The organism is Mesorhizobium sp. AD1-1 (genome assembly GCF_020164655.1).
Taxonomy (GTDB): domain Bacteria; phylum Pseudomonadota; class Alphaproteobacteria; order Rhizobiales; family Rhizobiaceae; genus Mesorhizobium; species Mesorhizobium ciceri.
Map to the genome: position 1 here is coordinate 1 of NZ_JAIUGP010000009.1, position 226,605 is coordinate 226,605.

The 226,605-nt window shown below is 63.2% G+C and carries 211 protein-coding genes, 1 tRNA gene and 3 pseudogenes (1 of these 215 only partly in view); 106 read left to right on the forward strand and 109 right to left on the reverse strand.

What is annotated here, in order from left to right:
- The 3 genes and pseudogenes from LB519_RS17700 to LB519_RS17710 all read right to left on the reverse strand — a co-directional run.
- A pseudogene (locus tag LB519_RS17700) lies at positions 1–80 on the reverse strand (ATP-binding protein); the annotation flags it as partial.
- Between the two features lie 222 nt (positions 81–302).
- Positions 303–1,205 (reverse strand): hypothetical protein, encoded by a 903-nt coding sequence (locus LB519_RS17705; RefSeq protein ID WP_224620756.1) that lies wholly within the window; start codon positions 1,203–1,205, stop codon positions 303–305.
- 70 nt (positions 1,206–1,275) lie between these two features.
- Positions 1,276–1,512, reverse strand: coding sequence for a DUF6471 domain-containing protein (locus LB519_RS17710; RefSeq protein ID WP_224620757.1), 237 nt, complete (start codon positions 1,510–1,512; stop codon positions 1,276–1,278).
- Between the two features lie 99 nt (positions 1,513–1,611).
- Here LB519_RS17710 and LB519_RS17715 point away from each other — a divergent pair, with 99 nt between their 5' ends.
- On the forward strand, positions 1,612–2,574 hold the full coding sequence (locus LB519_RS17715) for an IS1595 family transposase (protein WP_224620861.1): 963 nt from the start codon (positions 1,612–1,614) through the stop codon (positions 2,572–2,574).
- On the opposite strand, the gene LB519_RS17720 is transcribed toward LB519_RS17715, so the two are convergent.
- Complete coding sequence (locus tag LB519_RS17720) at positions 2,571–3,320, reverse strand: hypothetical protein (protein WP_224620758.1); 750 nt, start codon at positions 3,318–3,320, stop codon at positions 2,571–2,573. The genes LB519_RS17715 and LB519_RS17720 overlap by 4 nt on opposite strands.
- Positions 3,321–3,725: 405 nt before the next feature.
- Here LB519_RS17720 and LB519_RS17725 point away from each other — a divergent pair, with 405 nt between their 5' ends.
- On the forward strand, positions 3,726–3,935 hold the full coding sequence (locus LB519_RS17725) for a hypothetical protein (protein WP_224620759.1): 210 nt from the start codon (positions 3,726–3,728) through the stop codon (positions 3,933–3,935).
- 22 nt (positions 3,936–3,957) lie between these two features.
- Here the strand turns inward: LB519_RS17725 and LB519_RS17730 are convergent, their stop codons facing one another.
- The 3 genes and pseudogenes from LB519_RS17730 to gshB form a co-directional block, all read right to left on the reverse strand.
- Entirely contained in the window at positions 3,958–4,428 is a 471-nt protein-coding gene (locus LB519_RS17730; RefSeq protein ID WP_224620760.1) for a hypothetical protein, read from the reverse strand.
- A 68-nt stretch (positions 4,429–4,496) separates the two neighbouring features.
- Positions 4,497–5,417 (reverse strand): annotated as a pseudogene (locus tag LB519_RS17735) (YifB family Mg chelatase-like AAA ATPase); the annotation flags it as partial.
- A gap of 175 nt (positions 5,418–5,592) precedes the next feature.
- A complete protein-coding gene (gene gshB, locus LB519_RS17740) occupies positions 5,593–6,534 on the reverse strand; it encodes a glutathione synthase (protein WP_127808436.1) in 942 nt (313 codons plus the stop codon).
- Between the two features lie 300 nt (positions 6,535–6,834).
- Between gshB and LB519_RS17745 the strand changes: the two genes are divergently transcribed.
- From LB519_RS17745 to LB519_RS17770, 6 genes are all read left to right on the forward strand, one after another.
- Positions 6,835–8,184 carry a putative bifunctional diguanylate cyclase/phosphodiesterase gene (locus LB519_RS17745; RefSeq protein WP_224620761.1) on the forward strand — a complete coding sequence of 450 codons (1,350 nt, stop codon included), beginning with the start codon at positions 6,835–6,837 and terminating at the stop codon, positions 8,182–8,184.
- Positions 8,185–8,451: 267 nt separating this feature from the next.
- Complete coding sequence (locus LB519_RS17750; RefSeq protein WP_024502164.1) at positions 8,452–9,219, forward strand: SDR family NAD(P)-dependent oxidoreductase; 768 nt, start codon at positions 8,452–8,454, stop codon at positions 9,217–9,219.
- Positions 9,216–10,169: a 2-dehydro-3-deoxygalactonokinase gene (locus LB519_RS17755; RefSeq protein ID WP_224620762.1), complete on the forward strand. Its 954-nt coding sequence runs from the start codon at positions 9,216–9,218 to the stop codon at positions 10,167–10,169. Before LB519_RS17750 ends, LB519_RS17755 begins: the two co-directional genes overlap by 4 nt.
- On the forward strand, positions 10,166–10,807 hold the full coding sequence (locus tag LB519_RS17760) for a 2-dehydro-3-deoxy-6-phosphogalactonate aldolase (RefSeq protein WP_013528597.1): 642 nt from the start codon (positions 10,166–10,168) through the stop codon (positions 10,805–10,807). Before LB519_RS17755 ends, LB519_RS17760 begins: the two co-directional genes overlap by 4 nt.
- The gene (locus tag LB519_RS17765) at positions 10,804–11,685 is read left to right on the forward strand and encodes an SMP-30/gluconolactonase/LRE family protein (RefSeq protein WP_224620763.1); all 882 of its coding nucleotides are present in this window, start codon (positions 10,804–10,806) and stop codon (positions 11,683–11,685) included. Before LB519_RS17760 ends, LB519_RS17765 begins: the two co-directional genes overlap by 4 nt.
- A 127-nt stretch (positions 11,686–11,812) precedes the next feature.
- Positions 11,813–12,886 (forward strand): D-alanine:D-lactate ligase-like protein, encoded by a 1,074-nt coding sequence (locus LB519_RS17770; protein WP_224620764.1) that lies wholly within the window; start codon positions 11,813–11,815, stop codon positions 12,884–12,886.
- A gap of 42 nt (positions 12,887–12,928) precedes the next feature.
- On the opposite strand, the gene LB519_RS17775 is transcribed toward LB519_RS17770, so the two are convergent.
- From LB519_RS17775 to dnaK, 9 genes are all read right to left on the reverse strand, one after another.
- Complete coding sequence (locus LB519_RS17775; RefSeq protein ID WP_224620765.1) at positions 12,929–13,339, reverse strand: GFA family protein; 411 nt, start codon at positions 13,337–13,339, stop codon at positions 12,929–12,931.
- 41 nt (positions 13,340–13,380) lie between these two features.
- The gene (locus tag LB519_RS17780) at positions 13,381–13,845 is read right to left on the reverse strand and encodes an SRPBCC family protein (RefSeq protein WP_013528593.1); all 465 of its coding nucleotides are present in this window, start codon (positions 13,843–13,845) and stop codon (positions 13,381–13,383) included.
- Positions 13,842–14,162: an ArsR/SmtB family transcription factor gene (locus LB519_RS17785; protein WP_013528592.1), complete on the reverse strand. Its 321-nt coding sequence runs from the start codon at positions 14,160–14,162 to the stop codon at positions 13,842–13,844. Before LB519_RS17785 ends, LB519_RS17780 begins: the two co-directional genes overlap by 4 nt.
- A 246-nt stretch (positions 14,163–14,408) precedes the next feature.
- A complete protein-coding gene (locus LB519_RS17790; RefSeq protein ID WP_024502158.1) occupies positions 14,409–14,696 on the reverse strand; it encodes a DUF1330 domain-containing protein in 288 nt (95 codons plus the stop codon).
- A gap of 32 nt (positions 14,697–14,728) precedes the next feature.
- On the reverse strand, positions 14,729–15,427 hold the full coding sequence (gene pyrF, locus LB519_RS17795) for an orotidine-5'-phosphate decarboxylase (RefSeq protein ID WP_013528590.1): 699 nt from the start codon (positions 15,425–15,427) through the stop codon (positions 14,729–14,731).
- A complete protein-coding gene (locus tag LB519_RS17800) occupies positions 15,424–16,020 on the reverse strand; it encodes an NADPH-dependent FMN reductase (protein ID WP_127368655.1) in 597 nt (198 codons plus the stop codon). The genes pyrF and LB519_RS17800 overlap by 4 nt, the downstream gene beginning before the upstream one ends.
- 159 nt (positions 16,021–16,179) lie before the next feature.
- On the reverse strand, positions 16,180–16,785 hold the full coding sequence (gene pmtA / locus LB519_RS17805) for a phospholipid N-methyltransferase PmtA (protein WP_027161171.1): 606 nt from the start codon (positions 16,783–16,785) through the stop codon (positions 16,180–16,182).
- 167 nt (positions 16,786–16,952) lie between these two features.
- On the reverse strand, positions 16,953–18,083 hold the full coding sequence (gene dnaJ / locus LB519_RS17810; protein WP_013528587.1) for a molecular chaperone DnaJ: 1,131 nt from the start codon (positions 18,081–18,083) through the stop codon (positions 16,953–16,955).
- 212 nt (positions 18,084–18,295) lie between these two features.
- Entirely contained in the window at positions 18,296–20,212 is a 1,917-nt protein-coding gene (dnaK, locus tag LB519_RS17815) for a molecular chaperone DnaK (protein ID WP_024502156.1), read from the reverse strand.
- A gap of 213 nt (positions 20,213–20,425) precedes the next feature.
- Here dnaK and LB519_RS17820 point away from each other — a divergent pair, with 213 nt between their 5' ends.
- The 5 genes from LB519_RS17820 to LB519_RS17840 all read left to right on the forward strand — a co-directional run bounded on the left by LB519_RS17820 (position 20,426) and on the right by LB519_RS17840 (position 30,254).
- A complete protein-coding gene (locus LB519_RS17820) occupies positions 20,426–22,669 on the forward strand; it encodes a hypothetical protein (protein WP_224620766.1) in 2,244 nt (747 codons plus the stop codon).
- A 10-nt stretch (positions 22,670–22,679) separates the two neighbouring features.
- Positions 22,680–26,525 (forward strand): DUF11 domain-containing protein, encoded by a 3,846-nt coding sequence (locus tag LB519_RS17825; RefSeq protein WP_224620767.1) that lies wholly within the window; start codon positions 22,680–22,682, stop codon positions 26,523–26,525.
- 221 nt (positions 26,526–26,746) lie between these two features.
- Positions 26,747–27,424, forward strand: coding sequence for a ribulose-phosphate 3-epimerase (rpe, locus tag LB519_RS17830; protein WP_224620768.1), 678 nt, complete (start codon positions 26,747–26,749; stop codon positions 27,422–27,424).
- A gap of 409 nt (positions 27,425–27,833) precedes the next feature.
- The gene (locus LB519_RS17835) at positions 27,834–28,574 is read left to right on the forward strand and encodes a GntR family transcriptional regulator (protein WP_027161167.1); all 741 of its coding nucleotides are present in this window, start codon (positions 27,834–27,836) and stop codon (positions 28,572–28,574) included.
- 165 nt (positions 28,575–28,739) lie between these two features.
- Positions 28,740–30,254, forward strand: coding sequence for a malonate--CoA ligase (locus LB519_RS17840; RefSeq protein WP_224620769.1), 1,515 nt, complete (start codon positions 28,740–28,742; stop codon positions 30,252–30,254).
- A 27-nt stretch (positions 30,255–30,281) separates the two neighbouring features.
- Here LB519_RS17840 and LB519_RS17845 read toward each other — a convergent pair whose 3' ends face one another.
- From LB519_RS17845 to LB519_RS17865, 5 genes are read right to left on the reverse strand one after another with little or no spacing between them, the layout of a single operon-like run.
- Positions 30,282–32,321: an ABC transporter ATP-binding protein/permease gene (locus tag LB519_RS17845; RefSeq protein WP_013528580.1), complete on the reverse strand. Its 2,040-nt coding sequence runs from the start codon at positions 32,319–32,321 to the stop codon at positions 30,282–30,284.
- Positions 32,322–32,372: 51 nt separating this feature from the next.
- Positions 32,373–33,551 carry an N-acetylglucosamine-6-phosphate deacetylase gene (gene nagA, locus LB519_RS17850; protein ID WP_013528579.1) on the reverse strand — a complete coding sequence of 393 codons (1,179 nt, stop codon included), beginning with the start codon at positions 33,549–33,551 and terminating at the stop codon, positions 32,373–32,375.
- Positions 33,548–34,582, reverse strand: a complete 1,035-nt coding sequence (locus LB519_RS17855) for an SIS domain-containing protein (protein WP_024502148.1) — start codon at positions 34,580–34,582, stop codon at positions 33,548–33,550. Before LB519_RS17855 ends, nagA begins: the two co-directional genes overlap by 4 nt.
- A 17-nt stretch (positions 34,583–34,599) precedes the next feature.
- Positions 34,600–35,382: a GntR family transcriptional regulator gene (locus LB519_RS17860; protein ID WP_013528577.1), complete on the reverse strand. Its 783-nt coding sequence runs from the start codon at positions 35,380–35,382 to the stop codon at positions 34,600–34,602.
- Positions 35,379–36,260 (reverse strand): N-acetylglucosamine kinase, encoded by an 882-nt coding sequence (locus tag LB519_RS17865; RefSeq protein ID WP_013528576.1) that lies wholly within the window; start codon positions 36,258–36,260, stop codon positions 35,379–35,381. Before LB519_RS17865 ends, LB519_RS17860 begins: the two co-directional genes overlap by 4 nt.
- A 199-nt stretch (positions 36,261–36,459) precedes the next feature.
- On the opposite strand from LB519_RS17865, the gene LB519_RS17870 reads away from it, so the two are divergent.
- The 7 genes from LB519_RS17870 (at position 36,460) to LB519_RS17900 (ending at position 43,240) form a co-directional block, all read left to right on the forward strand.
- On the forward strand, positions 36,460–37,419 hold the full coding sequence (locus LB519_RS17870) for an N-acetylmuramic acid 6-phosphate etherase (RefSeq protein WP_013528575.1): 960 nt from the start codon (positions 36,460–36,462) through the stop codon (positions 37,417–37,419).
- A 2-nt stretch (positions 37,420–37,421) separates the two neighbouring features.
- Complete coding sequence (locus LB519_RS17875; protein ID WP_013528574.1) at positions 37,422–38,681, forward strand: ABC transporter substrate-binding protein; 1,260 nt, start codon at positions 37,422–37,424, stop codon at positions 38,679–38,681.
- 244 nt (positions 38,682–38,925) lie between these two features.
- Positions 38,926–39,855, forward strand: a complete 930-nt coding sequence (locus LB519_RS17880; protein ID WP_013528573.1) for a carbohydrate ABC transporter permease — start codon at positions 38,926–38,928, stop codon at positions 39,853–39,855.
- A 10-nt stretch (positions 39,856–39,865) separates the two neighbouring features.
- Positions 39,866–40,705 (forward strand): carbohydrate ABC transporter permease, encoded by an 840-nt coding sequence (locus LB519_RS17885; RefSeq protein WP_013528572.1) that lies wholly within the window; start codon positions 39,866–39,868, stop codon positions 40,703–40,705.
- A complete protein-coding gene (locus LB519_RS17890; protein WP_013528571.1) occupies positions 40,702–41,169 on the forward strand; it encodes a DUF4304 domain-containing protein in 468 nt (155 codons plus the stop codon). The genes LB519_RS17885 and LB519_RS17890 overlap by 4 nt, the downstream gene beginning before the upstream one ends.
- 1 nt (position 41,170) lies before the next feature.
- Complete coding sequence (locus LB519_RS17895) at positions 41,171–42,226, forward strand: Gfo/Idh/MocA family protein (RefSeq protein ID WP_013528570.1); 1,056 nt, start codon at positions 41,171–41,173, stop codon at positions 42,224–42,226.
- A gap of 15 nt (positions 42,227–42,241) precedes the next feature.
- Positions 42,242–43,240: an ABC transporter ATP-binding protein gene (locus LB519_RS17900; protein WP_013528569.1), complete on the forward strand. Its 999-nt coding sequence runs from the start codon at positions 42,242–42,244 to the stop codon at positions 43,238–43,240.
- Positions 43,241–43,406: 166 nt separating this feature from the next.
- Here LB519_RS17900 and LB519_RS17905 read toward each other — a convergent pair whose 3' ends face one another.
- The 5 genes from LB519_RS17905 to LB519_RS17925 form a co-directional block, all read right to left on the reverse strand.
- Positions 43,407–44,252, reverse strand: coding sequence for a fumarylacetoacetate hydrolase family protein (locus LB519_RS17905; RefSeq protein ID WP_013528568.1), 846 nt, complete (start codon positions 44,250–44,252; stop codon positions 43,407–43,409).
- Between the two features lie 219 nt (positions 44,253–44,471).
- Positions 44,472–45,203: an SDR family oxidoreductase gene (locus LB519_RS17910; protein ID WP_013528567.1), complete on the reverse strand. Its 732-nt coding sequence runs from the start codon at positions 45,201–45,203 to the stop codon at positions 44,472–44,474.
- A 186-nt stretch (positions 45,204–45,389) separates the two neighbouring features.
- Positions 45,390–47,762, reverse strand: a complete 2,373-nt coding sequence (locus LB519_RS17915; RefSeq protein WP_224620770.1) for an aldehyde dehydrogenase family protein — start codon at positions 47,760–47,762, stop codon at positions 45,390–45,392.
- Positions 47,763–47,832: 70 nt separating this feature from the next.
- The gene (deoC, locus tag LB519_RS17920; RefSeq protein ID WP_024502140.1) at positions 47,833–48,882 is read right to left on the reverse strand and encodes a deoxyribose-phosphate aldolase; all 1,050 of its coding nucleotides are present in this window, start codon (positions 48,880–48,882) and stop codon (positions 47,833–47,835) included.
- A 151-nt stretch (positions 48,883–49,033) separates the two neighbouring features.
- Positions 49,034–49,861, reverse strand: coding sequence for a ferredoxin--NADP reductase (locus tag LB519_RS17925; protein WP_027040179.1), 828 nt, complete (start codon positions 49,859–49,861; stop codon positions 49,034–49,036).
- 221 nt (positions 49,862–50,082) lie between these two features.
- Between LB519_RS17925 and LB519_RS17930 the strand changes: the two genes are divergently transcribed.
- The 4 genes from LB519_RS17930 (at position 50,083) to LB519_RS17945 (ending at position 55,996) form a co-directional block, all read left to right on the forward strand.
- On the forward strand, positions 50,083–52,167 hold the full coding sequence (locus LB519_RS17930) for a hydantoinase/oxoprolinase family protein (RefSeq protein WP_224620771.1): 2,085 nt from the start codon (positions 50,083–50,085) through the stop codon (positions 52,165–52,167).
- 1 nt (position 52,168) lies between these two features.
- Positions 52,169–53,911, forward strand: a complete 1,743-nt coding sequence (locus tag LB519_RS17935) for a hydantoinase B/oxoprolinase family protein (RefSeq protein ID WP_224620772.1) — start codon at positions 52,169–52,171, stop codon at positions 53,909–53,911.
- A 123-nt stretch (positions 53,912–54,034) separates the two neighbouring features.
- The gene (locus LB519_RS17940; RefSeq protein WP_063170907.1) at positions 54,035–54,811 is read left to right on the forward strand and encodes an ABC transporter substrate-binding protein; all 777 of its coding nucleotides are present in this window, start codon (positions 54,035–54,037) and stop codon (positions 54,809–54,811) included.
- A gap of 54 nt (positions 54,812–54,865) precedes the next feature.
- A complete protein-coding gene (locus tag LB519_RS17945) occupies positions 54,866–55,996 on the forward strand; it encodes an aminomethyltransferase family protein (RefSeq protein ID WP_318011935.1) in 1,131 nt (376 codons plus the stop codon).
- A gap of 35 nt (positions 55,997–56,031) precedes the next feature.
- Here the strand turns inward: LB519_RS17945 and LB519_RS17950 are convergent, their stop codons facing one another.
- The 7 genes from LB519_RS17950 to LB519_RS17980 all read right to left on the reverse strand — a co-directional run bounded on the left by LB519_RS17950 (position 56,032) and on the right by LB519_RS17980 (position 63,900).
- Positions 56,032–56,664 carry a hypothetical protein gene (locus tag LB519_RS17950; RefSeq protein ID WP_063173500.1) on the reverse strand — a complete coding sequence of 211 codons (633 nt, stop codon included), beginning with the start codon at positions 56,662–56,664 and terminating at the stop codon, positions 56,032–56,034.
- A 126-nt stretch (positions 56,665–56,790) separates the two neighbouring features.
- Positions 56,791–57,447: a methionine ABC transporter permease gene (locus LB519_RS17955; RefSeq protein ID WP_027161152.1), complete on the reverse strand. Its 657-nt coding sequence runs from the start codon at positions 57,445–57,447 to the stop codon at positions 56,791–56,793.
- On the reverse strand, positions 57,428–58,525 hold the full coding sequence (locus LB519_RS17960; protein WP_224620774.1) for a methionine ABC transporter ATP-binding protein: 1,098 nt from the start codon (positions 58,523–58,525) through the stop codon (positions 57,428–57,430). The genes LB519_RS17955 and LB519_RS17960 overlap by 20 nt, the downstream gene beginning before the upstream one ends.
- A 91-nt stretch (positions 58,526–58,616) precedes the next feature.
- Positions 58,617–59,471, reverse strand: a complete 855-nt coding sequence (locus tag LB519_RS17965; RefSeq protein ID WP_127369105.1) for a MetQ/NlpA family lipoprotein — start codon at positions 59,469–59,471, stop codon at positions 58,617–58,619.
- A gap of 244 nt (positions 59,472–59,715) precedes the next feature.
- Complete coding sequence (locus LB519_RS17970; protein WP_224620775.1) at positions 59,716–61,203, reverse strand: aldehyde dehydrogenase; 1,488 nt, start codon at positions 61,201–61,203, stop codon at positions 59,716–59,718.
- On the reverse strand, positions 61,200–62,393 hold the full coding sequence (locus LB519_RS17975; RefSeq protein WP_224620776.1) for a cytochrome P450: 1,194 nt from the start codon (positions 62,391–62,393) through the stop codon (positions 61,200–61,202). The genes LB519_RS17970 and LB519_RS17975 overlap by 4 nt, the downstream gene beginning before the upstream one ends.
- A 58-nt stretch (positions 62,394–62,451) precedes the next feature.
- A complete protein-coding gene (locus tag LB519_RS17980) occupies positions 62,452–63,900 on the reverse strand; it encodes an APC family permease (protein WP_063170911.1) in 1,449 nt (482 codons plus the stop codon).
- Between the two features lie 173 nt (positions 63,901–64,073).
- Here LB519_RS17980 and LB519_RS17985 point away from each other — a divergent pair, with 173 nt between their 5' ends.
- From LB519_RS17985 to LB519_RS18010, 6 genes are read left to right on the forward strand one after another with little or no spacing between them, the layout of a single operon-like run.
- On the forward strand, positions 64,074–64,844 hold the full coding sequence (locus LB519_RS17985) for an IclR family transcriptional regulator (protein ID WP_027161146.1): 771 nt from the start codon (positions 64,074–64,076) through the stop codon (positions 64,842–64,844).
- A complete protein-coding gene (locus LB519_RS17990; RefSeq protein WP_224620777.1) occupies positions 64,844–66,124 on the forward strand; it encodes a Tm-1-like ATP-binding domain-containing protein in 1,281 nt (426 codons plus the stop codon). The genes LB519_RS17985 and LB519_RS17990 overlap by 1 nt, the downstream gene beginning before the upstream one ends.
- Entirely contained in the window at positions 66,121–66,789 is a 669-nt protein-coding gene (locus LB519_RS17995) for an HAD family hydrolase (RefSeq protein ID WP_224620778.1), read from the forward strand. Before LB519_RS17990 ends, LB519_RS17995 begins: the two co-directional genes overlap by 4 nt.
- Positions 66,790–66,808: 19 nt before the next feature.
- Positions 66,809–68,158, forward strand: coding sequence for an aminotransferase class III-fold pyridoxal phosphate-dependent enzyme (locus LB519_RS18000; RefSeq protein ID WP_063169695.1), 1,350 nt, complete (start codon positions 66,809–66,811; stop codon positions 68,156–68,158).
- 34 nt (positions 68,159–68,192) lie between these two features.
- Complete coding sequence (locus tag LB519_RS18005) at positions 68,193–69,485, forward strand: aminotransferase class III-fold pyridoxal phosphate-dependent enzyme (protein ID WP_224620779.1); 1,293 nt, start codon at positions 68,193–68,195, stop codon at positions 69,483–69,485.
- Positions 69,482–70,504 carry a phosphotransferase enzyme family protein gene (locus LB519_RS18010; RefSeq protein WP_027161142.1) on the forward strand — a complete coding sequence of 341 codons (1,023 nt, stop codon included), beginning with the start codon at positions 69,482–69,484 and terminating at the stop codon, positions 70,502–70,504. Before LB519_RS18005 ends, LB519_RS18010 begins: the two co-directional genes overlap by 4 nt.
- 28 nt (positions 70,505–70,532) lie before the next feature.
- Here the strand turns inward: LB519_RS18010 and hpaH are convergent, their stop codons facing one another.
- From hpaH to LB519_RS18035, 5 genes are all read right to left on the reverse strand, one after another.
- Positions 70,533–71,339: a 2-oxo-hept-4-ene-1,7-dioate hydratase gene (gene hpaH / locus LB519_RS18015; RefSeq protein ID WP_224620780.1), complete on the reverse strand. Its 807-nt coding sequence runs from the start codon at positions 71,337–71,339 to the stop codon at positions 70,533–70,535.
- Complete coding sequence (locus LB519_RS18020; protein ID WP_224620781.1) at positions 71,336–72,208, reverse strand: fumarylacetoacetate hydrolase family protein; 873 nt, start codon at positions 72,206–72,208, stop codon at positions 71,336–71,338. The genes hpaH and LB519_RS18020 overlap by 4 nt, the downstream gene beginning before the upstream one ends.
- A 235-nt stretch (positions 72,209–72,443) precedes the next feature.
- Entirely contained in the window at positions 72,444–73,424 is a 981-nt protein-coding gene (hpaD, locus tag LB519_RS18025; protein WP_224620782.1) for a 3,4-dihydroxyphenylacetate 2,3-dioxygenase, read from the reverse strand.
- A gap of 14 nt (positions 73,425–73,438) precedes the next feature.
- Entirely contained in the window at positions 73,439–74,956 is a 1,518-nt protein-coding gene (gene hpaE / locus LB519_RS18030) for a 5-carboxymethyl-2-hydroxymuconate semialdehyde dehydrogenase (RefSeq protein WP_224620783.1), read from the reverse strand.
- An 11-nt stretch (positions 74,957–74,967) separates the two neighbouring features.
- Positions 74,968–75,354: a 5-carboxymethyl-2-hydroxymuconate Delta-isomerase gene (locus LB519_RS18035; RefSeq protein WP_013528543.1), complete on the reverse strand. Its 387-nt coding sequence runs from the start codon at positions 75,352–75,354 to the stop codon at positions 74,968–74,970.
- Between the two features lie 215 nt (positions 75,355–75,569).
- Here LB519_RS18035 and hpaR point away from each other — a divergent pair, with 215 nt between their 5' ends.
- Positions 75,570–75,965 carry a homoprotocatechuate degradation operon regulator HpaR gene (gene hpaR / locus LB519_RS18040; protein ID WP_224620863.1) on the forward strand — a complete coding sequence of 132 codons (396 nt, stop codon included), beginning with the start codon at positions 75,570–75,572 and terminating at the stop codon, positions 75,963–75,965.
- 29 nt (positions 75,966–75,994) lie between these two features.
- Here hpaR and LB519_RS18045 read toward each other — a convergent pair whose 3' ends face one another.
- Both LB519_RS18045 and LB519_RS18050 read right to left on the reverse strand, forming a co-directional pair.
- Positions 75,995–76,504 (reverse strand): flavin reductase, encoded by a 510-nt coding sequence (locus LB519_RS18045; RefSeq protein ID WP_013528541.1) that lies wholly within the window; start codon positions 76,502–76,504, stop codon positions 75,995–75,997.
- A gap of 6 nt (positions 76,505–76,510) precedes the next feature.
- On the reverse strand, positions 76,511–78,055 hold the full coding sequence (locus LB519_RS18050; RefSeq protein ID WP_224620784.1) for a 4-hydroxyphenylacetate 3-hydroxylase N-terminal domain-containing protein: 1,545 nt from the start codon (positions 78,053–78,055) through the stop codon (positions 76,511–76,513).
- Between the two features lie 92 nt (positions 78,056–78,147).
- On the opposite strand from LB519_RS18050, the gene LB519_RS18055 reads away from it, so the two are divergent.
- From LB519_RS18055 to LB519_RS18130, 16 genes are all read left to right on the forward strand, one after another.
- Complete coding sequence (locus LB519_RS18055) at positions 78,148–79,017, forward strand: helix-turn-helix domain-containing protein (RefSeq protein ID WP_224620785.1); 870 nt, start codon at positions 78,148–78,150, stop codon at positions 79,015–79,017.
- Positions 79,018–79,223: 206 nt separating this feature from the next.
- Positions 79,224–79,712 carry a hypothetical protein gene (locus LB519_RS18060; protein WP_224620786.1) on the forward strand — a complete coding sequence of 163 codons (489 nt, stop codon included), beginning with the start codon at positions 79,224–79,226 and terminating at the stop codon, positions 79,710–79,712.
- 177 nt (positions 79,713–79,889) lie between these two features.
- Positions 79,890–80,984, forward strand: coding sequence for a transporter substrate-binding protein (locus tag LB519_RS18065; protein ID WP_013528537.1), 1,095 nt, complete (start codon positions 79,890–79,892; stop codon positions 80,982–80,984).
- Positions 80,981–81,598 (forward strand): ANTAR domain-containing response regulator, encoded by a 618-nt coding sequence (locus tag LB519_RS18070; protein ID WP_013528536.1) that lies wholly within the window; start codon positions 80,981–80,983, stop codon positions 81,596–81,598. The genes LB519_RS18065 and LB519_RS18070 overlap by 4 nt, the downstream gene beginning before the upstream one ends.
- Before the next feature lie 19 nt (positions 81,599–81,617).
- Complete coding sequence (locus LB519_RS18075; RefSeq protein WP_224620864.1) at positions 81,618–82,484, forward strand: ABC transporter permease; 867 nt, start codon at positions 81,618–81,620, stop codon at positions 82,482–82,484.
- Positions 82,481–83,401 (forward strand): ABC transporter permease, encoded by a 921-nt coding sequence (locus LB519_RS18080; RefSeq protein WP_024502122.1) that lies wholly within the window; start codon positions 82,481–82,483, stop codon positions 83,399–83,401. The genes LB519_RS18075 and LB519_RS18080 overlap by 4 nt, the downstream gene beginning before the upstream one ends.
- Positions 83,402–83,434: 33 nt before the next feature.
- Positions 83,435–85,078 carry an ABC transporter substrate-binding protein gene (locus tag LB519_RS18085; protein ID WP_224620787.1) on the forward strand — a complete coding sequence of 548 codons (1,644 nt, stop codon included), beginning with the start codon at positions 83,435–83,437 and terminating at the stop codon, positions 85,076–85,078.
- Positions 85,068–86,012 carry an acetamidase/formamidase family protein gene (locus LB519_RS18090; RefSeq protein ID WP_224620788.1) on the forward strand — a complete coding sequence of 315 codons (945 nt, stop codon included), beginning with the start codon at positions 85,068–85,070 and terminating at the stop codon, positions 86,010–86,012. Before LB519_RS18085 ends, LB519_RS18090 begins: the two co-directional genes overlap by 11 nt.
- Before the next feature lie 46 nt (positions 86,013–86,058).
- On the forward strand, positions 86,059–87,822 hold the full coding sequence (locus LB519_RS18095; RefSeq protein WP_064992775.1) for an ABC transporter ATP-binding protein: 1,764 nt from the start codon (positions 86,059–86,061) through the stop codon (positions 87,820–87,822).
- A 206-nt stretch (positions 87,823–88,028) separates the two neighbouring features.
- Positions 88,029–89,237 carry an ABC transporter substrate-binding protein gene (locus LB519_RS18100; protein WP_013528530.1) on the forward strand — a complete coding sequence of 403 codons (1,209 nt, stop codon included), beginning with the start codon at positions 88,029–88,031 and terminating at the stop codon, positions 89,235–89,237.
- 12 nt (positions 89,238–89,249) lie between these two features.
- The gene (locus tag LB519_RS18105; RefSeq protein WP_013528529.1) at positions 89,250–90,029 is read left to right on the forward strand and encodes an ABC transporter ATP-binding protein; all 780 of its coding nucleotides are present in this window, start codon (positions 89,250–89,252) and stop codon (positions 90,027–90,029) included.
- On the forward strand, positions 90,022–90,732 hold the full coding sequence (locus tag LB519_RS18110) for an ABC transporter ATP-binding protein (RefSeq protein ID WP_013528528.1): 711 nt from the start codon (positions 90,022–90,024) through the stop codon (positions 90,730–90,732). Before LB519_RS18105 ends, LB519_RS18110 begins: the two co-directional genes overlap by 8 nt.
- A 7-nt stretch (positions 90,733–90,739) precedes the next feature.
- Positions 90,740–91,627 carry a branched-chain amino acid ABC transporter permease gene (locus tag LB519_RS18115; RefSeq protein WP_224620789.1) on the forward strand — a complete coding sequence of 296 codons (888 nt, stop codon included), beginning with the start codon at positions 90,740–90,742 and terminating at the stop codon, positions 91,625–91,627.
- Positions 91,628–91,649: 22 nt separating this feature from the next.
- Complete coding sequence (locus LB519_RS18120) at positions 91,650–92,621, forward strand: branched-chain amino acid ABC transporter permease (protein WP_024502115.1); 972 nt, start codon at positions 91,650–91,652, stop codon at positions 92,619–92,621.
- 27 nt (positions 92,622–92,648) lie between these two features.
- Positions 92,649–93,296 (forward strand): methyltransferase domain-containing protein, encoded by a 648-nt coding sequence (locus LB519_RS18125; RefSeq protein ID WP_224620790.1) that lies wholly within the window; start codon positions 92,649–92,651, stop codon positions 93,294–93,296.
- Positions 93,297–93,387: 91 nt separating this feature from the next.
- A complete protein-coding gene (locus tag LB519_RS18130) occupies positions 93,388–94,446 on the forward strand; it encodes an aminopeptidase (protein WP_224620791.1) in 1,059 nt (352 codons plus the stop codon).
- A gap of 82 nt (positions 94,447–94,528) precedes the next feature.
- Here the strand turns inward: LB519_RS18130 and LB519_RS18135 are convergent, their stop codons facing one another.
- From LB519_RS18135 to LB519_RS18175, 9 genes are all read right to left on the reverse strand, one after another.
- Positions 94,529–94,762: a hypothetical protein gene (locus tag LB519_RS18135; RefSeq protein ID WP_063169708.1), complete on the reverse strand. Its 234-nt coding sequence runs from the start codon at positions 94,760–94,762 to the stop codon at positions 94,529–94,531.
- Between the two features lie 104 nt (positions 94,763–94,866).
- Positions 94,867–95,250, reverse strand: coding sequence for a VOC family protein (locus LB519_RS18140; RefSeq protein WP_013528522.1), 384 nt, complete (start codon positions 95,248–95,250; stop codon positions 94,867–94,869).
- Between the two features lie 95 nt (positions 95,251–95,345).
- Positions 95,346–96,326 (reverse strand): 2-dehydropantoate 2-reductase, encoded by a 981-nt coding sequence (locus LB519_RS18145; RefSeq protein ID WP_224620792.1) that lies wholly within the window; start codon positions 96,324–96,326, stop codon positions 95,346–95,348.
- Positions 96,327–96,328: 2 nt separating this feature from the next.
- Positions 96,329–97,855: an acyl--CoA ligase gene (locus LB519_RS18150; protein WP_224620793.1), complete on the reverse strand. Its 1,527-nt coding sequence runs from the start codon at positions 97,853–97,855 to the stop codon at positions 96,329–96,331.
- A gap of 88 nt (positions 97,856–97,943) precedes the next feature.
- A complete protein-coding gene (gene ggt / locus LB519_RS18155) occupies positions 97,944–99,530 on the reverse strand; it encodes a gamma-glutamyltransferase (protein ID WP_224620794.1) in 1,587 nt (528 codons plus the stop codon).
- A gap of 61 nt (positions 99,531–99,591) precedes the next feature.
- Positions 99,592–100,392: an ABC transporter permease gene (locus LB519_RS18160; protein WP_027161127.1), complete on the reverse strand. Its 801-nt coding sequence runs from the start codon at positions 100,390–100,392 to the stop codon at positions 99,592–99,594.
- Positions 100,389–101,315 carry an ABC transporter permease gene (locus LB519_RS18165; RefSeq protein ID WP_224620795.1) on the reverse strand — a complete coding sequence of 309 codons (927 nt, stop codon included), beginning with the start codon at positions 101,313–101,315 and terminating at the stop codon, positions 100,389–100,391. Before LB519_RS18165 ends, LB519_RS18160 begins: the two co-directional genes overlap by 4 nt.
- Positions 101,315–102,397, reverse strand: a complete 1,083-nt coding sequence (locus LB519_RS18170; protein WP_013528516.1) for an ABC transporter ATP-binding protein — start codon at positions 102,395–102,397, stop codon at positions 101,315–101,317. Before LB519_RS18170 ends, LB519_RS18165 begins: the two co-directional genes overlap by 1 nt.
- 82 nt (positions 102,398–102,479) lie before the next feature.
- The gene (locus LB519_RS18175; RefSeq protein WP_224620796.1) at positions 102,480–103,520 is read right to left on the reverse strand and encodes an ABC transporter substrate-binding protein; all 1,041 of its coding nucleotides are present in this window, start codon (positions 103,518–103,520) and stop codon (positions 102,480–102,482) included.
- 229 nt (positions 103,521–103,749) lie between these two features.
- Here LB519_RS18175 and LB519_RS18180 point away from each other — a divergent pair, with 229 nt between their 5' ends.
- Entirely contained in the window at positions 103,750–104,454 is a 705-nt protein-coding gene (locus tag LB519_RS18180) for a GntR family transcriptional regulator (protein WP_224620797.1), read from the forward strand.
- 125 nt (positions 104,455–104,579) lie between these two features.
- A complete protein-coding gene (locus LB519_RS18185; RefSeq protein WP_027161123.1) occupies positions 104,580–105,149 on the forward strand; it encodes a TMEM175 family protein in 570 nt (189 codons plus the stop codon).
- A 28-nt stretch (positions 105,150–105,177) separates the two neighbouring features.
- Here LB519_RS18185 and LB519_RS18190 read toward each other — a convergent pair whose 3' ends face one another.
- Together LB519_RS18190 and LB519_RS18195 are read right to left on the reverse strand one after the other, a co-directional pair.
- A complete protein-coding gene (locus tag LB519_RS18190) occupies positions 105,178–105,936 on the reverse strand; it encodes an SDR family NAD(P)-dependent oxidoreductase (protein WP_224620799.1) in 759 nt (252 codons plus the stop codon).
- Between the two features lie 272 nt (positions 105,937–106,208).
- The gene (locus LB519_RS18195; protein WP_224620800.1) at positions 106,209–107,102 is read right to left on the reverse strand and encodes a LysR family transcriptional regulator; all 894 of its coding nucleotides are present in this window, start codon (positions 107,100–107,102) and stop codon (positions 106,209–106,211) included.
- Between the two features lie 133 nt (positions 107,103–107,235).
- On the opposite strand from LB519_RS18195, the gene LB519_RS18200 reads away from it, so the two are divergent.
- From LB519_RS18200 to LB519_RS18235, 8 genes are all read left to right on the forward strand, one after another.
- Positions 107,236–108,495 carry an MFS transporter gene (locus tag LB519_RS18200; RefSeq protein WP_224620801.1) on the forward strand — a complete coding sequence of 420 codons (1,260 nt, stop codon included), beginning with the start codon at positions 107,236–107,238 and terminating at the stop codon, positions 108,493–108,495.
- Positions 108,486–109,580, forward strand: a complete 1,095-nt coding sequence (locus LB519_RS18205) for an alpha/beta hydrolase (protein ID WP_224620802.1) — start codon at positions 108,486–108,488, stop codon at positions 109,578–109,580. The genes LB519_RS18200 and LB519_RS18205 overlap by 10 nt, the downstream gene beginning before the upstream one ends.
- Before the next feature lie 74 nt (positions 109,581–109,654).
- Positions 109,655–110,125 carry a cyclophilin-like fold protein gene (locus tag LB519_RS18210; protein ID WP_224620803.1) on the forward strand — a complete coding sequence of 157 codons (471 nt, stop codon included), beginning with the start codon at positions 109,655–109,657 and terminating at the stop codon, positions 110,123–110,125.
- Positions 110,126–110,733: 608 nt separating this feature from the next.
- Complete coding sequence (locus LB519_RS18215) at positions 110,734–112,164, forward strand: integrase arm-type DNA-binding domain-containing protein (RefSeq protein ID WP_224620804.1); 1,431 nt, start codon at positions 110,734–110,736, stop codon at positions 112,162–112,164.
- Between the two features lie 336 nt (positions 112,165–112,500).
- Positions 112,501–113,523, forward strand: coding sequence for a DNA-methyltransferase (locus LB519_RS18220; protein WP_224620805.1), 1,023 nt, complete (start codon positions 112,501–112,503; stop codon positions 113,521–113,523).
- A complete protein-coding gene (locus tag LB519_RS18225) occupies positions 113,523–115,541 on the forward strand; it encodes an McrB family protein (protein WP_224620806.1) in 2,019 nt (672 codons plus the stop codon). Before LB519_RS18220 ends, LB519_RS18225 begins: the two co-directional genes overlap by 1 nt.
- A 3-nt stretch (positions 115,542–115,544) precedes the next feature.
- A complete protein-coding gene (locus LB519_RS18230) occupies positions 115,545–117,506 on the forward strand; it encodes a DUF2357 domain-containing protein (protein ID WP_224620807.1) in 1,962 nt (653 codons plus the stop codon).
- A gap of 130 nt (positions 117,507–117,636) precedes the next feature.
- Positions 117,637–119,940 (forward strand): AAA family ATPase, encoded by a 2,304-nt coding sequence (locus tag LB519_RS18235; RefSeq protein ID WP_224620808.1) that lies wholly within the window; start codon positions 117,637–117,639, stop codon positions 119,938–119,940.
- A gap of 170 nt (positions 119,941–120,110) precedes the next feature.
- Here LB519_RS18235 and LB519_RS18240 read toward each other — a convergent pair whose 3' ends face one another.
- The gene (locus LB519_RS18240) at positions 120,111–120,824 is read right to left on the reverse strand and encodes a hypothetical protein (protein WP_224620809.1); all 714 of its coding nucleotides are present in this window, start codon (positions 120,822–120,824) and stop codon (positions 120,111–120,113) included.
- A gap of 1 nt (position 120,825) precedes the next feature.
- Positions 120,826–124,047 carry a hypothetical protein gene (locus LB519_RS18245; protein WP_224620810.1) on the reverse strand — a complete coding sequence of 1,074 codons (3,222 nt, stop codon included), beginning with the start codon at positions 124,045–124,047 and terminating at the stop codon, positions 120,826–120,828.
- Between the two features lie 379 nt (positions 124,048–124,426).
- Here LB519_RS18245 and LB519_RS18250 point away from each other — a divergent pair.
- Both LB519_RS18250 and LB519_RS18255 read left to right on the forward strand, forming a co-directional pair.
- A pseudogene (locus tag LB519_RS18250) lies at positions 124,427–125,395 on the forward strand (IS110 family transposase).
- A gap of 757 nt (positions 125,396–126,152) precedes the next feature.
- Positions 126,153–128,000: a class I SAM-dependent methyltransferase gene (locus LB519_RS18255; RefSeq protein WP_224620811.1), complete on the forward strand. Its 1,848-nt coding sequence runs from the start codon at positions 126,153–126,155 to the stop codon at positions 127,998–128,000.
- Between the two features lie 179 nt (positions 128,001–128,179).
- Here LB519_RS18255 and LB519_RS18260 read toward each other — a convergent pair whose 3' ends face one another.
- Entirely contained in the window at positions 128,180–128,377 is a 198-nt protein-coding gene (locus LB519_RS18260; protein WP_224620865.1) for a multiprotein-bridging factor 1 family protein, read from the reverse strand.
- Between the two features lie 149 nt (positions 128,378–128,526).
- On the opposite strand from LB519_RS18260, the gene LB519_RS18265 reads away from it, so the two are divergent.
- Positions 128,527–129,159 (forward strand): hypothetical protein, encoded by a 633-nt coding sequence (locus LB519_RS18265; RefSeq protein ID WP_224620812.1) that lies wholly within the window; start codon positions 128,527–128,529, stop codon positions 129,157–129,159.
- Between the two features lie 36 nt (positions 129,160–129,195).
- On the opposite strand, the gene LB519_RS18270 is transcribed toward LB519_RS18265, so the two are convergent.
- Positions 129,196–129,272: transfer RNA gene (locus tag LB519_RS18270), tRNA-Arg, on the reverse strand.
- 321 nt (positions 129,273–129,593) lie between these two features.
- A complete protein-coding gene (locus tag LB519_RS18275) occupies positions 129,594–131,096 on the reverse strand; it encodes a sensor histidine kinase (RefSeq protein WP_013528506.1) in 1,503 nt (500 codons plus the stop codon).
- A 278-nt stretch (positions 131,097–131,374) separates the two neighbouring features.
- Here LB519_RS18275 and rpmH point away from each other — a divergent pair, with 278 nt between their 5' ends.
- The 4 genes from rpmH (at position 131,375) to LB519_RS18295 (ending at position 134,443) form a co-directional block, all read left to right on the forward strand.
- Entirely contained in the window at positions 131,375–131,509 is a 135-nt protein-coding gene (rpmH, locus tag LB519_RS18280; protein ID WP_008833937.1) for a 50S ribosomal protein L34, read from the forward strand.
- 16 nt (positions 131,510–131,525) lie between these two features.
- Complete coding sequence (rnpA, locus tag LB519_RS18285; RefSeq protein WP_013528505.1) at positions 131,526–131,879, forward strand: ribonuclease P protein component; 354 nt, start codon at positions 131,526–131,528, stop codon at positions 131,877–131,879.
- Positions 131,880–131,893: 14 nt separating this feature from the next.
- A complete protein-coding gene (gene yidC, locus LB519_RS18290) occupies positions 131,894–133,705 on the forward strand; it encodes a membrane protein insertase YidC (protein WP_224620813.1) in 1,812 nt (603 codons plus the stop codon).
- A gap of 177 nt (positions 133,706–133,882) precedes the next feature.
- A complete protein-coding gene (locus tag LB519_RS18295; RefSeq protein ID WP_064992786.1) occupies positions 133,883–134,443 on the forward strand; it encodes a fasciclin domain-containing protein in 561 nt (186 codons plus the stop codon).
- A gap of 185 nt (positions 134,444–134,628) precedes the next feature.
- Here the strand turns inward: LB519_RS18295 and LB519_RS18300 are convergent, their stop codons facing one another.
- The 3 genes from LB519_RS18300 to LB519_RS18310 are packed head-to-tail and all read right to left on the reverse strand — an operon-like array spanning position 134,629 to position 137,916.
- On the reverse strand, positions 134,629–136,170 hold the full coding sequence (locus LB519_RS18300; RefSeq protein ID WP_064992787.1) for a DHA2 family efflux MFS transporter permease subunit: 1,542 nt from the start codon (positions 136,168–136,170) through the stop codon (positions 134,629–134,631).
- On the reverse strand, positions 136,167–137,459 hold the full coding sequence (locus LB519_RS18305; protein ID WP_127369021.1) for an HlyD family secretion protein: 1,293 nt from the start codon (positions 137,457–137,459) through the stop codon (positions 136,167–136,169). Before LB519_RS18305 ends, LB519_RS18300 begins: the two co-directional genes overlap by 4 nt.
- Positions 137,452–137,916, reverse strand: a complete 465-nt coding sequence (locus LB519_RS18310; RefSeq protein ID WP_224620814.1) for a MarR family winged helix-turn-helix transcriptional regulator — start codon at positions 137,914–137,916, stop codon at positions 137,452–137,454. Before LB519_RS18310 ends, LB519_RS18305 begins: the two co-directional genes overlap by 8 nt.
- A gap of 178 nt (positions 137,917–138,094) precedes the next feature.
- Here LB519_RS18310 and LB519_RS18315 point away from each other — a divergent pair, with 178 nt between their 5' ends.
- The 3 genes from LB519_RS18315 (at position 138,095) to yihA (ending at position 139,828) form a co-directional block, all read left to right on the forward strand.
- A complete protein-coding gene (locus LB519_RS18315) occupies positions 138,095–138,409 on the forward strand; it encodes a hypothetical protein (RefSeq protein ID WP_024502096.1) in 315 nt (104 codons plus the stop codon).
- Between the two features lie 124 nt (positions 138,410–138,533).
- On the forward strand, positions 138,534–139,172 hold the full coding sequence (locus tag LB519_RS18320) for a CatB-related O-acetyltransferase (RefSeq protein ID WP_027161114.1): 639 nt from the start codon (positions 138,534–138,536) through the stop codon (positions 139,170–139,172).
- Complete coding sequence (gene yihA, locus LB519_RS18325; RefSeq protein WP_024502094.1) at positions 139,169–139,828, forward strand: ribosome biogenesis GTP-binding protein YihA/YsxC; 660 nt, start codon at positions 139,169–139,171, stop codon at positions 139,826–139,828. Before LB519_RS18320 ends, yihA begins: the two co-directional genes overlap by 4 nt.
- Positions 139,829–139,919: 91 nt before the next feature.
- Here the strand turns inward: yihA and LB519_RS18330 are convergent, their stop codons facing one another.
- Entirely contained in the window at positions 139,920–140,654 is a 735-nt protein-coding gene (locus LB519_RS18330) for a TetR/AcrR family transcriptional regulator (RefSeq protein ID WP_013528496.1), read from the reverse strand.
- A gap of 132 nt (positions 140,655–140,786) precedes the next feature.
- On the opposite strand from LB519_RS18330, the gene LB519_RS18335 reads away from it, so the two are divergent.
- Both LB519_RS18335 and LB519_RS18340 read left to right on the forward strand, forming a co-directional pair.
- On the forward strand, positions 140,787–141,986 hold the full coding sequence (locus LB519_RS18335; RefSeq protein ID WP_224620815.1) for an HlyD family secretion protein: 1,200 nt from the start codon (positions 140,787–140,789) through the stop codon (positions 141,984–141,986).
- A gap of 22 nt (positions 141,987–142,008) precedes the next feature.
- Entirely contained in the window at positions 142,009–143,604 is a 1,596-nt protein-coding gene (locus tag LB519_RS18340) for a DHA2 family efflux MFS transporter permease subunit (RefSeq protein ID WP_013528494.1), read from the forward strand.
- A 198-nt stretch (positions 143,605–143,802) separates the two neighbouring features.
- Here LB519_RS18340 and msrB read toward each other — a convergent pair whose 3' ends face one another.
- The 4 genes from msrB to LB519_RS18360 all read right to left on the reverse strand — a co-directional run bounded on the left by msrB (position 143,803) and on the right by LB519_RS18360 (position 146,563).
- Positions 143,803–144,306, reverse strand: a complete 504-nt coding sequence (gene msrB / locus LB519_RS18345) for a peptide-methionine (R)-S-oxide reductase MsrB (protein ID WP_013528493.1) — start codon at positions 144,304–144,306, stop codon at positions 143,803–143,805.
- A gap of 213 nt (positions 144,307–144,519) precedes the next feature.
- Complete coding sequence (locus tag LB519_RS18350; protein WP_013528492.1) at positions 144,520–145,077, reverse strand: fasciclin domain-containing protein; 558 nt, start codon at positions 145,075–145,077, stop codon at positions 144,520–144,522.
- A 221-nt stretch (positions 145,078–145,298) separates the two neighbouring features.
- Positions 145,299–146,027, reverse strand: coding sequence for an anti-sigma factor domain-containing protein (locus LB519_RS18355; protein WP_224620816.1), 729 nt, complete (start codon positions 146,025–146,027; stop codon positions 145,299–145,301).
- Complete coding sequence (locus tag LB519_RS18360; protein WP_013528490.1) at positions 146,024–146,563, reverse strand: sigma-70 family RNA polymerase sigma factor; 540 nt, start codon at positions 146,561–146,563, stop codon at positions 146,024–146,026. Before LB519_RS18360 ends, LB519_RS18355 begins: the two co-directional genes overlap by 4 nt.
- Positions 146,564–146,715: 152 nt before the next feature.
- Here LB519_RS18360 and LB519_RS18365 point away from each other — a divergent pair, with 152 nt between their 5' ends.
- Positions 146,716–148,215 carry an amidase gene (locus LB519_RS18365; RefSeq protein ID WP_063169720.1) on the forward strand — a complete coding sequence of 500 codons (1,500 nt, stop codon included), beginning with the start codon at positions 146,716–146,718 and terminating at the stop codon, positions 148,213–148,215.
- A gap of 103 nt (positions 148,216–148,318) precedes the next feature.
- On the forward strand, positions 148,319–149,212 hold the full coding sequence (gene argB, locus LB519_RS18370) for an acetylglutamate kinase (RefSeq protein WP_013528489.1): 894 nt from the start codon (positions 148,319–148,321) through the stop codon (positions 149,210–149,212).
- 8 nt (positions 149,213–149,220) lie between these two features.
- Here the strand turns inward: argB and bchE are convergent, their stop codons facing one another.
- Together bchE and LB519_RS18380 are read right to left on the reverse strand one after the other, a co-directional pair.
- Positions 149,221–150,789, reverse strand: a complete 1,569-nt coding sequence (gene bchE / locus LB519_RS18375; protein WP_224620817.1) for a magnesium-protoporphyrin IX monomethyl ester anaerobic oxidative cyclase — start codon at positions 150,787–150,789, stop codon at positions 149,221–149,223.
- A gap of 117 nt (positions 150,790–150,906) precedes the next feature.
- Complete coding sequence (locus LB519_RS18380; RefSeq protein ID WP_224620818.1) at positions 150,907–151,383, reverse strand: Lrp/AsnC family transcriptional regulator; 477 nt, start codon at positions 151,381–151,383, stop codon at positions 150,907–150,909.
- 136 nt (positions 151,384–151,519) lie between these two features.
- Between LB519_RS18380 and phhA the strand changes: the two genes are divergently transcribed.
- Positions 151,520–152,356 carry a phenylalanine 4-monooxygenase gene (gene phhA / locus LB519_RS18385; protein WP_224620819.1) on the forward strand — a complete coding sequence of 279 codons (837 nt, stop codon included), beginning with the start codon at positions 151,520–151,522 and terminating at the stop codon, positions 152,354–152,356.
- Between the two features lie 122 nt (positions 152,357–152,478).
- Here phhA and LB519_RS18390 read toward each other — a convergent pair whose 3' ends face one another.
- The 3 genes from LB519_RS18390 to LB519_RS18400 form a co-directional block, all read right to left on the reverse strand.
- Positions 152,479–153,918 carry a GMC oxidoreductase gene (locus LB519_RS18390; RefSeq protein ID WP_127384771.1) on the reverse strand — a complete coding sequence of 480 codons (1,440 nt, stop codon included), beginning with the start codon at positions 153,916–153,918 and terminating at the stop codon, positions 152,479–152,481.
- On the reverse strand, positions 153,915–154,091 hold the full coding sequence (locus LB519_RS18395; RefSeq protein ID WP_013528484.1) for a hypothetical protein: 177 nt from the start codon (positions 154,089–154,091) through the stop codon (positions 153,915–153,917). Before LB519_RS18395 ends, LB519_RS18390 begins: the two co-directional genes overlap by 4 nt.
- A gap of 194 nt (positions 154,092–154,285) precedes the next feature.
- Positions 154,286–155,047 (reverse strand): GGDEF domain-containing protein, encoded by a 762-nt coding sequence (locus LB519_RS18400; protein ID WP_013528483.1) that lies wholly within the window; start codon positions 155,045–155,047, stop codon positions 154,286–154,288.
- Positions 155,048–155,207: 160 nt separating this feature from the next.
- Here LB519_RS18400 and LB519_RS18405 point away from each other — a divergent pair, with 160 nt between their 5' ends.
- On the forward strand, positions 155,208–155,921 hold the full coding sequence (locus LB519_RS18405; protein ID WP_013528482.1) for a pyrimidine 5'-nucleotidase: 714 nt from the start codon (positions 155,208–155,210) through the stop codon (positions 155,919–155,921).
- A gap of 99 nt (positions 155,922–156,020) precedes the next feature.
- On the opposite strand, the gene LB519_RS18410 is transcribed toward LB519_RS18405, so the two are convergent.
- Positions 156,021–156,866, reverse strand: coding sequence for an LOG family protein (locus LB519_RS18410; protein ID WP_013528481.1), 846 nt, complete (start codon positions 156,864–156,866; stop codon positions 156,021–156,023).
- A 142-nt stretch (positions 156,867–157,008) separates the two neighbouring features.
- Here LB519_RS18410 and dapD point away from each other — a divergent pair, with 142 nt between their 5' ends.
- The 4 genes from dapD (at position 157,009) to LB519_RS18430 (ending at position 159,455) form a co-directional block, all read left to right on the forward strand.
- On the forward strand, positions 157,009–157,863 hold the full coding sequence (gene dapD / locus LB519_RS18415; RefSeq protein WP_024502087.1) for a 2,3,4,5-tetrahydropyridine-2,6-dicarboxylate N-succinyltransferase: 855 nt from the start codon (positions 157,009–157,011) through the stop codon (positions 157,861–157,863).
- A 72-nt stretch (positions 157,864–157,935) separates the two neighbouring features.
- On the forward strand, positions 157,936–158,298 hold the full coding sequence (locus tag LB519_RS18420) for a DUF805 domain-containing protein (protein WP_013528479.1): 363 nt from the start codon (positions 157,936–157,938) through the stop codon (positions 158,296–158,298).
- Complete coding sequence (locus tag LB519_RS18425) at positions 158,291–158,668, forward strand: DUF805 domain-containing protein (RefSeq protein WP_024502086.1); 378 nt, start codon at positions 158,291–158,293, stop codon at positions 158,666–158,668. The genes LB519_RS18420 and LB519_RS18425 overlap by 8 nt, the downstream gene beginning before the upstream one ends.
- Positions 158,669–158,681: 13 nt before the next feature.
- On the forward strand, positions 158,682–159,455 hold the full coding sequence (locus tag LB519_RS18430) for a hypothetical protein (RefSeq protein WP_063169724.1): 774 nt from the start codon (positions 158,682–158,684) through the stop codon (positions 159,453–159,455).
- On the opposite strand, the gene LB519_RS18435 is transcribed toward LB519_RS18430, so the two are convergent.
- Positions 159,358–160,398 (reverse strand): 2-dehydropantoate 2-reductase, encoded by a 1,041-nt coding sequence (locus tag LB519_RS18435; RefSeq protein ID WP_224620821.1) that lies wholly within the window; start codon positions 160,396–160,398, stop codon positions 159,358–159,360. The two genes, LB519_RS18430 and LB519_RS18435, sit on opposite strands and share 98 nt — an antisense overlap.
- A 127-nt stretch (positions 160,399–160,525) precedes the next feature.
- On the opposite strand from LB519_RS18435, the gene dapE reads away from it, so the two are divergent.
- On the forward strand, positions 160,526–161,719 hold the full coding sequence (gene dapE, locus LB519_RS18440) for a succinyl-diaminopimelate desuccinylase (protein ID WP_013528475.1): 1,194 nt from the start codon (positions 160,526–160,528) through the stop codon (positions 161,717–161,719).
- A 5-nt stretch (positions 161,720–161,724) separates the two neighbouring features.
- Positions 161,725–162,360, forward strand: a complete 636-nt coding sequence (locus LB519_RS18445) for a hypothetical protein (protein WP_013528474.1) — start codon at positions 161,725–161,727, stop codon at positions 162,358–162,360.
- On the opposite strand, the gene truA is transcribed toward LB519_RS18445, so the two are convergent.
- The 5 genes from truA to def all read right to left on the reverse strand — a co-directional run bounded on the left by truA (position 162,327) and on the right by def (position 165,633).
- A complete protein-coding gene (gene truA, locus LB519_RS18450) occupies positions 162,327–163,097 on the reverse strand; it encodes a tRNA pseudouridine(38-40) synthase TruA (protein WP_224620822.1) in 771 nt (256 codons plus the stop codon). The two genes, LB519_RS18445 and truA, sit on opposite strands and share 34 nt — an antisense overlap.
- Positions 163,098–163,218: 121 nt before the next feature.
- Positions 163,219–163,725 carry a GNAT family N-acetyltransferase gene (locus LB519_RS18455; RefSeq protein WP_013528472.1) on the reverse strand — a complete coding sequence of 169 codons (507 nt, stop codon included), beginning with the start codon at positions 163,723–163,725 and terminating at the stop codon, positions 163,219–163,221.
- On the reverse strand, positions 163,722–164,675 hold the full coding sequence (fmt, locus tag LB519_RS18460; protein WP_224620824.1) for a methionyl-tRNA formyltransferase: 954 nt from the start codon (positions 164,673–164,675) through the stop codon (positions 163,722–163,724). The genes LB519_RS18455 and fmt overlap by 4 nt, the downstream gene beginning before the upstream one ends.
- Before the next feature lie 116 nt (positions 164,676–164,791).
- Complete coding sequence (locus LB519_RS18465) at positions 164,792–165,055, reverse strand: hypothetical protein (protein WP_013528470.1); 264 nt, start codon at positions 165,053–165,055, stop codon at positions 164,792–164,794.
- Positions 165,056–165,102: 47 nt separating this feature from the next.
- Positions 165,103–165,633 (reverse strand): peptide deformylase, encoded by a 531-nt coding sequence (gene def, locus LB519_RS18470; RefSeq protein WP_064992801.1) that lies wholly within the window; start codon positions 165,631–165,633, stop codon positions 165,103–165,105.
- A 103-nt stretch (positions 165,634–165,736) separates the two neighbouring features.
- On the opposite strand from def, the gene LB519_RS18475 reads away from it, so the two are divergent.
- Positions 165,737–167,008 carry a DNA recombination protein RmuC gene (locus LB519_RS18475; protein ID WP_013528468.1) on the forward strand — a complete coding sequence of 424 codons (1,272 nt, stop codon included), beginning with the start codon at positions 165,737–165,739 and terminating at the stop codon, positions 167,006–167,008.
- Between the two features lie 20 nt (positions 167,009–167,028).
- Here the strand turns inward: LB519_RS18475 and LB519_RS18480 are convergent, their stop codons facing one another.
- The 3 genes from LB519_RS18480 to LB519_RS18490 form a co-directional block, all read right to left on the reverse strand.
- Positions 167,029–167,433: a GFA family protein gene (locus LB519_RS18480; RefSeq protein WP_013528467.1), complete on the reverse strand. Its 405-nt coding sequence runs from the start codon at positions 167,431–167,433 to the stop codon at positions 167,029–167,031.
- Positions 167,434–167,494: 61 nt separating this feature from the next.
- The gene (locus tag LB519_RS18485; RefSeq protein ID WP_224620825.1) at positions 167,495–168,460 is read right to left on the reverse strand and encodes a cation diffusion facilitator family transporter; all 966 of its coding nucleotides are present in this window, start codon (positions 168,458–168,460) and stop codon (positions 167,495–167,497) included.
- A gap of 127 nt (positions 168,461–168,587) precedes the next feature.
- Positions 168,588–169,397, reverse strand: coding sequence for a transglutaminase-like domain-containing protein (locus LB519_RS18490; protein WP_027161100.1), 810 nt, complete (start codon positions 169,395–169,397; stop codon positions 168,588–168,590).
- A 312-nt stretch (positions 169,398–169,709) separates the two neighbouring features.
- On the opposite strand from LB519_RS18490, the gene LB519_RS31240 reads away from it, so the two are divergent.
- The gene (locus LB519_RS31240; protein ID WP_013528464.1) at positions 169,710–169,835 is read left to right on the forward strand and encodes a hypothetical protein; all 126 of its coding nucleotides are present in this window, start codon (positions 169,710–169,712) and stop codon (positions 169,833–169,835) included.
- 205 nt (positions 169,836–170,040) lie between these two features.
- On the forward strand, positions 170,041–170,355 hold the full coding sequence (gene sugE, locus LB519_RS18495; protein ID WP_013528463.1) for a quaternary ammonium compound efflux SMR transporter SugE: 315 nt from the start codon (positions 170,041–170,043) through the stop codon (positions 170,353–170,355).
- Positions 170,356–170,493: 138 nt separating this feature from the next.
- On the opposite strand, the gene LB519_RS18500 is transcribed toward sugE, so the two are convergent.
- Entirely contained in the window at positions 170,494–170,922 is a 429-nt protein-coding gene (locus LB519_RS18500) for a DUF6481 family protein (RefSeq protein ID WP_013528462.1), read from the reverse strand.
- 278 nt (positions 170,923–171,200) lie between these two features.
- On the opposite strand from LB519_RS18500, the gene LB519_RS18505 reads away from it, so the two are divergent.
- The 3 genes from LB519_RS18505 (at position 171,201) to LB519_RS18515 (ending at position 174,619) form a co-directional block, all read left to right on the forward strand.
- Positions 171,201–172,262: an LLM class flavin-dependent oxidoreductase gene (locus LB519_RS18505; protein WP_013528461.1), complete on the forward strand. Its 1,062-nt coding sequence runs from the start codon at positions 171,201–171,203 to the stop codon at positions 172,260–172,262.
- A gap of 117 nt (positions 172,263–172,379) precedes the next feature.
- Positions 172,380–173,549 carry an AI-2E family transporter gene (locus tag LB519_RS18510; RefSeq protein ID WP_024502077.1) on the forward strand — a complete coding sequence of 390 codons (1,170 nt, stop codon included), beginning with the start codon at positions 172,380–172,382 and terminating at the stop codon, positions 173,547–173,549.
- 68 nt (positions 173,550–173,617) lie between these two features.
- Positions 173,618–174,619, forward strand: coding sequence for an LLM class flavin-dependent oxidoreductase (locus LB519_RS18515; RefSeq protein ID WP_013528459.1), 1,002 nt, complete (start codon positions 173,618–173,620; stop codon positions 174,617–174,619).
- A gap of 34 nt (positions 174,620–174,653) precedes the next feature.
- On the opposite strand, the gene LB519_RS18520 is transcribed toward LB519_RS18515, so the two are convergent.
- Positions 174,654–175,673, reverse strand: coding sequence for a LacI family DNA-binding transcriptional regulator (locus tag LB519_RS18520; RefSeq protein ID WP_224620826.1), 1,020 nt, complete (start codon positions 175,671–175,673; stop codon positions 174,654–174,656).
- Between the two features lie 220 nt (positions 175,674–175,893).
- On the opposite strand from LB519_RS18520, the gene LB519_RS18525 reads away from it, so the two are divergent.
- Genes LB519_RS18525 through LB519_RS18535 form a run of 3 tightly spaced genes read left to right on the forward strand, consistent with a single transcriptional unit; the run spans position 175,894 to position 179,755 of the window.
- Positions 175,894–177,477: a sugar ABC transporter ATP-binding protein gene (locus tag LB519_RS18525; RefSeq protein WP_064992803.1), complete on the forward strand. Its 1,584-nt coding sequence runs from the start codon at positions 175,894–175,896 to the stop codon at positions 177,475–177,477.
- The gene (locus LB519_RS18530; RefSeq protein ID WP_224620827.1) at positions 177,474–178,790 is read left to right on the forward strand and encodes an ABC transporter permease; all 1,317 of its coding nucleotides are present in this window, start codon (positions 177,474–177,476) and stop codon (positions 178,788–178,790) included. The genes LB519_RS18525 and LB519_RS18530 overlap by 4 nt, the downstream gene beginning before the upstream one ends.
- Complete coding sequence (locus tag LB519_RS18535) at positions 178,787–179,755, forward strand: substrate-binding domain-containing protein (protein WP_013528455.1); 969 nt, start codon at positions 178,787–178,789, stop codon at positions 179,753–179,755. The genes LB519_RS18530 and LB519_RS18535 overlap by 4 nt, the downstream gene beginning before the upstream one ends.
- Positions 179,756–179,797: 42 nt before the next feature.
- On the opposite strand, the gene LB519_RS18540 is transcribed toward LB519_RS18535, so the two are convergent.
- From LB519_RS18540 to LB519_RS18565, 6 genes are read right to left on the reverse strand one after another with little or no spacing between them, the layout of a single operon-like run.
- Positions 179,798–180,259 (reverse strand): MarR family winged helix-turn-helix transcriptional regulator, encoded by a 462-nt coding sequence (locus tag LB519_RS18540; protein WP_013528454.1) that lies wholly within the window; start codon positions 180,257–180,259, stop codon positions 179,798–179,800.
- Entirely contained in the window at positions 180,256–180,840 is a 585-nt protein-coding gene (locus LB519_RS18545) for an amino acid synthesis family protein (protein ID WP_064992806.1), read from the reverse strand. The genes LB519_RS18540 and LB519_RS18545 overlap by 4 nt, the downstream gene beginning before the upstream one ends.
- On the reverse strand, positions 180,833–181,717 hold the full coding sequence (locus LB519_RS18550; RefSeq protein WP_224620828.1) for a UPF0280 family protein: 885 nt from the start codon (positions 181,715–181,717) through the stop codon (positions 180,833–180,835). Before LB519_RS18550 ends, LB519_RS18545 begins: the two co-directional genes overlap by 8 nt.
- Positions 181,717–183,258 carry a 6-hydroxynicotinate reductase gene (locus tag LB519_RS18555; protein WP_224620830.1) on the reverse strand — a complete coding sequence of 514 codons (1,542 nt, stop codon included), beginning with the start codon at positions 183,256–183,258 and terminating at the stop codon, positions 181,717–181,719. Before LB519_RS18555 ends, LB519_RS18550 begins: the two co-directional genes overlap by 1 nt.
- Entirely contained in the window at positions 183,255–186,089 is a 2,835-nt protein-coding gene (locus tag LB519_RS18560; RefSeq protein ID WP_224620831.1) for a molybdopterin-dependent oxidoreductase, read from the reverse strand. The genes LB519_RS18555 and LB519_RS18560 overlap by 4 nt, the downstream gene beginning before the upstream one ends.
- Positions 186,086–186,940 (reverse strand): FAD binding domain-containing protein, encoded by an 855-nt coding sequence (locus LB519_RS18565; protein ID WP_224620832.1) that lies wholly within the window; start codon positions 186,938–186,940, stop codon positions 186,086–186,088. The genes LB519_RS18560 and LB519_RS18565 overlap by 4 nt, the downstream gene beginning before the upstream one ends.
- A 258-nt stretch (positions 186,941–187,198) precedes the next feature.
- On the opposite strand from LB519_RS18565, the gene pncA reads away from it, so the two are divergent.
- Positions 187,199–187,813 (forward strand): bifunctional nicotinamidase/pyrazinamidase, encoded by a 615-nt coding sequence (pncA, locus tag LB519_RS18570; protein WP_063169737.1) that lies wholly within the window; start codon positions 187,199–187,201, stop codon positions 187,811–187,813.
- A gap of 27 nt (positions 187,814–187,840) precedes the next feature.
- Complete coding sequence (locus LB519_RS18575) at positions 187,841–189,259, forward strand: sodium:proton antiporter (protein WP_224620833.1); 1,419 nt, start codon at positions 187,841–187,843, stop codon at positions 189,257–189,259.
- Here LB519_RS18575 and LB519_RS18580 read toward each other — a convergent pair whose 3' ends face one another.
- From LB519_RS18580 to gcvA (LB519_RS18615), 8 genes are all read right to left on the reverse strand, one after another.
- Positions 189,260–189,988 carry an ABC transporter ATP-binding protein gene (locus LB519_RS18580; RefSeq protein ID WP_224620834.1) on the reverse strand — a complete coding sequence of 243 codons (729 nt, stop codon included), beginning with the start codon at positions 189,986–189,988 and terminating at the stop codon, positions 189,260–189,262.
- Positions 189,985–190,713, reverse strand: coding sequence for an ABC transporter ATP-binding protein (locus LB519_RS18585; protein ID WP_224620835.1), 729 nt, complete (start codon positions 190,711–190,713; stop codon positions 189,985–189,987). Before LB519_RS18585 ends, LB519_RS18580 begins: the two co-directional genes overlap by 4 nt.
- Complete coding sequence (locus tag LB519_RS18590; protein ID WP_128337847.1) at positions 190,710–191,672, reverse strand: branched-chain amino acid ABC transporter permease; 963 nt, start codon at positions 191,670–191,672, stop codon at positions 190,710–190,712. Before LB519_RS18590 ends, LB519_RS18585 begins: the two co-directional genes overlap by 4 nt.
- Positions 191,669–192,550 (reverse strand): branched-chain amino acid ABC transporter permease, encoded by an 882-nt coding sequence (locus tag LB519_RS18595; RefSeq protein ID WP_063170960.1) that lies wholly within the window; start codon positions 192,548–192,550, stop codon positions 191,669–191,671. Before LB519_RS18595 ends, LB519_RS18590 begins: the two co-directional genes overlap by 4 nt.
- A 180-nt stretch (positions 192,551–192,730) precedes the next feature.
- Positions 192,731–194,035: an ABC transporter substrate-binding protein gene (locus LB519_RS18600; protein ID WP_013528442.1), complete on the reverse strand. Its 1,305-nt coding sequence runs from the start codon at positions 194,033–194,035 to the stop codon at positions 192,731–192,733.
- A gap of 128 nt (positions 194,036–194,163) precedes the next feature.
- Positions 194,164–195,603 (reverse strand): hypothetical protein, encoded by a 1,440-nt coding sequence (locus tag LB519_RS18605; protein WP_224620836.1) that lies wholly within the window; start codon positions 195,601–195,603, stop codon positions 194,164–194,166.
- Between the two features lie 170 nt (positions 195,604–195,773).
- On the reverse strand, positions 195,774–197,078 hold the full coding sequence (pncB, locus tag LB519_RS18610; RefSeq protein ID WP_127369687.1) for a nicotinate phosphoribosyltransferase: 1,305 nt from the start codon (positions 197,076–197,078) through the stop codon (positions 195,774–195,776).
- A 136-nt stretch (positions 197,079–197,214) separates the two neighbouring features.
- Complete coding sequence (gcvA, locus tag LB519_RS18615; RefSeq protein ID WP_224620837.1) at positions 197,215–198,189, reverse strand: transcriptional regulator GcvA; 975 nt, start codon at positions 198,187–198,189, stop codon at positions 197,215–197,217.
- Positions 198,190–198,395: 206 nt separating this feature from the next.
- On the opposite strand from gcvA (LB519_RS18615), the gene speB reads away from it, so the two are divergent.
- The 4 genes from speB (at position 198,396) to LB519_RS18635 (ending at position 201,653) form a co-directional block, all read left to right on the forward strand.
- Positions 198,396–199,457, forward strand: a complete 1,062-nt coding sequence (gene speB, locus LB519_RS18620) for an agmatinase (protein WP_224620838.1) — start codon at positions 198,396–198,398, stop codon at positions 199,455–199,457.
- 82 nt (positions 199,458–199,539) lie between these two features.
- Complete coding sequence (locus tag LB519_RS18625) at positions 199,540–200,346, forward strand: transporter substrate-binding domain-containing protein (protein ID WP_013528437.1); 807 nt, start codon at positions 199,540–199,542, stop codon at positions 200,344–200,346.
- Between the two features lie 6 nt (positions 200,347–200,352).
- Positions 200,353–201,009 (forward strand): amino acid ABC transporter permease, encoded by a 657-nt coding sequence (locus tag LB519_RS18630; protein ID WP_024502057.1) that lies wholly within the window; start codon positions 200,353–200,355, stop codon positions 201,007–201,009.
- On the forward strand, positions 201,006–201,653 hold the full coding sequence (locus tag LB519_RS18635; protein ID WP_024502056.1) for an amino acid ABC transporter permease: 648 nt from the start codon (positions 201,006–201,008) through the stop codon (positions 201,651–201,653). Before LB519_RS18630 ends, LB519_RS18635 begins: the two co-directional genes overlap by 4 nt.
- A gap of 22 nt (positions 201,654–201,675) precedes the next feature.
- On the opposite strand, the gene LB519_RS18640 is transcribed toward LB519_RS18635, so the two are convergent.
- The 3 genes from LB519_RS18640 to LB519_RS18650 all read right to left on the reverse strand — a co-directional run bounded on the left by LB519_RS18640 (position 201,676) and on the right by LB519_RS18650 (position 204,471).
- The gene (locus LB519_RS18640; RefSeq protein WP_013528434.1) at positions 201,676–202,491 is read right to left on the reverse strand and encodes an oxidoreductase; all 816 of its coding nucleotides are present in this window, start codon (positions 202,489–202,491) and stop codon (positions 201,676–201,678) included.
- Positions 202,492–202,585: 94 nt separating this feature from the next.
- A complete protein-coding gene (gene fabF / locus LB519_RS18645) occupies positions 202,586–203,851 on the reverse strand; it encodes a beta-ketoacyl-ACP synthase II (protein WP_024502055.1) in 1,266 nt (421 codons plus the stop codon).
- A gap of 41 nt (positions 203,852–203,892) precedes the next feature.
- Positions 203,893–204,471, reverse strand: coding sequence for a TetR/AcrR family transcriptional regulator (locus LB519_RS18650; protein WP_013528432.1), 579 nt, complete (start codon positions 204,469–204,471; stop codon positions 203,893–203,895).
- Between the two features lie 80 nt (positions 204,472–204,551).
- On the opposite strand from LB519_RS18650, the gene LB519_RS18655 reads away from it, so the two are divergent.
- The 10 genes from LB519_RS18655 (at position 204,552) to LB519_RS18700 (ending at position 213,031) form a co-directional block, all read left to right on the forward strand.
- A complete protein-coding gene (locus LB519_RS18655; RefSeq protein WP_013528431.1) occupies positions 204,552–204,911 on the forward strand; it encodes a hypothetical protein in 360 nt (119 codons plus the stop codon).
- Positions 204,912–204,997: 86 nt separating this feature from the next.
- Positions 204,998–205,456, forward strand: a complete 459-nt coding sequence (locus tag LB519_RS18660; RefSeq protein WP_013528430.1) for a nuclear transport factor 2 family protein — start codon at positions 204,998–205,000, stop codon at positions 205,454–205,456.
- 307 nt (positions 205,457–205,763) lie between these two features.
- Entirely contained in the window at positions 205,764–206,522 is a 759-nt protein-coding gene (locus LB519_RS18665) for an ABC transporter ATP-binding protein (RefSeq protein ID WP_224620866.1), read from the forward strand.
- On the forward strand, positions 206,509–207,240 hold the full coding sequence (locus LB519_RS18670; protein ID WP_013528428.1) for an ABC transporter ATP-binding protein: 732 nt from the start codon (positions 206,509–206,511) through the stop codon (positions 207,238–207,240). Before LB519_RS18665 ends, LB519_RS18670 begins: the two co-directional genes overlap by 14 nt.
- Positions 207,237–208,139: a branched-chain amino acid ABC transporter permease gene (locus LB519_RS18675; RefSeq protein ID WP_013528427.1), complete on the forward strand. Its 903-nt coding sequence runs from the start codon at positions 207,237–207,239 to the stop codon at positions 208,137–208,139. The genes LB519_RS18670 and LB519_RS18675 overlap by 4 nt, the downstream gene beginning before the upstream one ends.
- Complete coding sequence (locus LB519_RS18680; protein WP_224620839.1) at positions 208,136–209,185, forward strand: branched-chain amino acid ABC transporter permease; 1,050 nt, start codon at positions 208,136–208,138, stop codon at positions 209,183–209,185. Before LB519_RS18675 ends, LB519_RS18680 begins: the two co-directional genes overlap by 4 nt.
- A complete protein-coding gene (locus LB519_RS18685; protein ID WP_013528425.1) occupies positions 209,182–210,360 on the forward strand; it encodes an ABC transporter substrate-binding protein in 1,179 nt (392 codons plus the stop codon). Before LB519_RS18680 ends, LB519_RS18685 begins: the two co-directional genes overlap by 4 nt.
- Entirely contained in the window at positions 210,357–211,121 is a 765-nt protein-coding gene (locus LB519_RS18690; protein ID WP_395387669.1) for a cyclase family protein, read from the forward strand. Before LB519_RS18685 ends, LB519_RS18690 begins: the two co-directional genes overlap by 4 nt.
- A 70-nt stretch (positions 211,122–211,191) precedes the next feature.
- Complete coding sequence (locus LB519_RS18695; protein ID WP_013528423.1) at positions 211,192–212,448, forward strand: cysteine desulfurase-like protein; 1,257 nt, start codon at positions 211,192–211,194, stop codon at positions 212,446–212,448.
- A gap of 1 nt (position 212,449) precedes the next feature.
- Entirely contained in the window at positions 212,450–213,031 is a 582-nt protein-coding gene (locus LB519_RS18700) for a cupin domain-containing protein (RefSeq protein WP_013528422.1), read from the forward strand.
- 100 nt (positions 213,032–213,131) lie between these two features.
- On the opposite strand, the gene LB519_RS18705 is transcribed toward LB519_RS18700, so the two are convergent.
- The 10 genes from LB519_RS18705 to gcvA (LB519_RS18750) all read right to left on the reverse strand — a co-directional run bounded on the left by LB519_RS18705 (position 213,132) and on the right by gcvA (LB519_RS18750) (position 224,705).
- Positions 213,132–214,535, reverse strand: a complete 1,404-nt coding sequence (locus LB519_RS18705; protein ID WP_013528421.1) for an MATE family efflux transporter — start codon at positions 214,533–214,535, stop codon at positions 213,132–213,134.
- Positions 214,536–214,704: 169 nt separating this feature from the next.
- The gene (locus LB519_RS18710) at positions 214,705–216,291 is read right to left on the reverse strand and encodes an FGGY-family carbohydrate kinase (RefSeq protein WP_224620842.1); all 1,587 of its coding nucleotides are present in this window, start codon (positions 216,289–216,291) and stop codon (positions 214,705–214,707) included.
- The gene (locus tag LB519_RS18715; protein WP_224620843.1) at positions 216,288–216,971 is read right to left on the reverse strand and encodes an HAD family hydrolase; all 684 of its coding nucleotides are present in this window, start codon (positions 216,969–216,971) and stop codon (positions 216,288–216,290) included. Before LB519_RS18715 ends, LB519_RS18710 begins: the two co-directional genes overlap by 4 nt.
- Before the next feature lie 15 nt (positions 216,972–216,986).
- On the reverse strand, positions 216,987–218,465 hold the full coding sequence (locus tag LB519_RS18720) for a mannitol dehydrogenase family protein (protein WP_224620844.1): 1,479 nt from the start codon (positions 218,463–218,465) through the stop codon (positions 216,987–216,989).
- 146 nt (positions 218,466–218,611) lie between these two features.
- Positions 218,612–219,382, reverse strand: coding sequence for an L-iditol 2-dehydrogenase (locus LB519_RS18725; RefSeq protein ID WP_013528417.1), 771 nt, complete (start codon positions 219,380–219,382; stop codon positions 218,612–218,614).
- Positions 219,383–219,384: 2 nt separating this feature from the next.
- Positions 219,385–220,383 (reverse strand): ABC transporter ATP-binding protein, encoded by a 999-nt coding sequence (locus tag LB519_RS18730; RefSeq protein WP_013528416.1) that lies wholly within the window; start codon positions 220,381–220,383, stop codon positions 219,385–219,387.
- Between the two features lie 49 nt (positions 220,384–220,432).
- Positions 220,433–221,257 carry a carbohydrate ABC transporter permease gene (locus LB519_RS18735; protein WP_013528415.1) on the reverse strand — a complete coding sequence of 275 codons (825 nt, stop codon included), beginning with the start codon at positions 221,255–221,257 and terminating at the stop codon, positions 220,433–220,435.
- Between the two features lie 11 nt (positions 221,258–221,268).
- The gene (locus LB519_RS18740) at positions 221,269–222,141 is read right to left on the reverse strand and encodes a carbohydrate ABC transporter permease (protein ID WP_224620845.1); all 873 of its coding nucleotides are present in this window, start codon (positions 222,139–222,141) and stop codon (positions 221,269–221,271) included.
- Positions 222,142–222,264: 123 nt separating this feature from the next.
- Complete coding sequence (locus tag LB519_RS18745; RefSeq protein WP_013528413.1) at positions 222,265–223,575, reverse strand: ABC transporter substrate-binding protein; 1,311 nt, start codon at positions 223,573–223,575, stop codon at positions 222,265–222,267.
- A gap of 224 nt (positions 223,576–223,799) precedes the next feature.
- Positions 223,800–224,705, reverse strand: a complete 906-nt coding sequence (gene gcvA / locus LB519_RS18750; RefSeq protein WP_013528412.1) for a transcriptional regulator GcvA — start codon at positions 224,703–224,705, stop codon at positions 223,800–223,802.
- A gap of 110 nt (positions 224,706–224,815) precedes the next feature.
- Between gcvA (LB519_RS18750) and LB519_RS18755 the strand changes: the two genes are divergently transcribed.
- Positions 224,816–225,001 carry a hypothetical protein gene (locus LB519_RS18755; RefSeq protein ID WP_013528411.1) on the forward strand — a complete coding sequence of 62 codons (186 nt, stop codon included), beginning with the start codon at positions 224,816–224,818 and terminating at the stop codon, positions 224,999–225,001.
- Between the two features lie 37 nt (positions 225,002–225,038).
- On the opposite strand, the gene LB519_RS18760 is transcribed toward LB519_RS18755, so the two are convergent.
- Complete coding sequence (locus tag LB519_RS18760; protein WP_013528410.1) at positions 225,039–225,998, reverse strand: sugar-binding transcriptional regulator; 960 nt, start codon at positions 225,996–225,998, stop codon at positions 225,039–225,041.
- Between the two features lie 259 nt (positions 225,999–226,257).
- Here LB519_RS18760 and LB519_RS18765 point away from each other — a divergent pair, with 259 nt between their 5' ends.
- On the forward strand, positions 226,258–226,605 hold the 5' portion of the coding sequence (locus LB519_RS18765) for an HAD family hydrolase (RefSeq protein ID WP_063170969.1). Its footprint extends 285 nt past the window's final position; the window shows 348 of its 633 coding nt (coding positions 1–348); it begins with the start codon at positions 226,258–226,260; its stop codon lies off the right edge, out of view.

A 226,605-nucleotide genomic window follows, 5' to 3' on the forward strand; every position in this document is an offset into this window, starting at 1 on the left:
TGGTTGGCCCGCGCGATCATGCAGTCGCCGGTCTCTAACGGCTGGCGCAGCGCATCGAGCGTCTGCGGCGTGAACTCCGGTATTATGGAGCAAACTCACCAAATATGATGATGGTCATCAGCATGCATGGTATTTCCACATCAGTCGCAGCTAAGGCCAAAACGCAAAAGGCCCCATTAAGAACTGGGGCCTTTCATGAACGCATGATGATTGATTCGCGGGTTTCAGCCGCCGATGTCGTCACCTTTACGCATTCTCATCTCCTGTGTGTGTTCCAAACGTAAGCCGTTCTGGTATCTGTTTCAAGCCAAACTAAGGCGGAAATCGAAGGCAAACGTATCGTCATCCTTACTTGGCGTCAATTCGTTCATGTTCACCACTTGGGCCGACTCCCCCGCAGGAATGCTCCATTTTAAGTCCGCATCATTCGGGTGATAGGCCGCTACCGTTTCCACCGAAAGGTGATTGTGAACTGTTACGACCAACTTACGAGTGAACCGCTTAACCCTCTGTCGATTTGGCTCCGCTTCTGCCCGAACCCAATAAGTCAATCTATATCGCACCTTAACCGTTGATAGAGGATGAACGGCGATCTGAAATTCTCGGATGATTGAGTCCTCAAATTCTTCGGACGACCCGACGGTCTTACCATCCACCTTCAAAAAAGTAAAAGACGCCTTCTTCTTTCCATCCGGTGACTTGTTTCCGTTCACGTAGCCAACCTGGGAATCAAAGATAACAGGTATATCTGGTAGGTAACTCCTATAGTTCAGCACCGAATCTTGCGTTAAAAGAAACATCTTGGACGCTGTATCGTAATCAATTATCGCGATGTCTCTCGTCATTTCCTCTAGATACGGCTCAAAAAGATCATGTAGCTTCGAAATTATATAATTGATATGTGGACCTGTTTGCCTTTGCAGAAGATTCCTAGCCCTAGCTTCGAATATTTCTCTCTCCGGTCGAAGGAGAGTGACCAAAGCTATTACGAAACCGGTAATGATAAATAGTATGAAGCCACTCACCCATGAGGCGAAAGCCGCACCAAAAAAGGTGGAAACATTGGATGCGTCGGCAAAACACCACCAAATTATGAGAGTGATCACTGAAGCGATCAAGACAGTAAACAGCACTAGTCGTCCGCGCCAATCGGACCAAGCGACCTCACGCATATAGTGAGTGAACGCCCAAAAGTTCTTTTTCATATCTCCCCCTCCGCCAGCGGCAATACTAACGGGAAAGAGATACAGCGCAAGAACGGTTATATTTCGACAATTAGGCTTCTAAACTGACCTGCCGAACTCCGATCACGTCCATGCACATCATGAAGAACGCGGCGGTGAAGCTACCCCGGCTTATCTTGTTCGCCAGATTGCGCTCGTTCTCGTGCGCGCCTTTCTCGGTCAGCCTCTCGGCCAGCGCCGCATATGTTATGCCCCGGCGCTTAAGCTCGCCTTTCAGTATGTTCTTGGCCCGCTCCTCATAGGGTGCGGTCAGTGAATTATCCGACATCATCATTTCTCCAGAAAAAACATCACGGATGATGATATATACCCTTGCATGTGTTGATTCAATGTCCTATATCCGATGCACAACATCATCGGATTTGATATGTCTCAGCATTTCCTCCTTTCCCCCGCCGCCAAGACCCTCTCGCTGGTCAAGGTCATGCGCATGTCGGACGTGGAAGCCCGCGCTGCTTTCCGTAAGATACGCTGGTCGGAAACGGATGGTGAGCCCGTTTGCCCGGAATGCGGTGGCGTCGGTGCCTATGACCTCAAGACGCGCCAGGTTTACAAGTGCCGCGCTTGCTACAAGCAATTCAGCATCACGTCAGGCACGATCTTTGCCAGCCGCAAGCTGGCCGTCCGCGACATTCTCGCCGCCATTGCCGTCTTCATAAACGGCGCCAAGGGCTATAGCGCCCTTCAACTCTCCCGCGACCTCTCAGTTGATTACAAGACGGCCTTCGTGATGCTGCACAAGGTCCGTGAGGCCATAAAGCTGGCCCGCGACGAAGGCGCTCTATCGGGCAGCGTAGCCGTTGATGGCGCTTACTTTGGCGGGTATGTGAAGCCGGCGAACAACAAGAACGACCGCAAGGATCGCCGCTTGACTGCCAATCAATCCGGCAAGCGCCAGTCGGTTATCGTTGCCCGCGAAGCCGATGGCCGCACGATTACCCACGTCGCTCGCACGGAGGCTGATGGCGTTGCCTTCGTCGCCGCCGCCGTGAAGCACGGTTCAACGGTTCACGCCGACGAAGCTTCGCATTGGGATAAGTTGGCCGCCTATTTCCCGATAAAGCGTATCAACCATCAGGAAGCGTATTCGAAGGATGGCGCTTGCACGAACGACGCGGAATCATTTTTTTCGCGCATTCGTCGCGCCGAGATCGGTATCCACCACCGCATCGCTGGCGACTATCTCGGCTCATATGCCGCTGAGATGGCATGGCGCGAAGACAACCGCCGCGAGGCGAACGGCACTCAATATGCGATGGTTGTCAGCGCGGTAGGTGTCGCTCCGAAGTCGGAAAGGCTCTGCGGATATTGGCAGCGCCGCAAGGGTTAATGCTGGTCGCCCTCATCAAAGCCAAGAAACCTATTCGCCGCGCGGCGCTGCATCCTGCGAATGAACAGCTTCAAGTGATCTTCCAGATCCTCGAAACTCTCCGCCGAGAGGTCTTCGGGGAAAGTGATAGTCACGTCCCCTTCGTCCAATGCGACGACTTCCTGCCGCATCCCCGGCCTAAGCGGGGATACGTCGACCATCTCCGTAGATCGCCGCTGAATCGGACGTGACGGCTCTGGAGCCTGCATCATCTCATCCTCCATGGGGGTTGGCGAATGAGGGTACCCCTTCTCCATACTGGTCGCAAGCGCGATTGTCGTTAGATAGGTCTTTGCTGCTTTCGCGGCGGCATCCGGAGAGAACCCCCGTTTAGCAAGCCAATAACGAAGGTTGCTATCGCTCGGAGGTGTCGGAAAGGCCTTGGCAATCTCCCGGAAAAGACTTGGCTGAAAAGCCATGCGGCGTAGCGCCTCCACTCTGTCCACAGAGTCTTCTGGAGCCATCATGGCAGTGATCGCATCTTCGGTGATTCGGCTCTCATCGCCAGTGCCCTCAATCAGGCCATAGGCGCGTAGCGCGCCGATTTTGCCGAGCGCCGGTCCGCTCAGGCTGTCGTGTCCAAGGTGAGAGGCAACCGCCATCTTAGACACCTTGTTCCGACCGTCATTTTCGTAAAGCTTCCTTGCCATGACCAACGCGCTGGCCAAATCGACAACGGGGTAATTGGGGCTGCGAACCTTCGCCATCTGGTGATCTCCTCTATTTGGTCCGATTATTCTCACGAGCAGATAGAATAATCAATAGAAGAAACCTCAGCGCTAACTCAGAAGGCCCTTGTCAAGCGATCCATTTTCAATATGCTTCGAGTCGCCGGGGGTTAGCCCGACGATTCGAAGCATGGAGAATGCGATTGGAACCCATATGACCGCTTCCTGATCTGACGAGGTCTGATCCACCTGGTCAGTTTCAGCAGCCGCCGCTGGGCGGTAGGGGCCGGGGCGCGAATGCTCCGGTTCCACTCGACTGTCTCGGAAATAATTCCGGAACAGAAACATGCGACCGAAAATCGGCGCAGCACAAAACGACAATGATTCATCTGAGAATCGGCGTCAATCGATTTTCGGTCGTATCCTTTTCAAGGAGAAAAGGAAATGAACGACCGTAAGGTCACGCCGGATATGGTTCCGGTGATCAAGTTGGCCCGTCACCTCCACGTTCCGTATTCGTGGATTTCGGGTTATTACCCCGGCCTCAACTTTGGCCGGATTGCTGACGTGATGGCGGGGCGTAGGTTCCCCGAAATCCCGCCGGCAACAGAACTCCCCGCTGATTTCCCCTTGCCGGGATCGATGGCGGCCTAAAGCGAAGCAATACAGGGGCGGCCTACTGGTCGCCCCTTTTCAGTTTCCACAGCTTGTAAGGTCCGAATGCGTCGTGATCGTCTGTCCAGCCGCATTCCTCAATCAGCCCTTGGATCACACAGACCTTGATGCAAGCCCCGATGCGTTTCCTTATCGTGGTGACAGTCGCCTCATCGGCGGCTAGCCCACGGTCTGAAACCCATAGCTCGGTAATCTGGCGCGACGTAAGGGGCGCGGTGGCTTCCCGCATGGTGTTGAGGACGAAACGCTTCACAGTGCCTTTCACGGCCCGGTGCTTGGTGACGTACTCTTTCAGGGGAGACGTGTCGGCGTTCGGATCAAAGAGCCTGATAGCCGCGTCCAGATGGTCTATATCGACCGTCAGTTTTTTGATCTCGGCGCGGTACTTCTCACGCAAGGCCACAAGCTCGGCGTGCTTGCCGACAAGGCCGGCTACGGTGTTCGGTCTATCGTAGTCGTAAATGTTCACCATGCACGATGATATATACCTCGTTTACAATGGCGTAAACATCATATTTGGTGAGTTTGCTCCATAATACCGGTGAACTCGGGAAACTCGTCGAGGAACAGCACGCCGTGATGGGCCAGCGACACCTCGCCCGGCCGCGCGCGGATGCCGCCGCCGACCATCGCCGCCATCGAGGCCGAGTGGTGCGGCGCGCGGAACGGCCGCCGGTCAGTCAATTTGCCTTCGCCGAGCTCTCCCGCCACCGACGCGATCATCGAGACTTCGAGCAATTCCTTCGGCGCCAGCGGCGGCAGGATCGACGGCAGCCGCTGCGCCAGCATCGATTTGCCCGAGCCCGGCGGGCCGATCATGAGAAGATTATGCCCGCCGGCGGCCGCCACTTCCAGCGCCCGCTTGGCGGTCTCCTGGCCCTTGATGTCGGCGAGGTCGGGCAAATCCAGCGCGGCGGCGTGGATGCCGGCCTCGGGGCGCGACAGCACCTGCGTGCCGCGAAAATGATTGGCGATGGCAATCAGGCTGCGCGGTGCCAGAATGTCGAAATCCTTTCCAGCCCAGGCCGCCTCAGGTCCGCAGGCGAACGGGCAGATCAGGCCTTTGCCCTCGGCATTGGCGGCGATCGCCGCCGGCAAGGCGCCGGCGACCGCGGCAATCGTGCCATCGAGCGACAATTCTCCAAGCACGACATAGCCGGCCAGCATGTCGCCCGGAATGGCGCCAAGCGCAGCCATCAGGCCAAGCGCGATCGGCAGGTCGTAGTGACTGCCTTCCTTCGGCAGGTCGGCCGGCGCCAGATTGACCGTGACTTTCTTCGACGGCATCGACAGGCCGGATGCATGCAGTGCGGCCTGCACCCGCTCGCGGCTTTCGGCCACCGCCTTGTCGCCCAGGCCGACGATGTGCATGTTGACCTTGCCGGGCGCGATCATCACCTGCACGTCGACCGGCACGGCCTCGATGCCCTGGAAAGCGACCGTGCGAACCCGTGCCACCATTTCTTTGCCCCCAAGGCCACAACCCACGCGATGGCCAAGAAATGGCCCCACGGGCAGACAATCACAAATCCTCGGTCAAATCAAGAACATTACGGGAACATGTGAGCGCGTGGGTTGCAGCCGAATTGAGCGCGGTTGCAAAAACGGAACATGGTTAAGACAAAATGAAAACGGCTTACCCGCGCTTGCCTTCGACTGCATCCCAGAACAGGCTGGCGATGTCGGCGCCGCCGAAGCGTTTGACCTCGCGCACGCCGGTCGGCGAGGTGACATTGATCTCGGTCATGTAGTCGCCGATCACGTCGATGCCGACCAGGATGAAGCCACGCTCCTTCAGCGAAGGCCCGATGCGTGCGCAGATCTCGCGCTCGCGTTCGGTCAGCTCGGTCTTTTCGGCGCGGCCGCCGACATGCATGTTGGAGCGGGAATCATGTTCGGCGGGCACCCGGTTGATGGCGCCGACCGGCTCGCCGTCGATCAGGATGATGCGCTTGTCGCCCTTGCGCACGTCCTTCAGATAGCGCTGCACGATATAGGGTTCGCGGAACATCTGGCCGAACATTTCCAGCAGCGAGGCCAGGTTGCGGTCGCCCTCCAGCAGATGGAAGATGCCGGCGCCGCCATTGCCGTAGAGCGGCTTGACGATGATGTCGCCGAATTCCTTGCGGAAGGCGGCGACCTCCAGCGGATCCTTGGTGATCAGCGTGTCCGGCATCAGGTCGGCAAATTCCGTGACGAAGATCTTTTCCGGGCTGTTGCGCACCCAGGCCGGGTCGTTGACCACGAGCGTCTTCGGGTGGATGCGCTCCAGGATGTGCGTGGTGGTGATGTAGTTCATGTCGAAGGGCGGATCCTGGCGCAGCAGGACGACGTCCATCTCCGACAGATCGGTGCGCACCTTCTCGCCCAGCGAATAGTGGCTGCCTTTCTCGTCGCGCACCTGCATCTCCTCAATGCGGGCAAACACCTTGCCGTCGCGCAGCGACAGCCGATCCGGCGTGTAGTGGAACAGCTCATGGCCACGCCGCTGCGCTTCCAGCGACAGCGCGAACGAGGTGTCGCCGGCGATCGACACGGTGGAGATGTGGTCCATCTGGACGGCGATTTTCAGCTTCATGGCGGGTCTCCGGCGGCTCGGATGGACGACTGTCCTGCCTGTACAGGCTCACTGCCCGTCTGCCAATCGCGACCTTTTGAGGATTGGCATCAGCAAGTCGCAAGCTCGGCCCTGCCGGTCATTCCGTGACAGGAGCCAGGCTGCGCGTCCTCATTGTTCCTTGAGCCCGAATCCACACCTCACATCGATCCTTCGAAACAGGTCGCGGTTGCCCATGGAAAATCGATTTCGCGATACGTTTCCTAAAGGGTTTGCTGCCAGTCTGAAAATAAATTCCGAAGTCACAAAACAGGGACACCGATGCAAACTTCGTTTGGCACCGGTCAGGCAAACAGGGAGAGCACGGATCTGGCGTTCACCGATCCGTTGACCGGGCTTGGCAACCATCGCCGCTTCTTCGACAAGGTCGATCGGCTGATCGCCGACCGAGCCGACGATCCCGCGCCCTTTACCGTCGGGATTCTCGACCTCGACGGCTTCAAGCCGATCAACGATCTGTTCGGCCACAAGGCCGGCGACGACATCCTGATCCAGGTCGCGATGCGGCTGCGCGCCTCTATGGACGGCTATTCCACGGTCTGCCGCATAGGCGCCGACGAATTTGCTTTTCTCTATCCGATGGTATTCAGCGAGGACGCTGCGGCCGAAAAGTCGCGCATGCTGATCGAGATCCTGTCGGCGCCCTACGATGTCGGCGAACGCACCGCCAGGCTTTCGGCCTCGGTCGGCTGCTCGTTGTTCTATTCGGGCGACGAGACCACGGAAATCCTCATCAACAAGGCAGAGACGGCACTCTACCACGCCAAGCGTTCCGGCCGTGGCCGCGTCGTCGTCTACACCCGTGAGATGGAAGAAGCGGCCAAGCGCGTCACCCGCATCGAACAGGCGCTGCGCCGGGCTGTCTCGGCCGGCGAGGTGGAACCGCATTTCCAACCCATCGTCGATCTCGCCACGCGCCGCACCATCGGCTTCGAGACGCTGGCGCGCTGGACCGACCGCGACCTGGGTTCCGTGCCGCCGACCGTCTTCATTCCCATCGCCGAGGAGCGCGGCATCATCGGCCCGTTGTCGCAGCTGGTGCTGCGCAAGGCGACGGAGGCCGCCAGAAGCTGGCCGAAGGACCTGTTCCTGTCGTTCAACCTGTCACCCTCGCAGCTCGTCGACCAGAACACCGGCCTGCACATACTGGCGATCCTCGACCGCACCGGCTTCGATCCGCGCCGGCTGGAGATCGAGATCACCGAGACCGGCCTGATGAACGACCCGGCCTCGGCCGCGCAGATCGTCGAGGATCTGCGCCGCGTCGGCATCCGCGTCTCGCTCGACGATTTCGGCACCGGCCAGTCCTCGCTCGGCCGCTTGCGCGAATTCCATTTCGACAAGCTCAAGATCGATCGCGCCTTCGTCTCCTCCATTCTCGACGACAGGCCGTCGGAACACATCATCCGCGCTATCCTCGCAATGTGCGAAGGGCTCGGCATGGACGTCGTCGCCGAAGGAATCGAGCAGGAAGCGCAGGCCGATCGCCTGGTCCAGTTTGGCTGCGCCGGCGGACAGGGCTATCTGTTCGGCAAGCCGGTCGATGCCGACGCCACGCTCGGCTATCTCCGCGGTTCCTTCCGCGGCGCCCTGCGCGCCAAGGCGATCTGACCGGCGGTCCTCCGAGATCCCCAACCCCGACGGTGCTGCCGTGCGCATCCGGTGCGGCGCATTGTCGTTTTGTCTGACATAAGCCCTGAAATTCGGCGGTTCGCCCTTGCCCGCGCGCCTTGCGTGGCTAGGATGCGCGCCGATCACGCTACGGCGCCGCGCGTCTTTCAAGACGCGCAAAGGACGCTGTAGCATTTAACATTTGCGCATGATCCCTTTCCGAAAATCGATCCGATTTTCGGGGTCATGCGCTGGGAGACAACAACGATGATGCCATCGGCGCATTTTGCCGACCTCGAAGGAGCCTCGGTGCTGATCACCGGCGGCGGCTCCGGAATTGGCGCGGCACTGACCGAGGGTTTTGTGCGCCAGGGCGCCAATGTCGCCTTCATCGACATCGCCGACGGCCCAAGCACAGCTCTTGCCGACCGCATCGAGAAAGAATTCGGCCGCCGGCCGCTCTATCTCAAGACCGATTTGCGCGATGTCGAGGCCCTGCGGGCGTCCGCCGCGAAGGCTGCCGAGGCGCATGGCGATGTCACCGTGCTGGTCAACAATGCGGCCTGGGACGAACGCCACGCCGTCGAAGACGTGACGGTCGAGTTCTGGGACAACAACCAAGCCATTAATCTGAGGCCGCATTTCTTCACCGCGCAAGCGGTGGCGCCGGGCATGAAGCGGGCCGGCGGCGGCTCGATCATCAACTTCACCTCGACGTCCTATCTGATCAACCACCCCGACATGCCGTCCTACACGGCCGCCAAGGCCGGTATCCTCGGTCTGACCAAGGGGCTGGCCGGCAAGCTCGGTGTGGACGGCATCCGCGTCAACGCTATTGCGCCCGGCTGGGTGATCACCGAGCGGCAGAAGGAGCTCTGGGTGACCGAACAGGGGCTTGCCGCCCATGTCGCCAAGCAGTGCATAAAACAGGTGATGCAGCCGGACGACATCGTCGGCACGGTGCTGTTCCTGGCCTCGGACGCCTCGCGCATGCTGACAGCGCAGATGCTGGTCGTCGATGGAGGCTTCCTGTGAGCCAAGCCGGCAACGCACCGGCGGTCGCCGCCGTCGACTGGGGCACGACCCGTATGCGGGTCTGGCTGATCGACGGGCAAGGCAAGATGCTTGCCGAACGCCGCGGCGATGACGGCCTGATCACCGCGCAGCAAAAGGGCTTTTCGACCATCCTCGAAGGGCATCTGGCGGCGATGGGAGCACCAGCGGCGCTGCCCGTCATCATCTGCGGCATGGCCGGGTCCCGCCAGGGCTGGCTCGAAGCGCCCTATGTCACCGTGCCGGCGCCGATCGGTGCCATCCTTGCGGGTGCCGCCAGGGTGCCCGGCCAAAGCCGCGACATCCGCATCGTTCCGGGCCTTGCCCAGCGGCTGACTGACGCGCCCGACGTCATGCGCGGCGAGGAAACCCAGCTTGCCGGCGCCGGCCTGCCGGCCAGGGGGCGCCAGCTGGTCTGCATGCCCGGCACCCATTCGAAATGGGTGCTGGTCGAGGACGGCGCTGTCACCGGCTTCGGCACCTGGCCGACCGGCGAGCTGTTTTCCGTGCTTGCCGCGCACTCGATCCTGCGCCACTCGCTCGGCGAGCACCCCAAGCCGGTCACATCGGACAATCCGTTCTTCCGCCGCTGGTGCGAAACCGCATTGGGCGAAGGCGGCGATGTCGCCTCGCGGCTGTTTTCGATCCGCGCCGCCGGCCTGCTGCAGGATCTGAAAGCCGACGATGCCGCCGCCTGCCTGTCCGGCCTTTTGATCGGCGGCGAGATCGCCTCCGCCAGCCGCCGGCATGGCGCCGGCGCCGAACCCGTGGTGCTGATTGCCTCCGGCGCGCTGGCCGCACTCTACCAGGCCGCACTTGGGCTTGCTGGGCTTGAGGTCCGGGCCGTCGACGCCGACGAGGCAGTGCGTGCCGGTCTCGTCGAGGCGGCGCGCGAGAACGGCATGATCGCCAGAATTGGAGCAGCCCGATGAGCCAGACCGCACCGTTTCCAAAACTCAAGCGCGGCCTGGTTGCCATCCTTCGCGGGCTCAAGCCCACCGAGGCGATGGCCATGGGTCAGGCGCTGTTCGACGCTGGCATCGAGGCGATCGAAGTGCCGCTCAACTCGCCGCAACCGTTCTCGTCGATCGCTCGCATCGTCCAAGTGCTGCCGAAAACGGCGCTGGTCGGCGCCGGCACGGTGCTGACCCCGGCCGATGTCGATGGCTTGCACCAGGCCGGAGGGCGGCTTCTGGTCAGTCCCAACATCGATGCCGAGGTGATGGCGCGCGCCATGCATTACGGCATGGTGACGATGCCCGGCGTGTTCACGCCGACCGAAGCCTTCCTGGCGATCAAGCTCGGCGCCTCGGCCCTGAAATTCTTCCCGGCGAGCGTGCTGGGCGCCGGCGGCATCTCCGCGATGCGCGCGGTGTTGCCGGCGCAGACATTGGTCGGCGCCGTCGGCGGTGTCTCCGAAAAAGATTTTGCCGGCTACAAGGCTGCCGGCGTGACCGCCTTTGGTCTGGGCTCCAGCCTGTTCAAGCCGGGCATGAGCGTCGACGAGGTGGCCGCGCGTGCGCAAGCTGCCGTCGCGGCCTGGGATGCGGTGTTCGGAGAAGCAGGATGAGCGAAGCGATCGTTTCGGTTTTTTCCGATCACGTCTGCCAGCTCGGCGAGGGGCCGAGCTACGATCCCGCCACCGATACGCTCTACTGGTTCGACATCGTCAACAGCCAGCTTCTGGAAAAGCGGCTGTCCGGCGGCGCGACCACCGTCCATGAGCTTGGCCAAATGGCGAGCGCCATCGCCGTCATCGACGACAAGCGCCAGTTGATCGCCGCCGAGACCGGCCTTTATGTCCGCGATGTCGCGACCGGCAAGCTGACGCTGCACACGCCTGTCGAGGCCGACAATCCGGTCACGCGCTCCAACGATTCCCGCGTCCATCCCTGCGGCGCCCTGTGGATGGGCACCATGGGCAAGGGCGAGGAAAAAGGCGCGGGTTCGATCTACTGGTTTTTCAAGGGCGAACTGCGCCAGCTGTTTTCGGACATCACCGTCTCCAATTCGATTTGTTTTACCGAGGATGGCGCGATCGCTTACTACACCGACACCTCGACCGGGATGCTGATGCGCGTCGCCTGCGACCCGGCGACCGGTCTGCCTGCCGGTGAGCCCAAGCTGTTCGTCGACCACCGCTCGGCCAAAGGCTATATCGACGGGTCGGTGCTCGACCGCGACGGCATCCTGTGGAACGCCGTCTGGGGCGGCAGTGTCATCGAAGCCTACGGACCCGACGGCAAGCTCGTCCGCACGGTCGCCATGCCGGTGACGCAGCCATCCTGCCCAGCCTTCGTCGGCGCCAAGGCCGACCGGCTGGCGGTCACCTCCGCCTGGTCGGGCAAGGATGAGAAGCAGCGTCTGCTGGATCTGCAGGGCGGCATGACCTTTCTGCTCGATATTCCCGTCAACGGCCGCTTCGAGCCGCGCGTGCTGATCGCCTGATCGAACTGGATTCTACGGTCGGACGGTGCGTTGTCACACCACCGCCCGCACCGTGTCGGTTTCGCGAGAGCCTGACGTCTCGACCATGCGATGGTAGGTGATCGTACCGCCGGGGATCGTTCATCTCATGCCAAGCCGTAAGCCGAAACTGATACTCGTCCATGAGCCGGAAAAGGCTTGTTTCGACCGTCTGGTCGCCGACGGCCATGCGCCGCAGCGCGCAACCGAAATCGCGTCCTATCTGGCGCAGTCGACCGATCTCGCTCCTGAATTCGACGTGCTTGGCCGTGCCTGCCAGGCACGCGGCCTGTCGTTCGCGCCGGTGGCGCTCGACGACGCTGGCAGCGTGCTCGCCGGTGAGCATCCCAGCACAACGCTGGTCTGGACGCTGACCGACGGCATCGCCTATTTCCGCGGCGGCGCGGCGCCCGCTTTGGCGCGACTGGGCGGTTTCAAGACAATCGGCGCCGACGATGCGCTGTTCGCGCTCTGCCAGGACAAGTTCCGCTCCGGCGCCGTGCTCGGCGCGCTCGGCCTGCCGGTGCCACAGGCTGGGCTCGCGCGTGACGGCCAATGGCTGGTCGAGCCGCCGGCCTCGCCCGCCGGCTGGTTCGTCAAGCCCAACCGGCTCGGCGCCAAGATCGGCATCTGGCCGGAGTCGCGCTGCAGCGATCTCGCCCACGCTTTGGAGCTCAGCCGGCGCGTGTTTTCGGCCTATCGCGACGATGTCGTCGTCCAGCCCTACGTCGCCGGCCGCAACGTGCGTGCCAGTTTCCTCGGCCTGGTACCAGATGCCGGGGTCGAAGCGCTTGGCGTGGCCTTTGTCGATTCAGGCGCCGATTTCCAGACCATGGCCGACAGCCTGGCGCTCTACGGCGACACTGGCCAGGCAGCGAAAGCGGCGGGACATTACGCCGAGCCGGAGCTCGTCGCGGTCGCCGACAGCCAGCCGGCCGCCGACGCCAGGATTCGTGCGATCGCCGGGCGGCTGATGAGCGGGCTCGGCCTGCGCGACGTGTTTTCCATCGATCTCAGGGTCGAGGCCGACGACACCGTCCACCTCGTCGAGTTCGAGGTCTGCCCCGGCCTGCCCTGCTTCGATTTCCGCGCCTATTGCCGCCAGCAATGGAGCCTCGAGCTTGCCGATGCCATAGCCGAGACAGCGGCGAGCCGGCTGATCGGCCAAGAGCATCGCGCCTGAAGGCGCGACGGCAGATCGCGGGCCGACGGCGGACGCGTTTCACTACGGCATTCGCTCGACCGCCTGCAAGGCGGGATCCATCTTGTCCCAGGCATGGCCGTGGCTCGTGTAAGTCACCATCTGTGGACTGAACTGTTCCGGATCGTCGAGGCTGGCCGCATGGACCGCTATGAATTCCGGCATGGCGACGGATATCAGAAAGACCGGCGTTCCGCAGGTTGGACAGAAGGTGTGGATTTTTTCATTGCCGCTGGCGCCCGCCACGCGCCAGGTGCTCACCTCCCCGGTAATGGCCATATCGGCACGCTGGCCGAAGGTCAGGTAGGATCCGTGGCCGGTGCCTGAGCGCTTCTGGCAAGCGCTGCATTGGCAGTGGTTCTGGAAGATAGGCTCGTCATTGGTCTCGTAACGGATCGCGCCGCATGCGCAGCCGCCGGTATAGCGCTTGGTCATTGTCGTTCTCCACGGGTCTGATTCTGCTCGAGGCCGCAACATCACGCCGATTTCGGCTTGGCGAAAATATCGATGCCGCTGCCGGTTTCGAGGAAGGATTTCAGGCTGGACAGCACCGCCGGCCAACCCTGGCTGACGCCCTTCGCCATGCCGCTGCCGGCCTCGAGCTCGTCATGGCTGACGGTCAGCCGCACCATGGTGTCGTATTCCTCGATGGCGAACGTCACCCGGCTGGTTTTTGACGGATCGTCCGCCTGCGAAGCGTTCGCCCAGGTGATGACGAGGCGGGTCGGCGGCGAAATCTCGACGACCTTGCCGACGAGTTCGACAGTCCGTTCGTCATTGGCGCGGATGTGCTCCCATTTCGAGCCCGGCGTCCATTCGGAGACGTTCTCGTGGCCCCAGTAGCGCTTTGCGATCTCGGGCTTGATTATGGCCTCGAACACCTTCTGCGGCGTCGAGCGGATATAGGTCACGTAGACAAAGCTGGTCGTTTCCCGGGTCATTGGTCTTCTCCTTCGAGTTCTTGCTTCAGGTCGTGCAGCAGGCTGAGCCGCTGCCGTTCGAATTTCCGTACCCAGCGCTCGTAGACTTCGTGCAGCGGCACGGGATTGATGAAATGCAGCTTTTCGCGGCCGCGCTTGACCGTGCTCACCAGATTGGCCGCCTCCAGCAGGTCGAGGTGCTGGGTGGCGGATTGCCTGGCCATGTCCAGATGGTCGCAAAGCTGACCGAGCGTCTGCCCGTTCTGCTCGCACAGAAGGTCAAGCAGCCTTCTGCGTGTCGGGTCGCCCAGCGCTTTGAAAACCTTGTCGGCGTCCATCTGCCTCACTCTGTTGTAAGGCAGAATATGCAGGTAAATACCTGCATGTCAACCGGCAATCCGACCGGCGTTGAATGACCGCTCGTCGGCACGGCTCCGCACCTGGCAACTGCGCCAGGCAGATCACCGTGAAATCGCGGAGCAAAGATATGTAAAAATGAGCCTGCGAGGCTTCAAACGCCGCCAGGCTCTATCCGATTTTGAGCACGTCTCCGGCTAAAACCGGAACTACGCTTGCAAGGGACCTCAGGCGCCCTCGACCAGGACGATCTCGCCATCGGCGACCTTCTGGCGGATGGCGGCGGCGCGCTGGTATTCCGGCGAGTGGTAGCAATCGTGTGCGGCAGCCAGCGATTCGAACTCGATGATGACATTGCGTGCGCGGCCGGGGCCTTCGGCCTTTTCGTGCTCGCCGCCGCGCGCCAGGAATTTCGCGCCGAAGCGCTCGAAGGCAGGTTTGGCGGCGGAGACATAGTCCTTGTAGCCTTCCGCGTCGCGCACATCGACACGAGCGATCCAGTATCCTTTGGGCATTTTCTTGGTCTCCGAACTTGTTCCTGGAAATCTCAGGCCGAGCGCATCTCGTCGAGGATGGCTTCGGCCGCTTCCCGTTTGTTGGCCGCAGCAATGATCGGACGGCCGACGACGAGGTGGCTGGCGCCGTTGCGAATCGCCTGGCCCGGCGTCACCACGCGCTTCTGGTCGCCATGGTCGCTGCCCGCCGGCCGGATGCCGGGCGTCACCACCGCCATGTCGGGTCCCACGATCCGGCGCACCGCCTCGGCCTCCGCGGCCGAGCAGACGATGCCGCCCATGCCGGCATGCAGCGCCTGTTCCGAGCGCCTAAGCACCAGCGTATGCGGATCGTACTCATAGCCGACGTCGATCATGTCCTGCTCGTCCATCGAGGTCAGAACGCTGACGGCAAGCAGGCAAAGGTCGCTGCCTCTGGCCGCCTCTACGGCGGCCTGCATGGCCTTGGGATAGGCGTGGATGGTCAGCATGGTCACGCCCATCTTGACGATGTTCTCGACACCCTTGGCCACCGTGTGGTCGATGTCGAGCAGCTTCATGTCTAGGAAGACGTTGGTGCCGCCGCTGGCCAGCTCCCTGGCGAAGTCGAGCCCGCCGGCGAAGGCAAGCTGGTAGCCGATCTTGTAGAAGGAGACGATGCCGTCGAGTTCGCGCACTGCCTGCTCGGCTTGCTTCACTGTCGGCACGTCGAGGCCGACGATGAGCCGGTCGCGCATGCTATTGGCGATCATGCCTCGATCCGGGTGGACAGCAGGCGCGAGGTCTCGATCAGCGTGCGGCATAGGTGCTCCATCGATTTGTGCAGTCTTTCGTCACGGAAATTTCCATCCTCGTCGAAGGCGTCACCGCCGTCGGGCACCGAGCATTCCGGCGTCACCACCTCCATCTGGCAACGCACCAGCACCGCGCGCAGATGGTTGATGCAGCGGATACCGGCAAAGTGCCCGTTGGAGGACGAGCAGAGGCCAACGACCTTGCCGGCCAGCGGCCTGACTGGCCGGCCACCATCCCTGCGCACCCGGCTCACCCAGTCGATCGTGTTCTTGAGCAGCGGCGGAATGGAGCCGTTATATTCGGGTGTGGCGATCAGCAGCCCGTCATGGGCGATGATCAGACGGCCGAGTTTCTGGGCGTTTTCGGGAACGCCTTTTTCCTTTTCCAGGTCCTCGTCCATGATCGGCAGGGGGTAGTCGGCGAGCGAGATGCGGGTCACCTCGGCACCTTGCATGGCGAGTTCCTTTTGCGCCACGTCGGCGGCCCTGCCGCTATAGGCGCCGCTGCGCACCGAGCCGGCGAAGACGAGGATTTTCGGGATCACTGCCATTGGCCACCCTTGTTCCCGGACAGGTACAGCCAAGGACGGCTCAAATCAACGGCTCGATAGGGGAATAGGGCAGTAGGGAATATGGGAGTAGAAAATAGCCTGGAAATGGAACCCTTCATCCCTACTCTCTTACTCCCCTATTGCCTTATTCCCTTCTCACTAGTGCGCTTCGCGGCGATAGATCCACAGCTGCGTCGGCGGAATGTTGCGGAGGATGAAATCGAAATGCTTGACCGTGTAGTCACCGCGGCCGGCCGGGATCGGCGACATCGGTCCGTAGGTCAGCTGCACAATCGGCCGTCCGGCCGGGATGCGGTCGAGCAGGCTCTCGATATAGGCGATGCGCTGGGCGACCGGAAAGTTGAGCAGCGGCACGCCCGAAACGACGGAATCGAAGATCATCCCGCTCTTGTCGCCAAGCGTGGCGTTGAGGTTGAAGGCGTCGCCCTCGATGACGTTGACGCCGGGATAGAGCCGCCGCAGGTGACGAACGAAATCCGTGGAATATTCGACAGCGTAGAGGTTTTCGGGGCGTACGCCCTGGGCGAGGATGGCGCGGGTGATGACGCCGGTACCGGGACCGACCTCGAGCACTGGCAGGCCGGATTTAGGATTGACGATCGAGGCCATCTTGCGCGCGGTGATCGAACTGGTCGGCACGATCGAGCCAACCGTCTTCGGCTTGTCGATCCAGCCCTTGAAGAATTTGAGTTCGTCGTCGAACTTTTCGACAAGCGCCTTCCGCAGTCCAGGGCCACGTGTCATGCAAGCTCTCCTCAGCGCTCCCCGCAAAGTTACTTAGCACCTGAGCGGTGCTAGGCAAGGCGCGGCCGGACGCATGTCGTGGATAAGATAATTTTCGTCGCGTCTCAAGGGGTGACGCGATTCAAGGATTTACACGTCGCAAATCGGCTTACGCGGGCCAAAGCGCATCAACGCTCGCCGAAAGACTCGAAGAAATCCTTCATACGGGCGAAAAAGCCGCTCGATTGAGGCGAATTGTCCTGCGAGGAGAGCTGTTCGAACTCCTCCAGAAGTTCGCGCTGGCGCCGGGTCAGGTTCTGCGGCGTCTCGACCGCGGTCTGGATGTAGAGGTCGCCGACATTAGGCTGGCGCAGCACAGGCATGCCCTTGCCCTTGAGGCGGAACTGGCGCCCGTTCTGTGTGCCTTCGGTCACCTTGACCTTGGTCTGCGTGCCGTCCAGCGTCGTCACCTCGAAGGAGCCGCCAAGGGCTGCCGTCGTCATCGAGATCGGCACCTTGCAATAGAGATCGGCGCCGTCGCGTTGGAAGAACTCGTGCGGTTTGACCGCCAGGAAAATATAGAGGTCGCCCGAGGGCCCGCCGCGCAGGCCGGCTTCGCCCTCATTGGCAAGGCGGATGCGGGTGCCGTCCTCGATGCCGGCCGGGATGTTGACCGACAGCGAACGCTCCTCGGTGACGCGGCCCTGGCCGGCGCATTTCGGGCACGGGTCCTTGATCGTCTGGCCGCGCCCCTGGCATTGCGGGCAGGTCCGCTCGATCGAGAAGAAACCTTGCGTGGCGCGCACCTTGCCGTGGCCGTTGCACATCGAGCAGGTGACGGGCTGGGTGCCGGGCTTGGCGCCGCTGCCCGAACATTCAGAGCACGAGATCGACGCCGGCACCCGGATCTGAGCGGTCTTGCCGGCAAAAGCCTCTTCCAGGGTGATTTCCATGTTGTAGCGCAGGTCGGCGCCGCGCTCGCGGCCGCCCGACGAGCGGCGCTGGCGCCCGCCCATCATGTCGCCGAAAATGTCCTCGAAAATGTCGGCGAAGCCGCCGGCGCCAAAGCCCTGGGCCCCGCCATTCATGCCGCCCTGTTCGAAGGCGGCGTGGCCGAAGCGGTCATAGGCCGCGCGCTTCTGCGGGTCTTTCAGCGTCTCGTAGGCTTCGTTGATTTCCTTGAACTTGTGCTCGCAGGAATGGTCGCCGGGGTTGCGATCGGGATGGAACTGCATGGCGAGCTTGCGGAAAGCGCTCTTGAGCTCCTTCTCATCGGCGCCTTTTTGCACGCCCAGCGTCTCGTAGAAATCAGCTTTCATTTTTTCCCGCTGTCCGGATGCTCAACGTCTTGAAGCATTGTTGCGTCTCTTGCCGGCACTGACGCTTCGATTTAGGTGCGATGGAAGGGGGATGCCAGTGTCGACGCGGCTTTGCCTGCATTTTTTCAGCAAGGCCCGCTGTTTTTCTGCAAGGGGTTGCAAAAAAGCCCGGCCTTCGCCGGGCTTTTCGCTTTATCTTGCCGTCAAACGGTTCAGGCCGACTTCTTCTTGTCGTCGTCCTCGTCGATTTCCTCGAAATCGGCGTCGACAACGTCACTGTCCTTGGCGGCGTCCGCCTTGGCGTCGGCTTCCGCCGCTTCCTTCTGCGAAGCCTCGTACATGGCCTGGCCAAGCTTCATAGAAGCCTCGGCCAGCGCTTGGCTCTTGGCTTCGATGTCGGCCGCGTCGTCGCCTTCGGTCGCGGTCTTCAGCGCCGCGATCGCGTCGGAGATCGCCGTGCGCTCGCCTTCCGAAACCTTGTCGCCATATTCCTTCAGCGACTTCTCCGAGGAATGCAGCAGCGCTTCGGCCTGGTTGCGGGCCTCGACCAGCGCACGCCGCTTCTTGTCGGTCTCGGCATTGGCCTCGGCGTCCTTGACCATCTTCTCGATGTCGGCGTCCGAAAGACCACCCGATGCCTGGATGCGGATCTGGTGCTCCTTGCCGGTCCCCTTGTCCTTGGCCGAAACGTTGACGATGCCGTTGGCGTCGATGTCGAAGGTGACCTCGATCTGCGGTACGCCGCGCGGCGCCGGCGGAATGCCGACCAGGTCGAACTGGCCGAGCGCCTTGTTGTCGGCGGCCATTTCGCGCTCACCCTGGAAGACCCGGATGGTCACTGCCGACTGTGAGTCCTCGGCCGTCGAGAACACCTGGCTCTTCTTGGTCGGGATCGTCGTGTTGCGTTCGATCAGGCGGGTGAACACGCCACCCAGCGTCTCGATGCCGAGCGACAGCGGCGTCACGTCGAGCAACAGCACGTCCTTGACGTCGCCCTGCAGCACGCCGGCCTGGATGGCGGCGCCGAGAGCGACGACCTCATCCGGATTGACGCCCTTGTGCGGCTCCTTGCCGAAGAACTGCTTCACGATTTCCTGGATCTTGGGCATGCGGGTCATGCCGCCGACCAGGACGACTTCGTCGATCTCGCCCGCCTTCAGGCCGGCATCCTTCAACGCCGCCTTGCAAGGGGCAATCGTGCGTTGGACGAGGTCGTCGACCAGCTGCTCGAACTTGGCGCGCGTCAGCTTCAGCGTCAGGTGCTTCGGCCCGGTCGCGTCGGCGGTGATGAAGGGCAGGTTGATTTCGGTCTGGGTGGTCGACGACAGCTCGATCTTGGCCTTTTCAGCCGCCTCCTTGAGGCGCTGCAGGGCAAGCTTGTCGTTCTTCAGGTCGATGCCCTGTTCCTTCTTGAACTCGGCCGCCAGGTATTCGACCAGGCGCATGTCGAAATCCTCGCCGCCGAGGAAGGTGTCGCCATTGGTCGACTTGACCTCGAACACGCCGTCGCCGATTTCGAGAACCGAAATGTCGAACGTGCCGCCGCCAAGGTCATAGACGGCAATGGTCTTGCCTTCCTTCTTGTCGAGGCCATAGGCAAGCGCTGCCGCGGTCGGCTCGTTGATGATGCGCAGCACTTCAAGGCCGGCGATCTTGCCGGCATCCTTGGTCGCCTGGCGCTGGGCGTCGTTGAAATAGGCCGGAACGGTGATGACCGCCTTCTCGACCTTTTCGCCGAGATAGGCTTCCGCCGTCTCTTTCATCTTCTGCAGGATCATGGCCGAAATCTGCGAGGGCGACTGCTTCCTGCCGCCGGCTTCGACCCAGGCATCGCCATTGTCGCCCTTGACGATCTTGTAGGGGACAAGCTTCTTGTCCTTCTCCGTCACCGGATCGTCATAGCGGCGGCCGATCAGGCGCTTGACCGCGAAGATGGTGTTTTCAGGATTGGTGACCGCCTGGCGCTTGGCCGGCTGGCCGACCAGACGTTCGTCGTCGCCCGAGATGGCGACGATGGAAGGCGTCGTGCGCGCGCCTTCCGCATTCTCGATTACCTTGGGCTCCTTGCCATCCATGATGGCGATGCAGGAGTTGGTGGTGCCGAGATCGATACCGATTACTTTTGCCATTTCTCTAGTCTCTCCGCTAAGCAGGCTCTCAGGACCCGTACAGGCGTTCCGACGAAAGCCCCTGTTCACAAGAAATCCCGTTCCGGCAACCGGCATTCCGGCGCCGAACGGCTTGGCGCGTATATAAGAACAGGCGGCATCGCGCGCAAGCATTCTGCGCAGGCCTTCCATGAACCTTTCCATCTCCGCCCGCGACTGATCTCCAGGTGCCGCATGGTGCGGCCCGGAAAGGAAGCCCCCATGACCAATAACCCAGAGGCTCTGAGGTCTCCGGGAACAACAGGAGCTCGGCGCGACCACCGCCTTCGGGACGGGGTCGATGCGCTGGGCTTTCCGCTGATTCCGTTGACCCTGCGTAAGACCAGGCGTATCGTCGTCTTGAGGAAAGCAGACAATTCGATCAGGGAAGAACGAGCCGGACCGCCGCGCCTTGCCCTGATTTGCGCGGCCAGCCCCGACGTTCTCCCGTCGACTACGGGGGGTAGTGTCATGTCTCGCATCCGCGGCTCGTTCGTGTCGTCTCTTGATGGCGGCTTGCGCCGTGCTGTGCATCCAGGCGGGTTGCTGGCGCTGGCGCTCGGCCTGTGGCTGGGCGCCGCGCAGGCGCAGGAAACCCGGATCATCTATCCCGGCTCGATGGCGGTGACCGGATTCTCCGGCACCATCATTCCCAATTTCGACCCCCCTGATTCCGAAAAAGAGGGCCTGCCGCCCGGCGTCGATCCGGTCGACGAAACCTTCATCGACCCCACGCGCGCCACCTTGCGCGTGTTCGACGTTTCGCATCTGGGCGGCCCAGCCTCCGGCCAGCTGGTCAACACGCCGCCGCCCTTCGAGGTGACGGCGGAGCAGATCGGCCAGGTGTTCGGCGTCACCTATGATGACGGCGTGCGCGACGGCGTTCCATCGGGCATTCCCAATCTCTATGCCGGCGCCACCTCGCTGCACGGCATCCGTATCGTCACCCCGGATGCCGACGATGACGGCCGCCCCGAGAGGCAGCGCCGCGGCGCTGCCGGCGCCACCTTCATGGATGGCCAGTTCGGCACCGAAAACGGTGGCGGGCCGGGCACCGTCTGGAAGATCGACGGCATCACCGGCCAGGTCTCCAAATTCGCCGACATCGACACCAACAGCGGTCCCGGCATCGGCAATCTCACTTTCGACGCCACTCACCGCGAGTTCTTTGCGTCCGATCTCGACACCGGCCTGATCCATCGCATCGACGCCGAAGGCAGACTGATCGACAGCTTCGATCACGGCGTTGCCGGCCGGCCCACGCATGGGCTCGCTCCCGTCGCCGACGATGGTTCGGTGATGGACATACAAGGTGCCGCCTTCGATAGCGAAGACCCCGACAGCTGGGGCTACACGCAGGACGAGCGCCGCGTCTGGGGTGTCTCCTACCATGGCGGCCGGCTCTACTATTCGGTCGGCGAAAAGTCGGAAATCTGGTCGGTGGGCATCGCTCGCGACGGCAGTTTTGTCGGTGACCCGCGCTGGGAACTGACGGTCAGGGCCGACAAGGACTACGCCGTCACCGACATCGCCTTCGACAATAGCGGCTTCATGTACCTGGCCCAGCGCGGTCCGGTCGAGAACCGTTACGATTACAGCCAGTTCGCCGATTCCGGTAAAGGCGAGGTCATCCGCTACTTCCGGGAGAACCCGGACGATCCGGAAACGGAATCGGTCTGGGTCGAAGTGCCGCAGGAATATGCGGTCGGCTTCCCCCAAGGCAACCGGCAGTCGGCCGGCGGTCTTGATCTGCAATATGGCTATGATGCCGACGGCAATCTCGACAGCTCCGTCTGCACGCAGACGCTGGTCAACACGGGCGACAAGCTGCGCGACAATCCTTCACTCGCCGAACAGCTCGCAGCCGGCGGGCCGCTGGCCGTACACGGTGTGCAGATCACGCCGAAAGAGCTGGTCAAGCCGGCCAATGTGCCGCCCTTCGGCTCATGGTTCGTCGACTTCGACGGTTATTTCGAAGACCCGGAGGTCGAGGGCCATGTCGGCGATGTTGCCGTCTGGCACCCTTGCGAGGGCCGCGCCGGCTATTACGAGGAAATCCCGGGCGGCTACCTGCCCCCCTTCTACCCGCCGGATTTCCCACCACCCGGCAACCTGCCTCCATGTCTCGACGTCGACGACGTCCAGTATTACTGCACGCCTTCCGGCCTCGAGGCCGATCTCTATCTCCATGACCATGCCGGCTTCGGCGGCGATTCGATCAAGGTCCAGTCCAGGACGCCAGGCGTCGGGGTGACATCATCCCAGTCGCATGCGCCCGGCAAGCCCTACACGATCGACATCACCGGCCACTATCCGGGCGACACAGTCGATGTCGGGCTCTGCTTCTACAGGAAGTCCGACAAGGACAAGGGTGGCTATTACCCTTGCTGCAAGATGACTTTGCCGCTCAGAACCCCAGCCGCCAGCTGCGAACGTTGAGGAGGGGAAGATGAAAAATCTCGCACTCTCCCCGCTCGCAACGAACGCCCAAACAACCGTCATGGAGACGATCATGAAACCCCTGTCATACGCCAGGCGCGGCGCGCGCTGGCTGATGGCGGCCGGTATCGCGGTCGCCATGTTCACCCCGGTGCAAGGCTTTGCAGAAGACGCTGCCTCGATCACCCCGGAGCTGAAGCTCGATCTCGACAGTTCGCGCGTCGTCACTCCGAGGCCTGACCAGGTGGTGCCTTTCTTCACCAAGACAGGCACTCAAAGAGGCTGCGATTACGTCGTCTACTCGCTGAGCTTCGGCTTGCGCGGCGATCCGCAGGGCCTTGCCGACCCGAGCCTCGAGGCCAGGCTGAAGAAGGTCAGGATCGACTTCAAGGACCAGCTTCCGCACGGCCTTGCGATCATCAACGTCAACGTGTCCGGCGACGGCACGGATTCGTCCGGCGGACCACTGCCGGGTGCAACGATCAGCACTTCGGCAAATCCGAACGATACTGCCACGGTTTCCGATTTCCGCATCTCCACGTCCGATCTCGACGGCGTCGGCGCTGCCAACGAGCGTGTGATCAACTTCGCGATCACGGCCAAGATCGATCGTGCGGCATTTCCCGCGCCGACGATCGTCGACAACCAGGGCATGATCAAGGTGACGGCCGGACCGGGCACCGGGACCATCATCCCGTCGCAGGATCCGGGCAAGCCCGACGACGGTGACTTCAAGACCGGCGTGAAGACCTCGATCAAGATCGACGTCACCAAGTGCAATCCGCCACCGCCACCTCCCGGCAAGGAATGCTTCAAGGTGGAACGCGGTACGGTCGACTGCGTGCCTGGCGGCGGCGCCTTCATCTATCACATGCCGGTCGGCCCGGAGATGGGCGGCAAGTGGGTGCAGGTGTCGACGAGCACGCCAGGCATCAACATCATCCCCGATACCCAATTGGTGCCGGCGGGCGGCGGTGTGCTCAACTGGAAGATCGTCGGTGCCTCGCCCGGCGACGTCATCCACCTCATCGTCACCGGCATCGAAACCTATGCCGGTCCGAAGGAAGGCTGGGGCCTGTGCTGCACGCAGACGATCGACATCGTCATCCCGCGTGACCAGAGGTGCCCGCCCAGGGACAAGGAGCCGGACCTCAAGGTCGAGAAACGCGCCGACGTGACGCGTTGCACGATGGGCGGCGGCTGCGACTTCACCATCAGGGTCACCAATGTCGGGACCGGAGCCTACCACGGCAAGATCGTGCTCGACGAGGTGACGCTGCCGGCCGGCTCGACGCTCGATTCAGGGCCAAATCCACCTTGGGTCTGCATACCCGGAACCACCCCGATGACCTGCACCTATCCGGTGACCACGCTCAATCCGGGGGCCTCCGTCGACCTCAAGCTTGGCTTCAAGCCGGCCGGAGGCTGGCAAGGCGGTGCTTTACGCAACTGCGCCACCTACAATTATGGCGCCAGCGGCAAGCCGCTGTTCGGCAGCCAGTCGAACGATCGCGGCTGTGCCTCGATCCCGATCTGCCGGCGCGGCGACCGTGACCGCGACTGCCGGCCGCCGGTGGAGAAGAAGGTCGACCTGATCCTGAAGAAGCGTGCCCGCGTCCCGGTCTGCTCGGCCGACGGCATCTGCACCTTCGTGATCGACATCATCAACAACGGCAGCGCCACCTACAATGGACCGCTGACGGTCATCGACAATTATCCCGGCGGCGCGCCGTCGTCCTCGACCTTCGGCCCGAACCCGCCCTGGACATGCGGACCGAACGGCCCCGGCCAGTTCCGTTGCGACAATGCCGGCATCTCGCTGCCTGCGGGCGCCTCGACGCCGATCTTCGTGAAGGCGGTCATGCCGGCCGGCTACCAGTCGGACACTGTCGAGAATTGCGCTGAGGTGAAGCCCATCCCCGGTGAAAACGACCTCACCAACAACAAGGCCTGCGCCAAGGAACGCTTCCGTCATCCCAATGGCGGCAAGCCGACCCTGCGCATCACCAAGGTGTGCAACGGCTCGCTCGCCGGTGCCGCGGTCGTCTCTTGCCGCATCACCGTCATCAGCCTTGGCACCGCTGCCCCCAACGGTCCGGTGCGGGTCAACGATGCCGCCACGCTGGTGGCCGGCGGCGCGCCCGTCCAGATCCAGACCGTCACCCCCGACGGCGCGGAATGGGCGTGCGGACCGGTTCCGGCCAATGCGCTGTCGTGCCAGATTCCCGGTGCCGTCATGACACCTGGAACCAGCCGCCACTTCGACGTGACGGTCTCGGCGAATGGCGCGTTCGAAAACTGCGCGCGCGGCTCCTATGGGCCTGCGCCGGGCGACGACGTCGTCTATCCCTTTGGCCAGGCCTGCGCCAAGGGCGGCGGTTCTTCGACCATCCGTGTCGAAAAGACCGGCGACCGCGAATGCAGGCTCGGCCAACCCTGCTCGTTCGAGATCACCATCGCCAATGACGGAGCGACCGCCTTCTCCGGGCCGGTCCGCATCGGCGATGCGATCGGCGTGGAGGGGCTCGGCAGGCTGGAAGGCGTTGAGATCACCTCGATCGATCCGCCCTTCGGCTGCTCGCCGGAACCGGCAACCTTGCCTGCGTCCTGCATTGCCAACCTGACGCTCGGCGCCGGCCAAAGCCGGGTGCACCATGTCACCGTGGTCATTCCCGACGACGGCCGCCTGGCCAATCTGCAGGGCAATGTCAGCGGCCAGAATTGCGTCGGCGTGCTGTCTCCCGACACACGGGTGCAGGGCGGTGGCGACGTGCTTGGCGGCGATCAGACCAATGTGCAGGGCGATCGCGGCAAGGCCTATGCCTGCCATCCCTTCACCATCAGCCAGGAGACGAGGAAGGAATGCTCGCAAGGCTTCGTCATGAACGATGCCGGCCGCTGCGTCTGCCCCGAAGGCACCACCTACCGCAACGGCCAGTGCTCGCCGGGCGGTGGTATCGTGCCGAAGCCGGAACAGCCGAAGCGCTGTGTGCTGCTCGAGGGCCAGATCCGCACCGAGGACGGACGCTGCGTCTGCCCACGCGGAACCGGGCTCGAGAACGGCAGGTGCGTCAGGACCGACAAGCCCGAGCAGTGCACTATCCGTGGCCAGGTCCACAATGCGGATGGCGATTGTGTTTGCCCCAGGGGAACCGAGATCAGGGGCAATGCCTGCCGCCCGATCCAGCCAAAGCCGGAGCAGTGCACGATCCGTGGCCAGGTCCACGATGCCGATGGAGACTGTGTCTGCCCGCGAGGGACCGAGGTGCGCAATGGCGCCTGCCGTCCGATCCGGCCGAAGCCTGAGCAGTGCATCATCCGTGGCCAGGTCCACGACGCGGACGGAGACTGCGTCTGCCCGCAAGGCAACGAGGTCAGAAACGGCGCCTGCCGCCCGATCCGGCCAAGGCCTGACCAGTGCACCATCCGTGGCCAGGTCCACGACGCCGACGGCAATTGTGTCTGCCCGAGGGGTACCGAGGTGCGGGGCAATGCCTGCCGGCGCAAGCAGCCGACGCAGGAGCAGTGCGACATACGCGGCCAGGTCCATAACAAGCGCGGCGAATGTGTCTGCCCGCGCGGCACCGAGGTGATCAACGGCGCATGCCGCAGGCAGGAGGTGGAATGCGCACCGGGCTCGCAGATGATCGATGGCCAGTGCCAGCCGATCATCAGGAGGCGCTGCCCGGAAGGCACGATCGGGCGCTACCCGAACTGCCGGGCGGTCCGCGGACAACCGTCGCTGGAGCTGAACCCCGGCCTGCTGCTGCAGCAGGTGCTGCCACGGCGCAGGCCGCAGGTCGAACAGCGGCAGGACCAGGTTCCAGACAGAATCCTGAAGCTCCAGCAGCAATAACCACCTGCTCGACACGAGACCAGAAACCCCGCCGGAGCAATCCGGCGGGTTTTTCTTCGCTGCTGTGGGGGCAAGCGGAATTGGCCGCACCATGATCGCGTATAACGGCACGCGTCCAAGCCTGCGCGTCGACCGCGCCTGCACCCTCGACAAGTCGGCTGCGGCGCATTAGGCAGTCGATAGGGTGGCCAACGAGAAGGACACTCGGAAAGGCCGCATCCATGAGCAGAAAGACCCTGATTGCACCATCGGTGCTGGCATCGGATTTTTCCAAACTCGGCGATGAGGTCGAAGCGGTAGCGGCAGCCGGCGCCGACTGGATACATCTCGATGTTATGGACGGGCATTTCGTGCCCAACATCACCTTTGGCCCGCCAGTGATCAAGGCGATCCGCAACCGCACCAAGGCCTTCTTCGACTGCCATCTGATGATTGCCCCGGCCGACCCCTATTTGGCCGCTTTCGCCGAGGCCGGCTGCGACGGTTTGACCGTCCATGCCGAGGCCGGCCCGCATCTTGACCGCTCGCTGCAGACCATCAGGAATCTTGGCAAGAAGGCCGGTGTGTCGCTCAATCCGGCGACGCCGGAAAGCGTGGTCGAATACGTGCTCGACCGGCTCGACCTGATCCTGATCATGACCGTCAATCCGGGCTTCGGCGGCCAGGCCTTCATCCCAGCGATCGTCGACAAGGTGAAGCGGGTCAAGGCCCTCATCGGAGGCCGGCCGATCCGAATCGAGATCGACGGCGGTGTTTCAGCCGAAACCGCGCCGCTGGTCACCGCTGCCGGCGCCGACGTGCTGGTGGCGGGCGCCGCCATCTTCAAAGGCGGCAGCGTCGAGGCTTATCGGCAGAACATCCAGGCGATCAGGACGGCAGCCGATAAGACAGCCGGTTGACCAGCAGTGTTCCCGCGTCGGTCCTGCATGCCGGCTAAGGTTCTGGTGCCGGGCGGGTTTGTGAAGCTTTTGGGGCAACGGCATCGGATGTGAGCGATTGCCTGATTCGGTTTTCAGGTCCGTCGTCTATGCCCAAAGCAGACAGTTGATCTCGCGCGAATACAAAAGAACAAAAAGAACAGATTCTCCTGCGTGCATACAAAACATGTTAAGTGCCCGCAGGTTGTGAAAAAGCGCGGAATTACAGCATTGAATCCCAAATGCCGCACATTCCTTTGTGCTAAAGTACAATAACGTGATCTTCTGCTTGAGCAGGCGAATCTTCGCGCTGTATGGTACAAGTACGAGAAGGCGAATGCTTTCGGACTCGAATCGCCCGGGACAAGTCCTGGGGGGACAAGGAGTCGCTTTGACATACGGAGCTGCCAATCTGAACGACGACGCTGCCGGACCGAAGAGCACGCTTGCCACTACGGTCTATCAGCAATTGCGGGACGATCTTCTCGGCGGTGTCCTTGAAGCCGAGAGCAAGCTGCGGGTCGAGTGGGTGGTCTCCAAATATGGGGCCGGCGCCTCGCCTGTCCGCGAAGCCCTCAATCGCCTCGCCTCGGAAGGACTTCTCGGCCGGCACGACCAGCGCGGCTTCTTCATCATGCCGGTCAGCGCCTCGGAACTCGAGGAGCTGACGCGCACCCGCTGCTGGCTCGAGGAGCGAGCGCTTCGCGAATCCATCGCCCACCGCACCGCCGAATGGGAAGAACAGCTCGTGCTGGCGCTGCATCGCCTGGGACGCGCGTCACGTCTGGCACCGCAGAATCTCTTCTCGCTCAATCCCGATTGGGAGAGGCTGCATCGCATCTTCCACAGGGTGCTGATTTCGGCCTGCCGGTCGCAATGGCTGGTGGGGTTTTGCGACCAGCTCTCCGATCACGCCTATCGCTACCGGCAAATGGCCAATGATGGCGAAGGCGTCCAGCGCGACGATTTCGGCGAGCATCGTCTGATCGCCGAATATGCCCTGGACGGCAATGCCGACGGTGCCGTCGAGGCCCTGCTCAACCACTACCGCTTGACTGCGGCCATGTGCATGAAGCGCTTCGAGCAGGACGAGGAAACGAAAGAAATCGCCGGCAAACGCGCTCGGCGATAGAAGTCGTTTCCTGGCGGGTCTCTTGTGCTCGTTTCTTGCACGCAACCTGCGTCGGCGACCGCTGTCGGCGGGCTTGACGGCGCGGCCAAGAACCGCGAACTCTCGCCGCCGAGGCATGCCGCGACAGGCGCATGCTCAGCGCCGCAGCACCCCAGGGAAGTCTTCATGAGCAATCATCTGTTCGATGCGTTCCGGTTCCGGATGCCGGCGCCAGCGCGCTTGCTGATGGAAACCGATGATGGCCGCTCGATCACCTATGGCGATATGCTGGCCCGCTCGGCGCAGCTTGCGCATGCGCTCCTGCAACTGGATGTCGAACCCGGTGACCGCGTTGCCGTGCAGGTCGAGAAGAGCCCGGAAGCGGTCATGCTCTATCTCGCCTGCCTGCGCGCCGGCGCCGTCTTCCTGCCGCTCAACACCGCCTACACGCTGGCTGAGCTGGAGTATTTCTTCGGCGACGCGGAACCACGCCTGGTCGTCTGCGATCCGGCAAGAGCGGTCGACATCGGCGCGCTGGCGGAAAAGACGGGCGCCGTCACCGTCACGCTCGGCCGCGATGGCCGGGGATCGCTGACCGACCAGGCCTCGCGGCTGCCGACGGATTTTCATGACGTGGCGCGCGGGCCGGATGACCTCGCGGCAATCCTCTACACGTCGGGAACCACCGGTCGTTCGAAAGGCGCCATGCTCAGCCACGAGAACCTTGCTTCGAACGCGCGCGTGCTGGTCGAGCACTGGCGTTTCACCGGAGACGACGTGCTGATCCACGCATTGCCGATCTTCCACACGCACGGCCTGTTCGTCGCCACCAACGTCGTCCTGATGGCCGGCGCCTCGATGCTGTTCGAGCAGAAGTTCGATCCGGCCCGCATCGTCTCGCTGCTGCCGCGTGCCACGGCCCTGATGGGGGTGCCGACCTTCTACGTGCGCCTGCTGCAGCATGAGGGGCTGGACCATGAGGCGGCGAAAAACATCCGTGTGTTCATTTCCGGGTCGGCGCCGCTGCTGGCCGAGACGCACAAGGCCTGGCGCGAGCGCGCCGGCCACGCGATCCTCGAACGCTACGGCATGACCGAGACCAACATGAACACCTCGAACCCCTATGAGGGCGAGCGGCGCGCCGGCACCGTCGGTTTCCCCTTGCCCGGCGTCACGCTTCGCATCGCCGATCTAGACAGCGGCGCAGCGCTTGCGCAGGGCGAGGTCGGCATGATCGAGGTGAAGGGCCCAAATGTTTTCGGCGGCTATTGGCGCATGCCGGAGAAGACCAAGGCGGAATTCCGCGCCGACGGTTTTTTCATCACCGGCGATCTCGGCATGACCGACGCCGACGGTTATGTCCACATCATCGGCCGCGGCAAGGACCTGATCATATCGGGCGGTTACAACATCTACCCGAAGGAGCTCGAAAGCGAGATCGATGCGCTCGACGGGGTTAGCGAAAGCGCCGTCATCGGCGTTGCCCATCCGGATTTCGGCGAAGGCGTCACCGCCGTCGTCGTGCGGGCGCCGTCATCGCGGATCACCGGTGCCGAAATTCTCGGCGCTATCGCCGGACGGGTGGCGAAATACAAGCATCCGAAGCGCGTGATCTTCGTCGATGAACTGCCGCGCAACACCATGGGCAAGGTACAGAAGAACCTGCTGCGCGACACCTACAAGGACATATACGCATCATAGTTGCGCGGAGCCCGGGGCAGCGGCGCCTTACTCCTTGCGCGCCCTTTCGACCCGACTGCCGGAGCCCCACAAGGCGCGCTTCAGCAGGTTGCGCTTGCGCGGCACGAGGTTGATGTCGCTGACAAGCTTGGCGCCGCCCTCGCGCCGTTCGAGGGTGATCTTGCGGCTGTGGAAGGCTTCCAGCTCGGCACGGTGCGCCACGCTGATGATGGTGACATCGGGCAATTCGCGGATCACCGTCGCCATCATGGCGTCCTGGCTCTTCTCGTCGAGCGCCGAGGTTGCTTCATCCAGCACGACGATATCGGGGCGGTGCAGCAGCAGGCGCGCGAAAGCGAGACGCTGCTTTTCGCCGCCCGACAGCGTCTGGTCCCATGGCGCTTCTTCCTTGATCCTTTCGGCAAGATAGGCCAAGCCGACCTTGTCCAGGGCGGCCTTGATCTGTTTGATCGTCCACTTGTCCGCGGCCGCGGGATAGGCGACCGCGCGGCGAAGCGTGCCCGAGGGGATGTAGGGACGTTGCGGCAGCATGAACAGTCGCCTGTCGGCATGAAAATTGACGCTGCCGCCGCCCCACGGCCACAGGCCGGCAACGGCCCGCACCAGCGTCGACTTGCCGGAGCCGGATTCGCCAGCCACCAGCACACGCTCGCCCGGTTCGATCGCAACCTCGGTTTCCTTGACCACGGAGGTGCCGTCGTCGAGCGTGACGGAGAGATCGTCGAGGCTGAGCATCGCACCGTCTTCGGTTTCGCCGTGCTGGATGCGTCCGAGCGCGTCGCTCTGCTCCGCACGCTCGAGCCCGTCGAGCGACATCATCAGCGAGGCGATGCGCCGCGCCGAGGCGTTCCAGTCGGCAAGACGCGGGTAGTTGTCGACCAGCCATCCGAACGCGCCCTGCACGATGGCGAAGGCGGAGGCAGCCTGCATCACCTGTCCGAGCGACATCGAGCCTTCGAGGAATTTCGGCGCGCAAAGCAGGACCGGCACGACCGGCGCAAACAGGCTCGATCCCTGCGACACCAGCGCCGTGCGCATGTGCTGGCCCGTCAGCAGCGCCCATTGCCTGAGCACATGACCGAAATTCCTGTCGATGCCGCTGCGCTCCTCCTCCTCGCCGCCGAGCAATGCGATGCTCTCGCCGTTTTCGCGTACCCGCGTCAGCGTGTAGCGGAATTCGGCTTCCGCCTGGTTCTTCTGCTCGGAGAGGCGGACGAAATGCCGGCCGATGACCACCATCGACGTGGAGGTGATGGCGGCATAGATGACCGCGGTGATGACGAGGAAGCCGGGAATGGTCAGGTTTTCGCCACCGATCGGCAAAGTGAGCGCGCCGCCGATCGTCCACAGCACCACGATGAAGGTCGAGGCCGACAGGAACGCATTGAGGACGCCGGAGATGAAATCGACCGGTGACTCGGTGGCGATCCGCAGATCCTCCGTGAGGCGGGCTTCGGGGTTCGAGTGGTCGCCGGCGACGAGGTTCAACTGGTAGTAGCGGCCATTGGCAAGCCAGCGTGCGATGACGGCGGTGGTCAGCCAGGAACGCCAGCGGCGCTGGATCGTCATGCGCAGATAGACCTGCGCGACCACAAGGCCCGCGCTTCCAGCGACGAGCGGCAGGAATATGGCGCTAAGCACATAGACGGTGTGGACGTTGCGTTGCTCGATGGCGTCGAAGAAGGAGCGGTTCCAGACGTTGATCCCGTACTGAAAGCCGACATTGACGCAGATCAGGATCAACAGCCCGATCGTGAGCGGCCAGGCAAGCCCATCGCCCCGCCTGGCCCAGTAGCCGCGCCCGCTGATCCAGAAACGCCGCAGCAGGTATTTCCGGCGCGCCTGCTCGGCTTCTTCGGGCGTCAGTTGCGGATCCGGCTCGACAGCCTCCGGTGGCGGTCCCGGCTGGCCGTCGACCTCGGGGGCAGCTTCGGCAGTCGGCGGTTTTTTTTCGCGCAGATCCTCGTGGCGCGGCCTGTGGTCACGCGGCGCTTGCTGTCGCGGCTTCAAGGCACCGCGCGGTTTGATGCCGTCGGCCTGTTTCAATTTGGGTTTCGCCTCGGACATACGCTCCGACAACGACCTCAAAATCAAAAGGTTTCACGACGACAGCCGATATCAATGCGCAGTGCCGTAGCCGGCTCCAAAAACCTTTTCGCCGCCGATCCAGACGCCCTTCGGGTCGAGATCGTCCGACAGCGCGACAATATCCGCAGCCGTGCCGTTGGCGAATCGGCCAAGCCGGTGCGACTGGCCGATTGCTTGCGCCGGATAGAGCGAAGCCATGCGCAAGGCCTCGGAAAGCTCGACCCCGATGACGCGGTGGGTGAAACGAATGGCCGAGATCATGTCGAGATCGGCGCCCGCCAGCGTTCCGTCGCCGAGCCGCAGGCTGCCATGCCTGCGATAGATGGTACGGCCGTTGAGCGTGAACGACGTCATGTCGGTGCCGATTGTCGCCATGGCGTCGGTGACCAGAACAATCCTGGCCGGCCCCTGCTTGGCGCGCAGTGCGATCTTGATGGTGGCCGGATCGACATGGATGCCGTCGGCGATGAGACCGGCCGACAAGGTGCCGATGTCGATGGCGGCGCCAGCCAGGCCAGGCTCGCGATTGCCGATCTGGCTCATCGCATTGAACAGGTGGGTAACCATCGAGGCACCCGCCGCGGCAAAGGCGCTGGCGGTGGCGTAGCCGGTGTCGGAATGGCCAAGGCTGACGATGACGCCGGCCTTAGTCAGCGCCGCGACGCGAGCCGGCTCGACGGATTCGGGCGCGATGGTGGTCAGCAGCACCGGCAGCTTTTGCCGAGCCGCGATCAGCATCGCCTGGTCGGCATCCGTCATCGGCCGGATCAGCGCCGGATCATGCGCGCCCTTGCGGGCGACCGACAAATGCGGGCCTTCGAGATGCAGCCCGAGAAACCCAGGCACCTTCTGGCGCGCCGCCGCCTCGCCGGCGGCGACAGCGGCAGCCGTGATTGCAGGCGTGTCGGTGATCAGCGTCGGCAGCAGCGCCGTCGTGCCGAAGGGCGCGTGCGCGCGGCAGATGGTCTCGATGGAAGCGACATCGGGATGGTCGTTGAGCATGACGCCGCCGCCGCCATTGACCTGCAGGTCCACGAAGCCCGGCACCAGCAGGCCGTCACCGGCATCGACGAGGGCGATGTCCGAGGGGACGGCGCCCGTGGGCAAAATGGCCTCGACGAGACCGTCGCGCACGACCAGCGCGTGGCCTTCATGCCAATCGTCGCCGTCGAAAATCCGGGCGCCAGTCAGGGCAAAGCGATTGCTCATACGGTCTCCGTCACCTTGCGAAGATTGCGCGGCGTGTCCGGGTCGAGACCGCGATGGCGGGCAAACGCCTCGACGAACATGTAGAAGGAGACGATCAGCGTCAGCGGATCGGTCAGCGGATGGCCTGTGGCGACATGCGGCAGGCGCACGGCGCGTTGGGCAAGTGCCGAGGTGACGAACACCGGCGCGCCCTTGGCCGCCAGGCTGTCGGCGGCCTCGGCAATCGACGGTTCGGACGCGTCGCGCGCGGCCAGCGCCAGCACCGGAAAATCAGGGCCGACCAGCGCCAGCGGGCCATGCATGACCTCGGCGGCGCTGTAGGCTTCCGCATGCATGCCGCAGGTCTCCTTGAATTTCAGCGCAGCCTCATTGGCCATCGCCGCCGACGGTCCGCGGCCGAGGATGAACAACGACTTCTGCTTCTCGATCGTCTCAGAGAGCACGCTCATCCAGTCGCAGGCGATCGCCTTGCCGAAATGCTCCGGCAGGCGGGCAAGCGCCGCCAGCAGCGCATCGTCGCCGGTGGCATGCGCCATCAGAGCGAGGCCGGCGACGGCCGAATTGATGAAGGTCTTGGTGGCCGCGACGCTGCGCTCGGGGCCGGCCAGGATGTCGATCGCATAGTCCGAGGCACGCGCCAGCGGCGAATCGGCGGTGTTGGTGATGGCGACGGTCAGCGCGCCTCCCGCCCGCGCGGTTTCGGCCATGGCGACGATGTCGGGGCTCTTGCCCGACTGCGAGATCGCCAGGCAGGCCGAGCCGGCGAGCCTGAGCTTGCGGCCATAGATCGAGGCGATCGACGGCCCGACCGATGCGACGGCCAGGCCCGCGGTCAGCTCGACGGCGTATTTCATGAAGGTGGCGGCATGGTCGGACGAGCCGCGCGCCACGGTGACGACGAACTGCGGGTCGCGTTCCCGGATGCCGCGCCCGGCTTCGGTCAGCACGGCGCCGGAGCCGTCGAGCAGGCGGGCGACGGCCTGCGGGACCTCCTCGATCTCGCGCCGCATATGGGTCATCTCTGTCGACATGGTCGGCTCTGTCGTGCTCATGGTCGGCCCTCTTCGCTCGGCCCTGTCAGCCGCAGTTCGGCGACGAAATCATAGGCGTCGCCCCGGTAGATAGAGCGGGTGAATTCGATCACCTTGCCGCTCGCCAGATAGGAAATACGTTCGATGTGCAGGCCGGCAATGCCTGGCGGCACTTCGAGCAGGCGCGCGTCGCTGTCGCCGAGATTGGCGGCGGAAATGCGCTGCACCGCCCGCACCGGCCGATTGCCGGTCAATTCCAGCGCGGCATAGAGCGAGGAGCCTATGTCGGCCGGGTCGGGCAACACGCTGGCCGACAGCGAGGCCCGCTCGATCGCCAGCGGCGTGTCGTTGGCAATGCGCAGGCGCGCCACGCGCGCCACCAGTTCGTCCGACGACAGGCCGAGCACCATCATTTCGTCGGGCGAAGGTGCGTAAAGGCCGCGGTCGAGCCATGCCGAACGCACCACCATGCCGCGCCGCGCCATGTCCTCGGTAAACGAGGTCAGCCGCGACAGCGACTGTTCGACACGCTCCATGCGCGGCGCCACGAAGGTGCCGGAGCCGTGGCGCTGCACCAGGATGCCGCCCTTGACCAGGTCCTGCACCGCCTTGCGCACGGTGACCCGCGAAATATCGGCCTTGGTGGCGATGTCGCGCTCGGAGGGCAGCGCGTCGCCCGGCCCGATCAGGCCGCGATTGACCGCGTCCTCGATGCTCTTGCGCAACTGCAGATAAAGCGGCGCGCCGCTTTGCGCCTGATGTTTCAGCGTGGCGAAGATCTGGTCGGCGGCCTCGCTCATCGAGTTGCCTCCGCGTGTCCGGCGAAAAGGCGAACCGCCATCTGCACCGCGCCGCCCAGCGCGTCGTCGAGCGGCGGCTTCAGCAGCGCCCGGTAGCGGGCAGACAGGCGCGGCGCGTAGAGCGGCGCCAGCCCGCCGAGCAGGCACAGCGGCGCGTCGTCGGCGAGATCGAGCGCGCCGAGCGAGGCTTCGACATCGGCAACCACCCTGTCGAGGATCCAGTTGGCGACGCTGTCGCCCTTCTCGGCGTGTTCGAACACCTTGGGTGCGAAGCCGCCGAAATCGCCGGGCTTGGCATTGGTGGTGAATTCGACGACATCCTCCGGGTTGTTGCGGAAGACGGCCAGCATGCTCTGCGTCAGCGGCGAGCCCGCGCGGACGCCGTCATAGGCAAGCAGTGTCTGTTCGAGCAGGTCGCGGCCGATACGGGCGCCGCTGCCCTGGTCGCCAACCTGGAAGCCCCAGCCGCCGATGGCGCGCGATTTGCCTTGTCTGCGCGCCATATAGGCGGTGCCGGTGCCGAGGATCGCCATGGCGCCGTCACCGGCGCCGACAGCGCCTTCCAGCGCGATTTCGGCGTCGGTCTCGACGCGGCTGATGCTGAATGGCAGGATCGCCTCAAGCTGCTGCCGGTAGGTGCCGACATTGGCGCCGGCAAGGCCGAGAATTGCGGGCGTTCGCGGGATCAGTTCCGGATCCTGCCCGGCGACGAGGAACGCCTGCCTGGCGGCCTCGACGATGTTCGAGCGAGCGCCGGTCAGGTCGGTGCGGATGTTGGCGGCGCCGCTTTTGGCGCGGCCGATCACCGTGCCGTCCGCCGTTGCCAGGGCGGCCCTGCAGCTGGTGCCGCCGCCATCGATTCCGAGCACGAAATTCACGTTGATTTCTCCTCCGGGCGGATAATACCAATAAAATACCAATAGCCAAGAGTTAATTTCCGTTTCAAAAAGTTTAAGCCGTATTTTATTGAAAAATCTGCGTATTTCGGCCGCTCAGCGATTTCCAGCCCGCGAATTCGTTAATGCGTGTGGACAAGTGGTATTTTTTTGGTATTGTTCTGGTATTGGAGGAACCGGGATGGCCGAAACGCGCACCGAAGCGCTTCACAAAAATGCCGAGGGGCTGGATATCCAGCCTCCGGACGCCATCCTTTCCTATTTGGCCGATGCGCAGATCGAAGCCGCCAAGGTGGTGCGCCATGCCATTCCATCCATCGCCAGGGCCGCCGAGATCATCGCCGGCAGGCTGAAGAGCGGGGGCAAGCTTGCCTACGCCGCGGCCGGCAGCTCAGGCCTTATGGCACTGGCCGATGCGCTGGAGCTGCCGGGCACCTTCGGCATTCACCGCGACCGCATCGCCATCCTGATCGCCGGCGGCGACGACGCTTTCCGCACGCTGGCCGGCGGGCCGGAAGACGATACCGAGGAAGCCGCGGCAGCGGTCGCCGAGGCCAGCCTCGGCAAGGGCGACTGCCTGATCGCCATTTCCGCCAGCGGCACGACGCCCTATGCCGTGCGGGCCATCCAGGAGGCTGCCCGCCGCGGCGCTGCCACCATCGGCATCGCCAACAACAGGGACTCTGCGCTGCTGCGCCAGGCACAAACCGCCATCCTGCTCGAAACGCCGCCGGAACTGATCGCCGGCTCCACCCGCATGGGCGCCGGCACTGCCCAGAAGATCGCGCTCAACATGCTGTCGACGCTGACCGCCATCCATCTCGGCCATGTGCATGACGGCTACATGGTCAATCTCATGGCCGACAACATCAAGCTGCGCGACCGCGCGGCGCGCATCGTCGCCGCCGTCAGCGGGCGCGGCACGGACGAAGCGGCCCGCCTGCTCGAAAAGAGCGGCGGCGCGGTCAAGACCGCCATTCTGCTCGCCGCCGGCGCCGACAGCACTGACGCGGCGCAGAAGATACTGGAAGAGGCCGGCCAGAAGTTGCGGCCGGCCCTTTCCGCTATAGAGGGGAGCAAGGGCTCAAAAGCCTCTGTTCTCATCAAAACCGAACCTGAAAAAGGTCAACAGGGAGACTGAGCATGACAACGAAACTACTGACGGCACTGCTTTTGGGCACCAGCATTCTCGGCTCGGCCGGGTTGGCTCACGCCGACGACGTAACGCTCAACATCGAAAGCTGGCGCGGCGACGACCTTGCCATCTGGAAGGACAAGCTGATCCCGGCTTTCGAAGCCAAGAACCCGGGCATCAAGGTCGTGTTCGCACCGTCGGCTCCGACCGAATATGACGCCGCGCTCGGCGCCAAGCTCGCCGCCGGCTCGGCGGGCGACCTGATCACCTGCCGCCCGTTCGACAAGTCGCTTGAGCTGTTCAAGAAGGGCAACCTTGCCGATCTCTCGGCGCTGCCCGGCATGGAGAACTTTTCGCCGGTGGCCAAGTCCGCCTGGCAGACCGACGACGGCAAGGCGAGCTTCTGCGTGCCGATGGCTTCGGTCATCCACGGCTTCATCTACAACAAGGACGCCTTTGACAAGCTCGGCATCAAGGTGCCGGAGACCCGCGACGAGTTCTTCGCCGCGCTCGACAAGATCAAGGCCGACGGCACCTACATCCCGATGGCGATGGGCACCAAGGATCTCTGGGAAGCCGCGACCATGGGCTACCAGAACATCGGCCCCAACTACTGGAAGGGCGAAGATGGCCGCGCAGCACTGATCAAGGGCGATCAGAAGCTGACCGACAAGGACTGGGTCGCGCCGTATGAGGAACTGGCCAAGTGGAAGCCTTATCTCGGCGATGGCTTCGAGGCGCAGACCTATCCGGACAGCCAGAACCTGTTTACGCTCGGCCGCGCCGCCATCTACCCGGCCGGCTCGTGGGAGATCGGCCTGTTCAACACCCAGGCGCAGTTCAAGATGGGCGCCTTCCCGCCGCCGGTCGAGAAGGCCGGCGACACCTGCTACATCTCCGACCATACCGATATCGGCATGGGCCTGAATGCGGCTTCGAAGAACGCCGATGCGGCCAAGACCTTCCTGTCCTGGGTCGCCTCGCCGGATTTCGCCACCATCTACGCCAACGCACTGCCGGGCTTCTTCAGCCTGAACTCCTCGCCGGTGAAGATGGAAGACCCGCTGGCGCAGGAATTCGTCTCCTGGCGCGGCAAGTGCAAGTCGACGATCCGCTCGACCTACCAGATCCTGTCGCGCGGCACGCCGAACCTCGAGAACGAGACCTGGGTTGAATCGGCCAACGTCATCAACGGCACCGATACGCCGGAAGCGGCGGCCAAGAAGCTGCAGACCGGCCTCGACAGCTGGTACCATCCGGCCAAGTAAGAGCTCAGGTAATGGAACCGGCCGGCGCACGCCTGGCCGGTTCCGGACTACCTCATTCAAAGTGCGCCTATTCAGATTGCGATTGTCGGCACCGCCTCCCGGCCTTACCCTCTCTTCGGGGAAGGCTAGCTGATCAGTCGCAGGCCTTTGTTCCTGCCGCATCGGCAGGAATGGTCGGGCCGTGCATCGAGGCATCATCTAGATCGATACCCTTTGGAACCGAGAGACGGCGGGGACCGAACTCATGGCCGCAGATATCAGACCGAAAAGACCGTTCCGCTGGCATATAGGCGTCTTCCTGGCGCCGGCGGTGCTTGTCTACACGGCAATCATGATCCTGCCGCTCGCCGGCACGCTGCAGCTCTCGCTGTTCCGCAACATCGAGCAGCACCAGGTCTTCGTCGGGCTGGAAAACTTCCGCATGCTGTTCGGCGATCCCAACTGGTCGGTGGGTTTCTGGAACGCGCTGAGGAACAACACCTGGTTCTTTATCATCCACATGCTGGTGCAGAACCCGATCGGCGTCATGCTGGCGGCTTTGCTGTCCAGCCCGAGGCTGAGGTTCGCGGCCTTCTACCGCACGGCGATCTTCGTGCCGACCATCCTGTCCTTCGTCATCGTTGGTTTCGCCTGGAAGCTGATCCTGTCCCCGTTGTGGGGCGTGGCGCCGCATCTGATGGATCTCGTCGGCCTGAAAAGCCTGTTCACGCCATGGCTCGGCAAGGAGCAATATGCGCTCACCGCACTCAGCCTGATTTCGGTGTGGCAGTTCGTCGGCATCCCGATGATGCTGATCTACGCTGCCCTGCTGTCGATCCCCGAAGAGGTGATCGAGGCCGCCGAATGCGATGGCATCACCGGCCTGGCGCAGTTCTGGAAGATCAAGCTGCCGCTGATCCTGCCGTCGATCGGCATCATCTCGATCCTCACCTTCGTCGGCAATTTCAACGCCTTCGACCTGATCTACACCGCGCAAGGCGCGCTCGCCGGGCCGAACTATTCGACCGACATTCTCGGTACCTTCCTCTACCGCGCCTTCTTCGGCTTCCAGCTGCAGGTCGGCGACCCCAATATGGGCGCAGCGATCGCCACGATGATGTTCCTGATCATCCTCGGCGGTGTCTGCGTCTATCTCTTCCTCGTCCAGACGCGCCTGCGTCGCTACCAGTTCTGAGGGCCGAGAGATGAGCACCGCCACCCGTTCCGTGCCCCGCACCATCGGCGCCCATGCGATCCTGTTGACCTACACGGTGATCGCGCTGTTTCCGGTGATCCTGGTGATCATGAACTCGTTCAAGTCCCGCGCCGGCATCTTCGGCGCGCCGCTGACGCCGCCGACGCCCAAAACCTTCGACCTGATCGGCTACACCACCGTCATCGGCCAGGGCGACTTCATCCACTATTTCCAGAACAGCCTCGTCGTCACCGTCGCCTCGCTGTTCCTCGTGCTCCTGTTCGGCGCCATGGCGGCGTTCGCGCTGTCGGAATACCGCTTCCGCGGCAACTCGCTGATGGGCCTCTATCTGGCGCTCGGCATCATGATCCCGATCCGGCTGGGCACCGTCGCCATCCTGCAATTGATGGTGGCGAGCGGGCTGGTCAACACGCTGACGGCGCTGATCCTGGTCTACACCGCGCAAGGCCTGCCGCTTGCCGTCTTCATCCTGTCGGAATTCATGAAGCAGGTGTCCGACGATCTGAAGAATGCCGGCCGCATCGACGGCCTGTCCGAATACACCATCTTCTTCCGCCTGGTGCTGCCGCTGGTCAGGCCGTCGATGGCAACCGTCGCCGTCTTCACCATGATCCCGATCTGGAATGACCTGTGGTTCCCGCTGATCCTGGCGCCGTCGGAAGAAACCAAGACGGTGACGCTCGGCGCGCAGCTCTTCCTCGGCCAGTTCGTCACCAACTGGAACGCTATCCTGGCGGCGCTGTCGCTGGCGATCATGCCGGTGCTGATCCTCTACGTCATCTTCTCGCGGCAGCTGATCCGCGGCATTACTTCCGGAGCGGTGAAGTGAGCGGCGGGGAAGAAGCTATCGTACAGGCCCTCGTCGAGACAGCGAGCCACTATGGATTCCGGGGCGTTCGCGCCAAAAATTTCTACCGAGAGTGGCCGGAGACGATCTGTGTGCTGAACCTTCAGAAGTCTTCCTGGGGTCCGCAATTCTATATCAACGCTGCTGTCTGGTTTGCACGGCTTGGGCCGGAGCGCCGGCCGAAGGAATACAATTGTCACATTCGTTGGCGCGTCAATTCCCAGATGGAAGACGAGCAGTCGAAAGCGTTCGAGCAGGCGCTCAACCTTGAGCATCCCTTGCCTGATGATCAGAGGCTTTCACTGATCAAGGACGGAGTTGATGCCTATGGCTTTCGACTTTTGTCCCGGTGTGACAGCGAAGAAGCAGCCCTGCGGGTCGCAGATGAATGTGAGCCACAGGTGATGGTGGCTCTCGCAGCCCGCAGTCAAGAAAAGGCGAATTGAAATGGCCCAACCCCTGCGTGTCGTCGTCGCCGGCCTCGGCAATATGGGCCGCAGCCATGCGCTGGCCTACCATACCAATCCAGGTTTCCAGATCGCGGCGCTGATCAATCGCTCCGACGTGCCGCTGCCGGACGGGCTGTCGGGTTACGGCATCAGGCGCTCCTTCGACGGGGCATTGCGTGACGAAAAGCCCGATGTCGCCTGCATCGCCACCTATTCCGACAGCCATGCCGACTATGCGGTGAAGGCGTTCGAGGCCGGTTGCCACGTCTTCGTCGAAAAGCCGCTGGCAACGACGGTGGCCGATGCCAGGCGCGTCGTCGCGGCGGCCAAGGCCAACGGCAGGAAGCTGGTGATCGGCTACATCCTGCGCCATCACCCGTCCTGGATCCGGTTGATCGCCGAAGCGCGCAAGCTCGGCGGCCCCTACGTCTTCCGCATGAACCTCAACCAGCAATCCTCGGGCCATACCTGGGAGACGCACAAGCAGTTGATGCAGACGACCTCGCCGATCGTCGATTGCGGCGTGCACTATCTCGACGTCATGCTGCAGATCACCGATGCGAAGCCCGTGGAAGTGCGCGGCATGGGCGTGCGGCTGACCGACGAGGTCGCGCCCTCGATGTACAATTACGGCCACTTGCAGGTGCTGTTCGATGACGGTTCGGTCGGCTGGTATGAGGCCGGCTGGGGGCCGATGATTTCGGAAACCGCCTTCTTCGTGAAGGACGTCATCTCGCCCAATGGCTGCGTGTCGATCGTCATGAAGGAAGGTGTGAAGTCCGATGACATCGACACCCACACCAAGACCTCGACCATCCGCCTGCACAATGCGGCGACCGACGCGGACGGCAAGTTTCTCAAGGCCGACGAAATGCTGTCGATGGCAGGCGAACCCGGCCATCAGGACCTCTGCGACCTCGAACAGGCCTTCGTGCTGAAGGCAATCCGTGAGGATCTGGACCTCGCCAAACACATGGACGACGCGGTCAAATCGCTCGCCGTCTGCCTTGCAGCCGACGAGAGCGTGCGCAGCGGCGCCGCCGTCAAACTCTAGAACAGGGACGAAGCCGTGGGCTCGCTGAACATCGAGAATGTGAAGAAGGCCTTTGGGCCGGTCGAGGTGCTGAAGGGCATCAACCTCGAAGTGAACGACGGCGAGTTCGTCGTTTTCGTCGGGCCGTCCGGCTGCGGCAAGTCGACCCTGCTCAGGGTCATCGCCGGACTGGAGGACTCGACTTCGGGCCGCGTCGTCATCGACGGCGCGGACGTCTCGGCCACGCCGCCGGCCAAGCGCGGCATCGCCATGGTGTTCCAGACCTATGCGCTCTATCCGCATCTGACGGTGAAGAACAATATGGGCCTCGGCCTCAAGCAGGCCGGCACGCCGGCGGCCGAGATCGAGCGCCGCATCGGCATCGCCTCGTCGATGCTGTCGCTGGAGCCCTATCTCGAAAGGCGGCCGGCCGAACTCTCCGGCGGCCAGCGTCAGCGCGTCGCCATCGGCCGCGCCGTGGTGCGCGAGCCGAAGCTGTTTCTGTTCGACGAGCCGCTGTCGAACCTCGATGCCGCGCTGCGTGTCAACACGCGGCTCGAGATCGCGCAATTGCACCGCCGGCTGAAGGCGACGATGATCTACGTCACCCACGACCAGGTCGAGGCGATGACCCTGGCCGACAAAATCGTGGTGCTCAACGCAGGGAAAATCGAGCAGATCGGTGGCCCGATGGAGCTCTACAATTCGCCGGCAAATGAGTTCGTCGCCGGCTTCATCGGCTCACCGAAGATGAATTTCGTCGACGGCGCCCGTCTCGGCGAAACCGCCAAGACAATCGGCGTGCGGCCGGAACATCTGACCGTCGATCCGAAATCCGGCTCCTGGAAGGGAACGGTGGTGCACGCCGAGCATCTCGGCGCCGACACCAACCTCTATCTCGACTGCGAGAAGGCCGGGCTGATCACCGTGCGGATTTTTGGTGTTTACGATGCCGAGCCGGGTGCCACGCTGTATGCGACGCCGGATCCGGCGAAGACGTATCGGTTTGGTGCGGATGGGAAGGTGCTGAAGTAGATACGCCGGCGCAGCCCCCTCACCCAGCCTCCGCTTCGCTCGGCTGACCTCTCCCCGAGGGGAGAGGAGATTGTCAGCGCCGACGCCAGTCTCTTCTCCCCAGCGGGGAGAAGGTGGCCGCGAAGCGGCCGGATGAGGGGGCAGCGCTGACCCCGAAATGTACTGCCTAAACGTCCGCCTTGAACGTCTGCTTCTGTTGCCCCAGGCCTTCAATGCCCAGCTCCACCACATCGCCGGCCTTCAAGAACACCGGCGGCTTCATGCCCAGCCCGACGCCGGGCGGCGTGCCGGTGGAGATGATGTCGCCGGGATGCAGCGACATGAACTGGCTGAGATAGGACACCAGATACTTGACGCCATAGACCATGGTCTTGGTCGAGCCGTTCTGCATCGTCTTGCCGTTGACGGTCAGCCACATTTTGAGGTTCTGCGGGTCGGCCACTTCGTCTTTGGTCACCAGCCATGGGCCGGTCGGGCCGAATGTGTCGCAGCTCTTGCCCTTGGTCCACTGGCCCTGCCGCTCGGCCTGGAAGGCGCGTTCGGAGACGTCGTGGGCAACGCTATAACCGGCGACATAGTCGAGCGCATCGGCCTCGCTGACATATTTGGCGGTTTTGCCGATGATCACGGCCAGCTCGACTTCCCAGTCGGTCTTCTCCGAGCCGCGAGGGATCAGCACGTCGTCATCCGGCCCGACAATGGCCGAGCTCGCCTTCATGAAGATGATCGGCTCCGGCGGCACGGTGGCGCCGGTCTCGGCGGCGTGGTCGGAATAGTTCAGGCCGATACAGATGAACTTGCCCGTGCCGGCAACGCAGGCGCCGAGGCGCGGGCTGCCGGAAACCGCCGGCAGCGACTTCGGATCTAGCTTGGCGAGTGCTGCCAGCGATGCCGGATCGAGTGCCTTGCCGCCGATATCGGTGACGTGAGCGGAGAGATCACGGATCGTTCCATCCGCATCGAGCAGGCCGGGACGTTCGCTTCCCACCTCGCCATAGCGCAGCAGTTTCATCTAAATCCTTCTCCTGATTGCGGCCTCGTGGCCTTTTGCAAACTTTCCGCCAAGGCGATTGCTCCTTCAAGGAACCGGCGGACCGTACCCATCGACCTGACTACGGACAAGCGCGATCGCCATACAAGATAGCCGGCGCGCGGGATTTTCAGACTGTTCGATCCCCTGTTAAACGCCGGCAACGGGCCAGATCGTCCGGCCCACGCAAGATTTCCGCAGTCAGATCGACCAGCCGCCGTCGATATTGTAGGCCTGCCCGGACGTGTACGTGGCGCCGGCCAGGTAGACGGCCAGATCGGCGATTTCCTCCGGCGTGCCGAGCCGGCCCATCGGCTGGCGGGCGATGAAGGCGGCGCGGGCGGCATCATAGTCGCCTTGCGCGTGCATGCGGTCCTGCAGCGACGGGCTCTCGACCGTGCCGGGGCAGATGGCGTTGCAGCGTATGCCCTTGCCGACATAGTCGGCGGCTATCGCCTTGGTCAGGCCGATGACCGCGGCCTTGGTCAGGCCATAGACGAAGCGGTTGGGCACGCCCTTGGTGGAACTGGCCAGCGAGGCCATGTTGATGATCGATCCGTCGCCGCGTTCCAGCATGCCGGGCAGCACGGCCCGGCTGGTGCGGATCATGGCGCGGACATTGAGGTTCAGCGCGAAATCGAGGTCGCCGTCCTTCATCTCCAGGATCGAGCCCGAATGGACGAAACCGGCGCAATTGAACAGCACGTCGACGACACCGATCTCGGCAAAGGCGGCGTTGACGGCTTCGTCGTTGAGCACGTCCAGCTTGCGGGTCTTGATCCCTGGCGTCTTGGCGAGTTCCGCCAGCAGCGTCTCGTTGATGTCGGTGGCGTAGACGATGGCGCCGGCTTTTGCGAAGGCCAGTGCGCTCGCCTTGCCGATCCCTTGCGCCGCTGCCGTGACGACAACGACCTTGCCTGCCAGATCCGCCATGCTGTTCTCCTCGTCCGCTGGGATAGTCCGGGTCTACCTGCGGCTGGCCAAGGCGTCATGTGCCAGTCACGCGTGATCGTGCAGCCTGCGCCGTTGACCGTTCACTGATAAAGATGTTTTTTCTCGTTAAAGAACATCTGTCCGGGCGTCAAGCCCGAACACGATCTGAACAGTACCGGCAGGCCATCAATCGCCGTAAGGCACCCAGACATTCTTGACCTCGACGGCGCGGCGCAGGAAGGCGTCGCCGGCGGCTTGGTCGGATGCCCAATCGATGCCGCGGCCATTGCCGCTCCAGACGCGCTTGAGGTTGCCGATGGACTCGGCCTCCGCCTTGGCGCAGGTCTCGGCATCGGCGAATACCCAAAGCCCGTCGACATCGTCATGCTTGGCCAGCACGCCGGCGAGTTCGGCGCTGCGACCGGTGACGATGTTGATGGCGCCTGAGGGAATGTCGGAATATTCGATGACCTGGTAGAGATCGGTCGCCAGCAGCGGGTAGCGCTCCGACGGCACTGCGACCACGGTGTTGCCCATCGCGAGTGCGGGTGCAATCAGCGAGATCAGGCCGAGCAGCGGCGAGGCATCCGGCGCGACGATGCCGACGACGCCGACCGGCTCGTGCAGCGCCAATGTCACGGCACGCGCGGGCGGTTGGTGCACGCGGCCCTCGAATTTGTCAGCCAGACCGGCATAGAGGAACAGGCGCTCGATGGATTGTTCTACCTCTTCCCGCGCGGCCTTGGGCGTAGCGCCGGTCAATTCGGTGAGACGGGCGGCGAACTCGCCGGCGCGGCCGGAAAGGTTCTCGGCCAGATAATAGAGCACCTGGGACCTGTTATAGGCGGTCGCCTCCGGCCAGGCCTTGGCACCGCGGGCGGCGGAGACGGCATCGCGGATATCCTTGCGGCTACCGAGCCCAACTTCGCCGGCAAGCTTGCCCTTGGCGGTGGCGATGGCGAGCGAATAATTGCCGTCCGGCCGTACCTGCTTGCCGCCGATGAACAGCTTTGCCGTGCGGTCGATTGCCGCGCCATCGGCCTGCTCGACCGGTTGCGCCGACATCGTCGCCGGCTTGATGACCGGGCCGAGCGGCAATTTTGCCGTGAGATATTCGAACATGCCCTCGCGCCCGCCCTCACGACCGAAACCACTCTCGCGGTAGCCGCCGAAGCCACAGGCGGCGTCGAACATGTTGGTGCCGTTGACCCAGACCACGCCGGCCTTCAATTGCGGCGCGACGTGCAGGGCAAGGTTGACATTCTCGCTCCACACCGAGGCGGCGAGGCCATAGCGCGTGTTGTTGGCGAGCTCGATCGCTTCCTCGGTGTTGCGGAAGGTCATGGTCGCCAGAACAGGGCCGAACACCTCTTCTTGCGCCAATATGTTAGCCGGCGAAACACCTGTGGCGAGCGTCGGCAGATGGTAATAGCCGGAGGACGGCAGCGCGGCATCCGGCTGCCAGCAGACAGCGCCCTGTCTGGCGCCTTCGGCAACCAGGCCCTTGACGCGGTCAAGCTGGGTCAGATCGACGAGCGGGCCGATATCGGTGTTCTTGTCGAGCGGGCTGCCGACGCGCAGCCGGCTCATCCGCGTCTTGACCTTGGCGATCAGGGCGTCGGCTATGCCTTCCTGCACCAGGAGCCGCGAACCGGCGCAGCAGACCTGGCCCTGGTTGAACCAGATGCCATCGACCAGGCCTTCGACGGCGCTGTCGAGATCGGCATCCTCGAAGACGATGAAAGCCGATTTGCCGCCGAGCTCCAGCGACAGTTTCTTGCCCGAGCCGGCAGTGGCTTTGCGGATGATCTTGCCGACCTCGGAAGAACCGGTAAAGGCGATCTTCTGGACGCCGGGATGGTTGACGATGGCGACGCCGGCCTCAGGGCCGCCCTGGACGATGTTGACGACGCCCTTCGGCACGCCGGCACGCTCGCAAATCTCGGCGAACAGGATGGCGGTCAGCGGCGTGAACTCGGCCGGCTTCAGCACCACGGTGCAGCCGGCGGCGAGCGCCGGCGCGATCTTCCAGGCCAGCATCAGCAGCGGAAAGTTCCACGGGATGATCTGGCCGACGACGCCGACACCCCTATGGCCGGGGAAATCCCTGTCCAGCGCCTGCGCCCAGCCGGCATGGTGGATGAAATGGCGGATCGCCAGCGGCACGTCGATATCGCGGCTTTCGCGGATCGGCTTGCCGTTGTCGATGGTCTCAAGCACCGCGAACAGGCGCTGATGCCGCTGCATGGCGCGGCCGATGGCATAAAGCACCTTGGCACGCTGATAGCCTGAGGCTGCCGACCACTTCGGCAGCGCCTTGGCGGCGGCCGCAACCGCCGCGTCGATATCGGCGGCATTGGCGTCCGAGACCTCGGCCAGCAGCTTGCCGGAAGACGGCTCGCTGGTCTCGAAGGTCTTGCCGCCGGCAGCGGCTTTCCAGTCGCCGCCGATGAACAGCGCCTTGCCGAAATCGCGCGCGGCAAGCCAGGCGTCGGCCTCGTTGCGGGCCTCCGGTGCCGGGCCGTATTCCATGGCGTGATAGCGATCGAGAATGTTCATTGGGTGCCTCCTTCACCCTCCCGCCTGGGAGGGTCGATCGGCAAAAGCCGATCGGGGTGGGGGTAAAGGCTTACGCCATCGCGTGGCGATGATTGGCCGAATAATGTCCGGTCAGATGGTGCTCGAGCTGGCGCTCGATGTCGGTCAAGAGGCTCGACGCGCCGAAGCGGAACAGGTCCGGCTCCAGCCATGGCCGGCCGAGCTCTTCCTTCATCAGCACCAGCCAGTCGAGCGAGGCCTTGGCCGTGGAAATGCCGCCGGCCGGCTTGAAGCCGATGAGATAGCCGGTTTCCTCGAAATAGGCCCTGATGGCGCGCACCATGGCGAGGCCGACGGGCAGCGTCGCGTTGACGCTTTCCTTGCCGGTCGAGGTCTTGATGAAATCGGCGCCCGCCATCATCGCCACCATCGAGGCCAGCATGACATTGCGCAGCGTGGCGAGGTCGCCGGTGCCGAGGATGACCTTCAGATGCGCATCACCGCAGGCGGCGCGCATCGAGACGATCTCATTGTAAAGCTCCCGCCACTTGGCGCCGAACACCAGGCCGCGCGGGATGACGACGTCGATCTCGTCGGCGCCGTCACGGACCGAGGCCTCGATCTCCTGCAGACGGGTCGAAAGCGGCGCCAGGCCATGCGGAAAGGCGGTGGAGACGGCGGCGACATGGATGCCAGTGCCGCGCACCGCATCGACGGCGGTGGCAACGAAGGGGTGGTAGACGCAGACGGCGGCCGGGCGGATGGTTTCACCTGATATGCCGAGGCCCTCGACAATGTCGCGGCGGAACGGATTGATCGCCTTGGCGCAAAGCCGGCGCACGCGCTCCTCGGTGTCGTTGGAATTCAGCGTCGTCAAATCCATGCAGGCGACGGCGCGCAGCAGCCAGGCGGCCTGGTTGTCGGCCTTGATAGAGCGCCGCTTGGTCAGGCTGGCGACGCGCCGTTCCAGCGCCGAGCGATTGACGCTGCGCACCGATTCCATGAAGCCAAGGTCGAGCTTCATGCCGGGGTTGCGCGCAACGCGATGGTCCGGTGGGACGGCTGTATTGGCGGCGGCACGCGCCGGCAGCGGCGTCACCTTGGACGAGCCGACATCGGCTTCGCGGATTGTGCTGCTCATCTCCTGCCCTTTCATTCAGCGACGTGTGCCGAAGATAGCCCGTGAAGCCGTACTTCACGAGTCCTGCGGGCGGTCATAACCGAAAAAGGCGGCGAAAGCAGCAATTTTTGACCGTGCGGTCAAAAGCGTAGACTCGAGATGTTGGTGCGGCTCAGCCGACGAAGGCGCGCTCGACGACAAAAGTCGCCGGATGGCTCAGCGAGCCTTCCTCGAAGCCGAGGCTTTCGGCCAGTTCCTTGACGTCCTTCAGCATATGCATCGAGCCGCAGATCATGATCCGATCGGTTTCCGGGTTGAGCTTGTCGATGCCGAGATCGCTGTAGAACTTGCCGGAGCCGATCAGCGCGGTGATGCGGCCCATGCGTGCCGATTCCTCGCGGGTCGTCGAATTGTAGAGCGTGACGCGCCCAGTGGTCAGTTCACCGATCAGCGGGTCGCTTTCAAGTGCTGCGACCAGCTCCTGGCCGTAGGTGAGTTCCGCATTGTCGCGGCAGGTATGGGTCAGGATCAGCTGATCGAATTTTTCGTAGGTGTCGGGGTCGCGCAGCAGGCTGGCGAAGGGCGCGATGCCGGTGCCGGTCGAGATCATGAACAGCCGCTTGGCCGGCGTCAGTGCGTCGACCACCAGCGTGCCCGTCGACTTCTGGCGCATGATGACGGTGTCGCCGACCTGGATCTTCTGCAGCTCCGAAGTCAGCGGGCCGTCCGGCACCTTGATCGAGAAGAATTCCAGCTCTTCGTCCCAGGCCGGGCTCGCCACCGAATAGGCGCGGTACACCGGCTTCTCTGCATTGGGCAGGCCGATCATGACGAACTCGCCGGAGCGGAAGCGCAGCGACTGCGGACGGGTGATGCGGAACGAGAACAGCCGGTCGGTGTAGTGCTTCACCGAGACCACGGTTTCGGCATAGACATTGGCCGGAATCGGGAACTGCAGCGGTCGGGCGCCGACGGTGTTGAGAGCGGATGTGGTGTTCATCAAATCCAACCTTCTGGCCCAGCTCACGGACGCGGGCGCCAAACCTTCACCTGCGCGCCCGGACCATTCAGGTCCCGGCGTGCTGTTCGCACACTCCAAAGCGGCAAGCTCTTGTGTCCGGAATTTATTAGTATACAAACGATATTTGCGTCAAGATGCTCCCTTAAAACAGCTTTCCAAACTGACGCATATCCGTAGTCCGCGCATTTCGGGTTTCGACGATGGAAGAGAATATTTCGGCGCAAGCGCGCGAGTCCCGGGGAAATGTCGTTGCCGGTATCGATGTCGGCGGCACCTTCACCGACCTGCTCCTGATCGACGGAAGCGATGGCGGCAGGGTGTATCTGGCCAAGACGCCGACCACGGTCGACAACCAGGCCTTCGGTGTCGTTTCGGCACTCGGCGCCACCGGATTTCCGATCGACGGCATCGACCTCATCGTGCATGGCACGACCACCACCACCAATGCGGTGCTCGAACGCCGGCTGGCGAAAACCGGCATGATCACCACGCGCGGTTTTCGCGACGTGATCGAGCTTGGCCGGCGCACGCGGCCGCAGGCCTATGGCATGACCGGCAGCTTCGTGCCGATCATCCCGCGCAATCTCAGGCTCGAGGTGTCGGAGCGCGTCGAGGCGTCGGGTGCGATACGCACACCGCTCGACGAGGCCGAAATGCGCGAGGCGGTGCAGACGCTGATCGCGGCCGGTTGCGAATCCCTCGTCATCCATTTCCTGCATTCCTACGCCAATCCGGCGCACGAGCGGCGCGCCACCGAAATTGCCGGCGAGCTCTGGCCGAACGGCTACATCACGGCAGGCCATGCGCTGCTGTCGGAGGCGCGCGAGTTCGAGCGCGGCGTCACCGCTTCGGTCAACGCCTCGGTGCAGCCGATCCTCGAGCGCTATGTCGAGCGGCTGCGCAAGGAACTGGCTGCAAAAGGCTATGCCCGCGACTTCCTGATCATGAACGGCAATGGCGGCATGATCTCGGCCCGCTTCGTCACACGAGAATCGGCTAAGACTGTGATGTCCGGCCCGGCCTCCGGCGTTATCGCCGCCGCCTATACCGGAAAACGTGCCGGCTTCGAAAACCTCGTCACCTACGACATGGGCGGCACTTCGACCGACGTGGCGCTGATCCGCAATGCCGAGCCGGCTGTCTCGAACGAGATCGAGATCGAATATGCCATGCCGATCCATGTGCCGATGGTGGCGGTGCACACGGTCGGCGCCGGCGGCGGCTCGATCGCCCGCGTCGACGCGGCCGGCCTGATCCAGATCGGCCCGGAAAGTGCGGGCGCCAATCCCGGCCCGATCTGCTACGGGCGCGGCGGCCTCGAGCCGACCATCACCGACGCCAATCTGGTGCTCGGCCGGCTGGCGCCGAAGAAGCTGCTGGCAGTCGAAAACCCGGTCACATCAGAGCGCGTCACCGGCATCTTCGAGGAGAAAATCGGCAAGCCGACCGGCCTGTCCGGCGTCGAGGCGGCGGGCGCGGTGCTGCGGCTCGGGAACATGAAGATGGCCGGCGCCATCCGCATGGTCTCGGTGTCACGCGGTCATGACCCCCGCGATTTCGCGCTGTTCGCCTTCGGCGGCGCCGGGCCGCTGCATGCGACTGCCCTGGCGCGCGAACTCGGCCTGCCCAAGGTGCTGGTGCCCGCGCGTCCAGGCATCACCAACGCGCTCGGCTGCGTCGTTGCCGACCTGCGCCACGACTTCGTCAACACCATCAACCAGCCGGTGTCGGTACTCGACGAAACGCGCCTTCATGGGGTATTGGAACGGCACCGAAACGAAGGCGAGGAGCTGATCGGCAAGGAAGCGGTAAAGCCGGAGACGATCCGCGTCACCCACTCCGCCGACATGCAGTTCGTCGGCCAGACCCACATCATCAACGTGGCGCTGCCGTCCTCCTCGGTGACCCGGGCAACGCTGCAGCAGCTTTTCGAAAAGGCCTATTTCGCCCGCTTCAAGGTCGAGCTGCCGGAAATCCGAGCCAATCTCGTCAATCTCAATACATCGGTCACCGGCGTGCGTCTGGCGATCGATCTGTCGCGCCTGATCGATCCGGCGGGGCGCGCAGCAACGCTGGACGAGGCGCGGCGCGAAATCCGGCCGGTCTGGTATGCCGGCCGTTGGCACGACACGCCCGTATATGCGCGTGAAAAGCTGCCGCTCGATGCTATCATCGAAGGCCCGGCGATCCTCGAACAGATGGATGCCACCACCGTGCTCGAACCCGGCGACCGCGCACGCAGCGACGCTGACGGCAACATCATCATCGACATTGGTGAGGCCTGATATGGCAAAGCTCGACGCCATCACCCTTTCGGTCCTCCAGGCGGCCCTGCAGCAGGTCTGCGACGAGATGGACCTGACCTTCTCACGCGCCGCCTTCTCGCCTGTCATCGCCGAGGCCAATGACCGCTCCGACGGCATCTATTCGGCTGTCGACGGTTCGCTGATCGCGCAAGGCAGCCAAGGCCTGCCGGTGTTCGTCGGTGTCATGCAATATTCGACCAGGACGGTGATCGAGATGATCGCCGACGGCCGTTGCCTGCCGCCGGAACCAGGCGACATCTACGTCGTCAACGACCCCTATCTCGGCGGCACCCATCTGATGGATGTGCGCTTCGCCATGCCGGTCTACCGGGACGGCAAGATTTTCTGCTGGCTATCCAACACCGGCCATTGGCCCGACATTGGCGGCTCGGTGCCGGGCGGATTTTCAGCCTCGGCGACTGCCGTGGAGCAGGAAGGCCTGCGACTGCCGCCCGTAAAACTGTTCAAGAAGGGCGTGCTCGATCCGGAAATCTACGCCATCATCTGCTCCAACATCCGCGTCGCCGACCAGCGCATCGGCGACATTCGCGCCCAAGCTGCCGCACTGCTGATCGGTCGGGACAGGCTCAATGGAATCCTGGATCGTTACGGGGATGAAACGGTTGTAGAGGCGATCGCCGAACTGCGCCGCCGCGCGGCCGAACAGATGCGCGCCAACATCTCAGCCATTCCCGACGGGACCTACCATTCCACGGCGTTTGTCGATTCCGATGGGGTGGTCAACGAGCCGCTGATCATCGCGCTCGCCGTCGAAAAACAGGGCGACACGCTGACCTTCGATTTCACCGGTTCGTCAAAGCCCTGCGCCGGGCCGATGAACAGCGTGCTGGCGACGACCCTATCCTCGGTCTATCTCGCCATGCGCCACATTTTCCCGGATGTACCGATCAGCGCCGGCGCGTTTGAACCCCTGATCGTCAAGCGGCCGGAAGGCACGTTCCTCGACGCCAAATATCCGCGGCCCGTCTCGGGCTGCGCCGCCGAGGTGTCGCAGCGCATCGCCGAGGCGGTGTTCGCGGCGATGGTGCAGGCGCTGCCGGACAAGGTGACCGCCGCCCCCGCCGGTTCCAGCGGCAATTTCGCACTCGGCGGCAACGACCCGGCACGCGGCCGCGACTACGTCATGTACCAGATCTCCGGCGGCGGTTATGGCGGCAATTCAGGCCATGACGGCCTGACCAATGGCTGCTCGACCATCGGCATCTCCAAGTCGCCGCCGGTCGAGATCATGGAACAGGCATTCCCGGTGCTCTACCGCCACTACGCCTTGCGTGAAGGCTCCGGCGGCGCCGGCAAGCATCGCGGCGGTTTCGGACTCGCCTATGAGGTGGAAATCCTGCGCGGCGACGCCCGCGCTTCCTTCGTCATGGACCATGGCCGGTTCGGCCCGCAGGGCGCGCTTGGCGGCAAGGACGGCGCCGTCAACACGGTGACCGTCTTCCGCAACGGCGAGGAACACGTGCCGCCGCATTTGTCCAAGGAACAGGACATTGCGCTCAAGGCCGGCGACCGTGTGCGCGTCGGCACGCCGGGCGGCGGCGGCTACGGCGATCCGCTGCAGCGCGATGCCGATCTTGTGCTGCGCGACGTGGCGCTGGGGTACTACACATCAGAGGAAGCCACCGAAAAGTTTGGCGTTGTCCTCTCGGCCGGGGAGTTGGCCATCGACCGGACGGCCACCGACAAGCAGCGCGTCGGCTAACACATCACCGATCGATCGACTGGTCTGCTCGCCGCGCCGCGATCGCCGCAGCGCATGTCGTTTCCGTCTCCGCCGCGCGCCTGGAAGACCGTAGACTTCCCGCTTTCAACGGGGATCTCGAACATGCGTCTTTTCGGTCGTTTCGTGCTTGCCGCTTCCGTCGCCCTCACCCTTGCCACGGGTGCCGCCTCCGCCCAGGACAAAAAACTCAGGATCGGCACCGAAGGCGCTTATCCGCCCTTCAACTACGCCAGTGCCGACGGCACGCTGGGCGGCTTCGACATCGACTTGGGGAAGGCGCTGTGTGCCGAGATGAAGGCTGAGTGTGAGTTCAGCGTGCAGGATTTCGATGGTTCCATACCGGCGCTGCAGGCCGGCAAGTTCGACGCCATCATCAACATCACCATCACGCCCGAGCGGGCCGAGAAGGTCGAGTTCACCCACAAATACTACCAGACGCCGCCGGCTATCGCCGTGCCGAAGGATTCGACCATCGCGGGCACGTCGCCCGATGATCTGAAAGGCAAGGCGCTCGGCGTGCAGACCGCGACCATCCACCAGAAATTCGCCGACCAGAAATATGCAGGCTCGACGGTCAAGGCCTATCCGACGGGCGACGATGCCCGCACCGACATGGCCAATGGCCGCCTCGACGCGATGATGGACGGGTCGATCATCTTGACCGAGTGGTTGAAGAAGCCAGACGGCGCCTGCTGCAAGCTGCTCGGCACGCTGACCGCCGATCCGGCCATACACGGCCCCGGCGTCGGCATCGCCCTGCAAAAGGGCAACAAGGAACTGGCCGACAAGCTCAATGCGGCCATCGACGCGCTGCGCGCCAATGGCAAGTACAAGGAAATCAACGACAAGTACTTCTCGTTCGACGTCTACGGCAGCTGAGAACGACAACAGATGCCTTCCGGCAGCGCCGGCTGGCGCTGCCGTTTTTCTTGAATGATGGAGACTTCCTTGGCTGAGCGGCGTTCCCCTTTCTACAGCAGCATCGTCGGGCTGGGCGCGACCATGGGTCGTGTCGGGGGCGATTTCATCTCCGCTAAAACCTATTCCGGCATTGCCGACGAGCATCTGAACACCCGCGAAAATGTCGGCGTGCAGGATCTCAGCACCATGGGCAAGATGGACATCAAGGGGCCGGATGCCGAGGCGCTGGTCAACCATGTCATCGTCAATAATGCCGCTGCCATGAAACCGGGCCAGGTCCGCTATTCCACGGTCTGCCGCGAGGATGGCGGCATCATGGACGACCTCACCGTGTTTCGGTTGGGTCCGGAGCACTTCATGCTGGTAACCGGCTCGGTCAACCGCCTGAAGATGCTGCCCTGGCTGTTGCATCACGCGCAGGGTCGCAAGGCCTATGTCACCGACATCACGGCTTCCATCGCCTTCCCGACCATCCAGGGTCCGCGCTCGCGCGAACTGTTGAAGGCGATGATCTCGGATGCCGATCTGGACGGGCTGAAACGCTGGTCGTTCACGTCAGGCCACATCAACGGCACGCGGGTGCTGATCTCGCGCACCGGGGTCACCGGCGAGCTCGGCTTCGAGCTGTTCGTGCCGGCCGACGAGGCCGCTTCGGTCTGGGACGCGCTGATGCGGACCGGCCGGGACTTTGGCCTGAAACCCTATGGCGTGCTGGCAATGTTCACGCTGGGCCTGGAAAAGGCCTATCCGGCGCACGGCATCGACATGGACGAGAGCCGCACCCCGTTCCATGTCGGGCTCGACCGCTGGATCAAGTTCGACAAGGGCGATTTCGTCGGCCGGCAAGCGTTGCTCAAGGTCCGCGACAAGGGCCTCGAAGAGCAATGGGTCGGCCTGATCCTCGACGGCGACACGCCGGCCGCCACCGATGCCAGGGTCCTGGCCGATGGCGAGGACGCCGGCACCGTCACCTACAGCGACCACGGCTATTCCCTGGGCAAGGTGCTGGCCACGGCGCACCTGCGGCTGCCTTTCACCGCGATTGGCACCGAACTCAGCATCGACATCGATGGCAAGCCCAGCCGGGCGGTCGTGGCGCCGATACCGTTCTTCGATCCGGAAGGGATCAGGCTGCGAGGTTAGTTGGCTTCAAGCCATGGGGCTTAGCGCTACTTGGATCATCCTTCGACGATGATCTTGATGGCCGACGGATCCACCCCGAAAGTCATCGCCAGCCGTCTCTTCGCCTCGGCGATTGTCAACGGGCCTTCGTCCTCGGCAGGGGCATCTTCCCCTAGATCGACATCGGCTCGGCCATCCAAGGGCACTGAAGCAATGGGGGGGTATTTCAGGCCTGCACCGGCGCCGACAAGCGTAACGGGGTCGGAGGTTTCTTCCTCGTATAGCGACAGCCAGACACCGCGGCCAACTGGAATATTGTACCCAGCCTTCTTCCGGGCGGCATATGCCCGGTCGTAGCGCTCCCGCATCTGTGTCGCGTCGATCATATGTATGTACGCGAGCCGGGGCATGTACTTATTATCGACCGAAACCGCGACGACATAGTCCACGTCGTCAAGTGTCAGCCAGCCGCCATCGTCTGAAGTGCGCGGGAAAGCAATCCATGTGTCTTGGCTTGTCCTGATAGACACAAGTTTGGTGTCTTTGCCTTTTGTGATCTTTCGGACAGACGATTTGCCAAGCCCGGCCTTTTCGACGGACCACCCATTCTGCTGAAGTACGTCTATCCCCGCTTGGAAAAGCAGCCCCTTTGTCGCTCCTTTCTCTGGCGTTTGAAAAATATTCGTCATCTCACCAAGCCTTTTCTGATCTCTGGCCTGTAACATTGATCCTTTTAAAAAGGGCTGTCAATCGCCATCGAAAAGACAGAAAGGAATGAAAAAGAAATGAAAAGGATGCGGAAGAACTTGCGTGGCTCACCCCCTCCGATCCAGCCTCGCCACCAGACGATCCCCCACCCATTGGATGCCGCAGACCAGGATGATCAGCACGATGACCACTGCGATCATCACCGACGTCTCAAAACGCTGGTAGCCGTAGCGGATGGCGAGGTCGCCGAGGCCGCCGGCGCCGATCGCGCCGGCCATGGCTGACGCACCGATCAGCGTCACCAGCGTCACCGTGAAGCCGGCGACGATGCCGGGCAGGGCTTCTGGCACCAGCACCTCGCGGATGATCGTCCAGCGGTTGCCGCCCATGGCGCGCGCCGCCTCGATCAGCCCGCGATCGACTTCGCGCAGCGACACTTCGGCGATGCGCGCATAATAGGGCGTGGCGGCGATCGACAGCGGCACGATGGCCGCCCATGTGCCGATCGAGGTGCCGACGATCAGCCGCGTCACCGGGATCAGCGCCACCAGAAGGATGATGAAGGGCACCGAGCGGAAACCGTTGATGATGGCGCCGAGCGCCCGGTTCACCCAAAGGCTTTCGGCAATGCCGCCGCGTTCGGTAGCAATCAGCGCCAGGCCGAGCGGCAGGCCGAAGACCAGCGAGATGAGGCCGGAGGCGGCCGTCATCAGCACCGTCTCCCAGATCGAACGCAGCAGAAGTTCAAACAGGATTGGCGACATGGCCAAGCACCTCCACCCGCGCCTGGCGGGCCTTCAGGAATGTGATGATGTCAGCAAGATGATTTGCATCGCTGCCGGGAACCGAAAGGAACAGCGTGCCGACCGGCTGCTGCTGGATATGGTCGATGCCGCCATGGACGAGGCGGAAGGCGCCTGGAACAGCCGTGGCAAGGTCGGACAGCAATGGCCTGCTTGCCGCTTCGCCGGCCACATCCACGCGCAGGATCGTCTCCTCGCCGGGCGCCGGCAACAGCCGGGCCGCCAGTTCGGCTGGCAGCTGCGGCCGGATGGCGCCGAGCAGGCTTTTGGTGATGTCTGATTGTGGGTCGGCAAACACCGACCAGACCGGCCCTTGCTCGACGATGCGTCCGGCGTCGATCACCGCCACGCGGTCGGCGATGGAACGGATCACCTCCATCTCATGGGTGATCAAAAGGATGGTCAGGCCAAGCTGCCGGTTGATGTCCTTGAGCAGTGCGAGGATGGAGCGCGTCGTCTCCGGATCGAGCGCCGAGGTGGCTTCGTCCGACAGGAGCAGCGCCGGGCGCGCGGCAAGCGCCCTGGCGATGCCGACCCGTTGCTTCTGGCCGCCCGACAGCGACGCCGGATAGGCCTTGGCTTTCTCCGACAGGCCGACAAGATCGAGCAGTTCGGCGGCGCGCTTCAGCCTCTCGGCTTTCGGCCGGCCCTCGATCTTCAGCGGCAGCGCCACATTGTCCTCGACGGTCTTGGCCGACAGCAGGTTGAAATGCTGGAAGATCATGCCGATGCGCCGCCGCAGCGGCTGCAGGTCGCGCTCGCCGAGCCGGCTGATCTCGCGGCCCTCGATGAACACCTCGCCGGAGTCAGGCCGTTCCAGCCCGTTCAGGCAGCGGATCAGCGTCGATTTGCCGGCGCCGCTGCGGCCGATGATACCGAGGATCTCGCCCTTGCGCACGGTCAGCGAAATGCCGTCGAGCGCCGCCGTCACACCGAAATGGCGCTTCAGGTCGACAAGGCGCACGACATCCTGAGATGCGTCGGGCCGGGTCTGGGTCGGATCGGCGGTCTTCCCGGATGCCGTGATATGCTGGTTCATGAATATTCCTGTTCCCGAAAACGCAATCGCGGCCCGCGCCTGAGCGCGGACCGCTGTTGCTCTCGAACCGGGCTTCCGGCCGAGGACCGGATCAATAGGCGCTGAGGCCGGTGCCCTTGTAGACCTTGTCGAACTCGGCCTTCACCGCCTCGTTCTGATAGGAAGCCACCAGCGTCTTCACCCAGGCCTCGTTCTCGTTACCGGTCTTCACCGCGATGAAGTTGCGGTAGGGATTGTCGGCGATAGGCTCCTGCGCGATGCGGTTTTCCGGCGACAGGCCGCTTTTCAGCGCCCAGTCGGTATTGACTACGGCCGCATCGAGATCCTCGACCGAGCGGCCGACGATACCGGCGTCAAGTTCCTTGATCACCACCTTCTTCGCGTTCTCGGCGATGTCGGCGGTGGTGGCCAGAATGCCGGTGCCATCCCTGAGCTTGATCACGCCCTCGTTCTGCAGCACGCGCAGCGCCCGGCCTTCGTTGGAAGGGTCGTTGGGCACGCCGATGACCGCGCCCTCGGGCAGGTCGGCAACCTTCGTGTATTTCTTAGAGTAGAGGCCGATCGGCCAGACGCCGGTATAGCCGACACGGACGATGTGGTAGCCTTGAGTCTTGATCTGGTTGTCGAGATAGGGCTGGTGCTGGAAGGCGTTGGCGTCGATCTCGCCGCGCTCCAGCGCTTCGTTGGGCTGGGTGTAGTCGTTGAATACCACCGTCTCGATGGCAAGGCCCTTTTCGGCGGCTTGCGCGACGACGACGCGCCAGACGTCCTCGTCCTCGCCGCTGATGATGCCGACCTTGATCGCCTTCTTGTCCTCGGCAAACGACGCATGCGGTGCAATCAGGCTGCCGATCGCGACGACCGAGGCGAACAGCAGAGCAAGGCCACTGCGCCGGTTGACGGTTGACCCGGGGGAAGATGGCAAAGTGTTCTTGAAGTCAGTCATGATTGATCTCTGCGGTTGTGAAGTCATGGCAGCGAGGCGGATTGCCTAGCCTTGGTCGCATCCTCAGAAATTCTATCAAGTTTATCAAAGAACGCGTTTCGCCATTCTCGCCAAAGCCGGGAATATTCTCTCAAAATTTTCAAGAGCGTGAGCAAAAGCCGCCGCTTGACCGGCCGCAGCGGATCGCGGCGCGATCTTGCGCGCGTCTGGAGGTCGTCAGATTCTCAGAGAGCTCAGCGTGCCGTCAAAGCGCGATCCAGGCCGTCTTCAGTTCCAAATATTTCTCCAGCGCGTGCAGCGACTTGTCGCGGCCGAAGCCGGACTGCTTGACGCCGCCGAGCGGCACGGTGATGTCGGCGCCGCCATAGGTGTTGACGTGGACGACGCCGGCATTGATGGCGCGCACCATGCGATGCGCGGTGGAGAGATTGGCGGTCCACACCGCGGAGGCAAGCCCGTAGACGGTCGAATTGGCAAGCCGCACCGCCTCCTCCTCGGTCTCGAAGCGCATGACGCCGAGCACCGGCCCGAACACCTCCTCACGCGCCAACTGCATGTCCTGCATGACATTCTCGAAGATCGTTGGCGTCATGTAGCTGCCACCGGTCTCGGTCAGCATCCGCTGGCCGCCGGTGACGAGACGGGCACCTTCTTCCGTGGCCCTGGCGACGAAACCGAGGTTCTTGTCCAGCTGTTCGGCGCTCGACACCGCACCGACATCGTTGGCGAGATCGAGCGGATCGCCGACTTTCAGCCGCATCGTTGCCTGGAGAAGCTCATCCATGAAGCGGTCATAGACCGCTGACTGGACGAGAAGCCGCGAGCCGGCGACGCAGACCTGGCCGGAATTGCGAAAAATGCCGTTGGCCGAGACGACCGCCGCCTGTTTCAGGTCGGGGGCATCGGCAAAGACGATGTTCGGCGACTTGCCGCCGAGTTCGAGGAAGACGCGCTTCAGATTGGAGCGAGCGGAATATTCGAGCAGCCGCCGGCCGACCGGGCCGGAACCGGTGAAGGCGATGGCGTCGACATCCATATGCAGACCGAGCGCCTCGCCGGTGACCGCGCCAAGCCCGGTGACGACGTTGAGCACACCGGCGGGCAAGCCGGCCTCGCTTGCCAGTTCGGCCAGCCGCAGCAGCGTCAGCGAGGCGATCTCCGGCGGCTTCACCACCACGCAATTGCCGGCGGCAAGTGCAGGCGCGATCTTCCAGGCACCGATCATCAGCGGGAAATTCCACGGCACGATGACGCCGACGACGCCGAGCGGCTCCTTGTGGATCAGTCCGAGCACATTCTCGGCCGTCGGCGCGATCTCGCCATAGACCTTGTCGATGGCCTCGGCATAGTAGCGGATGGTGCCTGCCGCCGACAGCGGTTCTGCCTTGTAGGCCATACCGATCTCGGTGCCGTTGTCGCGCACACCGAGCACGGCGAGCTCATCGGCGTGTTTCTCGACCAGCTCGGCGAATTTCGTCAGCACCTTCTTGCGAAAGGCGGGTGCGGCGCGCGACCACGAGCCCTTCTCGAACGCCTTGCGCGCCGACTTCACGGCGCGGTCGATATCGGCGGCGTTGCCGTCGGCGATGCTGGCGAAAGGTCGGCCGTCGATCGGCGACGTCACCGGCAGGCTTGCGCCGCCTGTTGCCTCGACCTGCACGCCATCGATGAACAGGCCCTGCGCGCCGATCTCCGTCTTGCGCAGCGTTTCGATGGCATTCTGACTGATCATTGGTGACGGACTCCAAGGGAAACATGCAATGTGGTTGGCGCGCGGAATTCCCAGCCGCGAAACACCGGTTCCCTGCTCGGCACAAGGCTGAGATCGGGGAAGCGTTGGAGCAACAGCCGCACCGCAAGGCACATCTGCTCGCGTGCGAAGAACCGGCCCGAACAGAAATGATGGCCGAAGCCGAAGGCGGCATGGTTGCCTTCGTTGCGGTTGATGTCGAAGCGGTCGGGATCGGCAAAGCGACTCTCGTCGCGGCTTGCCGAAGAGACGAGGGCGGCGACGGCAGCGCCGGCCGGGATCGTCACGCCGCCAAGCTCGACTGCCCGCGTCGTCTGCCGCGTCTGCGTGCCGATCGGCGCCACCCAGCGCAGGCCCTCGTCGACCGCCTTCGGCACGAAAGTCTCGGGATCGGCGAGCACCTGCCGCAATTGCTCGGGACGAGCCAGCAGGCCGGCGAGGATCGAGCCGGCGCCATGTCCGGGCTCCTGCATGCCGCCAAGCAGGATGACCTTGATGCTGGGCATCAGAAAGTCGATCGGCCGCGTCGTGCCCTCCGGCATGCCGTCATGCAGCATATGCGACAGCGCCGAGTCATCTGGCTGGCGCGCAAGTCTTTCCAGCGTCGGCAGGATGGCGTCGCCGACCTCGGCACTGATTGCGTCGGCGATCTCCTGCCGTTTCGGATCGTTCTCGAAATTGATGGCGCCCTGGGCAAGGCCGTAGAACCAGCGGCGCAGCGTCGGCATATCGATGCCGGCAAGGCCGAGCGAGCGCGCCAGGCTGAGCGTCGACACCGGCTCGAAATAATCGGCCATCAGCTCGGCGGAGCCCTGGTTGGCGATCCGGTCCAGAAAAGGTTCGGCAATCGACCGCACGAGGTCGCCGGCATAGGCGGCGACGGTGCGCGGCCGGTATTTCGGGTCGACGCCTTGGCGCAGTTGCTTGTGCGTCTCGCCATCGGTGGTCAGGATGGTCGGCTTGCCGAAGGAACGCTCAACTGGTGACGAGCCGACGACGGCGGAGAAGATCTCGGGCGACTTGGCGACGCTCTCGACATCCTTCCAGCGGGTGACGAACCAAAGATTGACCGCCGGCACGAAAGCGACCGGCGCACTGCGCCTGAGCTCTGCATAGATCGGGTAGGGATCGGCTTCCAATGCCTCGACGGTGATATTTTCGGCAAAGCTCAAATCCGCCACTCCCCTTGTGGTGTAAGGGGCGGCGTGGCATGCCGCCCCTTTGCTTTTCTCAATCTTTCAGCGGCTGGCCGAGGTTTTTGAACGCGACCGGATCGCGGCTCTTCAGCGCGCTGGCCAGCAGCAGGCCGACGATCGCGGCGATCAGCACCAGCCCCGGCAGGAACACGCCAAGGAAACCGCCGGCTCCCGACAGGCTGCCGAAATTGATGACGATCAAATAGATGATGATGACGAAGGCGATGAAGGTCAGCCCGGGCAGGATGGTGGTCTTCAGCGCATTCTCGTGGGCCGCCGGGTTGGCGCGGAAGAACATCACCACGGCAAGCGATGCCACCGCCATCATCACGATGACACCGAGCGTCGCGACATTGGTCAGCCACGAAAACAGCGCCAGCACCGGATCGAGGCCGAGCACGGCGAACAGGCCGACAACGACCGCGGCGAGCACGCTCTGGATGACGGAAGCGACATGTGGGCTCTGGTGCACCGGATGCGTCACGCCGATCGTCTGCGGCAACAGCTTCTCGCGGCCCGAGACGTAGATGTAGCGCGCAACCGCATTGTGGAACGCCAGCACGCCGGCAAACAGGCTCGACACGAACAGGATGCTCATCGCCTGCGAAAGCATCGTGCCGGCGTAGCGGTCGGACAGGCCGAACAGGAAGGTCGTCGGATCCTGCAATCCCTGCAGCGTCGGCAGCAATTTGTCGACACCGGCGCCGACCGCCATCAGCCATGCCGTGAGCATGTAGAAGACGCCGATCAGCACGACCGAGAAATAGGTGGCGCGCGGAATGGTGACCTTTGGGTCGCGGGCTTCCTCGGCATAGATCGTCGTCGCCTCGAAACCGATGAAGGCGGCGAAGCAGAACAGGATGGCGATGGCCGGCGAGCCGCTGACGATCTGGCTCCAGCTGAATGGCGCCGCCGACAGGCCGCTATCGCCGCCGGTCTTGAGGATGGCGATATCGAGGATCAGCACCACAAGATATTCGCACAGCACCAGCACCGTCAGGATCTTGGCGGAGAGGTCGACCTGCCGATAGCCGAGCACGGCGACCAGCGCGATGGCGATGAAGCTCCACACCCACCAGGGCAGGTTGATGCCCCAGCCGGCGAACAGGCCGGCGGTTGCGGCGCCCAGCAGGCCCATGACGCCGATCTGCATGGCGTTGTAGGACAGGATGGCGATCAGCGCCGTGGCGCCGCCGGCCATGCTGCCGAGGCCGCGTGCGGCATAGGCATAGAAGGCGCCGGCATTGCCGACATGGCGTGACATGGCGACATAGCCGACCGCGAACAAAAGCAGCAGCACGGTCACGATGAGATAGGTGCCGGCAAAGCCGGCGCCATTGCCCATCAGCATGCCAAGCGGCGTGCCGCCGGCGACTGCCGTGAGTGGGGCGGCCGCAGAAATCACCATGAAGGTGATGGCGCCGACGCCAAGACTGTTCTTGCGCAGCCTGTTGGCCGGCGCCTGTTCCGAGACTGCTGTCATTGATCCCTCCTGTTTGCAAACCCTTGAGTTCGCCGGCCGAATGGCCTGTCCCATGCACTCTGGTGGTTGGTTCATTATTTGAACCGTTATTTTGAATATAGACTTGCAAACAATGCTGATGCCTGTCAAGTTAATTCACACGTTAAATGATTGTCCCGAACCGGGAGGCAAATTTGAGTACGGTCGGAAAAGCGATCTCGCTTCTGGAGCTGTTCAACGTCGACGAGCCCGAGCTCGGCCTGTCCGATCTGGCGCGCCGCTCGGGCTTCGACAAGGCGACGACAAGGCGGCTGCTGGTAGCGCTGGCCGGCCGTGGTTTCGTCGAGCAGGATGCGGGTACGCGGCACTATCGCCTCGGCGCCGGCCTGTCGCGGCTGGCGCGCATCCGCGAGGCGCGCTTTCCCTTCCTGCAGACGGCCGTTCCGCTGGTGCGGGACCTGGCCGCATCGACGGCCGAGACCGTGCATTTGTCGGAATTCGGCGTCGACAGGCTGGTCACCGTCCATGTCGAGCATCCAGCATGGGCAAACCGGGTCAACATCGACATCGGCCAGTTGCTGCCCCTGCATTCGACCGCGTCGGGCATCGCCTATCTGGCCTTCGCCCGCGACGAGACCGTCAAGGCGTGCCTGACGGGTTCGCTCGATGCGTTCACGGCTCATACGCTGATCGAGCCGGCCGCCATCTCAAGATCCATGGGCGAGGCGCGCGAGCGCGGCTATTCGATCTGCGACCAGGGCTATGAGGAAGGTGTGATCAGCGTCGCGGCGGCAATCCGCGGGGCGGATGGCTTTGCGCTCGGCACCATCGCGGTGGCGGCGCCAAAGGCCAGAACGACGGCGGCCGCGATCACGGAGCGGGGACTTGCCGTGAGGGCGGCGGCACGGGAGATTTCCATGCGCCTCAACGGTGAAAACCTGCAAACCCTGAGGAGGCAGGCCTGATGCCCTCGGAGACAGCACCCCGCATCCTGGTCATCGGCACGGGCGACACAAAGGCCGAAGAGCTGTTGTTCATGAAACAGTGCATCGAGCAGTCGGGCGGCAGCGCCGTGATGATGGATGTCAGCGTGCTGGGCGACCCGCCCTACAGCCCGGACCACGATAAGCACGCCGTGGCGCGGGCGGTGGATGTGACGATCGCCGAGATCGTTTTGAGCGGTGATGAGAACACCGCCATGACGCTGATGGCCGGCGGCGCCGTGCAACTGGTGCGCAAGCTCCATCAAAACGGCGAGATCGACGCCTTCATCGCCATCGGCGGTTCGATGGGGACAGATCTGGCGCTCGACGTGGCGCTTTGCCTGCCGCTCGGCGTGCCGAAATTCGTCGTCTCGACCATCGCCTATTCGCACCTCATCCCACCCGAGCGCGTCGCGCCCGACCTGATGATGATCCTCTGGGCGGGCGGGCTGTACGGCCTCAACTCGATCTGCAGGCTGGTCCTGTCACAGGCCTGTGGTGCGGTCGTCGGCGCGGCGAAAATCGTGCTGGCGTCGCGCGTGTCGGCGCCGGCAACAGGCCCGACCATCGGCATGACCTCGCTCGGCAGCAGCTGCCTGCGCTACATGAAGACGCTGAAGCCGGCGCTGGAACAGCGCGGCTATGACGTTGCCGTCTTCCACACCACCGGAATGGGCGGCCGTGCCTTTGAATCGATTGCCGGCCAAGACCATTTCTGCGCGGTGTTCGACTTCAGCCTGCAGGAGATCACCAACCATCTCGCGGGCTCAGTCGTCAGTTCCGGCGCCGACCGGCTGGAGAACGCCGGCGCCCGCGGCGTTCCGCAGATCGCCGCACCTGGTGCGGTCGACATGGTCGATCTGCCGACCTGGCAGGATTTGCCGGCGAAATTCTCGACGCGACCGTTTCATGCCCATAACAGGCTGATCGCTTCGATCACCGTCGATGCCGACGATCGCCGCCAGGTCGCCAGGACCATCGCCGCCAAGCTCGGTGCCGCCAGAGGCCGCTCCGCCTTCATCCTGCCGTCCCAGGGCATCCAGGAATGGGACGTGGAGGGCGAGCCGCTCTATGAGCCGGAAGCCCTGGCCGCCTTCACTGACGAAATTCGCAAGGTCATTCCCGCCGGCGTCGAGTTCCACGAGATCGACGCTCACATCAACAGCGACGACTTCGTCGGCAAGGCGCTCGAGATCTTCGACCGCTGGGTCGAGGAAGGCATCGTCCCGCGCGGCAAGCCGGCCGAGGGAGTGGCGGCGTGAGTGCTGTTCCCGTCCAGGCGCTTGTCCTCGATTTCGGCGGCGTCGTCACCCGCACGCTGTTCGAGACCCACGCCTTGACCGAACAGGCGCTCGGCCTCGCGCCGGGGACGCTGCAATGGCGCGGGCCGTTCGATCCGGGCAGCGATCCGCTGTGGCGCGCCATGCAGGCCGACGAGATCAGCGAGCGTGACTATTGGCGCACACGCACAAGCGAGGTCGGCCGTCTGGTGGGCGAGGACTGGCAGGCGATGGAGACTTTCGTCCGGCGCGCGCGAGGGGCCGAGCCGGAAAAGGTGGTGCGGCCGGAGGCTGACAGCACCATTCGCACGGTGCATGCCGCCGGTTTTCGACTGGCCATCCTGTCCAATGAACTCGACCTGTTCTACGGCGCCGACTTCCGCCAGCGGCTGCCGTTGCTTGGCCTCTTCGATGTGATCATCGACGCCACTTACACCGGCATCCTCAAGCCCGACCCGCGTGCCTATGCCTTCGTCACCGAGGCGCTCGGCGTGCCGGCCGGCGCTTGCGTCTTCGTCGACGACCAGCGGCGCAATGTCGATGGCGGCTGTGCTGCCGGCATGCGCACGGTGCATTTCGACGTCGCCCGCCCGGCTCATTCCTATGCCGAGGCCCTCGGCGATTTCGACCTCGTCCCAGTTGCCTGAGATTTTTGCGGAGTCCATTATGCGCGACATCAATTTTCTCACCGAAACCAACGCCAAGCCGATCTGGCATCCGATGGCGCATCCGGCCGAGATGCGGGCCAACCCGCCAAAGGTGATCATGAAAGGCGAGGGTGTGATGGTCACCGACATCGCCGGCAACACCGTGCTCGACGCCGTCGGCGGCCTGTGGAACGTCAATCTCGGCTACAGCTGCGAACCGATCAAGAAAGCGATCGCCGACCAGCTTGGCGCGCTGCCCTATTATTCCGGCTTTCGCGGCACCTCGACCGGCCCGTCGATCGAGCTCGCCTACGAACTCTGCGAATGGTTCGAGCCAGAAGGCATGGTGCGGACGTTTTTCACTTCGGGCGGCTCGGATTCGGTCGAAACGGCACTTCGGCTGGCGCGGCAGTACTGGAAGATCCGCGGCCAGGCCGACCGGACCAAGTTCCTGGCGCTGAAGAAAGGCTATCACGGCACGCATTTCGGTGGCGCGTCGGTCAACGGCAACGCCAATTTCCGCCGCAACTACGAGCCGCTGCTGCCGGGCGTCTTCCACATTCCCGCGCCCTGGACCTTCCGCAATCCGTTCGACGAGACCGACCCAGTGCGGCTGGCAAAACTCTGCGCCAGGGCGCTGGAGGACGAGATCGCCTTCCAGGGCGGCGATACCATCGCCGCGTTCATTATGGAGCCGGTTCTCGGCGCCGGCGGCGTCATCGTTCCGCATGAGAGCTTCATGCCGCTGGTGCGCGAAATCTGCGACCGCCACGAGATCCTTTTGATCGCCGATGAAGTTGTCACCGGCTTCGGCCGCACCGGCGCCTGGTCGGGCTCGCGGCTGTCCGGCGTGAAGCCCGATTTCATGACCATCGCCAAGGCGATCACTTCGGGTTATTTCCCGCTCGGCGCCACTTTGATCGGCGCCAAGGTCGCCGATGTCTTCGAGGCCGACAAGACCAGCTTCGGCGCCATCGGCCATGGCTATACCTATTCCGGCCATCCTGTCGGCTGTGCCGCGGGTCTGGCGGCGCTTGCCGAGACCAAACGGCTGCGCCTGAACGAGAACGCGGCCGCGCGTGGTGTCGAACTCGCAGCCGTGCTGGAGGGGCTGAAGGCGAAGCATGCGATCGTCGGCGATGTCCGGTACAAGGGCCTGATGGCGGCGCTGGAGCTGGTCTCGGACCGCGCGACGAAAAAGCCCGCCGACAAGAAGACCATGGCATTGGTTTCGGAGGCGGCCTACGAGGCCGGCGTCATGCTGCGCGTCTCCGGTAACGCCATCATCCTGTCGCCGCCGCTTATCGTCAGCGCCGCGGATGTCGCGAGGATCGGCGAAGCATTGGATGCAGGCCTGTCGAAGGTCTGACGGTTTATTGGAGAGAACGGAGTTTCGAGACGCAATGACTCAACCGCAAGAAGCGCTGGTTAGCCGGCGCTCGCGCCTGCTCGGTGCGAAATCGCAATTGTTCTATGACGAGCCCGTGCACCTGGTGCGCGGCGAAGGTGTCTGGCTCTACGATGCCGACGGCCGCAAATATCTCGACGCATACAACAACGTCGCCCATGTCGGCCACTGCCACCCCTATGTGGTCGAGGCCCTGTGCCGGCAGGCAAGCCTGCTCAACACCCACACGCGCTATCTGCACACCGCCATCCTCGACTATGTCGAGCGGCTGACCGCGACCTTCGATGCCAGCCTGCCGACCGCCATCCTGACCTGCACCGGCAGTGAGGCCAACGACATCGCGCTGCGCATGGCGCAGGCCGCCACCGGCCGCATGGGCATCATCGCCACCGACGCCACCTATCATGGCAACACCGCGGCGGTTTCGCAGCTCAGCACCCGCATGCCGCCGGTCGGCGGCCGCGCCCGCCACGTCAGGCTGGTGCCGGCGCCTGACAGCTATCGCCATCCGGATGCGATGGCCAACGGCAAAGCCTTTGGCGACGCGGTGCGCGAAGCCATCGCCGCGCTGGCAAAGGACGGTATCGGCCTGTCCGGCATCATCCTTTGTCCGCTGCTCGCCAATGAAGGCTTCCCGACGCTCCCATCCGACTTTTTCGACGACGCGATGCGCGCGGTGCGTGACGCCGGCGGACTGGTCATCGCCGATGAGGTGCAGCCCGGTTTCGGCCGCACCGGCAGCCATTTCTGGGGCCACCAGCGCGCCGGTTTCGTTCCCGACATCGTCACCATGGGCAAGCCGATGGGCAACGGCCATCCAATCGCCGCCGTGGTCACATCAAGGGAGATATTGGCGACCTTCCGCAACGCCTTCCGTTATTTCAACACCTTCGGCGGCAATCCGGTTTCCTGCGCGGTGGCCAATGCCGTTCTCGACGTCATCGAGCAGGAAGATCTCGTTGCCAACGCGCGTGACGTCGGCGCCTATGCACTCAACCTGCTGCGCCCGCTCGCCGATCGCCATGAATGTATCGGCGAGGTCAGGGGCGCTGGCCTGTTCTTCGGCGCCGAACTGGTTCACGATCGCAAGACGCGCGAACCGGCGCCCGACATTGCCGAGCAGGTCGCCAACCGGATGCGCCAGCGCGGCGTGCTGATGGGCAAGACCGGCATCCACGGCAATGTGTTGAAGATCCGCCCGCCAATGCCGTTCTCCCGCGACAATGCCGACTTCCTGATCGGCGTCCTCGACGAAGTGCTTGGCGAAGTCGGCGGAGTGAAGGCGTGAGCGCAGTCTCCGCGCAATCCGAACCCGAGACGGCAGCCGATGTCACGGCGCTGGCCAGGCGCGCGCTCGCCCATTGGGGCATTGATGAGGGTGAGCCGGAGCTGCTGAAATTCCGCGAGAACGCGGTCTTCCGGATCCGTCTGCCCGATGGCCAGCCGGCCGCCATGCGCATTCACCGGCTTGGCTATCACACGGACGCCGCCCTGCGCTCGGAACTGCAATGGATGGGTTTTCTGCAATCGGCCGGCATCGCCACGCCATCTGCGGTCGCCACGCCGGCTGGCGATCTGTTCGTGCTTGTCAGCGCGAATGCCTCAATGCAACCCCGGCAAGTCGATTGCCTGAGCTGGCTGGAAGGCCGCGCCGTCGGCGCGCGAGGCGTGCCGCTGGATTTTACGCCCGAGCAGGCAAGACAGATCTTTACCGAGATCGGGCGAACCATCGCCCACATGCACAATGTCACAGCAGCCTGGACGCCTCCGTCCGGCTTTGCCCGCCATGCCTGGGATTTCGACGGCTTCTTCGGCGCGAACCCGAATTGGGGGCGTTTCGAGACCTCGCCCTTCCTCGACGGTCCTCGCCGGGAGCTGGTTTTGCGGGCGCGCGAAAAGGCCGTGCGCGCGCTATTGACGTATGAACGCAGTGCCCGCAATTTCGGCATCATCCACGCCGACCTGGTGCGCGAGAATGTGCTCGTCCATGATGGTGCGATCCGCATCATCGACTTCGACGATTGCGGCCATGGCTGGCACATGTACGACCTTGCCGTCGCGCTTTACCAGAACCGCGATGAGGCGATCTATCCGCTGATCGAGGCCGCTTTGCTCAAGGGCTATCGGCAGGAGCGCGAACTGACGGCGCGCGACATCGCCGCGCTGCCGCTGTTCTCTGCCTTGCGGGCCTTCGCCTTCCTCGGCTGGGTGCAGAGCCGCGTCGAAGGCGACATCACCAGGGAGGTCGGCCTGCGCATGTCGGCCATCGCAGCCGATGTGGTGATTGCCTATCTGCATGGCGAATAGGGCCGATTGATAAGAACTGGCGGAACCGTCAGCCCTTCGCGAAATGGATGCTGACCGTGCCCGAACTGCCGAAATCGGCGACGATCGTGTCGCCGGGTCGCGCCTCGACCGGACGCACGAACGACCCGGAGAGAACGACCTCGCCGGCAGCGATCGACATGCCGTAGCGGGCGAGCCTGTCGGCCAGCCAGGCAATGCCCATCGCCGGATGGTTGAGCACGCCGGCGCCAAGCCCGGTCTCCTCGACCTCGGCATTGCGCGAGACGATGGCGCCGATCCAGCGCATGTCGGCTTCATCAGGCCGCTGCGGCCGGCCGCCGATGACGATGCCGGCATTGGCGGCATTGTCTGAAATGGTGTCGAAGAAGGTACGCGCCTTCTTCGTCTCCGCATTGACGCGCTCGATGCGCGTATCGAGGATTTCGAGCGCCGGCGTGATGTAGTCGGTGGCGTTGAACACGTCGAAGATCGTCACGCCGGGGCCTTTCAGCGGCGCCTTCATGACGAAGGCGATCTCGGCCTCGACGCGCGGCTGGATAAAGCGGCCGGCCGGAACCGACGCGCCGTCATTGAAGAACATGTCGTCGAACAGCACGCCCGAATCCGGCGTGTCGATGGCGAGCGCATATTGCATCGCCTTGGAGGTGAGGCCGATCTTCCAGCCCTTCGGCTTCAGCCCGGCATCGATCTTGCGCGTCACCAGCGCTGCCTGCACGCGATAGGCATCCTCCATCGTCGCCTCGGGAAAATCGAGGCTGAGCAGCCGGATCTGGCGGCGTGAACGCTCGGCCTCGAACAGCCGTGCCGCGGCGTCTTCCACTTGCTCCGGGGTCATGCTGCTTCCTCGTCGACGACGCCGTTTTGAAGCATGCCAATGCCATCGGCCTCCACCTCGATCACATCGTCCGGCTTCAGCCAGATCGGCGGCACGAAGCGGGCGCCGGCGCCCGTCGGCGTGCCGGTGACGATGATGTCGCCCGGCACCAGCGTGGTGAAGGTCGAGACATAGGCGATAATCTTGCGAAACGAGAAGATCATCCGGCTGGTGCGGTCCTGCTGGCGGATTTCGCCATTGACGCGGGCGGTCAGCGCGATGTCGGCGATCTGCGCCTCGTGGGTGAACGGCACCAGCCATGGGCCGATTGAACCGCTGCGGTCGAAATTCTTGCCTTGCGTGACGTTGAACTTGGCATGCCGCACCCAATCGCGGATGGTACCTTCATTGCACAGCGACAGTGCCGCAATATGGCTGAGCGCGTTGGCCTCGGCAATGCGCCGTCCCGCCTTACCGATGACGATGACGATTTCGCCCTCATAGTCGAGCTGCGGGGATTCCGGCGGCCGCACCAGCGGCGCGCCATGGCCGACGAAGGAGCGGGGAAAACGGACGAACAGCGACGGATTCGAGGGTGCTGCCTGGCCGTCCTTGTACTCCTCGTTGCGGTCGGGGTAGTTGACGCCGACGCAGATGATCTTTTCCGGCGACGGGATCGGAATTTCGTAGGCAATGGCGTCGAGCGGGAAATCGACTGGGAAGGCCTCTGCCTCTTCCGCCAGCCGCCGCAAGGCGCCGGCCTCGATCACCTCCCGCAGCGTCGGCCACTGGCCGTGGCGCGCCGACAGGTTGATGACACCCTTGCTGGTGACCGCGCCATAGCGCGCCTTACCGCCGACGGTGAAGGTGGCGAGCCGTGCGTGGTTCATGCTGCGGCTCCGGCGATGGTGGTGGGCGAGGTTGGAGCTCTACGGCGCCCCCCTCTGTCCTGCCGGACATCTCCCCCTCTTGGGGGAAGATCGGATGTCATCTCTGCCTTCGCCAATTTCCAACGCTGCAAGAGAGGCGCTGACCATGGGCCTAGCCAATCTCCCCCCTTGAGGGGGAGATGTCCGGCAGGACAGAGGGGGGCGCGAAGGAACGCTGACATCGATTAGAATCCACTCACGGCGCAATGATCGGCGAAGCCGCCAAATCCGGCTGGCGCGCCTCCGCCCCGGCAAACGCACTGCCCTCCTCGAACCAGCTTTTCGGCGCTGGCGCGCCCCACAGCGTCTGGCGCTGCGGGTCCTTGAGGTCCCATTTGATCGGCTCCAGGTCGGGATCGACTGTCTGGTAGTCCGAACAGTAGATCTCGATACGGTGGTTGTCCGGATCACGGACATAGAGGAAGAAGGCGTTGGAGATGCCGTGCCGGCCAGGGCCGCGTTCGATGTTCGGCAAATAGCCGGTGGTTGCCATCAGATCGAGCAGGTCGATGATGTTGAGCGGCGTCGGCACCCAGAAGGCGACGTGGTGCAGGCGCGGCCCGATGCCGTTGGTGAAGGCGATGTCGTGGACGCCGCCCTTGCGGTGCGTCCATGCCGCCCACAGTCTTCCGGTTGCGGCATCCTCGGTGTATTCGGTGACGCGAAAACCGAGCTCGTTGTAGAAGGCGACGGACTCGTCGACATTGGGCGAGAAGCAGTTGAAGTGGTCGATGCGCAGCGGCTTGACGCCCTTGTAGAGCGCATATTTCTGATGGATGGGCGGCAGCCTTTCCATCTGGGCATAGAACTCCAGCGGAATCCCGTGCGGGTCGCGCGTCCGAAAAGTGCGCGACTGGTAGGGCCGCTCGACCCATTCCACCGGCAGGCCCTTGCCCTTGAAGAAATACTCGGCCTTGTCGAGGTCCTCGTCCGAAAAGACCTTGAAGCCGAGATCGCGCGCTTCCGGCGTCGTCGCCTTGCGCAGCACGATGCAGTGATGGCCACGTTCCTCCATGGCGCGCAGGTAGATGGCGCCTGATGTCTCGTCGGTAACCTGCAGGCCGAGCGTGTCGACATAGAAGGCGCGGGATTTGGCGAGGTCGGTGACAGCCAACTCGACATGGCTGAGGCGCACGATGTTGAAGGCGGGGTAGAGATTGGGTTTGGGCAAGGGCATCCGATTTCCTCCGGTCAGCCGCCGAGTTTCTGGATCGCGTGCGCCGTCGTCGCGAAGGCGACGTTCTTCGTCTCCATGTAGAAGTCGAAGGAATGGTCGCCGCCGTCGCGGCCGATGCCGGAATTCTTGACGCCGCCGAAGGGGGTCGGCAAATGCCGCACGTTCTCGGAGTTAACCCAGATCATGCCGGCCTCCAGCGCATCGGTGAAACGGAAGGCGCGGGTGACGTCAGAGGTCCAGAGATAGCCGGTCAGGCCGTATTGCGTGTCGTTGGCCAGCGCCAGCGCTTCCGCCTCGTCGTTGAACGCAATGGCGCTCAGCACCGGCCCGAAAATCTCCTCCTGCGCGATGCGCATGCCGTTGGTCACGTTGGTGAACAGGGTCGGGCCGACATAACAGCCGCCTCCCGGTCCATCGACCTTGCCGCCGCCGACGGCCAGCGTCGCCCCCTCCGACCTGCCGATGTCGATATAGGACAGCACCTTCTTTTCATGCACCGGATGGATCAGCGGCCCGACCACCGTTTTCGGATCGAGCGGGTGGCCGACGACGATGCGCTTCGCCCTCTCCGCGACTTTGGCGGTGAAGCTTTCATAGATCGAGGCTTCGACCAGAAGCCGCGACGACGAGGTGCAGCGCTCGCCATTCAGCGAATAGATCATGAATACGGCGGCGTCGGCGGCGCGCTTGAGATCGGCGTCGGCGAAGACGATCACCGGGTTCTTGCCGCCAAGCTCGAAATGCACGCGCTTCAGCGTGCCGGCGCCTTGCTTCATGATCATCGAACCGGTGCGGCTTTCGCCGACAAAACCGATCGCCTTGATGTCGGGATGCTCGGTCAGCGCCTTGCCGGCGTCTTCACCAAGGCCGTTGACCAGGTTCCATACGCCTTTCGGCAGGCCGGCCTCCTCGGCGATCTCGACCAGCAGGCGGGCGGTCAGCGGCGAGAATTCAGCCGGCTTATGAACCACGGTGCAGCCGGCCGCCAGCGCTGGCGCAATCTTCCACGTCGACAGCATGAACGGTGTGTTCCACGGCGTGATGATGCCGACCGGGCCGATCGGCACCCGCGTCGTCATATTGACCTGGCCAGTCGTACGCAGTGTCTCGCCGTCGCGCGCTTCGGGCGCGCGGTCGGCGAAGAAACGGAAATTCTCGGCACCGCGCAGCGCTGCCTTGGCCATGAACTTCAGCGCCTGGCCGGTATCCATGCATTCGACAAAAGCGATCTCCTCGGCGCGCGCTTCGATTGCGTCGGCGATTTTGTGCAGCAGCTTCTTGCGTGCCTCGCCAGGCATGGCCGCCCAGGCTGGGAACGCCGCCTTCGCCGCCTTGGCGGCGCGGTCGATGTCGGCGGCGCCGCCGCGCGCGACGCTTGCCAGCGGCTTGAGGTCGACCGGCGACAGCGTTTCGAACGTCGCGCCATCGAGGGCCGGCACCGCCTCGCCGCCGATCTGGTTCAAAACGCCATCGCGCTTGAAGCGGGCCAGATAGGCCTCGGCCTGGTTCAGATTGCCTTGCAGGTCGGACATGTCGGGTTCCGTCACTTGCCGCGCAGCCGCGGGTGGATTGCGTTTTTCTTCCAGCTGAGCACCGGGTCGATTTCCCGGATTTCGAGCGACAGGGCGAAATGCGGGGTCTCGAACAGGGTGGCAAGGTATTCGCTCACCGCCGCGAAGACAGCCTCGCCGGTCCGCTTCTTCTCGTCCGGGCTGCGGCCGGTGCCGATGCGAAACGACATGTCGAGAAAAGCGTTTTCCGGCAGGCTGTCGGCCATCGCGTAGGCCTCGGCGCGAAAGGCCCGCACCCGCACGGCGCCGGTCTCGAACAGCCCGGTGTCCAGCACTGTGCGCAACACCAGCGCGCACAATTCGTCCATATCGACCTTGGCATCGAGATTGGCCGAATACTCGATGGAGAAATGAGGCACGGCGCTTCGTTTCCCTGGGTTATTGCTTTGTTGTAGTTAACGCGTTAATTACATGCGGCATCCGCGAAGTCAAGTCTTGCATCGGCCTTGGCGCAACGATACGGGATGGCAGGAACGGGCCCCGGCAGGCGGATTCGGCCGAGGGAAGGCCTGTTTCGATCGCAAGCGTGGGAGGCTCTTTTTTGCTGCCTGAAAATACCCGTCGTTCCCTGCCGATGGCGCTGCTTCATGCCCGCGAAGCGGTGATGGCGCGGTTTCGGCCGATGCTTGCGGCGCATGACGTGACCGAACAGCAATGGCGCGTGCTGCGTGTGCTCAGCGAAGCCGGCCCGGTCGAGGCGACGGAACTTGCCGATCGCGCCTCGGTTTTGCCGCCCAGCCTGACGCGCATCATCAAGGCCCTCGAGGGACGCAAATTCATCACCCGCAACAAGGCCGAAGGCGACGGCCGCCGCGTCGTGCTGACCATTGCGCCTGCCGGCTCCGCCCTGATCGACGCCCTGTCGCCCGAGCGTCGCGTCATCTATGACGACATCGAACAGCGTTTTGGGCATGAGAAGCTGGAGCAGCTCCTCGACCTCTTGGAGAGCTTGATCGACGGCGAGAGCTGAGCGGTCGGTCCTGGCCGTTTCGTCCAGGCTCACCCGCCAAAGCTGCCCAACCGTGTCGGCTGCGTATAATTCCGGTCGACATAGAGCAGGGCCGAGCCGCCGCTGCCGTGCCGGACATCGATGACGCGGCCGATCATGACATTGTGCGTGCCGACGACATGCACGGTCTCGATCTCGCAATCGAAGTTGACGATCGCATCCGACAGCGCCGGCGTGCCGGAGGTCAGCGTCTGCCAGCGCGCCGAGGCGTAGCGCGCCTCCATGTCCCTGGTCGCGCCGGCGAACTTTCCCGCCAGATGCATGTGGTCATGCGTCAGCACGTTGACGCAGAAGCGCCGGTTGGACAGGAACATGGCGGCCTGGGTCGAGCGCCCGTTCATGCACACGAGCAGCGTCGGCGGCTCGTCCGAGACGCTGCACATGGCGGTGGCGGTGAAGCCGCCGCGTCCTGCCGGCCCGTCTGTGGTGACGATGTTGACCGGCGCGCAGACCCTCGCCATGGCGTCGCGGAAATCGGCTTTCGAAATCTGCGTGGCCATGTGATTTCACTCGGCCGTTGAGACAAGCGGATTGAACCAGGTATCGCCGGTCCAGCCATTCTCGTCATAATCGGCCATGCAGGTGTCGACCAGCTCTTCCATCGCCTTCAGCCGCCCGCCGCGCTCGGCGCCTTTCAGCACCTGCAGCCGTACCTCTTCCGGCGCACCGGCATAGTTGAGCTCATAGAGCGCGTGGCGGCCGCCGAACTCGGTGCCGGTCGCATCCCACAACAGCTTCATGATCTTGATGCGTTCGATGTGGCCCATATCGTTGGAGCCGCGCACATATTGCGCCAGATATTTGTCGATCTCGGGGTTGTTGAAGTCGCGCACCGACGACGGCAGGTAGATCAGCCCCGAGGCGATCACCCGGCGCACGGTGTCGATGACGCGCGGATAGGCTTCCGACATGAAGGTGCGGTAGGCAAGCGCGGCTTCCAGATTGGGCAGCACCGCGCCATTCGCCCACGGGATCGGGTTGTAGGCCATGGCGTTGGAAAAGCTCCAGAACATGTGCCTGAGCGCAATGACCTCGCCCAGTGCCGCCTGGTTGCCGCGGAAAGCATCGCCGCCGGTGGCGCGCAGCGCCTTGGCCAGCAGGCCGGCGAGGAAGTCGAGCTTGACGGCGAAGCGCGTGCAGCCCTGGAAGCAGTAGCCGTGCATGAAGCCGGAGGCCGGATGGAAGGACAGGATTTTTTGCGCATCGCGCAGCACCAGCACGTCCTCCCAGGGGATGAAGACATTGTCGAGCACCAGGATCGCGTCGTTCTCGTCGAAGCGCGACGACAGCGGATAATCGAAGGGTGCCGCCATCGTATTGGCCGTCTGCTCGTAGGAGACGCGGCAGAACATCTTTATCCCCGGCGCATTCATCGGCACGATGAACATCACCGACAGTGACGGATCCTCGGTCACCGTCGCCGACCCTTGCGCCAGGAAATTGTAGTGCGTCAGCGCCGAGGACGTCGCCACCACCTTGGCGCCGGACACGTAGATGCCGGCATCCGTCTCCCTGGTGATGTGGACGAAGACATCCTTCACCTGTTCAGCCGGCTTGTGGCGGTCGATCGGCGGGTTGACGATGGCGTGGTTCATGAACAACGCGGCTTCCTGCGCGCGTTTGTGCCAGGACAGGGCATTGTCCTTGAACGGCCCGTACCAGTCGGCATTGGCGCCGAGCGTGTTCATCAGCGCCGCCTTGTAGTCGGGCGTGCGGCCCATCCAGCCATAGGACATGCGCGACCACTCCGCGATCGCCGCCTGCTGGGCAACAAGCTCGGCGGAAGATTTGGCAACGCGGAAATATTTGTGGGTGTAGCCGCCCGAGCCGGTGTCGGTCGGCGAGGTCAGCGCGTCCCGCCGCCTTGGATCATGCAGGGCGTCGTAGAGGCGCGCCAGCGACCGCGCCGAATTGCGCATCGCCGGATGCGTGGTGACGTCGGCAATGCGTTCGCCGTTGATATAGACCTCGCGGCCATCGCGCAGGCTCTCCAGATACTCGGCCCCGGTGAACGGGCGTGCCTTATCAGTGCGGAAGTCTTCTGATCGCATGATGGTCCTCCTCTTAAGCCGTAACCCTAGCGCCCTGGGCATCGATCGGTTATGGACGGAACGGCAAAACCGATTGGACTTTTTCCGGCGTCATGAGCCAGAGATCCATCCCCGACTTCTTCGTCTATGGCGAGCCGGTGCGGCCGCTCGATGTCGGTTTTCTGCATGTCGAGACGGTGCTTGCGCGCAGCAATATCCATCTTGGTGAGGTCGCCGCGCACAAGCACCCGCAGATGGGTCAGATCACCTTCTGGACCAGCGGCTCCGGTACCTACCGCATCGAAGACCGGTCCTGGGACTTTTCGGCGCCTGCCGTCAGCTTTGTGCCGAGCACTATCGTGCACGGCTTCTCGATCGGCCCCGGCACCGACGCCATCGTCGTCTCGGTCGCCGACGATGCGCTTGCGGCAATCGCGGCTCACAGCCTGCTGCCGCTGGACCGGCCGGTCTTTGCCGACGGTCTGCCGCAGCACGCAGCGTGGGCCAGATTGGCGGCGGTGCTGGAGATGATCGCCGCCGAATACGCCGAGGCGCAAGCCGGCAAAGACAGGGTCCTGCAGGCGCTGATCGCCGTCGCGCTCTCCCACATCGCGCGCCTCAGTCCCGAGACAAAGGATGCCACGGCGTCTTCTGATGCCTCACTGGCGTTGGGGCTGCGCCGGCTCGCCGATGCGCATTTCCGCGACAACTGGCCTGTTGATCGCTACGTCGAGGCGCTGGCCACGACGCCGCATCTTCTCGACAAGGCCAGCCGCGCGGTGCTGGGCAGCGGCGTCAAACGCGTCGTCGGTGAGCGACGGCTGCTGGAGGCCAAGCGGCTGCTGTTGTTCACCGTACGCTCGGTCGAGGACATCGCCTACGAGATCGGCTTCGACGACCCGGCGTATTTTTCACGATTCTTTCGCGCGCGGGTCGGCGAAGCGCCCGCGTCCTGGCGGCGGAAACAGTTGCAGGGTCATTGATGGGTGACCATGGATGCGGACCTTGGCGCGCCGTTCCGGCGCGAGTCCGCTTCCGCCAGGGCGTTGGCTTCCCGACCGGCCATGATGCAGCCACAGCCACTTTTTCGTGAAGCTGAACGGGTTGATCCGCTCGCCTGTCTGCCTAGGTAGAAAGGAGCGGCGGGCGCCACGCAAAATCTGACAATCGGGCAAATCTGACAGTCGGCATGATATTTTCCTGCATTCGAAAGCTTGGCCTCGCTGCTCTCTGTGTCGGCATCCAGTCTTCCTGCGTCGTTCCCGACGATACGTCGCGTATCGCCAAGGTTGATCCAACGGCGGCGGCTGCCCGCAAGGAGATGGTCGGCCTCAGCGAAGCCGATGTTCGAATGTGCGCCGGGTTTCCGACCGCCACCGCCGACGCCGGCCAATCGGGCCAGATCTGGACCTACAAGCGCATCGTCCAGCGCGGCAATCTCAGCATTGTGGTTCCGACGTTGGCGGTCGGCGCGATCCCGGCGGTCGGCGGCTCCGTCAATGTCGCTCCCGGCGGCTATTGCGATACGCAAATTCGCATGGTCGATGGCCGCGTCGCCGAAGTTGCCTATGCCGGCGACAACAATTTGCCGAACAGGCGCGACGCGCTTTGTGTCAGCACGGTGGACGCCTGTGTGACCTATGCCCGCCAACACGGCCAGAGGCCGGCGGCCAAATAGCCGGCGGCAGCGAAACGGCGATGGCAGGTCATGCAAATGTCGTTGAGGGCTTGACTGACCCGCCGGACCGAATACGCTAGCGCAAAATACCGGCTCTGATCGCCGGGCGGCAAAAATGCCTCGTATGCCTCGCCCTCCGGCGCAGGTTGCGAGGCATTGTCATTTCTGGGGTCCTGTTTGAAACGGCGCATCGAGATCGGCATCCTGTATTCCCGCTCGGGGAGCTATCAGCTCGTCTCCGATGCGTGCCGCATCGGCGCCATGCGTGCCATAGCCGACATCAACGCCGATCGCAGCTCAGGCATCGAACTGGTGCCGGTGGAGCGCGATCCTCAAAGCAATGCGGACCGCTACGCAACGCTTTGCGAAGATATCTTCAAGACCAGCAGCGCACGCCATGTCATCGGCTGCGTCACCTCCTGGAGCCGCAAGGAAACCATTCCGGTCTTGGAGAAAGCCGGCGGCATGCTCTGGTACGCCTGCCCCTATGAGGGCTTCGAAGCCAATGAGCATGTCGTCTACATGCACGCCTGCCCCAACCAGCATCTGGTGCCGCTGATGGCGCATGTCGTGCCGCGTTTCGGCGCCAACGGCTTCCTGCTCGGCTCGAACTACATCTGGGGCTGGGAGATGAATCGCGTCGCGCGCGACCTGATCGCGGATGCCGGCGGCAAGGTGCTGGGCGAACGCTACCTGCGCATCGGCGAGACCGACGTGTCGCGGCTGATCGCGGAGATCCGCGCCACGCGGCCCAACTTCATCCTCAACAATTTGATCGGCACCTCGTCCTACGCCTTCCTCGCGGCCTATCGCGACCTAGGTCACGAGGATGCCGCCTTCAGTCCCGGGACCTGTCCCGTCATCTCCTGCAACCTGACCGAAGGTGAGCTGCCGGCGATCGGTGAATCCGGCAAGGGACATCTGTCGGTCGGGCCGTATTTCGCGCCGCGCCCGGCTGCCTTTGCCTCATCCTTCGAGGCCTCCGCCTATGCCTCGGTGCAGGTGATGGCCGACGTGCTCTCCAGCAATCCCGACGCCGGTCCGGCGGAATTCTCCAAAGCCTTCGCCGAACGCCGCTTCTCCACCCGGCTCGGTCCGATCGCCATCGACGCCCACTCGCAGCACGCGACACTGCCGGTGATCATCGGGCGCATCGCGGACGGCTTCTTCGAGGTCGTCAGCCGCGAAGACGAAGTCGCGCCGGATCCGTATCTGTCGCGCTACGACCCGGCAAAAACATTCGGCCGCCCGCGCCTGAGGGTGGTGTCGTGACCAGAGCCCCACGCATCCCCAATCTCGGCGGCGCCAGGGCGTTTATCCTGCATCGCCCACATCCGACGGTGCAGGCGATCACCAGGCAATTGTCGGCCATCGGGCTGATCACGCTGGATTGCTGGCCGGAACTGCCGCCCGAGGCGCTGGCCGCCGATTTCGTCTTCTTCGACGCCGATCTCGGCTTTGACGAGCAATTCCCCTGGAAGCCGGGCGAGGCACCGATGCCGCTGGTGGCGCTGATCGGTTCCGAGGCGCCGGGCCGCATCGAATGGGCGCTGTCGCATAAGGCCGATGCGCAGCTGCTGAAGCCGGTCGGCAATGCCGGCGTCTACAGCGCGCTGCTGATCGCGCGCCAGAGTTTCGAGGCGCGAAAACACCTGGCCAGCGAGATCGCCTCGCTTCGCCAGCGCGTTGCCGAACGCCAGACCATCGTGCGCGCGGTGACGGCACTGGCGAAAGGCGCCGATGATGGCCGCGCCTATGCGCAACTGCGCTCGCTGGCGATGAGCTGGCAGATCAGCGTCGAGGATGCCGCGCGGCGGATCGTGGCCATGACAAGTGAAGAAGCAACAGGGGAAGAAGGCGGCGATGACCAGTCCCATCGCGCCTGATCTCACCGCGCCAGGGCGCATGCCGGTCAAGCCGCGCGCCGGCGTCTGGCGCCGGCTGGTCAGGCGCCGTCTGGCTCTGCTCGGGCTGGTCATCGTCGCCATCGTCGTTGCCGGCGCCGTGCTGGCGCCATGGCTGACCGGCTATGATCCCAACGAGCAGATGTTCGACGGCCTGACCATCGAGGGCTCGCCCTTGCCGCCGGATGCAAAATTCTGGCTGGGCACCGACTTGCTCGGCCGCGACCTCCTGACCCGCATCCTCTACGGCGCCCGCACCTCGCTGATCATCGGCATCGTCGCCAATGGCGTGGCGCTGTTCATCGGCACGCTGGTCGGTGTTGTCGCCGGCTATTTCCGTGGCTGGATCGGCAGCGCGCTGATGCGTTTCACCGATTTGATGATGGCGTTTCCGGCACTGCTGTTCGCCATTTGCCTGGCCGCGGTGTTCGAGCCCAGCCTGTGGATCGTCGCCATGGTCATCGCTTTGGTCAACTGGGTGCAGACCGCCCGCGTCATCTACACCGAGACCTCATCGCTGGCGGAGCGTGAGTTCATCGATACCGAACGCACCATCGGCGCGAGCGCGCCGCGCATCCTGTTTCGCCACATCCTGCCGCATCTCTTACCGACCATCATCGTCTGGGGCACGCTCGGCATCTCGACCACCGTGCTGCTCGAGGCGACGCTCTCTTTCCTCGGCATCGGCGTCCAGCCGCCCACGGCGTCCTGGGGCAACATCATCTTCGAGAACCAGACCTATTTCCAGGCCGCACCCTGGCTGGTGTTCTTCCCCGGTGCCGCGATCCTGGCGCTGGCGCTGGCTTTCAACCTGATCGGCGATGCGCTGCGCGACATTCTCGATCCGACGCAGAGGGGCCGGGCATGATCGCCTATCTCGGCCGCCGCCTCATCCAGTCGCTGCTGATCCTGCTCGGCGTCTCGCTGATCACCTTTGCGCTGCTGTATCTCCTGCCGGCCGATCCGGTGCGCCAGATCGCCGGCCGCAGCGCCACGCCGCAGACGGTCGAGAACATCCGCCAGCAGCTCGGCCTCGACCAGCCGTTCGTCGTCCAGTACTGGCGCTATCTCACGAAGCTCGTCAGCGGCGATCTCGGCCGCTCCTACATCCAGCGCTCCGAAGTCACCGAGCTGATCGTTTCGCGGCTGCCGGCCAGCCTGTTGCTGATGGTCGGCGCCATCCTGTGCGAGCTGTTGCTCGGCCTGAGCATGGGCCTGATCGCCGCCGTCAAGCGCGGCACCGCCACTGACCAGACGCTGATGGTCGCCTCCTTCGTCGGCGTCTCGGCGCCGCAATTCGTCGTCGGTCTGCTGCTGCTCTACGTCTTTGCCGTGCGGCTCAGCTGGTTCCCGATCGGCGGCTACGGCACCTGGCGTCATCTGGTGCTGCCGTCACTGACCATGGGAATCCTCGGCGCCGGCTGGTACGCGCGCATGATGCGCTCGTCGATGATCGACGTGCTGCGCCAGGATTACGTGCGCACCGCCCGCGCCAAAGGCCTGGCGCGGCGAGCTATCCTGTTCCGCCATGCGCTGCCCAACGCCATCCTGCCGGTGATCGCCATGATCGGCATCGACATAGGCATCTTCATGGGCGGCATCGTCGTCGTCGAAAGCGTATTCGGCTGGCCCGGCATCGGCCAGCTCGCCTGGCAGGCCATCCAGCGCGTCGACATCCCGATCATCATGGGTGTGACGCTGGTGTCGGCCTTCGCCATCGTGCTGGGCAATCTGCTGGCCGACATCATCGCGCCCTTCATCGACCCCCGCATCAAGCTCAGATGAAATGAAAACCAGACAGAGAAAGGGAACATAAAAATGAAAAGGTTTCTCGCATCCACGGTAGCGGCATCGGCGCTGGCGCTGATGCTCGGCATGACGAGCGTTCGCGCCGAGGACGCCGTCGATCCGAACGCCAAGCAGGGCGGCGCCATCACCATCACCTACAAGGACGACGTCGCCACGCTCGATCCGGCGATCGGCTATGACTGGCAGAACTGGTCGATGATCAAGAGCCTGTTCGACGGGTTGATGGACTACGAGCCGGGCACCACCAATCTGAAACCCGACCTCGCCGAAAGCTACGAGATTTCGCCCGACGGCAAGACCTTCACCTTCAAGCTGCGCCATGGCGTGAAATTCCACAATGGCCGCGAGATGACGGCCGACGACGTGAAATATTCGCTCGACCGCGTCACCAATCCGAAGACGCAGAGCCCCGGCGCCGGCTTCTTCGGCTCGATCAAGGGCTATGACGATGTCGCCGCCGGCAAGGCCGAGAGCCTCTCCGGCGTCACCGTCGTCGACCCTTACACGGTCAAGTTCGAACTGACCCGCCCCGACGCCACCTTCCTGCATGTGATGGCCATCAACTTCGCCCATGTCGTGCCGAAGGAAGAGGTCGAGAAATACGGCGCCGATTTCGGCAAGCATCCGGTCGGCACCGGCGCCTTCAAGCTCGCCGAGTGGACGCTCGGCCAGCGCATCGTCTTCGAGCGCAATGCGGACTACTGGCACAAGGGCCTGCCGCATCTGGACAAGATCACCTTCGAGATCGGCCAGGAGCCGATCGTGGCGCTGCTGCGCCTGCAGAAGGGCGAGATCGACGTCCCCGGCGACGGCATTCCGCCAGCAAAATTCCAGGAGGTGATGGCCGATCCCGAGCAGAAGGCACGCGTCGTCGAAGGCGGCCAGCTGCACACCGGCTATGTCACCATGAACACCACCATGGCGCCGTTCGACAATGTTAAGGTGCGCCAGGCAGTCAACATGGCGATCAACAAGGCGCGCGTCATCCAGATCATCAACGGCCGCGCCGTGCCGGCCAACCAGCCGCTGCCGCCGTCGATGCCGGGCTACGACAAGGAATACAAGGGCTATCCCTATGACGTCGCCAAGGCCAAGGCGCTGCTCGCAGAGGCTGGCCACCCCGACGGCTTCGAGACACAGCTGTTTGCCATGAACACCGATCCCAACCCGCGCATCGCCCAGGCGATCCAGCAGGATCTGGCGGCGATCGGCATCAAGGCCAGCATCCAGTCGCTGGCGCAGGCAAACGTGATTGCCGCCGGCGGCGACAAGGCCGGCGCACCGATGATCTGGTCCGGCGGCATGGCCTGGATCGCCGACTTCCCGGATCCGTCGAACTTCTACGGCCCGATCCTCGGCTGCGCCGGTGCGGTGCCGGGCGGCTGGAACTGGTCGTGGTATTGCAACAAGGATCTCGACGCCAAGGCGGCCGAGGCCGACTCGGTGGTCGACCCGGCTAAATCAGGCGAACGCGACAAGATGTGGAGCGCCATCTACGACAAGGTGATGGAAGACGCGCCCTGGGCGCCGGTCTTCAACGAGCAGCGCTTCACCATGAAATCGGCGCGCATGGGCGGCGCCGACAACCTCTATGTCGACCCGGTTCATATCCCGATCAACTACGACAATGTGTACGTAAAAGATGTGCAATAACTGCGACTACACCATCCACGGGCGCCAACATCATTTCGGCTGGGACAATTCGTTTGCCCCGGCCGAGCGGGTGGCGCCCGGCTCGACGATCGAGTTCCAGTGCCTCGATTCCTCCGGCGGCCAGTTGCAGGCCGGCAGCACGGTCGCCGACGTCGCCAAGCTCGACTTCGCCACCGTCAATCCGGTGACCGGGCCGATCTTCGTCGAGGGCGCCGAGCCGGGTGACGCGCTGAAGGTGACGATCGAGATGTTCAAGCCGTCCGGCTTCGGCTGGACGGCCAACATTCCGGGCTTTGGGCTGCTCGCCGACGACTTCAAGGAGCCGGCGCTGAACATCTGGAAATACGACGCTGCCTCGCTCGAGCCGGCGCTGTTCGGCAAGAATGCGCGTGTGCCGTTGAAACCCTTCGCCGGCACCATAGGCAACGCGCTGGCGGAAAAGGGCCACCACTCGGTGGTGCCGCCAAGGCGCGTCGGCGGCAATCTCGACATCCGCGATCTCGCCGCCGGCACCACGCTCTATCTGCCGGTGGAAGTGGCGGGCGCGCTGTTTTCGGTTGGCGACACCCATGCCGCGCAAGGTGACGGCGAGGTCTGCGGCACGGCGATCGAAAGTCCGATGGACGTCGTGCTCAAGCTCGACCTGGTCAAGGATGCCAGGCTGAAGACGCCGCGCTTCACCACGCCAGGCCCGGTGACGCGCCATCTCGACGCCAAGGGCTATGAGGTGACGACCGGCATCGGTCCGGACCTGATGACCGGCGCCAGGGAAGCGGTTGCGCAGATGGTCGACCTGCTCGCCGGTCGTTATCACATCGACCCAGTCGAGGCCTATATGCTGGCCTCGGTCTGCGGCGATCTCCGCATCAGCGAGCTCGTCGACATGCCGAACTGGGTGGTGTCGTTCTACTTTCCGCGCTGCGTGTTTGAATGAGGAGGGGGGTGTGCCGGAGTAAATCCCTCTCCGGGTCACGCGCGCAATGATCGCCGCCAGCGAACCCATACTCGACATCGCCAACCTCTCCGTCAGCGTGCGCGGCGAGGAGGGCGAGCGCGAGGTCGTCTCCGACCTGTCGCTGACGTTGTCTCGTGGCGAGACGCTGTGCATTGCCGGTGAATCCGGCTCCGGCAAATCGATGACCGCTCTGGCCATCATGCAGCTTCTGCCGCAGCCTGCCGCCAGGATTTCATCCGGCAAGGTCCATCTCGGCGATACAGATCTGACGATTCTGGACGAGCGCCGGATGCGGCGCATTCGCGGCAACCGCATCGCCATGATCTTCCAGGAGCCGATGACCTCACTCAACCCGGTGCTGTCGATCGGCCGGCAGCTCACCGAATCCATCGAGGCGCATACCTCCCTGTCGCAGAGCGAGGCTCGCCAGCGTGCCATCGAGGCGCTGAAGGCGGTGCGCATTTCGGAAGCCGAAAGCCGGCTAAAACAGTTTCCGCACGAACTGTCCGGCGGCATGCGCCAGCGGGTGATGATCGCCATGGCGCTGGCGCTCGAGCCGGACGTGCTGATCGCCGACGAGCCGACGACGGCGCTCGACGTCACCGTGCAAGGCGAGGTGCTGGAACTTTTGCGCGATCTGCAGCGCCAGCATGGCACCAGCGTCATCCTCATCACTCATGACATGGGCGTCGTCGCCGAAATGGCCGACCGCGTCATCATCATGCGGCATGGCCGCATGGTCGAAGAGGGAAAAACCGCTGACATTTTCGCCAGGCCGCAAGCCGGCTACACGCGCGAGCTGCTGGCCGCCGTGCCGCGCATCGGCAGCGGTATCGGTCGCCAGGAATCCAGGAGTGCCGAGACGGCAACGCCGGCCAATGTCGCTGACGTCAAGGACCTGCATGTCCGTTTCGACCTGCATGGCGGCTTCTTCGGCCGGGTCACTCGTCGCGTCCACGCCGTCGAAGGCGTCAGCTTCTCGATCGCGCCCAACGAGACGCTGGCGCTGGTCGGCGAATCCGGTTGTGGCAAGTCGACCACCGCCAAGGCGCTGGCCGGACTGGTGCCCTACAGCGGCGACATCGCCATTGGCGGCCGCAATCTGTCCGGCCTCGGCCGCGACGAGCGCAAGGCGGTGCGCCGCGACGTGCAGATGATTTTCCAGGACCCCTATGCCTCGTTGGACCCACGCATGCGTGTCGGCGACCTCGTCGCCGAGCCGCTGCTGATCCACGGTATCGCCTCGAAGGAAGAGCGCAGCGAGCGTGTCGCAGCGCTGTTCGAGCGCGTCGGCCTGTCGGCCGACCAGATGGAACTCTATCCGCATGAATTCTCCGGCGGCCAGCGCCAGCGCGTCTGCATTGCCCGCGCGCTTGCACTGCGGCCGAAGCTGATCATCGCCGACGAAAGCGTCTCGGCGCTCGACGTCTCGGTGCAGGCGCGCGTGCTCGATCTGTTGAAGGAGTTGCAGCGCGAATTCGGCGTCGCCTATCTCTTCATCTCGCATGACATGGCGGTGGTCGAGAACATCTCCGACCGCGTCGCCGTCATGTATCTCGGCCAGATCGTCGAGATGGGCACCCGCGACCAGGTCTTTTCCAACCCGCGCCATCCCTACACCAGGCGCCTGATCGAAGCCGTGCCCGTGCCCGATCCCGCGCAGCGCAGAAGCCGCTTCGCGCGCCTCGACCAGGAAATCCCGAGCGCCACCCGCAGGATCGGCGAGGCGCCGCTGAAACTGGCGCTGAGGGATGTCGGCAACGGCCACCTCGTCGCCGCCGAGGGCTGAGCCGGCACTGCCGCCGGGCGGTTCACATGTTTGTGTCTCTATCTCTCGCCCAAGGCTCGCGTTCCGCCGCCAAACCGTATCGCTTCGAACACTAAATCCCTAACGGCCTCTTGCCCTCTGTCCCTATCTTCCTCATGTTCAATACCATTGCGATGATCGATCGTAGGAGGGTCGGTCGGATTCATCGCTATGGGAGGAAGTCAACCATGAAGGTAAGCCTTTTCGTTTCCGCGGCACTTCTCGCCGCATCCGCGATCCCCGCTTCGGCCGCCGAAATTTCCGACGGCAAGGTCAAGATCGGCATCCTCAACGACCAGTCGGGCGTCTACGCCGACTTCGGCGGCAAGTGGTCGGTCGAGGCGGCCAAGATGGCCGTTGAGGATTTCGGCGGCAAGGTGCAGGGAGCGCCGATAGAAATCATCAGCGCCGACCACCAGAACAAGCCGGATATCGCCTCCAACATCGCCCGGCAGTGGTACGACACCGAGCAAGTCGATGCCATCATGGAACTGACGACCTCTTCGGTAGCGCTCGCCGTCCAGGGGATTTCCAAGGAAAAGAAGAAGATCGACATCGTCACCGGCGCGGCGACCACGGAGCTGACCGGCAAACAGTGCTCGCCCTACGGCTTCCACTGGGCCTATGACACTCACTCGCAGGCGGTGGGTACCGGCGGCTCTCTCGTGCAGCAGGGCGGCGACAGCTGGTTCTTCGTCACCGTCGACTATGCATTCGGCTATTCGCTGAAGGATCAGACCACCAAGTTCGTCGAAAGCCATGGCGGCAAGGTGCTGGGCGAGGTGCGTTATCCCCTGGGATCGACCGATTATTCGTCCTTCCTGCTGCAGGCGCAATCGTCGGGCGCCAAGGTCATCGGCCTGGCCAATGCCGGCCTCGATACCTCCAACTCCATCAAGCAGGCGGCCGAATTCGGCATCGTGCAGGGCGGCCAGCGTCTTGCCGCACTCCTGTTCACGCTGGCCGAGGTGCATGGGCTTGGCCTTCAGGCGGCGCAGGGCGTCGTGCTGACCGAAGGCTATTACTGGGATCGCGACGACAAGAGCCGCGAATTCGGGCAGCGCTTCTTCAAGCGCACCAACCGCATGCCGAACATGATCCAGGCCGCGACCTATTCGGCGGTGACGCAGTATTTGAAGGCGATCGACAAGGCCGGCACGGACGAGACCGAAGCCGTCGCCAAGCAGCTGCATTCGATGCCTGTGGACGACGCGGTGATAACCAACGGCAAGGTGCAGGCGGACGGCAACATGGTCCACGACATGTACCTCTACCAGGTCAAGTCGCCAGCCGAGAGCACCAAGGATTGGGACTACTACAAATATCTCGCCACCATTCCAGGCAACGAGGCCTTCCTCAGCGAGAAGGAAAGCGGCTGTCCGACGGCCGGCCAGTGATCGGCGCGGCCGATGGCGCCGACTGACCTGGACGCGAACGAGCCGCGGGTTGTGCTTTCCGCCCGCGGGTTGCGACGCGACTTTGCCGGCTTCATCGCCGTCAAAAACGTCGATCTCGATGTCCGCCATGGCAACATCCATGCCCTGATCGGACCCAACGGCGCCGGCAAGACGACCGTCTTCAACCTGCTCACCAAGTTCCTGGCGCCGACCAGCGGCAGGATCGAGCTGCTTGGCCACGACATCACCCGCACCTCGCCGGCCAGGGTTGCGCGGATGGGGCTGGTGCGCTCGTTCCAGATATCGGCGATTTTTCCGCACCTCAGCGTGCTCGACAATGTCCGCGTCGCGCTGCAGCGGCCGGGTGGTCTTGCCGTTCAATTCTGGCGCTCGCTCGCGGCGCTCGACCGGCTGACCCCGCGCGCCGAGGAATTGCTGCGCTCGGTTGGTCTCGACGACGCCAGGAACAGGCTCGCCGGCGATCTTTCCTATGGCAGGAAACGCGTGCTGGAGATCGCCACGACGCTCGCGCTCGATCCGAAAGTGCTGCTGCTGGACGAGCCGATGGCCGGCATGGGGCACGAGGACGTGGCCACGGTTTCCAGCCTCATCCGTTCGGTTGCCAGGGATCGCGCCGTGCTGATGGTCGAGCACAATCTGACCGTGGTGGCCGACCTTTGCGACTGGATAACGGTCATGCAGCGCGGCGAGGTGCTGGCCGCTGGCGACTACGCCACCGTTAGCCGCGACGAGCGCGTCAAGATCGCCTATATGGGCACCGCCGATGACTAGTGCCGCACCTCTGCTTGCCGTCACCGGCCTCAACGCCTGGTATGGCGAGGGCCATGCGCTGCACGGTGTCGATCTGGAAGTGTTTGCCGGCGAGACGGTCACGCTGCTCGGCCGCAACGGCGTCGGCAAGACGACGACGCTGCGCGCCATCATGGGGTTGATCCGCAAGCGGACCGGCCGGATCGCCTTCGACGGCAAGGACCTGATGCGGCTGCCGCTGCACCGCACCGCCCATCAAGGCATCGGCTTCGTGCCGGAGGAGCGCGGCATCTTCGCAACGCTGACCGTGGACGAGAATCTGGTTCTGCCGCCGGTCGTCGCGCAGGGCGGCATGAGCGTCGAGGAGATATTCGATCTGTTCCCCAATCTGAAGGAGCGGCGCAACAGTCCCGGCACCAGGCTGTCGGGCGGCGAACAGCAGATGCTGGCGATCGCGCGCATGCTGCGAACCGGCGTGAAGATGCTGCTTCTCGACGAACCGACGGAGGGGCTCGCTCCCGTCATCGTGCAGCGCATCGGCGCGTTGCTGGCGACGTTGAAAAAGCGCGGCATGACGATCCTGCTGGTCGAGCAGAACTTCCGCTTCGCCAGTCGTGTCGCCGACCGTTTCTATCTGATGGAGCACGGCAAGGTGGTGGCGGGGTTTCCGGTCGGCGAACTGCCGGACCGCATGGCGCAGCTCCACGAAGTCCTGGGTGTATGATGGCGCCATGACGATGATCTTCGGAATCCCGGTTCAGGCCTTCCTCGGCCAGTTGCTGGTCGGCCTGATCAACGGCTCGTTCTACGCCATGCTGAGCCTGGGCCTGGCTGTCATATTCGGCTTGCTGCGCGTCATCAATTTCGCCCATGGCGCCCAGTATATGTTCGGCGCCTTCGTCGGCTACCTGCTTCTCACCCATCTCGGCATCGGCTATTGGCCCGCTTTGATCCTTGTGCCGCTGATCGTTGGCGTCTTCGGCGTCGTGGTCGAGCGCCTGGCGCTGTCGAGGCTGTACGATCTCGATCCGCTCTACGGGCTGCTCTTCACCTTCGGCCTCGCGCTCGTACTCGAAGGCATCTTCCGCTATTATTACGGCGTCTCGGGAAACCCCTACGCCGTGGCGCCGCTGCTTGCCGGCGGCACCAATCTCGGCTTCATGTTCCTGCCCAACTATCGCGGCTGGGTCGTGGTCGCCTCGCTGATCGTCTGCTTCGGCACCTGGGCGCTGATCGAGAAGACCAGGCTTGGATCCTATCTGCGCGCGGCAACCGAGAATCCCCGTCTCGTCCAGGCTTTCGGCGTCAACGTGCCGTTGCTGCTGACCCTCACCTACGGCCTTGGCTCCGCGCTGGCCGGGCTTGCCGGCATTCTGGCAGCACCGATCTACCAGGTGAGCCCGCTTATGGGATCGGACCTCATCATCGTCGTCTTCGCGGTGGTGGTGGTCGGCGGCATGGGATCGATCCTCGGTGCGATCGTCACCGGCTACATGCTTGGCCTCGCCGAGGGCCTGACCAAGGTCTTCTACCCCGAGGCCTCCAATCTCGTGGTCTTCGTCATCATGGCCATCGTGCTTCTGGTCCGGCCGGCTGGCCTGTTCGGAAGGGACGCTTGACATGTCGGAAGGGACATCTGACATGACCGAACTGACGCTTCGCGAGGCATCGGCCAAAACCTCGGCACGGCTGGAATGGATGCTGGTCGGGCTCGGCATCCTGGCGCTGCTGGTAGCGCCTTTCCTGATCTATCCGATCTTCCTGATGAAGATGCTGTGTTTCGCGCTGTTTGCCTGCGCGTTCAATCTTCTGCTCGGCTATACCGGGCTCTTATCGTTCGGCCACGCCACCTTCTTCGGCGGCGCCGCCTACTTCACCGCGCATGCCGTCAAGGTCTGGGGCTGGCCGCCGGAAGCCGGCATTCTGCTCGGCATGGCGGGTGCGGCCTTGCTCGGCCTTGTCATGGGCTTTTTCGCCATTCGCCGGCAAGGCATCTATTTCGCCATGATCACGCTGGCGCTGTCGCAGATGTTCTTCTTCTTCTGTGTGCAGTCGCCCTTCACGCAAGGCGAGGACGGCATTCAGGGCGTGCCGCGCGGCATGCTGCTTGGCGTCCTCGACCTGAACGTCTCGCTGAACATGTATTACTTCGTGCTGGCGGTGTTCCTGATCGGCGTCTTCGCCATCTGGCGCATCGTCAACTCGCCGTTCGGCATGATCCTGCGCTCGATCCGCGAGAACGAGAACCGCGCCATTTCGCTGGGCTATTCCGTCGCCAATTACAAGCTCGGCGCCTTCGTCATGTCGGCGGCCCTGGCCGGGCTGGCCGGCTCGCTCAAGGCGATCGTTTTCCAGTTCGCCACGCTCACCGACGTCACCTGGCAGATGTCGGGCGAGGTGATCCTGATGACGCTTCTCGGCGGCATCGGCACCATGGTCGGGCCGATCATCGGCGCCAGCCTTGTCATCGGCCTGGAAAACACGCTTGCCACTTCCGGCTTTCCGGTGACCATCGCCACCGGCCTCATCTTCATGGTGTGCGTGCTGATCTTCCGGCGCGGCATCGTCGGCGAATTTTATGCGCGGATTTTCAAGCGGGCGGGCAAGGACTGAGCACCGGAACCTGGGGGCCGCACGCCAATGTTGGACAACTACGCGGTGGACGGGTTTGGCGTGATCCACCAGGTCGACTCCAAACCGATCAGGTATGACAAGCAGTACATTTCCTATTACGAGGACCTGAGTGACCGGACCATCAAGCTCGGATATCAGCGACTCGGCTGGGTGCTGGGGATCACTGGCGAGATTCCCCGGTCCGTGCTGGAGATTGGATATGGCACCGGCACATTCATCGAAGCCCCGAAAATAACCGGGGTCGCCGACTGCGCCGGCTGCGACATAACCAGGTTTCCGCTGCCCAAGGGCGTCCGCTTCGTCGATTGGGATGAGGCGCTCTCCAGCTCGTGGGATCTCGTCGCCATGTTCGATGTGCTTGAGCATATCCCGGATCTGGGTTTCCTCGCCCGGCTTAAGGCCCGCTACCTGGCCGTCGCCGTCCCTTATTGCCGCTGGCGCGAGCTCGGCGCCGACGGCGACGCCTGGTTCCGGACGTGGCGTATGCGTCTTCCCGACGAGCACCTCCACCACTTCGATCGTGACTCGCTGGTGGCATTCCTCGCACACAGCGGCTTCGAATGCATGACGCTGAACTGCTTCGAGGACGGGATCAGACTGCGCCCTGGCGAAGTGGGTCCGAATATTCTGTCCGGATTCTTTAGAAAGCTATAGACCTCGATCAAATCGATGCGGCTGCTTGGGACCTGGGGCAATCGCGACAATCGCCCGATCGGTACGGGAGCACTGCTGTGGGCAAATCGTGATGCGCGCATTCTTTCGATTGGTTGCCGTTATGATCGTGGTGTCCGGCGTGACCGGCTGCACCAGTGTTTCCTATTATGCGCAATCCGTGCAGGGTCATCTGCGGATCATGACGGCGCGCCAGGATGTCGGAAAACTGATCGAGGACCCTTCGACGCCGGAGGCATTGCGCGCTCGAATGGCATCGGCGAGCGCCATACGACAGTTCGCAACGGATGAACTGGCGCTGCCCGACAACAGCAGCTACCGCAGCTATGTCGATATCGGTCGGGATTCGGTGACATGGGCCGTCTTCGCCGCGCCGGCATTCTCGCTGACGCCGCGAACATGGTGTTTTCCCGTTTTCGGCTGCGTGCCCTACCGGGGATATTTCTCCAGGAAGTCCGCAATTGAAACCGCTGCCGAACTTCAAGGACAGGGCATGGATGTCTATGTGACGGGCATCACCGCATATTCCACACTTGGCTGGTCGAGTGACCCGCTGCTGAGCACGATGTTCAGCGAGGATGAAACCTATCTTGCAGGGCTGGTGTTCCATGAACTGGCCCACCAGCGCGTCTACGTGCACGACGATTCCGCATTCAACGAGTCGTTCGCTGTCGCCGTCGAAACGACCGGCGTGAGAAAATGGCTGCGCGCGGCTGGCGATACCGCCGCATTGCGCCGTTACGAAGCCGCCCGGAGGCGCAAAGCTGAATTTCTTGCGCGGGTGTCGCGGACCCGGGACGAGTTGGCAAAAGTCTATTCCAACGCCGGAACCTCGGAGCAAAAACTGGCCGCAAAGACGGCGGCGATCGAACGGCTGCGGATGCGCTACCGACACATGCGCGACAGGCGCTGGGGCCGATACCGGGGATACGATGCCTGGTTCGCTTCCCCGATCAACAATGCAAAGCTCGCCGCGACTTCCGTCTATAGCGATCGGGTGACCGCGTTTCTCCGCCTGTTCGATCTGTGCTCGGGCGACTATGTCAGGTTCTATGCGTCGGTCCGACGGATTGGCGCACTGGACCAAGCTCACCGTGCCGAAGCCCTTGCGGCGGCAGATCGCTGTTATTGAGTCGGCCAAATGGGAGGGCCCGGAGCGTCGGAGAACATGCGTCCGAAACCAACCAATCACACGGTTGAGATCGCGCGCGGTTCTACTGGTCCGAAAACTTCACGCTCACGCCGCGTTGCCGAAAATAAGCCTGCATCAACTTGCGGCCCGAGCGGTTGTTCTGCGCCAGCTTGGTCGGATCGAACACCGCCTGTTTGATCCCCTCTCGCGTCAGCGCCGCCTTAAGCGCCGCGATATGTGTGTCGATGTCGGCATTGTCCGCCCGGAGCGAGGCATAGATGCTCTCGGTCGCCTCGGCCACGGTCAGTTCGCTCATTGGTGTCGTCCTTTGGTTGGTTGGGCGGCGCTTAGCACAGATTCGCGGTCCGCCGATACTGAGACCGTCAGTACAAAGCGCCCGTCGTGAAAGCGAACCGTTCCTTATGGGGCTTCGTAGAGTTCCAGCGGCAATCCATCCGGGTCCCTGAAAAAGGTAAACCGTTGGTCTGTGTATGGATCGATCCGGATTGGCTCGACGGCAACGCCTGCGGCTTCCAGGCGGATAATCACGGGATCAAGATGAGCCACCGCGAATGCCAGATGTCTCAGGCCTGTAGCCTCTGGGTGGGACGGCCGCATCGCCGGTGCAGGGAAGGAGAACAATTCCAGTTGGGCCGACCCGATCCGCAGATCCGCCTTCCATGACTGCCGCTCCTCCCGATAAACCTCCCGGATCAGATCGAGGCCGAGGAGTTCGACGTAGAACCGTCGCGACCGGTCGTAGTCGGTGCAGATGAGCGCGACGTGGTGAATGGCGTTCAGCATGCTGCTAACCCTGGTCAAGCTGGGAGATGAGGCCAAGGCGCTTCAAGGCCTGGATCGTCGCGCCCTCGCCACGGTGCTGATCAACCCCGAGCCCATTATCCATAACACCCGCGTTCCACCGCCAGCCGCCGCACCAGCGCCAGCACGGCATCGATGGTCGGGGTCGGCTTGTCCGTTAGCCTGCCAAGTTCCTGCACCGCGCTCACCAGCGCGTCGATCTCCATCGGCCGGCCACGCTCCAGGTCCTGCAGCATCGAGGTCTTGTGCTCGCCGACATCGCCGGCGCCCTTGATGCGCCGATCGACCGCGATGGGAAAACGCACGCCGAGGCTTTCGCCGATCGCCTGCGCCTCCAGCATCATGGTGCGGGCGAGCGAGCGGGTGCCCTCGTCGGCAACGATCGCGGCAAGCGTGCTGCCGGTCAGCGCCGAGATCGGGTTGAAGGAGAGATTGCCCCACAGTTTTACCCAGATCTCGCTGCGGATGTCTTCGCGCACCGGCGCCTGCAAGCCGCCCTTGACCATCTCCTCGGCCAGAAGCGTGACCCGTTCGCTGCGCTCGCCCGAGGGTTCGCCGAGCGAGAAGCGTTTGCCCTCGACATGGCGGATGAGCCCCGGCGCATCGACCTCGACCGCGGGATAGACGACCGAGCCGATGACGCGGTCCGGTCCAATCCGCTGCCAGATCGCGCCGCCGGGATCGACCGCGTTCAGCCTGGTGCCTTCGAGTGGCCCGCCGACGCCGTGGAAATACCACCACGGCACGCCGTTCTGCATGGTGACGACTGATGTGTGGTCCCCAAGCAGCGGTGCGATCTGGTCGAGCGCCGGGGTGAGGGAATGGGCCTTCAGCGCCAGCACGACATAATCCTGCACGCCAAGTTCCTCGGCCTTGGCGGCGGCCCGGACGGGGACGGACGTCTCCTGGCCATCCTCGATCAGGCGCAGGCCATCTGCCTTGATCGCTTCCAGATGGGCGCCGCGCGCGACGATCGAGAGATCGGTGCGGCCGGCGGCGGCAAGCTTGGCAGCGAGATAGCCGCCGATCGCACCGGCGCCGAAGATGGTGATCTTCATCGTCAAAGCCCGAGTTTGGCGGCAAGGCCGATGCGCTGCAATTTGCCGGTCGCGCCCTTGGGGATCTCGTCCAGGATCAGGATCTTGCGCGGCACTTTGAAGTCGGCAAGCCGCGTCGCGGCATAGGTGCGGATGTCGCCCTCGGTGGCGCTGATGCCTTCGCGCAGCACAACCGCCGCCGCCACCTCCTCGCCAAGCTTGCCATGCGGCATGGCGAAGGTGACGACCTGCGCCACCGCCGGATGGTCCATCAGCACATCGTCGACCTCGAGTGGCGAGATCTTTTCGCCGCCGCGATTGATGATCTCCTTGAGCCGACCGGTGACCCTGAGATAGCCGTCCCCGTCCAGCACGCCCTGGTCGCCGGTGTGGAACCAGCCATGCGCGAAAGCCGTGGCGTTGGCATCCGGGTTCTTTTCGTAGCCCGTCGTGACATTGGGCCCGCGGATGACGATCTCGCCGGTCTCGCCTGCATCGAGCAGCCGCCCGTCGGGCGCCATCACAGCCACCTCCGGCCCGGCGGAGGCACCAACGCTGCCGGGCTTGCGCTGGCCCGGCGGCAGCCGGTTCGAGGCCATCTGGTGAGCCGCCTCGGTCATCCCGTAGGATTCGATCACCGGGCAGCCGAAGGTCGCTTCCAGCTCGGTCATGACCTGCGCCGGCAGCGACGCCGAGGACGAGCGGATGAAGCGCAGGCGCGCCGCCGCCAGCGCCTCGGTGTTGCGTGCCGCGCGGGCCAGGATCGCCTGATGCATGGTCGGCACCGCCGTGTACCAGCTCGGCTGCGCCTCGCTCAGCCACTGGAAGAAGCGCAGCGCGTTGAAACCCGGCGTGCAGTAGATGCTGCCGCCGGCAGCCAGCGACGACAGCACGGCCGCGATCAGGCCGTGAATGTGGAACAGCGGCATGATATTGAGGCAACGGTCATCGGCCGTCAGGCCAAGCGTGCCGCCGATATGAGCTGCCGAGGCCGCGATGTTGGCATGGCTGAGCGGCACCAGTTTTGGACGCGATGTCGTGCCGGAGGTATGCAGCAGCAGCGCAATGTCGCTGTCTTGCGCCATGTCGGGCGCGGCCTTCGGTCCGATCGCCGCGCCCTCGATCGTGAAACTGCCGGCGGGTGTGCCGGGCTGCACGACGAGCCGCAGCACGCCGATGCCGAGGCGCTCGGCCACCATCACCGCGGGGCCGGTCTCACCCTCCGCGACAAGGATCGCCTTGGCGCCGATGTCGGTCAGGTAGAAATCGAGCTCGTCGGCCCGGTAGGTGGGGTTGAGCGGCGCCGTCGAGGCGGCGGCCGCCACGGCGACGAAGGCGGTGGCCATCTCGGGCCCGTTCGGCAGCACGATCGCCACCCTGTCGCCGCGGCCGATGCCGCGCGCATGCAGCTGTTTTGCCGTGTCGGCGATCATGCTGCGCAATCCGCCATGGCTGAGCGTTGCCCTGTCGGGCGCCAGAATGGCGGGGGCGTCGTCGGCGCCGGCGGCGAGACGGCGGGAGAGATCTGCGTGGGTTTCAGTTTGGGTCATGATCACCGGCTGGATTTCGAACGATTACTGGCGAGAGCCCTTCTGACGGGCTTGCCTCGATATGGGCGCCATTGGACAACGGATCGCCTCAATAGCCAAGCGCCAAACCATCCTTGCGCGGATCGGAAGCGCCGGTCAGCGTCCCCTTCTCCCAGTCGATCAGCACCACTTGCCCGCCGCCAAGCGGATGATGCGGTTCGGCGATGCGGTGGCCGCGCCGGCGCAGGCCCTCGGTTGCATCAGTGGGAACGCCACGCTCGGCTTCCACTGTGTCATCGTTGTAAAACACCCTCGGCGCATCCAGTGCCTGCTGCGGGTCCATGCCGAAATCGATCATGTTGGTGAGCAGGTGGACATGGCCAAACGGCTGGTAACCGCCGCCCATGACGCCGAACGGCATCACCACGCGGCCGTTCTTCGTCGCCATGCCCGGCATGATCGTGTGCATCGGCCGCTTGCCCGGCGCGATCGCGTTCGGATGCGCCGGGTCGAGGCGGAAGCTCGAACCACGGTTCTGCAGCACGATACCGGTCTTCGGGCCGACGACGCCACTGCCGAACGAATAATAGGTCGAGTTGATGAAGGAGACCGCGTTGCGGTCGCGGTCGACGATGGAGATATAGACCGTGTCGCTGCCGGGCAGCTCGACGCGCGGCAGATGCGTCATGGCGCGGTCGCGGTCGATCTCGGCGCGTAGCCGGTCGGCATAGGCGCCGGACAGGAGCTGCTTCAGGGGCACCGGGACATGGTCCTGGTCGCCGACATAGCGGTCGCGGTCGCGGTAAGCCAGGCGCCCGGCCTCGATCTCCAGATGCAGGCGTTCGGCGCCATTGGGGTCGAGCCCGCCAAGCTCGAAGCCCGACAGCAAATTGAGCATCAAAAGCGCCGTCAGCCCCTGATTGTTCGGCGGCATCTGGTGGATCTCATGGCCGCCATAGGAGGTGCTGACCGGCGCCACATAGTCGCCTCTGGTCGCGGCAAAATCCTCGGCCGTATGAAGTCCGCCCAATTCGTTGAGCCGGCTCACCATATCGTCGGCGACCGCGCCTTCGTAGAAACCGGACCGGCCGTGTTTGGCGATGATGCGCAAGGTCGCCGCCAGTTCCGGCTGCCGATGGACGTCACCCGCCTTCGGCGCCCTGCCGCCGGGCAGGAAGATGCGCGCGGCATGCTCGTCGGCCGTCAGGTCGGTCTCCGGCTCGGCCCAGTCGAAGGCGACGCGGTCGTGCACGACATAGCCGTTCTCGGCATAGTGAATGGCCGGCGCCAGCGCCTCGGCAAGGCCCTTGCGGCCATGGTCTTCGAGCAGGCGGCTCCAGGCGTCGACGGCGCCCGGTACGGTGACCGCATGCGGACCCTGCAGCGGGATGCGGTCGAAGCCTTTTTCGAGATACCAGCCGACCGTCGCCCTGGCCGGCGCTCGCCCCGAGCCGTTGAAGGCCAGCACATTGCCTTGTCCTCCGGGAGAATAAAGCACGAAGCAGTCGCCACCGATGCCCGTCGATTGCGGCTCGACCACACCCTGCACGGCGGCGGCGCAGACCGCGGCGTCCATGGCATTGCCGCCGGAGCGCAGCATGTCGATGGCCGCAAGCGTTGCAAGCGGATGCGAGGTCGCGGCAACCGCCTCGGTGGCACGAACCGGCGAGCGGCCGGGAAACTGGAAATCACGCATTCTGTCTGAATATCCCCTAGTCACTTCTGCAAATTGGTCACTGCGAATTGATCTGGTGAAATCAATGCCGCCGGCCGAAGATCTGCGCAACCGACAACAGCACGACCGACAGAACGATCAGGCAGGTCGAGATGGCGGCGATCGTCGGGTCGATCTGGTCGCGCAGCGCATTGAACATACGGCGCGTCAATGTCGTCGTCTCGCCGCCCGATATGAACAGCGAAACCACCACTTCGTCGAAGGAGGTGATGAAGGCAAACAGCGCGCCCGAGACAATCGAGAAGCGGATCTGCGGCATCGTCACCTGCCAGAAGGCGGCGACGCGGCCGGCGCCGAGGCTGCGCGCCACGCGCTCCTGGTTCATGTCGTAGGAGCGCAATCCCGACAGCACGGTCAGCACCACCAACGGCAGCGCCTGCACCGTATGCGCGATGACCAGGCCGGTCAGCGTGTTGTTGAGGCCGATGCGCGCATAGAGAAAGAAGGTGCCGATGCCGATCAGGATCACAGGGACGATCAGCGACGCCGTCAGCAGCGCGTTGATGGTGCCGTTGAAGCGCAGCGTGCCCCGGTTGATGGCATAGGCGGCCGCGGTGCCGAGCGGCGTCGCCACCAGCACTGTCATGACAGCCACCTTGACCGAGACGATCGTGGCATCGCGCCACTCCAGCGACCCGAAATAGGCCTGGTACCAGCGCAGCGACCATTGCTGCGGCGGGAATTGCAGCAGCGTCGAATCGGAAAACGACATGATGACGATGATGATCGACGGTGCGATCAGGAACAGCAGCACGAGGCCGCCGAGGCAATAGAGCCATAGGCGTTGCCGGTGCGAGATAGGCAGGCCGAGATCCCTACTCATCGTGAACTCCACACGCCGGTGGCACGCGCGCCGAGCAGCCACTGGAACAGGCCGAGAAGCGCCAGCGTCACCACCAGCAGCACCACGCCCAGTGCTGCACCCGCGCCCCAGTTTGAATAGAGGCTGGTGGTCTGTTCCATGCGCATCGCCCACATGATGACCTTGCCGCCGCCCATCAAAGCCGGCGTGACGAAGAAGCCCAGGCAGAGCACGAAGACGATGACCACGCCCGAGGCGAGGCCTGGCAGCGACAGCGGAAAGAAGATCTGCCGGAAGGTGGCAGTCGGGCCGGCGCCTAGATTCATGCCGGCGCGCAGGCAGTCGGTGTCGATGGTCTTCATCGAAGCGTAGAGCGGCAGCACCAGGAACGGCAGCAAGATATGCGTCATGCCGATGACGACGCCGGAAAAATTGTTGGCGAGCGATAGCGGCTGGCTGATGATTCCGAGATCGATCAGCCAGCTGTTGATCAGTCCCTTGCGCTGCAGGATCACCAGCCAGGCATAGGTGCGCACCAGAACCGATGTCCAGAACGGCAGGACGACGAAGATCAGGCAGATCGACGCCGCCCGCCGCGGCAGTTGCGACAGCATGTAGGCCAAGGGATAGCCGAGCAGCACGCAGGCGCCGGTGACGATGAAGGCGACCTTGAAGGTGGTGATGAAGGTCTTGATGTAGGAGGCCTGCTCGAAGAATCGCGCATAATTGGCGGCGCTGAAGCCGCCCGCTTCGTCGAACAGCGACAGCCAGAACAGCCAGCCGATCGGCACGATGATGATGGCGAAGACCAGAAGCAGGCTTGGCGACAACAGCGCCAGCAGCCGTAGTGATTCACGCCGGGCGTCGGCGTGAAGTCCCTGCGTGTTGAACTCCCGGCCTGCGGCGCTGCCGATCTCTTCCATGAGGGCGGGCTGCGCGCTCATCAGTCTGCCGCCACCAGGATCGTGTCCTGCGCATCGAGACCGAATGAGACTGGCTGGCCGGGCGCCGGCATTTTGGCCAGCACATCGCTGCGGCAATAGTCGCGCAAAGTCAGCTGGCGGCCGTCGCGCAACGCCGCGTAGCAGACGAAGCTGTCGCCCTGATAGATGATGTCGCTGACTTTCGCCTCGAGCACGTTGACGCCGCTTGTCGGTTCGGCGTCTGCCAGGAGCCGCAGCTTTTCCGGCCGCACCACCATCAGGTGCTGGCCAGCTGCCGGCACTGGTGCCGCGGTGTGGATTCTCCGGTCCTCGTACCAGACGGAGCCGTTGCGGCACTCGACCGGAATGAAATTCGATTCGCCGATGAAGCCGGCTACAAATCGCGTTTGCGGCCTGGCGTAGAGGGTTTCAGGCTTGTCGAGTTGTTCGATGCGCCCGGCGTTCATGACCGCGATGCGGTCGGACATGGTTATGGCTTCGCGCTGGTCGTGCGTGACATAGACGGTGGTCATGCCGAGCCGGCGATGCAGGGCGCGCAGCTCGATCTGCATGTGCTCGCGCAGGCCCTTGTCGAGCGCCGACAAGGGTTCGTCCATCAGCACGATGCGCGGCTCGAAGACGATGGCGCGTGCCAGCGCCACGCGCTGTCGCTGGCCGCCGGAGAGCTGGTCGACCCGGCGTTCGCCCAGGCCCTGCAATTTCACCAGATCGAGCGCCTTCTCGACACGTTCGGCCGTCTCGGCGGCGGCGACGCCGCGCTGCTTCAGCGGAAAGGCGATGTTGTGGAAGACGTTCATGTGCGGAAACAGCGCGTAGTTCTGGAACACCATGCCGATGTTGCGCTTGTGCGGCGGCGTGGTGATGATCTCGTCGCCGCCGACCCTGATCGAGCCGGCATTGGCCCGCACGAAACCGGCCAGGATCATCAGCAGCGTCGTCTTGCCGGAACCGGAAGGGCCGAGCAGCGTCAGGAATTCGCCGGCCTCGACATCGAGGTTAAGGTCGCGCAGCACAGGCACGCTGCCAAATCGTTTCTCGATCCCGCGCATGCCGATGGGCAACGCGGATGGCGCAATGGACAAGATTTTTCGCTCCTTAGCCGCAGAGAACAGGTGGCGAGGCAGTGGCTGGTTACGCTGCCCGCCGTAAGTTTGTGTCCGCAGCCTATTGCTGGATCAGATTGTTGAACTTCTCCGTCGCCTCGATCAGATTGTCGCGCCAGAATTCTGCATCCTGCAGCACCTGTTTCTTGACGTTTTCGGGCGCCGAATTGATGTCCTTGATCCTGTCCTGCGGGATCTTGCCGGTCTCGAAAGCCTTCTCGTTTACTGGGCCATTGTCGACGTAGAGCGGCAGATTGGCCTGCAGCTGCGGGCTGACGAACATCGCAAGCGCCTTCATCGCGGCTTCCTTGTTCTTGGCACCCTTGGGGATGACCATGCAGTCGGCGGTCAGCACGCCCTGGTCGAAGGAGAAACTGACCGGCGCGCCTTCCTTCTTCAAGGTGCCGGCGCGGCCGTTCCAGATGCTCGCCATGTCGACTTCGCCATCCTTGACCAATTGCATGGCCTGAGCGCCGGAGGTCCACCAGGCGTCGACATGGCCACGGATCTTGTCGACGGATTTCAGCGCGCCGTCGACATCCACGGGATAGACCTTGTCGATCGGCAGGCCCGAGGCGAGAGCCGCGACGCTCAGCGTTTCGGTCGCCTGGCTGCCGCTCAACGCGCGCCGTCCCGGAAACTTTTCCACGTTCCAGAAGTCGGCCCAGGTCTTGGGGCCTTTGTCGCCGAACACATCAGTCCGATAGATCAGCACGACGGAGGTGTAGGAAATGCCGACCCAGTCATCATGGACAAGCTTCGGATTGATGCCGCTCTTGTCGATAATGCCGTAGTCGAGCTTCTCGAACAGCCCTTCCTTCGAGCCGCGTGCGCATTCGTCGGCGCCAAGCTCGGTGATGTCCCATTTCACCGCATTGCCGGTTACCTGCAGCCGTACGTCGTCGAGGCCGTTGGTGGTGTCCTCCTTGATGGTGATGCCGAGCGCGTCGGCGGTCGGCTTGAAGAACGCCTTGGTCTGCGCTTCCTGGTAGGTGCCGCCCCACGAGGCGACGGTGATGGTGTCGCCCGCCACGGCGGGGGCCGCGACCGCTGCCATGAGGGCGGCCACCGCGACAACGCTGATGCTTCTGGTCCTGTTCATTTTAGGCTCTCCACCGGTGTTCCCATTGTTTTTGATTTCGCATGCTATTTTGTATACAATTTTGAGTGTAGCTTCGGGATCAGCGATGTCAACACCGATTGGCGCGCCTGGGGTCGTCGACCCGGGCTGGGAGATGGGGCGCCGGGGCGTGGCAAACCGCGCCGACTTTGAATACAGCTATGCGTGAGAACATATGCCGGCGGAAAGACCGGAGAACTGGAAACGGAACTTGGCCAAGGAAACCAAAAAAAACACGCTGCGCGACTCGGTCTATTCCGCGCTCAAGGCGATGATCGTGACCGGCCAGATTCCGCCGGGCTCACGCGTCACCGAAAACGACATCGCGGCGAAGCTGACTGTCAGCCGCACCCCGGTGCGCGAGGCCTTCAACCGCCTCGAGCGCGACGGCCTGGTCACCGGCCGGCCGCGCCAGGGCTATGTCGTCACCGAGTTCGACATCAACATGTTCCGCGAGGCCTTCGAGATCCGCGAACTGCTCGACGGCCACGCGACGGCACTGGCCGCCGCTGCTGCGACGGAACAGGACAAGGCGCGGCTGCGTGCCATGCTGGCCGAATGCGAGCGGCTGGCCGCCATTCCGGAGCGCACCACGCGCGAAAAATTCCAGGAGCTCGAAGTCGGCATCGACCTGCACCGCGTCATCGCCGAAATCAGCGGCAATGCGATGCTGCATGGCATGCTGTGCGGCATCCTCGACAAGTGCCAGCACTATGTCTGGACCGAACTGTTGTGGCTCGACGAATGGAAGATCGCCCGCGACGAGCATGCCGAGATCGTCGAGGCGATCTGCGCCGGCGATGCCGCCCGAGCCGGCACGCTGGCCCGCGCCCACGTAAGGGGCTCGCGCGACAATGTGCTGCGCCTGCTGCAGGCGAAATCGGACTACCAGAGTTTTCTGGCCAAGGCGTCCTGAGCGGCGCTGGTGGCGGCGTCAGATGGTCCGAGCGGCATATGGATATTGCTATCGACAGCACTACTATATGTCTCACGAACTGCGACGAGGACGGTCCAGTGCTTCCCTCGACAGGGCTCGATCGGTTGAGCGCATTTTCGGATGGCGTGTTCGCCGTCCTCATCACGGTGCTGGTCCTCGACTTGCGCCCGCCGGAGTTGCCGACGTTCAAGGCGCTTCTGGAGCTCTGGCCGACATGGCTGAGCTACAGCGTCAGCTATCTCTTCATCGCCATCGTCTGGGCGAACCATCATCATCTGTTACGCCACGCCAGAGAGGCGACAGCCAGCCTGATGTGGTACAATTTCGCACATCTGTTCTCGGTTTCGCTGCTGCCGCTGGCGACCGCGTGGATGGCGGTCAGCGAGCTGGCGCCGCAGCCGGTCGCCTTCTATGCCGCCGTCTTCTTCCTGGTGAACCTGACCTACATTCTTCTGATCCGCGAACTCATCGACCCGATGCCGGAGAACGCGGTTCCGCTCGCGGTGCGCAAGCGCATGCGCATCCGGTCGCTCGCGACGCTCTGCCTATTCGCGCTGGCGGGGCTGGTCGCCCTGAAATATCCAGTCGCGGGCTTGGCGATCTGTTGCTGCTGCTTGGCCGTCTATCTCAGGCCGGAAGCGCCGGGGGCAGGCAAAAGCTCGGGCAAAGGCTGAATTCTCGCACCCGACGCGTTGGGCGGCTTCAGCCCTTGCGCTCCTGAAGGCTGTTGCCGCCATCGACCACCAGCAGGGCGCCGTTGACATAGCTGGCGCCTTCCGAGGCCAGGAACACGACCGCGGCGGCCACCTCATCCGGTCGCCCGGCCCGCGCCGGCGGCGTATTCAGGGCGGCTTGCCGCTCCATCTCGCTCGACGACCCTGTTTCGATCCAGCCGGGAGCCACGGCATTGACGGTCACGCCGCTTTTCGCCACTTCGAGCGCCAGCGTCCGCGTCAGGCCGACCATGCCGGCCTTGGCGGCGGAATAGGCTGATGTGCCTTCGAAAGACACCAGCGGTCCGGTGACCGACGCCACATTGACGATGCGCCCGTAGCCCGCTTCGACCATCGCCGGCAGAAACGCCTTCGTGACGAGGAATGCCGTCTTCAGGCTGACGTCGATCCCCTGATCCCAGTCGGCCTCGGTCATGGCGAGAAACGCCTTGTCGACCGATGGCGATGCCAGCGAGCCCATGCCGGCATTGTTGACCAGTATATCGACCGCGCCGACATCGGCCCGCAGCCGCGTGACATCGGCAGCGATGGTGAGATCGGCGATTGCGGCCCTGGCATCGATGCCTTCGGCACGGAGCTCAACGGCGCGATCGAGCACACGTGCACTGGCACCGGTGAGAAAAACGGCATGGCCGGCTTGGCCGAGCTGGCGGGCAATGGCAAAGCCGATGCCGTCGGCCGCACCAGCCCCGGTGATAAAAGCGCGCTTGATGGGGGTAGAGATCATGGTCAAATCAGGCTCCGCTGGTTGCGCCTGTCGCGGTCTTACCACGCACATTGGGGTGATGGCGCTGCGAAGATTTGCTCTGCAACATCCCGCTTTGCGTTCTCGACGTGCGAAGACGAGCCGAACGAGGCGTGGCGATAGAGCGGGCGTGGGAAGGACAATCTTGATGCCCGAGATCCGGAAAATACCGTGTCTTCCGCAGGTGGGTGCTATGCGAGCGGGGCGAAACGGGCTCGGCGTGCAGTCAATCGCGCGGGTTAGATCCTCTTGTCTCAATTCCGATGTCGTAGCGCGTCGACGATGACCTTGAACGCGGGAAGATTCTGACGACGGCTCGGATAATAGAGGAAATAGCCGTCGAAGAACGGCGACCAATCGTCGAGGACCTGCACCAGCAGGCCCGAGGCGATGTGCCGCTCCACGATGTTCTCGGGCACATAGGCGATGCCGTAGCCGTGCACGGCTGCGTCGATCATGGCATAGGAATTGTTGAAGGTCAGCTGACCGTTTACCCGGACGCGCAACGCCTGCCCATCCTTCTCGAACTCCCATGCATAAAGACCGCCGGCGGTCTCGTGACGCATGTTGATGCAGACGTGGCGGATCAGGTCCTGTGGGTGCTCAGGCACACCACGCGCGGCGAAATAGTCGGGAGAAGCCACGGCCACCAAACGCCAGTCCGGACCAATTCGGACCGCGATCATGTCCTTCTCGACGCTCTCTCCCAACCGGACGCCCGCGTCGAAGCCCTCCTCGACGATGTTGCGGAACGTGCTGTCCAGGATCAGTTCGACACCGATACCGGGATAGGCGCTGAGGATCGGCTTCAGCTTGGGCCAAACCACGCTTTCAAGCGCGTGGTCGGACAGCGTCAGCCTGATCGAGCCCGAGGGTTTTTCACGAAACGCCATCAACGCGGCGATCTCATCCTCGATTTCGCCGATGCGCGGGGCGATCGTCTGTAACAGCCGCTCGCCTGCGGCGGTCGTCGCGACATTGCGCGTGGTGCGGGTCAGGAGGCGTATGCCCATTTGCGCTTCGAGCTGCTTGATCCTGTGACTGAGCGTCGACTGCGCGACGCCGAGCTTTGCCGCCGCCTTGGTGAAGCTGCGCTCCTCGGCGACGGCCTGAAACCACGTCAGTTGATTGAGGTCGGTTTTGGCCATGAGCTTCTCTCGTTTGCCATGCCGCAGCACATTATTCGATGTGGTTGATTAGTTCATGCGAATTTCGATGGCTAATCGCTTTATGGCAAAGCCACTAGTTTTGCGTTGCAACAATTCAGCAGGAGCAAACGACATGGCGATTGCCGCCGCAACCGATGCGGATAGCAAACCGGACGCCGCCTGGGGCGCGGTTCTTTCGATGGCACTGTGTGTGGCAATGCTGATCGCCTCGGAATTCATGCCGGTCAGCCTGCTCACCCCCATGGCCGAAGGATTGCGCGCAACTGAGGGACAGACCGGACAGGCGATCTCGATCAGCGGTCTTTTCGCCATAGCGGCGAGCATGGTCATCACCACTGCCGCTGGAACGCTGAACCGCAAATGGGTTCTGGTCGCGATGACGGCTTTCATGCTGTTGTCACTGGTTCTGGTTGCGGCGGCCCCGAATTTCTCCGTGCTGATGCTCGGTCGAAGCCTGTTGGGCATCTGCATCGGCGGCTTCTGGGCACTGGCCACCGCCGTCATCATGCGGCTGGTCCCTGAAAGGGATGTGCCGCGCGCGCTCGCCTTGATGTATGGCGGACAGGCGATCGCTGCGGCCTTCGCCGCGCCGATCGGCAGCTATCTCGGCGCCGTGTTCGGCTGGCGCGCGGTGTTCTGGGCGCTGACGCCAATCGTCGCCATCAACCTCGTCTGGCACTTGATCGCGCTGCCGTCGTTGCCCGCGCGCCAGCGGCAGGATTTCCGGACGATGTTCGGCCTGCTGAAGCGCCCCCATTTCCTGCGCGGCCTTATTGCCTCGATGTTATCCTGGGGCTCGGCCTTCACCATGTTCACCTATCTGCGCCCCTTCCTGGAGCAGGTGACGGGCGTCAACGTGGGGACGCTCTCGATCCTGTTGCTTGTACTGGGCTGTGCGGGCTTCCTCGGAACATGGGCGGCAGGGCGTTTCGTGAGCGGCAATGTCGCACCGCTGCTGCGGTTGCCCGCGCTGCTGATGGGCGGCTGCACGCTGGGGCTCCTGCTTCTCGGCGGTTCGGTAGCCGCCGCCGGCCTCTTCCTTGCTCTCTGGGGCGCGGCGAACACCGCAATGTCTGTGATCTGGATGACGTGGATGTCCCAAAACGCGGACGATGCGCCGGAAGCCGCCGGAAGCCTGATGGTCGCAGCCATCCAGGCGTCGATCCTGCTCGGTGCCGTGGTCGGCGGGCTGCTGCTGGATGGCATGACGGTCTTCGCGACCTTCGCCGGCAGCGTGGTTCTCGCCGGCCTTGCAATCGCCCTGATCGGCAATGGCCGGCGGTTGCTGAAGCCCGGACGCCCCGCACTGACGTTCGTTCAACGAACTGCCCAATCCCAATTCATACCAACAGGAGATCGGAAATGCCCATGAATACCCCTGACACGAAAAATTCGGCAAGCGTCATCCACCGGCGCGAACTGTTGAAGTTGACCGGCGCAGGCGTCGCCGCCTTCGGTGCAGTTTCAATATCCAACCCCTTCAAAGCAAAGGCTCAGAATATGTCAAAGCAATGGGATAAGGTCTTTCCGCTCAGCGATAAGATCGATCACGAGAAGATCACATTCAAGAACCGCTACGGCATCACACTGTCGGGTGATCTCTATCTGCCGAAGGACCGGGCCGGCGGACGTCTGCCGGCGCTTGCCGTCGGCGGTCCGTTCGGCGCTGTTAAGGAACAATCCTCTGGCCTTTACGCGCAGACGATGGCCGAGCGCGGCTTCGTCGCACTGGCTTTCGATCCGTCCTACACCGGCGAAAGCGGCGGCGAGCCGCGCAATCTCGCTTCGCCGGACATCAACACCGAGGATTTCAGCGCGGCCGTCGACTATCTCGGCCTGCACGCCGCCGTCGACCGTGAGCGCATCGGCGTCATCGGCATCTGCGGCTGGGGCGGCATGGCTTTGAATGCCGTCGCCGCAGACAAGCGCGTCAAGGCCTTGGTGGCGAGCACCATGTACGACATGACCCGTGTTATGTCGAAGGGCTACAACGACAGCGTGACCCCCGAACAGCGCGCACAGACATTGGAGCAACTGGGTCGGCAGCGTTGGACGGATGCGGAAAACGGCGCGCCAGCCTATCAACCACCCTACAACGACCTGCACGGCGGCGAGGCGCAGTTCCTGGTCGACTACCATGACTATTACAGGACGCCGCGCGGCTACCATGCGCGCGCGGTCAACTCAGGCAATTCCTGGACGCAGACCACGCCGCTGTCGTTCATGAATATGCCGATCCTGACCTACATCGCTGAAATCTCGCCGCGCCCGATCCTGTTCATCCATGGCGAAAAGGCCCATTCGCGCTACTTCAGCGAAACCGCCTTCGCGGCAGCGGCGGAGCCGAAGGAACTCATGATCATTCCAGGCGCCAGCCACACCGATCTTTACGACAAGGTGGACGTGATCCCGTTCGACAAGCTGACCAGCTTCTTCAACCAGCATCTCGCTGCCTGACCAGGTCGTATCGTCGAAGGGTGCGGCCGTGTGCAGGAACGATGGACATGGCCGCACCGACCGGGAGACTTTAAATGACACGCGCCGCCGTATGGCTTTCACGCCGCACCTTGCTGGCAGGTGCTGCCAGCCTCGCGCTCCCCTCTTCGGTGCGCTCTCAGACCGACGCAGCCACGGATAGGAAAGGAGCCACCATGCGCCTTAGATTCATCTTCGGGGATCAGGATTGCACGGCGACGCTGGAGGACAATCCTTCCGCGCACGATCTGGTCTCGATCCTGCCGCTGGATCTGACGATCGACGACTATTCGACCAACGAGAAGATCGCCTACCTGCCGCGCAAGCTCACCGAGGAAGGCAGCGGTCGCTTCGGCAACGAGGCGACTGGCGATCTCTGCTACTACGCCCCCTGGGGCAATCTGGCGATGTTTCATGGTCCCTACCGCTGGTCGCGCGGCCTGATCCGGCTCGGGCGACTGGACCAGGGCCCGGCGCCCCTTCTGACGCGCGGAGAACATCCGCTGCGCGTCGAAATGCTTTCCTGAACCCGGGAAGGCCGCTGCGCATGGGGACAATGCCGCGGATGCCGGAAAACCGAAGCAGGTTTCGAGTGACTGACACACGCCGACCAAGTGGTATGAGCGCCTGCTGACCTCGATCCATGATCTGATACAAATAAATGATGCTCGCCTGTCGGGAGATCGCTGTCAGATCGTCGTCGGCACCATCCACATCAATCACCGCTTGGAACTCCGCTCCGGCCGCGTCGGAACTCCGCCATTCAATCTAAAGAGCTTCGAACTCTTACTGCCTAACGCCGCCGTTTCTACGCTTTTTCGCTCGCAGGCTATTCCCCGCTCGTCGCGTAGGCACCAATTCGGCAGCTATATCGTCGCAGGGAAACGATGAATGGTTTTGGCGCGCCCGAAGAGATTCGAACTCCTGACCCCCAGATTCGTAGTTTACTTTTGTGGCTCGCCGAGATTATCCAAACCTTCGCTATAGTTGTAAATGAATCTTTCATTTCAATTATTTGCGCAGAACGGCGCGTTTTGGCGTGGACACACGACCTGATCACATGCGAGTCTAACACCGGCTGAAAAACCGGCTGAATTTTCTGGTCGGCAAGCACTAAACTTGCAGGAACTGCGCTATGGCCGACATCCGTATCCTCATCAACGACAAGGCGGTTAGCGACCTTAAGGCGCCTAGTTCGGGACAGTATCGCGCCCGCGACACCCAGCTTAAAGGCTTCCACGTCATCGTCGGCAGGCGAAGCAAGACATTTGCCGTTCAAGGAGACCTGCGGAAGGATGGGAAGCGCGTTGCATCAATCTCGGTACGGATTGGCGACGCAGAGACGATGTCTACACGCGAGGCTCGCGCAACGGCAAAGACATACCTCGCGCAGATCTCCAAAGGTGAGCATCCCAACCCCAAAGCGGCCGACATGCCAGCGCATGCAAACGATGCCTCACATGGCAACGGGGATGATGCAGCGCAACCTGATATCACCCCGAAAGGTGTCACCCTAAGGCAGGCGTGGGCACGTTATCGCGACGCCCACCTAATCCGGAAAGGCCGGAGCGAAGGAACAATCGAGGGTTATCGTGACCACGTGGAGCGCCTTTTCAGGGATTGGCTCGACATCCCTTTGCAGGAACTGGGTGACGATCCCGGCAAGGTCATTGCCAAACATGACGAGATCACGAAGGAGCATGGTCCGTATATTTCGAATGGCAGCATGCGGACGCTGCGCGCCATCTATAATCATGCGCGCAAGGCGCATCGCTATCTCCCGGCCGACAATCCAGCAAGCGTAGTTGACTGGAACTCCGAAGGGCGTCGCAACACAGCGATGGGACTGGGCGACTTGCCGAATTGGTTCCGGCAAGTCGCCGCGTTACCCAATCCCATCCGCCGCGAGTACCATCTATTCTCACTGCTCTCTGGCAGCCGGCCTACGGCGCTGATGGAGGCGAAGCCGCAGCATCTCGATCTTCGCCGCCGTGTATTGCACATCCCGCGACCGAAGGGGGGAGCCGACCGCGCATTTGACATTCCGCTCTCGCGCCAGATGGTCCTTTGCCTCACGCGGGCAATCCGCTTTGGCCGCTACATCTTCCCCTTTGAAGCCAATAGTTGGCTCTTCCCTGCAGGCAGCGAAAGCGGACATCTGGCAGAGCAGAAGGAAGATCGAGATGTTCTAGGCAAGTGGGGCAATGACCTACGGCAGACATTCAGGACGCTTGCGACGGCCGCTGGCGTCTCGGAGTTCGACGCGCGTCTGCTGATGAACCACGCCATCCCGGGCGTGAACGCCGGGTACATTTCGCGGCACAAGCTGCTCGAGGACCACCTACGCGTCCAACAGCAAGCTATAAGCGCGACGATGTTTGGCGCTCTGGGCGACCTAATCGCCAAGGATGATGCCGTCCGCTCGTGGCTCGGCCCGCATGCAACGCGACGGACAATTAAGGCCGCTAAGCGAAACGATGGCGAAGCGCTGCGCGACGAGTACAGGAGCGCTGCCTTCGCTCACGCCGCTGATCCGTCGCCTCCGGCCGAAATTTGCTCAACGTGACTCTGCGGCAGTACCTAACAGGGTCGCGTCGCTGCATCTGAGACTTTCGTTCCTCTTTGTGTCAGGAACGTTGCAGAAAGCAGTGCTGAAAAACCGACAGGGCTGGCCGCCAGGAACAAAACGTGATTCACTTTCCCGATTCGCATTAGCAGGCCCGAATAAAAATTCAGCCGTGTCGGGGTCTCTAAAAGTATTATTGACGATGATTATCAGATGAATATTCGAATGATGATACCTCATCAAAGAAGAAGGGTTTGTGAAATCCGGTAATAATACGAAATTGAGAAGTAACATTTACGCGTGAACAATAATCGAGATTGCAGACGAGGGATCGGAATGGAGAAGGTGGCGCTTAGGATTATAGCCGGCAGGGACGTAAGCCCCAAGAGACAGGCAAAGGCGGTCAAGCTCTCAGGCGACAAGCCAAAAACAAAAGCTAATGCCGCGATGGCGCCTATGGTCATCGACAACAGCACCTTCGAGTCACCGCTGCTGCAAAGGAAGGCGTACTACGCGGACGAGCACACTATCATCTTGAACATGGATGTTTCTGAGGCGCTCCGACTGTTGGCGCAGGCAGGAATGGTGGTGAATTGTATCGTTACGTCACCGCCGTTCTACGGACAGCGCGACTACGACGTCGACGGACAGATCGGCCTTGAAGAACATCCATCGTCCTTCATCGAGAAACTCGTTCAGACCTTTGACGCCTGCGATCCCATCCTCGCTCCTAACGGCAGTATGTGGGTCAATATCGGCGACACCTATTGGAGTGGCAAAGGCGAGCACAAAAGCGGCGAGGTAAAGCAGGGCGCACGCCGCTTTGGTCTCCGGCCACAGGACAAGAAGGGCGATGGTAAGTGGTGCATCCCCAAGCAGTTGCTATTGATACCGCACCGTTTTGCCATCGCGATGCAGGACAAGGGCTGGACCGTCCGTAATGACAACGTCTGGCTAAAGCCGAATCCCATTCCCGACCAGGTACGGGACCGGTGCTCCATGTCCCACGAGTACGTCTTTCATTTCGTGAAAGATCGTTGGTATTATTTCAACAAAGAACCGGTTGGCCGGCCGACTGACTCCGGCTCGGTTCTGCCGCCGCTCGATGCATGGGAAGTGCCGCCGGTGCGCGGCCTTCACAACGGTCACAAGGCGCGCTTCTCCGAAGAACTTGTCCGTATTCCGATCCTCGCGACCACGCCCGCCTGCGGCGTTGTCCTTGATCCCTTTGCCGGGAGCGGGACAAGTCTTGTTTTCGCGCGCAAGAACGGATTCCGCAGCATCGGTATCGATATCAAGAAGGACTTCTGCAAGATGATGGTCAAGAATCTTGAGAAGGTCGGGAGCGGAGCCGTCTAGTGACCATATTTCTTTCGGCAAAAAGGATCGAACGGGCGATCAACCAGTTGGGCGAGTCGCGCGCGAAGCGCACGCCGCTGTTTGATTTCTTGATCGTCAAGCGGACAATGGCGATCAAAGGCACGGTAAGTGTCGCCATCGCTGAGTCAGCGCCGGCCTTTATCCAAGCACTGGAAGAGGTCGGGGCTGCCGGACTTGGCAGGGACGATCACTACTACTTCAATCCATTCGCATTGCGAGAAGCGGACAAGACAGGGTATCGGCCGCGCCGCTACCGGTCGAATGGCACGAACTCGACGATTTCCGGAACGCCTTGGCGCGATATTATCGTCCTGAGCAGTGACTCGCCGCGACAGGCAAGTCTGGCACCCGGCTACGATACCCACCTCGCCGCGTTGGCGCTCACCGCTAACAAAGCAAAGCCCCTTCCGAACCTCACGGAGGCGGCGGTCTGGTACTGGCGCGGTCAGGCCCTCGATAGCGTGCTAACGGGAATCTCCGACGCCGCCGGCCGCCTGAAACGTCTTGCCGACGAGTTTGTAGCACGCATCGGACTCACCGCTACCGAGATTGCGGCCGTGTTCGACACGTCCATTGACGATAGCGCCACAGACGACGGCGGTCCGTTTGTCTCGAGCGCGCCAGCCCCGCAGGACTATCTCCCGGTCAAGTCTTTGCCGGTGGGAGTCACCAAAGCGGAGAACCCCGCTGAGGTATCGTTCGCGCTTGTCGCGGCGCTCGCAGCCAAAAATTTCGTCATCCTGACCGGCCCTTCCGGGACGGGCAAATCACGAGCAGCCCTGAAATTGGCCGAGGGCTTGCAGCGCCTCCATGCTGACGAGGTAAGGGGCTCGATCTTCGAATTGATAGCAGTGGGACCAGATTGGACCTCACCAAAGCGGCTACTGGGATTCCGAACGCCTTTTGGCAAGGAGCGGAAACTGCCAGATGGAACCACGACGCACGAAAGCTACGAGATTACCGACGCGATCCGCCTCATTCTTCGTGCGAGTCATTCGGATGCGGCCGATATACCGCACTTCCTAATCTTCGACGAGATGAACCTTTCCCATGTGGAACGGTATTTTGCGCCTTTCCTATCCCTGATGGAGGCGGCGAATATTCTCGATGCGGAAAGCGGCCTCTCTCTGATCGGCGGCGACGACCTGAAGCTGATCGCGGCGGTACTCGAAGCGGACAGTCCCGGAAGCAGGGAGGCGGAGGCGGCAACCGCGATGCTCAACGACGGGCGCGACTTCATCCTTCCGCCCAATCTGTTTTTCGTCGGCACCGTCAATGTCGATGAGACTACCTACATGTTCTCGCCAAAGGTGCTCGACCGCGCGCATGTGATCGAACTGAATGCCGAGCGACCAAGCACCTACCTTGGGGCTGCCACGCGCACCGAGCCCGGAGGGATCATTGCCATTGCTCAAGCCGATGTTGCGCTGAAGCGCGGGATCGACGCGCGAGAGAGTCAAAAATACGCCGTGGCAAATCCGGCCACCATTTTGGACTCCCTGATAGACGCCGGACTGGCGGCGGCAGAGATCGACACGATCCGCGTCGCAGTGGTGACAGCGCTTGACGGCACCTACGACCTCGTTTCGCCAGTAGGCTTCGCGTTCGGCTATCGGATCGCAAAGGAAGTGTTCATCTATGTGACCGAATGGATGCTGACCAAGCACGCAGCCGGGGCCGATAAGGCTGCCTTGCTCGCGACCTGGCATGACGCGCTCGACTATGCCATGCTGCAAAAGGTTCTTCCGAAGATTCACGGAAACAGAAGGGCGCTCGGCGATAGTCTGCGCGCGCTCTCCGCCTTTTACGCCGGTAACGATTCAAGCTCCACGCCAAGCGCCGGCTACACGTTGGGCCTCGGTACGAAGGTTGAAATACCGGCGGCGCGCAAGCTGACGCTGGCCGGAGCGACCGCGCAACTTCCGCAGTCCCGGCAGAAGCTCGACACCATGCACGACCGCTTGCAGGCGACCGGCTACGTATCATTCGTAAGCTGACACATGGCCATTCCCCTCCACAGAGCGCGCTTCTCATGGGGGGCCAAAACCCACCTCGACCTCGAATGGTCCAAGGGCAGCGGCAAACAGCTTCCCTTTCCGCCGGCGGCCCCGCAAATGGTCATGGCAGAGGAAGAGACGGCGCCGGACGAGCACACTGCGCGCGGAATCCCCGCGATGTGCTGGCGCGAGGATAGTCCTGTCCTCTTTGAGCGATTCCAGCTGCGGGAGAACACCGAATATCTTGTCGATGTAACGCTGCCCGAGAGCATCGCCGACCTGCAAGAAGGGGGGCCTTACCCGAAGGGCTGGCCCTTCAACGGACGGCTTGCAACCGTCTTTCGGATCGATCCTCCCCGACGCTGGCGCGAGAATACTGATGGCAGCACGACCATTTCCGGTCTTCTGCGCTTGCGCGGCCACGCCGGTATTCTTGACCTGAGCCTTGGCAACGATGCGCCCTTCATTGCCGAGGTCGTTTGTCGCAAGCTCGGCTATCTGGATGAGTTTCGCGCGTTGCTCGACGAGGTGGCGGAGGAATTTTCTGAACTCCTCCTTCAATATGACAGCCCGGTCAGTGCGTCGTTCAACCTGTCCGACGCAACGCCCGAGACGGAAGCGGCGCTCCTGTTCCAGATGCGCCACATCATGATGGACCGCAATCTCCCGGTCGCCCTGGATGAAATCAGGCGCTCCTTTCATACGCGACTGGATCAATGGCGAGGGACCGAAGAAATAGGCGCCGTGCAGGAACCCGACGTGGCCGCCTTCATAGAGGAGCTTGATGAGTCCGTTCTGGTAGAGGGCGGCCCGTTCGCGGGCCTTTTCCACGGCTACAGCCCACGCCAGTTTCCGGTCATCGAGGCGCGCGAGACCGCCGACACGGCCGAGAACCGCTATGTCAAATTCTTCCTCGAGGAACTGCTGCTCATCACGCAGCGCCTTGCCGGCAGTCTGGCACGCAATGGGAGGACTGCCTCTGTCCGGGAAGTTGAAAGCTGGATCGTCCTCATCGATGAAGAACTATCGTCCGGTCAGTGGCGACAGGTAGGCGCGTTCCGCAGCTTCCCTTCAAATTCGCAGGTGCTTCAAAAACGCCGCGGCTATCGCGAAATACTCAAATTCGATCTGTCGCTCAGAATGAGCCTGGAACTGCCGTGGAAGCGTGCCGGACAATTGGCCGACGGCCTGATCGGCGATCTCCGGCCGGTCAACGAACTTTACGAATACTGGTGCTTCTTTCTCTTGCGCCGATCACTGGCCGAGCTCGCCGAGGCGGAACTGCCGAGCGACGGTTCCCTCGTCGATGTTACTGAGGACGGTTTGCGGGTCCGGCTCCTTCGCGGCAAGCGCAGCCGCGTCAGCTATCTCTACAGGCGGGATAGCGCGCGTGCCCTAAAGATGAACCTGTTCTACAATCGTGTCTTTCAACGCCCCACGCGTGGCCTTTCCGCGTGGCACGGCAGCTACACGGCCCGCTTCGATCCCGACTATAGCATAGAGATCATAGTGGAAGGTGACGGAACTTTGCACCGACATTGGCTTCACTTCGATGCCAAGTATAGGCTGGATTCCGTTGATCTTGAGGGCGTTTCCCTGACCGAGGGAGCCGATGACGACCTGGACGCTGACTATGAGGCCGAGCTCGCGCGAGTCTACCGCCAGGACGATCTATTCAAAATGCATACCTATCGCGATGGCATCCTGAGCAGTCGGGGGGCCTATATACTTTTCCCTGGCGACGGCGCATCTCTCAAACTCACCGGATCGCGCAAGAACCTGTTCGTTCGGCACCCGTCTGCGTTCGAAGGCACCCCGACCTACTTATTTCCTAGTGTCGGCGCTTTCGATCTTTGCCCTGGTCGCGACATTGGCCAACGGCCCATTATTCAGGAGTTTCTGAAAAGCGTCCTCGATGCCGTATTTGCGGGTAAACCCTACCAAGAGGAGGAGGGAGTCTTCTAGCGCAACTTTGGGTGTCGCCACACGCCCCCGGCGATCGGCTGGCCGCAGCCGGTTCGTAGATCGCCAAGACTAAGCATCGGACGAATGAACAGAGGACACCTGAAACTAAGGAAGGCAAGTCGGGGGGCTCATGCCGGCACTTCAAAAGATTATCGATATCCAGAAGGTGGGGCGGTTTGAAAAGCTGACAGCGCCCGGCGGCCTTCGGTTTTCGCAAGTCACACTGTTTTTTGGGGAAAACGGCTGGGGCAAATCAACGCTTGCCGACATATTGCGCTCACTCACACGCAATCAGGCGAACATCATTCGCGGGCGGGAAACGCTGGCAACTGGTGGTCAGCAGAAGGTCCTGCTTCTGATAGACGGCCAGCAATCGGTATTTGACGGCTCCACCTGGACCGGGCCCCGGCCCCGAATCGCCGTGTTCGACCAGGTGTTCATCAACGAGAATGTCTATTCCGGCGACTTCGTTTCTCACGATCACCTGAAACGCCAATACGGCCTTGTCGTCGGCGCTGAAGGTGTGGCGCTCATCGGCCAGATTCAGGAAGCGGACAAAGAGCTGAAAGAGATCGCGTTGGCCGTAAAAGAGAAGGACCAGTTCGTTCAGACGACAATGTCCGCCCTGGGCCTGCCGCGAATGAGCGCAAGCGACTTCGCGGGCCTAGCCGATGTACTTGACGCCGACAGCGCTCTTGCCGAAAAGGAAAAGGAGGTCCGACGGGCGGCCGAGAAAGAGCAAATTCGAAAGGCGACGCTGCCGCAGCTCTTGCCGGTGCCGACTCCATCCGCCGACTTGACCGCCGCGCTGGCGCAGTCGGTAGATGGCGTTGCGACCGATTTGCACCGCAAGCTTCAAGACCATATCGCCCGTCACGTTTCCGGGCGGGACGCGCCGGTGGCGCATGAAACGTGGCTGGAGGCGGGGCTTGCCTTCGACGCCGCGCACGACTGCCCTTACTGCGGCCAGGAATTACGGGACCGCAGCCTGCTTGACCTTTACCGGGATTATTTCAGCGAGGCCTACAAGGCCCTTGCGGCCGAAGTGAAACAACGCCGGCAGACGCTGGAGCGATATGTGCGCGGGGAGTTCCGTCAGGCAATTGGAGCTAAGGCCGACGCCAATCAGGCGGCCACCGAAAATCTCAAGACCCTGACTGGCGAAGGATACGAGGCGCGGCTGGACGTCGACGCTTTGTCGGGCCGCATGGAAGCGGCCGCCGCCGCCCTTGACCGGCTCTTTCAGCAAAAGCAGCAGGATCTCGTCACGATCATTGCTGCCGGCACGTACGAAAGCCTTTCACGCCAATGGGACGATGGGCGCGTAACAGTGGAAATCCACAATCGCGAGATTGTCGATTACGGCAGGCGCATTGAAGACATCCGGCGGGCGCAGGCCAGCGTCAGTCTCGACTCGGTAAAGAACGAGCTGGCCGTGCTAAAGGCGCGCAAGAAACGCCATGAGTCCGATATGGCCTCCGTCGTCACCGAGCGGCAGACGCTCTTGGACCGTCAGACCGCTCTGAAAGCCAGGAAGGAGGAACTCCGCGACCAGCTGACGGCACACACCAAGCGCGTGACGGAAGGGCTGGGCGCAACGATCAACGCCTACCTTGACCGGCTGGGCGCAGGCTTCCAGATCGACTATGAGCAACCCAACTACCGAGGATCGGAGCCGGCCGCAGCCTATTCGATTCTGATCAACCGAACCCCCATTCAGCCGCGCGCCGACAACATCGGGGGACCGAGTTTCAAGAACACGCTGTCGAGCGGCGACAAGTCGGTGTTGGCTCTCGCGCTGTTTCTCGCCACAGTAAACACGGACCCGCACCTTGCCGACACCATCGTCGTGTTGGACGATCCATTCACAAGCATGGACGAGTTCCGCCGCACATTCACCGTCAACGAGATCAACAAGCTCGCGGGCAGAGCGGCGCAGGTGTTCGTTCTCTCTCACGAGCTAGGCTTCCTGCGCTTGCTGTGGGACCGGATCGACCAGAGCAAAATCACGTCATGCGCAATCCAGACCGGTGCGCCGGGTATCGCCACCCTCGCGGCGTTCGATCTTGAGAAAGCGACTCGTCCCCGCAGCGAAACCGATCGCATGAAGATGATGCAGTTTATCGACGCGACGGAAGGCGACCCCGGCGAGATACGGTCGCTGCTGCGCAAAGTGGTCGAGCATTTCTATCGCAACGGCGATCCAGAGCTTTTTGCGCCCAACGAAGTGCTCGACGGGATCATTCGGAAGATCGAGGCCGCCCCGACCGACTATCGCTACAAGGGCGCGCTCGATGACCTCAAGGATACAAATTTTTATACGCGGAATTTTCACCACGCACCGGTGCCGGGCAGCGTGATCGAGAATACGCCGGTGGAAGAGTTGAAGACTCATTGCAGACGAGTGCGCGACCTGACGCGCGGCAGCCTTTAGCTTCGCGGTGCATCTTCGTCAGAAGGTTGACGATGGCATAGGCCCCGCGCCAATTCCTCGACAAGGCGGACCATGCGCAGCGCGCGTGGCGGGCCGCGGCACCGCCTTGCACGGCCTCATGCCTTATCGTCATCCACCCGACGCTTCTCATGATTGAAATCTAATGATCATCATACCTTAGACGGCAAAACGAGGTAGTGCCTGATGGCGTGCAAAGTGTTCACCACGCCCTCAAGGCTCGCCAAGTCAGCATTGTCTTTACAGAACCTGATCAATCGGCTTTTGCCGTCTCGCGTGAATTCGCGATGAGTGCGATCGCTCACAGCGACCTTGCGGATCATCGCCGTGGGATGGTCGTCCAGAAACAGGTCTACCAACTCCTCTCCGATCAAGTCCTCTAGCTCCCAAGTGAGCCCCTTGTAACCCTGATTCTGCGCTTCGAAGCTGCGCTTCAAAACAGCTGTGTCCAGACTCCCGCCAATTGGCATAGCCGGCTGCAGCCGGAAAACGTCGCGGTACTCAAATATGCTGGCGTCAACGGCGCGCGCGCCATTCACTGCTTTCTGACCTGCCGTATCATTGTCGAATAAACCTATCACTCGGTAGACCGGCCGTCCGGACGGAGACAGATACGCGCGCGCAAGGTTCCGTAGCGTTACCAGTTCACGAACCACGCCATGCGTTCCGCCCCGATCGCCTTCTCCGGCGGCTAGGATAGCAAGGTCGGCCAAAAGATCCTTTCCGCTCGATTCACGGAAGAGGTCAGCCGCAAGGCTGAACAACGCCACGTCGGATGTCCCCTCGACGAGCATAGTCCGGGGCTTCAGCCCCCAATCCTGAGAAAGGGCGTACCGCGCAACGAAGTCGACTTCATCGGCCGCCATGTCAGCGCGGCTGCGCAGTCACGGGCCGAAGGAATGCGCCATTGTGGCCAAACGATACGTGCGCCGCAAACACTTTACCCGTCACATGTTCCCGGACGCCGAATTCCTGCGGGCGATAAGGAACGTCAAACTGTGCGAACTCTCGAACTCGGGCCATTGCGCGATGGCCGTGATCATATGCGGAGACCGCTGTGACCACTCGGGGACGGCGTTCGCCGGGCTGCAGAAGCCAGCGGAGCCGGTCCGGCACCTGGCCGAAAATGTCAGTTTCGCGCCAAATCGTCCGAAGTCCTCGAAACTGCCGGTTTGCCTCGTCTGTACGCATACACTGGAATAGTAGTAGCGCGTATTCCAATCGCAGCTGCGGAGTTAGGCGGTAGTCTGTCGCGATCATGTGATCCAAAGTCTTGATCTGCCGTTCAAAGTCGAATGGCGCCATCGCCACAAGCACCTGGTACTTGAATCGCAACACCTGCGGATTGCCGGCGCCTGCGGAATGGTCGAGCTCCGTCAACGCCGCCTGTAGAATTGTGGGCGAGACGTCTTCCAATGACTCTGGCGCGCGTCCGCCGAGCGGTGCGGCTATCGTCAGCCAGGCGCGGACCAGGACGTCAGCTGGCCCATTCGGCTCTTGCTGGCGCTTGGCTACGACGTCGCCGGCAAGAAGGATGCCGACTGCGCGATCTGCCAGCGCCGCCAAAGCGTGGCGCCTGAGCTCATTCTGATCAAGTCGGATCGCCGCGTATACGATCTCGAGCGCTTCGATGCAGTACTCGGCCGCACCGTCGCTCGACTCCTCTGCCGAAGCGATGAGGCTCTTTACATGCGTCTCGATTACGTAAGGGTTCGAAGGACTTTCCTCGTAAGCGTGCCTCGTCGCGTCGGAGGCGAGTTTCCTCAACTCTGCCAGCTCCTCGGAGGGAGCACCTTGCTTGGCGCGTACCCGCACTAAGTCGAAGTAGGCGTTCGCCAGGGAGTTGTAGAGGTTTACGTCGGGCTCGCTCCTCGGCGTTCGTTCGATTGACTGCAGCGCATAGCGGATGTCCTCCGCAGCTCGCTCAAGCAGCGAAACGCGGTCCGAGCCAGAAACGCCGTACGCAGCTTCGTCAAGCCAGGCGATCCGTCGCCTCGAGATCGCGGTGTGGTGCCGAAATACCCTACTTTGGTTCCTCAGCGCCTGCGGCATTTCATCGAGCGCTTTGAGCACGTCACGCCAAATATGGGCCCAGCTGGCACGACCGTGATCTGGATCAACCTTGAACACGGTAGTGGCGAACTCCTCTCCGTAGCCGATCTCCGCTGCCTCGCCGAGTGACGGCTTTTGAGAGACTTCCCTCAGGATCAGAAAACGCAGATGCTCGGCATCCCTCGCGTCGGCGAGCCCCAGTGCGGTTCGTTCCCCATGATCGTAGAACACGGCGTTGATCAGCAGTCGTCCGAGGATGTCGTGCGCGAGGGCCCAATACTTGTCACTGCCATCGGAGAGCCGGACTAGCCCCAACGGCGATAGGCTCGACCTCCGGTCATCGAGAAGCAGAGCGAGCGGCCAGCTGCCAGTGCTTTGGTCGAGCAAGGTTTCCGGCATTGGCAGCCGCTCTGAACTCAAGGCAGCGATCTGCAGAACCGCCTTCTTCAATTCCGGCGTATCAACGCGCTCTTTGAACGCCCGGTAGACCCACTCCTGTATTGATTCCGTTAGATCGTACTGCGTCTGCAGCCAAAAGCTAAGAGTAATCCAGAAGGCGGCCAGACCCTCGATGAGCCGAACGGAATGGGCTTCCTGGAAGCTGCGCCACTGCCAGTCCGGGCGCTCCTTGCCGTACCGGCGGAGGAAGCGGTTGAGATGAGCGCCTAGCTGGATCGCCTCGTTCTGATCGAGCATGTGCTGCAGTGTGGCCAGCAGCTTGAAGCGAGAGGAATCGTAGTATCCCGTCTCCCTTATCGGTCCGGTCACCACTACGATGCATACGGGGCGTCCCGCCCGCTCGATCTGCTGAAGAAAGCGACGGAGTTCTGCATCGCGAAATTCCCAGTGCATCCGATCGAAGATGATGACCCATGGGGTCTCATAGACCCTTGGGTCAGATTCCCCGGCCTCTTGCGAATGCTGAGCTCGACTGTCCTCCGCGCGCTGCTTTGCGCGAGTTAAAAAGTTAATCATAGGTAGCGAGTCCGGCGTGAACGGTAGTTCCTTCGCGATAAGCGTCGGATAGCCCGCGCGAGCTGCGCTAAACGCCAGATGTCGGGCAAGCGTCGTGCCGCCGGCACCCGGCTCGGACATTATGTACGCAACGCGGTTCTCAGGCGGCCCTACCGCATCTAGCCGTCGAAGCTGATCTTTCAGGCCCCTCCACGCATCGTCATCACGAATCCATGGCAGCCCCGCAGCAAAGGCGCGCCAGTCCCGCGCCTCCCCGCGAAAGAAGGCGTTGAAAGCATCCTCCGGAAGGTCGTCCGGGTCGATTACGGCGAGATCGCGGTCGAGAATGATGTCGTAACTGGCGAGAAGAGGGCGTTCCGGGTCGTCCACACCGGAAAGGTCCAGTTGTCCGATATTGCCGGGCTCGTCGCGATGTCGAACGGTCAGTCGCTCATCGTGGTATGCTGCGTCGAAGGCGCTAACGAGCGAATTCGCGAAGGCAGCGTGCGGCATCGAGACGACCGATGGCGTCGGACCGTACCCGCTCTCATTGAGCCACGCGCCAAGGCGCTCTGCAGCTGTGACGCCGGAGTTGACCAGCATCAAGCGTGTGCGAAAACCGGTAGCCCAAAGTTCGGCTACCCCTTTGGGTGGTTCCCCGCCAGTCGTGGAGATCACGACCAATTGCCGGATGCTGGACCGCCGCAGCTCCTCCAGCATTGTCAACCGCCGAAGCTGCTGCTCGAAACTGGTTCCGCGCCCATCCCTGCCGCTGAGGAGGAAAATCGGGAGTGATCGCGGTGGAAGATCGATGCGCGACGGATCAGAATCGACAACGTGCAGGAAACCCCGCCGACCGACGTAGAAGTCCCCGTCTGCGTTCTGGAGCCCTCCTATCAGGAGCGGGTCCGCTTCCTCTATGAATGCCTGCTTCCACGGCAGGCGAAGTAGCCGGGCCAAGTCTCGCCGTTCCTCATCAGAGCTGGCCGTGCCCTGAATCCAGATTGAAACCTCGCGGTCCGCTAGTCCCGCAATCAGCCCAGTGGGCAAGTCTTCGTATTGAGGAACTATCGCCAATGCCACGCGAGACTCCAACCGCCGCGCATTGCTCAATTAGGACTGGGCTTTGTCTTATGCGCGCCCAATTGGCATATAGCTGATAGCAAACCTCGGCAAGCGGTCCGAGGTTTGCCCGCCTCCACCTAGGAGAGCATGATCAATCGATAGGTCCCTACTTGAATTGTCCCGCAACTCTCAGGCACCAAGCACTGATGAGCAGAAGATCAACAGTTGAAACGCATGGCTCCGGCAAGCTGACGGGCGCCACCTGACAGGGAGAGATCCGCCAGGGGGATGAGGACCGATGCAGACCAGGAACGACGGAATGCACGTTATCTTGTTGGATGGCCCGTCCTTCCCGTTGCGGGCAAATTGTTAGTCCGCACCGAAAGGAGGACTGCAAATGAACGTCGCCGTGCAGCGGAATAGATCTTGGAAGACGCTCTGCAGCGTGGTTGGCCTTGACCGGGAAGGTGCGGTCGTGTTGCGCCGGATGCGCCGTCCGTCTGTCGCCGGTTTCGTCGCAGGCAGCCGCAGTGCATCATCGGCATGGAGGCGTGCTGCGGTGCTCATCATCTCGCGCGTCAGTTTGACTCGGTCGGACACAATGTCCGGCTGATACCACCAAAGTATGTCAAACCGTGCGTGAAGCCGCACAAGAGCGATAATCGCGACGCGGAAGCAATCGCCGAAGCGGCGACGCGGCCGATAATGCGCTTCGTGCCGATCAAGTCAGAAGAGCAACTCGATGTGCAGACGTTGCACCGTGCCCGCGAGTGGCTGGTTGGCACACGGACGGGGCTGATCAATCATCTGAGGGGTGTGCTCTTCGACCGGGGCATCGTCATTGCCAAGGGGCGCCCAAGCTGAACCTGTGGCTGCGCGAGAACCTCTCCGACAAACCGATCCTAACCGCCAGGATGCGGCAACTGGCTCATGGCAGGGTTGACGAATTGCACGCGTTCAATCATCGGATCAAGCAGCTCGATCAGGAGTTCTAAGCGCTCGCGAAGAGCGATCAACGGGCTCGTCTGTTGCGCAGCGTCCGGGCATTGACGCTCTCAATGCAACAGCGCGGCGGCAGCGGTCGGCGATCTGTCGGGGTTTGCAAAGGGGCGTGACTTCACTGCTTGGCTGGGGCTTGTACCCCGCCAAATCACAACCGGCGGCAAGCCGCGCCTGACGGGGATCGGCAAGCGCGGGAGCGCCTACATGCGCGTGCTGTTGATCCGTGGCGCGAGCGGCACTGCAATATCTGGCGCGAATGGACACCCAGCTCGGCGCCTCGCTGCAGGCACTGCTCAAGCGCGCCAAACGCAACGTGGTGGTCGTTGCGCTTGCCAATAAACTGGCCCGGATCGCTGGGCCGTGATGTCGAACCAGCGCCCCTAAGAAGCCGTGATGGCCTCCAACGGATAACGGATTTGGTCGAGCCGGTGCGTCCCGGCATCTGCTCGGGCGCATGAAGTCTGCGGGAAGATGTTCAGGAGATGGCACAACGGTTGATCGGCGTTCGGCAAACCTGTCGGCAGGCAGCGGCCCTTTCGAGGTGGTGTATCTTGTTAGGAGCCGGGCGCGCGAATCTCCATCTTGGCAGGGCGCGCAGAGCGTCGAGGCCGGATACATTGGTGCAGCCGCGCCGATCGCGAGGCGGCCGGACCGCGCCGGATTGCCTGTGACGCTGCTCCGTCACTCCGATGGAAAAGTGTGCGGTTCCCGTGCTGCAAATAAGCAGCGCTGCTACCGCGTCGCAGGGCGTGGAAGACTGTACGGCCCATCGGAACTCAACGCCAGACTACGGAATCGTAGAATCGAGTATAGAATAGTGTATTATCGCATGTGGGAGGAGGAACGACGATGGCAATCAATTCTCCCAAAATACGACCGAGTAGGATGGCAGGATAAAAGGGCGCACATTGCGCGCCGGTCGGTTGGTTGTTTTTGCTGGAATTTTCGGGCTATTTCGCACGTTGCGACCGAACTGGACAATGTGTCGTGTGCCTTTTAACAATTGAATTTGCGCAAGAATTTGCAAGTTGCGAGGCGCGCCAAAGACATTCTGTCTGATTTTGGCGAATTGATCCTAGGTGTTCGCCTCGCTTCAGTCGCCACGCCTTCAGGTTCTCTCGATGTCCCACACCCAGCATCCTTCCTACGACCAGGCAACCAAGATGCTGGCGCGCCGCCGTGCGTTGATCCACGCCGTCGAGCTCGTGACCTCGCGCCGCGACGCGGCCGCCATCGTTCCGGCCGACCATCCCGAACGCGTACGCGACGCGCTGCTGAAGAGTAAAGGCTTCGGAGACGTGGAGGCTGGCACTGCGTGCGACCCGGAGGACTTAAACTCGTGGCGGATTTTCCGTGCCGCCGCAATCGGGACACGGACCCCAGCCGACATCACCGTCGCCTACCTCGCAGGTCCAGAACCCGAGAATGATCTCGACGTGTTCCTTGAACTGGGCGTGCGCGCAGAAAACATCTGGGCATTTGAGATCGATAAGAACGCGGCGGCCAAGGGATGGGGATCGCTCCGTAATCGGAAGAGGCGCGGTGTCAAGTTCATTCCCATTACCATTGAGGATTACTTCATTAACACACCGCATCGGTTCGACATCGTCTACTTCGATGCGTGTGGTCCCTTGCCGAGCAAAAGCTCCGCGACTGCCCGCGTCCTGATGACGATGTTCAGGCATTCCGCGCTGGCGCCGCTTGGTGTGCTGGTGAGCAACTTCGCTCGCCCTGACATCTCTCAGCCTGCCGAGCTCGACAGGCACGCCTTCCTCATTGGGGCGTACCTCTACCCGAAGGGTTTCCTCGAAAGCTCGAAGGGCGGCAGCGTCGAGGGTGCGAGATCGGACGGTCTTTGCTTCAACCTGCCCCCAGAAACCCCGGAGGTGTTCGATGCCGATGGCATGGAGGCCGAGGAAGACTCCTGCCCGGACTTTACGGACGTGGTGAAGTCGGACTTTGAGTTCCACTACGGGATGTTCATTACGCGCGCCCTGATGGATATGGCGACGATCGTGGCCCCTACGGCGCGACTGGCCGGCGGTGACTTATACAAGGTGGCATTCCAGCCAGACCTCAAAGCTGCGGTTGAGCGGGGCAAACGCCTTGTGCGTTTCAATGAGAAGGCAGTTCAATTATCCGAAGACGCGCCGGACAAGCACGAGGTTGAAGACCCCGCCGCGAGCCATCCCCAAGTGGATGAGTGCGATCCGAGTCATGCCGCTGTCGCCGAGAACGGCAACAGCGATCTATTGCTGGATGAAGCTTTCCCCCCTTTGGATGGCAACGCGATCATTGACCCGGAACAGTACTCCCTGCTTTGGACGCTGGCCGCCTGCGGGGCTTATTCGGTCGATGTGAACTTCGGGCCCGTGCCAGAGGAAGCTGGAAAGCTGGTGACCGATTGGCGGAAAGCCATGGGCGGCAAGACCCCGGGCAGGCCGTTCGACGAGCTTATGGCGATCTTTTACGCATGGCGAAACGATACGGCGCTCTGGTCCGACGCGATGCAGCGAATCGCCGAGTTCCCCTATCGCAGCCGCATGCCGTTCCTCTGTGATGTGCCAACCATAGAGATCGGTTTTTATCCCGCGTTCGCCCAGTTGGCCTATCCGGCGCACCCAAACGTTCGCGAGACGAAGCGTTTCCGATACATCGCCGAGGGTAAGCGGACGCCGATGTTTATGGACGTCATCGCCTTCGACGAGTGCCGGTACGTCTACGATTGGCTCTCGGCTCTCCACCTGACGCCCGAGGATTGGGAAGACATCTCCGCGCAGTTGACGTTCCGGTTCGCGCTAGACGGCATTGTGAAGGAAAAACGCTGGTTTGGTGAGGATTTTCTCTACGGGTGCCACGTGGTCGGCGAGAGCAGCAACTTCCCGATGAGCGACCTGAAGCCCCGCGAGGACCTCTCGCCCGGAATATCCGGGGAAGAATCGGCGAAAACCGATGAGGTAGTCCGGTAAGTGCGGCCCTTCAGGCTGGTTCTTCTCCCAGGACCTGCGGAACGCCTGTGCCCGTGCTGCTTCCGAGGTGCCCGTGAAGTGCAGCCGAATGGCGGAGATGAGGCGCAAGCCGCCGCTCGCTCGCTACCGCGCTATTGAATGGCGCGCTCGCGAGCGGCTCGGACGACTTTAGCCAGGATTCAGTTTGGCTCTGCTGCCAATCTCTTGATGGCTGCAGAAGGGTCGAACCCCAGGATCTTCGCCAGATCGATGAATTCAACTACGTCGACGCGGCGCTGGCCGCTTTCGAGCCGAGCCACAAACGACTGGTATTCGCCTAGCCTCGCGGCGAGCTCGGTCTGAGTCATCCCACTAGCCTCACGCCTTTCAATCAGCATCGCGATCAAGGATTGGTGGCGCTGCGTTCCGAGCGTTTTGACCACAGGTATGCCTCATCCGGTTCCAGATGAGGGCTTCAATTATATCTGATTTCCAGGTATCTTAAATTCAGATACGACCTCGCCGTGTCGAATTGGAGGAATCCAGGATGGCGCAATCAACAGTAACAAAACATGACCCTGCATTGGGCCTTTGGGCCGCATGGCGTCGTGCCCAACACACGTCTCTGGTGCTTTGCAGGGTACAGCAGCGGTTGGAGACAAGAATCATCCACAATACCGGAATTCAGGCATTGACCACAGGCGAGATCAGACAGCAGCCCACGCCAGTGATCGCTCCAGACGGCGTCCGCCAATACGCTCTCGCTCAGGAGGCCGAAGTCCTAGCCATGACCGAGGCGCTCAAACTTCAGGATGCGCTTCCAGAGGTTGCAGCTCTTTCCCTAGCTGGCATCTTGGCCAAGTTGGAAGTGATCGTCGGGGCAGACCGGGACATCGGCGATCCGACCGATTTCCCATGGCCACACATCGCGTCCGTACTGCGCGATCTGAAAGCCATTGCGGGCGAGTTACCGCTATGCGAGTCGAACCGCTCCGCTACCCGCGCTGATATAGCGGCGCATCTGAAACAGGCAGCCCAACTCATAGATTCTGTGGAGGCGGAATCGACTGCGAAGCATACACGCCAAACTGCGACATCGTGCGCGGAAACATCCGCTTTTCCAAAACCGGCTGAAAAACCGGCTGAATTTGTAAAATCAAGCCGGCGCCGCCCCACCTGATATGCCAAAAAGCTTAGTGAAATCAGTTAGATGGAATGGCGCGCCCGAAGAGATTCGAACTCCTGACCCCCAGATTCGTAGTCTGGTGCTCTATCCAGCTGAGCTACGGGCGCGCAACAGGCCATGCTTTCCATGACCCCGCGATCCGATCGTGAACGACCGGTCGCGACGAGACGTGTTCCCTAGCGACTGAATTTCCGAAAAGCAAGCCGATCCGGCAAAAGTTTTGTCGCAGGCGTGTCATCCGGCAATGACCGCTCGCTTCTCGGCGCCTCAAAACAACCAAAGCGCATCGTGTCTGGGTGGTTCAGACGATGCGCTTTCCATGCATGCCGGCCTCTCAGGGCAAAAGGCCGTTTCGCGGGCGACATGTTTCTGGAAGGAAGGGGTGAGACCGAAAAGCTAGGTGTTGCCAAGCGAAACCGGTCAAGACCTCAGGCCGGGCGGCGCAGGCCGTTGCGGGCCTGGTCGAGCCGGACCGGCTGGTCGGGGATGGTGACGGCGAATGTGGTGCGCCCGCCAATGCTCTCGACCAGCTCGACCGTGCCGCCATGCGCGCGGATCAGTTCGTGCGCGATCGCCAGGCCAAGGCCGGTGCCGCCGCTGCGCGCCGAGCCGCGAAAGGCCGCGAACAGGTTTTCGCGCGCCTTGGGCGGCAGGCCGGGGCCGGTGTCGCTGACGGCGATGCGGCTGACGCTGCCCAGGCGCACGGCCGACACCGCCAGGCGGCGCACCAGGGCGCTTTCACTGTCGGCCGCCATCGCCTGCACGGAATTCCGGCACAGATTGGTCAGCACCCTGAACAACTGGTCGGAATCGGCATCGACCTCGAAGGCCGGCTCGACCGAATTGACGAACTCGATGCCTTGCTCGATGTCCAGCAGGCCGTGCACGTCCTCGACCAGTTGCCGCAGCCTCAGGCGTCGGCGCGCCGGCGGCGGCTCCTGCGTGCGGCCGTAGTGAAGCACGCCTTCGGAATAAGACACGGCGCGGTCGAGCGCGCGCAGCAGTTTCGGCGCGAAGGCCTGCACCGTCGGATCCTTGACCTGACGCAAGCGGTCCGACATCAGCTGCGCCGAAGCCAGGATGTTGCGCATGTCATGGTTGATCTTGGAAACCGCCAGGCCGAGATCGGCAAGATGCTTCTGCTCGGAGAGCATTTTTTGCAGCCGTTCCTGCATTTGCGACAGCTCGCGCTCTGCAACGCCGATCTCGTCGGCGCGGGCAGCCGGATGGATGATCCGCCCGGGATCGTCAGGGGCTTCGGAGAAAGACAGCATCGAGCGCGTCATCGTCCGGATCGGCCCGATCATGATCAGGTCGATGGCGGCGTAGACCAGCATGGCGGTGAACAGCGAGATCAGCAGCGAGACGAAGGCGACGTTGCGCGAATAGCGCAGCATCGCGTTGCGCAGGCTGTTGTCGGGCATGATCAGCTCGAACTCCTTGTCCGAGTCGCCGACCGGACCGAAGACGCGCAGCATACGGTCGCCGCCGAAAAACAACGTGTCGAGCGCGCCGGTCATGCCCTTGATCATGCCGATCGAGGCGATATCGATGTGTTCGTCGACCTTCGGCGGCATTTCGGCCACCACCAGCAGCCGCGAGACGCCGCCGTCGCGCACCGCGATCGCCTTGGCGCCGATCGCCATCAGCACGTCGTTCTGCGCCGTGCGCGACAGCGAGGTGGGTTCACCCTGCACCAGCACGATCGACACCGCCGCCGCCGTGCTCAGCCGCTCCTTCAGCCAGTTCAGCCGGTAGCTCGCGATCCAAGGCAGGAAAATCAGCACTTCGGCCAGCAGCACGAAGACGATGGTCAGCAGCAGCAGCTTGGTCGACAGGCCGCGCGACAGCGGAACCGTGCGCACGCTGGCCGGCGCCTCGGTGGACCCCGCCGTGCCGATCCCTTCCTGGGCCTGTATGGTTTCGCTCATGCGGCTAATGTCTTCACGATCACTTGATCAACGCAGATTAGGCGATTACGGCTTTTTTGCCAATTTCATCCTTGGTCGCAAACATAAACCGGCCTGAATGGCGAAGCTTTCGGCCCGACGACTCCGGATTGACTTCCAAAAGCCTTCTTTCTATAAGCCCGCACACGCTCGGGCCATTCGTCCCGGCGCGGTTTCGATCGCGCCAAAGCCGGCCCGGCAAAGCTCCTGTTACACAGTGACAGAATCAAGAAGGGCCGCACCCCGCGGTATTAAAACAAATGAAGCGTACCTACCAACCGTCCAAACTCGTCCGCAAACGTCGGCACGGCTTTCGTGCCCGCATGGCCACCAAGGGTGGTCGCGGCGTCGTCGCAGCTCGCCGCAACCGCGGTCGCAAGCGGCTCAGCGCCTGAACGGAAGACGAGATCGTTGCCCGCATCCGGCAAGCCAGTGGGACCAAATCCCAAGCGGCTTCTGAAGCGCGCGGAATTCCTGGCTGTCCGTCGTGGTGAAAAACGACGCGGGCGGCTTTTTCTCGTCGAAGTTCTCGACCGCGGCGACGGCCTGTCGCCGCGCGTCGGCTACACCGTCACCAAGAAGGTCGGCAATGCGGTTGTCCGCAACCGCGTCCGGCGGCGGCTGCGAGAAGCCGTCCGTACGCATGCGGCAAGTGACATGGCGCCTGGCAATGACTATGTCATCGTCGGGCGCGAAGACGTGCTTACCACTCCGTTCGGCCAATTGAAGGCCGAACTCTCCCGCCGACTGCGCGGAACACGATAGGCCAAGGGCTTTCGATGGAAAACAACCGGAACTTCTTCATCACCATCGCGCTGTCGGTGCTGATCCTGGCGGTATGGCAATATTTTTATGTGTTGCCGCGCAGCGAAGCGCAGCGCGAGGCCGCCCGCGTCGAACAGCAGCGCGTCGAGGAGCAGAAGAAGGCCGCCGGCACCAATCCCGGTACCGACACCGGAACGCCCGCCGCCCCTGGCGCCATTCCCAACGCACCCGGCACCGATGCCGTGACGCCGGCCGGCCGCGAACAGGCGCTCGCCACGACGACCCGCGTGAAGATCGACACGCCGAGCCTCGAGGGTTCGATCAACCTGACCGGTGCCCGTCTCGACGACCTCAAGCTCAAGCACTACACCGAGACGGTCGACAAGAACTCGCCCGAGATCAGCCTGCTCAACCCGGCGGCACTGCCCAATGGCTACTATGCCGAGATCGGCTTCGTCGGCAACGACAAGACCGGCGCGGTGCCCGGTCCCGAAACAGTGTGGGCTGTCGACGGCAATGCGACACTGACGCCGACGACCCCGGTCACGCTGACCTATTCGAACGACAAGGGCCTGACCTTCAAGCGCACCTTTTCCGTCGACACCAACTACATGTTCACGGTGTCCGACACGGTGCAGAATGCCGGCACGGCCGCCGTCTCGCTGTCCAATTACGGCCGTGTCACCCGCTTCGACAAGCCGCTCGTTGCAAGCACCTATGTGCTGCATGAGGGCCTGATCGGCTTCACCGGCACGGAAGGCCTGCAGGAACACAAATACGCGTCCATCGAGAAGGACAAGCAGTTCACGCCGGGCAAGTCGACCGACGGCTGGCTCGGCATCACCGACAAATACTGGGCGGTGACGCTGGTGCCGACCGAGAAGCAGCCGTTCCAGCCGCGCTATGCCTATTTCGAGGACGGCCGCCATCGCTACCAGTCCGACTTCCTCACCGACCCGATCACCGTCGATGCCGGCCAGTCGGCGACGGTGGAGAGCGAGATCTTCGCGGGCGCCAAGGAAGTCGGCAAGATCAACGCCTATGCGGAAGACCGTCATATCAAGCGGTTCGACCTTTTGATCGACTGGGGCTGGTTCCACTTCATCACCAAGCCGATGTTCTGGCTGATCGACACGCTCTACAAATTCTTCGGCAATTTCGGCCTGGCCATTCTCGCCACCACCGTCATCGTCAAGGCCATCTTCTATCCGCTCGCCAACAAGTCGTACGCGTCGATGGCGAACATGAAGAAGGTGCAGCCGAAAATGCTCGAGATCCGCGAGAAATACGCGGACGACAAGATGAAGCAGCAGCAGGCGATGATGGAGCTGTACAAGACCGAGAAGATCAACCCGCTTGCCGGCTGCTGGCCGGTGGCGCTGCAAATCCCGGTCTTCTTCTCGCTCTATAAGGTGCTCTACATCACCATCGAAATGCGGCACGCGCCGTTCTTCGGCTGGATCCAGGATCTGGCCGCGCCCGATCCGACGTCGCTGTTCAACCTGTTCGGCCTGATCCCGGTCACCCTGCCGCACATGCTGATGATCGGCGTCTGGCCGCTGATCATGGGCGTCACCATGTTCCTGCAGATGCGCATGAACCCGACGCCGCCGGATCCGACGCAGGCGGCGATCTTCACCTGGATGCCTGTCATCTTCACCTTCATGATGGCGGGTTTCCCGGCCGGCCTGGTCATCTACTGGGCCTGGAACAACACGCTGTCGATCCTCCAGCAGGGCATCATCATGAAGCGCCAGGGCGCCAAGATCGAGCTGTGGGACAATCTGGTCGCGCTGTTCCGAAAGAAACCATCACCGGCCGAGTAGAAGGCGCAGCGCTTTCTCCAGCCTTCAAAGCCCCGCCTCGCGCGGGGCTTTTCGTTTAAGCAGCTCCGGCATCACGTTCCCGTGATCGGCGAAACTTGCGCCCCCTCGGCGGCGTGACTGCCTGTGCGTTTCCAAAGGCTATCAATTCCGATCAGCCCTCACACGGAGGAAGACCACATGCGCTTGCCGTCATTCAGGATCATCGCCCTTTCCGCACTCGTCGCCGGCGTGGCGATTGCCGCGCCCGCTTATGCCAAGAACCCGAATGTCGGCGGCGCGCCGATGTACACAACCAAGACCATCGTCGAGAACGCCGTCAATTCGAAGGACCACACGACGCTGGTCGCTGCGGTCAAGGCTGCCGGCCTGGTCGACACGCTGCAAAGCGCTGGCCCGTTCACCGTCTTTGCCCCGACCAACGCAGCGTTTGCGAAACTGCCCAAGGGCACCGTCGACACGCTGCTGAAGCCGGAGAACAAGGGCAAGCTCACCAAGGTGCTGACCGCGCATGTCGTGGCCGGCAAGATCTCCGGCGCCGAGATGATGAAGAAGGCCAAGGCGATGGGCGGCAAGTACGAGATGAAGACCGTCTCCGGTGACACGCTGACCGCCGAAGTCAAGAAGGGCAAGCTCTACATCATGGATGAGTCAGGCGGCGAGGCGCGAGTGACGATCGCCGACGTCAACCAGTCGAACGGCGTCATCCATGTCGTCAACAAGGTGTTGTTGCCGAAGTAACGGCTTTCGGCAAAGGGGATCAAGGCAGGTCCGTTGGGGCTTTCTCGGGCCTGCTATCCCCGCCTCATGACGAGGTGCCATGTTTCTTGGGAAGTCGTATCGGCATCGGCCGGGGTCCTGTCCCTCACAGGACCCCGGTTTCTTTTTGGCTGTTGCCTGTGCAGCCGGATAAGTTTCGAGCGTCGTCACTCCATCACGGCGCTGTGGTCGATCTTGGCCGGAGTCGCCGGCTTGCGCAGCAACAGAACCAGCGGAATGGCGGCAAGCGACAGGATCATCATCAGCTTGAAGTCGTTCATATAGCTGATGATCGTGGCCTGCAGCGTGACCACGCCGTCGAGCGCGGCGCGGCCCGCGGCGCTGTAGGGATCCATTGCCTGGAAGATCGCCGGATTGCTGAACGCCTGGTTGTAGGGTGTCACATAGGTGGCGATGTTGGCGTGGTTGATCTGCACGTTCTGCGTCAACAGCGCGGTGACCACCGATATGCCGACGCTGGAGCCGATGTTTCGTGACAGATTGTAAAGGCCTGTGCCTTCCGCGCGCCGCTCCGGCGCCAGCGTGGCGAAGGTGATGGTGGTCAGCGGCACGAACAGGAAACCCAGGCCCGCGCCCTGGATGAAGCCGGTGCTGATGATCGTCCATTGCGAGACGTCAGGCGTCCAGCCGGTCATGTCGTACATCGCCCAGGCGGTGACCAGCAGGCCGGTTAGAAGCAGCCAGCGTGTGTCCACCTTGCCGATCAGCCTGCCGACCAGGAACATGCAAGCCATGGTGCCGAGACCGCGCGGCCCCATGACGATGCCGGCCGTCACCACCGGATAGCCCATCAGCGTCTGCAGATAGGGCGTCATCAGGGCCAGCGAGGCCAGATAGGTGATGCCGATGATGAAGATGAAGATCATGCCGACGGCGAAATTCCTGTCGAGGAACAGCCGCGGGTTCACGAAGGTGTTTTTGGCGGTGAAGGTGTGGACGAGGAAGATGTAGAAGGCCGACGCGCAGATCAGCGCCTCGACGATGATCTCGGACGACGAGAACCAGTTGAGCTGCTCGCCGCGATCGAGGAACATCTGCAGCGACGCGATGGTGACGCTGAGCATGCCGAAGCCCAGCCAGTCCAGCCTGGCCTTGAGGTCCGTCTTGGTTTCCTGGACGAACATCGAGACGCCGGCGAAAGCCAGGGCCCCGATCGGTACGTTGATGTAGAACACCCAGCGCCAGCTGACATTCTCGGTCAGCCAGCCGCCGATGACCGGCCCGAGCACCGGCCCGACCATCACCGAAACGCCGAACAGCGCCATCGCCGAGCCGCGTTCCTCGACGCTGTAGATGTCGAGCAGGATGCTCTGCGCCAGCGGCACCAGGGCTGCGCCGAACAGGCCTTGCAGCAGGCGGAAGCCGACGATCTGCGGCAGCGACTGCGCGAAGCCGCACAGCACCGATGCGACGACGAAGCCGGTGATCGAGATCAGCAGGATGCGCTTGCGGCCGAAGCGATTGGCAAGATAGCCCGAAGGCGGCGTCATGACGGCCGCCGCGACGATGTAGGACGTCAGCACCCAGTTTATCTGGTCGGCGCTTGCCGAAACGCTGCCCTGGATATAGGGCAGCGCCACATTGGCGATGGTGGTGTCCAGCGCCTGCATGATCACGGCCAGGATCACGCAGGCGGTGATGGCGCCGCGATTGGCGACCACGCCACCTGTCGCGGACGCGCCGGTCATGACTTTTGTCCGAACCGACCGAGGAGGTCCGTCACGAAGTCCGGCAGGCCGCGCGCATGGCCGGTATCGATGCCGACCACGACGCTCATCCCGCCGCGCAGCGGCGGCTTGCCCTGGAGATCGTCCACCGTCACGCGCATCGGAATGCGTTGCACGACCTTGACCCAGTTGCCGGTGGTGTTCTGCGCCGGAAGCAGCGAGAAGCTCGACGACGACGCCGGGCTGATCGAGGCGACTCTGCCGTGCCAGACGGCACCGGGATAGCTGTCGACGCTGATCGTCGCCGTCTGTCCCGGCCGCACATAGGTCAGTTCGGTTTCCTTAGGCTCCGCCGCGATCCACAGCTCGGTCGCCGAAATCAGGCTGAACGCCGGCTGCGAAGCCGGCAGGTACTTGCCGACCTGAAGCGCGTCGACATTGGTGACGATGCCGTCGAATGGCGCCTTGACGATGGAATCGGCAAGGTTGCGCTGGGCGTCGTCCACCGCCGACTGCGCCTGGAGATAGAACGGGTTCTTCTCCACCGGCTGGCTGGCGTCGCCGCCGAGCTGGGCAAGCGTCGCCTGTGCCTGCGCTTGGGCAACGGACACTTTCTGGCGGGCGGCGACGAGGTCGTGCTGGGCGCTGTCGAAGGTCGCCTTCGAGGAGGTGGAGGTCTTGAGCAGATCCTGCTGGCGTTGGAAAGCGGCCTCGTAATAGGGGATGTCGGCCTGCGCCTGCTCGATCAGCGCCTGCGACTGCTGGTAGCTCGCCTGCAAGGTCAGCACCTGGTTGCGCACTGTGCCGAGCTGTGCCTGGGCGGCGGCAAGAGCGGTTTCGAAAGAGGCCGGCCGCAACCGGAAAAGCACCTGGTCCTTCTTCACCGCCTCGTTCTCGTGCACGTCGATCTCGGACACAGTGCCGGAGACATCGGTGGAAACGCCGAGCGACTGCGCCTGGATGTAGGCATTGTCGGTCGTCATGACCTGGCCGCCGATGACGTAGTAATAGCCGCCGACGACCAGCGCGAACGGAAGCAGGGCAAACAGGATCGGCCGTGCCCGGCCGCGCTTGGGCTTGACCGGCGCCGGAGGCGCCACCGCAACCCCGGCCTGGCGTGGCTCCTTGGACGGAGCCTCGAGCGCCGCCGGCTCCAGGGCGACCGGTGCTTCGAGCTCGTCATTGTCGATGACGGTGCTGGCTCGCCTTTGCTCGCGTTCGCTGTCCAGCCGGATGACCTGGTCGCGCGCCCGGTCGGCGGCGGATCCGTCTTCTTCGACAGGCTTCTTTGGTGAGGTTGATTCAGCCATGTGTTTTCTCCCGGTCGGCGGCAGGCTGGGCGCAAGCCGCGAGCAGATTGGATTTGATGAGGGATAGGGTTTGCAGCAGATGCAGTTGCGCATCCGCGGAAAGGCCGACAAAGGCCTCGTCACGCGTCTTCCGCCCATTGCCGCGCATGATTTCGATCAGCGGATGGGCTTGCGGCTTCAGGTACAGCAGCCATGCCCGGCGGTCAGCGGGATCGGGCCGGCGCTCGATGAAGCCGCTTGCTTCCGTCTTGTCGAGCAGCCGGGCGAGCGTGATCGGCGTGATCTCGATCAGGTCCGCCAGTTTGTTCTGGTGGATGCCTTCATGCAGGCTGAGATAGGCCAGCACCTGCCACTGGGCGCGGGTCAGCCCCGATGCCCGCGACCTCTGCTCGAACCGCTTTCGAAGCAGGCGCGCGACATCGTGCAGCACGAAGCTGATGTTGGGTGACGATGGCATGGGAGGTACTGGAGTTTTTCGGCGCGACTGTTAGTGAGCATGCTTATTATCATCATGCACATAATCTTGCTGGACGCGGTGCGCAAGACGGACTAAGCCCGCCTGGAAAAAATGACGCATGGGCTGCGACCCACCCAAAGGCTCAGGTAGCGGGCTGTTGCCGGGCAAGGATACGACGATGAATTGGCTGAAGATCGCGACCGTGGCGGCCATTGCGGGATGGCCGGGCATTGCGCTCGCAAAGGGCGCCGTCAGTTGCGGCGGCGCCGCCATGCTGGGTGGCGCGCAATTGAACTGCAGCCACGTCGAACCCCAGGCGCCGCCTCAGTTTTGCACCTATAGCTGGGCTCTCCACATGCCGGCCGGCGACCAGAAAATCGTCGAAGGCAGCTTCATGCTGCCGCCCGGCGCCACGAATGTCACCGTCTATCAGGGCAGCGGTTTCGACAGTGCGCTGTCCGATCCGATCGTGATTTGCCGCGGCAGCAAATGAGCAAGGCCGTCAAGGAAAGCTCGCTCGTCGCCCGATTGGTGCTATAGGGCGGATCACGCTATTTTGAACGGGCGCATTCGAGTTTCGGATGCACCTGGCGGCCATTTCTCTGACGGATTTCGACATGGACGGACCCAACCCAGACATCAAGCACCCGATCCCGATGCATACCCGCGTCGGCTTCCTCAAGGGACTGGTGAACGCGCCGAACATCGAGATCGGCGACTTCACCTATTATGACGACCCCGACGGGCCGGACAAATTCGCCGAGAAATGCGTCCTGCATCACTATCCGTTCATAGGCGACAAGCTGATCATCGGCAGGTTCTGCGCCATCGCCGAGGGCGCGCGCTTCATCATGAACGGCGCCAACCACGCCATGTCCGGCTTTTCGACCTATCCGTTCAATATTTTCGGCCATGGCTGGGAAAAGGGTTTTGATCCGGCGACCTGGTCGAAGGAGGTGCGCGGCGACACCATCGTCGGCAACGACGTCTGGATCGGCATGGAGGCGGTGATCCTGCCCGGGGTGGAAATCGGCCACGGCGCCATCGTCGCTGCGAAATCGGTGGTGACGCACGACGTGCCGCCCTATGCGATCGTCGCCGGCAACGCGGCCAAGGTGGTAAAGATGCGTTTCGACGACCGGACAATCAGGCGGCTGCTGGCGGTGGCGTGGTGGGACTGGCCGGTAGACAAGGTCAGCCGCAACCTCGATGCTATCCGGGGTGCCAATATTTCTCTTCTGGAGGCAGCAGCTTGAACGCTCTGAACAGCAGCATAATCGGCACCGAACTGTTTACGCGAGGGTGGATATTCATCCGCGGCGTGCCGGCGATGAAGTTCCTGCCACCGGAAGGGCCGCCGGAAATCGCCTTTGCCGGCCGCTCGAATGTCGGCAAGTCGTCGCTGATCAATGCGCTGGTCAACCAGAAGGGGCTGGCGCGCACTTCCAACACGCCGGGGCGCACGCAGGAGCTCAACTATTTCGTGCCGGATGGATTTTCGGGCGAGGGCGCCGACCTGCCGCCCTTGGCGCTGGTCGACATGCCCGGCTACGGCTACGCCACCGCGCCCAAGGAGAAGGTCGACGAGTGGACCAAGCTGGTCTTCGATTACCTCAAGGGCCGGGTCACGCTGAAACGCGTCTATGTGCTGATCGACGCCCGTCATGGCATCAAGGCCAAGGACGACGAAGTGCTGTCGCTGCTCGACAAGGCGGCGGTGTCCTACCAGATCGTGCTGACCAAGACCGACAAGATCAAGACTGCCGGCGTGCCGAGGCTGATCGAGGAGACGCTGGCAAAGATCAAGAAGCGGCCGGCGGCGTTCCCGTTCGTGCTGGCCACCTCTTCTGAAAAGGCCGAGGGCCTTCAGGAATTGCAGGCAGCCATCGTGCTTGCCGCCAATGGCGGCTAAAGCATCCGCACCTTAGAGCAATTCTAGGAAAAGTGTGAAGCGGTTTTCCGTCCAGAATTGCGTCTAAACAAAGAGTTAGAGCATGGTCTGGCTAGGGCTTGGCCTCGATAGCAATCGTCTGATGGCCTTCTTCCGCCACAAGCCTTTCGGTGCCGTAGGCCTTCAGGAACATGCTGACGCCTGACCTGACGATGTGGTCGATCTCGTCCTGGGTCGGGGCCTTGGTGCGGTAGGCGAAGATGCACTGGCGGAACAGACCGGCCAGGCACAGTTCGGTGAACTGATAGGCGGCAAGATCGACATCGTCGATGCGCAGCAGGTCGCGCTCGATGGCGGCATTGAGAAAGGCCGCGACCTTGTCGTGGCCACGCTTGGGACCGCGCTCGTAAAAACGCGCGCCCATGTCGGGGATCCGGTCTGATGCCCCGATCACCGTGCGCTGCGCTTGGACGACCTTGGCCGACGTGATCTTGAGAGCCAGCACCTTGCCGAACTTCACCAGCGTCTCGCGCAGGTTGTCGGCATTGTCCAGCACGTCATACATGTTCTTGAAGATGGTGCCGCGCTCTTCCTCGATCAGCGCCTCGAACAGCTCTTCCTTGTTGGCGAAGTAGACGTAGATCGTACCCTTGGAGACGCCGGCCTCGCGGGTGATGTCGTTCATCGAGGCGGCTTCGAAGCCCTTGTCGATGAAGACACGACGGGCGCCGTCGATGATCTGGCTGCGCTTGGCCGGATCCTGCCCCGCGGCCGGGCGGCCACGACGCAAGCTTTCCAACAGGTCGTCACACGACTCGTTTTCGACATTGGGCGGGGTCTCGGCCATGAAAGTCACACCTCGAAAATAATTCGAACCAAGCGGTTCGATTGCCCTTGATATGGTCCTCTTTACGCGCTATGTCAACGGCCGGATCGAACCGAACGGTTCAGTATTATATTATAACTTTAGAGAGATGTCATGTCCTCGAACGCGCCGAACACTGCCGAAGTCCGTCCCTTCCCCAACGCCAAGGTTGCGCCGGCGACGGAAGCACCGGAAGTACCTGTCCAGCCCGTCTCGTCGCCGCCGGCAGAGGCTCCGGCCAAGAAGAAGCGTTCGGTGCGTTCCTTCCTGCTGCCGGTCATCGGTGTTGCCTTGCTGGGCGCCGGCGCCTGGTATGGGTACGACTACTGGACAACGGGCCGCTTCATGATCTCGACGGACGATGCCTATGTCCAGGCGGACATGGCGTTCATCTCGCCCAAGATTTCCGGCTATGTCGATCAGGTCAAGGTCAGCGAGAACCAGCTGGTCAAGGCCGGCGATCCGCTGCTCGTCGTCGATGACGGCGATTACAAGATTGCCGTCGCCCAGGCCGAGGCGCAGATCGCCACCTTGAGCAAGACGCTCGACCGTATCGACGCCCAGACCGACGCGGCCCGCGCCTCGCTGCAGCAGGCCCAGGCGCAGAAGGTCGCCGACCAGGCCGCGGCCGACAACGCAGCCAAGGTCGCGGCGCGCGCCTCGCAGCTGCTCAAGACCCATGTCGGCACGCAGGCGCAGCTGGACGACGCCCAGACCGCGGTCCAGCAGGCCGATGCCGCCCTTGTCGGCGCCGACGCACAGATCGCCGCCGCGCAAGCCAATATCGGCGTGCTGCAGGCGCAGCGCGCGGAATCGGCGAGCACGCTGGCGTCCCTGCAGCTCAGCCATGACAAGGCGCTGCGCGATCTTTCCTTCACCGTGCTCAAGGCGCCATATGACGGCATCGTCGGCAACCGCTCGGTCGAGCAGGGCGACCTTGTCAGCCCCGGCCAGAAGCTCGCCGTCATCGTGCCGATGGACAAGCTCTACATCGTCGCCAACTTCAAGGAGACACAACTTGCCCGGCTGGTTCCCGGCGAGAAGGTCAGGATCTCGGTCGATGCGACCGACGGCCAGGACTTCGAGGGAACCGTTTCGTCGCTGGCGCCGGCTTCGGGTGCCGTGTTCTCGCTGCTGCCGCCCGAAAACGCCACCGGCAACTTCACCAAGGTCGTGCAGCGCGTTCCGGTCCGCATCGATGTGCCGGCCGATGCGCTGAAGAGCGGTAAGCTGCGCGCCGGCCTGAGCGTCGTCGTCGCCGTCGACAGCCGCACCGCCCCATCCGGGTCGGCCTCAGTGGCAACGTCGAATTGAGCGGCGGCCGGGGAGCAATGCCATGGCAACCGCAACCCTGACAGCAGGAGCGCCGCCGGCGAGGCCGGCTGTGCCTGACACCATTTCGACGCGGCGCGTCATCGCCTTCCTGGCGATGGTGTTCGGCATGTTCATGGCCATCCTCGACATCCAGATCGTCTCCGCCTCGCTGTCGGAGATCCAGGCCGGCCTGAGCGCCAGCTCCGACGAAATTCCGTGGGTGCAGACCGCCTACCTGATCGCCGAAGTGGTGATGATCCCGCTGTCGGGCTTTCTCAGCCGGATGCTGTCGACGCGCGTGCTGTTCACCATCTCGGCGGCAGGCTTCACCGCGGCCAGTGCGCTGGCGGCGACCGCCACCAACATCGACCAGATGATCGTCTACCGCGCCGTCCAGGGCTTCATCGGCGGCGGCATGATACCGAGCGTCTTTGCCGCTGCCTTCACCATCTTCCCGCCCTCGCGCCGCGCCGTCGTCTCGCCGATGATCGGCCTCGTGGCGACGCTGGCGCCGACCATCGGCCCGACCGTCGGTGGCTATATCAGCCATGCCATGTCATGGCATTGGCTGTTCCTGGTCAATGTCGTGCCCGGCATCCTGGTGACAACGGCGGCCTGGACGCTGATCGACTTCGACAAGCCTAACCTCAAGCTGTTCAGCAAGTTCGATTGGTGGGGCCTCGCCGGCATGGCGGCCTTCCTGGGCTGCATGGAATATGTGCTCGAGGAAGGCCCCAACAATGACTGGCTGCAGGACCAGGGCGTCTTCATCTGCGCCGTCGTCATGACCGTCGGCGCGGTGCTGTTCTTCTGGCGCGTATTCACCGCCGAGGAGCCGATCGTCGACCTGAAGGCCTTCACCAACATCAACTTCGCCTTCGGCTCGCTGTTCTCGTTCGTCATCGGCATCGGTCTCTACGGCCTGACCTATCTCTACCCGGTGTTCCTCGGGCGCATCCGCGGCTACGATTCGATGATGATCGGCGAGGCTTTGTTCGTCAGCGGCCTGGCGATGTTCTTCACCGCGCCGATCTCGGGCATCCTGTCGAACAAGATGGACCCGCGCCTGATGATGATGATCGGCTTCTTCGGCTTCGCCACCGGCACCTGGTGGATGACGCATCTGACCGCCGACTGGGATTTCTATGAGCTGCTCATCCCGCAGATCCTGCGCGGCTGTTCGATGATGCTGTGCATGGTTCCGATCAACAACATCGCGCTCGGCACCTTGCCGCCCGAGCGGCTGAAGAATGCGTCAGGCCTGTTCAATCTCACCCGCAACCTTGGTGGTGCTGTCGGCCTTGCGCTGATCAACACCGTGCTGATCGACCGCAACGCCTTCCACTACGCAAGGCTCTCCGAGCATGTGCAATGGGGCAGTGAAGCCGCGCAGACCAAGCTGCAGAACATGACCCGCAATTTCGAGCAGACCCCCGGCCTCGACGCCACAAGCGCTGCGATCTCCAAGTTGTCTGGCATGGTCCAGCAGCAGGCGGCGCTGTTGTCCTTCATGGACGTGTTCTTCATGCTGACGGTGCTGTTTGCGACGCTTGGCCTGTTCACCATGCTGATCCGCAAGCCGGCCGTACCGGGTGGCGGCGGCGGTGGGGGGCACTGATACGGAGCAATTCCAGGAAAAGTGTAAGGCGGTTTTCCCGGGAAAAGCGCGCAGCGCTTTCCCTTGGAGATTGCGACAAGACAAGGATACGTGGGCAGCGGTTTCGGGAAGCTCCTCCAGTCCACGCCCGAAAAGCTCTGACCGCGTAAAAAACTCCGGGCCGCAAGCCCGGAGTTTTTTGCATTCGAGTCTATGGACTCAGGCCGTGGCCGGTTTGAAGGTCAGCGCGACGCCGTTGATGCAGTGGCGCAGGCCGGTCGGCGCCGGACCGTCGTCGAAGACATGGCCGAGATGGCCGCCGCAGCGGCGGCAATGTGCCTCGGTACGCGTCATGCCGAGCGACCTGTCCACGGTCGTGCCGATCGCCTTTGGAATCTCTTGCCAGAAGCTCGGCCAGCCGGTGCCGGAATCGAATTTCGTCTCCGACGAATAGACCGGCAGGTCGCAGCCGGCACAGGCGAAAATGCCCTTGCGGTGTTCGTTGAGCAGCGGGCTGGTGCCGGGGTACTCCGTGCCTTCCTTGCGCAGCACGTCGAAGGCGGCCGGCGACAGGATGGCTTTCCACTCGGCGTCGGTCTTGACGACCTCGAAGCTCTCGGCCGCTTGTGCTGCCTGCGGATCGCCCATGCGCAGCATCGTTGCCGCGGCCCCGATCACGCCGATGGCGGCGGCACCGCTCAAAAGAAAGTCGCGACGGTTCATGACCAGTTCCTCCTGATGTCCTTTTTGCCAAACTACACCGCCGCGCGGAAATCAAAAGCCGGTGACGGTAGCCCCTCGAACGAACACTCCGCGCCCTCCCACATCCGAATGCAGGCGGGCGCGAAGTGCACGGGCCAATTGCGGATCACGGGAGCGGGATCGTGCAATCGACGGAGGGTCCTTGCCGTCAGTTCGCCGGCAGCAAGCCCCTTGTTACATCTTGGGCAAAAGAACCTTGTCGATGACGTGGATGACGCCATTGGACTGTTCGACATCGGCGATCGTCACATTGGCGACATTGCCGTTCTCGTCGGTGACCGTGACCTTGCCGCCGTCGGCCTTGAGCGACAATTCGCAGCCGCCGACCGTCTTGACCTTGTGGGTGCCGCCGTCAGCCTTGGCCATCGCGGCGACATCTGCTCCCATCGCCTTGGCGCCGATGACATGACAGGTCAGGATCTTGGTGAGCTTGTCCTTGTTTTCGGGCTTGAGCAGCGTCTCGACCGTACCGGCCGGAAGGGCTGCGAAGGCTTCGTTGGTTGGCGCGAACACGGTGAACGGACCGGCGCCCTGCAGCGTCTCGACAAGGCCGGCGGCCTTCACGGCGGCGACCAGCGTGGTGTGATCCTTCGAGTTCACGGCGTTCTCGACGATGTTCTTGTTGGCATACATGGCGGCGCCGCCAACCATCGGGTTTTCGGCGTAGGCGGCGGTGGCAAGGGCCGAAACGGCGATCGTACCGGCGAGCAAAAGGGTGGCGTATCTACGCATGATGTCGAACTCCTCGGGTTTTTCTCTTCCCATTTTTGGGGACGCGAGGAGATACGGAACAAACTCGCCCGAGTTTCAGAAATATTGTGATTTTTGATTTTATCCATGGCGCAGAGGGATTTCCCGAGCCATCGGCCGCCTGCCGACATGCTGTCTATGGGCATGTTCAGCGAAGGATAGACTTATGATAGTCTGTTGTGATTTTTCAGGTGAAGAGCCGGTCAGATGCTCTTCAGGTCGCCAGCGGCGACCACCGGTCCGGTCGGCTGTCCGGTCGGCGAACCGCCCGACGGCTCGAGGCTGACGGCAAGCACCGCGCCCTGGGCAAGTTTCTGATGGGCCGCCGGCGAGACGATAATATGCGCCGTTGCACCTGCCGGAATGACGCCCATCGAGACCGGCGGGTTCTTGCCCTCGATCATCCACAGCTCGAAGTCCTTGCCGGAAGCACGCTCACCGGAGACATGCGACAGGCCGACTTCGTGATGCGCGGCGTCGTAGACGGCAAGATATTTGACGTCGCTGCCTTCGGCGGCCAGCGAAGCGACGAGTCGCGCCTGCGGCTGCTCGACCGGTGGGTTGAGAATGGGCACGGCGATGTAAATCGCCAGTGCCGCAACCGCGGCTGCGGCAAGGCCGCGCCAGAAGGCCAGGCTGGACCACAGGCCGCCGCGCACTTCGGCGGGCCTGCTCACCGCGGCAGCGGTAGCGAACAGGCGGCGGTCGACCGCGGTCTTCACCGAAACCGGCGGCTCGACTTCCCGATAGGCGGCGGCAAGCGGTGAGAGACTGACCTCCCAGTCCTCGACAAGACGGGCGAAAACCGTATCCGCATCGATGCGGCGAGAGACGATCTGGCGTTCGTCGGCATCGAGCACGCCGAGAACGTACTCGGCGGCGAGCAGGTCGTCGCCTCCACGTTCCGGTCCTGTGTCTTCTGCCAGCGTCATCTTTCCAGGCATTCTCTGAGTTTCAACAGGCTGCGGCGCAGCCATGTACGCATCGTGTTCAGCGGCACGCCATGGCGCTCCGCCAGTTCGGCATAGCTCTCGCCCTTGAGATAGGCGCCCCGGACGGCTGCTGCCCGGTCCTTCTCCAGCTCATCGAGACAATGGTGGATACGTTCGGATTCGTCGCCCGCCACCGCCATCGCTTCAGGCCCCGGCGCCGGATCGGCCACGTCGAGCGCGGCATCGATGTCGGCGGCGGGTTTGCGCCGCGCTCTGATGCGATCGATCGCATGATTGCGCGCGATTGCCACCAGCCAGGAGATCGGGCTTAGATCGGAAACAGCAAAACGGTCGGCCTTCGTCCATATCTTGACGAAGACTTCCTGCAGCGCTTCTTCCGCGTCTCCCCGGTCGTTCAATACACGAAGACAGACGCCAAAAAGTTTCGCGCTGGTCTGCCGGTAAAGCAGATCGAACGCGGCCCGATCCTTCATCGAAGTCCGAACGATCAGCTTGGTGATGTCCTGCGGCGTCATTGCAGGCAAATTAGGCGATTGCCATGTATTTGCAACGACGGAAATAACCTTGTGCACGCCTAAGCTTTTGTGTGTCGCCGGCCCGGATCCGTCGGTCGATTGCCAATGGAATTGCCACTGGCTAGCTTGCCTTCATTGATGGGGGAGCGCGCATGTCGGTCGAACGGATCCTTTGGGAAGAAGATGCCACCGGCCTCGCCAATCTGGTCCGCAAGGGCGAGGTTTCGGCCGTCGAACTGACCGACGCCGCGATTGCCCGCGCCGAGGCCACCCGTCCCGACATCAATGCCACGGCCGAACCGCTCTACGATGCCGCCCGCGCCCGCGCCAAGACCGTCGACCCCTCGCTGCCGCTGGCTGGTGTTCCCTTCGCCATCAAGGATCTCGGCATCGCCATCAAGGGCGTGCCGACGCATGGCGGCAGCCGCATTCCGGCATGGCTGGCCGATGTCAATTCGGCGCTGACCGACCGCTATCTCGCTGCCGGACTTATCCCGATCGTCACCTCGACATCGCCGGAGCACGGGCTTCGATTGATGACCGAATCCAGGGCCTTTGGCATCACCCGCAATCCGTGGAACACCGGCCATACCAGCGGCGGCTCTTCGGGCGGTTCGGCAGCACTGGTCGCAGCCGGCGTCGTGCCGGTGGCGCATGCCTCCGATGGCGGCGGCTCGATCCGTGTGCCTGCCGCCTGCACCGGACTTGTCGGCCTGAAGACGTCGCGCGGCCGTATACCGCTGACGCCCCTGGTGAGCGAAAGCTGGTACGGCATGGTCGTCGACCATGCGCTCACCCGTTCGGTGCGCGATTGCGCGCTGCTGCTCGACCTGACCCACGGGCCCGATCCTCTGTCGCCCTATGCCGCGCCGCGGCCGAAAGGCACGTTCGCGGCTGCCGCCGCACGCGATCCCGGCAAGCTCAGTCTGGCCGTGTACCGCAAATCGCCGCTTCGCCTGCCGATCTCGGACGAGACGCTCAAGGCGCTCGACACGGCGGTGGCGCTTGCCCGCGAGGGCGGCCACACGGTCGAGGAGATCGACTTGCCCTTTATCGGCCGCGATTTCTTCGCCGATTTCTGCAGGACGGTTGCCTCCGCCGTCGCTGGCACGATGCGGGCCGAAGCGCTGCGCGTCGGCCGTTCCGTTGCTGGCGACATCGAGCGGGCCACGCGCGTGCTCGCCCGCTTCGGCGAACTGGTGTCGGCCGGCGAGACCTATGCCGACCTGCAGCGGCTGCATGCCGCCTCACGGCGGCTGATCGCAGAGACCGCGCAGTATGACGCCGTGCTGATGCCGATCATTGCCCACCCGCCGCTTGCCTGCGGCGCAATGGATCCGAAAGGCGCCGACGACCTCATCGAGAACCTGCTCGACAAGCTTCACCTGACGCCCTTGCTGAAGCTGAAGCCGTTCTTCGGCCAGTTGATGGACAAGAGCCTCTGGTTCACCCATTGGCCGGCGATCCAGAATGTCAGCGGCCAGCCATCGATCGCCCTGCCGGTCCATGTCACCGACGCCGGCCTGCCGATCGGCGTCCAGGCTGCCGGCCGTCCGGGCGACGAGGAGACGCTTTTGTCGCTCGCCGCGCAGATGGAGAAGATCTCGGGTTGGCTGGGTCGCAGGGCGCCGCTGATGGTGCCGACACGATGACGAGGTCGTGAAGCGCTCGAATATGACAGCAAAGCCATTTGCGGGCGGCGCCAATTCCCGCTAAGACGCCGCCGTCCTTACCGATCTCCAGGGAAAAAAGCCGATGACGGAAATAACCGCCACCGCCGAAATGCAGGCAGCCCTGTTGTCGCGGGCGCTGCCCTACATGCAGCGCTACGAGCACAAGACGGTCGTGGTGAAATATGGCGGCCATGCCATGGGCGACATCGAGCTCGGCAAGGCCTTCGCGCGCGACATCGCGCTGCTCAAGCAATCCGGCGTCAACCCGATCGTCGTCCACGGCGGCGGCCCGCAGATCGGCGCCATGCTGGCCAAGATGGGCATCGAATCCAAGTTCGAAGGCGGCCTGCGCGTCACCGACCAGAAGACGGTCGAGATCGTCGAAATGGTGCTGGCCGGTTCGATCAACAAGGAGATCGTCGCGCTGATCAACGCCGAGGGCGAATGGGCGATCGGCCTGTGCGGCAAGGACGGCAACATGGTGTTCGCCGAAAAGGCCCGCAAGACCATGATCGATCCGGACTCCAACATCGAGCGCGTGCTCGATCTCGGCTTCGTCGGCGAGCCGGTCGAGGTCGACCGTACCTTGCTCGATCTTCTGGCACGCTCCGAAATGATCCCGGTGCTGGCGCCGGTGGCGCCGGGACGCGATGGCCACACCTACAACATCAACGCCGACACCTTCGCCGGCGCCATTGCCGGCGCCTGCCAGGCGACGCGCCTGCTGTTCCTCACCGACGTGCCGGGTGTGCTCGACAAGAACAAGAAGCTGATCGACGAACTGACCGTGGCCGAGGCCAAGGCGCTGATCAAGGACGGCACGGTCTCGGGCGGCATGATCCCCAAGGTCGAGACCTGCATCGAAGCGATCGAGCGCGGCGTCGAAGGCGTCGTCATCCTCAACGGCAAGACCCCGCATGCGGTGCTGCTGGAACTGTTCACCGAACATGGCGCCGGCACGCTGATCGTGCCCTGAGGGGTTCGTCAGCCGGCTAACTTTCTCGCCTCGGAATCTTCAATATTGTCGATGGTGGGAATGGCGGGCTTTCTGGCCGGGCGTCGAACGGACATCGATTCCTCCTCGGCGTCCTGCGGCGCGCCCCAGAATTCGGCCAGCGTCGGGCCGTCTTTCACCCTGATGTCGCGGACCAGAAAGCCCCAGACCTCGCGGAACCACACGCGGCGGCCCATCTGTGTGTACCAGCGCATCGAATGGCGCTGCTCGGGATCCTTGTGGAACAGGATGCGGGCCAGCGCCTTCGGCCGTGATTGCACCGCCAGCTCGATCAGCTTGACGCTGAAGAACAGCATCCACGGCCTCAGCCGCGTCATCTGCAGCACCTGGTGTTTGTAGTCCCACAGGCGCGCATCCTGCTGGATCACCTTGCGATCCCGCGCGATGCGGAAGAACGGCGTCCAGCGATGCGGCGTCACATAAAGCGCCTGGATCTGGTCGGGGTCGTAGGCGATGAGTTGGCGAAAGCCGCGCCACAGGTCGCGAAACCCTTCGTCCTCGAAGCCGGACACCCAGGTCGCCATAGACAGGATGCCGCTGAGACGCAGCAGCCTTATCGCCTCGCGATCGGATGAGGTGCTGCCGCCCTTGCGGATCAACTGAAGCGTCTGCTCGTCGGTGTTTTCCATGCAGAGCAGCCAGCGGATGACACCGGCCTTGCGGTAGAGATGCAGGATGTCGGCATCGCGCACGATGTCGTCGGCACGGGTCGAACCGACGATCAGCACCGGCACGTTCTCGGCGATCAGGGCATTGAGGAAGGCCCGCCAGGCTTTCTTCGAGACCGTCGGATTCTCGTCGGCGAGATTGATGAGCTCGACACCATGTTGGCGATGCAGCCATGCGATCTCCCTGGCGAATTTCACCGGATCGCGATGCCGCCAGCGGGTCCAGAAGCCACGCTGGCCGCAATAGTTGCACAGATGCGGACAGCCACGCGAAAACTGCATGACCACGGCCCGCTTGCCGCCCCAGTAGCTGTAACTGGTATGGTCGATCAGTTCCCAGCCGACGCGGTAGGCGTCGAGGTCGGCAATGGTCATCGCCGCCTGTGTGGCGAAGGGGCGGCTGAGATCGTCGCGATAGGCGATGCCGGCCACGCTCGCCGGCGGCTGGCGCATTTCCAGCCCTTCGACCAGCGCCACCACGGTCGCTTCGCCCTCGCCGCGCACGATGAAGTCGAAGGCATCGGTAGCGGCCAGGATGTCGCGCCAATGATAGGTCGGGAAAACGCCGCCATAGATGATGATGGTCGCCGGCTCGCGCTCCTTGATCATGCGCGCGATCGCCAAGGCGGTCGGATGCGCCGAGGTCGAGCCGGAATGGCCGATCAGGACGAAGTCGGGGTGGTCCTCCAGTGCGCTGCGCACGACGTCATCGAGTGGCATCGGCCCGAACTCGGCGTCGACGAGGCGCACCTGATGGCCGGCATCGATCAGCGGCCCGCCGATCGCCAGCAGGCCGAGCGGCGGCAGGTGATCGTCGGGCACGCGGCTGCCGATGGCGGTGTGCGGCGGATTGATCAGGACGATTTTCATGGCGGACCTCCTGGGCAGTTGGTCCGCACAAGCTGGCCGGCGATGTGGACACGCGCTTGGCCCGTTTCAGCAGTTTGCGTGCAGCTTTTCCTCAAGGAGTGCGAAGGGCAGGCATTGTCATCGCCTGAGATGCCCGAGCGGCACATGGCCCGGGCCCTTGATGTTCTGCAGCACCAACTGCGTGTGGACGTCGCGCACGCCGTCGAGCCGCATCAGCCGGTGCATGACGAAAGCGTTGAGCTCGTCGACCGACGGCACCATGACATGCAGTAGAAAGTCATGGTCGCCGGTCATCGTCCAGCACGAGGAAACCTCGTCCATGCGCTGCACGGCGGCGATGAAGCTTTCGGGCGAGCCGTCGCTGTGGCTGACGAGGCGCACCTGGATGAACACCTCGACCATCAGCCCGACAGCGCGGCGGCTGATCACGGCGGCAAATCCCTTGATGATGCCGGCCTCCTGCAGCGCCTCGAAGCGCCGCGCGCATGGTGTCGTCGACAGGCCGATCTCTTGCGCCAGCTCGGAAACCGGTTTGCGCCCGTCGCGCTGCAGGATATCGAGCATCTTGATCTCGAAATCATCGAATCGAGGCATTTTCACTCCTTCCTGGGAATTTCTGAGTGAATATTATCCCGATTTCCGAATTCGAACCATCATCAAAACCGATTCGCCTCCGCAAATCCGCTTAACGTTCAGCACGTCAGCGATTTGCTTTGCGAGGAGAAAAACCATGACGACGATGAGCGTTGCCGAATATGCCCGCGACTGCGCGGCGCAAGGATTGCGCGGCGACTACTCGGTCTGCCGTGCCGATTTCACCGTGTCGCAGGGTTACGATTACAGCGATGAAGAGCAGGCGGTGTGGCGCACGCTGTGCGACCGCCAGACCAGACTGACGCGCAAGCTCGCCCACCATTCCTACCTCGACGGCGTCGAAAAACTCGGCCTGCTCGACCGTATTCCCGACTTCGACGAGGTCAGCGCCAAGCTGCGCAAACTGACCGGTTGGCAGATCGTCGCGGTGCCGGGGCTCATTCCCGCGGCCCCGTTTTTCGACCATCTCGCCGATCGCCGCTTCCCGGTCACCAACTGGCTGCGGACCAGGCAGGAGCTCGACTACATCGTCGAGCCCGACATGTTCCATGATTTCTTCGGCCATGTGCCGGCGCTGTCGCAACCGGTGTTCGCCGATTTCATGCAGATGTATGGCGAGAAGGCCGGCGACATCATCGCGCTGGGTGGCGACGAGATGATTTCCCGGCTCTACTGGTACACGGCCGAATATGGCCTGATGCAGGAGGCCGGCCAGCCGCTGAAGGCCTTTGGCGCCGGCCTTATGTCGTCGTTTACCGAGCTGCAGTTCGCGGTCGAAGGCAAGGACGCCCACCACGTGCCCTTCGACCTGGAAACGGTGATGCGCACCGGCTACGAGATCGACAAGTTCCAGCGCGCCTATTTCGTGCTGCCGTCCTTCGATGCCTTGCGCGATGCCTTCCAGACCGCCGATTTCGCGGCAATCGTCGCCCGGCGCAAGGACCAGCCGGCGCTCGACCCGGCGACGCTCTAGAGCAATTCCAGGAAAAGTGTGAAACGGTTTTCCGTCCGGAATTGCGTCAAACAAAGAGTTAGAGCGGATCGCCGTTCCGTGAAACGGTGAACTGCCCTAGGCAGCATGCTGCCCTGCAGCCGTCAGGCGGTGACCACCTTGCTGAGATGGTCGCCCAGCCGGCAGGCCAGCGCGGTGATCGTCGTCGTCGGGTTGCATTGACCCGACGTGCAGAACACCGAGGAGCCGCCGACATAGAGATTGTCCATGCCGTGCACCTTGCAGTTGGCGTCGACCACGCTCTTGCTGATGTCGGTGCCCATGCGCGTGCCGCCCATATGGTGATGGCCCGCCGTCTCGTCGTTGGTCGGATAGTCCTGACCATTGCTGATCCAGTCGGCAATGCGCACGCGGCCGAGATTCTTCTCGATCAGCGTTGCGCCGAACAGTCTGAGCCCTTCGAGAAGGGTGCGATGTTCCAGTTCGGATTTCTTCCAGTGCAGTTCGATGCGCGGCACGCCGGCATGGTCGACATCGGTCTTCGACAACTCGATCTGGTTGGAGGCCAGCGGGGCCTGTTCCCAGGCGACGTAGAGCTGGGCCGCGCAGCGCAGTCTCTGACTGAGCTGGTAGGACATCCATTCCGCCATGCTGGGCGCCGTGCAGGCGAGGTCGGCGATAAGGCTCTTGACGCCGGGATACGGCGTCTCGATCAGCCGGATGCCGAAGTTCATGATCTGCAGCCGCTCCATGGCGGCGAGTGTCGGCGAGAAGAAGGCCTCGTTGACGGCGTCGACCTCGAACGCGTTATAGTCGGCCAGGATGGCGTTGCCACCCTCGAAGGTCGGATGCTCCATCCAGTAGCGGCCAAGCGCAGTTGCATTCGGCACGACGCCGCCGTTCGAGCGCTGGTTGGACCACAGAAGCAGCCGCGAATTCTCCAGCCCACCGGTGCAGACGATGAAATAGTCAGCGCTGAAGGAGCCGGCATCCTGCCCGTTTGACCACAGCCTGGCGCCAGTCACGCGTCTGCCGTCGCCGGCAAGTTCGGTGGCACAAGTGTTGAGCACCACCGCGATGTTCGTGGCCTTGTCGAGTTCATCGCCGAACTTTTCGGCGAAGCGCACGGCCGGGCTCTTGATCAGCTGCACCCAGCGAATATCGTCCGAGATCGGCATATCGGGCCGGAGGGCCGGAAGGTCGAGAATATCGCGCACTTCCGGCAGATAGGGTTCGATGTCGGTGCGGGCGATCGGCCAGCCCGTATCGGGTACCCAGGCCTTCGGCTCGAAATCCTGCTTGTCGAGCACGCGGCACCAGCCTGCCCAGTGGTTGGAACTGCCCCCCATGAACCGCAGCCGGGTGATGTCGAGATCGAAATAGAAATCCCCGACCGTGCTGCCCCGGTAAAAGTCCTGCGAGTCGTCGCTGAATTCGCGCGGACCGGCCTCCATCACCACCACCGGAATGCCGGCCGCGCCAAGCTTGCGGGCAATGGTCATGCCGGCCGGACCGGAGCCGAGGATGCAGACCTTCGGGGTGAAGTTCGCAGCGCGATACGCCTCGTAGCTGTCGAAGATCATGCCAGGTCGCTCCGCTTCAGGATCCAGCCACCGACCTCGACGATCTCGTTCGGGTCGGGCTTTGGACCGGCGGCATCGGCATCAGGCAGCTTGCGGAACAAAGACAGGGCAGGCAATGCGATCAACGCCTGCACGAGCGCGCGGCGTGACATTTTCTTGATGATGAAACTCATGGCTGGTCTCTCGGCTGGGCTTCGGCACTGCATGGCGTTCCCAGAACGGCAATTCCCGGAACGACACATGCATCACCGTGGAAGCCAGTATCGTGCCAAGTCTGGCCGCAAAGCAGTGAAAACCCGGCTAAGCGGTACAACCGAGTGCAAACAAGGTTAGAGTTTTCTTAACAGGCCGGTTGCGGCAGATCGGATCACGCCGCCTCGGAAATGCCGGTGTCGATGATCGTCAGGTTACGGCCCTGGTGCTTGGCCTGGTAGAGGCGTCGGTCGGCGGCGCGCATCAACTCCGACACGCTGGCTTCCTCGCCGCAGACAGTACCGCCGATGCTGACCGTGAGCGGAATGGTCCGCTCGTCGACGGGCCGGAAGCGGATCAGCTCGACTTCGCGGCGAATGCGCTCGGCGACGCGCTTGGCCTCCTGCTCGGTGGCGCCAACCAGAAAGGCGCCAAATTCCTCGCCGCCGATGCGGCCGAGCACATCGCCGCTGCGCACGCCGCGCTGAATCGCGCTGGCGATCAAAAGCAGCGCGTCATCGCCGGTCAGGTGGCCGAAATTGTCGTTGATGGTCTTGAAGTGGTCGGCATCGATGATCAGCAGCGCGCCGCGATCGGACTTGCGGCGCGAACCGTCGAGCGCGGCAAAGAAGCTTTCCCGGTTGAGCATGCCGGTCATGTCGTCGCGGCTCGCCTTTTCCGCCAGGCGGCGATGCGCGGCGGCGAGCTGGGCATGGGCTCGGGCGAGATCGCGATGCGCGTTTTTCAGCCTGTCGCTTTGCCAGAAAGTGCTTGCGCTGGCGGCCCACGCCAGCACCAGCGGACAGAGCGTGGAGGTCAGCCAGATCGTCCGGTTGACCGGAAATCCCATGGCCGGAACGATGATCAGGGTCAGCAGGAGAGAGGCCGCGACTGAGGCGAAAGCAACGGCGGCGGATCTCAGAATTATGCTGTTCATCGCTTGCTCCCACAAGACTGCCTCTCTGCCAGCAAGCCCTGAAGGCCACCTTTCCCAGATGCCTAAAATTTGAATCGTGAGACGATTTACGCAACCTCAACGAGCAGAAGTTGTGGATAAAGTCGCTTTCGGAATGCGCGTTTCATGCCATAAGGAGTCCATGACCACGCTCCCTGACCCCGCCCGCTTCGCCCATGTCACCGACTGGGTCTTCGATCTCGACAACACGCTCTATCCGCACCATTCGAATCTGTTCTCGCAGATCGACGTCAAGATGACCGCCTATGTCGGCGAACTGTTGGCATTGCCGCGCGACGATGCGCGCAAGTTGCAGAAGGAGCTCTACCGCGAATATGGCACGACGCTGAACGGCCTGATGACACGCCACGGCATCGACCCCGACGATTTCCTCGAGAAGGTCCACGACATCGACTATTCATGGCTGGTGCCCGATCCCGTTCTCGGCACCGCCATCCGCCAGCTTCCCGGCCGCAAGTTCATCTTCACCAATGGCGACCGCAGGCACGCCGAGCGCACCGCGCGCCAGCTCGGCATCCTCGACCATTTCGACGACATCTTCGACATCGTCGCTGCGGGGCTCAATCCCAAGCCGGCGCGCCAGACCTACGAGAAGTTCGCCGAACTCCACGCCGTCACCGGCCACAATGCGGTGATGTTCGAGGATCTTGCCCGTAACCTTTCGGTGCCGAAGTCGCTCGGCATGACCACGGTGCTGATCGTGCCGCGCAATTTCGAGCCGACCTTTTCCGAGATATGGGAGCGCGACCCGGCCAATGAGGATGATGTCGATTTCGTCACCGACGATCTGGCGGGGTTTCTGACGGCGATTGTGGAGAGGGGGGAGGGGAAATGAAGAAATGATGAAATGACGAATTGGGCATCGATCCGAACGCAGAGCCGCAATCCCTTCATTCTTCAATTCTTCAATTCTTCAATTCCCCGATCCCCAGCCCTACTCTCCTAACTTATAGAACCGGCTGATAATCCCCCACGCCTCATCCGCGGTGTCGACGAAGTCGATGATGTCCTGATCACCGGGGCTGATCGTGCCCTGCTCGGCGAGGAAATCGAGATCGATCGCCCGCTTCCAGAAGGATTTGCCGAACAGGATCACCGGCACGCGCTCCATGCGCCCTGTCTGGATCAGGGTCAGCGTCTCGAAGAATTCGTCCATCGTGCCGAAGCCGCCCGGAAACACCGCGACCGCCTTGGCGCGCATGACGAAATGCATCTTGCGGATAGCGAAATAATGGAAGTTGAAGCAGAGCTCCGGCGTCACATAGATGTTCGGCGCCTGCTCGTGCGGCAAGACGATGTTGAGGCCTATCGACGGCGCGCCGACATCGTCGGCGCCGCGGTTTCCCGCTTCCATCACGCCAGGCCCGCCGCCGGTCACCACGACATATTCGCGGTAATAGGAGGTAGCCGATTGCTGCGAGCAGAGGCGGGCGAATTTGCGCGCTTCTTCGTAGTATTTGCTGTTCTCTTCGAGGTTCTTCTTCTGCGTCTCGTTCTTGGCCGCCCAGGCCTCGCCGCCGGGTTCCGGCAGGCGCGCGCCGCCGAACAGGATCACCGTCGAGCGGATGCCGCGTTCGGCTAGGATCATTTCCGGTTTCAGGAGTTCGAGTTGCAGCCTGACCGCGCGCAACTCGCGGCGCGTCATGAAGTCGGGATCGTTCCAGGCGAGCCGGTAGGTTTCGGCACGCGTCTGCGGCGTGTCAGGCACGCTCTTCGACCGCTCCAGATCCTCGTCCGAATGCGGCAGCGGCGTCCACCCCGCCTTTTCCATAGGAGTCATAACTACCCGTCCAATTCCCTTAACTGCGCCGTCCCGTGACGCACACGCGATTGACCCCCATTAAGCCTTAACATAGGGTCCGCGCGACTTTCAAAACAGGTTAAGGCTCAGCCCCTTAACAGCTTGGTAATGGAGCGAATTCATGTCGAAGCCCGATCTGGCGAGCCTCGAAAAGAGCATCGAGAAGGCCTTCGAGGAACGCGATGCGATTTCGACTGCGACGCGCGGCGAAACGCGCGATGCCATCCAGTCGGCGCTTGACCTGCTCGACCGCGGCGCCGTCCGCGTCGCCGAGCGGCAGGCCGACGGCAAGTGGCATGTCAACCAGTGGCTGAAGAAGGCCGTGCTTTTGTCCTTCCGGCTCAACCCGATGGAGATCATCAAGGGTGGTCCCGGCGAAGCGACGTGGTGGGACAAGGTGCCGTCGAAGTTCGATGGCTGGGGCGCTGTCGATTTCGAAAAGGAGGGCTTTCGCGCCGTGCCGGGGTCGATCGTGCGTCGCTCGGCCTATATCGCGCCGGGCGCCGTGCTGATGCCGTCCTTCGTCAATGTCGGCGCCTATGTCGATACAGGCACCATGATCGACACCTGGGTCGGGGTAGGCTCCTGTGCCCAGATCGGCAAGAACGTGCATCTTTCCGGCGGCGTCGGCATCGGCGGCGTGCTGGAGCCGATGCAGGCAGGTCCGACCATCATCGAGGACAATTGCTTCATCGGCGCGCGCTCGGAAGTGGTCGAGGGCTGCATCGTGCGCGAAGGCTCGGTGCTCGGCATGGGCGTCTTCATCGGCCAGTCGACCAAGATCGTCGACCGCGCCACCGGCGAGATTTTCTACGGCGAAGTGCCGCCGAATTCCGTCGTCGTCGCCGGAGCGATGCCGGGCAAGCCCTTTCCGAACGGCGAGCCGGGTCCGAGCCTCTACTGCGCCGTCATCGTCAAGCGCGTCGACGCCAAAACCAGGTCCAAGACCTCGATCAACGAATTGCTGCGCGATTGATCTTTGCGCAAAGCGGGCGCACCTTCCGCCGGCGCGACAATCGGTCGCGCGGGTTCATCATCGAGGGGTGACATGGACTGGAAGTATCTGCTCACAAGTTTTGACGGTCGCATCAACCGTGGCAAGTTCTGGGCCGCGATTGGCGTTTTCATCGTCATTGGCATCGTTGCCTTTATTCTCGATGCGATCCTCGGTACACGCATCACCACGGCCAGTGGCGCCCAGATCGGCATCATCGGCATTCTCATCGCTCTGGCCTCGATCTATTTCGCACTCGCAGTCTACGCCAAGCGCTGGCATGATCGCGGCAAGTCGGGCTGGTGGAGCCTGATCATGCTGGTGCCATTGATCGGCCCGATCTGGTTTCTGGTGGAATGCGGCATTCTCGAAGGCGCCAGGGGCGCCAATCAATATGGACCGGACCCGCTTGCCTGACAGATCAGATCTCACCTGGCTTTTCTTCAAAACCTCGGGCCGCGTCAGTCGCGCGGCCTATTTTCTTGGCGGGTTGCTCGTCGCCATCATCCAGGCCTTCCCGCTCTACCGCTTCACGCTGGTGCCGGAAGGTTCGGCCGAGAGCAACATGTGGTCGTTCATCTTCTTCGTCGCCTTCATCGCCTCGCTGTGGTCGAACATTGCCCTGGCGGTCAAGCGGCTGCACGATTTGGACAAGCCGGGCATTGCGGCGCTGATCCTGTTCGTGCCGGTGGTCTCGATCGTGGCCTTCCTTGTGTTGTGCCTGTTTCCGGGGCAGCCTGGACCCAACCGCTACGGCCGGCGCACCAACGAGCCAGCACAACCCTGAGGTTCGATCGGACATGCGCTACCGTACGCTTGATCCGAAACTGATCATCGAGACCGCAGAACGGCTGGAGACGCGCGTTGCGGAGCGTTTCCCCGATGCCGGCCTGCGCGGCGTTGCCGCCGAACTGGTCTCTCTGTCGCGCGACCTGGCACAGGGCGCCAAGGCCCTGGAAGCGCCGATCTGGTGGCTGCGCGGCCTCATCGTCGCCGCTGTCGTTGCCGGCGCACTGATGTTCATCTTCGTCGGAACCGTATTGCCATTCGACCGCATTTCCAAACCGGGTGATGCCGTCCAGTCTGTGCAAGGCATCGAAGCTTCGCTCAACATGTTCATCCTCGCCATTGTCGGATTTCTCGCCTTGATCCGCTCCGAGGAGCGCATCAAGCGCAAGCAGGTCTTTCGCCAGCTGCATGGCCTGCGCTCGCTGATCCACGTCATCGACATGCACCAGCTGACCAAGGATCCGGCGGCGCTGTCGGCCGATTTCAAGCCAACGTCGCATTCGCCCGCCCGCATCACCAATGCCGCCGACCTGGCGCGTTACCTCGACTATTGCTCCGAAATGCTGTCGATCACCGGCAAGATCGCCGCATTGTTCGCGCAGTCGGTCAATGACGACGTGGTCATCGACGGCGTCAACGACATCGAGAACCTGGCGTCCAACCTGTCGCGGAAAATCTGGCAGAAGATCACGTTGATCGACGGCCGGCCGGTGCAACAATCTGCTCCGGCGCCAGGCCCGGCGAGCCAAGCCGCTCCGCTTCCGCCGCGCGCACCAAGGCGATGATCCGCTGAACCGTCGGCACGGGCGTGCCGGCCTTCCCCGCCAGCCGCAAGATGGCACCTTGCAAATCGTCGATCTCCGTCGGCCGGCCGCGCTGAAGATCGTCCCACATCGACGAGCGCGCCTGCGGGTCGATCGCCAGCATGCGCCGCGCCAAGAGCTTGAACAGCCAGTCCGGCAGCCTGAGCACTTTCGGCAGCAGCGCCGGCCGCAGGCCGGCGATCCGCGCCGGCTCGATGCCGGACGCTTTCAGTGCCGTCAGCGCCTCGTCGATCTGGCCGGCCAGGATCAGCCGCCAGCGTCGGTCGGCCAGTTCGGTTGCCAGCGGCAGGCCGGAAAGCGCCACCAGCGCGTTGTTCAGATTCATCAGCAGCTTGCCCCACAGCACCGCCTTCATGTCGCCATGCGCTTCAACCGCAAACCCTTCGACGCCAAGCAGGCCGACCAGGCCGGCATCGCCATCCTCGACCATCACCTTGCCGTCGCTGGCGCGGTGCACGCGCAGCGGCAGCTCGCCGTCCGGCGACTGCACCACATTGAACGGCACCATGCCGGCCAGCACCGTTCGCCGGCCAAGCCCGGCACGCAGCCTGTCGGCATTGTCGACACCGTTCTGCAGGCTGATCACCACGGCGTCGGGCCGGGCATGAGCTTTGATAAGATCCGCCATGTCCTGAGTGGCGCCGCTCTTGACCGTGACCAGGATCACGTCCGCCTGCGGCAGGGTGGCGGCCGGAGCGGTGGTGACGGCAAGCGCCTCCGGCTTGATCGAGCGATCGCGGCCCTGGAGGTCGCTGACCCGCAATCCGCCCTGCCGCAACGCTGCCTCGATGCGCGGCCGGGCCAGCAGAATGACCTTTCGGCTGGCCAGCGCCAGGCAGCCGCCGGCATAGCAGCCGATGCTGCCGGCACCGGCTATGACGATCCGTTTGTCCTTGTCTGCCATCCTGTCGCCCGCGCCGGGTCGCAACTATACGACATGAAAACCATAATATCGGCGGTATCGCCAGCCATGAGGCTGGCCCCTATGTCTGGCCGTGACAGGCCCTGCGCTTTCGACTATCGCTTTTGCCATGACGCTGCCGACCGATCCTGCCGAAAACCTCGCCGCCCTTATCCGTTGCGCTTCGGTGACGCCCGCTGAGGGCGGTGCGCTGACCGCGCTGGAGACGATGCTCAAACCGCTCGGCTTCCTGGTCGATCGGCCGGTGTTTTCGGAAGACGGCACGCCCGACATCGAAAACCTCTATGCAAGGCGTTCCGGCAATGGCCCGCATCTGATGTTCGCCGGCCACACCGACGTGGTGCCGGTCGGCGACGAAGCCGCCTGGACGCATCCGCCCTTCGCCGCCGAGATCGCCAATGGCGAGATGTATGGCCGCGGCGCCGTCGACATGAAGGGCGGCATCGCCTGTTTCATCGCCGCCGTGGCGCGCCATGTCGAGGCCAATGGCGGTCCGAAAGGCTCGGTCTCGCTGCTGATCACCGGCGACGAGGAAGGCCCCGCGATCAACGGCACGGTCAAGCTGCTCGAATGGGCGGCTTCCAGGGGCGAGAAATGGGATGCCTCTGTCGTCGGCGAGCCGACCAACCCGGATGCGCTGGGCGACATGATCAAGATCGGCCGCCGCGGCTCGATGTCCGGCGCCGTCACCGTCAATGGCCGCCAGGGCCATGTCGCCTATCCCTTGCTTGCCGACAATCCGGTGCGCGGGCTGATGAGCCTGGTCGATGCCTTGCTGCATCCGGTTTTCGACAAGGGAACCAGGGATTTCCAGCCGACCAATCTGGAGATCACCTCCATCGATGTGGGCAACCCGGCCACCAATGTCATCCCGGCCAAAGCGACCGCGACCTTCAACATCCGCTTCAACGACACCTGGACGGACGAGACCCTGCAGGCCGAAATCCACAACCGGCTCGACCAGGCGGCCAGGCGCAAGAAGTACCGGCAGGGCAAGAAGACGCCGGTCGACTACGAGCTCGTCTGGCGCGACCGGCCGAGCCATGTCTTCCTGACCCGTGACGACAGGTTGATCGAAACGCTGCGCGGCTCGATCAAGTCGGCGGTCGGCAAGGAGCCGACGCTGTCGACCTCCGGTGGAACCTCCGATGCGCGTTTCATCAAGGACTATTGCCCGGTGGTCGAGTTCGGGCTGGTCGGCAAGACCATGCACATGGTCGACGAGCGCGTCGCCATTGCCGACCTCGAGACGCTGACGCAAATCTACCAGCGCTTCATAGAAGACTGGTTCGGACAGGGCTGAACAGCATGCTTTCGGCGGACGAAACCCAAGCTTCGCTGACGGGCGCCTGGCGATTGATGCTCGGCAGAGCCGACGGCCTGCGCCTGCTCGACCTGTCGGCCGACGGCTTCTGGAATTCCTTCTTCGCCATTGTCGTTGCAGCACCGGCGCTGATCGTCGGCTGGGTCGGCATCGCCAACGAAATCGGCGATCCCGACGCCTTCGCGGGGCGCTTCAGCATGCTGGTGCGCCTGGCGACGGTCGACATCGGCTCCTGGGTGCTGCCGCTGGTTGCGCTCGCTTTCATCGCGCCGCGCGCCGGCATAGGCGGCCGCTTCGTCCACTACGTCGTTGCCAGCAACTGGGCTTCGGCCATCACCGCCTGGCTGATGCTGCCTTCGGCGCTGATCCGGCTTTTCCTGTCGTCCGCAAGCCAGGTTTCGAGCCTTGTGTCGCTGTTCCTCTTTGCCCTTTCTATGGTGCTGACCTGGCGCATGACAAATGCCACGATGGGCAGGGGCGCAGCGGTCGGCACGGCCGTTTTCGTCGGCATGTTCATTGCGTCGCTGCTGGTGCTGTTCGGCCTGCAGACGTTGCTCGGCATCACCGTCCCGGACGATGTCGGAGTTCAGAGCCTTTCCGGGCTCGTCTCGACCGGATAATCGACACCGGTGAGAAACAGCCCGTCGGGCGGCGCCACCTGGCCGCAGGCGGCGCGGTCGCGCGCCTCGAGCGATGTTTTCAGGTCGGCCGCGCTCCAGCCGCCGTCGCCGACACGCTTGAGCGAGCCGACCATCGAACGCACCTGGTTGTGCAGGAACGAGCGCGCCGAAGCCCTGACCTCGATCATGTCGCCTTGTCGGCTCACATCGAGCCGTTCCAGCGTCCTGATCGGGCTGTTGGCCTGGCACTGGGTCGAGCGGAAGGTGGTAAAGTCATGCCGTCCGAGCAGGACCTTTGCCGCTTCGTGCATGGCGCCGGCGTCGAGCCGCTTCGGCACCCACCACACCTTGCCCTTGTCGAGCGCGGCCGGCGCGCGGCGGTTCAGGATGCGGTAGAGATAGTGGCGGCCAATGGCCGAGAAGCGGGCGTCGAAACTGTCGGAGACCACCGTCGCTTTCAGGATGGCGATGCGCGCCCCGGCCGCCTGCAGATGGGCGTTGACGGCATCGCGCACCTTGTCGCTCGGCCACGCCTTGACGAGGTCGACATGCGCCACCTGCGCAGTCGCATGCACGCCGGCATCGGTGCGGCCGGCGGCGCGCAGCCTGATCGCTTCGCCGCAGAATTTTTCGATCGCCTGTTCGATCGCCTGCTGCACCGAAGGCTGATCCGCCTGGTGCTGCCAGCCGGCAAACAGGCTGCCGTCATATTCGATGTCGAGGCGAAAACGCGGCATTTGCGGCTAGAGCTCTCGCCTCGAGCAATTCCAGGAAAAGTGTGAAACGGTTTTCCGTTCGGAATTGCGTTAAAACAAAGAGGAGAACAGTTCGCCGTTTCCGTGAAAACGGCTGACTGTTCTACGCGGCGAGAGCGGTGAAGGCGGAGGCGTAGACCAGCCTGCCTGCTTCTGGCGCGTCACCCCAGGCCAGCGCCTGCAGCGCTTCGCCCTGGTATTCGCTTTCGAAGTTCTCGGCACGCGTGTGGCTATAGCCGAAACGCCCGTAATAGGTGGGGTCGCCCAGCACCACGGCCAGCGTCTCACCACCATCCTTGAGGCGGATATGCGCCTCGCGGATCAGCGCGCCGCCAATGCCGCTGCCATGGAACGAGGGCTCCACCGCCAGCGGCGCCAGCGCTACGGCCGCGAAGGTCTTGCCGCCATTCTGGACGAACAGCCGCGAAAACAGGATATGGCCGACCACCTGGCCGTCCTCTTCCGCAACCAGCTCGGCAACCGCGTCGCCGCCGGTCACCAGCGCGTCGACCAGACCGGCCTCCGCCTGCTGGCCGAAAGCGTGTTCCTCGACGAGGCGGATGGCCTCGCGATCCCGCGGCGTTGCCGCGCGTATCGACATCATGCTCATGAGAATTTCAGTCCTTTTTCGATCTTGGCCCCGCGCAGGAATTCCGACGCGGCAGCGGGCTTTCCGCCCGCCCGTTGAACTTCGACCAGCCTGATCGCGCCTGCCCCGCAGGCGACCGTCAGCCGGTCATCGAGAATTCCTCCCGACTCGCCCAAATCTTCCGAAGGCGACAGGCCTTGCGACAGCGTCGAGCGAAGCAGTTTCAGCCGCTCCTGGCGGCCGCCAATTCCTATCTCCGACCAGGCGCCTGGAAAGGGCGACAGGCCACGAATATGATTGTGGACCTCACTTGCCGAGCGAGTCCAGTCCACGCGAGTCTCGGATTTATCGATTTTCTTGGCGTAGGTCACCCCATCCACAGCTTGTGTGGTGAATGTCAGGGTGTTCCCTTCCAACCGCGCCAGCGCTTCCACCATCAAGGCAGCACCGACACTCATCAACCGATCATGCAGATCGCCGGCTGTCATATCGGGTTCGATGGCGCACTTTTCAACCAGCCCGACCGGACCGGTGTCCAGGCCCTCTTCCATGCGCATCACCATCATGCCGCTTTCCAGGTCACCGGCCATGATGGCGCGCTGGATGGGGGCGGCGCCGCGCCAGCGCGGCAGAAGCGACGCATGGCCGTTGACGCAGCCGAGCCGGGTTGCCTCTAGAACCGCCTTCGGCAGCAGCAAGCCATAGGCGACGACCACCGCCACATCGGCCTGCAAGGCGCGAAAAGCGGCCTGTTCGGCCTCGCCTTTGAGCGAAACCGGCGTCCGCACCTCGATGCCCAGTCGCTCCGCCTCGCGCTGCACCGGCGACAGCGTCAGCTCCAGCCCGCGTCGTCCGGCAGCGCGCGGCGGCTGGGTATAGACGACTGATATCTCATGGCCAGCCTCGGCGATCGCGCGCAAGGTCGGCACCGAAAACTCCGGCGTACCCATGAAGATGACGCGAAGGGGCATTTTTTCTTCTGGTATCCTGTCTTCTTGCTCGCGCAGTGTGCCGGCTCAGGCATCCGCTTCAAACGGGTTTACGAGCTTCAGGTCAAGGCCGTCGAAGTCGCGGGACGACCGTCGCGCTATCTTTCCGCTTCGATCTTCTCCATGATTTCCGCGTATTCATCGCCAATTGCGCTTTCAGATACGAAAGCCGAGCGAATTGCAGCCCACGCCGAGAGGCTCGACTCCTCTCGGGCCGGCCTCTCCGCAACTATGCCTTTGCGCAGAAGGCCGATGGCCTTGTCCGAGACGCTCTGGCCGACCTCGCGCGCCGCCAGTTCGATCTCGCGCTTCAAAGGCTCAGGAATGTCCCTGATCAGCATGTCGACCGTCGGCATCTCCATTTGGTGGCAATCCTGCCGACAATAGGCCTGGAGGGGACTCCCGTACCTTATCCCGCGAGCTTGCCCGGCGCCTTGTCCCTGGCGAGCTTCTTGAATTTCTTTACCACCATGTCGCGCTTCAGCTTCGAGATGTGATCGATGAACAGGACGCCATTGAGGTGGTCGATCTCGTGTTGCAGGCAGGTCGCCATCAACCCCTCGGCCTCTATCTCCTGCAATTTGCCGTCGCGGTCGAGATATTTGACCCGCACGGCGGCGGGGCGTTCGACCTCGGCGTAATAATCCGGGATCGACAGGCAGCCTTCCTCATAGACGGAGCGCGCGTCGGCGCTCTCCAGGATTTCCGGATTGATGAAGACATGCGGCGCCGGCGTCTCGTCTTCCTTGGCGAGATCGATCACCAGCAAGCGCAGCGGCTCGCCGATCTGGATTGCCGCCAGCCCGATGCCCGGCGCATCATACATGGTCGCCAGCATGTCGTCGGCTAATTTGCGCAAAGGCGCGTCGACACGCTCTACGGGCTTGGAAACCTGGCGCAGGATGGGGTCGGGAAGGATGATGAGCGGCTTGATCGGCATGGCGTTCCACCTAAGACCTCCAGCGAAACGCGTCAACCGGTTGGCATCAGGCGCGTTCACGTTTTGATCTGTGCTATCGCGGCGAATCGTCTATGCTGTCCACATGAATGATTTGAGCACCATCCTTTCGGAGCCTGTCGCCCGGCTTGGCGCCACAACGATCACGCTCGGCCATGCGCTGGCCTTCGGCGTTTTGCTGTTTCTGGCCCTGTTCGTGGCGCTGGTCATTGCGTTGTGGCGGTCGGCCAAGGCGCGCGCCGTGGCGGCCGCGGAAGCCGCCGATCATGCCCGCGATGCGGAAGTGCGGATGGCCGGCATTCTGCAAAGCCAGGCCGAAATGCAGGGCCGCATGGGCGCCATTGCGGAAGTGTTCGGCGCACGGCAGGCGGAGCTGACGCAATCGATCGGCCAGCGCCTCGACGCCATGACCGGCCGGCTCGGTCAGACCATGACCGAGCAGACCAAATCCACGCATGAGAGCCTGGCCAAATTGCAGGAACGGCTGGCGATCATCGACGTCGCGCAAGGCAACATCCAGTCGCTCGCCGGCCAGGTCGTGCAATTGCAGGCGATCCTCTCGAACAAGCAGACGCGCGGCGCGTTCGGCCAGTCGCGCATGGAGGCGATCGTTGCCGACGGCCTGCCGCACGGTGCCTATGAGTTCCAGGCGACGCTGTCGAACGGCAGCCGGCCCGACTGCCTGGTGAAGATGCCGAACGGCGCGCCGTCGCTGGCCATCGATGCAAAATTTCCGCTGGAAGCCTGGAACGCCATCCGCGCCGCCGATGGCGCCGATCTGCAGAAGGCAGCTTCGCAGGCCTTCCGCCGCGACATCGAGATCCATGTCCGCGATATCTCGGAAAAATACCTGATCCAGGGCGAGACGCAGGACACTGCCTTCATGTTCGTGCCGTCGGAATCGGTGTTCGCCGAGATCCACGAGAATTTCGAGGCGATCGTGCACAAGGCGCACCGTGCGCGCGTCGTCATCGTCTCGCCGTCGCTGCTGATGCTGTCGATCCAGGTCATCCAGGCGATCCTCAAGGATGCCCGCATGCGCGAACAGGCGCACCTGATCCAGGGCGAGGTCATCCGGCTGATGGAGGATGTTGCGCGTGTCGATGAGCGGGTGCGCAAGCTGCAGGTGCATTTCGGCCAGTCGGCCAAGGACATCGACGACATACTGGTTTCGACGTCGAAGGTCACCAAGCGCGGCCAGAAGATCGAGGCGCTGGAATTCGGCGCGCAGCCCGACGGCGATGCCGCCGTAGACGCCGCGTCACGGGGTCCCGCCGCCAAGGTCGATACCGGCGCGCGCGTTGCCGATTCGAAAACCGGGCAGCTCAGGCTGAGGGTCGTCGAAGGCGACGATTGAGGCGCGGTGCCGGACCGGCGCTACTGCTCCTCCAACGTGGTCATGCCCTGAAATTCAGGCAGCCAGTGCAGCGCCGAGCGGTGCCATTTCTGCTGTGTCGGGATCAAATCCTGGCGCTGCCGCGCGGTCCCCACGCGAATTCCATAGACCTTCGGACCATCTCCGACAGACGTGGCGTAAAGATGCGAACCGCAGTCGGCGCAAAAGGCCTGGGTGCGCTTGGCGCCGCTCGCCACGATCTTGATGTAGATTTTCGGCGTGCCCTTGGTGATGCGATAGTTGCTTTCCGGCGCCGGAACCGTAAGGCGAAAAGCCGTGCCGGTCAGTTGCTGGCAATCCGTGCAGTGGCAGATCGTGGTCTTTTCCGGATCGACCTCCGCCTCGTAGGTGATGGCGCCACAATGACAGCCGCCGTCTATTCTCATCTTCGTTCCTCCAAAGCCCCTTCAATCTAGCGGCGCAAGGCCGTGAGGCAATGGCACGGTTTTAGTCCAGGGCAGGATCGGATGCGGAATCGATCAGCCTGCGCCGCTGCTCCCAGGTGCCTGACGTCTGCGGCTTGACGAACAGCCGTGTGATCTCCGGCATTTCCTTCTTCAACTGCGCCTCCAGGCGCTCGACGCAAGCTTCGATCTCGGGCGCCGTCAATTGGTCCTCGAACTCGATGCTGAGCCCGGCGACGATCTCTGTCGGCCCCATATGAACGGTCAGGACGCCGTTCGCCCGCTGCACCGCCGGATCCTGCTGGGCGATCGCCAGCACTTTCATCTGCACCTCGGGCGACGCCGGCTCGCCGATCAGCAGGCCCTTGCTTTCGCGGGCCAGGAAGATCGCGGTTGCGCCAAGGATCAGCCCGATGCCGATAGAGGCGGCGCCGTCGAGCTCCGGCATCTCCAGCAGTTCCGCCGCCAATATGCCGGCGAAAGCGACGATCAGGCCGAGAAGTGCCGCACTGTCCTCGAACAGCACGGTGTAGACGCTCGGATCCTTGCTCGACTGCACGGCCTGCAGCCAGCCTTGCCTGCCCTTCTGCCGGCGAAACTCCTTCAGCGCCACCCACCACGAACTGCCTTCAAACAGGAAGGAAAGGCCCAGAACAATATAGTTGACCTTGGCGTTGGCGGCCGGCTCCGGCGCCATGATATGGACCACGCCTTCGTAGAACGACACGCCGGCGCCCAGCGCGAAGACGAGGAGCGCGACGATGAAGCTCCAGAAGTAGAGTTCGCGGCCGTGGCCGAGCGGATGCGTGCGATCGGCCGGGCGAGCGGCGCGGTGCATGCCGTAGAGCAGCAGGCCGCCATTGCCGGTATCGACCAGCGAATGGACGCCCTCCGACAGCATCGCCGAACTGCCGGTAAAGGCGGCGGCGGCGAACTTGGTCAGCGCGATGGCGAGATTGCCGGCGAGCGCCGCGTAGATCACCTTTTTTGAGCCGCCGTGCCCGGCCATGGCATTTGCCCCCGTTCAAGGCGCAGTCTAGCGGCCAGGCCGCTAAAGCTCCACAGGCATCACACCGCGCGAATGTCGGGTCGTCCACGGCAGCGGCCATGAGAGATCGGTCTATGGAAAACGGCGACTACTCGATGATCTCGCTGGTCCACACCTTGAAGCCGGCAAGCGTTCCCGGGCCGAAAATATGGGTCAGCGGCACGTCGGCGGCGTCGCGGCCGGAGGCGATCAGGATGCGGCCGATGCGCGGTGCATTGTTGCGCGGGTCGAAGACATGCCAGCGGCCGCCGAGATAGACTTCCATCCAGGCGCAGAAATCCATGCTTGCCCATGGCTTCGGCATACCGATGTCGCTGATGTAGCCGGTGCAATAGCGTGTTGGGATGTTGAGCGCCCGGCAGAAGGTGACGGCGAGATGCGCGTAGTCGCGGCACACGCCGCTCTGTTCACGATAGGCTTCCGCCGCGGTGCGCGTCGGCCGTGCATTGCCGTAGTTGAAGACGATGTGGCTGTGGACGAAGTCGCAGACCGCCTGCACGCGCGGAATACCCAGCGGCGTGTTGCCGAACAGCCGCCACGCCTCGTCAGCCAGAAGGTCGCTTTCGCAAAAACGGCTGGGCAGCAGGAACAGCAATGTGTCCGCCGGCAGGTCGCGCACCTCGTGCTGCCAGGCCATCAGGTCGCCCATCTCGAAGGTGCCGGGGTCGCGGATCACCGCGTCGGTGCCGAAGGTGAAGCGCCCGGGCGGCGCGACAAGCCGGTTGCACCAATTGCCGAAACTGTCGCGATAGCTTTCGATCGGCACCGGCGGATTGGAGATCAGGAAATCCGGCCGCTCGAGATCGGAGGCCCGCGAATAGTGCACATTCAGCATCGCGATGAGCGGCGTTTCCTGCGGAAAGTCGAAGCTCATCTCGCAGCCGATGTGGATTCGCATTGTCGTCCTGACGGCCTGCCTGACGATCACCCGGCGAAGCTCGGGTCGATGCTGCAGTGCGAAAATGACCATGGCACGGACCGCCATGGTTTACGAGCAAATTAGAGCAATTCCAGGAAAAGTGTGAAGCGGTTTTCCGTCCGGAATTGCGTCAAAACAAAGAGTTAGAGCAATTCACTGTTTCCGCGAAACGGTGAATTGCTCTAGAAACCGGTTGAAAGCGATCCGCTGTCGGCGGCAACAGTCGCTAACCCCTTGCGGTCGGGCGGTTCTCTTGTTTCACTTGGCTTCTCACATCAGGAGGAACGAATCATGGCTAAAGGTGCGATGAAGGCAGGCAAGGAAGCCCGCAAGCCGAAGAAGGACGCCAAGAAGCCCGCTCCGGCTCCGGCGCTGAAGGCGCCGCCGGTCAAGGCGATGAAGCTCAAGGACAAGTAGGTCCGGCGATCCACTTCGCAATAAGATTACGGCCGGCGACACTTGTTGCCGGTCGCTGTTGCTCGAGCGCCCGAAATTCTTATATTGGCGTGGCGGGGACGACCTCGCGCTTCCCCAAATCCGGACGGGACGACCCGCCATTGTTTGACTGATCGTCGGGCGCCGAAATACCTTTCGGGTCCGATGCTCTGATGGAGCGTTGTCGATGTCGTGGATTCTTCTCTTTTTCGCTGGCTTGTTCGAGATCGGCTGGGCAATCGGCCTCAAATACACCGATGGCTTCTCGAAGCTGGTGCCGACCGTGCTGACCGTTGCCTCGATGGTCGTCAGCCTCACTCTGCTCGGCCTGGCGCTGAAGGCGCTGCCCGTCGGCACCGCCTATGCGGTGTGGACCGGCATCGGCACCGTCGGTACGGCACTGCTCGGCATCTGGCTGCTCGGCGAACCGGCCACCGCGATCAGGCTGGCCTGCATCGCGCTCATCGTCTGCGGCATCATGGGGCTGAAGTTCGCCGCCTGACGGTAACGCTTAGGTCGCTTGGTTTGCGCATGTCGTCCTCCCAGAGCCGGGACCAGGGCGACATGCATGGGACAAACACGTTCAGGGCCGCTGCGAGGCGACCCTGGTTCTCGAAGCAGATTGCTCCGTAGCCGAGAGCTAGCGGGCGGAGAAGCCCGGAGGCGTCCTGCCGGTACGCTGCTTGCGTGCCGCATAACGCGCGTCGCGCTTGGCCTTGCGTTCGGCTTCGTCGGCCAGAAGACGGGCGATGCGCTCGTTCTCTTCGGATTCCCGAATCTTGGCCTCGGCCTGTGCAGCTTCCTCGGCGGCGATACGTGCCGCTTCGGCTGCTGCCTCGCGCTCGGCCTTCTCGACCGCTTCGCGTGCCAGCTTCTCCTGCTTCAGCCGGGCCTTTTCGGCCTCGCGGATTTCGCGGGCCGCAAGGATAGCCTTGCGTTCAGCCTGCCGCGCCAGCACTGCGGGATCATCCGCCGCCGGCTTTGCCTTGAAGCGCTCGAGGAGCGCCTTCTTTGCCTCGTTTGCGGCATTGCGCCGCTCGAAAACGTCTTTTTCCCTGTAGATAGCCAAGTCCACTTCCCTGAAGTCAATTCGCGACGCTTACATACGCGCGAAAACCGAGAGTTCAAGCGCCAAAACGGCATGGCAGCCATGAAATTGTCGGCTGTTGCACTCGGGAGACGCCTTTGGAGCAATTCCAGGAAAAGTGTGAAGCGGTTTTCCGTCCGGAATGGCGACGAAGAGATAGAGCCGAAACCGACATGCACTGTTCACCGTCCGCCCCACTGGCGGCGCGGCTGAGGCGTCGCTACGTCTAGCCCGAAAACCCAACACCAGGATGACATCAAATGGAACTCGGTCTCTACACATTCGCCGACGTCAGCCCGCAGCCGGGCCCCGGTGCCATCGGCCCGCATGAGCGGCTGCGCAACCTGATCGAGGAGATCGAGCTGGCCGACCAGGTCGGCCTCGACGTCTTCGGCCTCGGCGAGCATCATCGGCCCGACTATGCCGCCTCCGCACCGGTCGTGGCCCTGGCTGCGGCGGCCGAGCGTTCGAAGCGCATCAAGCTGACCAGCGCGGTCACCGTTCTGTCTTCCGATGACCCGGTGCGCGTTTTCCAGCAATTTGCCACGCTCGATCTTCTGTCGGGCGGCCGCGCCGAGATCATGGCCGGGCGCGGCTCGTTCATCGAATCCTTCCCGCTGTTCGGTTTCAACCTCGAGGATTATGACGAGCTGTTCGCCGAAAAACTGGATCTGCTGCTTGCCATCCGCGACAGCGTGAAGGTCACCTGGTCGGGCAATCTGCGTGCGCCGATCAACGATCGCGGCGTTTATCCCCGGCCCTTCCAGGACAGGCTACCGGTCTGGATCGCCATTGGCGGCACGCCGCAGTCTGCCGCCCGCGCTGGCGCGCTCGGCCTGCCGCTGGCGCTCGCCATCATTGGCGGCGAGCCGGCGCGTTTCGCGCCGCTGTTCGATCTCTACCGCGAAGCCGCCAAACGCGCCGGCAGTGATCCGGCGGGCCTTGCCACCAGCATCAACGTGCACGGCTTCATCGCCGAGACGACCGAGCAGGCGGCGGACGATTTCTACGGCCCGCAGGCGGAGGTGATGAACCGCATCGGCCGCGAGCGCGGCTGGGGTCCGACCTCGCGGGCGCATTTCGACCAGTCGCGCGGCCCCACAGGCGCCCTGTTCGTCGGCAGTCCCGAGCAAGTGGCTGAAAAGATCGTCGCCCAGCACAAGATCTTCGGCAATGACCGCTTCCTGCTGCAGATGGCGATCGGCACCATGCCGCATGCCAAGATCATGAAGGCGATCGAACTCTACGGCACCAGGGTGGCGCCGATCGTTCGCAAGGAAACAGCCAAGCCCGCCACAGCCGTCACGTCGCCGGCAGCCTGACCCGGAGCCGGCGCGAGCGGCCTCAATCCCGAAGCCGGCTCATGGAACCCTCGCCCGTAACTCTGCGTTTCATGGAGGCGATTGCCGTGCGAAGGGGCGCCGGCTTGAGGGGTGACCATGAAAACCGAACCCACAGCCTGGGGTCAGGACGTTTCCGATGAACCGGATTCGCGCGTCGCGGCTCGCGCCGACACGCGTCTGATGCGCTCGTTGCTGATCGGCATCTTTCTCTTCATGGCCATCTACGCGCTTTATTTCGCCCGCGCTTTCTTCATGCCAGTGCTTCTGGCTTTCCTGCTTGCGCTGACGCTGACGCCGATCGTCCGGCTGCTGCGCAAGCACGGTATCCCGGAAGTGATCTCGGCAACCCTTCTGGTGCTGTTGTCCCTCTGTGTGTTCGCCACCGCCGGCTATCTGCTCAGTGGCCCGATAATCGATCTTATCAACAACACCTCGTCGATCGGCCAGAAGCTCACCGAACGGTTGGCGCAATTGCGACAGCCGCTCGAGAAGATCATGCAGATTTCGCATCAGATCGAACAACTGACCGAGACCTCGCAGGAGTCGGGCATTCAGAAGGTGGCGGTAGCGCAGTCCGGCATCCTGTCGGCGGCCGCCAGCAACATCCTGTCGGCGGGAACAGGCCTCACCATCATCTTCGTGCTGTCGCTGTTCCTGCTCGCCTCCGGCACGATGTTTTATGAAAAGATCATCCAGTCCTTCGCCAGCCTCAGCGAAAAGAAGCGGGCGCTGCGCGTCGTCTATGACGTCGAACGCGAAATCTCGCACTATCTGCTCACCGTCACCATCATCAATGCCGGCCTCGGCACGGTCATCGCTCTCGGTCTTTGGGCGCTCGGCGTACCCAATCCGCTGGTCTGGGGCGTTGCTGCCGCCCTGCTCAATTTCCTGCCCTATGTCGGAGCACTGATCACCATCGTGCTTGTCACGGTCATGGCGTTGATCAGCTTCGATACCATCTTCTACGCGCTTCTGGCGCCGGCCTTCGTGATCTTGTGCGACATCGTCGAAGGCCAGTTCGTGACGCCGATGGTGGTCGGCAGGCGCCTCGAGATCAACGCCGTGGCGATCTTCATCGCCATCGCCTTCTGGTCATGGCTGTGGGGTTTCGTCGGCGCCCTGATGGCGGTGCCGCTGCTGGTCGTCATCAAGGTGTTCTGCGATCATTTCGATGGGCTCAGCCATGTCGGCAATTTTCTCGCCGCGCAGCACGCGGTTGTCGTCGAGGAGGACGACATCGCCGACTCCGAAGCTGTCAAAGGCTGATCAATATTTTTGAATTTGCGGCGCCGCCGGATGCTTCCTACATGCGGTCCTGACACAGGATCCCACCCATGACCGACCTTTCCGTTCTCGACCTGTCGCCGATCGTCGAAGGCAGCGATGCCTCGCAGTCGCTGGCCAATTCGCTCGATCTTGCCCGCCATGCCGAGCGCCTGGGCTACAAGCGTTTCTGGCTGGCCGAGCATCACAACATGCCGGGTATTGCCAGTGCCGCCACAGCCGTCGTCATTGCCCATGTCGCCGGCGGCACCAAGACCATTCGTGTCGGCGCCGGCGGCATCATGCTGCCCAACCATTCGCCGCTGGTGATTGCCGAGCAGTTCGGCACGCTGGCCGCATTGCATCCGGGCCGCATCGATCTCGGCATCGGCCGGGCGCCCGGCACCGACATGGGTACCGCCCGCGCCTTGCGCCGCAATCTCGAGGCCGGGGTCGACAATTTCCCGCAGGATGTCGTCGAGTTGATGGGCTATTTCCAGCCGGCCGAGGAAGGCCAGCGCATCCGTGCCGTGCCCGGCGAAGGCCAGGGCGTGCCGGTCTGGATCCTTGGCTCCAGCCTCTACGGCGCGCAGCTTGCCGCCATGCTCGGCCTGCCCTATGCCTTCGCCTCGCATTTCGCGCCGGCGGATCTGGATCACGCGCTGGATGTCTACCGCTCGCGCTTCCAACCCTCCGAGCAGCTCGACAAGCCGCATGTCATGCTTGGCCTCAACGTCTTTGCCGCGCCCACCGATGCCGAGGCTCGTTTGCTGTTCACCTCGCTGCAACAGGCTTTCGTCAATCTGCGCACCGGCCGTGCCGGCCGGCTGCCGCCACCTGTCGAGAACTATGACCGCGATCTCGATCCGATGGCAAAGACCATGCTCGGCCAGGCATTGTCCTGCGCCGTCGTCGGCTCCCCGGAAACGGTGCGGCAAGGCATCGATGCCTTCGTGCGCCGCACCGGTGCCGACGAGCTGATGGTCACCGCGCAGATTTTTGATCATGCGGCGCGGGTACGGTCGTTCGAGATCCTGGCCGAGGCGCACAAATCGCTGTCGCAGGCGGCCTGACAAGTCCTGACAGGAATATACGCTGGGCGAAAGACTACGCGCTCACGCTCTGCGCAATCGCCCCGAGCGGGCGACAGGAATTGCGGATCATCAGCCGGCCCTTGAGCAAAAGCTTGCGCGGCGGCGCGTCCCTGTTGCCGGCGAGACGGTCGAGAAGCAGATTGGCCGCTTGTTCGCCGATCGCCTGCACCGGCTGCGCGACGGTGGTCAGCTGCGGCTGAAACACGTCGGACCATGGAAAGTCGTCGAAGCAGGCAACCGAAATGTCTTCCGGGCAGGACAGGCCGATGTCGCGGATCGCCTTCATGGTGCCGATCACCATCGGGTTGTTGGCCGAGAAGATCGCGCTTGGCCGATCGTGCGAGGACAGCATCTGCATGGTCGCATTGTAGCCGTCGATCTCGTGGAAATTGCCGAAGCGGATCAGCTCCTCCGCGATCGGCAAGCCGGCGGCGTGAAGCGCCTCGCGATATCCCGCCATGCGGTCATGCATCGGCGAAATGTCCGACGTGCCGGTGATGTAACCGATGCGCCGGTGGCCGAGATTGATCAGATAGGTGATGGCGTCGAACACCGCGCGCTGGTTGTCCAGCACCACGGCATCGGTGTCGACGCCTTTGCAGATACGATCGAGCAGCACCACCGGCACGTTGGCGTCGTCGACGATCCGCTTGAGGATCGTGCCGTCGCCGACGCGCGCCACGATCAGCCCGTCGACCATGCGGTCGAGCAGCAGCTTGATCTGATCGTCCTGGGTGTTCAAATCTTCGTCCGTGCAGCACAGCATGACGGCATAGCCGGCCCGGTCGAAGGCCTGCTGGATGACCGAGACGACATCGGTGAAGAATGGGTTGGTGATGTGCGGCACGGTCAGTCCGATCGTGCGGGTCGTGCCCATCTTCAGGCTGCGGGCGATCGCGTTGCGCTTGTAGCCGATATCGCGGATCGCCTGTTCGATGCGCTGGCTAAGCTCCGGACTGACCGTTGCCGTGCCATTGATCAGCGCCGAAACGGTGGCGACAGAAACACGCGCCGCTTCAGCCACATGAAGCATGGTGGGCGCGGTGGATTTCCGGTGTTTTTTTTGCCCTGATGCTGTCATTTTCGAAACGTTTCGCCACCCTTGCCGGCCAATACGTACGGAATCCTGTCCTTTTTAGCAAGAATCGAAATGCAGTAAACATGCGGTACCTCATATCAGCTTGACATGATCGAAACGTTTAGATTAGCGTTTGCGGGAAGTTGACGACGACGGAAGGGAGGCCGCCATTGTCATGCGAGAGAGCAGTTCCCTTTCCCCGCAGCACGGCGCTGCCGATCGGTCGGACACCGTTCTGAGCGCCGAGCATATTTCCAAGAGCTTCGGCGGCATCGCCGCCCTGGTCGATGTCGGCTTCGAGCTGCGGCGCGGCGAGGTTCATGCCTTGATGGGCGAGAACGGCGCCGGCAAGTCGACGCTGATGAAGATCCTCTCCGGCGTCTACACCGGCTATGAAGGCACGGTCAGCGTCGATGGCCACCCTGTCAATTTCGCTGGCGTACGCGACGCCGAGGATGCCGGCATTGCCATCATTCATCAGGAGCTCAACCTGGTGCCCGAACTCAGCGTCGCCGACAACATCTTCCTTGGCCGCGAGAAGCTGATCGCCGGGCTGATTGTCGACCGCAAGGCAAGCAGCCGCGCGGCGGGCGCTTTGTTGCAGCGGCTCGGCATCGAGCTCGATCCGCAAGCCCGCGTCGGTGCCCTGCGTGTCGGCGAGCAGCAGCTGGTCGAGATCGCCAAGGCGCTGTCGATGTCGGCACGCATCCTGATCATGGACGAGCCGACCTCGGCGCTGTCGCCGGCCGAATGCCAGCGGCTGTTCCGCATCATCCGCCAGCTTGCCGAGAGCGGTGTCGCCATCGTCTACATCTCGCACCGCATCGACGAGGTCATGCATCTGGCCAGCCGCGTCACCGTGTTTCGCGACGGGCGCCATGTACTGACCGAGCCGATGGCCAGGCTGGACGAAGATGCGATCATTTCGGCGATGGTCGGACGCAACCTGCTCGCTTCCTCCCAGGAAGAGCGCCACTCCGGCGGCAACATTGTGCTTTCGGTCGAAAACCTGTCGCTGTCGAAGCCCGATGCGCATGGCTGGCGCACGGTGATCGACGGCGTTGGCTTCGATCTTGCCGCCGGAGAGATCCTCGGCATTGGCGGGCTGCTGGGTTCGGGCCGAACCGAGATCCTGGAAGCGATCTTCGGCTCGAGCGATGGCCGCACCGGTGGCGAAATCCAGGTCGACGGCCGGCCTGTGGATATCCGTTCGCCCCGCGATGCAAGGCGGCTGGGCATTGCACTGGTCACCGAGGACCGCAAGACGCAAGGCCTGCATCTGCAGGCTTCGATCGCAGACAATGTCGCGCTGCCGCTGGTCGGGTCGCTGGCCCGCTTCGGCATCCGCTCGCTGGCCTCCGAGCAGGGGCTGGCGCGGCAGGCGGTCAAGGCGCTCGGCATCCGCTGCCGGGACATCGACCAGCCTGCCGGCACGCTGTCCGGCGGCAACCAGCAGAAGGTCGTCATCGGCAAGTGGCTGGCGACCAGGCCAAGGGTGCTGTTGCTGGACGAGCCGACGCGCGGCATCGATGTCGGCGCCAAACGCGAGATCTACGACCTGATCTTCAAGCTGGCGCGCGATGGACTGGCCATCGCCGTCATCAGCTCCGAACTGCCGGAGCTTTTGCATCTCTCCGACCGCATCCTGGTGATGGCCGATGGCCGCCAGACAGGCATTCTTTCCCGCGACGCGGCCAGCGAGGAGGCCATCATGCGTCTCGCCGCCCCGCGCAGGACCATATCGAGACCAGCCGCATGACTGCCCTGAAACTCCTGTCCCGTACCAAGCTCTACTGGGGCCTGATCGCCATCTTCCTGATCGGCGTGCTGGGCTCGCCGATGAGTTCCAAGGGCAACAACATCTTCCTCTCCTACGGCAACCTGCTCGACGTGCTGCGCCAGGTCTCGACCACCGGGCTGATCGCCACCGGCATGACGGCTGTCATCATCACCGGCGGCATCGATCTCTCCGTCGGCTCGCTGATGGCCATCTGCTCGGTGGTCTGTGCCATGCTGCTGACGGTCCCAGGCGTGACGCCGGGCGTCGTGCTGGGCGTGCCGACCGTCGCGCTGGTGGCGCTTTGCCTCGGTTTCGTCGTCACCCGCTTCATCTTCCAGAACCTGGCAAAGTCCCGTGCCGGCGCCGATCTCGTCCGCGAGATCAGGCTGGACGGGATTCGCGGCCTGATCACGCCCGCCGTCGTCGGCGTGGTCTTGTGCTGCCTGTCGCTGTGGTTTCTGCTGCCGCAGATCGAGCCGAAATTCGGCGTGCTCGGCGTGCTGCTGGTGGCGCCGTGCGTTGGTTTGCTGTTCGGCGCGGTCAACGGCTTCATCATCGTTGCCGGACGGCTGCAGCCCTTCATCGTCACCCTGGCTATGATGGTGACGGCGCTCGGCATCGCACGGCTGACCGCCGGCCAGAACAATGCGGTGCTGCCGGTCTATACCGGCTCCAACGCCACCGCCGATTTCGAGATCCTGCGCTCGCTGGTGTTCGGCATCATCCCGATGCCGGGCCTGTTCTTCCTCGGCGCCATCGTGATCTACGGCGCGGTGCTGCGCTTCACGCCGTTCGGCCGCTATGTCTATGCCATCGGCGGCAACGAGGAGGCGGCGCGCCTCTCCGGCATCGCCGCCGGCCGCGTCAAGATCGCCACCTATGCCGTCTCCGGGCTGCTCGCCGGCATTGCCGCCGTGCTCTATGTTGCGCAGTACCGGCAAGGCAAGCCGGATGCCGGCGCCGGGCTGGAGCTCGACGCCATTGCCGCTGTGGTCATAGGCGGCACCAGCCTGATGGGCGGGCGCGGCAGCCTCATCGGCACGTTCTGCGGCGTGCTGATCTTCGGTCTGCTCTCCAACATCCTGCAGCTCCACAACATCAATTCGAACCTTCAGCTGGTGCTGAAGGGGATGATCATCATCGGCACCGTGCTCGTGCAGGAGCGCAATGCCGGTGATCTCCTGGCCTATCTGCGCCTGCCCGGCGGGCAATCGGCGCACAAGGAAACGGCCGCGGCAAAGCGGCCGTCGCAAGAGACACCGTCTCTCAATCTCGGAGGAAACAAAAAATGAAACGACGTGACATGCTGAAGCTTGCCGCCGTGACCGCGGCACTGCTGACCACCACCGCGCTGCTGACCACTGGCAACGCTTACGCTCAGGACAAGAAGTGGAAGATCGGCTTCTCCCAAGTGACGACCATCGAGCCCTGGCGCGCGCAGTTCAACAAGGACATCCTGGCCGAAGCCGCCAAGCACCCCGAGGTCGAGCTGATCATCACCGACGGCGAGGACAAGACCGAAAAGCAGGTCGCCGATGTCGAGAACCTGATCCGCCAGGAGGTCGATGCGCTGTTGGTGTCACCGAAGGAATCGGCCGGCCTGACCGGCGTCGTGCAGCAGGCGATCGACGCCAAGATCCCGGTCTTCGTGCTCGACCGCAATGTCGACACCAAGGACTACACGCAGTTCGTCGGCGGCGACAACGCGCTGATCGGCCGCGCGGCCGGCGAATATGCCGTCGAACTGCTGGGCGGCAAGGGCAAGGCTGCAGGCAACGTCGTCGAGATCTGGGGCGGCATGGGCACCCAGCCGGCGCATGATCGCCATGACGGCTTTCACGAATTCACCGACAAGGAGCCGGGCATCAAATATCTGCTCGACCAGCAATCGGGCGACTGGAAGCAGGACCAGGCCTACAATCTGATGGCCAACGCGCTGAAGAGCAACGAGAAGATCGATCTCGTCTACGGCCACAACGACCCGATGGCCTATGGCGCCTATCTCGCCGCCAAGGATGTCGGCCGCGAGAAGGACATCAAGTTCATTGGTATCGACGGCCTGCCCAATGAAGGCGTGCAGATGGTGAACAAGGGCGAGCTGACGGCGACCTTCACCTATGTCACTCCCGGTGCCGAAGGCCTGCGCCAGGCGATCAAGTTCCTCAACGGCGAGAAAGTCGAAAAGACCATTACCCTACCAACCGAGAAGATCACCAAGGAAAACGCCGCCCAGGTGCTGAAGGACAACGGCCTCTGAGGCAAACTTCCTGCCGGGTGCCTCCTTTGGCGCCCGGCGGGTCTAAGCCAGCTTCACCAGCAGCTTCATGAAGGTGGCGATCTCCTTGGCCGAGAGCGGCGCCAGCGTCTCCTTTGTGATCTCGCGCGCCAGCGGGATCAGGCGCTCGATGGCATCGCGGCCTGCCGCGGTCAGATTGACCAGCAGCCGTCTTTTGTCGACCTCGTGCCTGGAAAGCTCGACCAGGCCGCGCGCCTTCAGCCGGTCGATGACGCCCTTCACCGTCGCCGCATCCATCGCGATCAGCGTGCCGAGCTGGTTCTGCGAGGTCTCGCCGACGTCACGCAGCTTGGCCAACGCCGCAAATTGCGGCGGCGTTAGATCGCCGATATGCGCGGCAAAGATCGCGACATGGCGCTGATGCGCCTTGCGCAGGATGAAGCCGACCTGCTCCTGCAGGAGGTAATCCTGGTCGTCCGGCGCCTCGACCTCGACCAGCTTGAGCAGATTGTCCTCGCCGCTCACCGCAGCCCATCCCAGGCTTTGATGTGATCGGCCGCGAGACCACCCATGCGATCGTGGATGCGCGGGCCACAAGTCATGGCGAGGCAGAACAGAATCTCGTCGGGGCGCGGACCATCGGACATGCCGACTTCCATGGCGTCGAAATGGCTGCGCACATAGGCGGCGTTGATGTGGCCGAGCGGCACGTCGAGCTTCGAACCGAAAGCGCCGACCTTCTTGGCCGACGGCACGATCGCCTTGGCGTCGCCGAGCCGCTCGCGCATGGCGTAGCCGCCGGGCACATGCCAGAGGGCGCCGTGTTCCAGCTCACCTGCGGTGCCGACAATGGCGCCTTTGCCGTAGCCGTCGATCTGCTTGACGTCGCCGCCGAGCGCCGCGATCAGCCGGTCGGCGAGCAGCAGGCCGAGCGGCTTGAGATCGTCCATGGCGCTCTGCAGCTCCTCGACATAGCGCCCGGCGAACGGGTTCTTTACCAGCGCCATGGCGGCGGCACGGCGGCGCGGCACCTTGGCCACCGGCCCGCCCTCGTGAAAGATCTCTTCAGTCAGAACCGCGATCTTGCGGATCGGAAACTCAGGCATGGGCAACTTCCTCCCTCGAAGTTTCGTTGGGCGCGGCAAGCGCAACCGAGCCACTGATGCGGATCTCGCCGCCGAGAAACAGCGCCGACCCGGCAATAAGCCCCCGCCGGCGAAAATCTTCGGCGACGGCAAGGCCATTGTCCAGCGCGCGCGCCACTTCGCCAAGGGCAAGCGTGCCGACGCCTTGCGTCACCAGCCGCGAGCCGAGATCGCTGTCGGGCGACAGTTCGTGTGCGGAAATGCGCTTGATGGCGGGATTGCCGGGCAGGTCCACCGCGTTGGCGATGAGCGTCGCCGCCGCATCGGCTTCGGCGCCGGTCCGCGCCAGCACGGTGACGGCGTCGGCAATGCCAAGCGAGAAGGAGCGGCCACGCCAACCGCTGGTGGCGACGCCGCGAACGCCATCTTCCGCGCGGATCGTGATCCGGTCGGTCATGCCGTTGCCGGTACCGGCTACCGCCAGACCCATCGACTGGCCCTTGCCGATATGGAGCGCGCAGTCGCCGCCATTGTTGACATAGGCGCGCTCGATCTTGCGACCGGCAAGCAATGCGGCGAGCATTTCGTCGGCTACCGATCCCGCGACGGCCGCCATCGGAGTTATAAAGCATTCCGCCAGGGGCATGACGGCTGCCTCCATGCGGCGCGCCGTCGGGCCGGCGAAGGTGCGCGGCGCCAGGAAAAACGCCGGCAGCCGCAATTCGGGGAGTTCCTCGACCATCTCCACCAGGATCGTCTGGAACCGCGCTATGGCCTGTTCATAGGCTCGGCGGCATTCATCCGCCTCACCAAAAACCTCGACGATCAGGTCGATCGGCCCGTGGTTGAGATGCAGCCGCTTGCCGTCCTGCAGCCAATGGGCTTGCGGGCCTTGCATCACCCGGCCCCGTTCGAGCCGGCACGACGTAGCTGCGCGAGTGGCGGCCATGGATTGTTGGTTTCGGCGCCTGTGCCGCGGCGCGGATTCAGGTACTCACCGCCTTTTGTGACAATATCCTCGACGCTGCGGATCTCCGCCTCGTACCCGCCGAGCCTGACATAGTCGTCGCGGCGCAGCGTGAATTCGATCGGCGCCACCAGCGCCGGTGTAGGCACATAGCCGAAGGCGCCTTCCGGCACCCGTGTGACATCGACCATCAGCGTGATGCCGCCGCCCGGCCAGACATAGACCGGCGCACCGCCGACCGTGACATAGGTGGTCAGGCCCTGAACCGAGCGGGTGAGATTGACCGGGTTTTCGGTGACGCCGGCGCGCAGCGAACCGCCGGCGCCGCCGATGAACAGCACCGTGCACAAAGCCGGCTCGCAATTGTCCTCGATCAGGCCGACCGATTTTTGCAGCCGTTCCGGAAACGGTTTTTGCACCGGCTTCAACTCGTCGTCGAGCTCGTAATAGGCGAATTGCTCGCCGGTGGTCGAAACCATCAGCAGCGACAGGCCCGGCCGCGCACCCTTCTTGGCGTTCCACTCGCCAAGGATCGACAGCGGGTCTGAAATGCTGGTGCCGCCCCAGCCGAGGCCTGGCTCGGACACCTTGAAATAGCGGCCCGGCGTCGAACGGCGGCCGAGGATCTTTATCCCTGTGTCCTGCCAGCCCAGCACCTTGCCGGCCTGATGCTCGGAAACGACGCCGGTGATGTGGTCGTCGACCACCACCACCTCGTCGACAAGGCCGCGCCATTGCGTGGCGAACATGCCGATGGTCGCCGAGCCGCAGCCGACGCGCATGCGATGTTCCTGCTTGCCGTCGATGACAGGCGCTTTGCCGGCTTCGACTGTTATGGCGGCGCCGCCGTCGATGGCCAGTTCCACCGGCTTGCGGTTGCACAGATTGAGCAGCGCGTCGCAGGTGGCGCGTCCTTCGGCCTTCGAGCCGCCGGTCAGATGATGCACGCCGCCCAGCGACAGCATCTGCGAGCCATACTCGCCCGTCGTGACATGGCCGATTGCCTCGCCTTGCGATCGCACAATAGCCGTCTCGGGTCCGATATGCCGGTCGGTGTCGATCTTCACCTTGACGCCGCAGTACGAAAAAATGCCTTCCGTGACGACGGTGACGAGATCGACGCCTTCGACTTCCTGGCTGACGATGAACGGCGCCGGCTTGTAGTCGGGATAGGTGGTGCCGGCACCGATGGCGGTAACGAAGCGGCGGCCGGTGTTGACCAGTTCGCCGTCCCATTGTTCGCCCTCGGCGACGAACGGCACGATTGCCGCGCCGGCCTCGGCCGCATGGTCGAGGATGGTCAGCGGGTCCATCCGCACGATCCTGCCGCCGACATTGCCGTAGCGGTCGCAGGCGCCGGTGCGCCCATCAGCGATGTAGCACATCACCGGACAGGCATCGCAGCGGATCTTCTCCGCCACCAGCTTCTCGCCGGGATCATGGGTCTCGAAGCGTTCGGCAAGCTCGCTCATCGGCGTGCCTCCTTTTCGCGGATGCCATCTTTTTCGCGGATGCCAGCGCGGATACGCGTCGGCGTCGCCGGAACCTTGGTGATCAGAACGCCGGTGGCGTGGCGGATGGCGTTGAGGATCGCCGGCGCAGTCGGGATCAGCACATGCTCGCCCAAACCCTTGGCGCCAAAGGGTCCTTCCGGATCCGGAACTTCTATCAGGATGGTCTCGATCAGCGGCACGTCGCCAATGGTCGGGATGAGATAGTCGTGGAGGTTCTCGGTGCGGCCGGGGATGTACTCTTCCATCAGCGCCATGCCGATGCCTTGCGCGATACCGCCCTCGATCTGGCCTTCGGCCAGCAGCGGGTTGATCGCCTTGCCCACATCATGCGCGGCGGTGATCTTGATGAGCTTCACCGTGCCGAGCTTGAGATCGACCTCCAGTTCGGCGATCTGCGCGCCATAGCCGTAAACGGCGTAGGGTTTGCCCTGGCCCTTGGCATCGAGGGGCAGCGTCGGCGGGTCGTAGCTCTCCTCGGCACGGAAGACGAAGCCCTGGGCATCCAGGTCCAACGTCGTGAGATCGATGCGGCGGGTGGCTTCTCCCTCGCGGATGACGATCGCCGGGCCGTCGAGTTGGAGAGCGGCTTTTTCCGAAACATTGGCGAAACGCAGAATCTTTTCACGCAAGGCGCGGCTGGCCTTTTCGGCCGCCTTGCCGGTGACGAAGGTCTGGCGCGAGGCCGATGTCTTGCCGGCATCGGGAGTAATTGATGTATCGGCGCTCTTCAGCTGGAATCTCTCCAGCGGCAGGCCGAGCGCGTCGGCGCAGATCTGGGCGATGACCGTGTTCGAACCCTGGCCGATATCGACCGCGCCCTGGTGCAGGATGACCGTGCCGTCGCCCGCGATGCCGACCCGAATGGTCGACGGATTGGGCAGCGAGGTGTTGCCGCAGCCATACCAGCAGGACGCGACGCCGACGCCGCGCTTTCTATCTGTGTTGGCACTGTTGAATGCCTCCGCATCGGCCGCCGCGCGCACCCAGTGCGGCCGCAGCGATTCGAGGCATTCGGCAATGCCGACGCCCGAGTCCAGAAGCTGTCCTGTGACCGTTTCGGAGCCGTTCCGAAGGCAGTTCTTCAAGCGAAAATCGAGCCTGTCCATGCCGAGCTTGCCGGCCAGCTCATCATAGAGGGTCTCCTGCATGATCGTCGCTTGCGGCACGCCGAAGCCGCGGAAGGCGCCGGAGATCGGCCCATGCGTATGGATGGCGCGGCCTTCGGCGCGGTAGTTCGGCGTCGCGTAGGGTCCGGAGGCGTGCACCGGCACGCGGTTGGCCACGGTAGGGCCCCAGCTTGCATAGGCGCCGGTGTTGAAATCGCCTTCAAAAATCATGCCGGTGACAAGGCCGTCGGCATCGGCGCCGATGGTCGCCTTCATCTCGGCCGGATGGCGCTTGGTGGTCGACATCATCGATTCGGTGCGGGTGTAGGCAAGTGCCGCCGGCCGCCCTGTCTTCATCGCCACAAGGCCGATCAGCGGCTGCAGCGAGACGTCGAGCTTCGAGCCGAAACCGCCGCCGGTCGCGGTCGGTACGATGCGCACCTTGTCGACGGCAAGGCCGAGCACCTTCGCCGTCTCGTCGCGGTCCATATAGGGCGCCTGGGTGCAGGCGACGACGACCAGCGTGTCGCCGTCCACATAGGCATAGCCGGCTTCCGGTTCGATATAGGCGTGCTCGACATAGGAGGTGTCGATGACGCCGGACACCGTGAACGCTGCACCGGCAAGGGCCCCTTCCGGATCGCCGCGTTCGACGAAGCCGGAGGTCAGCAGGTTTGCCGGTCTGTTCTCATGGATGAGCTTGGCACCGCCGGCGCGCGCTTCGCAGGATTGGAGAACATGCGGCAATTCGGTCCAGCGGATCGGAAAATCCGAGAGGTCGATATCGAGCATCGCCTCGCGCTCGCCAGCGACCAACGCCACCGCCTCACCGCGAAGGCGGGCAAACCCTTCGGCCAGTGCCGGCTGGTCGGCGAACGGGTCGATGACGCCGAAACAGTTTTTTCCCGGAATGTCGGCTGCGGTGAAGACGCCGGCAACGCCGGGATGTGCCTTCGCCCAGCCATCGAGGTCACCGAAGGCGAAGCTGGCGTGATAATGCGGAGAGCGGATCACCAGTACCGCCAGTGCATCGGCGGGGAAGGAATCGCTGCCGAATTTCTCAGCCCCGGTGACCTTCGGCACGCCGTCGAGCCGGATGGGCGAGGAACCGATCGCGTGGCCTGACCGGGGCAAGCGGAAATCCAGGCTTGCTGCCTGCAGGGAGGCATCCATCACTGCGGCAATGATCTTCCGGTAGCCGGTGCAGCGGCACAGAATTCCGCCGAGCGCGTCCTGTACCTCGACCTCGGTGGGGCTCGCCTTCTTCTCCAGCAGAGCCGTCGCCGCAACCAACAGGGCGGGCGTGCAAATCCCGCACTGCGCAGCGCCATGGGCGAGGAAAGAGGCCTGCAACGCCGACAGCCGGCCGTTGGCAAGCCCTTCCACGGTCGTCACCGATGCGCCGGCAGCGGACGCCGCCGACATCAGGCAGGCGCAGACGGGATCGCCGTCGACCAGCACCGTACAGGCGCCGCAATCGCCGGCATCGCAGCCGACCTTGGTGCCGGTCAGCCCCAGTTCGTCGCGCAGCACCAGGGACAGCCGGCGCAGCGGCGGCACATTGACCGATACGGCGCTGCCATTGACCTCGAAGGCGATGTCAACGCGCTCCGGGCCGCGAGCAGGCCGAACGGCGCCCAGGTCGGGCACTGCTTCACGCACGTCAGGTTGAACCTGGCTCATGCCGCCACCTCTTCGCCAGTCGTCCGCCCCACAGCCGCAAGCACGGCGCGGGCAACAATCTCGCGCACTGCATCGAGCCGGTATTCGGCGCTGCCGCGCACATCGGCGATCGGCGACAGTTCGCCCATCGGTGCGGACAGGACCGCATCGGCAAGCTCGCCATCCACCGGCAGCCCGCACAACGCGGCTTCGACGCCGGCCAGCCGCTTGGCCACCACCGAACAGGAGCCGGCCGCGACCGCCGCTTGCCGGACGGTGCCGTTGTCGACGGCCAGACGTGCCGCCACCATGGCAATGGAAATGACGAGGTAGCGCCGGGCGCCGAGCTTGACGAAAGCCGACGTGCCGCTGGGCTTCGGCACGCGGATCGCCGTGACCATCTCACCGGGCAGCAGAGCCGTGCGGCGGTTGCCGAGAATGAAGTCCTGCAACGGCAGGTGCCGCGTCGCTGCCACCGAGCGCAGCTCGACCTCGGCATCGAGGACGAGCAGGGCCGGCACGCCGTCGGCGGCAGGCGAGGCGTTGCAGAGATTGCCGGCGACCGAGGCGACGTTCTGGATCTGCGCCGAGCCGACCTCTCGCGCCGCCTGCTTCAGCGCCTCGAAGGCCGGCGGCAAGGGATGGCGGACGATGTCGGTCCAGGTCGTGCGCGCGCCGATGACGAAATGGTCGCTCGCCTCGGCAATGCCGCACAGCGCCGCCAGGCCGTTAATGTCGAGAACATTGTCGCGGATCGGTTTGCTGCCCTGTGCCGGATAGAAATCGGTGCCGCCGGCAAGGATGCGCCAGGCGCCCTCGCCAAGCAAAGCGAGCGCTTCGTCGACCGAGGTGGGTTTCGCGTAACGGATCACGCTTTGCCTTCCCGAAAAGAGGCCTTCCAGAGCTGGTACTTCGAAAGATCCTTCCAGCACAGGGGTCGGAAAATTCATTCGTATGCAAATGATATCAAGCTGGCAGGATTTGTCAAAGCCGGAGTTTGCCGCGGCGCCGCCGGCACGCATTTGTTATGGCTCGAGAGGTTGACGCGGCCGGCCATCTGGTCAAGTTTCTGCGTCCGGTCGCGTCAGCGGCATTTTCCACTGGAGCTTGCATACGGAAGAGGAAAGCCCATGGCCGACGAAGCGCTTGTCGTCATCGACCTGCAGAACGATTTTTGTCCCGGCGGCGCGCTGGCGGTTGCCGGCGGCGACGAGATCGTGCCGCTGGTCAACGACCTGATCCGGCGAACCGACCATGTCGTGCTGACGCAGGACTGGCATCCCGCCGGTCACTCCAGCTTTGCTTCCAGCCATCCGGGCGCGCAGCCCTTCACCATGATCGAAATGCCGTACGGCCAGCAGACGCTGTGGCCGGACCACTGCATCCAGGGCAGCCTGGGCTCGGATTTCCATTCCGGCCTCGCCTGGACCAAGGCCGAGCTCGTCATTCGCAAGGGATTTCGGCCTGATATCGACAGCTACTCGGCCTTCTTCGAGAACGACCGCACGACCCAGACCGGCCTTGCCGGCTACCTCCGGGAGCGCGGCATCGACACGCTGACCCTGGTCGGGCTGGCGACCGATTTCTGCGTCGGCTTTTCGGCGCTGGATGCCGTCAGCCAGGGCTTCAAAACCACAGTGCGGCTGGATGCCTGCCGCGGCATCGATCTCAACGGTTCGCTCCATGCCACGCTGCAGCGCATGCGCGACGCCGGCGTGAGGCTCGAAGACCCTTTGTCGGACTGACGGATCGTGAGGCGCAAGAGGGGCTTTTTGTGGGTCGCGACGAAGGCGGCAATCGTCGTGGCCGTGCTGTTTCCGGCACAGGCTTTCGGGGCGGAGGAACACGGCCTGCCCGGGGCTTCGATGTCGCTGTGGTGGGCGCTGCCCTTTGCCGGGCTGCTGTTGTCGATCGCCACTGGTCCGCTGCTGTTTCTTCATGTCTGGGAGCATCACTACGGCAAGATCGCGGCCCTTTGGGGCGCTCTGGTGGTCCTGCCGCTGGCGGTTGCCTTCGGTGTCCCCACAGCGACCGAAGCGGTAATGCATGCGTTGCTCACCGAATACATGTCGTTCATCATCCTGCTGTTTGCGCTGTTCACCATTTCCGGCGGCATTCTCCTTGCCGGCAACATTCACGGCACGCCCCTGGTGAATGCCGGCCTGCTGCTGGTCGGCGCGCTGCTGGCCTCGGTGATCGGCACGACCGGTGCCTCGATGATCCTGATCCGGCCGATCATCCGCGCCAACGATAACAGGCCGTTCAACGCCCATGTCGTCATCTTCTTCATCTTCCTGGTGTCCAACATCGGCGGCTCGCTGACGCCGCTTGGCGATCCGCCGCTGTTCGTCGGCTTCCTGCGCGGCGTCGACTTCTTCTGGACGACGACGAACCTCTGGCGCGAGACGCTGTTCGTCGGCGGTGTCGTCCTGGGCATTTTTCTGGTGATCGACATCATCCTGCACCGGCGCGAGGCTGGCGCGCCGAAGATCAAGGACCCGACACCGGATACCAAGGTGCGCCTGCGCGGCCTGGCCAACCTTCCGCTGCTGGCGGGGGTGATCGGCGCCATCCTGCTATCGGCGGCTTGGAAGCCGGGCGTCAGCTTCTCCGTGTTCGGCGTCAGCCTGGAACTGCAGAACCTGGTGCGCGACGCCATGATCCTGGCGCTCGCCCTCGTTTCACTTGTCATTTCGCGCAAGGAATACCGCGAGGCCAATGGCTTCAACTGGGGTCCGATAGCAGAGGTGGCCAAATTGTTTGCCGGCATCTTCATCTGCATCGTGCCGGTCATCGCCATCCTCAGGGCAGGCCATGAGGGTGCGCTGGCGCCGCTGGTGTCGCTTGTGAGTTCTTCCTCCGGCCAGCCCAACGATCTCGCCTATTTCTGGCTGACCGGGGCGCTGTCATCCTTCCTCGACAATGCGCCGACTTATCTGGTGTTCTTCGAGCTTGCCGGCGGTGACCCCCGGCACCTGATGACGGAGTTCGCTTCGACGCTTGCCGCGATCTCGGCCGGCGCCGTGTTCATGGGCGCCAACACCTATATCGGCAATGCGCCGAATTTCATGGTCTACGCCATCGCCCGACATCGCGGCGTGAAGATGCCGGGCTTTTTCGGCTATATGGCATGGTCGGGCCTGGTGCTGATCCCGACATTTTTAATAGCGGGTTTTCTGTTCTTCGGCTGATCAACCCACGCCGACATAACGGCGCACCGCTGACGGATCGGCGCGCAGTTCTTGGACATCGACCGTCTCGCGGTTGCGGCCGTTTTCGACGAAGGCAACGCTGTCGGCGACAGAAAGCACTGCATCGACCCGTTGTTCGACCAGGATGGTCGACACGCCCATGTCACGCAGCGTCGACACCGTCTCGCGGATCTTGGCGATCATCGACGGCATCAGCCCTTCGGTCGGCTCGTCGAGCAATAGCACCTGCGGTTCGAGGCAGAGTGCACGCGCCATCGCCAGCATCTGCTGTTCGCCGCCGGACAGTGTGCCGGAACGCTGCCGCAGCCGCTGGCGCAGCAATGGAAAGAGGTCGAGCACGTTTTCACGCGTCGCCTTGCCCTTGCCGCGCGCCATCAGGCCGATCTCGATGTTTTCCGCCACCGTCATCTCGGCGAACAATCGCCTTCCCTGCGGCACATAGGCGACGCCGGCCTTCGGCACCTCATGTGCCGGCAGCCGGGTCAATTCCTGGCCATCGAGCCTGATCGAGCCGGCGCTCGAGGGGACCAGTCCCATGATGGCCTTGAGCGTCGTCGTCTTGCCGGCGCCATTGCGGCCGAACAGGCACAGCACCTCCCCCTTGTTCAGCACCAGGTCGAGCCCGTAGAGCACCTGGACCTCGCCATAGAAGCAGTCGAGCCTCGAGATGGTGAGCGCTTGAGACTTCGGCTCGGCCTTGTTTGTCATGGGGCGGTCCCCAGATAGGCTTCCTGTACGGCCGTATTTTCGCGGATCGCTGCGGGCGTGCCTTCGGCGAGGATCTTGCCGGCATTGAAGACGGTGATGCGGTCGGCCAGTTGCATGACGACAGGCATGTTGTGCTCGATCAGAAGCACGGTGGCGTTCTTGGCAATCTCGCGCACCAGGGTGATGAAATTGTCGATCTCGCTGTCGGCCAGCCCTTGCGTCGGCTCGTCGAGGATCAGCAGGCGCGGCTTCAGCGCCAGGCCCATCGCCACTTCCAGCAGGCGCTGATGGCCGTAGGACAACTGCCCGGCCGGCATGTGGGCGCGATCGGCCAGGCCGGTGCGTTCGAGTGCGGTCATGACAGCGGCCTGTATCGCGCTCCTGGAATGGCTGCCATGCCGCAGCGTCAGTTGCGCGGGCAGCGCGACGTTGGCGTAGACGGACAGGTTGGCATAGACGCTGGTGAGCTGGAAGGTGTAGGCGATCCCCCTGCGGACCCTGACATAGGCAGGCAGATTGGTGATGTCGGCGCCGTCGAAGACGATCATGCCGGCAGACGGCTGGATGCGGCCGCTGACCAGGCTGACGAAGGTGGTCTTCCCCGCTCCATTGGGGCCGATCACGGCGCGGATTTCGCCCGGCATCAAGGAGAAATCCACACGGTCGACGGCACGCAGGCCGCCGAAGTCGCGAGAAAGGCCCTTGGTGGTCAAAAGCGGCATCATGGCAGCCACCCGAGCCAGCGCTGCCTAATGCTGCCCAGAATGCCTTTGGGGAAGAACAGCACAAGCAGGATCAGCGCGATGCCCACAATCAGCAGATAGGCGGAGGTGTAGCCGCTGGTGATATCGATGACATAGTACATGAACAGCGTGCCGATCAGCGGCCCGAGCGTTGTTGCAGCACCGCCCAGCAGCACCCACAGCAGCGGCAGGATCGAATACTGCACCGACGCGAAGCTCGATCCGACATAGCCGAACAGCAGCGCATAGGCGGCACCCGAGCCGGCGCAGATGATGCCGGAGATGACGACGGCGGCGAGCTTGTTGGAGAAAGTGTCGTATCCCAGCATCTTCGTCCGCTCTTCGTTCTCGCGGATGGCGACCAGCACGCGGCCATACCGGGAGCGGACGATGGCCAATGTGACGAGAAGCACGATCGAAAACAGCGCCAGCGCCGTCATGTAGCGAACGGTCGGATTGGTGAGCTCGAGCGACGTCGCGCCGAAGGTGAGCACACGGGCCGGCTGCGGCACGACCATGCCCTGGTCGCCGCCGGTCCACGTCGCGAAGTAGAGGATGAGGAGGTAGAACACTTGCGCGAACATCATGGTGACGATCATGAAGGCGACGCCGGTGGTGCGCAGCGCCAGCAGGCCGATCACGAGTGACACAACAACACCACAGGCAAGCCCCGCGGCGAACGCCGCTGGTACGCTCCAGCCGAGCTGGATGACTGCAAGGCCGGCGCCATAGAGCCCGGCGGCAAAGAACATGGCATGGCCGAGGCTGAGCAGGCCGACATAGCCGAACAGCATGTTGTAGCCCATGGCGAACACCGCCAGCACCATGATGCGGGCGAGCAGGCCGTGATAGTATTCCGGCAGCAGGAAGCTCAGCACGAAAAGCAGCCCGACGACGCCGAGATGCAGGGCATAGGCTTTTACCGGCGAAGCTTCGCTCATCGCGACCTCGTCCCGAACAAGCCTTGCGGACGGAACACCAGCACCATGGCGACCAGCAGCGTGGCGATGATCTTGGCCAGCGTCGGCGAGAAGAACATCGAGATGATGCCGTCGGAGAGACCGATCAGCACGGCGGCGACGACCGTGCCGCGCAGCGAGCCGAGGCCGCCGATGATGACGACGATGAAGGAGAGCAGCAGCGGGTCCTGCCCCATCAGATAATGCGCCTGGCTGATCGGCACGATCAGCACTGCGGCAATGGCCGCCAGCATGGCGCCAAGCGCGAAGACGCCGCCATAGACGCGGCCGACGGGGATGCCGAAGGCCTGCGCCGTCTCGCTGTCATACTGCGTGGCGCGCATGACGAGGCCGACCTTGGTGCGCGTCAGCACCAGCCATGTCGCGGTGAGCAGCAGCGCGGAGGCGGCGATGACAGACAGTTTGTAGCCGGAGTAGCCGAACCACGGCAAAAGGATGCGGTAGCTGAACGGCGGCTCCACCGGCCGCGCCTCCGGACCGTAGAAGGTCAGCGCCAGCTGCTGGATGATGTAGAGCATGCCGATGGTGGCGACGATGGTGGCTTCCGGATTGTAGTTGAGCCGGCGCAGCACCAGCCGTTCGGCGACCAGCGCAATGGCGCCGACGATCAGCGGCGCAATCACAAGTGCGGCCAGGAAGCCGAGCGCGGGATGGCCGCCAATGGCTGTGGTGATCGCCCAGGCGAGCACGGCGCCCAGCATGAAGAACTCACCATGCGCGACATTGACCACCCGCATGACGCCGAACACCAAGGACAGGCCGAGCGCGGTCAGCGCCAGCACGGCTGAGGTGACGAGGCCTTCGAGGGCGGCGAGGAGGAGGTGGGGACCGAAGTGCATGCTACACGCCCAGCGATAGCGCAATCGCGCCCCTTGGGGGGGGTGAGGAGTGGTCCGCGCAGCGGACGGAAAGCCAATTGCTTGGCTTTCCGAACGACGAACGCCCGGAGCGACAGCGAAGGGCCGGGTCCGGCAGGACAGAGGGGGGCGGCCTGGCGCTCACGCTTGTGCTGGAGCAGCTCACAGCGCCTGCGTCGTATAATCCCCTTCGGCCTCGTAAAGTCCGTCTTCGATCTTGGTCTTGTGCACGACCTTGAGCTTGCCGCCTTCGATCTTGGAGATGTTCTGGATGCCAAAGCACTGGTGGATCTTGCCGTTGAAGGTCTTCGGTCCCTGCGGATGTTCCGGACCTTCGGCGAATTCGGTCAGCGCCTCGGTCGCCTCGACCAGCTTGGCGCGGTCTTCCGGTCCCTTGTAGCCGGCGTCCTCCATCGCCTTCTTGACGACGTAGAGCGTTTCCCAGCAGCCGAACATGTGGGCTGCGGTGGAGACGTCCTTGGGGTCGCCGACGGCGGCGCCATTGTCGTCGATGCCGACAGCAGCGCGATAGGCCTTCTGCGCCTCGGAATCATCGGCCTGCGCATAGCGCGGCGAGCCTTCCCAGAAATGGCTGCCATCGAGGAATTCGAGGCCGGGGCTGTTGATGTCGGTGGCTTCGAGCGAATCGATGAAGCCGAACAGTTGCGGCCGGTTGGAGCCGTAGAACTCACCAAGCTCCTTGACGAAGGTGAGCACGGCCGGGCCGACCATGACGTGGTAGATCACCTCGGTCTCGGCCGGGATCTGCGGAAAATACTTGGTGAAGGACGATTCCGTCGGCGGGATGGCGATCTGCGCGATGACCTCGCCGCCTTGCGCCTTCAGCGCCGGCGGCAGGTAGTCGCGGTGGTCGTAGCCGAAGGCGAAATCCGGGAAGATCTGCGTCACCTTCTTGCCGGCGTTGGCCGCGATCCACGGAGCCATCGACTGGATCTGGCTCTTCACGTCGGTGATGCCGGGCTGGAAGACATAGCGGTTCAGCTTGGTCGAGGCGACGTGATGGCCTTCGCTGACGACGAAATAGGGCATCTTGTTTTCGCCGGCGGCGGGCGCCGAGCCGATGACGACATGCGAGAACAGCGTGCCGAAGACGATGTCGGTCTTGTGCTGGGTGGCGAACTTGCCGACCACCTCGGCGCCACGGCCGGGATCGGTGCCGTCATCCTCGATGATCACCTCGACCTGACGGCCATTGATGCCGCCGGCGGCATTGATCGCCTTGACCGCGGCAGCCGTGGTCTTTTCGTACCAGCGGCCATAGGCGGCGCCGATGCCGGTGCGGTGCGACTGGAAGCCGATCTTGATCGGCGCCGAACTCTGCGCCTGGGAATAGCGGACGAAGCCAGGGGCAAGGCCGAGGCCGGCGCCTGCGGCCAGACCTTTCAGTGCGGTGCGGCGGGTGAGCGTGGATCTGGAGAGATCGAAAAACCCATTCTTGTCAGTCACGGCAGTTCCCCTGTTTTTGAGTTTTGACTGGCTGCAACGAGGCAAAAAATCGCATGTGTACAAACTAAATCACCAAAGCCCCGACGTGGCAAGCGGGCTTTCCCCGAAGGCATGCTGGTCGCCTTTTCTCATCCGACAGTCGGCGTGGCAAGCAACCAGAGGCCGAAGACGGTGTAGGCGATCATCAGCAAGGTAAGCGGGAACTGGCTGAGGGCCGCGCGGGAGGGCTGTGGGTGCAGGCGCCAGGCGAAGCCGTGAGCGACGAGGACGGCGAGCACATGGCCCAGGATGATGGCGCCGGCCTGGATATTCCACAGCCACCACGCAGAGTCCGCCCCCGCAACGATGCCGGCCTCGATCTGCAAATCGGCGGTGCCGAACAGGTTCCAGCCCATCGCGAACGGATCGGAAAGTGCCGCAAGCGCATATTGGCCGTCGACGAGCAGCGCCGTCAGATAATGCGCAATGTGATAGGCAAGCGCGATCGGCACGATCGACCACACCAGCAGGCCTGCGGCTTGGCCGAAAGTGCGATCGCTGCCGGCGAGACGCTGGCCGAGCCAGACGGCAAGCAGGAACACCGCCGCCAGCAGCGCGAATGTCAGGATCAGCCCGAAAATGCCGCTGCCGATCAGCGCCGTGCGGCCGGGAAATTCGAGCGGGTTGATGCCGAACAGGCCGAGCCAGAAGAAGGTTTTGGACAGGCCGTCGAAGGACACCGACGACAGCGCAAGCAACAGGAAGGCGATGCCGCTGGGCGGCAACGGTTCGGCGGCAAGCAGCTTGGCGCCGGGCCAGCAGAGCGCGAGCCGGCCGGCGTCGTTGCGCTCGATGGGCGCGAAGCGCGCCACCATGGAGAAGAAGACCGTCAGGAATTCTCCGCCGCGGCTCCAGCCGCGATAGCCGAATGCCAGCATGGCAATGAGGGTGAGCAGCCAATAGAAGCCGGCAGCATATGCCAGCCGCGCCGGATCGTCGGGCGCCGGATCGATGAGTTCGAACCAGGCAAAGGCGAAAAACAGGATGAACGCTGGCCAGCAACCGAGCCATCGGGGAAGCCGCGGTATCCCTTCATCGCCCGCGCGCAAGAGACGTGAGATCAGACGCCAGGGCCCGTACCAGGGATTGAGCCACGACCAGAGGTCGCCGAAGACGCCCTGCAGCAGCGTGAGGCCGGCCCACATCAGTGTCCAGATCAGCAGCGGCAGCGGATTGGAGAGTGGGTCGCGGCTGCCGAACAGGCCGGCGGCAATGAGAATTGCAAAGCCGGCAAAGGATATCAGACTGACGGCGGTGCGGGCGCCGTCGCTGATGGTGAAGAGTTGCAAGCGCCGACGCCAGAATTTGTCGAGAGCCACGGGCGGCAGCAGGGCCAGCACGAGGAAGCTGACGGCCACTGCGAAAGCGCCGCCGGCGAGATAATAGCCGGTCGGCAGCAGCAGGACATGACCACGGTCGGAGGCATGGGCGAAGGCTGGGGTGGGGAGGAGGGCAAACAACGCCGCAGATAATAACGCCAACAGCTGATGGCAGTGCTCTACGAGGCCCCCCTCTGTCCTGCCGGACATCTCCCCCTCAAGGGGGGAGATCGGCAGAACGGCCTGTTGGCGCCATTCTTCAAGCGTTGGAGATTGGCGAAAGCAGAGACCAAGTCCAATCTCCCCCCTTGAGGGGGAGATGTCCGGTAGGACAGAGGGGGGCGCCAAGGAACTCGGCCTATCCAAGAACCCCGGCACCCTCACACCTTGACCAATTGCTCCACGCGGTCCTTCTCGCCAAAAATCCTGAGATACCGCTCGATCTCTTTCACATCGCCGGTCGCCTTGGCCGGATTGTCCGACAGCTTGACCGCTGGCCTGCCATTGGCCTCGGTGACCTTGCAGACCAGCGATATGGCGTCGAGGCTGTTGGTTTCCGTCGGCGCGCAGCCTTCGAAATCATTGGTCAGATTGGTGCCCCAGCCGAACGACATACGCACCTTGCCCTTGAAGTGGCGATAGGTCTCCTCGATGGTTTCGACCTCGAGCCCGTCGGAGAAGATCAGCAGTTTCTGCTTGGGGTCCTTGCCCTTGTCGCGCCACCAGGACAGGATTTTTTCGCCGCCTTCGATCGGCGGCGCGCTGTCGGGGCGAAAGCCCGTCCAGTCGGCCACCCAGTCCGGCGCATCGCGCAGGAATGAGGCTGTGCCGAAGGCGTCGGGCAGCACGATCAAGAGATTGCCGCCATAGTAGCGCTGCCAGTCCTGCAGCACCTTGTAGGGCGACTGTCTCAGCTCTTTTTCCGAGTCGGCAAGCGCGGCAAACACCATGGGCAGTTCATGTGCGTTGGTGCCGAGCGCTTCGAGGTCGTTGTCCATGGCCAGAAGCACGTTGGAGGTGCCGGTGAACGCCTCGCCGATGCCTTCCTTCAACGCCTCGACACACCAGCGCTGCCATAGGAAGGAATGGCGCCGGCGCGTGCCGAAGTCCGAGATGCGGATGCCGGGCAGCGCCTTCAGCCGCTCGGTCTTGGCCCACATCTTGGATTTGGCGCGGGCATAGAGCACGTCGAGCGCGAAAGGCCCGAACGCCCGCATCGCCGCGCGAGATCGGAGTTCATTGATGATGGCGAGCGCCGGGATTTCCCACAGCGTGGTGTACATCCACGGCCCGCTGAAGGTCAGTTCATACTGCCCGTCGCACTTCGACAGCTCGTATTCGGGCAGCCGGAAGCCTTCCAGCCAGGCGAGGAATTCCGGTTCGAAGATCTGCTTGCGGCCGTAGAAATTGTTACCGCCGAGCCAGATCATCTCCTTCTTGGAGAAGCGCAAGGTGCGGGCATGGTCGAGTTGTTCGCGCAATTCGCTCTCGTCGATCTCGTCGGCAAGGCGCACCGAGGTCGTGCGGTTGATCAGCGAGAAGGTTGCGTCGACCTTGGGATACATGCCCCAGATCATCTGCAGCATCAAAAGCTTGTAGAAATCCGTGTCGAGCAGGCTGCGCACGATCGGGTCGAGCTTCCAGGTGTGGTTGTAGACGCGCCGCGCAATATCGGTCTTAGCCATGTTTCAACACCGCCTTCGCTGCCTGCCATCCACAATTGCGACAGGCCTCATAGCATCGAATCGGCCGCAACGCTGCCCGCTTTCAGGCTGGCCCGACAAAAAGAGCTGCCTGCATGCGGCGGCGCGCAGCCCGGCATCAGCTTGCGGATTTGCCGCCCATCACCCTGAGCGCCGGACGCTTGCGGCGGCTGACGATGCGGCCGGCCACAGGGGCGTCGGCGCGCCCGTCGTCCCCCGCTTTCTCGGCAAACAGCCAGTCGATGAACACCTGCACGATCGGCGTCGCCCGCATCTCGTTGCGGCAGACGACATAGAAATCGTCGACCGCCGGCACCGACAGGCTGAATGGCGCGACCAGCATGCCCCTGGCCAGCAGCGCGCTTGCCGTCACCGAGTCGCCCAGCGCCACGCCATGGCCGTGCACCGCTGCCTCGGTCGCCATACGCGCATCGCCGAGGTGATGGCGGCGGCCCCGCTCCAGGTCCAGCGCATCGGCGGCAGCCAGCCAGGTGTGCCATTCGCGGCCGTCATCGCCATGCAGGAAGACATGATCGGCGAGATCCCTGACGCTGCGGATCGGCCGGTTGTTGATCAAGGTCGGGCTGACCACGGGAAACAGTTCGAGGCCCGACCATTTGCGCATCCAGCAATCGGTCCAGCTGCCGTCGCCATAATGCACGCAGACATCGATATTGGGCGCCCGCAAATCCTTGGGATCGTTGGAAGGAATAAGCGTCAGCCTTATGTCGGGGTATTGCGCCATGAAACTGCCGAGCCGCGGTGTCATCCACAGCAACAGTAGCGCCGGCACGCAGGAGACCGAAAGTGTGCCGCTGCTCGCCGGCCTTGTCATGCGCTGGGTGGCGGCGGCGATGCCGTCGAACGCGGTCGACACCGCCGGCAGAAGCTCCGCGCCATGCGGTGTCAGCTTGACCCGCTGGCCGACCCGCTCGAACAGCTTGACACAGAGCGACTGCTCGAGCGCCTTGATCTGGTGGCTGACGGCGCCATGCGTGACGTTCAGCTCAGTGGCCGCCTTGGTCAGTGAACCATGGCGAGCCGTTGCCTCGAAGGCGCGCAGCGGATTGAGCGGTGGCAGGCGCTTGGTCATGGTACCACTTTGTTGTGAGATTTTCTCACAGAAAACACCCTAACAATATCAATTGATTTTTCAATGCCACTGCCAGACACTTGAGTTTAGAACAGCATCAAGACATGAAATCTGCAGGCAGCCAGCGGGACAGCGGCCCGGCCGGATGACGGTCGGTTCGCAGGCGTCACCCGCGCCGGCACTGCATCAGCCCAGGAGGAGCGGACATGGGATACGATCGCGGCAAGCTCGATGCGTTGCGTCGCAAATATGGTGAAAGCCATGGCGGCGAGATGTTCGACCCGAAATTCCGCAAGGTCGCCGACAAGATCTTCTCCAAGAGCGGCACGCGGCTGGCGCCCTATTCAGGCATCCCGACCTTTCTTGCCGCGCCCTACCGCGAAATATCGGCCGACAATCCGGATTTCGGCGATTTGCAGGTGGCGATGATCGGCGTGCCGATGGATCTCGGCGTCACCAACCGCCCGGGCTCGCGCTTCGGGCCAAGGGCGTTGCGCGCCATCGAGCGCATCGGGCCCTACAATCACGTGCTGGAATGCGCGCCGACGCATGAGCTCAGGGTCGCCGACATTGGTGACACGCCGTTCCGCAGCCGCTACCGGCTTGAGACCAGCCATGAGGATATCGAGCGCCGCACCAACCAGATCGTCGATGCAGGGGTCATTCCGCTGTCGATCGGCGGCGACCATTCGATCAGCCATCCGATCCTGAAGGCCGTCGGCAAGAAAGCTCCGGTGGGGTTGATCCATATCGACGCCCACTGCGACACCAGCGGCCTGTTCGACATGACCAAGTTCCACCATGGCGGCCCGTTCCGCAACGCGGTGCTTGACGGCGTGCTCGACCCGACGCGCACGATCCAGATCGGCATTCGCGGCTCGGCCGAATATCTGTGGGAGTTCAGCTACGAGTCCGGCATGACCGTGGTGCATGCCGAGGAGGTGACCGGCCTCGGCATTCCGGCGATCATCGAGAAGGCGCGCAAGATCGTCGGCGACGGCCCGACCTATGTCTCCTTCGACATCGACAGCGTCGATCCGGCCTTCGCGCCGGGCACCGGCACGCCGGAGGTCGGCGGGCTGACGACGCGCGAAGTGCTTGAACTCCTGCGCGGCCTCAAAGGTCTCAACATCGTCGGCGGCGACGTCGTCGAGGTGGCGCCGCAATACGACGCCACCACCAACACGGCGCACGCTGCGGCGCAGGTGCTGTTCGAGATACTGAGCCTGATGGTGTTCAGCCCGGCAATCACAGGCAAGGGCGCCTGACTTTCAGAAAAGCAAAGGCGGCCGCCGCGCTGAAGCCGGCGGCCGACCCGAACAAACAAAGCTTCCAGACAGGGGAATGACAATGACAATCCGTAAGACATTTGCCTCCATCGCCGCCGTGCTGATGCTCGGCACGGCCGGTTTCGGCCTCGCAGTTCAGGCCGCTAGCGCCGATGCGCTGGCGGACATCACCAAGGCCGGCACCATCAATGTCGGCGTCTTCGCCGACTTTCCACCCTTCTCCTCGGCCAGCGCCGACATGAGCCTCAAGGGCTATGACATGGATGTCGCGCAATACATCGCCGATACGCTCAAGGTGAAGCTCAATCCCATCGCCGTCACCGGCCAGAACCGCATCCCGTATCTGAACGATCATCGCGTCGACCTGCTGATGAGCGTCGGCTATTCGAAGGAACGCGAGCAGGTCATCGACTTCGCCGCTGCCTATGCGCCCTACTACATCGCCGTGATCGGTCCGGCAGCGCTTGCCGTCAAAGGCAAGGAAGACCTCGCCGACAAGTCGATCGCCGTCAATCGCGGCACGCTGGAAGACACCTCGCTCACCGAGGCAGCACCGGCATCGGCCGACATAAAGCGCTTCGACAACTACAATTCGGTGATCCAGGCCTTCATCTCCGGCCAGACGCAGCTGATGGTCGTCGGCAACGATGTCGGCGCGCAGGTGCTGGCCAAGCAGGACGCACTGAAGCCGGAGCAGAAGTTCCAGCTTCTGACCTCGCCCTCGCATATCGGCCTCAACAAGAACGAAGACGGCCTGAAGAAGGCCGTGAACGATGCGGTCGCCAAGATGCTGGCCGACGGCAAGCTGGACGAAAGCTCGAAAGCCTGGCTGAAGACGCCGCTCAATCCCGACAATCTCAAGGATTGAGTTTCCGTGGCCTTTGGCTGGCTCCCGGGTGCCCTGGGCGACATCGCGCATGGCGCGGCCACGACGATCCTGCTGATCGCCGTGACCACGCTGGCCGGAACGCTGCTCAGCATCCTGGGTGCCGCGGGGCGGCGAAACGGCCCGGTGCTGCTCAAGCGGGCAATCGCCTGCTATGTCGAGGTGATGCGCAACACGCCGTTCCTGGTGCAGTTGTTCTTCATCTTCTTCGGGCTGCCCAGCCTGGGCGTCCGGCTCGACCCGCTCCTGGCCGCCATGCTGGCGATGACGCTCAACATGGCGGCCTACACCATCGAGATCGTCGGCGCCGGGCTTGACGCCGTGCCCGGCGGGCAGACGGAAGCAGCGCTGGCGCTTGGGCTGCGGCCACGCCAGGTGTTCGTCAAGATCGTGCTGCCGCAGGCGCTCAAGATCATCTACCCCGCGCTCACCAGCCAGATCGTCATCATGATGCTGGAGTCCGCCGTCGTGTCGCAGATCGCCGTGCGTGAGCTGACCTACGAGGCCGACATGCTGCAGGCACGCACCTTCCGCTCCTTCGAGACCTATTTCGTCGTGACGCTGGTCTATCTCGCTCTGTCGATGGCCTTGCGCCGGCTGCTGGTGTCAGGCGGGCGCCGCGCGCTCGGAGCCGGTGTGTCATGATCGAGTTCACCTTCTGGGACATCGTCCGCAACCTACTGCTCGCCGCCCGCTGGACGGTGCTGCTATCGCTGGCCGCCTTTATCGGCGGCGGCATCGTCGGCATGATCGTGCTGTTCTTCAGGATCGCTGAGAACAAATGGAGCCGGCGTGTCGCCTCCGGCTACATCGCCCTGTTCCAGGGGACGCCGCTCTTGATGCAGCTGTTCCTGATGTTCTTCGGCCTGCCGATGCTTGGTCTGCGCATCGAGCCTTGGACGGCGGCGGCGCTCGGCCTCACCTTCTTCGCCAGCGCCTATCTCGCCGAAATCTGGCGCTCTGGCGTCGCGGCGCTGCCCCTCGGCCAATGGGACGCCGGTGCCAGCCTCGGCCTGCACTATCTGCAGGAACTCAGGCTGATCATCCTGCCGCAGGCGTTTTCGATCACCCGCGCACCCACGGTCGGCTTCCTGGTGCAGCTGATCAAATCGACGGCGCTCACCTCGATCATCGGCTTCGAGGAGCTGGTGCGGACCTCCAACGCCATCAACAATGCGACCTTCGAACCGTTCAAGGTATACGGGCTGGTGGCGCTGATCTTCTTCGTTATGTGCTTTCCGCTGACGCAATACGCCCGCAGGCTCGAGAAACAGGCGGCTGCTCGCTGACGCGCCAAGGCAGCGCCCGATTTCAGACCGGCAACCCAAGCTGCTTGCGCAGGCTCTTGTCGAATGCGGATGCGGGGACGAAACGGCGCAGGAAACTGACCTGGCGCGCCATTTTTCCCGCCGCATAGCGTTTCTTCGGCGCGGGATCGGTCGCTGCTGCCAAAATGGTCTTGGCGACCACTTCGGGCGCATCGCCTTTTTCCATCGATTTCCGCACTGACATAGTCATCCCGGCGCGCGCGGAGTCGTAGATTTCGAGCGACCGGTCGGGGGCGGCAAGATTGTCCTCGAATGATGTGCGGGTATAGGCGGGCTCCACCAGCGAAACGCGAATGCCGAAGGGGCGCAATTCGTGATCGAGCGACTCGGAATACCCTTCGATGGCGTGTTTGGTCGACGAGTAAAGCGCGAAATAGGGAGCGGGGATGAACCCCTGTACCGAGCTCAAATTTACGATTCTGCCCTTCCCTTGGCGCCGCATTGCCGGCAGCACCGCGTTGGTCACGCGCAAGACGCCGAAGACGTTCACGTCGAACAGCGCCTTGGCCTGGGCGGTCGAGGACTCCTCCGCGCCGCCAAACAGGCCCATGCCGGCATTGTTGACAAGCACGTCGATGCGTCCGGCCGCGGCCAGAACGTCATCGACCATTGTCGCGACGGACGCGTCGTCGGTCACGTCGCAGGTCAGCATGGTCACGCCGGCGGATTGCTGTGAGGCCGTGCGACGGCTGGTTCCGAAGACGCGAAAGCCGGCGCCGAGCAAGGCGTCGGCGGTAGCGCGCCCGATGCCGGAAGATGCCCCTGTGACAAGGGCGACGCCGGGATTGGTCTTGTTCATGGAATCATATCCTTCTTTGCGTTGGATCGGATTGGGAAAAGCATTGAGATAGGCCGGGGCAAAGGGCGTCGGTCATGACTGCGTCTGGCCACCGCTAGTTCCAGCGTCTGAACAGGGCGCTGGCATTCACGCCGCCAAAGCCGAAGCCATTGGCGATCGCGTACTCCGTCTCCATGTGGCGGGGTGCGTTTGCGACGAAGTCGATTCCGTCGCCGGCCGGATCGGCCTCGCCCAGGTTGAGGGTTGGCGGGGCGACCTGATCCCTGAGCGCCAGGATTGCGAAGATCGCACCAAGCCCGCCGGCCGCTCCGAGCAGGTGTCCGGTCGCCGATTTCGTGGCACTGACGGCTATCGCGAAATCGCGCCCGAACACGCTCTTGATCGCTTCGATCTCACCCAGGTCGCCGACTGACGTGGAGGTCGCATGCGCATTGAGATGACGAACGTCGCGTGGCGAAATCCCTGCCTGGGCAATCGCGATCTGCATGGCCCGGCGCGCGCCGTCGCCGTCCTCTGGCCCGGAGGTGACGTGATGGGCATCCGCCGTCGTGCCGTAGCCGACGAGCTCAGCAATCGGTTTTGCGCCGCGCGCCAACGCGTGGCTCAACGCCTCGATGACCAGCACGCCGGCCCCTTCGCCCATGACGAAGCCGTCCCGCGACGTGTCGAAAGGGCGCGAGGCTTGAGCCGGTGCCCAATTGAAGCCGGTTGAAAGAGAACGAGCGGCGGCGAAACCGCCGAGACTGACGGTATTGATGCACGCTTCCGTTCCGCCGCACACGGCGATGTCGGCTTCGTTGGCGCGGATCAGGCGGGCGGCGTCGCCGATCGCCTGGATGCCCGCCGCGCACGCCGTCACCGGTGCGCCGAGTGGACCTTTGAAGCCATGACGGATCGAGATGTGGCCCGCCGCGAGGTTCACCAGGAAGGACGGCACCGTAAAGGGAGACAGGCGGCGGGCGCCACGCAGGTCCACCGTGCGCACCGCCTCGGTGATGGCCGGGAACCCGCCGACACCTGAAGCGATGATCGTGGCCGTGCGCAGGCGATCCGTCTCCAAGGCAGGCTTCCATTGCGCCTGCGCAAGCGCCTCTTCCGCCGCCGCCAGCGCGAAGAGAATGAACCGGTCTACCTTGCGCTGATCCTTCGCGGACAGGACGGCATCGGCATCGAAACCAGCCTCGGGGTCTTCGCCCAGGGAGGGAACCACGCCGCCAATCTTAGCCGGCAGCTCTCCCACCACATCGTCAGGAAGCCTGCGAACGCCAGACCGGCCGGCAAGCAGGCGTGACCAGGACGCTTCGACATTGGCGGCAAGGGGCGTGACCGCACCCATGCCCGTGACGACAATCCGTTCCATCTGCTCTCCTATCCTTGCTGTGCTGGCGCTGCTCGCGCCGTTCAAGTAGCGACTGCTTCGCGAACCTGATCGGCCGCCGCATCCAGAAAAGCCTGCGCAAGGTCGGGGTCGTTGACTACCCGCGACAGCACGACCGCGCCGACCATCGTCGAGAGAACGGCCATTGCCTTGTTGCCGGTCTTTTCGCTGTCGCCCTCGCCAACCCAACCGCCGAGCATCCCGAGGTACGCCTTGATGCCGGCTTCGAATGATGCCTTCACCTCGGCACCTTGCCTGGCCGCATCCGAGCCGAGCGCAACGACCGGGCAGCCGTCCATCTTTTCTCCGCGATGATCCATGCTGAGGTAGAATGAGATCACCCCGTCGAGCGGGTTCCCGGGATTTGCCGCGGTCGCGGCCGACCATTTGTGGGTGGCGCTTTCCATAGCCCGCCTGGACGCCAGCGCCGCCAGATCGTCCTTCGACTCGAATTGCTTGTAAAAGGCGCCCTGGGTCAGCCCGGCCCCTTTCATCAGATCCTTGAGGCCGATGCCGTCGAACCCGCGCTCCCGAAAAAGCCGGCTTGCCACATTGATCACGGTCTCACGGTTTTCCGCGGCCTGAGTGCGACTTACACGCATCGTCATCTCCTTTTTTAGATTGCATTCGTAATCTATACCCTATATAGAGGGTGAACGCAATCTAAAAAAGGACAAATGAGATGATCCGCAAAACCTTGGGCGCCTCGCTGCTGGCGGCGCTGTTTCTTGCAACCCCGGCTCTTGCCGAGGAAGCCACCATCGGGCGCCCGATCGAAGGCGGTAGCCTGCACCAGGGACACCTGGACATGGTGGCCTACTACGTTCCGCGCGGCGACCTGCTTGAGGTCACCGCCACTTTCGCACCGAAGGCCGGGGGTGATCCGCTGCGGGTTGTCATGGGCCTCGCCAACAGTGACTCCGTGGCGTTTTCCATACCTGGCCACCCGGGCTCGCTCTACGCGTTCTCAAGGTCCGGTGAGGAGGTGACGGTCTCGACCGAGACGGACACATCCCTGCGAGCCGACGCGACAATGCCCTGACCTGACGCGCAGGCCGCGGCCGAGCGATGCTGGCCGGGGTCTCGCGTCGGAACGGCGCGCCACCGATAAGTTTGGAGAGAGGTCACATGCTTTACAGCTATTTTGTCGAGAAATCGATCCGGCAGAGCTTCGACGACGTCAACAACCATCGCTGGGATGCGGCGGTGAAGGCCATCGCGCCGCATGTCCATCACCGGGTTGGTGGCGCACACGCGCTTGGTGGCGAGCGTCACGACAAGCAAGCCCTGCGCCGGTGGTTCGAGCGCCTCGGCCGTGTTCTGCCCACTCTCCATCTCACGGTCAACCACGTGTGGGTGAAGGGCTGGCCCTGGCATACCACCGTGTTTGCCCAGTGGGATGGCACCGCTACCCTGCTCAATGGCGATACGTCCTACGTCAACCGTGGTCTCCACGTGTTCACGCTGCGGTGGGGCAGGGTTCATGCGCTCGAGGAATTCTACGATTCACAGGCGGCGGCGCGCGCTCTCGCCGCCCAGGCCGCAGCCGGCCTCGAAGAAGCTGTCGCCGAACAGATAACAAGCTAGCACAAGCGCGGTCCGAGGACGCCCAAGGTCTACGGGCCGGTGGCGCCGATCGTCTTCGTCTCGTGCCTTGCGCCCACGCACTATGCGCGCAGGCTCGAGAAGCGAGCGCTGGCGCGCTGGACTGCAGGCCCTGCATCGATGCCGGTGCTGTCGCGGCAACGGTCGAGCCGAGGCAGGCATACAGCTTTCCTCTTGGGAATAGGACTTGACATCTTGCCGTTCGAATTGTCCATTTGAAGCTTGACCGGGCCGAACGGGGCGGCGAGGGACAGGGGCAAACCGGCGGGTGGATAGACAGTCGAGTCGAGTGCTGTTGAGGACGGTCGGGCTGACAAAAGCCTTTCGAGGGCTAGTTGCCCTGCGTGATCATTCCATCGAGCTCCACGAACGTGAAATCATTGGGGTAATCGGGCCGAATGGCTCGGGCAAGAGCACGCTTTTCAACCTGATCACCGGCTTCTCCCAGCCGAATTCCGGTAGCATCGAGATGGAGGGCCGGTCGATCGTCGGCCTGCGCACATCGCAGATCGTCGCGATGGGCATCGCCCGCACCTTCCAGGGCTCTCGCCTGTTCGGCAGCCTCAGCGTCGCGCAGAACGTGCTGACGGCGGCGCAGTTGCGCCATCCTGTCGGCGCCGCCGATACCGTGCTGCGCGGTCGGCGTTATCGCGAGCGGGTGGCCGCGACCCGGCAGAAGGCCGACGAACTCCTCGACCTCATGGGCCTGACAGATCAGGCCGGCAGGGTCGCCGCGGATCTTCCCTACGGCGATCAGCGGCGGCTGGAGATTGCGCGTGCGTTGGCGACCGGCCCGCAACTGCTGTTGCTCGATGAGCCCGCTGCCGGTCTTGATTCCAACGAGACCAAGGTGTTGGCAGCGCTGATCCGGACGATCCGTGACCGCTATGGCGTAACGGTGGTCGTTGTCGAGCACGACATGGACCTGATCATGGCGCTGTGCGAACGCATCCAGGTGCTGGCGACTGGCGAGGTGATCTGCGTCGGAACACCGGAGCAGGTACGCGAACACCCGAAAGTGCGGGAGGCGTATCTTGGCCACGCCTAGCCCCGTTCTGCTCAGTGTCGAGAACCTCGAGGTCAATTTCGGCGCGGTGCGTGCGCTGAAGGGCATTTCGCTCGACGTCCATGCCGGCGAGGTGGTGGCGTTGGTGGGCGCCAACGGCGCCGGCAAGAGCACGACCTTGCGCACCATTTCCGGCCTGTCGCGGCCGCGCGGCGGCAGGATCATCTTCGATGGCAAGCCGATTGGAGGTGTCGCTCCGTCGCGCATCGTAAGTCTGGGCATCGCGCAGAGCCCGGAGGGCAGGCGCCTGTTCGGCGGCCTGACGGTGGCTGACAATCTGCGGCTCGGCGCCTGCACCCGCACCGACAAGGATGCCATCCTCAGAGACAGCGAGCGCATGTTCATGCTGTTCCCGATTCTCAAGCAGCGGCTGAAGCAGCTGGCCGGGACGCTGTCGGGCGGCGAACAGCAGCAGCTTGCTTTGGCGCGCGCGCTGATGGCGGCGCCGCGCCTGCTGCTGCTCGACGAGCCTTCGCTCGGCGTTGCGCCGCTGCTGGTGCGCCACATCTTCAGCGCGCTTGCCGAACTGAAGCGCCAGGGCATGACGATGCTTCTGGTGGAACAGAACATCACGCTCGCGCTGGACCTCGCCGACCGCGCCTATGTGCTGCGCACGGGCCAGGTGGCGCTGTCTGGCCGGTCCGCGGAACTGCGCGACAGCGAACGCGTGGCGCAGGCATATCTCGGGGCGGCAACATGACCCAGCTGGACTATATCCTGCAGCAGATCGTCAATGCGGTGAGCCTCGGCAGCCTCTACGCACTGGTGGCGGTCGGTCTGTCGATCGTCTTCGGCGTCCTCAAGCTCACCAATTTCGCGCATGGCGACGTCATGATGGTAGGTGCCTTCGGGGTTGCCTTGCTGGTCGGCATCGGCGTTCCGTTCCCGGTCGCCGTGATCTGCGGCATCGCCGCGGCCGCCGTCGCCGGCTTCCTCATCGAACGCATCGCCTATCGCCCGATCCGCGACGCGCCCGACGTCGCGCGACTGCTGACCAGCCTCGCCGTCACCTACATCATCGAGAATGTCGGCATCCTGGTGTTCACCTCCTCGCCGCGCAATTTTCCACTCCCCGATATTCTCAACACCTCCTGGGAAATGTCGAACGGCGCCATCACCTTCACCAGCATCAATCTCCTGACCATCGCGCTGACCTTCGTGTCGCTGCTGCTCCTCGGCTGGTTTATCACGCGCACCACGACTGGGCTCGGCATGCGCGCCGCAGCCGAGGACATGTCGGCGGCACACCTTGTCGGTCTGAACGTCAACCGGCTGATCATCGTCGCCTTCATCGTCGCATCCGCCTATGCCGGCCTCGCCGGTATTTTGTGGGCGGCGCAGGCCGGCGTGGTGCAGCCGCAGATGGGCTTCACGCCGCTCCTGAAGGCTTTCGTGGCGGCAATCATCGGCGGCTTCGGGTCGATCGCGGGCGCCCTGGTCGGCGGCTACATATTGGGCGCGCTGGAGATCTTCATCGTCGCATTCCTGCCGAGCAGCGTCTCGTCTTATCGCGACGCAATCGTCTTCGCCGTGCTGATCGCCTTTCTCCTGGTGCGCCCGGGCGGGCTGCTCCAGCCAAACCGGGAGATAAAGCTGTGAGCCGGGAAGCGCGGATCACACTCCTCGTCCTCGTCGCCGTGGTGGCGGGAGCAGTTGTCGCTTTCGGTGCGCCGCACGTGCTGAGCGACTATTTCGTCCGGATTATCCTGCTGATCGCGCTGAATGCAATCCTGGTGCTGGCGCTGTCGCTGAGCAACGGTTTTACGGGCGTGTTTTCGCTCGGTCATGTCGGCTTCATCGGCGCCGGCGCGTATATTTCGGGGATCCTGTCGATCCCGGTGCAGCAGAAGATGGCACTGCTGCCGCATCTGCCGGGGTTTCTGCATGCTTTCAGCCTCCCCTTCCTGCCGGCGACGCTGGTGGCAGGCGTTCTGACGGCACTGCTTGCGGTGGTCGTCGGTTATCCCTTGATGCGCCTGTCGGGCTATTTCGTTTCGGTGGCGACGATGGGATTCTTGATTATCGTCAACGTGGTGCTGATCAATGCGTCGGATTTCACCCGAGGCGCCCGCACGTTTACCGGCGTGCCGCTGGAGACGACGTTGCCCTGGGTGATGGGTTGGCTCGCCATCACGGTGTTCGTTCTGGCACGCCTGGTTTATTCGCCTTTCGGGCGCGCCATGAAGGCGGTGCGCGACGACACGATCGCGGCCAGCGCTGTCGGAATCGGCGTGTTGCGGACCAGACTGATCGCCTTCGTCATCGGCGCGTTCTTCTCGGGCGTCGGCGGGTCGCTCTATGCGCATTATCTCGGCTCGTTTTCGCCGAACACGTTCTACTTCGCGCTGACGATGAGTCTGATCACAATGCTGGTGCTGGGCGGCATGGGCTCCCTGACCGGCGCGGTGGTCGGCGTCATCTGCGTTTCGCTGTTGTCGGAGATCCTGCGCTCGGTCGAACGCGGCTTCACGATCGGCGATTTCGCGGTGCCGGCCCTGTTTGGCGCCAGCCAGATCGTGCTCGGCTTCATCTTCATTCTAGTCATGATCTTCCGGCCGAAGGGGATCATGGGGGACCGGGAACTTATGTTCGGATCAACCCAAAGATCGGCAACGGTGAACCAGACAGAGGAACGAAAACGATGATCAAACTCACTCGACGCGGTACCATCGGCCTGGGACTTGGCGCATTCTTCGCGCTTGCCTCGGCCAGCACGGCACTTGCTGCCGACACCATCAAGATCGGCTATCCGGCAAACCTGACCGGCATCCAGGCCTCGCTCGACGGTCCGATGCTGAATGGCGCCAAGCTGGCAGCGAGCGAAATCAACGCCGCCGGCGGCGTGCTCGGCCAGCAGATAGAACTGGTGATCTACGACTCCAAGAGCGATTCGACGACGATCTCGACCGTCGCCAGCCAGTTGATCGACAGCGACAAGGTCGTCGGCATCATCGGCTTCGCCGATTCCGACTCGGTGCTGGCCATCGGACCGCAGGTCCAGACGGCGCAGATACCGTTCATAACGCCAGGCGCGACCTCGCCGAAATTGCCGAGCCAGCTCGGCAACGAGATCTTCCTCGCCGCCTTCGGCGACAACGTTCAGGCTGCGGTTGGCGCGGAATTTGCGCTGAACAAGCTGAACGGCAAAACCGCCTACCTGCTGACCGACATCGGCACTGAATACACAACGCTGCTGTCGGACTACTTCGTCACCGCCTACGAGCATGGCGGGGGCAAGATTTTGGAGCGCGACACCTACAAGATCGGCGACAAGACCTTTACCGCGCAGATCGCCAAGCTGAAGGCGCTGTCGCCGCAGCCAGACTTCGTCTATGCCTCGTCGAATGCCGAGGAAATCGGCCTGATCTTGAAGCAGATGCGCCAGGCCGGCATCAACCTGCCGGTGGTCGGCGGCGACGGCTACGACACGCCCTTGCTGATCCAGGTCGGCGGCGACGCGGCCAAGGACACCTACTTCACTACACACGCCTATATCGGTGAGGGCGCCACCCCGAAGGTGCAGGCCTTCATCGACGCCTACACCAAGTCGGTCGGCAATGCCCCGGAGAACGCGTTCGCTGCGCTCGGCTACGACTCGGTCAAGCTGATGGCCGACGCGATCAAGCGTGCCGGTGCGCCGGATCCGGCCAAGATCCGTGACGCGCTGGCCGCTACGTCCGGGCTCGACGGCGTGACCGGCACGATCACCTACCGCCCGGGCATTTCGGTGCCGGACAAGTCGGTCTCGGTCATTGGTGTCAAGGACGGCAAGCTTGTCCTGGCAAGTGAAGCGGCACCGACCTTCGTCGCGGAGCCGTGATCTTGTCCACTCCGGGCTCCCTTTGGGACATCTACAGGTCGCGGCTCTCCGCCGCGACCTTCACCGACCTGACGCATGCGTTTCATCCGGGTCAGCCGCATTTCCCGGCCTTCCCGGACGAGGAGCGCAGTGCGTTGCTCGATTTTTCGAAGGGCGATGCCTTCCAGGTCCACCACTACGCCTTCGTCGGACAGTGGGGCACCCATGTCGATCCGCCGGTGCACTTCATCGACGGCGGCCGCTCGATCGACCAACTGCCGGTGGCGGAGATGCTTCTGCCGCTGGTCATCCTCGACATCAGCGACAGGGTCGCCGCCGATCCCGACGCGACGCCGACGCTCGACGATATTTCGGCCTGGGAGACGCGGAACGGCCGTATCCCGGAAAAGTGTTTTGTCGCACTTCGCACCGGCTGGTGGCCGCGCTGGCCGGACCCCGTGGCATTTCGGAACAAGTCGGCCGACGGTATCTCGCATGCGCCGGGTTGGTCGAAGCCGGTGCTGGAGGAACTTTTGGAACGCCGCGGTGTTGCTGCGATCGGGCACGAGGGCATGGACACTGATCCCGGCCGTGCCACTTCCGCAGGTGACGCAAGCCTGGAATACTATGTGCTGTCGCGCGACTGCTGGCAGATCGAGCTCTTGGCCAATCTCGACAAGGTGCCCGAAGCCGGCGCGTTGATAATGGCAAGCTGGCCAAAGCCAAAGGCCGGATCTGGCTTCCCGGCTCGCGCTGTCGCCATCCATGAAGCGGCCGGCTGAACGCGTGAAGCCGCTGCTGGCGGCGGTCGAGGGGCCGCCGCACAACGATCATCAGACACGGAATTCAGACATGGATATAGATACAGTCCGCGATGCTTTTCCGGCGATGGCGAGAGGTGCCGAGCCGAAGAAGCGGATTTTCTTCGACAATCCCGCGGGAACCCAGATGGCGAGCCGTTCGATCGAGCGTATGACGCGTGCCATGATCGAAACCAACGCCAATCTTGGTGGCTATTTCGAAACCTCACTCGCGGCCCAGGCGATGGTCGACGACGCGCATCAGGCGATGGCCGATTTCTTCAATGCCGCCGACCGGCGCGAGGTGGTGTTCGGCCAGAACATGACGACTCTGACTTTCGCCGTCTCGCGCGCCATCGGCCGCGATCTGAACGCCGGCGACGCCATCGTGTTGACGCGCATGGATCATGACGCCAACGTCGCACCCTGGCTGATGCTGGCGGAGGATCGGGGGCTTGAAGTACGCTGGATCGACCTCGATCCAAAAACCTTCGAACTCGACCTGTCGACGCTGGAGGCGACTATCGACGAGGACGTCAAGCTGGTCGCCGTCGGCTATGCCAGCAACGTTACCGGCACGATCAACGACGTGAAGCGGATCGCGCAGCGCGCCCGCGCGATCGGGGCGCTGAGCTATATCGACGCGGTGCAGTTCGCGCCGCATGGGGTGATCGACGTCCAGGAGATCGGCTGTGATTTCCTGGTTTGCTCGGCCTACAAATTTTTTGGACCGCATCACGGGGTGTTGTGGGGCCGTTTCGATCTGCTGCAGGCGCTGACCGCCTATAAGGTGCGCGCGGCTTCCAATACGCCACCTGGAAAATTCGAGACGGGAACGACAAGCCGCGAGGCGCTTGCCGGGGTGCTTGGCGCCGTCGAGCACTATGCCTGGCTCGGACAGTCCTTCGGCAACGTCCACCCGCAGGCGACGCGGCGGGAGCGCATCGTCGCCGGCATTGAAGTCGCCGACCGTTATGAGCGTGTCCTGACAGCACGGCTGATTGCCGGATTGTCCAGAATTGATGGCGTCTTGATCCAGGGCATATCCGATGTGGCGGCGCTGGCGCGCCGTGTGCCTACCGTGTCGATCACCGTTGACGGAACCGATCCCGCCGATATCGCCAAGGCGATGGCAGAGGAAGGCATCTATCTCTGGCACGGTCACAATTACGGTTTGGAGCCAATCAAGCGGCTGGGGCTTGCGGACCGCAACGGTGTCGTCCGCATCGGGCTGGCTCATTACAACACCGAGGCGGAAGTCGATTTCCTGCTGGCGAAGCTGGCGGACTGGATGAAGACGCGGACCTGACATGCGCGACAGAAACGGAACCCCGAGGATCGGCGTCAAGCTGCGCCATGCCAGACAGGTGCTTGGCCTCAGCCTGGAAGAGCTCGGCGCCCGCATCGGGCTGACAGAGGGTTATCTCTCGAAGATCGAAAACGACCGGGCGACGCCCTCGATGGCGGCTCTGCATCGGCTGGTGCAGGCGCTGGGCATCAACATGAACGCGATGTTCGGCACGCTGCAGCACAATGCCTCGGAAGTGTTCGTTTTGCGGCAGAACGAGCGTCCGCACATGGAGACGGGACATCGGCGTTCGGGCAACCATGTCGTGCTCGAGCAATTGGTGCCGTCCGGTCCGGAATATCTGCTGCAGATCAACGTTCATGTGATCGAGGCCGGCGGCGGCAGCCCCGAGTTGATCAGCCACAAGGGACAAGAGTTCGGCTACGTGCTCGAAGGTTCCGTCGAATTGCTGGTCGAGGCGAACGTGGTGGCGCTCGAGGCAGGCGACGCGTTCTATTTCAACTCCGAACTCGGCCACGGCTACCGCAATATCGGTTCGACCACGGTCCGCATCCTCTGGGTCAACACGCCGCCGACATTCTGACCGCCTCCAGCGCGGCGCCGGATTTCGAGGGAGTTCTGAAGACGTCGTTCAATGAGCCAACGTCCACAGGACAACAGCCGCCGAGCCCAACCGTCCTGTTTCAATGCCCGAACGCGAGCGGCGGCGCCAGTCGGTCGCGCCGCAGCCAGCGCGCCAGCAGCAGCGCGGCCACCACGGCCAGCCCCGTCGACAGGCCGATCCAGATGCCGACGCCATGCAGGCCGAAATGGAAGGCGAGCAGCACCCCAAGCGGCAGGCCGACGCCCCAATAGCCGATCGCGGCATAGATCATCGGCACCTTGGTGTCGTGCAGGCCGCGCAGCATGCCGGCGGCCACCGCCTGGGCGCCGTCGAAGACCTGGAATAGCGCCGCGAAGACCAGGAACGACACGGCAAGTTCGATCACCCTGGCATTGGCCGGATTGCTCAGATCGATGAAGGCGCTGATCAGCGGATGCGGCCACAGGATCATCACCAGCCCCATCAGCGCCATGAAGGAAACGCCGATGACGAAGGCGGTCCAGCCGGCGCGCGACACGCCTTGCGGATTGCCGGCGCCATGCGCAAGGCCGACGCGCACCGTCACCGCCTGGTTGAGGCCAAGCGGCACCATGAAGGAGATCGAGGCGATCTGGATGGCGATCGCGTGCGCGGCCAGCGAATCCGCGTCGATCAGGCCCATCAGCAGGGCGGCCGCATTGAAGATAGTCACCTCGAAGGCGAGAATGCCGGCAATCGGCAGGCCGAGCCGCAACAGGCCCTTGAAGCGTGGCCAGTCCGATCGCCAGAACCGTCCGAACAGACGATAACGGCGGAACTTCTTCTCCAGCATCACCACGGCAGCCAGGCCGATGAACATCAGCGTTGAGGACAGCGAGGTGGCAAGGCCCGACCCGGCAATGCCCATCGACGGCACGCCGAGATTGCCGAACATGAACACCCAGTTGAAGAAGGCATTGCAGGCGACGGCAACAAAGACGATGACCAGCGCCCAGCCCGGCCGCTCCAGCGCCGAGATGAACGAGCGCAGCACAATATAGAAGTAGAAGGGCAGCACCGCCCATTCGAGCCAGCGCAGATAGATGCCGGCCTGATGCGCCAGTGCCGGTTCCTGGCCCATGGCCAGCAGAATGCCTTCGCCGTGCCAAAGCACGAGCCAGATCGGGATCGAGATCAGGATCGCCAGCCACAGGCCCTGGCGCACGGTGCGGCGCAGGTCGCGCACCGAATAGCGGCGGCGGCCAAGCTCGGTGGCGATCATCGGCGATGTCGCCAGCATCAGGCCGAGGCCGAAGATCAGCGGCATGAAATAGAGGTTGGCGCCAAGCGCGCCACTGGCCAGCGTATCCGGCCCCAGCCGACCCATCATCATGACGTCGGTGGCCGTCATCGCGGTCTGGCCGAGATTGGTCAGCACCATCGGCCAGGCGAGCGCCAGCGTCGCCCTGATTTCCTGACGCCAAAGATTTTCCGGCGCGCGAGCGCCGGCTTCGATCGCAGACATTGTTCCGCTCTTTCCAGCTACGGCGCGTCGGCATTAAAGCCGGAAGCCGCATGTCAAACGGCAAAACCTTCGGTTTCGCGGCGTTTGCGTCAGCTTCTGGACGAAACGCGACATGAAGGCAAGAGAGGAGGGACGGGAACGGATTGAGCCAGGGACCGGCCCCGATGCTCTAGCGGATCGCGTCCAGCATCCGCCGCTGGCGGTGCATCTCGAGGAAAACCTTGTAGTCGCGGTCGAAACGCCCTGATGATTTCGGGTTCGACGCGCGCTTCCTGCCGCCTTGCTGCATGGCAAGACAGGCCGCGTTGAGGTCGGGAAACAGCCCGGCCGCGGTGGCGGCGATCATGCCGGTGCCGAGCAGCACCGCCTCGTCGGCCAGCGGCTCGATCACCGTGCAGCCGGTGGCGTCGGCATAGAGCTCCATCAACAGCGGGTTCTTGGTGTGGCCGCCGGTGACGTGCAGCGTATCGATCAGATAGCCGTTCTCGTTCAGCGCCTCCAGCACGTGGCGCACGCCGAGCGCGATGCCGACGGCGGTGCGCCAGTAGAGCTTGCACAGGCTGTCGAAGGAGGAGTCCAGCGTCAGCCCGCTGACGACGCCGACGGCATGCGGATCGGCGAGCGGTGAGCGGTTACCATGAAAATCGGGCAGCACATGCAGCCGCGCGGCAAGGTTGTCGCCCTCGGTGGCGCGCAGCTCGGCGACACGCCTGGCGATCTTCGCATGCATGGCGGCATCCGGCTCGCCGCCGGCGCCGTGCCAGCGGATGATGTGGTCGAGCAGGGCGCCGGTCGCCGACTGGCCGCCTTCCGACAGCCACAGCCTGGGCAGCGCCGCGCCGTAATAGGGACCCCAGACGCCGGCGAAGGGCTGCGGATCCGGTGACATCGCCATGACGCAGCTCGACGTGCCGGCGATCAGCGCCAAATGCCGGCCGATGTCCTGTTGGTCGCCGGCAAAGCCGCCGAGCACGCCAAGCGCACCGGCATAGGCATCGATGACGCCGGCGCCGACCCGGCATTTCTCGCTCAGCCCAAGCTCGGCCGCTGCCTGGGCGGTCAGTTGGCCAATATAAGCGCCGACCGGGCTGGCCTTTTCCGGCAAATTGCCGTGCTCGAAAAGATCGCCGAGGCCGACGAGCGCAAAGAAGTCGCGCCGCCAGCCGGCCTCTTCATGCGCCAGATAGGTCCATTTGGCGGTCAGCGTGCATTGCGAGCGGGCCAGCAAACCTGTCGCTTGCCAGGTCAGGAAATCGGTGAGATCGAATAAATAGCCGGCTTCATTCCAGGTCTCCGGCAAATTGCGCTTCAGCCACATCAGCTTCGGTGTCGCCATTTCCGGCGACATGACGCCACCGACGTAATTCAGCACGGCATGGCCGCTTGCCGTGCATTCGTCGGCCTCCGCGATGGCGCGGTGGTCGAGCCAGACGATGGTGTCCCAGCGCTTGTCGTCCGTGGTCGAGACGCTGAGCTGGCCGCCTTGCCGGTCACGCACCACCAGCGAACAGGTGGCATCGAAGGAGATGCCGACGACCTCCTCGGCAGCTATGCCGGCCTTTTCGCGGGCAGCGCGCACGGCGGCGCAGACGGCCGACCAGATATCGCGCGAATCATGTTCGGCGTGATCGGGCTTCGGCTGGTTCATGGCGATCGGCCGCTCGGCGCGGCCGAGCAAGGTGCCGTTGGTGTCGAGAATGCCCGCGCGAGCGCTCCCGGTGCCGACATCGACCGCGCAAACGAACTGTTTCGTCAAGATGCTCTGTCTCTCGCTCCCGGGCCTGCAATCAGATCGGGCAATTGCAGCATGTCAGCGAATATAAAGTCCGGTTCACTCGACGCAAGCCGCGCTTTCAAGGTCGGGTTGCCGGCATGCGAGCCGCCGGTGAAGGCAAACACGCGCATCCCCGCCGCCCGCGCGGCAATGATGCCGGCCGGGCTGTCCTCGATGACGAGGCATTTGCGTGGATGGGCCCGCATGCTGGCGGCGGCATGCAGGAACAGGTCCGGCGCGGGCTTTCCCTTGGCCACCATGGTGGCACTGAACAGGTGCGGTTCCATCAGCCCAAGCAATCCGGTGACGTCGAGCGCGTAGCGGATGCGGTCGAGCGTGCCCGAGGACGCGACACAGAACGGCAGCCCAAGCTTCGGCAGCATCTTCTTGACGCCGGCGATCGGCTTCAGCTCCTCGCGGAATTTGCGCATCAATTCGACGCGCATCTCGGTCAGGTGCAGGTCGGTGATATCGAGCCCGAAGTCGCGGCCGAGGATCTCGCGCACGCTTTTCATGCTCTTGCCGAGGAAATGCTCGTAGGCGGCATCCTCACTGACGCTGCCGCCGGCAAGCCTGACCATGCCGAGCAGCGCCGAGACGGAGAGCGCCTCGCTGTCGACCAGCACGCCATCGCAGTCGAAAATGACCAGTTCAGGCGTCATGGCCGAGAATGGCTCTCAGAGCTTGCCGGCGAGGTAGCGCGTCAGCGTGGCGCGCGCGCCATTCGCCCACAGCACGTTGAGCGCATGGGCAAAGGCCTCGACAAACGCCGTTGCGCGGCCGACATCGCCATAGATGTCCTCCATGGCGAGCCAGGCGGCGGGAGCGTCCTTTGCTGCCTTTGCCGTCGCCTGTAGCCGGTCCCAACTCGGGTCGTTGGGCTCGATGACGGCGCCGCTGTCCGTCGTGCCGAAGCAATAGCGGCACCACAATGCCGATTCCAGCGCCAGGCCGGCGACGCTTTTCCCAGCCTTCAGCCGGTCGGCGATGGTCGGGATGATGAACTTCGGCTGGCGATTGGAGCCGTCGAGGCAGAGCCGGCGCACCGTGTCGCCGATCTTCGGGTTGGAGAAGCGGCTCTCGATGAGCTGGTAATAGTCTTCCAGAACCGTGTCCGGCACCGGCGGCACCGTCGGGATGATTTCTTCCCGTTCGAGCTTGGCCAGAAAACCGCTCACCAGCGGCTCCTGCATCGCCTCATGCACGAAATGGATGTCCATCAGGCCGGCCGGATAGGCGATCGCTGCATGGCCGCCATTGAGGATGCGGATTTTCATCAGTTCATAAGGCGCAACGTCTTTGACGAACTGCACGCCGACCTTTTCCAGCGGCGGCCGGCCATCGGTGAAATGGTCCTCCAGCACCCACTGCCGGAACGGCTCGCAGAACACCGGCCAGTTGTCCTCGAGGCCGAAATCCTTGGCCAGGATGCCGCGCTCGCGGTCGGTGGTGGCCGGCGTGATGCGATCGACCATGCCGTTCGGAAAGGCGACATGCTCGCTGACCCAGTTCGCCAGATCCTCGTCGATCAAACGGGCCAGGCCGATGACGCCATCCGAGGTGACATGGCCGTTGTGGGGAATGTTGTCGCACGACATGACGGTGAACGGCACGGTGCCTTCATCGCGGCGGCGCACCAGCCCGGCAAGAATGATGCCGAACACCGTCTTCGGCGTGGCGCCGGGCTGCGCATCGGCAACGATGTCGGGATGGGTCGGGTTGAACACGCCGGAAGCCGGATCGATAAAGTAGCCGCCTTCGGTGATGGTCAGCGAAACGATCTTGATCGCCGGGTCGGTAAGCTGTTCGATGATAGCGGCAGCATAGCCGGGCCTCAGGAAGTCGATCATCGCGCCGGTCACACGGGCATTCATATGGCCAGAGTCCTGCTCGACCACCGTGGTCAGCCAGTCCTGCTCTTCCAGCTTGGCGCGGCCGATCTTTTCACCGTCGAACACGCCGGCACCGATCAGCGCCCAGTCATGGCCGATGCCCGCATTGAACAGATCGTCGAGATAGACGGCCTGATGCGAGCGGTGGAAATTGCCGACGCCGAAATGCACGATGCCGGCCTTCAGCGTCGCGCGGTCATACTTCGGACCTGCGACGTTGGCGGGCAGCTTGGTAAGGTTAGAGGACGAGAGTTTCACGGTCATCTGTTTTACCCTTTGGCCGGGTTTCGGCCTTCGTTACGCTCCTCTCCCCGTCGGGGAGAGGATAAGGGGTGGCACTTGCTACGCGCCCGCTGAAGTCGGCCTCTGCTCCCCGCGGAGGGACGAGGAGCAGAGGCCGTCCCCCGCCCTCAACTCATCCACTGGCCGCCATCGACATTGTAGGTCTGGGCGACGATGTATTCGGCGTCGCTGCTGGCGAGAAACACAGCCATGCCGGTGAGGTCCTGTGCCGTGCCCATGCGGCCATACGGCACCGCCTCGCCGACCAGTTTCTTCTTCTCGCCCCTCGGCCGGTTCTCATATTTGGCGAACAGCGAATCGACATGATCCCAGTGCTCGCCGTCGACGACGCCAGGGGCAATCGCGTTGACGTTGATGCGGTGCTTGATCAGGTCGAGCCCCGCCGACTGGGTCAGCGAGATGACGGCGGCCTTGGTGGCGCAATAGACGCCGACCAGCGCCTCGCCGCGCCGTCCGGCCTGGCTCGCCATGTTGATGATCCTGCCGCCCTTGCCTCGCGCGATCATCGAGCGGGCGGCTGCCTGCAACATGAACAGCGTGCCGGCGACATTGACGGAAAACAACTTGTCGTAGCTTGCCCTGGTGATTTCGACGATCGGCGCCAGGTCGAACAGGGCGGCGTTGTTGATCAGGATATCGAGGCCACCGGTCTTCGTCTCGACGGCTTTCACTGCCGCCTCGATCGAGGCGAGGTCGGTGACGTCGAGCTTGACCGCATAGGCCTTGCCGCCAATCTCTGCGGCGGTCTTCTGCGCAGCCTCGAGATTGATGTCGGCGATGGCGACGGTTGCGCCTTCGCCGGCATAGGCTTCGGCGAAGGCTCTGCCGATGCCGCGGGCCGAACCCGTGATCAGCGCGGATTTGCCGGCCAGTCGCATGTTCAGATTGCCTTTCCGTCGGCGCCAAAGCGATGCAGCTTGGCCTTGTCTGGTGTCAGGTAAATGGTGTCGCCGTGATGGACGCCGAGTTCGCCGTCGGCGCGCACGGTCAGCGGACCGACGCCGTCGGCCTGGACGTGCAGGAAGGTGTCGGAGCCGAGATGCTCGGCGACGCCGACGACCGCCTTCCATTCGCCCGCCGTGGTCGAGATCTCCAGGTGTTCGGGACGGATGCCGATGGTCTTGGCGCCGTTTTTGGCAGCCGGCGCGCCCTCGATCAGGTTCATCTTCGGCGAGCCGATAAAGCTGGCGACGAACAGGTTCTTCGGCGTCTTGTAGAGCTCCATCGGCGAGCCGACCTGCTCGATGTTGCCGGCGTTCAGCACGACGATCTTGTCGGCCATGGTCATCGCTTCAACCTGATCGTGGGTAACGTAGATCATGGTGGTCTTGAGCTGATGGTGCAGCTCGCTGATCTCCAGCCGCATGGTGCCGCGCAGTGCCGCATCGAGATTGGACAGCGGTTCGTCGAACAGGAAGGCGGTCGGCTGACGCACGATGGCGCGGCCGATCGCGACGCGCTGGCGCTGGCCGCCTGAAAGCTGGCCGGGCCGGCGTTCGAGATAGTTGGTCAGGTTGAGCACGCGCGCCGCGTCTCCCACCTTCTTGTCGATGGTCGCCTTGTCCTCACCGGCCATCTTCAGCGGGAAGCCGATGTTCTTGGCCACCGTCATGTGCGGATAGAGCGCGTAAGACTGGAACACCATGGCGAGCTTGCGCTTGGCCGGTGCCTCGCCGGTGACGTCGCGGCCGTCGATGTTGATGGAGCCGCCGCTGGTGTCCTCGAGCCCGGCGATCAGGCGCAGCAGCGTTGACTTGCCGCAACCCGACGGGCCGACAAAGACGACGAACTCGCCATTCTCGATCACCAGGTCGAGACCGGGGATGATGGACGTCGCTCCGAAGGATTTAGAGACGTTCTTGAGCGTGATGTTTCCCATGGTTTCCTCCCCGAGGGGTTATTTCTGCCGATTGCTTCGGGCAATTCCGTTATTTCACCGCACCAAATGTCAGGCCGCGCACCAGCTGCTTCTGGCTGAACCAGCCCATGATCAGGATCGGCGCGATGGCCAGCGTCGAGGCGGCCGAAAGCTTGGCCCAGAACAGGCCTTGCGGGCTTGAGAACGAGCTGATGAAGGCGGTCAGGGGTGCGGCTTCCGTCGTCGTCAGCCGGATCGTCCAGAACGCCTCGTTCCAGGCCAGGATGATGTTGAGGAGCATTGTCGAGGCGATGCCCGGCACCGCCATCGGCGTCAGCACATAGACGATCTCGTTCCACAGCGATGCGCCGTCCATGCGCGCCGCTTCCAGGATCTCGCCAGGGATTTCGCGGAAATAGGTGTAGAGCATCCACACCACGATCGGCAGGTTGATCAGCATCAGCATGATCATGAGGCCGATGCGGCTGTCGAGCAGGCCTGTGTCGCGGAAGATCAGGTAGATCGGGAACAGCACCGCGACCGCCGGCATCATCTTGGTGGACAGCATCCACATCAAGATGTCCTTGGTCCGCTTGGTCGGCGAGAAGGCCATCGACCATGCCGCCGGTATGGCGACCAGCAGGGCCAGGATGGTCGAGCCGACCGAGAGCAGCACCGAGTTGAAGAAGAACTTGAAGTAGCCGCTCTGCGCCTGGACCTCGGTATAGCTCTCGAACGTTCCCGACGGGATGATGCTGAAGCCCTGGATGGCTTCCTGCTCCGACTTGAACGAGGTGATGATCGTGTAGAGGATCGGGAAGAAGATCAGCAGGGCGACGATCCAGGCGGCAACCGTCGCGATCGTCTTGTGCCGGGTGGTGACTGAGCGTGCCATCGTAGCCTCCCTTACTTGTCCAGGTTCTTGCCGACGGCGCGCATGGCGAAGAAGGCAACGATGTTAGCGAGAATGACGGCGATCACACCGCCGGCGGATGCCTGGCCGATTTTGAACTCCAGCAACGCCTTCTGGTAGACGAGGAAGGGCAGGTTGGTGGAGGCGTATCCCGGGCCGCCATTGGTGGTGACGAGGATCTCGGCATAGACCGAGAGAAGGAAGATCGTCTGGATCAGGATGACGACCGTGATAGCGCGCGACATGTGCGGCAGCGTCAGATAGATGAAGCGGCTGATGAAGCCGGCGCCGTCCATCTCGGCGGCTTCCTTCTGCTCGCCGTCGAGCGACTGCAGCGCGGTCAGAAGAATGAGCGTCGCGAAGGGCAGCCACTGCCAGGCGACGATGACGATGATCGCCAGCATCGGATGTTGCCCGAACCAGTCGATCGGCTGGGCCCCGAAGAAGCGGGCTATATCAGCGAACACCCCGTATTGCGGGTGCATGATCATGTTCTTCCAGACCAATGCGGCCACCGGCGGCATGACGAAGAACGGCGAGATGACGAGGATGCGCACGATGCCCTGGCCCCACATCGGCTGATCGATCAGCAGCGCCAGAAGGATACCGCCGATCACCGTGATCAGGAGCACGCTGACCACCAAGGTGAGCGTGTTGAGGATCGACTGCAGGAAGGCCGGGTTGGAATAGAACAGCGCGTAATTCGAGAAGCCGACGAAGCCGTCGCGGATCGGATTGAGCGGATTGTACTGCTGGAAGGAGAACCAGATGGTGATGACCAGCGGCACGATCATCCAGACGAACAGCAGCACCACGGATGGCGCCATCATGAAACGGGCAAGCGAACGGGTCTGCTGAGTAGCCATGACGGTCACCCTCACTGGTCAGACGGAATTTTCAAAAGGCGTTAAAGGCGGCCGCCCGAACTGGGAACTCGGGCGGCCGTTGCCGGTCAAGGAGGCGACCGGCAGTCGGCACCGGGAGGAGCCTTACTTGATGTATCCGCCCTCGGTCATTGCCGCGGTGGCAGCGTCCTGGGCCTGCTTCAGCGCGTCGTCGACGCTCGACTGGCCGGCAAGCGCCGCCGAGAAGAGCTGGCCGACCGTGGTGCCAAGGCCCTGGAACTCAGGGATGGCGACGAACTGGACGCCGACATAGGGCACCGGCTTGACCGTCGGATGTGTCGGATCGGCGGCATTGATGGAGTCCAGCGTCATCTTGGCGAACGGAGCGGCCTTCTGGTACTCGGCATTGGCGTAGAGCGAGGACCGCGTGCCCGGAGGAACGTTGGCCCAGCCTTCCTTCGAAGCGACGAGCTCCGCATAGTGCTTGCTGGTCGCCCAGGAGACGAACTTCTCGGCGGCATCCGCTTTCTGCGTGCCGGCGGGGATGGCCAGCGACCAGGCCCACAGCCAGTTGCCGCGCTTGCCCAGGCCATTGTCGGGCGCCAGCGCATAGCCGACCTTATCGGCGACGGTGGAGTTCTTCGGGTCCGAAACGAAGGACGCGGCGACCGTGGCGTCGATCCACATGCCGCATTTGCCCTGCTGGAACAGCGCCAGGTTTTCGTTGAAGCCGTTGGAGGAAGCCCCCTCGGGGCCGTCGGCCTTCATCAGGTCGACATAGAACTGCAACGTGTTCTTCCATTCCGGCTGATCGAACTGCGGCTTCCAGTTCTCGTCGAACCAGCGGGCGCCAAAGGAGTTCGACATGGCGGTCAGGAAAGCCATGTTCTCGCCCCAGCCGGCCTTGCCGCGCAGGCACACGCCGTTCACGCCATTGGCGCGGTCGGTCATCTTGTCGGCGGCCTGCTTGATGAAGTCCCAGGTCGGCGCGTCGGGCATCTTCAACCCGGCCTTGTCCATCAGGTCCTTGCGGTACATGACGAAGGAGCTTTCGCCGTAGAAGGGCGCGGCATAGAGCTTGCCGTCGACCGAAAGGCCGCCAGCAATGGCCGGGATGATGTCCTTGGCGTCGTAGTCGTCGCCGAGCTTGTCGAGCGGCAAAAGCCAGCTCTGCTTGGCCCAGATCGGAACCTCATAGGTGCCGATGGTCATCACGTCGTACTGGCCGCCCTTGGTGGCGATGTCGGTGGTGACGCGCTCGCGCAGCACATTCTCTTCGAGCGTAACCCAGTTGAGCTGGATGTCGGGGTTCGCCTTGGTGAAGTCCTCGGTCAGCTTTTGCATGCGGACCATATCGCCATTGTTGACGGTGGCGATGGTGATGGATTCGGCATGTGCGGCGAACGCAAGCGTGCTGGCCGACAACAAGCCCAGGGTGAGCGTGCGAAGTTTCATCAAATTCCTCCCTTGAACCAAGATGAGCATTTGCCTTGGCTTTGGGCAATTACTCACTTGGCGTGAATTATGTCAAGTCGGATTCGATGCTGCAGCGCAGCACCCGGGCGACACCGCAGGCCGGGACGAGCGGAAATTGCCAGGACGAAGAGCGTCCCGGCCGGATACAGTGCGGCAACAGCGGATGGATCTGCGAGGCCAGGTGCAGCCCGCAAGCCTGCCGGTCAGCAGGCGATCTCGGCCAGCAGCCAGTCGCGGAAGGCACGGATCTTCGGCACGTTGCGGCGCGCTTCGGGGTAGACCAGCCAAAAGGCATGGCCGTCGTCGCCAACCAGATCGAAAGGCTGGATCAGGCGCCCACCGGCAAGTTCCGCCTTGAACAGCGCCCTGGTCAGGATCGCGACGCCATGACCGGCGATCGCCGCATTGGCCTCATAGGCCTGCGCGCCCATGCTGCTGCCGGGCCGTTTGGCGAGATCGTGCGAGTGCACGCCGGCAGCCTCGAACCATTGCGTCCACCAGATGTCGCCGGGATCGAGGATCGGCAGCCGCAACAGGTCCGCCGGTTCCCTGACGCCGCCGATGCTTGCCGCGAGCTTCGGGCTCAGCATCGGCGTGAAATCGGCATCGAGCAGCTTGTAGGCTTCCAGCCCCGGCCATTTGCCGCCGCCCGACCGGATGGCGAGGTCGACATCCTCGCGGGCGAAATCCGTCAGCCGGCTCGATGTTTCGAGCCGCACGGCAAGGGAGGGATGAGCGATCTGGAATGAGCCCAGATGGTGCGCCAGCCAGTTCGAGGCAAAGGTCAGCACCGTCGTGACGCACAGCAATCCGTCGGCGCCGCCACGCGCCGCCGCATAGGCCTGGCCGAGAATGGCGAAGGCCTCGCTGACCGCTGGCGCAAGGCGCTGTCCAGCCTCGGTGAGTGCGATCTGGCGCGGCCGGCGCAGGAACAGCGGCGCGCCGACCCGTTCCTCCAGCACCTTGATCTGATAGCTGACCGCCGCTTGCGTCATGGCAAGTTCCTCGGCCGCCTTGGTGAAGGAAAGATGCCGCGCCACCGCTTCGAACACCCGGATCGCCTGCAGCGGCGGAAGCTGTGAAACCTGCCGAGAGCTGAGGTCCGGCATAAAGCCTCCTTATGGGTCCTTATCGACGTTCGATTGGCAAAGGCCGCCGTCAAGACCGACATTTCCAGTCAACCCGTCATTCGGGTTCAGGATAGCGAAGGTTGACGATCATGACCATGGCGCAGCAAAAATGCACTTCAGCACCCGATCATCGCTGGTTTTCGTGGCTGACGGATGGATTCGGCTGGTTCGCAGCCAAAAAACGGGCACATCTCGACATCAGGGACCTGTCGCCGCATCTGCAGCGCGATCTCGGTTTTCTCGATGGCAACGACCCTTTCGGGCGGCACAGCTAGCGCGGTTGGTTTTATCGCAAATCAGTTGTGCTTCCGGTCAGATGCTGGCGAGCAGCGCGGCGGCGGTCCGTTCATCGGTGATGAGGCCGTTGATCAGCCGCCGGTTCGCGGCCGCCAGGATGCCCGGCAGCTTTCGTTCTCCCATCGCAAGTGCGATGACCAGCGATTTCTCGCGTGACGGCAGCGACGCCGACGACACCCGATCGTTGGTGATGCCCTCGATCATGCGGCCTTCCCTATCGAACACCCAGCCGACGATCTCGGCGATGCCGCCGGCCTTCTGCAGCGCCTTCAATTCGCTCTCCGAAATGAAGCCGTCCTCGTAGAGCGGCGCCTTGGGGCCGAGGTCGCCGATGCCGATGAAGGTGACGTCGGCCTCGGCGGCAAGCGCAAGCGTCGGCTGGATCATCGGCTGGTTGAGCAGCATTTCACGCTCCTCCGGCGACGAGGCGATGACCGGCAGCGGCATCGGGAAGGAGCGTGCCTTGACCCTGTCGGCCATGGTGAAGATGACATTGTAGAAGGCGGCCGAACCGTCCGGCGAGATGTTGCCGGTCAACGACACCACCTTGTGTTGCGGGCATTCCATCGGCGGCAGCTGCTCGATCGCCGCCTTCAGCGTGCGCCCGGTGCCGATCGCCATGACGATCGGCGTCGGTGAACGCAACCGCCGCTCGATCTCGGCGGCAGCGGCCTCGGCGATGCCGATCGTGGTCGAGGACGAGTTGGGGTCGCTCGGCACCACTTCGACCAGATCGAGCGCAAAGCGCGATCTCAGCCGTGCCGCCAGATCGAGGCAGTTGGCGATCGGATGGTCGACGCGAACCTTGATCAAGCCCTCCGACACCGCCAGCGATACCAGCCGCTGCGCCGTTTGCCGCGAGATGCCAAGCGTCGAAGCGATCTGGTCTTGTGTGTTGCCGGCAACATAATAAAGCCAGCCGGCGCGTGCCGCATCGTCCAGCCTGTTGCTGCCACCATCCTGCCGGCTATTCAAAGTCCTGCCTCCCGAGACCGCCGGTCATGAGAGCGGCCCATGCCCACTTTCGCAGGGAACGGCCTGCTGCGCAATTGTCAAATCTCGGGGGCAATTGCTTGCTGTCCCTCGGCGTAGGCACGGCCCAGTTTCTCGTCTCCCCACGATGTCTGTCTCGCCAAGAGACTTGGCTGCGGTCCCGGCAGGCGGCACGTTCTTGCGCTCCGAAGGTTTATCTCCCGGCTCAAACCCTTTAAGGGATGGCAAAAAGGAGCCTCGCATGACGCCGAAAGCGGTTTTCTGGGACATGGACGGCACGCTGGTCGACAGCGAACCGCTGCACGAAGCTGCCCTGGTGGCGGCGATGCGCAATGTCGGCCTTGTCCCGCCGGACGATCTGCATGAGCGCGTGCTCGGCGTCGCCGCCTGGCCGGTCTACGAGATGATGCGCGACGAGTTCGGCCTGGACCTGCCTTTCGACGACTGGATCTTGCGCAAATACGAACACTACCTGCCGCTGGTGGAGAGCTTGAAGCCGCGCCCCGGCGCGATCGAGATCTTCAACGAGCTGCGTACAAGAGGCATCCAGCAGGCCGTGGTCTCGAATTCGGACCGGATGATCGTCGAC

Excerpts from the sequence above, each read along its gene's own strand:
- LB519_RS18295 (WP_064992786.1), top strand. The coding sequence starts at position 133,883 with ATGCGCTTGCCGTCATTCAGGATCATCGCCCTTTCCGCACTCGTCGCC.
- LB519_RS18320 (WP_027161114.1), top strand. The coding sequence starts at position 138,534 with ATGGACGGACCCAACCCAGACATCAAGCACCCGATCCCGATGCATACC.
- LB519_RS18215 (WP_224620804.1), top strand. The coding sequence starts at position 110,734 with ATGGCCGACATCCGTATCCTCATCAACGACAAGGCGGTTAGCGACCTT.
- LB519_RS17760 (WP_013528597.1), top strand. The coding sequence starts at position 10,166 with ATGAGCCAGACCGCACCGTTTCCAAAACTCAAGCGCGGCCTGGTTGCC.
- LB519_RS17990 (WP_224620777.1), top strand. The coding sequence starts at position 64,844 with ATGCCCTCGGAGACAGCACCCCGCATCCTGGTCATCGGCACGGGCGAC.
- LB519_RS18230 (WP_224620807.1), top strand. The coding sequence starts at position 115,545 with ATGGCCATTCCCCTCCACAGAGCGCGCTTCTCATGGGGGGCCAAAACC.
- LB519_RS18735 (WP_013528415.1), bottom strand. The coding sequence starts at position 221,257 with ATGGCACGCTCAGTCACCACCCGGCACAAGACGATCGCGACGGTTGCC.
- LB519_RS18715 (WP_224620843.1), bottom strand. The coding sequence starts at position 216,971 with ATGACGCCTGAACTGGTCATTTTCGACTGCGATGGCGTGCTGGTCGAC.
- LB519_RS18745 (WP_013528413.1), bottom strand. The coding sequence starts at position 223,575 with ATGAAACTTCGCACGCTCACCCTGGGCTTGTTGTCGGCCAGCACGCTT.
- LB519_RS18060 (WP_224620786.1), top strand. The coding sequence starts at position 79,224 with ATGATATTTTCCTGCATTCGAAAGCTTGGCCTCGCTGCTCTCTGTGTC.
- LB519_RS18195 (WP_224620800.1), bottom strand. The coding sequence starts at position 107,102 with ATGGCCAAAACCGACCTCAATCAACTGACGTGGTTTCAGGCCGTCGCC.
- LB519_RS18100 (WP_013528530.1), top strand. The coding sequence starts at position 88,029 with ATGAAGGTAAGCCTTTTCGTTTCCGCGGCACTTCTCGCCGCATCCGCG.
- LB519_RS17770 (WP_224620764.1), top strand. The coding sequence starts at position 11,813 with ATGCCAAGCCGTAAGCCGAAACTGATACTCGTCCATGAGCCGGAAAAG.
- LB519_RS17960 (WP_224620774.1), bottom strand. The coding sequence starts at position 58,525 with ATGAACCAGCATATCACGGCATCCGGGAAGACCGCCGATCCGACCCAG.
- yidC (WP_224620813.1), top strand. The coding sequence starts at position 131,894 with ATGGAAAACAACCGGAACTTCTTCATCACCATCGCGCTGTCGGTGCTG.
- LB519_RS18260 (WP_224620865.1), bottom strand. The coding sequence starts at position 128,377 with ATGCTGATTGAAAGGCGTGAGGCTAGTGGGATGACTCAGACCGAGCTC.
- LB519_RS17800 (WP_127368655.1), bottom strand. The coding sequence starts at position 16,020 with ATGGCAGTGATCCCGAAAATCCTCGTCTTCGCCGGCTCGGTGCGCAGC.
- LB519_RS17825 (WP_224620767.1), top strand. The coding sequence starts at position 22,680 with ATGAAAAATCTCGCACTCTCCCCGCTCGCAACGAACGCCCAAACAACC.
- LB519_RS18475 (WP_013528468.1), top strand. The coding sequence starts at position 165,737 with ATGAATGATTTGAGCACCATCCTTTCGGAGCCTGTCGCCCGGCTTGGC.
- LB519_RS18355 (WP_224620816.1), bottom strand. The coding sequence starts at position 146,027 with ATGACGCTGGCAGAAGACACAGGACCGGAACGTGGAGGCGACGACCTG.
- LB519_RS18340 (WP_013528494.1), top strand. The coding sequence starts at position 142,009 with ATGGCAACCGCAACCCTGACAGCAGGAGCGCCGCCGGCGAGGCCGGCT.
- LB519_RS18625 (WP_013528437.1), top strand. The coding sequence starts at position 199,540 with ATGACAATCCGTAAGACATTTGCCTCCATCGCCGCCGTGCTGATGCTC.
- LB519_RS17855 (WP_024502148.1), bottom strand. The coding sequence starts at position 34,582 with ATGTCGACAGAGATGACCCATATGCGGCGCGAGATCGAGGAGGTCCCG.
- gshB (WP_127808436.1), bottom strand. The coding sequence starts at position 6,534 with ATGAAGCTGAAAATCGCCGTCCAGATGGACCACATCTCCACCGTGTCG.
- LB519_RS18430 (WP_063169724.1), top strand. The coding sequence starts at position 158,682 with ATGCGCTACCGTACGCTTGATCCGAAACTGATCATCGAGACCGCAGAA.
- argB (WP_013528489.1), top strand. The coding sequence starts at position 148,319 with ATGACGGAAATAACCGCCACCGCCGAAATGCAGGCAGCCCTGTTGTCG.
- LB519_RS18045 (WP_013528541.1), bottom strand. The coding sequence starts at position 76,504 with ATGGCCACGCAGATTTCGAAAGCCGATTTCCGCGACGCCATGGCGAGG.
- truA (WP_224620822.1), bottom strand. The coding sequence starts at position 163,097 with ATGCCGCGTTTTCGCCTCGACATCGAATATGACGGCAGCCTGTTTGCC.
- LB519_RS18550 (WP_224620828.1), bottom strand. The coding sequence starts at position 181,717 with ATGCAAGGCCCGCAAGCCCATTGGCTGCAGGACGGCAAGCGGCTGCAT.
- LB519_RS18410 (WP_013528481.1), bottom strand. The coding sequence starts at position 156,866 with ATGACTCCTATGGAAAAGGCGGGGTGGACGCCGCTGCCGCATTCGGAC.
- pncA (WP_063169737.1), top strand. The coding sequence starts at position 187,199 with ATGGCCGACGAAGCGCTTGTCGTCATCGACCTGCAGAACGATTTTTGT.
- LB519_RS18555 (WP_224620830.1), bottom strand. The coding sequence starts at position 183,258 with ATGAGCGAGCTTGCCGAACGCTTCGAGACCCATGATCCCGGCGAGAAG.
- LB519_RS18525 (WP_064992803.1), top strand. The coding sequence starts at position 175,894 with ATGCGAGAGAGCAGTTCCCTTTCCCCGCAGCACGGCGCTGCCGATCGG.
- deoC (WP_024502140.1), bottom strand. The coding sequence starts at position 48,882 with ATGAGCAGCACAATCCGCGAAGCCGATGTCGGCTCGTCCAAGGTGACG.
- LB519_RS17895 (WP_013528570.1), top strand. The coding sequence starts at position 41,171 with ATGGCCCAACCCCTGCGTGTCGTCGTCGCCGGCCTCGGCAATATGGGC.
- LB519_RS17915 (WP_224620770.1), bottom strand. The coding sequence starts at position 47,762 with ATGAACATTCTCGATCGCTATCACGCCATGGAATACGGCCCGGCACCG.
- LB519_RS17780 (WP_013528593.1), bottom strand. The coding sequence starts at position 13,845 with ATGACCCGGGAAACGACCAGCTTTGTCTACGTGACCTATATCCGCTCG.
- LB519_RS18330 (WP_013528496.1), bottom strand. The coding sequence starts at position 140,654 with ATGGCCGAGACCCCGCCCAATGTCGAAAACGAGTCGTGTGACGACCTG.
- LB519_RS18315 (WP_024502096.1), top strand. The coding sequence starts at position 138,095 with ATGAATTGGCTGAAGATCGCGACCGTGGCGGCCATTGCGGGATGGCCG.
- gcvA (WP_013528412.1), bottom strand. The coding sequence starts at position 224,705 with ATGCCGGACCTCAGCTCTCGGCAGGTTTCACAGCTTCCGCCGCTGCAG.
- def (WP_064992801.1), bottom strand. The coding sequence starts at position 165,633 with ATGCCGATCAAGCCGCTCATCATCCTTCCCGACCCCATCCTGCGCCAG.
- fabF (WP_024502055.1), bottom strand. The coding sequence starts at position 203,851 with ATGGAACGGATTGTCGTCACGGGCATGGGTGCGGTCACGCCCCTTGCC.
- LB519_RS17905 (WP_013528568.1), bottom strand. The coding sequence starts at position 44,252 with ATGAAACTGCTGCGCTATGGCGAGGTGGGAAGCGAACGTCCCGGCCTG.
- LB519_RS18000 (WP_063169695.1), top strand. The coding sequence starts at position 66,809 with ATGCGCGACATCAATTTTCTCACCGAAACCAACGCCAAGCCGATCTGG.
- LB519_RS18350 (WP_013528492.1), bottom strand. The coding sequence starts at position 145,077 with ATGCGTAGATACGCCACCCTTTTGCTCGCCGGTACGATCGCCGTTTCG.
- LB519_RS17925 (WP_027040179.1), bottom strand. The coding sequence starts at position 49,861 with ATGAACACCACATCCGCTCTCAACACCGTCGGCGCCCGACCGCTGCAG.
- LB519_RS18255 (WP_224620811.1), top strand. The coding sequence starts at position 126,153 with ATGTCCCACACCCAGCATCCTTCCTACGACCAGGCAACCAAGATGCTG.
- dapD (WP_024502087.1), top strand. The coding sequence starts at position 157,009 with ATGTCGAAGCCCGATCTGGCGAGCCTCGAAAAGAGCATCGAGAAGGCC.
- hpaH (WP_224620780.1), bottom strand. The coding sequence starts at position 71,339 with ATGACCCCGGAGCAAGTGGAAGACGCCGCGGCACGGCTGTTCGAGGCC.
- LB519_RS18305 (WP_127369021.1), bottom strand. The coding sequence starts at position 137,459 with ATGGCTGAATCAACCTCACCAAAGAAGCCTGTCGAAGAAGACGGATCC.
- LB519_RS17790 (WP_024502158.1), bottom strand. The coding sequence starts at position 14,696 with ATGCCCAAAGGATACTGGATCGCTCGTGTCGATGTGCGCGACGCGGAA.
- ggt (WP_224620794.1), bottom strand. The coding sequence starts at position 99,530 with ATGCGTGATTTCCAGTTTCCCGGCCGCTCGCCGGTTCGTGCCACCGAG.
- LB519_RS18210 (WP_224620803.1), top strand. The coding sequence starts at position 109,655 with ATGACACGCGCCGCCGTATGGCTTTCACGCCGCACCTTGCTGGCAGGT.
- LB519_RS18335 (WP_224620815.1), top strand. The coding sequence starts at position 140,787 with ATGTCCTCGAACGCGCCGAACACTGCCGAAGTCCGTCCCTTCCCCAAC.
- LB519_RS18535 (WP_013528455.1), top strand. The coding sequence starts at position 178,787 with ATGAAACGACGTGACATGCTGAAGCTTGCCGCCGTGACCGCGGCACTG.
- LB519_RS18510 (WP_024502077.1), top strand. The coding sequence starts at position 172,380 with ATGAAAACCGAACCCACAGCCTGGGGTCAGGACGTTTCCGATGAACCG.
- LB519_RS18020 (WP_224620781.1), bottom strand. The coding sequence starts at position 72,208 with ATGAACCACGCACGGCTCGCCACCTTCACCGTCGGCGGTAAGGCGCGC.
- LB519_RS17955 (WP_027161152.1), bottom strand. The coding sequence starts at position 57,447 with ATGTCGCCAATCCTGTTTGAACTTCTGCTGCGTTCGATCTGGGAGACG.
- LB519_RS17945 (WP_318011935.1), top strand. The coding sequence starts at position 54,866 with ATGATGGAGACTTCCTTGGCTGAGCGGCGTTCCCCTTTCTACAGCAGC.
- LB519_RS18755 (WP_013528411.1), top strand. The coding sequence starts at position 224,816 with ATGACCATGGCGCAGCAAAAATGCACTTCAGCACCCGATCATCGCTGG.
- LB519_RS18515 (WP_013528459.1), top strand. The coding sequence starts at position 173,618 with ATGACCGACCTTTCCGTTCTCGACCTGTCGCCGATCGTCGAAGGCAGC.
- LB519_RS18700 (WP_013528422.1), top strand. The coding sequence starts at position 212,450 with ATGCGCGACAGAAACGGAACCCCGAGGATCGGCGTCAAGCTGCGCCAT.
- LB519_RS18420 (WP_013528479.1), top strand. The coding sequence starts at position 157,936 with ATGGACTGGAAGTATCTGCTCACAAGTTTTGACGGTCGCATCAACCGT.
- bchE (WP_224620817.1), bottom strand. The coding sequence starts at position 150,789 with ATGAAAATCGTCCTGATCAATCCGCCGCACACCGCCATCGGCAGCCGC.
- LB519_RS17935 (WP_224620772.1), top strand. The coding sequence starts at position 52,169 with ATGGCAAAGCTCGACGCCATCACCCTTTCGGTCCTCCAGGCGGCCCTG.
- pncB (WP_127369687.1), bottom strand. The coding sequence starts at position 197,078 with ATGGCTAAGACCGATATTGCGCGGCGCGTCTACAACCACACCTGGAAG.
- dnaK (WP_024502156.1), bottom strand. The coding sequence starts at position 20,212 with ATGGCAAAAGTAATCGGTATCGATCTCGGCACCACCAACTCCTGCATC.
- LB519_RS18675 (WP_013528427.1), top strand. The coding sequence starts at position 207,237 with ATGACCCAGCTGGACTATATCCTGCAGCAGATCGTCAATGCGGTGAGC.
- LB519_RS18405 (WP_013528482.1), top strand. The coding sequence starts at position 155,208 with ATGACCACGCTCCCTGACCCCGCCCGCTTCGCCCATGTCACCGACTGG.
- LB519_RS18360 (WP_013528490.1), bottom strand. The coding sequence starts at position 146,563 with ATGACGCCGCAGGACATCACCAAGCTGATCGTTCGGACTTCGATGAAG.
- LB519_RS17860 (WP_013528577.1), bottom strand. The coding sequence starts at position 35,382 with ATGAGCGAGGCCGCCGACCAGATCTTCGCCACGCTGAAACATCAGGCG.
- LB519_RS18105 (WP_013528529.1), top strand. The coding sequence starts at position 89,250 with ATGGCGCCGACTGACCTGGACGCGAACGAGCCGCGGGTTGTGCTTTCC.
- LB519_RS17820 (WP_224620766.1), top strand. The coding sequence starts at position 20,426 with ATGGTGCGGCCCGGAAAGGAAGCCCCCATGACCAATAACCCAGAGGCT.
- LB519_RS18685 (WP_013528425.1), top strand. The coding sequence starts at position 209,182 with ATGATCAAACTCACTCGACGCGGTACCATCGGCCTGGGACTTGGCGCA.
- LB519_RS18380 (WP_224620818.1), bottom strand. The coding sequence starts at position 151,383 with ATGCCTCGATTCGATGATTTCGAGATCAAGATGCTCGATATCCTGCAG.
- dnaJ (WP_013528587.1), bottom strand. The coding sequence starts at position 18,083 with ATGAAAGCTGATTTCTACGAGACGCTGGGCGTGCAAAAAGGCGCCGAT.
- LB519_RS18160 (WP_027161127.1), bottom strand. The coding sequence starts at position 100,392 with ATGAGTAGGGATCTCGGCCTGCCTATCTCGCACCGGCAACGCCTATGG.
- LB519_RS18705 (WP_013528421.1), bottom strand. The coding sequence starts at position 214,535 with ATGTCTGCGATCGAAGCCGGCGCTCGCGCGCCGGAAAATCTTTGGCGT.
- LB519_RS18310 (WP_224620814.1), bottom strand. The coding sequence starts at position 137,916 with ATGCCATCGTCACCCAACATCAGCTTCGTGCTGCACGATGTCGCGCGC.
- LB519_RS18080 (WP_024502122.1), top strand. The coding sequence starts at position 82,481 with ATGATCGCCTATCTCGGCCGCCGCCTCATCCAGTCGCTGCTGATCCTG.
- LB519_RS18365 (WP_063169720.1), top strand. The coding sequence starts at position 146,716 with ATGTCGGTCGAACGGATCCTTTGGGAAGAAGATGCCACCGGCCTCGCC.
- LB519_RS18275 (WP_013528506.1), bottom strand. The coding sequence starts at position 131,096 with ATGAGCGAAACCATACAGGCCCAGGAAGGGATCGGCACGGCGGGGTCC.
- LB519_RS17705 (WP_224620756.1), bottom strand. The coding sequence starts at position 1,205 with ATGAAAAAGAACTTTTGGGCGTTCACTCACTATATGCGTGAGGTCGCT.
- LB519_RS18545 (WP_064992806.1), bottom strand. The coding sequence starts at position 180,840 with ATGCCTGAGTTTCCGATCCGCAAGATCGCGGTTCTGACTGAAGAGATC.
- LB519_RS18095 (WP_064992775.1), top strand. The coding sequence starts at position 86,059 with ATGATCGCCGCCAGCGAACCCATACTCGACATCGCCAACCTCTCCGTC.
- LB519_RS18120 (WP_024502115.1), top strand. The coding sequence starts at position 91,650 with ATGACCGAACTGACGCTTCGCGAGGCATCGGCCAAAACCTCGGCACGG.
- LB519_RS17880 (WP_013528573.1), top strand. The coding sequence starts at position 38,926 with ATGGCCGCAGATATCAGACCGAAAAGACCGTTCCGCTGGCATATAGGC.
- LB519_RS18110 (WP_013528528.1), top strand. The coding sequence starts at position 90,022 with ATGACTAGTGCCGCACCTCTGCTTGCCGTCACCGGCCTCAACGCCTGG.
- LB519_RS17785 (WP_013528592.1), bottom strand. The coding sequence starts at position 14,162 with ATGGACGCCGACAAGGTTTTCAAAGCGCTGGGCGACCCGACACGCAGA.
- LB519_RS18740 (WP_224620845.1), bottom strand. The coding sequence starts at position 222,141 with ATGGCTACTCAGCAGACCCGTTCGCTTGCCCGTTTCATGATGGCGCCA.
- LB519_RS17710 (WP_224620757.1), bottom strand. The coding sequence starts at position 1,512 with ATGTCGGATAATTCACTGACCGCACCCTATGAGGAGCGGGCCAAGAAC.
- LB519_RS18265 (WP_224620812.1), top strand. The coding sequence starts at position 128,527 with ATGGCGCAATCAACAGTAACAAAACATGACCCTGCATTGGGCCTTTGG.
- LB519_RS18605 (WP_224620836.1), bottom strand. The coding sequence starts at position 195,603 with ATGTCCGGCAGGACAGAGGGGGGCCTCGTAGAGCACTGCCATCAGCTG.
- LB519_RS17775 (WP_224620765.1), bottom strand. The coding sequence starts at position 13,339 with ATGACCAAGCGCTATACCGGCGGCTGCGCATGCGGCGCGATCCGTTAC.
- LB519_RS18455 (WP_013528472.1), bottom strand. The coding sequence starts at position 163,725 with ATGAGCATGATGTCGATACGCGCGGCAACGCCGCGGGATCGCGAGGCC.
- LB519_RS18435 (WP_224620821.1), bottom strand. The coding sequence starts at position 160,398 with ATGGCAGACAAGGACAAACGGATCGTCATAGCCGGTGCCGGCAGCATC.
- LB519_RS18485 (WP_224620825.1), bottom strand. The coding sequence starts at position 168,460 with ATGGCCGGGCACGGCGGCTCAAAAAAGGTGATCTACGCGGCGCTCGCC.
- LB519_RS17845 (WP_013528580.1), bottom strand. The coding sequence starts at position 32,321 with ATGTCCGAGGCGAAACCCAAATTGAAACAGGCCGACGGCATCAAACCG.
- LB519_RS17840 (WP_224620769.1), top strand. The coding sequence starts at position 28,740 with ATGAGCAATCATCTGTTCGATGCGTTCCGGTTCCGGATGCCGGCGCCA.
- LB519_RS17870 (WP_013528575.1), top strand. The coding sequence starts at position 36,460 with ATGGCCGAAACGCGCACCGAAGCGCTTCACAAAAATGCCGAGGGGCTG.
- LB519_RS18135 (WP_063169708.1), bottom strand. The coding sequence starts at position 94,762 with ATGAGCGAACTGACCGTGGCCGAGGCGACCGAGAGCATCTATGCCTCG.
- LB519_RS18580 (WP_224620834.1), bottom strand. The coding sequence starts at position 189,988 with ATGACAAACAAGGCCGAGCCGAAGTCTCAAGCGCTCACCATCTCGAGG.
- LB519_RS18205 (WP_224620802.1), top strand. The coding sequence starts at position 108,486 with ATGCCCATGAATACCCCTGACACGAAAAATTCGGCAAGCGTCATCCAC.
- LB519_RS18520 (WP_224620826.1), bottom strand. The coding sequence starts at position 175,673 with ATGCTTCATGTGGCTGAAGCGGCGCGTGTTTCTGTCGCCACCGTTTCG.
- LB519_RS17765 (WP_224620763.1), top strand. The coding sequence starts at position 10,804 with ATGAGCGAAGCGATCGTTTCGGTTTTTTCCGATCACGTCTGCCAGCTC.
- LB519_RS18590 (WP_128337847.1), bottom strand. The coding sequence starts at position 191,672 with ATGAGCGAAGCTTCGCCGGTAAAAGCCTATGCCCTGCATCTCGGCGTC.
- LB519_RS18635 (WP_024502056.1), top strand. The coding sequence starts at position 201,006 with ATGATCGAGTTCACCTTCTGGGACATCGTCCGCAACCTACTGCTCGCC.
- LB519_RS18190 (WP_224620799.1), bottom strand. The coding sequence starts at position 105,936 with ATGATCTCTACCCCCATCAAGCGCGCTTTTATCACCGGGGCTGGTGCG.
- fmt (WP_224620824.1), bottom strand. The coding sequence starts at position 164,675 with ATGCCCCTTCGCGTCATCTTCATGGGTACGCCGGAGTTTTCGGTGCCG.
- LB519_RS17885 (WP_013528572.1), top strand. The coding sequence starts at position 39,866 with ATGAGCACCGCCACCCGTTCCGTGCCCCGCACCATCGGCGCCCATGCG.
- msrB (WP_013528493.1), bottom strand. The coding sequence starts at position 144,306 with ATGAACCGTCGCGACTTTCTTTTGAGCGGTGCCGCCGCCATCGGCGTG.
- LB519_RS18660 (WP_013528430.1), top strand. The coding sequence starts at position 204,998 with ATGCTTTACAGCTATTTTGTCGAGAAATCGATCCGGCAGAGCTTCGAC.
- LB519_RS18150 (WP_224620793.1), bottom strand. The coding sequence starts at position 97,855 with ATGACCCAAACTGAAACCCACGCAGATCTCTCCCGCCGTCTCGCCGCC.
- LB519_RS18720 (WP_224620844.1), bottom strand. The coding sequence starts at position 218,465 with ATGACCGTGAAACTCTCGTCCTCTAACCTTACCAAGCTGCCCGCCAAC.
- LB519_RS18085 (WP_224620787.1), top strand. The coding sequence starts at position 83,435 with ATGAAAAGGTTTCTCGCATCCACGGTAGCGGCATCGGCGCTGGCGCTG.
- LB519_RS18175 (WP_224620796.1), bottom strand. The coding sequence starts at position 103,520 with ATGAACAGGACCAGAAGCATCAGCGTTGTCGCGGTGGCCGCCCTCATG.
- LB519_RS18220 (WP_224620805.1), top strand. The coding sequence starts at position 112,501 with ATGGAGAAGGTGGCGCTTAGGATTATAGCCGGCAGGGACGTAAGCCCC.
- LB519_RS18200 (WP_224620801.1), top strand. The coding sequence starts at position 107,236 with ATGGCGATTGCCGCCGCAACCGATGCGGATAGCAAACCGGACGCCGCC.
- LB519_RS18090 (WP_224620788.1), top strand. The coding sequence starts at position 85,068 with ATGTGCAATAACTGCGACTACACCATCCACGGGCGCCAACATCATTTC.
- LB519_RS17980 (WP_063170911.1), bottom strand. The coding sequence starts at position 63,900 with ATGACAGCAGTCTCGGAACAGGCGCCGGCCAACAGGCTGCGCAAGAAC.
- speB (WP_224620838.1), top strand. The coding sequence starts at position 198,396 with ATGGGATACGATCGCGGCAAGCTCGATGCGTTGCGTCGCAAATATGGT.
- LB519_RS18050 (WP_224620784.1), bottom strand. The coding sequence starts at position 78,055 with ATGCGATCAGAAGACTTCCGCACTGATAAGGCACGCCCGTTCACCGGG.
- LB519_RS31240 (WP_013528464.1), top strand. The coding sequence starts at position 169,710 with ATGGCTAAAGGTGCGATGAAGGCAGGCAAGGAAGCCCGCAAGCCGAAG.
- rpmH (WP_008833937.1), top strand. The coding sequence starts at position 131,375 with ATGAAGCGTACCTACCAACCGTCCAAACTCGTCCGCAAACGTCGGCAC.
- LB519_RS18075 (WP_224620864.1), top strand. The coding sequence starts at position 81,618 with ATGCCGGTCAAGCCGCGCGCCGGCGTCTGGCGCCGGCTGGTCAGGCGC.
- LB519_RS18730 (WP_013528416.1), bottom strand. The coding sequence starts at position 220,383 with ATGGGAAACATCACGCTCAAGAACGTCTCTAAATCCTTCGGAGCGACG.
- LB519_RS17875 (WP_013528574.1), top strand. The coding sequence starts at position 37,422 with ATGACAACGAAACTACTGACGGCACTGCTTTTGGGCACCAGCATTCTC.
- LB519_RS18560 (WP_224620831.1), bottom strand. The coding sequence starts at position 186,089 with ATGAGCCAGGTTCAACCTGACGTGCGTGAAGCAGTGCCCGACCTGGGC.
- gcvA (WP_224620837.1), bottom strand. The coding sequence starts at position 198,189 with ATGACCAAGCGCCTGCCACCGCTCAATCCGCTGCGCGCCTTCGAGGCA.
- LB519_RS18235 (WP_224620808.1), top strand. The coding sequence starts at position 117,637 with ATGCCGGCACTTCAAAAGATTATCGATATCCAGAAGGTGGGGCGGTTT.
- LB519_RS17940 (WP_063170907.1), top strand. The coding sequence starts at position 54,035 with ATGCGTCTTTTCGGTCGTTTCGTGCTTGCCGCTTCCGTCGCCCTCACC.
- LB519_RS18140 (WP_013528522.1), bottom strand. The coding sequence starts at position 95,250 with ATGCTGAACGCCATTCACCACGTCGCGCTCATCTGCACCGACTACGAC.
- LB519_RS17950 (WP_063173500.1), bottom strand. The coding sequence starts at position 56,664 with ATGACGAATATTTTTCAAACGCCAGAGAAAGGAGCGACAAAGGGGCTG.
- phhA (WP_224620819.1), top strand. The coding sequence starts at position 151,520 with ATGACGACGATGAGCGTTGCCGAATATGCCCGCGACTGCGCGGCGCAA.
- LB519_RS17725 (WP_224620759.1), top strand. The coding sequence starts at position 3,726 with ATGAACGACCGTAAGGTCACGCCGGATATGGTTCCGGTGATCAAGTTG.
- LB519_RS18640 (WP_013528434.1), bottom strand. The coding sequence starts at position 202,491 with ATGAACAAGACCAATCCCGGCGTCGCCCTTGTCACAGGGGCATCTTCC.
- LB519_RS18165 (WP_224620795.1), bottom strand. The coding sequence starts at position 101,315 with ATGAGCGCGCAGCCCGCCCTCATGGAAGAGATCGGCAGCGCCGCAGGC.
- LB519_RS17965 (WP_127369105.1), bottom strand. The coding sequence starts at position 59,471 with ATGACTGACTTCAAGAACACTTTGCCATCTTCCCCCGGGTCAACCGTC.
- hpaD (WP_224620782.1), bottom strand. The coding sequence starts at position 73,424 with ATGCCCTTGCCCAAACCCAATCTCTACCCCGCCTTCAACATCGTGCGC.
- LB519_RS17720 (WP_224620758.1), bottom strand. The coding sequence starts at position 3,320 with ATGGCGAAGGTTCGCAGCCCCAATTACCCCGTTGTCGATTTGGCCAGC.
- hpaE (WP_224620783.1), bottom strand. The coding sequence starts at position 74,956 with ATGTCCGACCTGCAAGGCAATCTGAACCAGGCCGAGGCCTATCTGGCC.
- pyrF (WP_013528590.1), bottom strand. The coding sequence starts at position 15,427 with ATGATCGCCAATAGCATGCGCGACCGGCTCATCGTCGGCCTCGACGTG.
- LB519_RS18240 (WP_224620809.1), bottom strand. The coding sequence starts at position 120,824 with ATGGCGGCCGATGAAGTCGACTTCGTTGCGCGGTACGCCCTTTCTCAG.
- LB519_RS18480 (WP_013528467.1), bottom strand. The coding sequence starts at position 167,433 with ATGAGAATAGACGGCGGCTGTCATTGTGGCGCCATCACCTACGAGGCG.
- LB519_RS18145 (WP_224620792.1), bottom strand. The coding sequence starts at position 96,326 with ATGAAGATCACCATCTTCGGCGCCGGTGCGATCGGCGGCTATCTCGCT.
- LB519_RS18115 (WP_224620789.1), top strand. The coding sequence starts at position 90,740 with ATGACGATGATCTTCGGAATCCCGGTTCAGGCCTTCCTCGGCCAGTTG.
- LB519_RS18695 (WP_013528423.1), top strand. The coding sequence starts at position 211,192 with ATGGATATAGATACAGTCCGCGATGCTTTTCCGGCGATGGCGAGAGGT.
- LB519_RS17910 (WP_013528567.1), bottom strand. The coding sequence starts at position 45,203 with ATGGCGGATCTGGCAGGCAAGGTCGTTGTCGTCACGGCAGCGGCGCAA.
- rpe (WP_224620768.1), top strand. The coding sequence starts at position 26,747 with ATGAGCAGAAAGACCCTGATTGCACCATCGGTGCTGGCATCGGATTTT.
- LB519_RS18650 (WP_013528432.1), bottom strand. The coding sequence starts at position 204,471 with ATGCGTGTAAGTCGCACTCAGGCCGCGGAAAACCGTGAGACCGTGATC.
- LB519_RS18445 (WP_013528474.1), top strand. The coding sequence starts at position 161,725 with ATGCTTTCGGCGGACGAAACCCAAGCTTCGCTGACGGGCGCCTGGCGA.
- LB519_RS18505 (WP_013528461.1), top strand. The coding sequence starts at position 171,201 with ATGGAACTCGGTCTCTACACATTCGCCGACGTCAGCCCGCAGCCGGGC.
- LB519_RS18465 (WP_013528470.1), bottom strand. The coding sequence starts at position 165,055 with ATGGAGATGCCGACGGTCGACATGCTGATCAGGGACATTCCTGAGCCT.
- LB519_RS18130 (WP_224620791.1), top strand. The coding sequence starts at position 93,388 with ATGCGCGCATTCTTTCGATTGGTTGCCGTTATGATCGTGGTGTCCGGC.
- LB519_RS17730 (WP_224620760.1), bottom strand. The coding sequence starts at position 4,428 with ATGGTGAACATTTACGACTACGATAGACCGAACACCGTAGCCGGCCTT.
- LB519_RS17970 (WP_224620775.1), bottom strand. The coding sequence starts at position 61,203 with ATGATCAGTCAGAATGCCATCGAAACGCTGCGCAAGACGGAGATCGGC.
- LB519_RS18400 (WP_013528483.1), bottom strand. The coding sequence starts at position 155,047 with ATGAACAGCATAATTCTGAGATCCGCCGCCGTTGCTTTCGCCTCAGTC.
- LB519_RS17745 (WP_224620761.1), top strand. The coding sequence starts at position 6,835 with ATGCAAACTTCGTTTGGCACCGGTCAGGCAAACAGGGAGAGCACGGAT.
- LB519_RS18530 (WP_224620827.1), top strand. The coding sequence starts at position 177,474 with ATGACTGCCCTGAAACTCCTGTCCCGTACCAAGCTCTACTGGGGCCTG.
- nagA (WP_013528579.1), bottom strand. The coding sequence starts at position 33,551 with ATGAGCAATCGCTTTGCCCTGACTGGCGCCCGGATTTTCGACGGCGAC.
- dapE (WP_013528475.1), top strand. The coding sequence starts at position 160,526 with ATGACGCTGCCGACCGATCCTGCCGAAAACCTCGCCGCCCTTATCCGT.
- sugE (WP_013528463.1), top strand. The coding sequence starts at position 170,041 with ATGTCGTGGATTCTTCTCTTTTTCGCTGGCTTGTTCGAGATCGGCTGG.
- LB519_RS18585 (WP_224620835.1), bottom strand. The coding sequence starts at position 190,713 with ATGATGCCGCTTTTGACCACCAAGGGCCTTTCTCGCGACTTCGGCGGC.
- LB519_RS18655 (WP_013528431.1), top strand. The coding sequence starts at position 204,552 with ATGATCCGCAAAACCTTGGGCGCCTCGCTGCTGGCGGCGCTGTTTCTT.
- LB519_RS18390 (WP_127384771.1), bottom strand. The coding sequence starts at position 153,918 with ATGATCTTCGACAGCTACGAGGCGTATCGCGCTGCGAACTTCACCCCG.
- LB519_RS18595 (WP_063170960.1), bottom strand. The coding sequence starts at position 192,550 with ATGCACTTCGGTCCCCACCTCCTCCTCGCCGCCCTCGAAGGCCTCGTC.
- LB519_RS18125 (WP_224620790.1), top strand. The coding sequence starts at position 92,649 with ATGTTGGACAACTACGCGGTGGACGGGTTTGGCGTGATCCACCAGGTC.
- LB519_RS18300 (WP_064992787.1), bottom strand. The coding sequence starts at position 136,170 with ATGACCGGCGCGTCCGCGACAGGTGGCGTGGTCGCCAATCGCGGCGCC.
- LB519_RS17715 (WP_224620861.1), top strand. The coding sequence starts at position 1,612 with ATGTCTCAGCATTTCCTCCTTTCCCCCGCCGCCAAGACCCTCTCGCTG.
- LB519_RS17930 (WP_224620771.1), top strand. The coding sequence starts at position 50,083 with ATGGAAGAGAATATTTCGGCGCAAGCGCGCGAGTCCCGGGGAAATGTC.
- pmtA (WP_027161171.1), bottom strand. The coding sequence starts at position 16,785 with ATGACACGTGGCCCTGGACTGCGGAAGGCGCTTGTCGAAAAGTTCGAC.
- LB519_RS17750 (WP_024502164.1), top strand. The coding sequence starts at position 8,452 with ATGATGCCATCGGCGCATTTTGCCGACCTCGAAGGAGCCTCGGTGCTG.
- LB519_RS18725 (WP_013528417.1), bottom strand. The coding sequence starts at position 219,382 with ATGCGACTGGCCGGCAAATCCGCGCTGATCACGGGTTCGGCCCGCGGC.
- hpaR (WP_224620863.1), top strand. The coding sequence starts at position 75,570 with ATGGCGCTGCTTCATGCCCGCGAAGCGGTGATGGCGCGGTTTCGGCCG.
- LB519_RS18055 (WP_224620785.1), top strand. The coding sequence starts at position 78,148 with ATGAGCCAGAGATCCATCCCCGACTTCTTCGTCTATGGCGAGCCGGTG.
- LB519_RS18005 (WP_224620779.1), top strand. The coding sequence starts at position 68,193 with ATGACTCAACCGCAAGAAGCGCTGGTTAGCCGGCGCTCGCGCCTGCTC.
- LB519_RS18395 (WP_013528484.1), bottom strand. The coding sequence starts at position 154,091 with ATGAGTTTCATCATCAAGAAAATGTCACGCCGCGCGCTCGTGCAGGCG.
- LB519_RS18490 (WP_027161100.1), bottom strand. The coding sequence starts at position 169,397 with ATGCGAATCCACATCGGCTGCGAGATGAGCTTCGACTTTCCGCAGGAA.